Genomic DNA, 230,686 nt, shown 5'->3' with positions numbered 1-230,686 from the left:
TTCTGTTGGTCCAGATTTCTTTTAATAATGGTAAATCAACTAATTTTCTTCCTTTTGCTGAAAGTTTTTCGGTCAACAATTCCCAGTTGGCATTTGAAGTTGCAATGGCGTTAACTGCTACAGTTCCGTTATCCGGGATTTCAGAAATAATCCAGTCGATATAATTCGGAGTTCCTTCCATTCCATCTTTAAAAAGATCAATTCCGGAATCTTTCAGTTCAATTGGTGCTTGTACAAAATATCTACCATCGGTCCATAATCCTGCTTTATCATGGGTAATAACAACGAATCCAGCTGACCCAGTAAAACCAGAAAGCCACGATCTCTCTTGCCATTCTGCGGGCAAATATTCACTCATGTGAGGGTCTGCAGAATAAACAATAAAAGCATCTATATTATTTTCTGACATTTTTTGGCGAAGTGCCACTATTTTTTCTGATGAAGTCATAATATATAATTTGGTTGTGAATTTACGAAGAAATTGAGAGTTTAAAAAAGGATGTGTCTTAAAGTTTTAATAATATTTGGTCATTCACTTCAAAAAAAAAGTATATCGAAAATGAATTCGATATACTTTGATTAAATCTATTTTTTTAGATCTTATTTTTGAGCTGCTTTCATCGCTGCTTCTTTTGCTTTAAATTCCTGATACTTAGCGTCGTTTTTATTGGATAAATACAATCCTCTTAAAAGACTTACTGCATCTAAATTATTCATATCACTTTGATACCATTTTTCTGCATAAGGTAAAGTCGCTGCTAATCTCACTCTTCGTCCTTCAATGATTTTATTAGCCAGCTCAGTTTTTCCTGCTTTTCTGGCCGCGTTATAATCATCAACTGCTTTGGCGTCGTCACCCATCGTAGTGTAGGTAAGGTTTTGCCAAGCTACAGCCAAGTTTGGATTTATTTCTACTGCTTTTTTGTAAGAAGCCAAAGCATCTGCTTCAGTCGCAGGATCTTTACTTTGTAAAACTCCTAAATTGTACCAGTTGTTAGCATCATTTGGATTTTTCGCCAATTGGGCTTTCAAGTTTCCAACAAATTCATTTGTTTTCCCTGATTTAAAATAAGCTGTTCCTTGATTTTCAGTTAATTTAGAACTTGTTGGGAATTTTTTTAATCCTTTTTCGATTAATGCTAAAGCTTCTTCAGATTTATCTGTATCGATAAGCAAAGCCGCTGTAGTTTCATATAATTCCTGCTCTAAACTTTTAGAAACTTCTGTTTTAAACTCAGTATATTCTCCAGTTGCACCCATTTTTTTATAGAGTTCCCAAGTAGATTTCTCCAAATTCTCAACTTCATTGCTTTTTTTATTTTTTGCAGTATAAGTTGTTTCAACTCCGGTATAGCCAGAATTAATCAAATTCTGATAAATCTCTGTAGCTTCTTTTTTCTTGTCAGCAAGTGCATAAGTTAAACCTGCATAATACAAGTATTTTTTATTGTCCTGTCCTGCAGCTTTCAATAAGTCATAAACTTCTTGAAACTTAGGAGCAGCGTCTGCATATTTTTTTGCATTATACGCATCTAAAGCTGCTTTATTGGCAGATTCGATAACCGGATTAATTGATGCAGATAACTTAGTAGTTAAAGTCGGAACATAAGATTCCTCTTTTAAACCTTGTACTCCTGATTCATCAGCAGCTGTTTTACCAACGTAATACACTTTATTTTTCGAAGAATCTTTTCCGACATAGATTTTATTCTTTGCCAAATCATTAATCTTTGCCAAATAAGAAGCACCTTCTGCAGTCTTTCCTGATTTTAAAAGTGACAAACCTTTCGCATAATAATATTGCTCTAAAACAGCAGGTTCCAAAAGATAAGTTTTGTTTCCCATCGCACTTTCTGCTTGTGCAACTTGTGCATTTGTAGTAGCGATATCTCCAGCATCAATTGCTTTTACGGCTGCTGCGATTTCCTTTTTTTGTCCAAATGCTAATGCAACGGCAAGCATTGCGGCGCTTAAAAATATTTTTTTCATTTTATTTTAATTAAAAATTGGGTAATTTATTATTCGGCAGATTCGTCTTCTGAATCTTCATTTTCTTCGTTTTGATTGTTTTCGATCTCAATAGTTGGGTCAGCTTCGGTAGTTAAATCAGTTTCAGTCGTTGAGTCAGTTTCCGCGATTGGAGTTCCTTCCGCATCTTCTGCACCTTCCACTATTTCTCCTTCTTCAATGATTACTTCTTTATCCATTTCTACTTTCGCGATGGCAGCAATTTCATCATTCTTTTTCAAGTTGATTACTTTCACACCTTGAGTATTCCTACCCATTACCCGCATTTCATCCATTCCCATTCTAATTGCAACACCAGACTTGTTGATGATCATTAGACCATCTTCGTCGGTTACCATTTGAATTGCGATCAGATTACCAGTTTTCTCGGTAACATTTAAAGTAATTACTCCTTTCCCGCCACGGTTGGTAATTCGGTAGTCTTCTACCGCCGTACGTTTCCCGTATCCTTTTTCAGAAACCACTAAAACGGTTTCATTCTCGACATCGTTCACAACGATCATACCAATAACTTCGTCACCTTCTCCCAAAGAAATACCACGAACACCGATGGAACCACGTCCTACCGCTCTGGCTTTCTCTTCTGGGAAACGAATACATTTACCATCTTTGGTTGCAATCATGATTTCAGAATTTCCATCTGTTAATCTTGCACCTAGAAGTTGATCGTTTTCTCTAATTTCTATAGCATTCACCCCATTTGTTCTAGGTCTTGAATAGGCTTCTAATGAAGTTTTCTTGATGGTTCCGTTTTTGGTAATCATCACGACATTCATTTTATTAATATATTCTTGATCCTTTAAATCATTGGTTCTGATGTAGGCTTTAATTTTATCATCCGGTTCGATATTAATTAAATTCTGAACAGCTCTACCTTTTGAAATTTTAGAACCTTCAGGAATTTCAAATACTCTTAACCAGAAACATTTACCTTTTTCGGTAAAGAAGAGCATGTACTGGTGATTGGTTGCCGCTACAATATATTCCAGGAAATCTTCATCTCTGGTTGTTGCTGCACGGTTTCCTACGCCACCTCTACTCTGTACTTTATATTCTGAAAGCGAAGTTCTTTTAATATAACCTGCATGAGAAATCGTAAGAACTACTTTTTCGTCTGGAATTAAATCTTCAATCGACATTTCGCCTCCTGAATAATCAATTTCCGTTCTTCTTTCGTCACCGTACTTTTCTTTCATGTCTAACATTTCGTCTTTAATGATCTGATATCTTCTTGGCTCATTGGCCAAAATATCTTCTAAATCATTAATTAACGCCATGATCTCATCATATTCTGCACGGATCTTATCGAGTTCCATCCCAGTCAAACGAGCTAACCTTAAATCTAAGATTGCTTGCGCCTGAATGTCAGAAAGCTCGAATTCGTTCATCAAACCTTCTTTTGCTTCCGCTGGATTTGAACTGTGACGAATAATTGCAATTGCTTTATCTAAAGAATCTTGAGTTCCAATCACTTTCATGAAACCTTCAAGAATATGCGCTCTTTCTCTCGCTTTTCTTAAATCATATTTCGTTCTACGAACAATTACTTCATGTCTGTGATCTACAAAATGAAGAATTAAATCCTTAACATTTAACTGTACCGGACGCCCTTTAACCAAGGCAATATTATTAACACTGAATGAAGTTTGTAATGCCGTATATTTATAAAGCATATTTAAAACTACATTCGGTATCGCATCATGTTTAAGTTCATAAACGACACGCATTCCTTGTCTGTCAGATTCATCACGGATTTCATAAATCCCAATAATCTTGTCATCTTTTACAAGTTCTGCTGTTCTGGCAATCATATCCGCCTTGTTCACCTGATAAGGAAGCTCGGTTACGATAATTGCATTTCTATTTCCAATTTCTTCAAAACCCACTTTTGCACGCAAGACAATTCGTCCACGTCCAGTATGTAAAGCATCACGAACACCGTCGTAACCATATATAATTCCACCAGTTGGAAAATCGGGAGCGCTGATATGTTTCATCAACTCATCAATCGTAATTTCTGGATTATCGATATACGCACAAATGGCGTCGATAGATTCAGTAAGGTTATGCGGTGCCATATTGGTCGCCATTCCCACTGCAATACCCGAAGTTCCATTCACCAAAAGGTTAGGGATTTTCGTTGGCATAACAGAAGGTTCCGTCATGGAATCATCAAAGTTATTTTGAAAGTCAACGGTATCTTTATCAAGATCTGCTAAAATTTCATCTGAAATCTTTTTCATTCTTGCTTCAGTATAACGCATTGCTGCTGGCGGATCACCATCTACAGACCCAAAGTTACCCTGTCCGTCAACCAGTTGATAACGCAAACTCCAAGGCTGCGCCATTCTTACCATCGCATCGTAAACGGAGGTATCACCGTGTGGGTGATACTTACCGAGAACATCTCCTACGATTCTCGCTGACTTTAAATGTTTTCTGTTTGAAAAAACGTTCAATCCGTACATTCCGTAAAGAACTCTTCTGTGAACCGGCTTCAAGCCATCTCTTACATCGGGTAACGCTCTGGAAACAATTACCGACATCGAATAATCGATATAAGAGGATTTCATTTCATCAACAATGTTGATAGGAATTAACCTTTCTCCTTCTGTATGCATAATATTTTAATAAAATGAAAATCAAGCACTTACAATTAGACTTGACTTTTCTTATAATTCAGATTTTAATAACGTGCTAAAGTACGAAAAAAATCCCGATTTTTGCGCTATAATTTCCTCCGAGAATCATAAAAAAAGTTAAAAAAATGAGCGTTTTAAGCATCACCTTTCACACCACCGAAAGCATCAGTAAAGAGTGGGATCAATACATGAAATCCGACCTTCATCAAATGGTTGAAAATTTAATCGACGCCGAAAAATACATCCTTTCAGAAGTTGAAAGCGAGATGATCTCAGAAGGTAAAAACACGAACCTGCTTTTGATTTTTGAAAATGAAGAAAAACGCCAGGATTTCGTCGAAATTGAATTGACGAATATTACCGAGAGAATTTTAAAAGAATTTGGTCAAAACGTGATGATTTTTAAAACCTATTTGAATCCGAAAAAATCGAGATTGTAGATATTGTCCTTGATAGAAATTCGATCTATAATTACAAATATTCAGTTTAAAAAAACGATATCAATCAACAAAAAACCCAGAAGTAATATCTGGGTTTTTATATTTTTTAGATAAAATCATCTTTATATTTCTAGCTTCTTCTGGACATTAAAATCCTTAAGACATACCAAAACAACAACATTACAGAAGAGAACAAAAGAAGGGCTGCTCCGACGTATTGATCGGTAGAATACGCATCCTTTAACTTACTCGTTTGGTATAAAATACTTGCACCAGCTAAAATAACCATTCCAACTGAAAACCAAAGTCCCAGATTAAAACCAAAAATAGCACCGGCAACGATTAATCCTAAAGAGATAAATCCGCCCACTACAATTGCCGTTCGTAAAAAGGAGAAATCCTTATTGGTCATAAAAACAACCGCTGTTAAACCTACAAAAAGCGCCAGCGTAATCATGCCAGCCTGTTTGATAACATCAATACCCGCATAAGTAGCGGCCATATAAATTAATGGTAAAAAAATTACAGCTTCCAGTAGAACATAAAATCCTAAACCTGCATATTGCACCGTTTTGCTTTGCGATAATGTCCATTTTTCAGACACATAAGAACCCAGCCAAAATAAACCTAGAATTCCTAACCAAAGGAAACGACCGCCTAACATTCCCAGAATAAATTCTTCCGGAACCACTTGTATCAAAAAACTTTCTACCACGATGAAAGCCAAAATTGCCATCGCAACATGCGTATAGGTTTTTTTATAAAAATCTGCTCGGTCAGAGGCAGCAGCGTGAGAAATAATTACTGATGAATTCATAGTTTATTAATTGAGTAAACGAATATAAATAAAATTATATTAAACTTAAAAACTCCATCGTATCCACGTTATCAGCGTAAGTATCTAAGCCTGGATTTTGAGCTTCTCCGAAATTAATGGAGTCGAACCCCAACTCTGGTTTTGCAACAATGGCCTGAATATCTTGTTTGTTTTCATTAATAAAAGTTCGCACTTCTTCAATGTCATTGTATCGAGTAAAGTTCAACACGGAAAGTGGCGAAAACAACGCTTCATCTTCTTTGAGCATCACGAAATTATTATCCCAAAAACGTTCTGCATTCAACAAATAAATCGCACGATTGTATTCGTAATTATTGGCGTATTTGTTATGATTAATAACGTCTTTAAAATTCAGGAAACTTTCAAATATTTTATCAATTAAAAAATCTTGAGGAATAAAAAGTCGGGTCACGTTACGACAGCCTAACCCAAAATATCTAAAAATATCTTCTGCTAAAAGTTGCAATTCCGCTTCCGTTTCATCCCCTTTTAAAACAGCGACTGATGTTCTGTTTTTACGGATAATGCTTAGTGAATCCTTAAAATAATATTCAAGATATCTTGCAGTGTTATTACTTCCGGTTGCAATTACCGCATCAAAATCATTTAATCTTTCAACGAATTCAAAAGGCACATTTCCTTCAGAAAAATCATTCCATTTATTTAATAAAAACGGCAACATCCTTTTATCTTTTGAAGACAACTTTATCATCGGAATGTGTTGACTTAAAATCACTGAAATCACATCATGAAATCCAACCAGTGGAATATTTCCTGCTAAAATTAATCCTACTTTTTTAGGAGTTTTAACAACCTGATATTTAGAAAGCCAATGTTTGATATTATTTTCAGTTAACAAATTCGCCCACTGATTCAATGCAATTTTTTGATTCTCAAGGGTAAACCATGAATTTTCAATTTCTGATCTTCTTAAAACAGAAGAGAAATTTTCATCATCTTCATTAAAATTAGCAGGATCTTTTGCTAAATAATCTTTAATATAAGCACTTAGTTTACAAAGTCCTGAAATTTGTTTTTCTATGTTCATTGTATGGAAAATTGAGGTATTTTTAGTAATTTTGTACAAATTTAAAAAAATAAAGTAGCAATGGCTATTAAAATAACAGACGAATGTATTAATTGTGGCGCTTGTGAGCCGGAATGTCCGAACAACGCGATCTATGAAGGAGCAGTAGATTGGAAAGCCTCAGATGGAACTGCCCTCAAAGGAAAAGTAGTTTTGAAATCAGGATTATCTATTGATGCTGATGACCCACAAGAACCCGTAAGCGACGATGTATATTTCATTGTCACCGATAAATGTACCGAATGTATCGGCTTCCACGAAGAACCTCAATGTGCGGCGGTTTGCCCAGTTGACTGCTGTATTCCAGATGAAGACCATGTGGAATCGGAAGAAAGTTTACTCGAGAAAAAAGCCTTTTTACACGGAGAATAATTAAACTCGCTCACAAATAAATTTGTGGGCGTTTTTTTTTCATATTTAACACCAATCAAATATAAGAATATCAACGACCACCCTGCCGCTCGAATTCTTAAAAAATCAAAAAGTATGAGTAAAAAACACAACTTCAGTGCAGGACCCTGCATTTTACCTCAAGAAGTTTTCCAGAAATCTGCAGAAGCAATTCTCGATTTTAATGGAAGCGGATTATCACTTTTAGAAATTTCTCATCGCAGCAAAGATTTCGTAGCCGTAATGGACGAAGCCAGAGCAATCGTGAAGAGACTGATGAATCTAGGTGATGATTACGAAGTTTTATATTTAGGTGGTGGTGCCAGTATGCAGTTTGCAATGGTTCCGTTTAATTTAATGAAATCAGAAAACGGAAAAGCGGCTTATGTAGATACCGGAACATGGGCTGCAGGTGCAATCAAAGAAGCTAAAAAGCTAGGGAAAGTTGATGTTGTTGGTTCTTCCAAAGAGGAGAATTATTCTTTTATTCCGAAAGATTATAAAGTAGGAAACGAATACGATTATTATCATTGCACTTCTAACAATACTATTTACGGAACTCAAATGAGAGAATTTCCGAAAGTAGATACGTTGATGGTTTGCGATATGAGTTCTGATATTTTCAGTCGTGTTATTGATTTCTCCCAATTTGATTTAATTTATGCTGGCGCTCAAAAAAACATGGGTCCTGCAGGAACAACTTTAGTGGTTGTGAAAAAAGAGATCTTAGGCAAAACAGGAAGAGATATTCCTTCAATGTTGGATTATTCTTTGCACATCGCCAAAGAATCAATGTATAATACGCCACCTGTTTTCCCGATTTACGCATCGCTTTTAACATTACAACATTTAGAAAACAATGGAGGAATTGCTGCAGCAGAAATAAGAAATGAAGCGAAAGCAAAATTATTATACGGTGAAATCGACCGCAATCCTTTATTCGAAACCTTCTGTGTGAAAGAAGATCGTTCGTTAATGAATGTTTCTTTCAAATTAATGGATGAGTCTAAAAAAGAAGAATTCGATAATGCTTGGAAAGAAGCAGGAATCAATGGTTTGAATGGCCACAGAAGTTTAGGTGGTTACCGAGCGAGCATGTATAATGCATTGCCCATCGAAAGTGTTCAAGTTTTAGTTGACGTAATGCAAAATTTAAAATAAATGATAGTTCTTGCTAATGACGGTATTTCAAAAGCCGGAGAACAACTGCTGAAAGACGCGGGAATCGAAATTTTGGAAGCGAAAGTTTCACAGGAACATCTTATCAATTTCATTAATGAAAATAAGGTAGATGTATTGTTAGTTCGAAGCGCTACAAAAGTGAGAACCGATTTAATCGACGCTTGTCCAGGTTTGAAAATCATTGGTCGTGGTGGCGTTGGTATGGATAATATCGATGTAGAACACGCGATTGAGAAAGGAATCTATGTGATCAATACGCCGAAAGCATCTTCGCGTTCGGTTGCAGAAATGGTTTTTGCGCACTTCTTCTCTTTAGCGAGATTTCTTCATGAATCGAATAGATTAATGCCGCTGGAAGGTGAAACTCATTTCAAAGCTTTGAAAAAATCTTTTTCAAGTGCGGTAGAATTAGAAGGAAAAACTTTAGGCGTCATCGGTTTTGGTGGTATCGGAAGAGAAGTCGTGAAAATGGGAATCTCTTTAGGAATGAAAGTGAAAGTTCTGACCAGAAAACCGAAAACTGAAAAAGTTACTTTGGACTTTTTTGACGGACAAAAATTACATTTCGAAATTTCTTCTGAAACTGATATGGATCAATTCCTTAGCGATTTGGATTTCCTAACCGTTAACACACCGAAAACGAGCGGATATCTTTTAGATGCACCACAGTTTGAAAAAATGAAAGACGGCGTTTTTATTGTCAACACTGCCAGAGGTGGCGTTATCAACGAAGTCACTTTATTGGATGCCATTGAAAATGGAAAAGTTGCAGGAGCTGCTTTGGATGTTTTTGAAAATGAACCGAGCCCTGAACTTGCCCTTTTAATGAATCCCAACTTGTCACTTTCACCGCATTTAGGCGGAAATACGCAGGATGCTCAAAAGAAAATTGGCCAGGAACTTGCAGAGCAAATTATTGAAATTAAAAAGAAACTACAGTAGTATATGCCTATATTTAAACCATTTCGAGGAATTCGCCCAAGCGAAGATTACGTAGATATTTTCCCAACACATCCACTGGATAATTATTCCCAGGATGAAATTAATAAAAAAGCTCAGGTTGACTCCTCCTACATTCAGATGGTCAAGCCGTACGTGGTAAGTAAATCGAAAGATATTGACCGAAACCTTCGAAAAATCAGAACGAATTTCGAAGAACTTTTGGATGACCGAAAATTGGTGCAGGATAATTCGTCGTATTATTTATATGAACAAATTTTGCCTAATAAAACGGTATTCCGTGGACTGTTAGGTTTGGTAAGTGTTGAAGATTTTAGAAATGGAAAAATTAAAAAGCACGAATCTACCCTTACTTATAGAAAAGAAAAACTTGCTTATTATTTAGATAAAGTGAATATTCAGGCAGAACCGGTTTTGCTTACTTATTTGGCAAATCCAAAAGTGGAAATGCTGATGAATCATGAGGAAAAGAATGTTCCGATTCTTAATTATTTAGATGACAGCGGAATCAGACATAAGGTTTGGAAAATTGACAATCGTCTGAAGATGCTTCAGTTTAAAGAAGTTTTAGAGCAGATTGATTCTTTTTATATTGCCGATGGTCATCACAGAATTGGATCTACTGCACTGAACGCACAAAATCAAAAGGATAAAAATAAAAAACATACGGGGACAGAACATTACAATTATGTCTTCAGTTTTGTAGTATCCAACCAATCGATCAAGATTCATGATTATAACAGATTATTGAGTGATTTGAATGGTTTGAGTGAAAAAGAATTTATTCAAGAAATTGAAAAGAGTTTCCGGATTCATGAAAAAGGAGAAGAGCCATATTATCCTTCACAGAAATTTCACATCTCGATGTATTTGGGCGGAAAATTTTATTCCCTTCACGTGAAGCATGATTTACGAATCCAACAAGGTGAAATGAATGATTTGGATCATTATTTATTAGAAGAATATATTTTTAAAGATATTCTAGGAATTGCCGATGCGAAAACAACCGAGAAGATTACTTATATCAAAGGAACTTCGAATATTGAAGGAATTAAAACCATCAAAGCAAAAGTAGATTCTGGCGAATTTAAAGTAGGTTTCGGAATTTATCCAGTAAGTTTTAATGATTTATTAAAGGTTTCGGATAACAAGATCATCATGCCACCAAAATGTACTTATATTGAACCGAAACTTGTTACTGCATTAATAATGTACGATATGAAGCAATAATTTACTTTTTGTTATTAATTTTTTTTAAATTTGGGTCTATCAATTTTGAAACCTATGAAATATTCTATTATAAAAATACTTCCGCTCTTTTTGGGCGGATTTTTATTTGCGCAACAATCAGCTGATTCTCTTCAATTCAAAAATATTTCTGATGAAATGTTGGTGAATGGAACTGCGTATGAAAACTTAAGAGATTTAACCCAAAATATCGGTCATCGTTTGAGCGGTTCTGCGGCTTACGAAAAAGCGACTGATTGGGCTGTTCTAAAATTAAAAGAAGCCGGCGCAGATAAAGTCTGGAAAGAAGAAGTAATGGTTCCGGTCTGGGAACGTGGCAAAGAATCTCTTCAAATAAAAGAAGGAAACGGAAAATGGAAATCGCTGCGAATGCTTTCTTTAGGAAATTCTGAAGGAACGAAAGGAAAAGATGTAGAAGCAGAAATTGTCTTTGTAAAGAATAAAGAAGATTTTGACAAACTACCGGATGCAGCAATTAAAGGAAAAATTATATTCTTTAATTATGCGTTCAATCAGAAGTTCATTTCTACGGGTCAAGCTTATGGCGATGCCGGTAAATATAGAAGAAGTGCAGCTTCCTGGGCTGGAAAAAGAGGCGCAAAAGCAGTAATCATCCGGTCGCTTTCGTCGGCATTTGATGATGTTCCGCATACTGGAATGATGAGTTATGATAAAGATGACACGGCGAAAATCGCAGCGGTTGCCATTGGACCAAAAAGTGCAGATGAGCTTGAAAAAACTTTAAAAACGCAAAAAGTATTTGCTAAATTAAATTCCAACGCCACCATGAAAGGCGACAAACTCACCTATTCTGTTATTGGAGAAATTACCGGTAAGAAAGATCAAAGCGTCATCGTAGTTGGTGGACATTTGGATTCTTGCGACGTTGGTGAAGGTGCGCAAGACGACGGAGCCGGAATTGTTCAAAGCATTGAAGTTTTAAGAACTTTCAAAAAATTAGGAATTAATAATAACCACACCATTCGAGTTGTCTGTTTTGCCAATGAAGAAAACGGCGTTAGAGGTGGAAACCAATACGCAGCAAATATTAAGAAAAATAATGAAAAACATATCTTCGCTATCGAAAGTGATGGTGGTGGTTTTACACCACGTGGTTTTGGGTTGGTTATGAGTCCTGAGAAACGTCAACAAGTTCAATCCTGGAGAAATCTTTTCTTACCCTATGGAGTTCATAATTTCGAGGTTCAATACGCAGGAACTGATATCGAGCCGATGGAACCTTTGGGAGTTCCTTTAGCAGAATTGATTCCTGATTCTCAAAGATATTTTGAAATTCACCATTCCGACGAAGATACTTTTGACAAAGTAAATCGCAGAGAATTATTGTTAGGTGCTGCTGCAATGGGACAATTAATTTATATGGTCGATAAAAACTGGTAATGAGAAAACCTCCGATTCACAGAAGTTTTGGCAATGCAATCAAAGGATTAATCTTAATGCTGAAATCTGAACGTAATTTTCAGATCGAAGTTTTGGCGTTGCTTGTCAATCTTTTTTTAATCGTTTATTTAAAAGTAACCGAGTTTGAAGCGACTATTATATTAGTCGTTTCCTTCTCGGTTTTAAGTTTAGAGATCTTAAATACGTGCGTAGAAAAAATTTGTGACATCATCCAACCGGATTATGATGAACGTATAAAAATCATTAAAGATATGGCCGCAGGGTCGGTATTCTTAATGGCGATCGGTTCCGTCGTTGTCGGGGTTTTAATTTATGCTAAATATCTTCTTTAAATAAAGTATGGTCGTAAGACATTTTCGCAGCTTGATATCCGATTTCAAAAATCTCTTCTAAACGAGACGCATTTCTTTCAAACGTTCCATAATTAGCTAATTTTTTGGAAGTAATAATCCAGTCACAATAGGAGAATTTATGGATTTCTGTTCGGTGCGACATTAACTCATACGCTCTTGTAGTCACGGATTTTATAGTGTTAAGATCCCCAATTTCAACATCTTGCGGTGGTGATACATAAACACCAATCAGTTTTTCACAATCCTGATGAATAATATCTGCTGGGAAATTATTCAAAACTCCGCCGTCGCTAAACATTTCATTACCAACAATATAAGGAACTGTAATTCCCGGAATTGAACAGGAGGCAATTACCGCATCTACGATTTTGTCCTTTCCTTCAAATATTTTCTGCTCACCTGAAACCAGTTCTGTAGCAATGATTTTCAAATTGATATCAAGTTCTCCAATCGTCATATCCTTGAAAATAGGATACAGATACGTTGAGAAAATTTTAGAGGAAACCAAACCCGGTTTGTTAAACGCAAAATGTCGCCAGTTGAAAAAATAGACCGATTTAAAAAAGTCCAGAATTTCTTCGCCCGATTTGCCGACACCGTGTAATGCACCAACAATCGAACCTGCACTGCAACATGACAAAACATCTGCAGTAATATTTTTCTCTGCTAAAAAGGTTAGAACTCCGGCATGAGCAAGTCCTTTTGTCCCACCCCCCGAAAGAACCAAACCCAAATTATATTTTTCCATTTTAAAAAGTTAGTCAAAAATAAGAAACCGCATTGAAACTTTGCTGTATTTTCAGAATTTTAAGATGCTAAACCCAATATCTCATTTCATTAAAAAATAGCTCTGAAATAAAATATATCCTTTAAAACAACGTTACATTAATCGTTTAGTAAAAATGAGAAGAGTTTGAAACCATACAAGTTTCCTATATTCTAAATTTCAGTTTTAAAGATACTGTCATCATAAGAAGTTTTTGCTGCCTGATAACCGATTTCAAAAATCTCCTCCAGTCGCTCTGCACTACTTTCGAAAATCCCATAATTCGCTAATTTCTTAGAGGTAATAAGCCAGTCACAGAATGAAAATTTATGCAATTCAGTTCGGTGCGATAAAAGTTCGTAGGCTCTGGTCGTGACTGATCTTATAGAATTTAAATCATTGACTGTTACTTCTTGCAGCGGCGAAACAAAAATACCAATTAATTTTTCGCAATCCTGATGAATAATATCTACCGGAAAATTATTAAGCACGCCACCATCACTGAACATTTCGTCACCAACAATATAAGGAACCGTAATTCCCGGAATGGAACAGGACGCAATCACGGCATCTACAATTTTATCCTTCTCCCCAAAAATTTTCTGTTTTCCAGAAATCAATTCCGTCGCAATAATTTGCACTTCTACCTCCAATTCACCAAGGGTCATTTCTCCAAAAACTGGATTCAGATAATCAGAAAAGACCTCAGAGGAAATAAAACCTGGCTTATTGAAGGCGAAATGATGCCAGTTAAAAAAATAAATAGACTTGAAAAAATCCAAAATTTCCAAGGGTGATTTTCCGATCGCATAGAGCGTACCAACAATGGAACCCGCACTACAGCACGCCAAAACATCCGGATGAATATTTTTTTCCATCAAAAATTTTAAAGCGCCTGCATGTGCAACTCCTCTTGTACCGCCACCGGAAAGCACGAGTCCAAGTTTGAATTTTTTCATAAGTATAAGTTAGTCATAATTAAAAAAACCGCAAGCGAATGTTGCGGTTTAATTTTGAATTTTATAGCGTTATTTTCTATTTTAAAAGATATTCCTGCATAAACTGAATTACTGCCAATCTCTGAAAATCTACATTTTCTTTTTTACGGAAACCGTGTCCTTCATTTTTAGCTTCTAAATACCAAACCGTATTTCCTTGTGCTTTTAATTTATCACGCATTTGCATCGCCTCAGTTACCGGAACTCTTGGATCGTTAGTTCCCTGGATGATGAACATTGGTTTTTTAATTTTATCGGTATTGTTTAACGGAGCAATCTTGGTAAAAAAAGCGCTCATTTTCGGATCGCGCTCGTCACCATATTCTGCTCTTCTTAAATCACGTCGGTATTCTTCGGTATTTTTAAGGAAGGTATTAAAGTCAGAAATTCCAACCACATCAACTGAGCATCTGATTCGATCTGCATATTCATAAGCCGTCGCCAAGGTCATGAAACCGCCATAACTTCCGCCCATGATCATAATTCGGTCTTTATCTAATTCTGGTTGTTTCGCAATCCAATCTAATAATGCTCCGATATCCTGTACCGAATCCATTCTGTTGAAACCGTTGTCGCTTGCGATATATGTTTTACCGAAACCTGAAGAACCACGAACATTCGGATAAATTACCGCAACGCCCATTTCATTGGTATAATAATTATTTGCACCTAAAGAAGATGCCATCGACTGACCTTCTGGACCACCATGAATATTGATCATTACTGGTCTTTTTCCTGTAAACTTCTTAGACGCAGGATAATAAAATCCAGAGATTTTCATCTTGTCAAAACTCGTCCATTCAATCAATTTTGGTTTTGCCATTTCGGCTTTCGGCATTTCCCCCTGTTCGCTGTCTGTCCATCTTTCGATTTTGTTGGTGGCTAAATCAAGACGGTAAATGTCTGAAGAAGAATCATAAGTTGATTGCGAGAAAAAGAGGGACTTTCCGTCTTTTGTAAAAGCAGTGCTGTTGATTAAACCAACTGGCAATTTAATTTCAGAATATTTCTTCGTAGAAGTATCCATTAAATACAATTTATTCAAGCCACTTTCATTAATTTCAAAAGCGATTTTTGATTTGTCTTTCGATAAAGATAAACCCGAAACTTCCCATGGAATTTCAGTGGTGAAATAGTTTATCTTTTTCGTTTTCAAATTCATTAAAGCCAATCTTTTAAACTCATTATCACGATCGGTTACGTACCAGATCTCATCTGGGTTTTTGGCAAACTTCGCACTCGCTTGCACGATTTGTTTTTCGCTTCTATCGGTGATTGGTTCCAGTTTTTTGGTTTCGGTATCGAATAAATATAAATAAGATTCATTGGCAGAGACATATTCTCCGATGATGAGTTTTTTGCCATCTTCAGAAATGTCAGAAATACCCCAACCGCCGCCTTTCACTTCCAAAATCAATTTGGTTTCTTCTGGTTTCAAAGGATTCATGTAATAAACATCTCGGTCGCCACCATTTCTTTTGGTCGATGAAAAGTAAAATCCTGAACCATCTTTCTTCCAGCGCATTCCACCGTTTTGGGATCTTCCACCATCGGTTAGCATTGTAGATTCCATGGTGTTCAAATTCAGTCTAAAGAGTTGACCGAATTCATTTCCACCAATGTCTTTAGAATAAACCAAATACTCTCCTTTTATTGGGTCGAAATCTGCAGAGTTTACGGGTTCATCAAAAAACGTAATTTGTTTTCTGTTCCCTAAAGGTTGTGTTAAATGATGCAGTTGATTGGTAGAAGCAAATCTGGTTACCATAATCAACTCTTTTCCGTTGGGATGAATTGCGGTAAAGTTGGCGCTTCTGCTTTCCGTATATTTCTTGATTGTCGTATTTAAACTTTTCGGAATCGCCGGAATATTCTCAGTTATTAAATTTTCATTAGGAACGACAATATCGTTCTTAGTTTGAGCAAAAAATGCTGCTCCAGTCAATAAAAAAACCGGAATAAAAGATTTCATGTGCATATATAATAATTTGATGTCAAGATAAGAATTTTTGGGAGATAAAAAACCACAACTAAAATTGTGGTTTTGTTTATAATAACGGCACTGATTACAAATCCGCGCCATCGGGAACTTGTTAATATGCAGTTTCTTTTGAAAGTTGTTTCATGTGTTTATAAAATCCTACCAAAATGATGACGCAAACAGTTATCATGCTTAAAGCTAACGATAAAAGCAGGAACGTTATTAGATCTTCAATTATTCCTGTCCCTTCATGTCCGCCAGCAATTGGCATCATTTTTCCAAAGCCAGTATATGCGGCTAAAATAACTGCCACAAGATTCGCAAACGTTCCATAAATTACCAGCCAAAAAATAACCCTAAAAATAATTTTAGAAAGGACAAACCGAGTCCAAATAATTCCAAGAATCACTAAAAACATTCCATTCATAATTCCTTCCAAGTGCGCAGACAATGCCATACGCGGGTTTGTCATCTTTTGAACAAAAAGTCCTACAAGAAGCCCAACTAGAAATAGAATTAGTCCAAGGAAAATTAGTTGGTTAGCTTGTTGCGTTTTAGCTTTGTTTTCCATTGTATAGGTAGTTGATTCTAAAAAGTCTGTCGCTATTCATTGATGTCGTTTGCCTGCTTCTGCCTTAAGCAGAATTGTTCGACATCTTTTGCTGCTAACTCTCAAAGTTACGGAAGTTCTATAAGTATTTCAGGTAAATCATCAGAATCTTGTGTGCAATCTCTCTACATAAAGCCTCCAGATTTCGGGCTTTTTTGATTAATAATATATTGATCAAAATAAGTTCTCTTTAACAAACGCGATCATATCTAAATGATAAATTACTCTGGTTCTCAATACGACTTGATTAAATTCTTTTAAAATAGTAATTTTTGGGAATTAAAAAACCACAGCTTGAAGGTGTGGTTTTCTTTGTAGGTGATGGCACGGATTACAAATACGCGACATCGGGGGCAAAGTTAGCTGAAGCAATCTCTATACTACATGTTTGTTTTTCGGCAACTTTGCAGTCAATAACATTTCGTTGGCTTTTTCAAGTTTTTTTGGAAACATTATTTTATTGCGTAATTTATCCAAACTCCTATCAATAGCGACAAGAGGTATTTTTTTGTCTAAAATTTCTGCATTTTTCATAACTCCTTTTTTTTAAATTTTCTTTGCGCTAAAAATCCTTCATAATCTATACCAATCTCAAAATCAGGGAATTCATCGCCAATTTGTCCGTAAAGATAGAAATCATTTTTCATTTGTTCATAAAATTTCGTAATTCCCATTCTATAAAGTCTCGTTCTTGCTTTTGTGCTTCCTGCTGCATAAACATAAACATCTGGAAATTCGTTTAAGAAAACATAAAGTGCAGAAACAACTGTCCCTAAAATTTTTTCAGTATCTCCATTATCAGAAACAGCCAAATCGTTAATTTCTTTAGTTTGAGGATCATAATCTCCAAATGCCAAATTAAAAATCTGTGAATTGGTTGTTTCCTGAAATTCAATTAATTTTCTAATTGCACCTTTTGGACCTTCACTCACAAATTCAAAGCGAGTGAATGTACTTTCAGTTTTTAAATGATATTTCTCTACTCTCATTTTTTTAAAATCGGTTCACAAATTTAATCAAAGATATGATTTTGATATAACAGCTCAAAGTTTGGAGACTTTGCGCAAATGAATTCGCACAGCAGCGGTGGTTGTGTAGATGCTATTTCCGATGTAGAACCTGCATTGGGAAAGTCTTATTTTCATAGGAACAGACAAAGAAAATTCGGTAAAATTAGATTTGTATTACACCGACCCTTTTATACAACCAGCAAAAATAGAAGATGAAATTCGTTTTGTAACAATAGAGGAAATTATTGTAATGAAAATTGATGTCGTACAAAGAGGCGGACGCAAAAAAGATTTTTGCGATCTCCACGAAGTTCTTCGTAATTACAGCATCAACAAAATGCTGGAAACTACATTTGGAGCGCTATCCAAATAGTCACGATAGAGAACTAATTTTAAAGAATTTTACTAATTTCAGTATTGCAGATGATGACTTCACTCCTATTTGTCTTCATGGGAAACATTGGGAATTTATAAAAGATGATTTTGAGGAAGCAATTTTGAAATTTAAAGAATTATAACTTATCTACCACTGAGAAAAATTTCCAACCTTTGATTATTTACGGGACCACACGAAAGGATTCGTGCGGTAGCGAGGGAAATTTTTGGGAATTAAAAAACCACAACTTAGGAGGTGTGGTTTTGTTTATAATAACGGCATGGATTACAAATCCGCGACATCGGGTACAATTATATAAATACCTTTATTATCATCATATAAAATATAATTGTCTTTTATGTAAAAGGCATATAAAATAGTAAAAAGTTTCTCCTTTTTGTATTTAGAACCTGATAAAATATAATGATTCTGTTCTGTCTTTTCCAGATTCAAATTGCTTCCAATTTGATCTGTAGATAACTCTAGTAAAGTTGAAAATTTATTATCAATTTTATAACTTTTCGAAAAATACAATAAATCTTTGTCCTTCCTAGATAAGGAATTTAGATGAACTAGCAGATGATCTAAATCTTTGTATGAAAAATCCTTTTTTTGTTCATTATAGAAACCTTCTAAAACATTAAACTGAACTGCAGATATACTGTCATCCTTATTGCTAAATATATAAGAACTTTGCAACTCCTCATCATTTTTAATTTGGGTAAAATAGAGATTTCTGGATCTATCATTCGTGCACGAATAATAAAAAACTACTAAAACCAGAACTAATAATATATTATGGATACACTTATTTCTTTTCATTTTTTTTAGCATTTTCAATTAAATAGATGCGCTAATCTTTAAGTTATTTTATAGTTACAAAATATCTTGATAAAAATACGATAATTCTAAATCTAAAAATTACTATGTTCACAGCCCGGCTTGAACGGAGCTCTTTTTGTGGAACGAAGTGGAACAAAAAAGTGAGAGTACTTCGACAAACTCAGTATAAAATTCCAGAAGGAAATAGCTGCCCAAATAAAAATAGAAAACCTGTAATTAAAAAAGTCTACCCAATAAAAAAACTCCAGCATATCACTCGAGTTTTCTATATCAATATTTTCAATATTTTAGATGTGAATCACTTCGCCATAAGCGGCGGCAACTGCTTCCATCACTGCTTCTGAAATGGTTGGATGCGGGTGAATCGCTTTTAAAACTTCGTGACCGGTTGTTTCTAATTTACGCGCTACAACTGCTTCTGCAATCATATCGGTAACGCCGTCTCCGACCATGTGACAACCAAGCCATTCACCGTATTTGGCATCGAAAATCACCTTGATGAAACCATCAGTATCACCGTTTGCCGTAGCTTTTCCTGAAGCTGAGAAAGGGAACTTACCTACTTTCAATTCGTAGCCTTTTTCTTTCGCTTGCTTCTCAGTTAAACCAACAGACGCCACTTCCGGATGACAATACGTACATCCCGGAACATTGCCGTAATCGATTTTTTCTACGTGAAGTCCTTTGATTTTTTCAACGCAAGTAATCCCTTCTGCAGACGCAACGTGTGCTAAAGCTTGGGTTGGCAAAATATCACCGATCGCATAATAGCCAGGAACAGAAGTTTCGTACCATTCGTTCACCAAAACTTTTCCTTTATCCGTCTGGATTCCAACTTCTTCGAAACCTTGACCTTCAATATTGGACGCGATTCCAACTGCTGAAAGTAAAATATCTGCTTCTAAAGTAATCGTTCCAGTAGCCGTTTTTACGGTTGCTTTTACGCCGTTTCCGGAAGTATCCACAGATTCTACGGAAGCGTTGGTCATGATCTCAATCCCTGATTTTTTCAAAGATTTCTCAACGTGTTTTGAAGAGTCTTCGTCTTCAACAGGAAGGATGTTTGGCATGAATTCAACAACGGTTACTTTCGTTCCCATCGTGTTATAGAAATCAGCGAACTCAATTCCGATCGCTCCTGAACCAACAACGATCATCGATTTTGGCTGCTCTGGAAGAACCATCGCTTGACGGTATCCAATTATTTTTTTTCCATCTTGAGGAATATTTGGCAATTCTCTGGAACGAGCTCCAGTTGCGATAATGATATGTTCTCCAGAATATTCAGTTAATTTTCCATCTTTATCGATTACAGAAACTTTTTTTCCTTTTTGAACTTTCGCAGTTCCCATGATGACATCGATTTTATTTTTCTTCATCAAGAAAGCGATTCCACCACTCATTTTAGTGGCAACTCCTCTACTTCTCTGGATGACTTTAGAAAAATCGAAACCTGGATTTTCTACTTTATTTAAACCATATTGTTCGGCTTGTTGTAAATATTTAAAAACGTGCGCAGATTTTAACAATGCTTTTGTTGGGATACAACCCCAGTTCAAGCAAATTCCGCCCAAGCTTTCTTTTTCAATAATGGCAGTTTTAAAACCTAATTGTGCGGCTCTGATTGCCGTAACGTAACCACCAGGTCCACTCCCAATGACAATAATATCGTAGTTCATTATTTAAAAATTTGATGCGAATTTACGGAAATTTTTTGAGGTTTAATAGCGATAAGTAAAAACCCTTTCAGCCTTTAAAAGGCTGAAAGGGTTGATTGTTAAAAAACTTTGTAAAAGATTTTTAACTTTGACAAAATAAATTGTATTTATTAAATCTTCGGAAATTTCGTCGGATTTGTTTCTGTAAATAATGCGTATACTTTCTCAACCATATCATCAACACTTGGTTTGCTGAAATAATCGCCATCGCTCGCATACGGCGGACGGTGATTTTCTGCACTGATTGTTAATGGATCAGAATCTAAATATCTAAAGGCTTTTTGTTTTTCTAAAATCTGCTGAAGAATAAATGCGGATGCTCCACCTTCAACATCTTCATCGATAATAACTAATCGATTGGTTTTCTTAACACTTTCAGAAATCTCATGACTTAAATCAAATGGAATTAATGACTGAATATCAATCACTTCCGCGGAGATTCCGATTTTTTCTAATTCTGCAGCCGCTTCCATTACCAATCTCCAGGTAGAACCATAAGTTACTAAAGTAACATCTTTTCCTTCTTTGGTTACTTCAATTTTCCCAACAGGAATAGTGAATTCTCCAATGTTATCTGGTTGCTTTTCTTTCAAACGGTAACCGTTTAGACATTCGATAATTAAAGCAGGTTCATCAGCTTGAAGCATCGTATTATAAAATCCTGCTGCAATCGTTAAGTTACGAGGTACCAAAACTAAAATCCCTTTTGAAAGATTAAGAATTCCCGCCATCGGTGAACCTGAATGCCAAACTCCTTCTAATCGGTGACCACGAGTTCTGATGATTAATGGAGCTTTTTGTCCACCTCTTGTTCTGTATTGAACGGTCGCTAAATCGTCGCTCATTCCTTGCAAACAATAAAGAATATAATCTAAATATTGAATCTCAGCAATTGGTCTTAAACCACGCATTGCCATTCCGATTCCCTGTCCAAGAATCGTCGCTTCACGAATTCCGGTATCTGCGATTCTTACCTCACCATATTTTTCCTGAAGTCCTTCTAAACCTTGATTTACATCACCGATATTTCCGGCATCTTCACCAAAGATTAAAGTTTCTGGATATTTATGAAAAATTTTATCAAAATTATTTCTAACAACTACTCTACCGTCAACGGTTTCTGAAGCATCAGAAAATATTGGAGCAACTTCTTTAACATTAGTCGCTTTCCATTCTGACTGCGAATATAAATGAGAAGAATAATTCTCTTTTTCAATGGCAAAAACCTCTTCAAATTTTGTTTGAAGGTTTTGTCTTTCTGCCGATTGATTTGCTCTTGTCAACAATAAAGATTTTCTCACCAAATGGAAAATATCTTTTTTCGCCACAGAAATCACCGTATTGAATTTTTCTAATTCTGCAGCAACTTCAGTATTCTGAGATTTTAAATTTTCAACCAAAGGAAGTACAGCAGCTTTCAAATCCTGAATGGTTTTCTGATAATCTTCCCAAGCTTTTTTCTGGCCGTCTTTCACAAATTTCTTTGCTTCAGATTCTATTTTTTCTAGATCTTCTGTCGTTGCTAATTGTTGTTCAGCACCTTCAATTTCAATAGAATAATCTAAAATCCATTCTTTAAATTTTACCAAACCATCAAAATCTCCCTCCCATTTCAATCGGTCTTCATCTTTATATCTTTCGTGAGACCCAGAAGTTGAATGACCTTGAGGTTGAGTTACTTCAATAACATGAACTACAACTGGAACGCTTTCCGTTCTGGCAAAATGTTCTGCTCTTGCGTAAGCATCTAATAAAGATGGGTAATCCCAAGCTTTTACCTGAATAATTTCACAACCTTGATTCTCCCCTTCTTTTCTCTGGAAACCTGAAAGCATTTCTGAAATATCAGCTTTTGCTCTTTGATTGTGAGTAGGAACTGAAATTCCGTAACCATCATCCCAAATCGAAGTAATCATCGGAACTTGCAATGCACAAGCAGCATTTAAAGTTTCCCAAAAATGTCCTTCTGCAGTTGAAGCATCTCCAATTGTTCCGAAAGCAACTTCATTTCCGTTATCTGAAAACTTTTCTGAACCTTCAAATTTTACCGATTTATACACTTTCGAAGCCAGTGCTAATCCTAATAATCTGGGCATTTGTCCAGCTGTCGGGGAAATATCAGAGGATATATTTTTTTGTTTTGTTAAGTCTTTCCAACTTCCATCTTCATTCAAACTTCTGGTCGCGTAATGCCCATTCATTTGTCGTCCTGCAGAAGCGGGTTCGCGTTCAATATTGGTATCTGCATATAATTGTGCGAAAAAATTCTCCACGCTTATTGCACCAATTGCAAATGCAAAAGTTTGATCACGGTAATATCCAGATCGGAAATCACCATCTTTAAAAACCTTTGCCATGGCTAATTGCGGTAATTCTTTACCATCGCCAAAAATTCCAAATTTTGCTTTACCAGTCAATACTTCCCTTCTTCCGAGGTAAGACATTTCTCTGGAAATTCTGCCCAGTTTATAATCTTCTAAGATTTGGTTTTTAAAGTCTTGAAAGGTAATCTGCTGAGTTTCAATATAGGTAGTCTCCATAAAAAGCTGAATTTTTACAAAGATAAATAAATGAATTGAATCCGAAAAGCTTGAAATTTAATTTTTTGATAATATTATATTTTTTACTACTCTTTTTTATAAATCTGATAATCTGTATTTTACGCATAACATCTAAAATTCTAATCATCAAATAGACACAGCTACCTATATTAAACGAACTTCCGGTTGATATTGTTTTGATTTAAAACTCTTACTTCTTTGGAAATCATCAAGATTAGTGACCGAAATTATTTTGGGAGATTATAAGTTTTTGTTTGGCGATAATTTGTCTAATGCCTTTTATGACTAATAGAGATTACTAAATATAAATTTCTGTTGTAGTTTAAAAAAAATATAATTATTTATTTCCGATTTTCTTAGTATTTCCATATCAATCATTTTGATTATTTTGAAAGTAATCAAAATGTTATTTTCAAAATTAGAAGTATCTCAAAAACGATTCTTCCGCGAATAAATCCGCGGAAGAACCAACACAAATGATGAAAAAAAAAATATTATTTAACTTGAATAGTTATCTTCTTGGTGGAGGCAATAATTCTCCATCAAGATCTGAAGTTGTATTATTGTCTTGTTGAGTGTTTAAAGTATTAGCATTATTTTTCAATAATAAAGTATTTGAGGAATCTTGTACTCTAAGCAATGTTGCTGATTCTTCTGGAGATAATACATCGTCAGATTCTCTGCAAGATTGTAATGTAAGTGTAGTAAATACTACTGCTGCGATAAGTGCTAATCTTTTCATTCGTTTAATTTTTACAAATGTATTGTGGAAAGCAGGTATGAAGCAAAAAAGAGAACCGTTAGTTTATAAAAAATCGCAAGCATATTGTAAATTATGTGCTGTTTTTTTAAAAAAATAACAGTATTATTGTAAAACAAATGAATAAAAATAACTTATATCATTAGTAATCATCTTATTAAGGTTTTATGCAGCTGAAATATATTTTCTCGGTTCTATTTCTAATTTCGCTCAATTTATCAATAAATTTTAATGCTCAGAGCATGATAAAGTCCCATATGAGCAATGAGGAAATTGAAAAAAAGATAGATGTCTACAACAGCAATCCTTCAAAAACATGGGAACTCGTAAATTTCTATATCAAAAAATCTAAAAAAGAACACAACAACGAAGCTTTATTTTATGCATATCGATACGCTAGTATTACCCAACCTTATCCATTTAATATAAAATACGCAGACAGTGCATTAATTACTGCAAAAAGAACTGAGGTTAAAAAAATAGTATTAGATGCTTACCTTAATCGCGGCAACATCAATATGTCAGAAGAGTTTTATCAACGGGCACTCGATGATGTCTTGGTTGCGAATAAGTTGTCACAAGAATATGGTAACATTTATATTTATAATAAAACAATATACAACATCGCTCAAAATAAAATTTATCTTGGGCAATATAAAGATGCCAATAAAGAGCTTTTAATATGCTTAAAATTTTTTAAAGATAATTTACAAAACAAAACATCTTTAGGAAAAAACTATGAAATGTATTATATTTATTCGCTGATGAGTCTTATCGATTCTAATACGAAACTTGGTCAAAGCAAATACAACAAAGCACTTTTGAAAGAAGCTTTCGACTATCTTGAAAAAAACAAACTTAACCAGTACATCCCCTATTTTATTACTTCCGAAGGGTTGACCGCATATTACTCTAAAGATTACAACACTGCAATTTCAAAATTTTCTGAAGCGATTAGATTATATAATGATCAATGGCCACACAACACTGAAGTTTTTTATTTAGGTCTTTCTTATTGGAATATCGGCAAGAAAAAATTAGCTGTAAAATACCTGGAGGAAATCGATAAACATTATGATAAAACCAAAAAGCTTGATCCTGAATTCCGATCAGCGTACGAAATCTTAATTACCTATTACAAGTCCATAGGGAACACAGAAAAACAGTTGGAATATATTAACAAGCTGATGTTTCTCGATAAATCTTATGAAAAAAACTACAAATATCTTTACGAAAAAATTGTCAAAGAATACGATACCAAAAAATTGGTAGCAGAAAAAAACAGAATTGAGAGTTCGCTGCACAATCAAAGAGGTATTTTCATAACCTTAATTATCCTTTTGGCGATTATTTCTCTATTTTGGGGTTTACGTATCCAAAAGGAAAAGCAAAAGTATAAAACGAGATTCGAAGAAATTATTGCTCAACAAAATGAAGTAAACACAGAGGAAGAAAAACCAATCGTCGATTTAACTGATAATCAACTTAAGCGGGACTTCGATTACGATTTTTACAATAAAATCCCTGGGCTCAATCCTGTTTTTGTAGAAACTATTTTAAAGCAATTAGAAATCTTTGAAAATGAAAATAAGTTTCTGGATTCGCAGGTTTCCCAAAAAATGCTGAGTGAAGAGTTGGGTACTAATTCAACTTACTTTTCAAAAATTATCAATACTTATAAAGGTAAAAATTTCGCACTTTACATTAGTGACCTTCGTTTAGATTATATTATTGATCATCTTAAAAATGATGTGAAATATATTAATAAAGATGTGAAGGAACTTGCCATGATAGCAGGATTTTCGAGTACTGAAAATTTCTCAGATAATTTTAGAAGAAAATTCGATTTAAAACCGTCCGTATTTATCAAAATGATGAAAGATAAATTATAAAACTCAGGTTCATTTATATTTTACAAAATTTCGGACTTCTAACCGATTAACTTTTTATAGATTAAATTTGGTCAAACCAAAAATCACAAAAAAACCGGAACCAATTAGATTGATTCCGATTTCTGTAAAACGTAAAATTTAAAAAATATGAAATGGTTTTAGTTGTTACTTGGGTTAAATTCTGTCTCTTTTAGCATCTTATCGATAATTTCAAATGCCTTTTTCTCATCTGCCAGATTAACCATTACACGAACTGTATTTGCAGTTGGCGTAGTGGTGAAAGACATATAATTGTCATTTAAAAAACTTGTAATATTCTGTGCTTCCAGTTTTGATTTTACTAATTGAATTTCTGCGGTTTTTTCACTTTCAAAAACTGCGACTCTCGTTTCTCTTTCCATAATTCATTTCATTTTCGAGTGTTAAAGCTACAAAAAATTAATTACATTTTACGCATCAATAATGAAAAATAAATATGGATTCAAACTAAATTTTATTGAAAATAGCTTGAATCCATTTCTGTAATTACATTTTAGCTAAACAAACTTCAATTTTATCGATTGCCATTTGAATTTCTTCAGTCGTCACATTTAAGTGTGGACGGAATCGAATTGAATGATCGCCACAAGCTAAAATAATCACGTTTTCCTGGTATAAAAGTTCCTGCAACTTATTACGCTCTTCGCCAGTAGGCAAATCAATCGCACACATTAAGCCACGTCCTCTTGCATTGGAAATTTTGTTTGGATATTTTTGAGCTAAACCTTGTAAGGCTAACAATAAATATTCTCCAACAACTCTCGCATTTTCCACCAGATTTTCTTTTTCAATTACTTCTAAAATTAATTGAAATCTTAAAATATCAATAAAGTTTCCACCAAAGGTTGAATTGATTCTGGAACTTTCTCTGAAAACATTATTCGGGATTTCATCAAACTTTTCTTTGTTGGCCAAAACGCCGCAAACCTGTGCTTTTTTTCCGAAAGAAATAATATCCGGTTTAGCACTAAAATGTTCGAAGGCCCACATTTTTCCAGTAATTCCAACTCCAGTTTGCACTTCATCAAATATGAGTAAAACTTCATTTTGGTCGCAAAGATTTCTTAAACCGACAAAAAACTCATCACGGAAATGGTTATCACCACCTTCTGCCTGAATCGGTTCAATAATGATACACGCCACTTTATTAGGATTAGAAAGAATTGCTTCTTCAATATTTAAAAGAGCTAAATTTTCATTTTTAATAGTTTCCTCTAAATTCTCTTCAGTGATTGGAAAATTCAAATGAGGATTTAAAATTCTTGGCCAGTCAAATTTAGGAAAATACTGATATTTTCTAGGATCTGAAGTATTTGTTAAACTCAATGTATAACCACTTCTTCCGTGGAATGCCTGTTTAAAATGAATACAAATTCCAGCTTCGTGATCGATTCCTTTTTCAAAATTCTTGCGGGTTTTCCAGTCGAAACATGCTTTCATCGCATTTTCCACGCCCATTGTCCCGCCTTCGATAAAGAAACAATATTGTAATTCTTTTGGAATCGCCACTCTTTCGAAAACCGTCATAAAGTCTGCAAATTCCTGAGAATAAACATCAGCTAAAGTTGGTTTATTAATGGCCATTTTTCCAAGCCACGCAGATTTTTCCATTAAATAAGCATGATTGTAACCAATGGAAGCCGAAGCAAACATGGAAAACATATCGAGATAATTTTTGCCAGTAATTCTATCATGAATCCACGAACCCTGGGATTTATCGAAATCCATTACGAAATCAAAACCATCGGCAAGCATATGTCTTGACAAAGTTTCTTTTACCGTATTGGTCGGCTCTGGATGAGATGCTATTGCGTTGTTCATATTTTTAATTTTATAATTACTTTAAAGTTTTGTCAGGCTGAGCTTGTCGAAGCCTTCATTATTTTTTCATTTTGTTTTTAGACAGTTCTGGTAATAAATTCCAATCACCATTTATAATTGCTTCTTTCTTTTTTCTGCTCCAACCCTTTATTTGTTTTTCAAATAAAATCGCAAGATTAACATCAATAAATTCAGAAGAAAAAGCCAAGTGCACAGGTCTTCTATTATGAGTATAACACGTTGGATTTACTCCATTATTATGTTCCTCAATTCTTCTACACAAATCATTTGTAATTCCTGTATAATAAGAATTGTCAGAACATTTTAATATGTACACATAATAGAAAATCATTTTTGAAAAAGTCTTCGACAAGCTCAGACTGACAATTAAAAAAAAACTGTTATTTTTACAAATCGAATTTAATTCCTTGTGCTAAAGGTAAACTGTCGGTATAATTAATGGTATTGGTTTGTCTTCTCATGTAATATTTCCAAACATCAGAACCGGATTCTCTACCGCCGCCAGTTTCTTTTTCGCCACCAAAAGCGCCACCGATTTCCGCACCGGAAGTCCCAATATTCACATTCGCGATTCCACAATCGGAACCATTTTGTGAAAGGAATAATTCTGCCTGACGCATATCAGTCGTCATAATAGCGGAACTTAAACCTTGTGGAACATCGTTTTGCATCGCAATTGCTTCTTCCAGTGTTTTATATTTCATTATATAAAGAATCGGTGCAAAAGTTTCGTGCTGAACAATTTTATAAGAATTTTCAACTTCTGCGATACATGGTTTTACATAACATCCAGAAGAAAATTCATCTCCTTCAAGAACTCCTCCTTCAACGATGAATTTCCCGCCTTCGTTTTTACATTTTTCGATGGAAGCCAGATATTGTTGAACAGCTTGTTTATCGATCAAAGGTCCAACGTGGTTATTTTCATCTAAAGGATTTCCTATTTTTATTTGTCCGTATGCTTTTACCAAACGGTTTTTCACTTCATCAAAAATAGATTCGTGAATAATCAGTCTTCTCGTAGAAGTACATCTTTGTCCGGCAGTTCCGACTGCGCCGAAAACTGCGCCAATAATCGACATGTTCAAATCTGCATTTTCAGTAAAAATGATGGCATTGTTTCCACCTAATTCCAGGATCGATTTTCCGAATCTTTGCGCCACATTTGTTCCTACGATTCTTCCAACTTTGGTAGAACCAGTAAATGAAATCAAGGCAACATTTTTATCGTTCACCATTTTCTCCCCGATTTTATGGTCGCCCACAATCATAGTGGAAATTCCTTCTGGAAGATTATTTTCTTTTAAAACTTCGGTGATGATATTTTGACAAGCGATTCCACAAAGTGGTGCTTTTTCTGAAGGTTTCCAGATGGTCACGTTTCCGCAAATCCAGGCAAGTGCTGTATTCCAAGACCAAACTGCAACTGGGAAATTAAAAGCAGAAATGATTCCGATAACTCCTAATGGATGATATTGCTCATACATACGGTGTCCAGGCCTTTCCGAGTGCATTGTATAACCGTGAAGCTGGCGAGATAATCCTACCGCGAAATCACAGATATCAATCATTTCCTGAACTTCACCTAAACCTTCCTGCAAAGATTTCCCCATTTCGTAAGAAACGAGTTTTCCTAAATCGTCTTTGTATTCACGAAGTTTTAAACCAAACTGACGAACTAATTCTCCTCTTTTTGGTGCTGGGATTTGGCGAAATTCTAAATACGCTTTTTTAGCAGTTTCGATTACTTGATCGTAATCACTTTCGTTTGCTGTTGTAACTTTTGCGATGAGTTTTCCGTCTGTTGGTGAGTAACTTTCAAGTAAATCACCATTGGCAAAGTAATTTCCGCCAGAAGAGACGCCTTTATTTTCTTTTGTAATACCTAAATTAGAAAGGGATTTTTCTATTCCAAAATCCTGATTTGTTTGGGACATAATATTAATTTGAATTATGCTTAAAGATAGAAAAATTACTGAAATCAGAAAAATTTAAACAGAGTTTTATTGAATTTTAAATGATTTTAAGATTTAGAAAACAATATCGCAAATACGATGAATACAATAATTCCACCTAAAAGCATCAATATCAATTATTTTAATACTTAAATTTTAAAGGCTTAAATAATAGTCTTAATTTTGGAAAAAGTTCTCCATGGAAAATTTACAACCTGAAGATAAAAATTCGAAATTTAAAAAGTGGTTTAAGCGCGTCGGAATCGGCGGACTTATTTTTTTCACCGTAAAAGGAATTGCGTGGCTTTTTGTCTTTTATTATGGAGCTGAGTTATTTCAGGATTGCTCTGGAAAGTAATTTCAATGTAAATTCTGCTTCAATTCCCAGTCCTCTTTTTTGATTTGAAAAACGACATTCGTTTTCGTTGCCTCTCCAAAATAGGCAACTTCTTCTTCACCTAGATTTTCTGCACCGAGTTTAGTCATCGCCTTTACTGAGCGGATATTATCTTTTCCTACATGGAAAATAACTTTATTTACGAATTGAAAAATATAATTTAACATCATTTTCTTCACTTGCGAATTGATGTTTCTTCCCCAAGATTTTGTGCCGTAAAAAGTATAACCAATGAAAATGCTTTTATCATTTTCGTTAAAGTCATAAAATCTTGTGCTTCCTAAAACTTCTTCCGAATGCTTGTCGATGATTAAAAAAGCACCTTTACTTTCAATGGCACCATTAAAGAAATTCTGAAAAACTTCTTTTTTGTAACGCTCTTTATTTGGATGCATCGCCCAAACTTCGGGATCAGAAGCAACAGCAAATAATCTTTCTAAATCACTTTCCAGCAAAGGAACTAATTTGATATGTTCGTTTTCTAAAGTTGGTTGCATGGAGAAATTCATAGATGATGTTTTTTCAAAGATAAAAATAAGTTTTTATGCTAAATCATAAACTGAAAATATTTTAATGAAAAGTAAGCAAAGACTTCATCTTTTATTCTTCTTAAAATTACTTTTGAAAAGGCGTTCCACTCAGCAAATTAATTCCTAAAATAACATTGAAAAAAATCTGCATGATTTGCTAAATCTGCGAGAGTTTTTATTTTTTAAATTATTAAAAATCAACCGTGATAAACTCTGGAGAAAATAATTTTTCCGTCCTTGATTTCCAAAACTTCGCCAATTAGCAAATCTTCTTCTCCCTCAACTTTTCTGGTATATTCCATAAAAACCTGTTCAGAATCGGCGGTTAATTTATTTACTTCATATTGCAAAGTTGGTAATCTTTCGAAACATTCTTTCCACCAATTTCTAAGCGAGTCTTTTCCTTTTATTAATCCATTGGTTTTAGGTTCGCGAATTTTCAATTTTGGACTGAAATGTTCTGCGTTATCATCATAAAGTTCCAGCAGGTTTTCTAATTGATGTTCATTAAATGCTTTAAACCAAAGTTTTGCAATATTTTTTAAATCGTCTGGATTCATAGTTTTATAAATTTAATGGTTTCAAAACTATTATTTTTCAATAATTTCAGAATATAAACACCTGGTTTTAATTCGGATATAAAAATTTTATTTTCCTTAGAAGATTTAATTTTATTTCCATCTAAGGAATAAATTTCTTTCAGCGCAAAGTTTTCTTTAGAATTTATTGAGATGTAATCATGTGCAGGATTAGGAAAAACAACAGTTTTTTTAGTAAAAACATGGTCACTTGTACTCATGCTACAATCAAGTAAATTAATTTGAATTACAGCAAAATCAATCATAGAAGATAGTGCAGTTACCCGTACGAAAATTATTTTGTTGGATGTTACAATATTTACATTTGGAATAGGATTGATATTATTTTGAGCATCAGAATTAGTATTGAAAAATTTATAGGTCAATGTGGCATCACTGGAAATTAAAGGAATTGTGTTATTTAAATCCACCATCTCTATTCCATCCAAATTATTGTCACATATATTTAACGTCACACTGTGATTAATATTAAGTTGCGAGAATAAAAATTGACTCGTAAAAAGCAAAAAAAGTAAAATTGATTTCATAGAATTAAAATTGGCTACATAAATATAATTATTTTTAGAAAAGAATCGCTTTCTCCAATTCCAATAGTTTTTGTTTGCGCCAGATTCCACCTCCATAACCGGTTAAAGTTCCATTGCTTCCAATTACTCGATGACACGGAATGATGATTGAGATTTTATTCATACCATTAGCGTTGGCAACAGCACGGACTTTTTTAGCATCTCCTAAAACTTCCGATTGTTTACGATAAGTCCAGGTTTCGCCATAAGGAATTTTCAGTAAAACTTTCCAGACAGATTTCTGAAATTCTGTTCCTACAGGAGAAAGCGGAACGGTAAATTCTGTTCGATTTCCTTCGAAATATTCTGAAAGTTCTTTTTCTAAAGTTTTGAAATGTGGATTTTCACCTTGAACAATGGTTGCATTTAATGATTTTGCTAAATCTTTGAATTCGGTTTCCACCATTTTTCGGTCGGTGAATTCGAGCATACAAATCCCTTCTTCCACTGCGGCAGCGTACATGGTTCCGATGGGAGTTTCAATTCTTTTTAAATCAATGATTCTTTGGGTTTTCGAATTTTTGGGAGAAACGCCAAATATGGATTTGAAACTTTCATTAAAACCACTTAAACTTTCGAAGCCACTATCATAAGCAGTTTCCATAATATTTTCTCCTTGCTGGATTTTTTTGAAAGCGGTATTTAATCGAAACATTCTTTGAAAAGAATGAAAGGTCATTCCATGATTTTTCTGAAACCATCTTCTTACTGTTGCAGGTTCCAGTCCACGTTGAATCAAATCGAAATCTTTAAATTTCAAAGAAGGATCTTCTCGCAGTTCTTCTAAAATTTGCTGAATATATTCGGGAGTTTCATCTGGATTTTCCAGTGGCTTACAAACCTTGCAAGGACGATAGCCTTTTAAAATGGCATCTTTTGTATTTTGAAAGAACTCAACGTTCTCAGGTTTTGGCTTTCGAGCGGTACAAGTCGGTCGGCAAAAAATTCCGGTAGTTTTTACGCCCATCCAGAAAACGCCTTCGAAATCAGGGTTTTTGTCAACGGAGGCTTGGTACATGATGTCGTCTGAAAGTTCCATACTGTAAATTTAAAGCAAAAATAGTTTAGCAGAAATAATATTGCAACCGAAAAATTGACAAGTATTTTTTTTGATGCTGGATGATGGATGTTGGATGAGGGATGCTTGGAGACTGTTGACAGGATAAACCACCCCGTCAAAAATTTTTAAAATTTTCCGCATCCTCCAATGGAGGGGAATTTTTTATTATATCGCAAAATTGTTTTGGTTATGACCGACCTTTATTAAAATAACAGATCTTGCGTCCCGGCTTGAATGGAGCTCTTTTTGCGGAACAAAGTGGAGCAAAAAAGCGGGAATGGAAGACGGATTAAGACGCCCAAATAAAAATTATAAGCGCACAAAAAAAGTGAACCGAAGTTCACCTTTAATTATTTTTTAGCTGCTGCATCTTTTTCAATCTGCTTTATTTCATTAAGTTTATCAATGATTTTTGCTACTACTTCTGGCTTAGCTTCTTTTACAGTAACTGCAACTTTGGTAGTATCCCATTTAAAAACTAAATCGGTGGAATGAATATCAATAGGATTTAGAGCAATTTCAAACCATTCTTGTTTTTCAGATAATTTCTGAACAGGAACGGTAACTTCAACAACATTCAGTTTTTCATCATAAGTGTAAGCGCCCCACTGTTGGGAATCTTTATTTAAAATGACTTTCCATTCTTTTTCTGTTGGAACGATGAAAAGGCCATAAGTTCCGGCCATCAGATCTTTTCCACCGAAGTTAACATTTTGCTCAAATGTAATCTTGGTCGCAGAATTGGCTCCGGCACGCCAAACTTTTCCATAAGGAACGAGTTCGCCAAAAACCTTTCTTCCCTTAACACCAGGACGGCTATAATCAACAGAAATTTTGGTCATCGAGAACTGCTGTTCTACCTTCTGACGTGGACTTGCCGTAGGAACACTGAACTGTGAAAAGCCCAAAACGGAAAGCGATAAAAATACGGTAACAAATAATTTTTTCATAAGAAGTAATTAAATTAATAAGTAATGAAAGTCAATATTAATAAGGTTTAAAGATATTAAAAAATAGTGTATTGTTTTTAAAATAAATTAGGCCAAAAATAAAGTCACCTGAATCGAAATTCAGGTGACTCCATTAAAAACTAAAACTATGAAACTATGGCATTAATACCGTGTCGATCACGTGAATTACGCCATTTGACTGATTAACATCTGCAATGGTAATTTTCGCTGAATTCCCTTTTGCATCTTTAATATACATATCTTTTCCTTTGGTCCAGAACGTTAATTCTTCACCTTCTACTGTTTTTGCCATATATTTTCCGCCATTTTTCTTAGTCCACATCCAAAGATCTTCGGCAGAAATTTTTCCTGGAACAACGTGGTACGTTAAAATTTTAGTAAGCATTGCTTTGTTTTCTGGCTTAAGCAGCGTTTCTACTGTACCTTTTGGTAATTTAGCGAAAGCTTCGTTAGTTGGAGCAAAAACCGTGAAAGGCCCTTTACTTTCTAAAGTTTCAACTAATCCGGCTGCTTTTACGGCTGCAACTAAAGTAGTATGGTCTTTGGAGTTCATCGCATTTTCAACGATATTTTTGGTAGGATACATTTTCGATCCTCCGACCATCACTGTTTTTTCTTTTTTCGCCATCATTTGCGCGTTCGCATTGTTTCCGATGGCTAAAGTCATTGTTAATGCTAAAGCTGCCGTTGTGATTTTTAAGAATTTCATAATAAAAAATTTTAATGTTATATAATTGTTTTGTGATATTAGGAGATACGAGGAAGAATTTATTTTGGATTTATTTTTTTTTAAATTATTTTGATTTTTTCACAATAGGTTCAAATTCAAGAGAAATAGAATTCATGCAAAATCTCTTTTTGTTAGCTGTTGGGCCGTCATCGAACAAGTGTCCTAAATGTGCATCACATCTTCCACATCTCACTTCGGTTCTTTCCATATTATAAGATTCGTCTTTTTTATAGATCACCGATTTTGGACGAATGGTTTCAAAAAAACTTGGCCATCCACAAGTGCTGGCGAATTTTGCATCTGATTTGAAAAGTGCGTTTCCGCACGCAGCGCAGTAATACGTTCCGATTCCGTCAAATTTATTATACTTTCCAGTGTTTGCCATTTCAGTTTCATTCAATCGGGAAACAGAATATAGATCTTTGTTCAATACTTTTTTCCAGGTTGAATTGGGAAGTTTAAGAATTTTGATATCTGTTCGTGAGTAATAAGGATTGATTATATTTTTACCATTCACCTTCTGAATTCTTTGAGCATTCATATTTTGAAAACCCATCGTTCCCATTAAAATGATTGCTGATATTTTAATTAAATTTCTCATTTCATTAATAATTATAAAAGGATATACGGAGAACTTTGGAATTTGGTTTTGTATATTAATAAAAAAAACTATTTTTGAAGTTCAATAAAACAATTGATAAAAGAAATCCTTTCACCAGATCAAATTATATCTTTACTATTAAGTAGAGATGAAAAGGGTTTTAATTATTTGTACAAAAATTATTCGGGAGCACTTTACGGGGTGATTTTCAGAATCGTTCGGTATGAAGAAGAGGCGAATGAAGTTTTGCAGGATGTCTTTGTTAAAATCTGGAATTCTGTAAAAAGTTTCGATTCTAATAAAGCTTCATTATACACGTGGATGTTGAATATCGCTAGGAATTCTGCCATCGACCGTTTAAAATCAAAATCTTTTCAGAACGATTTACAAAACCAAAGTATCCCCGATTTCGTAAATGACCATGTAGCACTTTCTACGGAACAGAAACATGAATTTAACGAAATACAAAAAGGAGTGAATACTTTGCGCGACGATTACAAAATATTAATTAACAAAGCCTACTTCGGTGGATTTACACAGGAGGAAATTGCAGAAGAATTGGGAGTCCCGTTGGGAACGGTGAAAACCAGAACCAGAGCGGCACTATTAGAACTAAAAAATATACTGAAAGAATTTACAGTGATCATCTTATTTCTTTTCATTAAATAAAAGTGGATATAAAAAATTACATATCATCAGGCGTTATCGAAGCTTATGCGATGGGAAATCTTTCCAGCGAGGAATCTTCTATTTTAGAATGTGTGATGAAAAACAATGCAGAAGTTAAAGCCGTGGTTTTTGAAGCACAGCAAACTTTTGAGAAATTAGCGACAGGACAGGCGATTGAACCACCTGCTTATTTAGAGGCTGCAATTCGCAGTAAATTAGAGTTTGGAAATACAGAATCATCTGATGGAAAAGTAATTCCTTTAAATCAAAAAAAAGCAACTGATATACCAACAAATAATTTCCCCAGTTGGATGAAAGCAGCTTCTGTAGCCGTTTTATTTGGATTAGGGTATTTGGGATATGAAGTGAATTCTAAAAATAATCAACTTCAGCAAGTTGTGCAGAATAACACAGAACTTTCTACTAAGCTTTATAGTTTAGAAGAAATGAATACAATGCTAATTAATTCGAAAAGAATTCAGTTGAAAGGTGTAGAAAAACATCCTGATATGTTAGCAGAAGTATTTTGGAACGACTCGAAACAAGTGTATTTGGATATTAAAAATCTACCTGCAGCACCGTCGGGTAAACAATATCAATTGTGGGCTATTGTTGATGGCAAACCTGTAGATATGGGAATGTACAATAATGAAAAAAATTCGACCGTTCAACCTATGAAATCCGTGGCAAATCCTCAAGCCTTCGCAATCACTTTGGAAAAAGAAGGTGGAAATGCAACTCCAACAATGGACGAAATGTATGTGATGGGAACGGTTTAAAAACCACCATTTTAAAAAATATAAAAGCGAAGGTTTGTTCTTCGCTTTTTTTGTACTTAATAATTGGTGTGCCGAATTCCCGTTATTTTTATAATTCCAGAACATTTGTTGCTAAAATCTTTGCCTCTTCTTTTGAATGCGTTACCATCACAAAAGTCGTCTTCAATTTTTGGTGAATATCTTTGACCAGAATTTGTAATTTATCTCGAGTTTCGCTGTCTAAGGCTGAAAAAGGTTCATCCATTAAAACGATTTTTGGACTGTGAGCAATGGCTCGGATAATTCCGACGCGTTGTTTTTGACCGCCAGAAATCTCATCTGGAAATTTCTGCAAAAGGTCATTTTTCAAACCAACTAAATGTAGTAATTCTGTAATTTTTTCCTGACAATATAAATCTGACTTCTTCAATAATTTCAAACAGTAAATCATATTCTGATAAACGGTAAGATGCGGAAAAAGAGAATTTCCCTGTAAAACATAACCCATTTCTAATCTTTTTTGAATTAAATTTTCTGCAGTTAAAACTTCACTATCAATTTTCACCAAACCATTTTGTGGAATAAGAAGTCCATTAATAAGACGCAGCAAAGTTGATTTCCCACTTCCACTTTCCCCGAGAATACACGTAAAACTTTCTCTTTCAAAATCAGCAGAAAAATTTTTGAAAATCTCTACAGCATCGTAAGAAAAACTGATATTTTGAACTGATATAATTGAGTTCTTTTCCATTTTAATTCTTTAAATTTTTTAGGAAATTTTTCGCCACTTCTGCGGGACTTTTCTTTTCTATTTCTACTTCGTAATTAAGTTGCTGCATTTTTTCGGTTGAAATTTTCTTCTGAAGTTTGTTTAAAAGTGGTTCGAACTCCGGGTATTTTTCTAAAATTTCCTGCCGGATTACAATTCCCGCTTCATAGTTTGGGAAATAATTTTTATCGTCTTGTAGAACTTTTAAATCTAATTTTTTAATTTGAGCATCGGTCGTAAAAACATCAACCGCATTGATCTTTCCTTCCTCAAAAGCCTTGTATCGCAGATTAATATCCATTTCCTCTAATTTTTTAAACTGAAATTGATATACTTTTTTAAAACCTGGAAAAGCATCAGTTCTTTCAAAAAAATCGAATTCTGCACCGAATGTAAAATCCTGACTTTGCAGCGCAAGTTGTGAGTAATCTGTAATATCTCGCTTCTGCGAATCCTCTTTTGAAATTGCCAAACCATAAGTATTATTGAAACCTAAAAGTCCGAGCCATTTTAATTTGAATTGCTTTTGATAGATTTCATTTAATTCATCAAAATTAATCTGATGATTTTCTGGCAATTTTTCCTTCAAAACATTGAGCCACGCCGTTCCTGTATATTCTACATAAACATCTAAATCTCCGGATAACATTGCTGGGTGAATATTGGTCGTTCCACCACCGATTCCAAATTTTCGGTCGACTTTAATATCGGTATTTGCTTCGATATCCTGTGCAATAATTTCTCCTAAAATAAACTGTTCACTCGTCGGTTTTGAAGCTACAACAATGGTTTTCTCATTATTGGCACCTAAAGGATTTAGATAAAACAAAGCAGCAATCGTACAAATCAAAACAAAAACACTTGGATAAATAATTCTGTTTTTTTGCTTTTTGGTAGCATTTTTAGAAATTAATCTCAGTAAACTTTGATCTTTTTCAAACTGACCAATCCATTGATCACCCAATATTGCAAACAGTGAAATACCGAGAGATCCTGTTACAATCAATCCTGTATTCATGGTATTTAAACCTCGGAAAATTGCTTGACCTAATCCTCCAGCTCCAATTAAAGCCGCTAAACCAGTTAAAGCAACGATCATTACGACGGTGATTCTTAAACCCGATAAAATAGAAGGTAAAGCGAGCGGAAAATAAATATTTTTGAAGACTTGTTTTGGCGTTGAACCCAGACCTTGCGCGGCTTCTACTAATTGTGGCGGAACTTCTTTCAATCCGCTATATGTACTTCTAACAATCGGGAGAAGTCCGTATAAAATTAAAACAATAAGCGCATTTTTCAACCCGATTCCAACTAATGGAATCAATAAACCAAACATAGCAATTGAAGGAATAGTATAGAGAAAATTAATTAAAGGCAGAATAATTTTTCGACTTTTTGTCGAATAAAAAACAAAAATCCCCAGCGAAATCCCCAGTAAAGTCACTGCCAGAAGGGAACCTAAAGAAAGCAATAGATGTTCTGCAAGAAGATTGAGAAAATAAGTGCGGCGCTCCCAAAGATTCATTTAGATAATTTGATACAAGGTAAAAATAATATTTTGATTGAAAATAATTTGTCAGCAGAAAAGAAAATCACAAACATTCTACTAAACATTTTGAAAATAAATATTACGACTACATGTTTTTGGAAGTCGCTCCTCTTTTCTTTGCAGTAGAATTTTAAAAACAAAAATTATGTCAACAACAACTTACACCGTTGAAATCCCACCAATCCATTATTTGCTATTAGGAATGGAAACAACAAATTTCAGTAATGAAAACTCTGAAATTGCAAAAGAAGAAGCACTTTCCTACCTCTCCAAAGTACTGAAGGAAGCCGTCCAAAAAGAAGTTATCGAGATTTGGGATTTTGAAAATGACCATTCTTCCAACTTGGAAAAAATTACAAATCTGGAAAACTCGATTTATACTCAAGAAAATGGAAATATTGATTTTGAGCGAATTCTACAATGTCAAATTAGGTACACCTTTAATAAATATATTAGAAAAAACGCCGTATTCAATCAGCATATTCATGGAAATGCAAAGGAAAAATTAGATTCTTACGGATTTTTAGCGCTGACTGGAAGTCAATCGGAAAGACATGGCAAGTCAACGATCTTCAAAATCAAAAATGAAGAAAAGGGCGGTACCAGAAATGGGTTCGCACGCAGAAAAAAAGAAAATTATCAATTGAATTATTTTGATAAACTAAAAATACAGGAAGTCAGAGAAATTTTTTATAATGAAGAAAATAACTATCAGAAAGTAATATTAAATACAGATTCTTTTTTAGAATTTGAAAAGATTTTTTTATCTATCAATAATACGTTCTTCATTACGAAATACCTTTTTGTACCAAAGAATTATGAAAAATATTCAACAGAAATTTTAGACTTATTGGTTCAAACTTATTCAAATGAAAATAAATTTGAATTTTATACTGATGTAGAAATAGAAGGAGTTCATTTCTATGTTTATACCCACGAAAACATTTCTTGCTCACTGACCTACTCCAAAACAGGAAAACTTTATATAAGAGACTTCAATGGAGTGAAAGAAGTTGATGAACACACCACTTTTTCTGACATCATAGAAATCCAAACCAACGACCAAGAACTAAAAAACATTATCGAAATCATTTAAAATTAAAAATTATGCAAACCAAAAAACCGCTCATTAGTTATGTTGTAAAAACACAGTATATTACCAATAATGTAGGATTAAAAACGCTTTATTTAAAAGTTTTCACCGATGAAAACATTGTGGATGCTCGTAAAAAAGCATTTGAATATTACAATACTGCAATTCATGTTTTAGAAAACGAAGGTGAAATTATAAAAGATACCAATTCTGAAAAAATCATCTATAAAATTCCTGAAAACTATGATCAGGGAATTGGAATTTATCTACGGATTAATGAAGACGTAAATAAGTTCGGAATTGCAGATAAAGCAGATACAAAATATATGATTGAAGCGCATTATAACCTTTCACATCGTGAAGCGAGAAGTATGAAAGTTGGTAAAGAAACGGAGAAAAAATATTACGAATTACTAAAATTAAACTTTGAGCAAGACCAAAATAACAAAATTCCTTTTTCGGCAATAAGATTAGAATTATTAGCAGAACTCAATCGAATTAAAGCAACTTCTTTTGAGAAGATAGATTTTGTGGATTATCGAGACCGAGAAGAAAGTATAGAACAACTTCTGGAAAGCACGTGCGCTTTTTTGAACACCAATGGAGGAACCATCATCTTTGGGCAAAATCCATCGATGGATGATAATCAAGACTTGCACAATATTTTCGGAAATGCGTTTACTATTGAGAAATTACTAACTACTTCTTTTCCAAAAGAAAAGCAACATTTCACTTTTAATAAAAGAAATTTAATGGGCTGTCAATTTTTAGAAATTACGATAAACAAAAGCGAAACCGATTGTTTTTATGGTGGTCAGTTTTATTATCGTTGTGCGGTTGGGAATGTTTTGGATATGGATAAGAATTGTTTGTGAAATAGTAGATTTTAAAAGAAAATTTAAGTTAAAAATGTATATTTAGGGAAAATAAAAAATATGGAAAAATTTGTATCATGGCTAGGACAGAATACTAAAATTAAGACTTCTAAAAGTTATGCGCAAGGAGTTGAAAAATTTGCAGAAAGACAAAATTTAAGTAAAATTTTTGAAGCGAATAGTTCTCAACTGGATGGTTTACTGAATACTTTTGATGAAAATACAATATTTGAAAAAAATGATAAGTCACATTTAAAAAGATTTATAGAATCTAAAGGATTAGATCCAAATGAATATTCAATTTTTGATAGAAAGGAAAATGAAAAGAAATCAAAAAAAACTGAAAAGACTGCAATAAACGATATTACTGAACATTTTACTAAAGAAGGTTATGAAGTAAATAATGTCGAAACAGATAATTGCGGATGGGATTTAGAGGCAATTAAAGGGAACGAGAACTTATTACTAGAAGTTAAAGGCTTATCTGGTAAATTTTACACTATCAACTTAAGTGAAAATGAGTATAAAAAACTAAAAGAGTTAGATAAAAAAAATCAAAAAAATTATAGAATTTGTATTGTTACGAACTGTAAATCAGCAAAATCTAAAAGAGTGAAATTATTTTTAAAATACGATGGTTCGGAATTTCTATCTGATATAAATACTCCAATAAAAAAAGAGGAAATAATTTCTGTAAGATTGCGAAGTGATTCTAGTAAAAAAAGACTTAAAAACTAATATAAAGCCACTCCAAAGTGGCTTATTTCATTCATTCCTCTTCACCGCATCTCTCCAAAAATCCAAAAACTTCTCCTTCAAAAACGCCGGTTCAATTACTTTTAGAGACCAAGTCCGTTTCATGATTTCCATGATAAAATCTTCGTTGGGTTTTACGAAAAACTCAAACTGAATGGTTTCCTTTATTTCAGAAAGTATTTTTTGGGAATGATGAATCGGATTGGCTTTGAGATAATGGCCGTCTCGATGATCAAATTCTAAAACCACTTTTACGGTATTTTCATTGGTAAACATTCCGATTGCGTTTTGAAAAGGAGTTTCGAAATCAATTTCTTTCGGCTTAAATTTTCCTAGAATTTCAATATCCCGAATTCTTTCCAACGCATAACTTTTAAACGGTACATCGCTTGAATCTGTGGCTAAAACGTACCATTTAAAATCTTTCTGTTTCAAACGATACGGCTGAATCGTTTTATTGTTTTCCAGTCCAGAAATATAATCGAAATAGGAAATTTGGAGTTCTAATTTTTCTTCAATTGCTTTTGAAATTTGATAGAAATACTCTAATCCTGTATTCTTTCTGGTTTCAGGAATAACGAATCCAGGCAATAGTAAATCTGTATTTAATGATGATAAAAAAATGGCAGAATTGAGTAAATCATTTTGAAAAACCCCTTCAAATTCTGTGTTAATTGAATATCGATTTAGATTATCGCATTCTAAATCTATTTTCCAAGAATCTTTAATTGCAGTTTTATCATTACTAAAAGTAGTATCGGAATATTTATCCATCTTTAAACTTTTAATATCTTGATAGGCTTTAAACTGCTTTACAATTCTGCTTTTAATTTCACTAACATTTAGTTGACCATTTTCATTTAAAATGGTTCGAACCAGCAATGTCATTCTCAAGAATTTCTTATTCATTCTGTATTTTTTTTTTGTAAAAATAGCAATAAAAACCCTTCAAAGTTAAATAACTTGAAGGGCTCATTTTATGAAAACTTTGTCAAAGATTTTAACTTTGACAAAGTAAATTTACATCTGCTCCATTTTAAAACTCATACTTTCAATCACCTTTAAAATCGCTTCAACCGTATCCATCGAAGTTAAACAAGGAACCCCATTTTCAACCGACGTTCTTCGGATTTGGAAACCGTCTCTTTCGGATTGTTTTCCTTTGGTCATGGTATTTACAATGTATTGAACTTTTCCGGTTTGAATTAAATCGATCAAATTAATTTCCGGATTTTCTTCGATTTTATAACCGATTTTGGTGCGAACGCCGTTTTCTTCAAAATAGTTTGCAGTTCCTTCAGTTGCCCAGATTCTGAAGCCAATTTCCTGAAATCTTCGTGCGAGTTCACAGGCTTCTTCTTTATGTTTATCTGCGACAGTGAAAAGGATTGAGCCGTGTAAAGGCATTTTTCTTCCGGCTCCGATTAACCCTTTGTATAAGGCTTTTTCCAACGTCGTATCTTTCCCCATTACTTCTCCCGTGGATTTCATTTCTGGTCCGAGGGAAATATCAACTCTTGTTAATTTTGAAAAGGAGAAGACCGGAACTTTTACATAAACTCCGTCTTTCACTGGAGCCAAACCGTTTTTATAACCGAGATCTTTTAATTTTTGTCCGAGTATTACTTTCGTGGCTAAATTCGCCATCGGGATTTCGGTAATCTTTGATAAGAAAGGAACGGTTCTACTCGATCTTGGATTTACCTCAATCACGTAAACACCGCCTTGATAAAGGACATATTGAATATTCATTAAGCCAATCACATTCAATCCTTTCGCTAATCTTTCGGTATAATCAACTAACGTAGCGATTTGCTCAGCGTTGATATTTTGTGGTGGATAAACGGCGATCGAATCTCCGGAGTGAACTCCTGCTCTTTCGATATGTTCCATAATCCCTGGAATCACTACTGTTTCACCGTCACAAATTGCGTCAATTTCAACTTCTTTTCCGGTTAAATATCGGTCAATCAAAATCGGATGTTCAGAATTTTCTTTCACCGCATTCGTCATATAATGAGAAAGTTCATGCTCATCATAAACGATTTCCATGGCTCTTCCTCCTAACACATAACTCGGACGAACTAAAACCGGGAAACCGATTTCATTCGCGATAACCAAAGCCTCTTCTTTTGTAAAGCAGGTTTTTCCCAAAGGTTGTGGAATTCCCATTTCCTGAAGTGCGGCTTCAAATTTATTTCTATTTTCGGCGCGGTCTAAATCTTCCAGAGAAGTTCCTAAAATCTGAACGCCGTGTGCGGCTAATTTATCTGCTAAATTAATGGCAGTTTGTCCACCAAACTGAACTACGACTCCTTTTGGCTTTTCCAAATCGATGATGTTCATTACATCTTCTTCGGTCAAAGGTTCGAAATATAATTTATCGGAAATGGAGAAATCGGTGGAAACGGTTTCCGGATTATTATTAATGATAATCGCTTCGTAACCCATTTCTTTTATTGCCCAAACCGAGTGAACCGTGGCGTAATCGAATTCTACACCTTGTCCAATCCGAATTGGACCAGAACCTAAAACGATGATTTTTTCTTTATTGGAAGGAACACTTTCGTTTTCCTCTTCGTACGTTCCGTAGAAATAAGGCGTTTCACTTTCAAATTCCGCAGCGCAAGTATCGACCATTTTATAAACCGGCATTACTCCATTATTTCTTCGGTATTCAAAAATTTCTTTTTGAGTAGAGTTCCATAATGTTGCGATACTTAAATCTGAAAATCCTAATTTCTTGGCTTCGAGTAAAGTTTCTTTGTCGAATTTATTTTCAGCAATAACCTTTTCGAAATCGATGAGTTTTTTAATTTTCCAGATGAAGAATTTATCAATTTTACTCCACTCAACTATTTTTTCCCAGTCGTAGCCTCTTCTCAAAGCGTCGCCGATAATGAACAAACGCTCATCATCACAAACTCTGATTCTTCTTTCGATTTCCTCGTCGGTTAATGCAGCAGCATCTTTTGATTTGAGTCCGATATGTCTTAAACCTGTTTCTAAAGAACGAATTGCTTTCTGCAAAGATTCTTCGAAGTTTCGACCGATTGCCATCACTTCTCCGGTTGCTTTCATTTGGGTTGAAAGTCTTCTGTCAGCGGTTTCAAATTTATCAAAAGGGAAACGTGGGAATTTCGTTACGACATAATCCAAAGCAGGTTCAAAACATGCGTAAGTTTTTCCAGTCACCGGATTCATGATTTCATCTAAAGTCAAACCGACAGCGATTTTAGCAGCGATTTTAGCAATCGGATAACCTGTTGCTTTACTTGCCAAAGCCGATGAACGCGACACTCTTGGATTTACTTCGATGATATAGTAATCGTAAGAATTTGGATCTAAAGCCAACTGAACATTACAGCCACCTTCAATTCCTAAAGCGCGAATAATTTTTAATGAAGAATTTCTCAACATTTGATATTCCCGATCTGAAAGCGTTTGTGAAGGAGCAACCACAATCGAATCTCCAGTGTGAATTCCCACAGGATCGATGTTTTCCATATTACAAACTACAATCGCATTGTCGTTTTTGTCACGCATTACTTCGTACTCGATCTCCTTGAAGCCGGCGATGGATTTTTCAATCAAACACTGACGAACGGGACTGTATTTTAAACCGAAACTTGTAATTTCTTTCAATTCGTCATCACTATGAGCAATTCCACCACCAGTTCCACCCATCGTAAACGCTGGACGAACAATCACAGGATAACCAATATTGTGAGCGAATTCTAAAGCCGACTGAACGTTATTTACAATATCAGAATCTGGAACGGGTTCGTTTAATTCACGCATTAAATTCCGGAATAAATCACGGTCTTCCGCTTGATTGATGGCTGAAAGTTTGGTTCCGAGAACTTCTACTTTACATTCTTCCAGAATTCCAGAATTTTCTAATTCTACGGCCATATTTAAACCAGTTTGTCCACCCAAAGTTGGCAAAAGCGCATCTGGACGTTCCTTACGAATAATATGACTTACGAATTCTAATGATATTGGTTCGATGTAAACTTTATCGGCAATCTCAACATCGGTCATGATGGTTGCCGGATTGGAATTGATGAGGATTACTTTATAGCCTTCTTCTCTTAAAGATAAGCACGCCTGAGTTCCTGCGTAATCAAATTCTGCGGCTTGACCGATGATGATTGGACCACTTCCGATAACTAAAATTGTTTTTATATCTGTACGTTTTGCCATCTTTACTTAGATAATTTTTTAGATTTAAATTCTTCCATCATTTCAATAAATTCATCAAATAAATAGTTTGCATCTTCCGGACCTGGACTTGCTTCCGGGTGATATTGCACAGAAAAACAAGGATGAATTTTGTGTTTCAAACCTTCGTTGGTTCTGTCGTTTAAGGCGATATGTGTTTCTTCTAAATCGGTATTCTTTAAAGATTCCTGATCAACGGCGTAACCGTGATTTTGAGAAGTAATCGCAACTTTATTTTTCTTAAGATCTAAAACCGGATGGTTTCCACCACGATGTCCGAATTTCAATTTAAAAGTTTTTGCACCACTTGCCAAAGCGATCAACTGATGTCCTAAACAGATTCCAAAAATTGGAACTTTACCTAAAAGTTTTTGAATCATTTCGATGGTACCTTTCACATCTTCCGGATCTCCAGGACCGTTGGAAAGCATGACTCCATCAGGATTAATCAACAGAATTTCTTCTGCTGTAGTATCCTGAGAAACCACGATAACGTCGCAATCTCTCTGAGCGAGTTCGCGTAAAATTCCGAGTTTGGAACCGTAATCAACTAAGACTACTTTCAAACCTCTTCCCGGATTTGCGTAGGATGTTTTGGTAGAAACCTGGGCAACCTGATCGGTGGCTAAAACAGAGGCTTTTAAATTTTCGATTACTAAATTTTCATCAGCATCTTCATTTACTATTTTACCTTTTACAACGCCTGAATTTCGAAGAACTCTCGTTAATCTTCTGGTGTCGATTCCAGAGATTCCGGAAAGATTTCTTTTTTGGAAAAACTCATCCAGATCCATTTGAGTTCTAAAGTTGGAAGGAAAATCACATACTTCTTTTACGATTAAACCTTTGATCGCAGGTTCGATGCTTTCGTAATCGTCGCGGTTAATTCCATAATTCCCGATGAGCGGATAGGTCATACAAACGATTTGCCCGCAGTAAGAAGGGTCGGATATCAATTCCTGATAACCCGTCATTCCAGTATTGAAAACGACTTCGCCTTCAATGTCCTGCTCGGCTCCGAAACCTTTTCCGTGAAACACTTCGCCAGATTCTAAAATTAATTTCTTTTTCATTTTTACTTTTTACTAGATCGTCACTTTTTATTTTTAAAAAAAGACGCAAGAATTTCTTTCATAATACTGCGTCAATTACATTTACCAAGGGATTAACCTTAGCAATTTTATAGATTTATTTTATTCAAATTCGAATCCTTTTGCTTCCAAAGCAGTTTTCAAAATGGCCATTCTGGCGAAAACGCCGTTTTCCATTTGTTTAAAAATGCGGGAACGTTTGCATTCAACCAATTCGTCTGCTATTTCAACTCCTCTGTTAATCGGTGCTGGATGCATAATGATGGCTTCTTTTTTCATCGCTTTTTCACGGTCTACTGTTAAACCAAATTTGCGGTGGTATTTTTCAGGAGAAAGTTTTAACTGTTCATCGCTTTCGTGTCTTTCGTATTGAATTCTCAATAACATTAACACATCAACTTCTTTTACCAAATCATCGATGGATAAGTACGTTCCGTTGATAATTGTTCCTTCATCAAACCATTGTTCTGGACCTGAGAAATAAACTTTGGCTCCAAGTTTTCTAAGAACTTCAGCGTTAGAATTTGCAACTCTACTGTGTTTTACATCGCCTACAATTCCCACTTTTAAACCTTTAAATTTTCCGAATTCCTGCTGAATCGTCATTAAATCTAAAATGTTTTGAGACGGATGATTTCCGGTTCCATCGCCCCCATTGATAATCGAAATATCAATTCCTTTAAATTCATCATAGAATTTTTCTTTTTTGTGACGGATCACACAAAGATCGATTCCAAGACTTTTCATTGTTTTTACCGTGTCGTAAAGTGATTCTCCTTTATTAACGGAACTTGCGGAGATATCAAAAGGAACCACGTTTAAACCTAACTTTCTTTCGGCAACATCAAAACTTGTTTTTGTTCTGGTGCTGTCTTCAAAAAAAAGATTGGAAACATAGATTTCACTTTTGGCTTTTAACACTTTACCTTTGGAAAACTCGTCGGCTTCCTGAAGCAATTTGTTAATTTTTTCTACGGATAAATCGGCTGTTCTGAGCATAATTTTAGTTTTTAAATCAAAAAAAAACGAAGCCAAAATGACTTCGTTGTTAATAAATATCGTGAATATCGGCATTGCTGCCTGCATGTAAATCTTCTAATGGAAATATTCTTTTCATTAGTTGCAAAGATATAATATTTTCTGAAATCTGGAAAAGGTTTTTTCAACAAATAAAACTATTCTCGATCAACACGCACTTTTCGCCTTATTTTTAATATTTTTGTTCAAAATCAAATTTATGGATGCCAAGGACAGAATGATTCTCACTTTACTTCAGGAAGACTCCACGTTATCGGTGAAAGAAATCTCGGAGAAAATCGGACTTACCTTTACGCCGACTTACGAACGAATCAAACAACTCGAGAAACAGAACGTTATCGAGAAATATGTCGCCATCCTTAACCGTGAAAAACTCGGTCTAAATATTATCGTTTACTGTAATATCCGACTGAAAGAACAATCTCAAAAAACCTTGGAAGATTTTGAAAAACACATCGAAAGTTTTGATGAAGTTCAGGAAATCATCAGCCTTTCCGGGGAATATGATTATATGTTGAAAATTATCGCAAAGGACATTAACTCTTACAACGACTTCGCTGTTAATGTCATTTCTAACTCGCCAAATATCTGGCAATATCACAGTTCGATCGCTTTACATGAAGTGAAAAAGACCACTAAATTTAAACTCGATTAAGCCAATAATTTGCAGGATATTTTATGGAATTGATGGCTAATTTCGTCTAAGCACAAATTGCCAATACTTCCCTGATGACTATGATTTAAGTCTTTAGCATCGTATTCAAATTCATTATTTTCAATATCATTTCCTATGTTAACATAAGCATCACGAAATGAATTTCCATTTTTCACTTCTTCATTAATTTTCTCTACGCTGAAAATATACCTGTACTTCTCATCTTCTAAAATCCCTTCTTTAACTTCGATGTTCGGCAAAGTATAAATCAAAATTTCCAAACATTCTTTTAAAGAATCAATCGCTGGGAAAAGGATTTCTTTGGTCAACTGCATATCCCGATGATAGCCGGAAGGTAAATTATTGGTGAGCAAAATCAGTTCATTCGGCAAAGACTGAATTCGGTTGCAACGCGCTCTTACTAACTCAAAAATATCAGGATTTTTCTTGTGTGGCATAATGCTGCTACCTGTTGTAAATTCTTTTGGAAAACTGATGAAATCAAAATTCTGACTTAAATATAAACAGACATCATAGGAAAATCGACTTAAAGTTCCAGCCAAAACAGACATCGAAGACGCCAGTAATTTCTCTGATTTCCCACGCGTCATTTGTGCGTAAACCGAATTGTAATTCAAAGTTTTAAAATTCAAATGATAGGTCGTACTTTCCCGATCAATCGGAAATGAAGAACCGTAACCGGCAGCAGATCCTAAAGGATTTTTATTGATGATATTTTTGACTGACAAAAGTAATTCTGCATCATCAACCAAGGCCTCTGCATAAGCGCCAAACCACAATCCAAAAGACGAAGGCATCGCAACTTGAAAATGCGTATAACCCGGCAATAAAACGTTTTTATGCTGATTTGCCAAACGAATCAATAACTGAAAAAGAGCATCAGTTAATTCACCAATTTCACGGATTTCATCTAATAAATATAATTTAATATCCAATAAAACCTGATCGTTTCTTGAACGCGCAGTATGGATTTTTTTTCCAGTTGAACCTAATTTTTCAATTAAAATAGATTCGATTTGAGAGTGAATATCCTCTGCTTCAGAATCGATTTCGAAAGTATTATTTTCGATGCTTTCTAGAATTTCATTTAAAACTGATAATAATTTAAGCGATTCTTGATTTGAAATTAAACCCACTTCTGCCAACATTTTGCAATGCGCCATCGAACCCAAAACATCATATTTTGCCAACCGATCATCGAAATCTAAATCTTTTCCAACCGTGAAATTATTGACCAATTGGTTGGTTAGAGATTTATTTTTTTGCCAAATTTTTTTCATTATTTCTTTTATTTTAAAAACTGTTAAAAACAGATTTACAATATTTTTTCCAAAATTTTAATATAGATTTCAATGCCTTCTTTTATTTCATTAATATAAATAAATTCGTCGGCTGTATGAGATCTTGTGCTGTCGCCAGGACCGATTTTCACCGATGTACACGGAATAATCGCCTGATCAGAAGACGTCGGAGAACCGTAAGTTGTTCTGCCAATTTCTAAACCTGCTTTTACAATCGGATGATTTTCATCAATTCTGGAAGAATTTAATCTGAATGATCGCGCCGTTAATTTAGATTTCATTTCGGACTGAATGATTTCAAAAACCTCTTTATTGCTGTATTCATCAGTCACACGAACATCTAAAGTGAAGTTGCATTTTTCGGGAACCACGTTATGTTGAGTTCCGGCATTGATGACCGAAAGCGTAACTTTTACTTCACCCAAATAGGGCGAAACTTTCGGGAATTTGAAGTTCAAAATATGCTGTAAATCCGCCATGCATTTCACAATCGCATTGTCCGGATTTGGATGCGCAGCGTGAGAAGCAGTTCCGAAAATTTCACCATCGATGACCAACAACCCTTTTTCTGCGATGGCTAAATTCATTTGAGTCGGTTCCCCAACAATCACCAATTCTACATTCAGAAGTTGCGGAAAAAGCAAATCGATTCCGTCTTTCCCAGAGATTTCTTCTTCGGCTGTTAAAGCGATAATTAAATTATGCGACAGATTTTCTTCTTCATAAAAGTGAAGAAAAACCTGCACCATCGAAACCAAAGAAGCGCCTGCATCATTACTTCCCAAGCCGAATATTTTACCATCTTTCTCAATTGGAATAAAAGGATCAATCGTAAATGCTTTATTGGGTTTCACCGTGTCGTGATGCGTATTCAAAACAATGGAAGGTCTGGTTTCATCAAAATATTGATTGACTGCCCAAATATTGTTTTTCAACCTTTTTGTCGGAATATTTTTTTGATGGAAAAATCCTTCGATCACGAGTGAAACATCGTATTCATCTTTACTCAAAGACGGAGTTGCGATGATTTTATTTAATAATTCTGTGGCATTCGTTAGTAATTCGTCCGGGCTATATATCGATTTCTGTTCCTTCATTTTGATGATTTAGTTGGTTTTGTAGTTTGGTTTCATTGAGCAAAACCACTTTATTCACATTATTTTCTTTGGCTGTAAAAGCATTTTTAAGTTTGGGTAAAATCCCTTCATTCAATTTGTTTTCAGACCTTAACTGCTCATATTTTTTAGAATTTAAATTCTTTACGAGAGAATCCGGATTTTCTACATTTTCTAAAACGCCGTCTTTATCAAAACAATACAAAAGTTCAACATCATAATTTTGAGATAAAGCCTGCGCCAAAACTGACGCAACAGAATCCGCATTGGTGTTGAGCAAATTCCCTTTTTTATTGTGAGTAATCGCTGAAAAAACAGGAACCAATTGAAGCTCTAGAAACTTTTGAAGCAAATCAACATTCACACTTTTTGAAACAACATCGCCTACAAATCCATAATCAATATTTGAAACCACACGTTTTTCTGCTTTAATTAAATTTCCATCTGCTCCAGAAAATCCAATCGCATTACAATTTAAATTTTGAAGTTTTGCGACGATATTTTTATTGACTTTCCCAGCGTAAACCATGGTCACAACATCCAAAGTTTTTTGATCGGTGACTCTCCTACCGTCCGTCATTTGTTGGGGAATATTTAATTTTTCTGCTAAATCAGAAGCCAATTTTCCGCCACCATGAACCAGAATCTTCAATGCCTTTATAGAAGCAAATTCTTCTAAAAAGTTCATTAAATCTTTTTCATTATCAATTAAAGAACCGCCGATTTTAATGACATACAATTTCTGTTTATCCATGATAATTCTATTTTACGATGACAATTCATCTAAAATTTCACTGAAAACAGTTTGTGCTGAAAAGATTCTATTTTTCGCCTGTTGATAGATAATTGAATTTTCACTATCCATCACTTCATCGCTCAATTCTACATTTCTACGAACTGGTAAACAGTGCATCACTTTCGCCTCTCTTGTAAATTTCAATTTTTCCTGCGTTAACATCCAATTGCCTTTAACTTCCGGGATTGCAGCATAATCTTCAAATGAAGACCAGTTCTTTACATAGACAAAATCGGCATCTTTTAAGGCTTCATTTTGATCATGAAAAACAGGAGTGTTTTTTACAAATTTCGGATCTAAATCATAACCTTCCGGATTGGCAATTACCAAATCGACCTCCATATTTTGCATCCATTCAGCAAAAGAATTGGCAACGGCGTGAGCAATCGGTTTAATATGTGGCGCCCAAGTTAGAACGACTTTCGGCTTGCGATTCATCGTGAGCCTGTCGAACGGCCAATTTTCAGTGATGGTAATACAATCTGCAAAACTTTGCAAAGGATGTCGCGTTGCGGATTCCAAAGAAATAACCGGAACTTTTGCATATTTCAGAAACTGTGATAGAATGCTTTCATTCACGTCATCTTCCTTATTCTGCATTCGAGCAAAACAACGCACCGCAATGATATCGCAATATTGATTCAGAACCTCGACCGCATCCTTAACATGCTCCACGGTTCCGCTATTCATGACCGCTCCATCTGCGAATTCAAGATTCCAGGCTTCCTGCGATGCGTTTAAAATAAGAACATTTAAGCCCAAATTTTGCGCAGCGATTTGACTGCTTAATCTGGTTCGTAAACTGGAGTTCAGAAAAACCAGACCGATTGTTTTTGCTTTTCCTTTATTCGGCTCTGCTAAAGGATTTTCTTTAATCTCAAGCGCTTTTTTTATCATGGATTGAAGATCATTAATATCTTCTACTGATGTGAAATTTTTCATTGATTTTATATTTAAAATTTGCCTTTTAGCAATTGTGATAGACCTTAAAAAACGCTACTAATTTTGAAGAACAGATTTTAAAGCGTCGATGAAAATATCGGCTTCTTTTTCTGTAATATTGAGCGCCGGAAGAATTCTTAAAATATTTGCATCATTTGAATTTCCCGTGAAAACATGATGTTTCCTCAATAAATTGGAGCGAATTTCTGCACAAGATTGATCCAGTTCAATTCCCATCATTAAACCTCTGCGCCTGATGGACTTGATATGGTTAAAGTCCCGAATTTTAGATTCAATATAAGCGCCTATTTTTTCTGAGTTCTCAATTAAATTTTCATTTTTAATGACGTCCAAAACTGCAATTCCGGCAGCACACGCCAAATGATTTCCACCGAAAGTAGTTCCCAATAAACCATTACTGGCTTTAAATTTTGGACTAATCAAAACGCCACCAATCGGAAAACCATTTCCCATTCCTTTCGCCACCGTAATTAAATCGGGTTGAATATCAAATTCCTGATGCGCGAAAAATTTCCCAGAACGTCCATAACCGGATTGCACTTCATCCATAATTAAAATCACCTCATTTTCAGAACAGAGATTTTTAATCGTGAGAATCATTTCTTCTGTTGGTAAAATAATTCCGCCAACTCCTTGAATACCTTCGATAATTACAGAAGAAATTTCACCTTGATGATTGGCGAACAATTGGTTTAACTGGTTCACATTATTCCATTCACATTTAATAAAACGTTCTGAAAAATTAACCGGCGCAACAATTTTAGAATTATCGGTAACAGAAACTGCAGCAGAAGTGCGACCATGAAATGAACCAGAAAAATAAATTACCTTCTTTTTTCGGTTGTGGAAAGAAGCGAGTTTCAAAGCATTTTCATTTGCTTCGGCACCAGAATTACAAAGGAAAAGCGAGTAATTTTGATATCCTGAAATTTCACCCAACTTTTCTGCTAATTCTGTTTGTAAATTATTATGAACAGAATTCGAATAAAAGGAGATTTTCTCTAACTGCTCTTTCAGTTTATTTTGATAATAAGGATGATTATGACCAATCGAAATCACAGCATGACCACCATAAAAATCAAGGTATTTTTCACCTTTATCATCCCAAAGAAAAGAACCTTCCGCTTTTACAGGATTGATATTAAATAAAGGATATACTTGGAATAAATTCATTTTAACTTTCTTAATAATACATTTTAAAATGCAATAGGTTTTAACTGAAGACCGGTGTTTTCTGCCCAATCCATGACGATATTCATATTTTGAACGGCTTGTCCCGAAGCACCTTTTAATAAATTATCAATTGCGGAATGAACCACGATGGTTTCATTATTTTTTTCAATATGAATCGCACATCGATTGGTGTTAATGACTTGCTTCATGTCGATTGGTTTTTCTGAAATGGTAACAAAAGGAGCATCTTTATAAAAATCGCAATATTTTTTCTGAATTTCATTTAAATCCAAATCACATTTAATGATAGAACTGGTAAAAATTCCTCTGACAAAATCACCGCGCCACGGAACAAAATGAAGTTCGATTTCCTTTTCATTAGATAGATTCAAGGATTTCAAAACCTCATCTACATGTTGATGCGTTAAGGTTTTATAGGCTGAAATATTATCATTACGCCAGGAAAAATGAGTGGTCGATTGCAAAGATTGTCCTGCTCCAGTCGAACCCGTAATTCCTGTGGTATAAATGTCTTTTAGCAATTTTTCTTTTGTTAGAGGCAATAATGCCAGTTGAATCGCGGTGGCAAAACAGCCTGGATTTGCGATACTTTTGGCAGATTTTAATTCATTTTTAAAAAGTTCCGTTAAGCCATAAATGAAATTTCTGTCCTGAAAATTATTTTCTAATCTGAAATCATTTCCTAAATCGATGACCAAAACATCTTCTTTTACAGGATTTTCAGTTAACCAATTTCTGCTTTCCTGATGAGGCAAACACAGAAATAAAATATCAACTTCTTGAATTTGATTTGTTAAAGTCATTTCGCAAAGTGAAATCAAATCCGGATAGATTTCCGAAATCTTCATTCCAGCATTCGAACGGCTGTATAAAAATTGGAGTTCAACTTCCGGATGAAATGCCAATAAGCGAACGAGTTCGCTTCCGGTGTAACCATTGGCGCCAATTATTCCGACCGACTTCATTATGATTTATTAATTTGATGATAAATCGACAAAGAGTTGCTGAGAACTTTGGTAAAACCTTTCACATCTTCGCCAGTCCAGGCAAGATTTGCTTCACCATAACTTCCAAATTTAGATGACATTAGATCATTTTCAGATTCAATTCCATTCAAAACAAAACGGTAAGGATGAAGCGTTAAAAATACTTTTCCGTTCACGGTTTTTTGAGAATCATTTAGAAAAACTTCAATATTTCTCATCACAGGATCCAGAAAAAGCGCTTCATGAAGCCAGTTTCCGTACCAATCTGACAATTGAGATTTAATCGTTTGCTGGTATTTCGAAAGCGTATGTTTTTCCAATAAATGATGCGCTTTAATGATAACGGTCGCCGCTGCAGCCTCAAAACCAACGCGGCCTTTAATCCCAACAATCGTATCACCGACGTGAATATCACGGCCAATTCCATAAACTGAAGTCAGCTCTTCAATTTTTTGAATCGCCGCAACTGGATGAGAAAACTTTTCTCCATTTACACCAATGATTTCTCCTTTTTTAAATTTGATTTCCAAATCAGAAGGTTCAGTTTTTACAACTTGAGAAGGAAAAGCGTCTTCAGGCAAATTATATTTGGACGTCAACGTTTCTTTTCCTCCCACAGAAGTTCCCCAAAGTCCTTTATTAATGGAATATTTCGCTTTCTCAAAATCCATTTCATAACCGTGATTTTTTAAGAATAAAATCTCCTCATTTCTTGACAAAGACAAATCCCGAATAGGCGTAATAATTTCAACGCCAGGACACATAATCTGAAAAATCAAATCAAAACGAACCTGGTCATTTCCGGCTCCCGTACTTCCGTGAGCAATTGCTGTTGCTCCAATTTCTACAGCATATTTTGCGATATTTTGTGCCTGAACAGTTCTTTCTGCACTCACCGAAAGTGGATACGTATTATTTTTCAGAACATTTCCGAAAATCAAATACTTCACACATTCATTATAATACGATTCAACAGCATCGATAAAAGTGTAGGAAGTCACGCCTAATTTTTCTGCTTTCAACTTTAACTCTTGCTCATCTTCCTTCGAAAAACCTCCAGTATTAACGGTTACTGCATGAACATCGTAACCCAAATTTTCAGTCAGATATTTCGCACAATACGAAGTATCTAAGCCTCCACTAAATGCTAGTACTACACTTTTTTTCATCTTTTTCAACTTTGATTTGTTCATTATCATTTTTCGGCACAAAAAGCATTGCGGTACAAAGACAATTTTGTCGATTTTTGCTCATTAAAATTTCGTAGTTCACACAGGTTTTGCAGCCGTTCCAAAACTCTTCGTCTTGCGTTAATTCTGAATAGATTACAGGTTTATACCCAAGTTCAGCATTAATTTTCATCACCGCCAATCCCGTGGTTAATCCAAAAACCTTCGCATTCGGATAGCGTACTCTGGACAGTTCAAAAACTTTTTCTTTAATTAAAGTGGCATATCCTAAATTCCTGAATTTAGAGGAAACGATTAAGCCAGAATTGGCGACAAAAGTGCCGTGCGACCAGGTTTCTATATAACAGAATCCTACCCAGGTTCCGTCGTCTTCGAAAGCAACTACTGCTTTTCCTTCTAATATTTTTTCACAGATATATTCAAAGGAACGCTTTGAAATGCCAGTTCCCCGTTGCTTGGCAGAATCTGCAATTTCCAGTTGTATTTCTTCTGCGTATTTCAAATGTTTATCTGAAGAAACTTCTATTTTCATTTATTTATAACTTTTAAAGTGGCAAATTTAAGATAAAAAATCTTTAAAAAACAAATAAAACAACAATTAATTACTTTTTAAATTTAATTGTAAAGATTTTTAAACCAAACAATTCAAAATTAAAGGATATTATATCTGCGAAAAATCAATTTGAAATTTTGGAATGAAATAGGGTTTTCTGTGATTATATTTGTATTTCAACAAGAAAAATTTAAAATAGTTGTGTTTTTAATTAACAAAATTGCTAATTTGATATATATTTGCTAAAAAGATATAGTTATGCCAAATTCCTGTCCGAAATGCAATGAAAAGAATATCGTTAAAAGTGGTATTATTAAAGAGCGTCAAAGGTTTTTATGCAAAGACTGCAATTACTATTTCACCGTTAAGAAACTGGGGAAACAGATTGACGATTACGTGGTTACAAAAGCGCTTCAACTTTATTTGGAAGGTTTGAGTTATCGTGAGATTGAAAGGATTATCGGCGTATCGCACAACACGGTCAGTTCCTGGATTAAGAAATACAATATCACCCGTCCGCCACATTCTGATTTTCATCCGGTGTATAAAGTTTTTAAACAAAATGAACTTTTAGAATACATGTCAACAGAGGAAAATTTAAAAGGTTCAGGCTTGGTCATCACGGAGTTTGGCGATAAATACATGATGATTAAATGGGAGCGATTTAAGAAATAAAAGCACTCCTATTTTTCTTTTCTTATAGTATAATTTCAGTAACTATATTCATTACAATGATATATATTAAATTTCTTCAATTAAATTTTTAGTTTCAATTTCGTTTCAACAAAAAAACAAACTAAAAATTATTAATCTATGAAGAAATCAACTGTTTTGTTAGGAATCGTTTCTTCTCTACTTTTCTCAAACTTATTGCTAGCGCAAGAAACTCCCTCTAATGAAGATCTTCTAAAAAGAATCGAAGCATTGGAAGCAGAAAAAGCAAAGCCGAAAGAATGGGACGCTTCCTTCTATGGCTGGGTTCGAACGGAATATAATTTCGACAGCAGACAATCTGCGTACTCGCGAGAAATGCAACTTAACCTTTATCCACTCGATGAAAAATTAGATGCAAATGGAAAAGACATCAATGCTGCTGGAGGAAGTAATTTTTTAGCAATCACTTCCAGAGTCGGAATTCGATTTAAAGGTCCAGATGTTTGGGGCGCGAAAGCTACCGGAAATATCGAAGCCGATTTCTTTGGAAACACAGAATTAAATAAAACCTCTGCGGGAAGTGGAAGTACCGGATTAATGAGACTTCGTCACGCGACCGCAACTTTAGCCTGGCCAAAAACTGCAGTTACTTTCGGACAAACCTGGTATCCTTCAGTTGTTCCTGATGTTTTCCCTGGCGTTGCCAACTTTAATTCTGGAATCATTTTTAATCCATTCGGTTGGGCAGGTCAAATTAAAGTGGCTCAAAAATTAACTCCGGAATTAACTTTAAGTCTTGTGGCTTATAAAGACAGAGAGTTCCAAACTGCAAATGCGATTGGCGCTTCTGTTAACAGTGCGACTTTTAATTCTTCTATTCCCACGTTCCACGGACAATTACAATACAAAACAAAAACAGTTACGACCGGATTTGGTGCAGAATATCAATCCTTGAAACCGGTTATTGAATCGGCAGGTTTAGTATCGAATGAAAAAGTAAATTCTGAAATGTTCTTCGGTTACTTTAAATATGCCAACGATAAAATCATTACCAAACTTTACGGAATTACAGGTGGAAATCTTCATCATTTAGTAATGCTCGGTGGTTTCGCAGGTTACACAGAACCAAACGGACAGGAATCCTACAAACCAACTAAAACTTCAGCGTTCTGGGTGGATGTTGCGAGTGCAAATCCGAAAGTGGCTCCGGGAGTTTTCTTTGGGTACACTAAAAACTTGGGTGTTGATGCAGGTTTTAAAAACCTTTACGTTCGTGGCGCTTCTGGTGCAAGAGTTCTGGACGATGTTTGGCGTGCTTCTGCAAGAGTCGATTTCAAACAAAATAAATTCAACATTTCTCCGGAAATTGAATACACCTCCGCAAAATGGGGCGATTTAAATGCCGAGGGAAAAGCCCAAAAGAACCTAAAAGATGTGGGCAATCTGCGAGCAATGGTGAGAGTGATGTATTCTTTTTAATTAAAAGAAAAACCAATTTCCCAAATTGCCCTAAACCAAATTTCACAAAATAAAAAACAAATAAATTATGGCCAAAAAGTTTAAAACGCAGGAAGAGCATGATGCTTATGTTGCGGAGAGAAACAAAAACAAAACCATTTGGGGCGTCATCATGGCTTCCTCACTTGGGACACTGATTGAGTGGTATGACTTCTACATTTTCGGAAGTTTAGCCGTGGTTTTAGCCACTAAATTTTTCCCGGCAGATAATCCAACCGCAGCCTTTTTATCAACACTTGCAACTTTTGCTGCCGGATTTGTGGTAAGACCTTTTGGGGCTTTATTCTTCGGGAGACTTGGAGATATCATTGGTAGAAAATATACGTTCCTGGTAACGCTTCTCATCATGGGTTTTTCAACGTTCCTAATTGGTTGTGTTCCAGAATATGAAACAATTGGATACGCCGCACCGGTTTTGGTTTTAATCTTAAGACTTTTACAAGGTTTAGCATTAGGTGGAGAATACGGCGGTGCCGCAACTTATGTCGCCGAATATTCGCAACCGAACCGACGAGGATACTGGACTTCCTGGATTCAAACAACTGCAACTTCAGGTTTATTTATTTCATTAATTGTAATTCTGGTAACTAAAACTTCACTTTCTCCAGAAGAATTTGACAGTTGGGGTTGGAGAGTTCCATTCTGGATCTCAATTTTAATGGTTGGTGTTTCTTACATCATTCGTCGGAATATGGCTGAATCTCCACTTTTTGCCAAAGCGAAAAAAGAAGGAAAAACTTCTAAAAATCCTTTAAAAGAAAGTTTCGGAAATAAATTTAATTTCAAATTCGTATTGCTTGCTTTATTTGGAGCTGTAATGGGACAGGGAGTTATCTGGTACACCGGACAATTCTACTCCATGAGTTTTATGCAGAAAGTAATGAATATTGAATCTGCACAAGTTGATACGATGATGGCTTTAGCGCTTTTTGTGGCCACTCCATTGTTTGTACTTTTCGGTTGGCTATCTGATAAAATCGGTCGTAAACCTATTATGATGATCGGAATGTTATTGGCGATTATCGCTTACCGACCAATCTATAAAGCAATGTACAACTCTGTAAAAATCGAAAGCAAAGTCGTTGCTAAAAACGGATTAACAGAAAAGAGAACCGTTAAAGTTCACGCAAAAATTCCAACAGACAGTTTGATCACGTTCCATCAGGAAAAAGTATTTACAGACGGAACGGTAATGAAAAAAGACAGTATCGTACATTGGTCAGCAGCCGGACCAAGCATGGTTAATGGGAAACCTGAAGAACCGCTTATCAAACAGGCGATTACGGTAAATCCGGACACCAGATGGTTACTCATTGTTTTAGTATTTATACAGGTTGTTTTTGTGACCATGGTTTACGGACCTATCGCAGCGTTCCTGGTAGAAATGTTCCCACTGAAAATTCGGTACACGTCGATGTCATTGCCTTACCACATTGGTAATGGAGTGTTTGGAGGACTGCTTCCGGCAGTTGCAACTTATCTCGTCGTCTCCGGAAAAAGTGCCGGACATTCCGAATGGTATCTCGAAGGATTATGGTATCCAATCGTAGTCGCCGCAGTCTGTTTGGTTATCGGAACCCTTTACTTAAAAACAAAAAATAAAAGTTTAGAAGAAGATGAATTAGTAGAAGAACCAGAGGTTGAAAATCCCGTAGTTTAAAACGCATCATCTTTCAAATTTTCAGTAACTTTAAAAAACAAAAAAAATGGATCAAGTAAAAAAAATATTAGGAATTGTCTGGATGCTTTTAGCAGTGGTAGTCGCCTACTACGGTTTAAGTATGTTTGGAATTCCGAAAATTATGTCGGACAAACAAGAAGACAACGTATTTGGCTGGATCATCCTCACCGTACTGATGCCGATCATCGTGGGTGGTTTAGCAATCTTCGGTTGGTATTCTTTTACAGGAGAATATTCCGACGATAAATTATAGTACAATTTAAAATTAGGAAACTAACGGGAAATTCCTTTCCCGTTGTTTTCTTTTAATTATTAAAATGAAATCGTCAATTATAAATTTTCTAAAAAAATCAAAATGGCGATTAGACGATTCCATATGACTTTTAAGTTCAATAGAAACTTCATATGAAAAAGAGACATCAACAAAAACTGATTATTTTAAGTATTGCATTGTTTATTTTATTCAATGCGCCGGTTTTGCTTTTGTTCAACAGTTCACAAAAATTAATTGGCTTGCCGATTATTTATGTTTATATCTTTTTTGTTTGGGCAGCCTCATGTCTCACTTCATTTATTATTTTCAAAAAATTCCATGAATAGTTATTTGCTTTTTGCACTGGTTGTCCTCTATCTGGGTCTTCTGTTCTTTATTGCGTATTTCGCGGAGAAGAGAAGAAGCAGTTTTTGGGTAAACAATCCGTACGTTTATGCACTTTCTCTGGCAGTTTACTGCTCGGCCTGGACGTATTATGGAAGCATCGGTGTGGCAGCAAATCAGGGTTTAGAATATATGGCGATCTACATCGGTCCCATTATTATTATTCCAGCCTGGATTTATATCAATTCAAAAATCATCCGAATTTCTCGGGTTAATAAAATCAGCAGTATCGCAGATTTCATTTCTTTGAGATACGGAAACAGTCGTTCCTTAAGCGCTTTAATTGCTTTGGTTTGTATGTTTGCGATTATTCCTTACGTCGGTTTACAGATAAAAGCGATCTCGGAAACCTTTCATTTAATAACAGAAACGGATCAAACTACGAATATATTTTTCGATTCGGCAACTTACGTTGTTTTAATAATCGCCTTATTCTCCTCTTATTACGGAACAAAATATGTGGATGCTTCGGAAAAAAGACTTGGAATTATTTCTGCCGTTGCGGTTGAAAGTTTCTTAAAATTAATTTTCTTCATCATTCTCGGAATCTTCGTGGTTTACGGCGTATTTAATGGTTTTGAAGATATTTACAACCAAGCCGAAAAGCTACCGGACTTCGCAGCCAAAAACACCTTTAACGGTTTAGAAGGCGGATTCAACTGGTTCTTAATGTCGATGCTGTCGATGTCGGCGATTTTCCTTTTGCCAAGACAATTTCACACCGCGATTATCGAAAACAGAAAAGAGAAACACATCAAAACTGCAATTTGGCTGTTCCCTTTATATCTTTTGATTTTCAACTTCTTCGTGTTCCCAATTGCCTGGGGCGGAAAGATTTTATTTTTTGGTGAAGATGTAAATCCCGAACTCTACTCTATTCTCATTCCACAGAAATTTGGAAATAAGATCATTTCAACAATGGTTTTCTTCGGTGGATTAAGCGCCTGTATTTCGATGATTATTATTTCGAGTATTTCATTGTCGATTATGCTTTCCAATAACATCATTATTCCTTACGGATGGCTGGATCGGTTTAAATTTGGGTCGGAAACAAACAACACCAAAAACATTGTTAACATTAGAAAAATCAGTATTTTCTTATTGATTTTGGTTAGTTTTATATTTTATAAATATTTTATATTAGGCAAAAGTTTATTCAGTATAGGTTTGGTTTCTTTTGTACTAATCGCACAATTAGCACCTTCTTTTTTCGGCGCGATATTTTGGCGACGTGGCACTTATTTAGGTTCGATGACTGGAATTATTGTGGGAGTTCTTATTTGTTATTTAGGTTTGGTCTTACCAAGTTTTTCTGAAAATTACCAACAAAGCACTTTCTTCAATCACGGTTTCTTCAGTTTTTTTAATATTCCTTATTTATCGCCAATTCCACAGATTTTCTTCTGGAGTCTTTTAGTTAATGGACTTTTATTTACCATCATTTCGGCAAATACTATTTCAGATTATCGCGAAAGAAATTATGCTGAAATTTATGTAGACATCAATGATTACATTCAAAATCATGAAAACGCTTACATCTGGAAAGGAACGGCACACGTGTCAGATATTCAAAAGATTTTAGTAAAGTTTCTTGGCGAGAAAAAGACAGAGCAAGCCCTGAAAATTTTTAATTTAAAATATAAAATTACCAACGACAGTGACACTGCAGATTCCCGTTTCATTAAATTTTCTGAAAACCTTTTAAGTGGAAGAATTGGTACTGCTTCTGCAAAAATTTTAATTGAAGGTGTAACCAAAGAAGATAAAATTTCACTTCCGGAAGTTTTAAAAATTTTGGAAGAATCAAAGGAAAATATTTCTATTAATAAACAATTAAGCGAACAATCCTCGCAGTTATTGAAACTCTCTGACGATCTTCAAAACGCCAATAAAAATCTGATTGTTAAAGACAAACAAAAAGATGAATTCCTCGATAGCGTTGCACACGAACTTCGCACACCGCTGACAGCAATTCGTGCAACCAGTGAAATTCTTTTGGATGATGAAGAAATGCCGGCAGAATTAAAGAAGGATTTCCTGGAAAACATCATTTCAGAATCAGATCGTTTGAGTGAAATTATTAATGATATTCTTTACCTGGATAAACTGGAGACGGGAACTATTCCTTTAAATATTCAGTCCTTTAATATCATTGAAACTTTCCGTAAATCAGTGAAACCATTGCTTCACCTTTTTGAACAAAGAAGTCTGCATCATTCGGATGTCAATCTTTTAGAAGATGAAATCTTTGAATATGATGAACCCAGAATGATTCAGGTTTTTCAAAATATTTTAGGAAACGCTTTGAAATTCACGAATGAACAAGGAATGATTCAAACGAAATTTCAGAAACAGGAACACCAATTAAAGATTTCCATCTTCAATACCGGAAAAATAATTCCGACCGAAGATCTGGCCTTCATCTTTGAAAAATTCTACCAGTCAAAAAATCAAAATCTGCAAAAACCAACAGGAAGCGGACTAGGTTTAGCGATTTGTAAAAAAATAATGATCGCACATGGCGGCGACATCGAAGTGAAAAATAAAGAAATTGGAGTAACGTTTGAAGTTTTCTTACCAATTAAAGAACATAACAATGAACTCGAAGAGTTTAACAACAATAGCCGTATGTGAAACGTACGGAAAAAAATAATAAAAAAAGAATCAAGAACCCGAAGGGTTCAACAACCGAACGAATAAAAAAAAATGTCAACCTACACCCAAATATATTATCACATCGTATTTTCTACAAAACATAGAAAACCAAGCCTCAATTCTGAACACGAAGACGAATTGTACAAATATATCTGGGGAATTATTAAAAACAAAAAATGCACGCTATACAGGATTAATGGAATGCCGGATCATCTCCATATTTTCACCAGTTTGCACCCAACCGTACGACTGAGCGATCTGGTAAAAGACATTAAAATTGCCAGTAACTTATGGATGAAACAAAGTGGTTTGTTTCCTGAATTTGAAGAATGGCAGGAAGGTTATGGCGCATTTACGTACTGCATCAGAGATAAAGAGATGATTATTAATTATATTAAAAATCAAAAAAAGCATCACCATGCTGAAGATTTTGAATCCGAATACCGGAGATTATTGCTTGAAAATGAAATTGAATTTGATGAAAAATATTTTTTATAAATTCCGTTCACATGTTTGAAAATTTCACAAACATGTCCGTAAACGATCCGTATGTTTCACATACGGCTATGAATATTTGACCGCTTCGCGGTCGCCCCAAAAAAGAAGAAACATGAAAAAAATATTAATCGCCGACGACGAACACAAGATCATCATGACCTTGGAATACGCATTTAAGAAAGCCGGTTATGAAGTTTTTATCGCCAGAGACGGTTCCGAAGTTTTGGAACTGTTGAAAACCGAAATTCCCGATATGATTTTATTGGACATTATGATGCCCAATGTTGATGGTTACACCACGCTCGCAGAAATTAAAAGAGATAAAAACCTGAGTGGAATTAAAGTCATTCTACTTTCCGCAAAAAGTGGTGAAGCAGATATTAAAAAAGGGCTGGAACTTGGCGCAGATGATTACATCACCAAACCTTATTCAATAAAAAAACTGACAGAACGGGTTGAAGAACTTTTGACAGATAAGCAATAATTAATCGATAATAAGCAATCAATAAAACTCAATTTTGGGAATTTAGACTAAAACCTAAAACCCACTACCTAAAACCTAAATATCATGAACGCAGATCAAATGTTTAAAGAAAGTATTATTCACAAAGAAAAATTCTGGGCAGAACAGGCAGAACAAATTGAATGGTTTAAAAAGCCAAAACATATCTTAACCGATGATGGTGTAAATTATCCTACGTGGTTTGCAGATGGAGAATTGAATACGTGTTTTCTGGCGGTTGATAAACATGTCAATGATGGATTCGGCGATCAGGTTGCAATTATTTACGATTCTCCGGTAACGAATAGAATTATTAAATATACTTATAGTCAAGTTTTAGAACATGTTTCAAAATTTGCGGGCGGACTGAAAAAATTAGGTTTAGAAAAAGGCGATACCGCGATTATTTACATGCCGATGATTCCAGAATCCGTATTTGCAATGTTGGCTTGTGCTAGATTAGGCGTTACCCATTCCGTTGTTTTTGGTGGATTTGCGCCGCAGGAATTAGCCATCAGAATTGACGATTGTAATCCAAAAGCGATTATTACCGCAAGTTCCGGAATGGAAGTTTCCAGAAGAATTCCGTATTTGCCTTTCGTGAAAGAAGCAGTTTCAATGTCTGAACATCAACCAGAACATATCGTGGCTTTCGATAGAAAATTATTAGGAAATCGGGTTGATTTTAAAAATGATTCTTCCTTGGTTGATTTTGAAAAGTTAATGACCGAATCCGAACCAACCGAGTGCGTTTCCGTAGAATCTACGCATCCTTTGTATATTTTGTACACCTCCGGAACGACTGGAAAACCGAAAGGAGTTGTCCGTGATAATGGCGGTCATGCCGTTGCCATGAAATTTTCAATAAAAAATATTTACGGTGCAAATGAAGGCGAAACCTTTTGGGCGGCTTCTGACATTGGTTGGGCAGTTGGCCACAGTTACTCGGTTTATGGTCCTTTGATTAACAGAAATACAACCGTTATTTTTGAAGGAAAACCAATCGGAACGCCGGATGCAGGAACTTTTTGGCGAGTGATTGAAGAGCATAAAGTATCCATCATGTTCACGGCTCCGACCGCAATTCGTGCTATTAAAAAAGAAGATCCCGAAGGAAAACTGGTCAAAAAATATGATTTATCGTCTTTAAGAACCCAGTTTTTGGCTGGTGAAAGATGTGATGTCGCAACATTGGATTGGTATGAAAAATTTGTGGGAGTTCCTGCAATTGATCATTGGTGGCAAACGGAATCAGGTTGGCCGATGTTGGGATTAATGCCGGGTGTTGAAGATGTTAAAATTAAAAGAGCCTCGGCTGGAAAACCGATTCCAGGTTATGATATTAAAATTTTCAGCGAAGAAGGTTATGAACTCGAACCGCATCATGAAGGTTATTTGGTGATCAAACTTCCTTTAGCGCCTGGAGCGATGATGGGAATTTGGGGCGATCCGGAACGTTTTAAATTTGGATATTTATCCAGATTTCCGGGTTACTATTTTTCCGGAGACGGCGCAATTAAAGATGAAGACGGATATGTTTTCGTGACAGGAAGAGTTGACGATGTAATTAATGTAGCAGGACACCGACTTTCTACCGCGGAAATGGAAGAAGTAGTATCTGCTCACAAAGAAATTGCAGAATGTTGCGTGGTCGGAATTGATGATGATTTAAAAGGTCAAATTCCTTTTGCCATTGCGGTTTTAAAATCAGGTTCAGAAGCGGATGAGAAGACTTTGGAAAAGGATCTTGTTTTATTGGTTAGGGAAAAAATCGGTGCTGTGGCGTGTATGAAAAATGCTTTGGTGGTGAACCGTTTACCGAAAACACGGTCGGGGAAAATTTTGAGAAAATTGATTCGGACGATGTTGGATGGAAAGGAATATCAAATGCCATCGACGATTGATGATGAAAGTGTTGTGGAGGAATTGCAGTTGAAAATGGATGAATATAAAAAGAAGTATTTGTAAATTGTTGTCCAACTACACTAAATATTTTAACGCAAAGACGCAAAGAATTTATTAATAATGCTGCATAAAATTACGGGCGCAAAGGCGTTTCACTTAGCAAATATTGTCCGTGCGAAATTTAACCAGTAAGAAATTAAGTAAAATTAAGATTGATCAACGGTTAACTAATAGGAAACTAAGGTAAATGGAAATTCTTAATCCAGCCACGAAGTGGCGTAATCAATAGCATGGGGTGTAGCCCTATGAATTTATGAATCTATGAATGAAAAAGATGAAATTATATTTAAACGAAAATTGGAATAAATAAAACGGGTCGTAACTAGCCCTGATAGAAGCGGTTACCCCGGAACAAGCGTTGGGAAAAGCCTTGGCGTGAGGAGTATGAGCGGATAGCATCTCGTCTTGAGGAAGAGACGGCTCCTAAATAAAATTAGAATTAAAAAAAATTAAATATTATGAAAAATTACGTGATAGACGATTTGCCGGACTATTTTAAACAGTATAAAAAATCGATTAAAAACCCGAAAAAATTCTGGGATAAAGTGGCCGATGAGAATTTTGTGTGGTATCAACGGTGGTCTAAAGTGGTGGATTACAATATGGAAGATGCTAAAATTCAATGGTTTAAAAATGCAAAACTGAATATTACGAAGAATTGTATCGACCGGCATTTGAATGAGCGTGGGGATAAAACGGCGATTATTTTTGAGCCGAATGATCCGAAAGAGGAGGCGCAACATATTTCGTACAGCGAATTGCGCGACCGGGTTTGTAAAATGGCGAATGTGCTTCGTGATCAGGGCGTCCAAAAGGGCGACCGCGTTTGTATTTATTTGCCAATGATTCCGGAACTGGCGGTTTCAATGTTGGCCTGTGCAAGATTGGGCGCGATTCACTCCGTAATTTTTGCGGGATTTTCGGCAAATGCTGTGGAATCAAGAGTTAACGATTGTGGAGCGAAAATGATCATCTGTTCGGATGGAAGTTACCGCGGTACAAAATCGATTGATTTGAAAGGAATCATCGATGAAGCCGTAGAAAAATGTCCGACCGTGGAAAAAGTTTTGGTCGTAAAAAGAACCGGCGGCGAGGTAAAAATGAAGGAAGGAAGAGATCTTTGGTTGGCGCCTCTTTATGACAAAGCGCCTTCTGATTTTATTTCGGTGATCATGGATGCGGAAGATCCGTTGTTTATTTTATATACGTCAGGATCGACTGGAAAGCCGAAAGGAATGTTGCACACCACCGCCGGTTACATGGTTTACACGGCTTATACTTTTAAAAATGTTTTCAATTATAAGGAGAACGATATTTATTGGTGTACTGCCGATATTGGCTGGATCACGGGACATTCTTATATTTTGTACGGACCGTTGTTGAATGGCGCAACGACCGTTATTTTTGAAGGAGTACCAACTTATCCGGAACCGGATCGTTTCTGGGAAGTGATTGAAAAACATAAAGTAACGCAATTTTATACGGCTCCAACAGCGATTCGTGCCTTGGCAAAAGAATCTTACGAATGGGTTGAGAAACATGATTTGTCAAGTCTGAGAGTGATCGGGTCTGTTGGTGAGCCGATTAATGATGAAGCGTGGCATTGGTATAATGATCATGTCGGCAAGAAAAAATGTCCGATCGTTGATACCTGGTGGCAAACTGAAACCGGAGGGATTATGATTTCACCATTGCCTTTTATCACGCCGACAAAACCGACTTATGCGACTTTGCCGTTGCCGGGAATTCAGCCCGTTTTGATGGATGATAAACGAAATGAAATTACCGGAAATCAAGTGGATGGAAATTTATGTATCCGTTTTCCGTGGCCTGGAATTGCGCGAACAATTTGGGGTGACCATCAACGATATAAAGATACTTATTTTACCGCTTTCCCGGGAAAATATTTCACAGGAGATGGCGCTTTGAGAGATGAAGTTGGCTATTACAGAATCACCGGACGTGTTGATGATGTGATCATTGTTTCCGGACATAATTTGGGAACTGCACCGATTGAAGATAGTGTGAATTTACATCCAGCCGTGGCGGAATCTGCGATTGTTGGGTATCCACACGACGTGAAAGGAAGTGCGCTTTACGGTTTTGTGATGTTAAAAGACAGTGGTGAAGATCGTGATAGAGATAATTTGAGAAAAGAAATCAACAACGTTATTTCGGATACGATTGGACCAATCGCGAAACTGGATAAAATTCAGTTTGTTTCTGCCTTGCCAAAAACCCGTTCCGGGAAAATTATGCGCCGTATTTTGAGAAAAATTGCGGAAGGTGATTTTGCTAATTTCGGTGATACTTCTACGCTTTTGAATCCGGAGATTGTGGAGGAAATTAAGAATGAGAAGATTTAAGATTGTTGGATGATGGATGTCTGATGATGGATGTTTACAATCTTACAATAAATTATAGAACCTTGCGGAAACGCGAGGTTTTTTCTTGCATTAAATTGTATCTTTCTTTTTTTAAATTTAAGTATGAAATATATTTTCCTTTTTGTTTCGCTATTTCTAATTTTATCTTGTGATAAAAAAGATCTTACTGATAAAGAAGTATTAGAGATTATTCATGCTGATAAAAACTACGAAGATCTTCAACTAAAAACAGATTTTTTGACTGGTGAAAATTTCATCGACTCTATTAAATCTTTTAGAAAAATAATTGCGAAGGAAAATCTAAAACCCATATTTAAAGCCGATTTGAATGGTGATGGAAAACAGGATTATTTAGTCAATTTGGAATATAAAAAAGACAGTACCAATGAAAATCTGGTAAGATTCATAGATGATGATGCTAAAAATTGTGTCGTTTTATTAAGCAGTTCCAATGGTTACAAAATTTTAAGTGCAGGTAAGAAAAGGGTTTACGATATCTTTTCCGCCAAAATTATAAATTACAACGGTCAGAATTTGATTAAGGTGTTAAACTTTATACCAAGATTTGATGACTTAAATAATATCCTGAAGTTCGATACCTTAATGGTTACAAATAATCAACTTACAGAATTTGCAAATAAGAGAAGTAACAATAATATTTCAGAAATTAAATTCACCCAGTATGGCGGTTATGCTCCCGGAGTTTATTTCACATTGTCTTTTAAAAAAGATTCCATCATTTTAAATTCAAAATTTTATAAAAAATTAAAAGGTAATTTCGTCGGAAATAAAAACCAAGATTTTCAAAATTTGGGATTGTATCTCAATAATATTGATTTCAAAAATTTAGAAGAAAGATATTCCATCGGTTGCTGCGATCATTCTGCCATAGAAACTAAAGTAGTGTACGATAACGGAAAAATAAAAACTATTTACGACTATGGCGAGAAAGGTTCTCTTGGTCTATTAAAATTTTACGATTCGATTCACGCGATAATGGAAAAGCAGAAATGGCAAAAAATTGAGTAAAAAATTTCACCATTAAGGTTTTGGTTAAGGAGTTAAGATTCATTAAGATTCCCTACGGAAATTAAAAACTAATGTCTGTTTTTCCGCGTCGTGTTTTTAAACTTTAACTAATGTGACTCATGTGTTAAAAAGCAAATGGTAAACTTGTACAATAAAACTTTTGTGACTTTGTGGTAAAAATTTTTACTACATTTAAATAAAAAATTGAAGAATTCAAATTGCGATACCGAAGTCATCATCATTGGTGGCGGTTTAGCAGGTTTAACGAGCGCGATACATCTCACGAAAATGGGTCGTAAAGTCATTGTTATTGAGAAGAATTCTTACCCAAAACATAAAGTCTGCGGCGAATATATTTCTAATGAAGTCCTTCCCTATTTCGATTGGTTGAATATTAAAATTGATGAATTAAAGCCAACCCACATTTCAACCTTGCAATTTTCTTCCGAGTCTGGAAGAACGATTGAAACCAAACTTCCGCTCGGTGGTTTTGGGATCAGCAGATATACTTTAGATGATGCACTTTATAAAAAGGCTCTTTCTCAAAACTGCGAGGTTATAGAAGATCAGGTAAATGAGGTGATTTTTAAAGATGATTATTTTGAAGTTCATTTGGCATCCGGAAAAACTTTATCCTCAAAAGTTGTTTTGGGCGGATTTGGAAAACGATCAAATTTAGATTTAAAAATGAATCGCGATTTTTTAAAAAATAAATCTCCTTGGTTGGCGGTGAAGTCTCACTACAAAGGAGAATTTGAAAATGATGTTGTGGGTTTGCATAATTTTAAAGGTGGTTATTGTGGTGTTTCAAAAGTGGAGAATAATTTGCTCAATATCTGTTATTTAACTAATTTTAAATCTTTCAAGAAATATAAAAATATTGATGAGTTCCAGGAAAAAGTTGTCTCTCAAAATCCACATTTAAAAAATATTTTAGAAAATTCTACTACTGTATTTGAAAAACCTTTGACCATCAGTCAGATTTGTTTTGACAAAAAAGAAAATGTAGAAGATCATATTTTAATGATGGGTGACACCGCAGGATTAATACATCCTTTATGTGGTAATGGAATGGCAATGGCAATTCATAGTGCAAAATTGGCTTCAGAACAAACATTAGATTTTTTGTCAGGTAAAACTTCTCGTCAAGAAATGGAAAAAAATTATTCTTCGAACTGGAATAAGAATTTCAAACAAAGATTATGGTATGGCCGAATTTTAGGTAGTATTTTAGAACATTCAAAACTTTCCGAAGTTTTGACAAATTTAATAACCCATCTTCCTTTCCTACTTCCGATTATCATTAGAAAAACCCACGGAAAAGAAATCAATATGACTCAAAATTAATGGCTTTAGATACAACGTACAGAACAGATCTTGAAGAATCGATGGACGATTTCTCCATTGATAATGAAGGTTTAGTAACCGCTTTGGACGACATTGCCAGAATTAATCAATTGCTCGGTGGAAACTCCGTGACTTTAGGTGGAGTTAAAACTTTAATTAAAGATTTCCCAAAAGATAAAACGATCACCATCATGGATTTCGGTTGTGGAAGCGGCGATATGCTGCGAATGTTATCAAAATTTGGAAAGGAAAATAATTTAAATTTTCAGTTAATTGGTATTGATGCGAATGAAGCCACGATTCGCCACGCTGAAAAATGTTCCGTAGATTTTGAAAATATCACGTATTTAGCGGAAGATATTTTTCTGTACGATTTCTCAAAATATAATATTGACATTGCTCTGATAACCCTTACTTTACATCACTTTAAAGATGACGAAATTTTAAAAATAATGCGTGTCATTTTAAATTTGGTTAAAAAAGGAATCGTCGTCAATGATTTACAAAGAAGTAAATTGGCTTACCGACTTTTTCAGGCAATTATCTTTATCTTTAGATTAGAAAAAATGACCGCGGAGGACGGATTAATTTCCATTTTGAGAGGTTTCAAAAGAGAAGATTTAGATAAATTTTCAAAAGATTTAGGTTTAAAAAAATTTAGCATCAAATGGAAGTGGGCATTCCGCTACCAATGGATTATTGAAAAATAATTGGAAATTTTAAAACCACAAAGTCACAAAGATTAAGGTGAAACATTAATATTAAAAAAAATTAAAGTTCATAGAGTAAACTAGAAGCGAAAAATTTTTAAAACTGTATGCTCTTTTAAAATCATTTATAAACTAAACTTTGTGACTTTGTGGTAAAAACTAAGGTTTGTTTTTGTAAAAGCGCAAGAATCTGAAATATTATAATTAGTAATTAATGAGTGTAAAAATAGTTACCGTTGCCAAGCAACTCCCAAAATATTCCCGAAAAACTTCCGAAGTTTTACCTTTCCTGGATCAGTGGTTGGTCAACCAGGACAGCCGTTTTGTGCGTAAAGTCAAAAAGATTTTTGAAGGTGCCGCAGTTGATGAAAGGTATTCCATCATGGATCCAATTGAAGTTTTCACGGCGACATCTTTTGAAGATAAAAATGATATCTACGCTCGGGAAGTCGTTTTATTAGGTGAGCAAGTTTTGGATAAATCTTTGAAAAAAGCCAGTTGGGATCCGCAATCACTGGATTATATTATCACCGTAAGTTGTACTGGAATTATGATTCCGTCCCTTGATGCTTATTTGATCAACAAATTAAATTTACGCCAAGACATCGTTCGTTTGCCGGTTACAGAAATGGGTTGCGCTGCCGGAGTTTCCGGAATTATCTACGCTAAGAATTTCCTTCAGGCAAATCCTGGAAAACGTGCCGCAGTTATCGCAGTCGAAAGTCCGACCGCGACTTTTCAATTGGAGGATTTCTCCATGGCAAATATTGTGAGCGCTGCGATTTTCGGCGACGGCGCTGCATGTGTTCTTTTATCGTCAGAAGAAAATGCAGAAGGTCCAGAAATTCTTGCGCAAGAAATGTATCATTTTTACAATAATGAACATATGATGGGTTTCAAACTGACCAATTCTGGACTGCAAATGATTTTAGATATTGAAGTTCCAGATACGATCGGGGAACATTTCCCAAATATTATTCATCCTTTTTTAGCCAAACAAAATTTAAAAATTAAAGATATCGATTATCTTATTTTTCATCCGGGTGGAAAAAAAATTGTTCAAATGGTAGAAGGATTATTTTCAGAATTAGGTAAAAATATTGACACTACAAAAGAGATTTTAAGACTTTATGGAAATATGTCGAGCGCGACCGTTCTTTACGTTTTAGAAGAAATCATAAATCAAAAACCGCAGAAAGGCGAGAAAGGTTTAATGTTAAGTTTCGGACCAGGATTTTCTGCACAACGAGTTTTATTGCAATGGTAAGAAGATTTGAAAATACAAATTATTGGGCTGTAATTCTGGGCGGAAGTTCAGGATTAGGTTTGGCTTCTGCAAAAAAACTGGCACGCGAAGGAATGAATATTTATATTATTCATCGCAGTTCCCGTGCTGAAATAGAAAATATTAATGAAGAATTTAATTTTATTAAAAACGAAAATATTCAGTTTTTAAGTTTAAATAAAGATGCTTTAAATCTCCAACATCAACAGGATGTTTTAACAGAATTAAAAACCGCGTTAGGTTCAGAAGGAAAAGTTCGATGTATTTTGCACAGTATTGCCAAAGGAAATTTGAAACCGATGGTCGGAAACGAAGATGAAAGTCTTTCTACCGATGATTTTGCAATTACGCTTCACGCCATGGCAACCAGTTTATATGATTGGACGAAACTAATTTACAACGAAAAACTGTTTGCGGAAGACGCGCGAATTCTTGCTTTCACAAGCGAAGGAAGTATAAAACCAATCAACAATTACGGTGCAGTTTCCGCTGCAAAAGCCGCTTTGGAAGCCATCTCCAGAAATATCGCTTTGGAGTTTGCTCCATTTGGTTTACGATCAAACTGTATTCAAGCAGGAGTGACGGACACTCGTTCTTTGCAAATGATTCCTGGAAGTGAAGAAATAAAAGAGCACACTAAAAAACGGAATCCTTTTAAAAGATTAACTACGCCAGAAGATGTGGCAAATGTGGTCAGTTTATTATGTACTGATGAAGCCGCTTGGATTAACGGTTGTGTAATTCCCGTCGATGGTGGCGAACATTTACAATAAAATTAAAAAAGATCAGCCCAATTTTGGACCGATCTTTTAATTACAATGGAAAGAAATTCAAAAAAAAGAGTTCCCCTATAAATTTTGCTTATTTTAAAAAATGATAGTCAGTGTAACCTTTTGCACCTGGCGTGTAAAATGTATTCTGATCAGGTTCATTTAACGGTGCATCAACCGCAAAACGCTGTACGAGATCCGGATTGCTGATGAAAGGAACTCCGAAAGAAACCAGATCTGCAAGACCATCTTCTATCGCTTTATCTGCGGTATCTTTTTTAAATCCACCGTTGATCATAAATATTCCTTTGTAAATTTTACGATAATGGTTGGCGATTTCCAGAATACTTTTTAAAGGATCATCATCCTGACCTGCAAATCCGCTGAAATGAAGATAAGCCAGCTCGTAGTCATTTAATTTGTTCACCAAATATTCAAACATTTCTGTCGTTTCGTCATCTTTCTTCATACCAAAAACACCATCAAAATCTGGAGAAAGCCGCAATCCAACTTTTTCCAATGGTATTTTCTCGATTACAGCATCCAAAACTTCAAACAAAAACCGTCCTCTATTTTCAGTCGAACCGCCATAATTGTCTTCTCTTTTGTTGGAAGTCAGGGCAAAAAACTGGTGAAACAAATAACCGTTTGCACCGTGAATTTCAACACCATCGAAACCCGCTTTCATTGCATTTTCTGCAGCATTGGCAAAATCCTGAACGGTTTGTTTGATATCTTCCAACGTCATTTCCTGCGGCGTAACCGTATCTTTGAAACCTTCGTAAGTATAAGACTGCGTTTCAGGATTTACAGCAGAAGGAGCTAAAGGCGCTTTACCCTCATGAAAATCCGGATGCGAAACGCGACCAACGTGCCACAATTGTGCAAATATTTTCCCGCCCATTGCGTGCACAGCGGTAGTTACATTTTTCCATGATTCTGTTTGCTTTTCGGTGTAAAGACCGGGAACGTTGATGTATCCGACAGAATCTTTACTCACATTTATACCTTCGGTGATGATCAAACCGGCCGTTGCTCTTTGTGAATAATAATTTTGCATCAGGTCATTCGCAACGTGTTCCTCATTATCCGCGCGACTTCTTGTCATCGGCGCCATCACAATTCTGTTTTCTAATTTTAAATTTTTGGAGGTGTATTTTTCTAAAAGTTTCATTTATTCAATTTTTGTAGAAGCAAATTTACCAACAATCCGGCCACAGTCTTGTTGACCCATGATAAGATTTTCTTAAAGTTCACGGTCATTTCTTTAATGAGGATGCTCACTCCTTATTGATGTATTACAAAATAGCAATCCAAAAACATATCATTGATGACATGTAAAACTTTAAAATAATTGCTTTCACCAAGGCTAAAATATTATTTTTTTTCGCATCTTCACAAAAGCGAAAGTACCAAAGTGAAAAACAAAGAAATTTTAGAAAAACTACCCTATTCTACTCCATTTTTATTTGTGGATGATTTGGTGAGCGTTGATGAAAATGGGGTGACTGGAAATTTTACTTTTAAAAAAGATTTAGATTTTTACAAAGGTCATTTTAAAAACAATCCAATAACACCAGGAGTTATTTTAACGGAAACAATGGCACAAATCGGATTGGTTTGTTTGGGAATTTTTCTGGTTGGCGATGATTTGACTGAAGAAAGTCAGATCGGTTTAACTTCCACAGCTATTGAATTCTTAAAACCCGTATTTCCGGGTGAGAAAGTGACCGTGATTTCAGAGAAAATATACTTTAGATTTAACAAGTTAAAATGCAAAGTGAAGATTCTGAATGAACAATCAGAAATCGTTTGTGAGGGAACAATTGCGGGAATCATTAAAGTGAATTAAAATGGAAAGAAGAGTTGTCATCACAGGATTAGGAGTCGTTGCACCCAATGGAGTTGGTTTGAAGAGTTTCCGGTCTGCTTTAAAAGAAGGTCGCTCTGGTATTCAGTTTGATCAGCAATTAGCCGACTTACAATTTTCCTGTCAAGTTTCTGGAACTCCGCCAATAGTTAAAGAAAACTTGAACCAATATTTCACCGATTTAGAACTCCGTAATTTTAATTCAACGGGAATTATGTACGGCGTTATCGCAGGATTAGATGCCTGGAAAGATGCCGGATTAGAACCTTCAGATGGAGAAAATCCAGATTGGGAAAGCGGAACGATTTTCGGCGCAGGAACTTCTGGAATTGAAAAGTTCCGTGAAAGCATTTATAAAATCGATGCTCTACAAACCCGAAGATTAGGAAGTACGGCGGTTTCTCAAACTATGAACAGTGGAATCTCTGCTTATTTAGGTGGAAAGTTAGGTTTGGGAAATCAAGTCACGACCAATTCTTCTGCTTGTACTACAGGAACAGAAAGTATTTTAATGGCTTTCGACCGCATAAAATCCGGAAAAGCAAAACGTATTTTGGCAGGAAGTACAAGTGATTCCGGACCTTATATTTGGGCAGGTTTCGATGCAATAAAAGTTTGTAGTTTTAAATCTAATGACAAACCAGAATCTGCTTCTCGTCCGATGAGCGCTTCTGCAGCAGGATTTGTTCCTGGTAGCGGTGCTGGCGCTTTGGTTATCGAAGATTTGGAATCGGCTTTGGCAAGAAATGCGAAAATCTATTGCGAAATTTTGGGTGGAAATCTAAACAGCGGCGGACAACGCGGCGGTGGAAGTATGACCGCACCAAATTCAACCGCTGTTCAGAAATGTGTAAAAGACGCAATTATAGAATCCGGCATTGAAGCTAAAGACATCGATTATATAAGCGGACATTTAACCGCGACTTCAAAAGATGCTACCGAAATTCAGAATTTATCAACCGCTTTAAATAGATCCGGGAAAGATTTCCCTTATATCAATTCATTAAAAGCTTTAACGGGACATTGCCTTTCTGCAGCAGCAAGTGTAGAATGTGTCGCCGCAGTTTTGCAACTTTCGGAAAATTTTGTAGCACCGAATATCAATTGCGAAGATTTAAATCCAGAAATTACTGCAATTATAGATGCGGAATGTATTCCACTAAATTTAATCGAAAAGGAAATTAATATTGCTGCAAAAGTAAGTTTTGGTTTTGGTGACGTGAATGGATGTATTATCTTTAAAAAATATTCTTAATAAAATTTAATTCTCAATATGGACAAGGAAGAGGCAATTCAAAAATTAAAAGAAATCGTAAAACCTTATGTCAAAAATGAGGAAGCTTTAAAAAACATCAATGAAAACACAGATTTCATCAACGATTTAAATATTAATTCGGCCAATTTGGTTGATGTGATTTTGGATGTAGAAGAAGTTTTTGATATTGAAATCGATGCCGATTCTATGGAAAAAATGCGGGATGTAAAATCTGCTTTGGCAGTGATTGAAGAGAAACTTGCTGCGAAGTAGTTTTTTATTAATTTCATTTCGGAGATTTCTTAAACACAAATGGCACAAATGATTTCACAAATGACACAAAACTGCATCATTAAGTTTTTAGTTAAAAATTAAGAAGATTAAGATTTCCTTCATGAATTTTAAATCTGCTTATATGGACTTTTACATCACATAACAACTTGAGATTTTTTAAGAAGAACTAAATCTATTAATGTCTTCAAAACATTTTATAATAGGTAAAACTTTTGTGACTTTTGTGGTTAAAAAGATTTCAGCTACTCCTTTTTTAAGACCAAAATCATTTTCCTATTGCACCCGAAAATCTTACCTTTGCAAAAACAAAAAGTAATATGAAATTTTTTATCGACACCGCTAATCTGGAGCAAATTAAAGAAGCACAGGATTTAGGAATTTTAGATGGAGTGACCACCAATCCATCATTAATGGCAAAAGAAGGAATCAGTGGAAAAGAAGCAATTCTGAACCATTACAAAACCATTTGCGAAATCGTGGACGGAGATATCTCTGCAGAAGTTTTGAGCACCACTTATGAAGAAATGATTAAGGAAGGTGACGAATTAGCAGCAATTCACCCGAATATAGTAGTGAAAATTCCAATGATTAAAGACGGTATTAAAGCTTTAAAATATTTTTCAAACAAAGGAATCAAAACCAACTGTACTTTGATTTTCTCCGCTGGACAAGCTTTACTGGCTGCAAAAGCTGGAGCGAATTATGTTTCTCCATTCTTGGGAAGATTAGATGATATTTCAGTAGACGGAATGAACCTGATCGAAGAAATCAGGATTATTTTTGATAACTATATGTTCGATACAGAAATCCTTGCAGCGTCGATCCGTTCACCAATGCATATTATTAACTGTGCGAAAATCGGTGCAGATGTGATTACTTCACCATTAGATTCGATTCTTAATTTATTGAATCACCCATTGACTGATAAAGGTTTAGCGCAGTTTGTTGCTGATGCTAAAAAATTGGGATAAGAAGAAATTTTTCTTTTAAATATATAAACCGTCTGAAAGTTCAGACGGTTTTTTTGTTCTTTAAAATAAAAGAAAATCTTTTAATTCTTAATTAATTTCTTTGAAAACAATTCTCCGTTTTTCATATTAATTTTCAGGATATAACTTCCTTTTGGAAGATTAGAAGTATTGATATTCTTGAAGTTTTTGGAAGTTAGAACCTTTCTACCTTCAATATTATAAACCTCAAAATCCTCAGCGTTTTCAGCATTTTTAATATTTAAAAACTCCTTTACTGGATTTTCAATTTCTATCTTTTTAAGACTATTATTTGAGGTTGCGAGCAGTTCATTCACTATTAAAAACTTTTCAATTTTAACACCAACAAGATTTTGATTATCATCTGGAATAATAGAATTGACTAAAATATAATCGTCCTTCATCTCTATTTCGTGACCAGACAAAAGATTAAAGTCGGTCATATTATTAATTTTCAAAGAATTCCCAGTCGAAGAATAGGCACTGAGCGCTTTTTGATTTGCTTTTTGATTCAAAATCAAAAACACATTATTTTTAAATCCGCTATCTAAAAATCGTTCTTCATTTTCAGAAGTTAAAAATCCATTTCCATTAAAATTAGGATCTAATTGTTCATTCTTGATAACAGCCAATCTGCTGAAAGTCGGAAGTGGATAATTCTGGTATGCAAAAATGGAATAAACCATTCCATTATCGGTCATTCTTGTCGAGATATTAGTTTTGTTCTGCAAGGTAAAACCATTGTATTGGTGAGTAGCAGTAGTATTTAAATTCAAAACTTTGTTTGTCGCTAACGAGTTCAAGTCATAAAATGAATATATAGAGGAAGAAAGCGAACTGACATCACACGTGGCAATTTTCCCGTTTAAAGACTGGCCGAGAGGAAAATGATAATCATAAATAATCTCACCATTGTTTCCAAAACCTGAATCTAATTGACCATCAACAGTGAATTTCTTAGGATAAGTGGCATTCGAATTCGTAACAATCAAACTATGATCCGCAAGAACTATAACACTCAGAGATTGTGGGTTTGTATTTTCTGTAACTTCATTTAAAATTCCATTATTCCCGAAAGTAGTGTCCAAAGTTCCATTTCGATTGTATCTTAATATTTTTGAATCTTCGTAAATATTATCAAAATCTGCTGGTTTAGGTCCAAAATAAATGATAATTTTATTACCCTGCAGAACGGCATTCATAAAGTTATTTTCCTGAAAATCCAGCGTGCCGTTGTTCGCAAAATTGGAATCCAAACTACCATCGGGTTTAAGTTTCAGAATCTGATTTTTGTCGGCGCCATTTATAATATATAGAATAGAATTATCCGGCAAAACAAGTAAATTACTATTAAGAATTGTTTGGCCTAAACTAACATCCGTTGTGAAAACACCGCCATTCCCAAACGAATTGTCTTTTGTGATATTAATCTGCGAAAATACCTGAATACCGCATAAGAGGATAATCAGAAAAAAAGTAAATTTTTTCATGTCATTTGTGTGTATGTAAATATATAAAATTTAATTATTTAAAAAGAAGGTAAATAACCCTATTTGAGAAGATCAGATTTTTATTATAAAACAATTAATCACTAATTCTAAAAATAAATAAAAATTTAGCCCCATTTAAATTGCACACAATTTAATTGTTTACTATATTTGCGATTCCAAATAACAATAAAATTTAAAATAGATGTCATTAATAGAAAATTTAAAATGGAGACACGCTGTAAAAGCTTATGACTCTTCAAAAAAAGTTTCTCAAGAAGATCTTAATACAATATTAGAAGCGGCGAGATTAGCTCCAACTTCTTCAGGACTTCAACCTTTCCGTGTAATTGTTGTAGAAAATCAGGAAATGAAAGAGAAAATGGTTCAAGGCGCTTTGAATCCAGAAGTCATGAAAGACTGTTCTCAGGTTTTGGTTTTTGCTGCCTGGGATAGCTATTCTGATGAAAAAATTGATAAAGTCTATGATCATCACACAGATGTTAGAGATTTACCAAGAGGAAGATTCGGAAGTTATACGGATAAATTAAAAGAAATTTATAATGCCCAGACTGCGGAAGAAAACTTTGCCCACACTGCGAGACAAACCTATATTGCTTTAGGTTTAGCCATGGCTCAAGCTGCTGAATTGAAGATTGACAGTACGCCAGCAGAAGGTTTCAGCAACGAAGTGGTTGATGAAATGCTAGGTTTAAAAGAACTGGGTTTAAGAAGTGTGACACTACTCTATCTAGGTTACAGAGATCTGGAGAAAGATTATCTTTCGCACATGAAGAAAGTGAGAATTCCGATGGAGGAATTTATCATTAAAAAATAATTATTTCAGTTAATCAATCCGATTTGAAATTATGGAAAATCAAGAAACCCCAAAATTAGAAAACCAAATTTGTTTTCCACTCTACGTCCTCTCCAAAGAAATTACAGGAATGTACCGCCCTTTTCTGGAGGAATTAGAGATTACCTATTCGCAGTATTTGGTGATGATGGTGCTTTGGGAAAATGATGGTTTGACCGTTAATCAAATCGGTGAAAAACTTTTTTTAGACAGCGGAACTTTAACTCCATTATTAAAAAGACTGGAAGCGAAATCCTATTTAGTTAGAAAAAGAAAAAAGGAAGATGAGCGAGTTGTCGAAGTATCTCTAACTGAGGAAGGAAGAAATTTACAGAAAATGGCTTGCTCCATTCCAGGCAAAATGGCGGAAAAACTCAATTTATCAGACGACGATCTTTTAGAATTGAAAGCAACAGTGGACAAATTAATGCAAATCATAGAAAAATAAGAAATGAAAACATTATACACAACAAGCGTAACTGCTAAAGGCGGCCGCGACGGACACGTTAAAAGTGAAAACGGAATTTTAGAATTAGATGTTAGAACTCCAAAATCTTTAGGAGGCGCAAGTGATGACTTCGCCAATCCTGAAATGCTTTTTGCAGCAGGATATTCTGCATGTTTTGACAGTGCTTTAAACTTGATGATCAAGAGAGCAAAGATTGAAACAGGTGAAACTACCGTAAAAGCACAAGTGAGCATTGGTCAAATTGAAAATGGAGGTTTTGGGTTAGCGGTTGAATTAGATGTTAATGTTCCCGGTGTTTCTTTAGAAGAAGCGCAGTCGTTGACAGAACAAGCGCATCAGGTTTGTCCTTACTCGAACGCCACAAGAAATAATATTGAGGTTAAACTTTCAGTGACCAATAATTAATTCAGTTCTGTTCAGATTTATTAAAAAACACATCATTATATATAGCGGATTGAATCGATTCTGAGATTTAATCAAAATTAAAAACGGCAAAGCTTACATAAGTTTTGTCGTTTTTAATTTTAATTGCAAATATAAGCTGCACAATTAAAAATCAATACAGAATTAGGTTACTGATTATTCCGAACAAAGTACACCACTCATTCCGACGCAAAGTACACCAGTTAATTTCATAAAAAACTTCCTAGACTTTCCCCTGGATTCGTATTAAATCAAAGCTAATGATTTTTTTTCTTTCTCAAAGATTTACCTTTTAATTCTAAACGGTGAGCCGAAGCTGTCATTCTGTCCATTATTGCATCTGCTAGTGTAGGTTCATTAATGTAGTCGTACCACGATTCAACAGGAAGCTGTGACGTGATGAGCACAGAGCTTTGCGCATAGCGATCTTCTAGCAGATCTAGTAAGGTTAATCTTGTATCTGGATCCATCGGTTTGAGTCCAAAATCATCTAATATTAACAGTTTGTTCGTTGCTATAGATTTGATCCACTTAAGGTAGGTACCATCAAGTTTTACTTGGATAAGAGTGTCCATAAAGCGATTCATACTAAAATATAAAGTTTTATACCCTAATAAACACGCAGATCGTCCTAATGCGCAAGCTAAATAACTTTTACCACAGCCTGTTGCTCCTGTAATAAGAACGTTTTCGCCTCTTCTAATAAATTGTCCATCCGAGAGCCTTAAAATTTGTTCTTTCGTGATTCCTCGCTCTGGGGTACACATAATTTCTTCAGGGACTGCAAAATACCGAAGTCGGCTAGCTTTGAGGTACTTTTGAGTTTTTGCGTGGTCTCGATGTTCGATTTCTGCCTGAACGATACAAGCTACGAGTTCATGCACGTTTTGTAATTGGTGAACAGGCAAGTCTGCAATGGCAGAGTACCGCAATGCCATACCTCCTAAACGAAGTGTTTGCAATTGTTCAATTGTTTGATCTGTGTTCATATAAATAAATTTAATTGTATTCTTGGGAGCCGCGTATATTGCTATGGGATCCAATCTTGTGCGAGTGGCCTTCACTTGGCTTTTCTTCCAAAAGGTCCATCTTATTCGTAATAATGTTTTTTATAGTATTGTAATTAAAACGACACCCTCTTAAGGCTCTTTGGCATGCTCCTTCAATACGCTCTGGGTATTGCCTGGCGATACGTAGGAGTCCTTGACAGGACTGAAAAGACTGATCTAAGATTGTTTTGTCCTCCATTACCTTTTTAAAGAACGCACGGGTACAGGGACCATACTGTTCTGCTTGATGCAGGTACATATCTGGATCCCATAAGTTTTGTTCCCCTATCCGTCTATGATGCGGCGGTTGATGATCAGGCAACGTGGTATAGGTGTATGGACGGTAGTTCCGTCTATGTAATGCAATACGGGTATTTTGAAGATAAATTTCAATATGGTCTGTACAATAAACAACATTCACACTACTGCCAATGTATTTAAATGGCACACTGTAATAGTGTTTATCTTCACCAACCATAATGTGGTAGTTACTTTGGATTTTAGCTTTTGTATAATGTTTGATTACAAAAGATTTTTGCACAAGAGCTTGTAGTAGAGGTTTCTCCTCATTCTCAAAGCGATCCTTACGGCTGTAAGTTCTTCCCTGAAAGTTTTGTTCGTGATGCTTTGTAAGCTGTAGTCTTATGGCTTTATTTAGATCCTCAAGACAGGTGAATTTCTCATTGCGAAGAGGGGCGTAAATACGCCGGTAAGCATTTAATACCGCACCTTCCACAGTGGCTTTATCACGTGGCTTCCTTACACGAGCAACCTTCAAGACGATTTGATTATGATTCCCCCATTGTTCTATCAAATCATTAAATTTAGGCTCATATCGACAAGACCGAACAACCCATTGCTTCATATTATCTGATTTAGCAATCTCGGGACAACCTCCAAAGTATGATATTGAATTGTTTAAGGCGCGAATAACTTGTGGAACGGATGCGTTAGTAAGTGCTTCAACATAACTATAGCCACTGTAAGGCAAGACTACCACAAAAACAGGAACATCAATCTGCTCTCCTGTATTAGGGTCAAAATAATGAAGCTTATCACCTGCAAAATCTACTTGCATTAAGTGCCCGGGAACATGCTCAAAGTGCATCGTTGCATTATGCTTTTTAAAATGGGTTTGCAGAAGTTCACAAAACCTGGAATATCCAAAGCCATCAGGATGCTGAACAATATATTCTTGCCATAAAAGGTTTCGAGTAACTCCCACGCGATTAAGTTCCGTCTTAAAATAAGGAATAAGGGATTCCAAAACCTCATGACGAGGTTCTCGTTCTTCTGAAATCACTCTAGAAGGGGATAGAATAACATGAAGCTTTTCCTCGTCAAAATTCAAGAGCTCACTTACGGTAAAGCCGCTATCCTTAAGCCTTTGCAGGTAAACCGCAATAGTTCGTCGGTTCACACAAGTCTGTTTTTCAATCGATCGCTGTGAATAACCGCGATCTATCAACAGTAAAATCTGTTTAATTTTTTGCATACGTAGAGGTTTATTTGCCATAATGCTAGCTTTTATTCTTGTGGAATTTAAACTAGCAATTAATTTGTTTACTTGAACCTCAGTGGTGTACTTTGTGTCGGAATGTCACTCTTTTTTAATGAGTCATCAAAAAATATAATTCGCGATTTTTTCTTAAATAATGCATTTAAGTGGTGCACTTTGTCTCGGAATAAATGGTGCACTTTGCCTCGGAATGGTGGTGTAGTTTACAGCGGAATATTCAGTTACTAAGTATTTTGTATATTTATTATTATTATTATGATATTATAAAATAAATTTAAGGTTTAAGATAAATTAACAGATTTTATAAGAATGATAAATAATTTAATTGTATGAAAAAACTAATACTATTTTTTTTAATAGCTATAATCAGCTGTAATAAAGAATCCAAAATCTCTGCACAACAAGATGAAAAAAACTTGTATCCATTTGGATTTATCGAACCTAAAACTAACATTGAAATTAATTTAAATTTAAAAACTAATAATATTATAGAAGTTCTTACAAGCTATAAATTAAGTTTACCATATGACAGATGCATAGATGATAAAGGAATAAAATGCAAAGGGCTAGTAAATGTTTCAACACATTTTTTTTTCAATTTTACAAATACTAGTAGGGACCTTATTGTACAAAATAAAACTGATACAAATTGTGAATGTTTAGTGGAATTTTTTATTGAGAACGAACTATTAACTATACCGCTAAATAAAATTAGTAAAATAGACACATTTTCAATTGTAAATAATTACAATAAAAGTAAATTAACATCTTTGATTATTAATCCTAAATATAACTCTGAAAGTATTGATTATAGGAATATTAGAAGGTACTTAGATTCAAAAACTAAAAAGTTCAAATATCTAAAAGATAGTGGCAAAACAAAAGCACCAATTATTATTTATGCTCCACCAAATTTGGCAATATATTTAAAGAAATACTTAGAAGATTTAGTTGAGCTAAATAAATAAAAGTTATCAGAAATTCTAATTCATAATTTTATCAATAACTAATATAAATCCAGCCTCTTAAATATTAATGATTCTAGAAAAATAAAAGAAAAGGTAAATTTTAAAATTGACTAAAACTTTGTTTAATTATTTTAATAATATATTTTTCACTAAAAACACTATGAATTGTTTAACGATAAATTTTAGTTTCACTAACCGTGCAAATACTATAAACAATTGATTTAAAATCTATTATATTAAATTCACCATCACTAAAAACAAAAAAGGATAAAAAATTAATTTTATCCTTTTTTTTGTGACCGCGAAGGGATTCGACCCTAGCGAACCAATATAAAATCAAACGAACCGAAACGAACTCAAACAACCATCTAATAGTGAGGTGTTACGCCTCACTCATTTTTCATCTCAAATTATTCGCCGCAAAAAAAAGCAATAAAATGTATTTTGCAATACAAAAATTACTACATTTGTATTGTTGATTTGAAAAATATTTATTGTGGCTACTGTTAATTTCTTATATCGTTCCTCCAAGGATCGAGCACCACTTACCGTAAGACTTCAATTTTGGATTGGGAAAAAACCAGATGCTAAAGCATTCTTTCTGGATGCTAAAAGCAATTTGTTTATTTCGGCTAAAGATTGGGAATTGTATCGTGAAAATAAAAATACCAATAATCGGGATGCTGCTATTAAAAATCTAAAACTTAAGATTAATACCGATATCCAAGAAATTGAAGAGTTGGTACTTTCAGCATTTGCCATCACCGAGCCGGAGCTGACAAATAAAAAATGGTTGCAGAATATTGTGAACCAATATTACTTTCCAGAACTAATTGCAAAAAACAAAGCGTCAAAAGAAATTCCGACCGATCTGGTTTCCTACATTGATTTTTTCATTGAAAATGAAGAGTTGAATGATGTAATGAAATCTAAATACAGGGTGCTGAAAAGTAAACTTGAAACCTTCCAGGCGTTTAGAAGAAAAACAATTGAAATCTATGATATTGACAATCTTTTCAGAAGAGAATTTATTACTTACTCACGTGAGGTTGCAAATTACGCTGAACATACTATTAACAGAGATTTCGGATATATTTCTACACTATGTAAAAGCGCAGGTTTAGAAGGTATCGAATTACATAAAAAACACAAAGATTTCAAAGCACCTCAACTAAAGAAAATAATTCATGAAATTTTAAATCCGGAAGAAATTCTAATTGTTGAAAATCTTGAAGGTCTCATGCCGTCACTGGATAATGTGAGGGATTTATTTTTAGTATCACTTTACACCGGGCAAAGGATAAGCGATTTCATGAGGTTTAATAAAGAAATGATCCGTGAAGAAAACGGACAGCGTTTGCTTGAATTTGAGCAATCTAAAACAGGTGAGTTAATGTCAATTCCTATCATTCCCAAATTAGAAAAAATATTACAAAAGCATGGTGGGAACTTTCCTCGCAAAATTTCTGATGCTAAATATAATGAATATCTTAAAAAGGTTTTGGAAAAAGCCGGATTTACAAATGAGGTTTGGGGCCGAAAGTTAATTGAAATATCAGAAGGAGTTTGGAGAAAGAAAGATGTTAAACTTCCTCGTTATCAATTTTTCAGCTCACATTCTGGACGTAGAAGTTTTGCGAGTAACGCCTTTGGGAAAATGCCTATTTCAGATATTATGTACCTCACAGGACATGTTATCGAGAAAACATTCCTTGTCTACGTAAATAAAAAAAAGACCGACAGAGCACACGAAGCGGCGCCGAAACTCGCAGCATTATATAGTGATGATACAAAAGATAAAGATCTCTTAAACCAACTGCAAGAACTAATAAAGAATAAACATTTCGATATTGAAACCTTAATTAAAAACCTTAAAAATGATGACTAAATACTATTATGAAGTGGACATATTCACCACAACTTTTGAAAAAGATGAAAACGAAACAAAACCGTTCCGTCATATTGAAAAATTTGAAGACGAAAATCTATCTAAAGCAAGAGAAGAAGCGGAAGAATATTATAATGAGAAGGTTGTAGGAATCGATACCTCTACTTATATTTTTCCTTTTGCGAGCCCCGAAGATTTTAACATGGGTGAAAATTCGGCAATTAGTATTGACTTCTCTTTGGTTGAATGTTACGATGGGCAAGAAATAAGACATAGTTTGATCGAGCCAGATGAAGCTGAAGAAACAACAGCAATTGAAAATTATCTTTTCTCAGAATAAAAAAAACACAAACCCTTAAAAATTCATAATATGGAAACCAACTTACCACTTGACGAACTTCAAGAACAGAAGCAGGAAAAACTACAAAGTTTCGCCAGAATTGCCGACAAACTAATAGACGATCTGTTCAATTACTCACAGATGTCGGGAAAAGATTTTGAAGAAAATCGGAAATCATATTTCAATGAAATTACGGATCTTCAAAATGTAATCACAGAAATAAATAATAATTTAAAATCATAAAAATTCTAAAAATGGAAACTACAACTACAACTACAACTACTCTATTCGAAAATGGTAATACTTACGCTGTTGAGCTAAGAAAAGAAACGCAACGCAAACCAGGCAAATTATACATGACTATTGACGGTGTTCTGCACGAAGTTTTGAGCAAGACTAGAACGAATGAGGAAACAATTTCGCCAGAGCGTGAAAAACTGGTAAAGCCCCACTTCTAAAATTTCCAACAATATATTTTCAAAGGTGGTTTCAAATCACCTTTGATTAAATACGGTCAAAAACCGCACTATAAAATAGGTAAAAAATATGCTTACTACTTATCTTGACGTAGAGGAATTTAAAGAAAATTTCAGAGATAATTTTTCTGGATATGGCGGACCTGTAATTGATTTTCTCAAAGAATACCGGAATTTATACGATCAAGTTCAGGAAGAGTATAATGAGAGAATTTCGAATGCTGTAATCCTTATTCTGGAAGAAGTTTCAATGGAAGGAGTTCACCAACGAACAGATATTCAAGATGCTCTAAAAAGGACTTATGCCGCTCTAATTCCTGATTTGAAATTTTCTGTTAACCAAAAGTTACTTGAAACTTTAATTTATTGCATTGATGAAACACCCCATACGGACCGATGGGAAAATTTACACGAGGGAACTGTTATCTGTTATCGAGAATGCATGGAAGCAATTTGCGCCTATCTCGATGAATACATAGAACAGGAAAGAAAAGAAAATTTAAGAGCGGTTTCACAAAGAAATATTGGTGGAAATATTATCAATTCACAAGAAAACGAAAGTGGTTCAGAAAATAAAGAAATTCAAGAAGTTGGAGATTATGATGATAGTATTTTTTACAGCAAGAATGCTTCTGATTTTTTTTACAGAGTTTTAGACAAATTTGGTGAACTAAGAAGTAACGGAAGGGATTCTAATATTAATTGGATATTTGACCGATGCCGTGGCGTTAGTAAAGAAATGAAAGAAACTAAAGAAGTAATTAGACTTAAAAGTAAGGTCGATTTTTTAAAAAAATTTGAGGTCAATCATCAAAAAGCTTTCAGTAAAATTGGGCACACAGAAAAGCGCAATAAAATATTTTTAATAGAATTAGAAAATTACAGCATTAAATAACCGTCGAAATAATTAAACAATTAGCCCTGAACCGTTCAACGATTTGAACGGTTTTTTTATTGGCAAACACTTACCTATAAGTACTTTTGGAGCATAGAAAAGTTATCTAACTTTTATATAAAAATCAATTTCTTTTCAAAAATAATAACGATATGGATTTTCAAAAACTTTTTTCTGAGTTTGCAGAATTACTCAAAGAAGTAAAAGAACAGAGACAAGAAATATCTGGCTTGAAATCTCTTATACAAAAACAGTTAGGAGAGCAGCAAATTCAAAGTGAAATGATAGGACGTATTTCTTTGCCAGAAGTGAAAGATGAACAATTGCTTAATAGAAAAGAAGCAGCCGATTATTTGGACGTTCACGTCTGTACATTGGAGCGTTGGGAAAAGTCAAAACAACTCACTCCTAAAAGGATCGGTGGTAAAATTTATTATAAGAAGTCTGAACTTATAAAATAGAAAAACCGCCCTGGGAAAAAGGCGGTCCCTCAAAAATTAAAGTGCGAAATAATATGACAAATTTAATTCTCAGTTGCAAATCTCGCAATAATCCGAACCGGAACTTACCTAACATTTCACGTAACAGTAAAACACCGTTACAATGAATAGGGTTAAAGTTGACAAATCACTTTCTAAAAATTATTTTCAGTACGAAAAGACAATTCTTCACGATAGATCTTTGAGTTTGAAAGCAAAAGGAATGCATGCACTTATAATGTCTTTGCCAGATAGTTGGGTGTTTTCTGTTGCCGGAATTATAACGATGTGTAAAGAATCCAAAGATTCTGTTTATTCTGGAATCAAAGAACTAGAGCAAGCGAAATATGTCAAAAAACAAAAATTAAGATCTGGTCATACCGAATATACCTTTTTCGAAATTCCATACAATAATACTCAATACGAGCCAAATACGGAAAACACGGATAAGGCTAATACGGAAAACCCAAATCAGGGAAACCCAAATCAGGGAAATCCGACACTATTAATAGATTCTAATAGTATTAAAATAGAAAATAGTATTAAAAGAACCGTAGATGTAATACGCCCGATTTTCGTCGATGAGATTAAAACTAAAGAATTTTTACTTTCCCAAAAAATAACCATCGATAATCTTGCAAGGTTTTACAAATTAGGAATTGATCTAGTAAATTCTAAAATCCATGAGTTTGTAGAAAAGAAGTTTAGGTGGGAAGAAAATACGTGGTCAAGTGAGAAAGATTTAAAAAAGAATTTTGAATTATGGTTAAACTCAAACGTCACCGTAAACTCTTTTAAATCATTGAATAAAACAGAAGAAAGAAAAAAAGTTGCGCAAAAAAAAGAAATAGAATTTCCATTCCCAACTAAAGAATTTAAAGCAAGTTGGGATTTGTGGAAATTATATCGAAAGAAGAAAGATAAATTCCAATATTTCGATGAGCAAAGCGAACAAAAGGCACTTAGTGAATTATTTAATCTTTCGAAAAAAAATGAATCAATGGCAAGTCTAATAATCAGACAAAGCATAGACAAAGGCTGGAAAGGATTCTTTGAAATAAATACATCTCAATCAAACGGAACAGCAGCACAAAGCACACTCAGCCGAGCAGAAAGAAGATAAACGCCAATTAAAATAAATAACAAAACACATAAAATGAAAGTCCAAAAATTACAAAACGAGATTACGCAGAATGGCTTTACTTATAAATTAGTCAAATCAACTGATAGTGGTTACTTATTTTCAATCCATAATAGCGAAAGCGACACAATGTATGGTTATGAAGTTTTTATGCGAAAATTGACGCCACTGTGTGTTGATTTTGAAAAGAAGATATTTTCCGAAACTGAATTTAAAGAGCGATATCCAAAAGCAAACGATTTCGGGGTTTGGGCTTGGACCGCTAAAAGATTAGAAAGAGCAGAAGAAATTTTGGAATCCTTCGAGAAAGTGAACGTAAATAATCGGGAAAACCAAAGCAACCCCAAAGCAACTCACCAAAATGCGGACTAGCAAAAAAACTATTTGCGCTGAAATCGTGCTACTATTGAATTTACGGCATTATTCGAAAACCGAAAGGGTCACAATAGCAACTCATCAAATAACCTTAAACTAGATTAGGTTAGTCAAGACAAAAGACTGCAAATCATGTTTATGTAGTTAGATAAGGGCTCTAATCGTGAACGGATAACAATTAAACCAAGTAAATCACCATAAATAAAGGATTTATTAAGCATTTGAAAGAAAAAATGTATTGCAATTGTATTTAAACTCAGAAATATGGCACCAGAACAGATAAAAAAAATAAGTTTCCAACGCCCGGTTGCGGTTGTTACCAAATACAAAGGTTGTGAGGTTTTTACTGAATATTTTCTTTATGGTCGCAGAGTACAATTACATGAATTTAAGAAGAGATGCAAATCAATGCAACCAATAGAAGTAGTAGTTCTGGAAAGTTATAAAAAACAATAAAATTAAAAGCTATGATGACGATCAGGCAATCTGAAACATTTTCTTACAAAGTAAATTCCGAGTTAGCGATTTTAAAGGCAGCAAATGCAATTGAAAAAATTCTAGGCATTACAAAAGATGATTTGCGCTCACGTTCGAGGGTTCAGGATCTCGTAACCGCACGTATTCTCTTTACTTCTATGGCTTTCGGCATGGGAGCCCGAAACAAAGATATAGCGGCATTTTTGGAAAGGAATAAGGCTTCAATTGTGTATTTCCTCAACCAAAATTATGACAGGACAAATTTCGACAAAGATTATATCTCAATAAAACAAAAAATTAATATAAAAAAGTACAATGACATGGCAAATTCACTAATAGAAGACATCGCTGCAGCAGCAGCAAAGCAATCTTCTGAGCAAACAGTAATAGAATTACTGACCGTCTTAAAAGAAATGGGAATCATCAAAGGAGATCCAAAACTAACTGATGGAATTCAAGATTACATCGATTCCAAAAAAAACCGCGCTAAGGATTTGGGAGGTAAGGAACTTGACGTCTTTTCACTGACCGGAAATAAGGCGGAGGATTTTTCTCCAGAAAAACAATTTAACAAATAATTTTAAAATAAAAATCATGCAAGAAACATTCGAAAAAAAAGTATTAAAGTTTGACGAGTTTGCTTACAATCAAGAAATTGAAGAGCACGAAAATTACGCAGAACGCACAATGGCAATGATGCAGGAGTTAAAAGATGAATATGATCTAAAACTTACTGATTCCATTGCAAAAAAGATCTTTCTAAATTTTGAAAGAAATCCAGATAATTATTTTGATTCTGAAATTTACACAGAAATAAAATCAAAAATTCTTCGTGAAGAAGCCAGAGAAGACGTTAAGAAATTCATTTCACAGTGCATTTCGGAGTTGGAAAAATATAAACAATACAAATATTACATTCCAGGAAATCTCTCAATACTTAATGGTAAAGTTCACATTACAGAAAAGGCTTTAACCTCATTAAAAGAAAAGTTTGAAGATTCTTTGGATTCTGAAAGAGCAGAGAAATTAATGAAACTGCATTTGGAGGCGTCTGATAAAATCAATGAGTTTCTTTCTCTTCTTTCTGAAAAAAACAGGATTTTATTTTGGGTGAAATTCTTTAAAACACGTCAGGATGATTTGACGGAACCGGCTGAACTCAATTACAATAATCTTTAAAAACAGAAACATACTTTAATAACTCGCTCCGAAATCCCTCTATTTTGAGCATACTTAATTTTAAATAAAATGGCAGAAATAACAGGTGGAGAGTTGCAATACGTTGCAACAATGGATGTATCACAACTTAAATCAGGTCTCAAAGATGTCGGAGGTAATTTGATGGGATTTAGCGATCTAGCTGAGAAAGTTGGTGAAGCTTTAGATGGAACTTTTGATAAATCAGCGAATTCAATTAAAAATGTCGGAAGCAAAACGGTCGCTGTAATCACTGAATTATCTGAAAACCTGCTAGGGATCACCTCTGGAAAAATTCCAGAAAACTTAAAAGCAATCGGTTTAAGTAGCAATAATTTAGGGTCTGAATTTGAATTTGCTAAACAAAAATCTATTGAGTGGGCAAGTTACATGCGTGAAGGTCTTTTGGTTGAATTAGATAATGTTCAAAAAAGAATTGATTTTATCAGTTCCCAAAAAGATATTCAAGCGTCAGTTAAATTAGACGTTTTAAGCAAAGAACAACTGAATTTACAAGATATTCAAGACGCTATTGCTAGAACTGACGCACTTACAGATGCTGTTAAAGGGTTGGCGGCTGAACAAGTCAATATAGCTGCTCAATATTTAGCAGCCAGAAAAAGACTTGCTGAATTAAATTTAGAATTAAAGGAAGGTCGAAATGTTGATGCGGTCGAGTATAAAAAAGCGTCTGACGAAGTTGAGCGATTAGGAACAGTTACCCGTGAGACGAATTTGCAAACAAAACAATTATCACAAGACGGGCTGTCTAGTTTGATTGCCGGAATGGGAACCGTCGCAGGTGGATTGTCTGTTGCTCAAAGTTTAGTTGGATTATTTGGTTCTGAAAATGAGAACTTAAATAAAATAATGCTTAAATCTCAGGCATTAATGTCTGTTGCGGTAACGCTGCAAGGGATTTATAACCAAAGAACAGCACAGGGGGTTGCGGGTACTAATTTTCTAACAACTGCAAAGAATTTCCTAACTGCTGCAAATACTCGATTAGCCGTTGCGTTGGGAATTTCGAATGTTGCTGCAACTGTTTTAATGGCTACATTAACATTGGGGCTATCAGTTGCAATCGCCGGCGCTATTATTCTGTACCAAAAGTTTTCTAGTGAACAGGAAAAACAAGCCAAAAATCAGAAAAAATTAACTGAGGCTTTTGCGGATGAAGCCGCTACAATGCTTGTTAGTTATTATAATTTACAAAACCGATGGAACTCATTAGGAAACGATTTAAAAGCTAAAAACCAATTCGTCACCGATAATAAAAATGAGTTTAAGAAACTCGGGACCGAAGTAGACAATGTTTCCGATGCGGAAAAAGTCTTAAAAAGTCAATCCGCTGATTTTGTAAAAATGATGATGTTGAGAGCAGAAGCAGCAGCCAACGCCCAATTAGCAGTTGAGGATTTTAAAGAATCATTGAAAATGAAAGCTGATGCTACGGAGGAATTAACTGATCCTACGGTTTGGCAGAATATAAAAGCAACGATTAAGGGGGTGTTAGGGCAAAGCGTCGAAGATCAAATTAATGATGCTTACAAATTGTCTGATGAAAAGAGAGATGAAGCATTAGCGAGAATCAATAAACAAAAAGAATTAGAAGAACAAGCAAATGCACTTGGGTTTAATCAGGTTCATAAGGCCGACAAAAAACCCAAAAAAGAAAAAGCAGGTAAACAATTATCAGAAGTTTTCGATAACGAAAGTGTAAGGGAGATTCAGCAGGAAATAGCTTTATTAGACGGTGCATTAGTTCGTGTCGGCAAAAATGGTGAGGTTACATTTCGTGCCTTGGATAAATACGGAAAAGAGTATGCTACAAGCCAAAAAGGAACGATTGAACAGGCTAAGGCATTAAGAATAAATGCAGCTGAACGACTTGCAGAAGCTGAAAATAAAATAGCTACTAAATCACAGCAGGAACAAATCGACGAAACTAAGAAATCCATCGAATTGAGAGATGAGCTTTTGAAAAACGGATATTCAAAAGAAGTGATCGATAAAATGTTTCCCAAAATAAAAGATACTTCATTCTTTGATTATCTCGAAAACACCCGTAAATCACTTGAAAAAATCGACGGAAAACAAGCAGCAGAAGATTTAATAACAGTTCAAGATGTTTTCAATGACTTTACTGGAGGAAAGAGTTTTATCGATGGTATTAATGAGAAAATAGAAACTTTAAAAGCGAAATTTTCGGGTGGTAAACTCATTTCTGAATTGGAGAAATTGAAAAAAGCAAGTTTTGAAAACGAAACCGAAGCCAATAAAAACGCTAAAGGAATCGTGGTTGATAAAGCGCAAGCAGAAGAGCTAAAGCGGCAAAAACAATATTATGAAGATTTCCTAAAAGAAAAAGAAACTTTTGAACAGAAAAAAATTGCTATTGATGCGAAATACAAAGTTATTGATGAGGGGATAAACAATTCAGACAAACCAGAAAATGAAAAATCGGAGCTTTTAACCGAAAGCGCAAAAGCAAAAGGAGATGAATATGCTTCTGCTTTTTTAGATGTTTTCAAAAGGTCTGATTTGTGGAAAAGGGCATTTTCAGACATTGCCAACTTGACCCAAAGAGAAATAAACAGACTAATTCCTCAGCTTCAAAACCAGATAAAAGAACTTTTAGCCAATGGTGGAAGTGCAGCGGATATAAAAGTTATTGAAGATAGAATTAGGGCTTTAAAAAAGGTTTCTGATGATAATCCTTTTCAAAAACTTGCCGATTCCTTTAAAATATTAAATAGCGATACCGCTACCACCGAACAAAAATTTGATGCTGCAAAAAATGGTCTCAACGCCATGGGAGCTTCCATCATGGAAATAGGAGACGCTTTCGGAGGGTTTGACGACGCTACTAATGACGCTATTGGAAACATTATAGAAATAGGAAGTTCCGCCTTAGATTTAGGGAAATCGATCGCTTCGGGTGATGTTGCGGGAATGATACAAGCGGGTTTAAAATTAATTGGATCCATTGGCAAAGCTATAAACGGAGACCAGAAAAAAGAACGTGACATCAAGAAACAAGCCGCTGCATTAAAACAACTAGAAAACGCTTACAATGCCGTCGCTTTCGCTGCCGAAAGAATGGTTGGTTCTCAAAAATATTCCGGACAAAGGGATCTGATTAAAAACCTAGAGCAGCAAAAAATCGCCCTCCAGGCAATGGCGAATGCTGAGGGCTCTAAAAAGAAAAAGGACCAAGGGAAAATTGACGAGTACAATCAGCAAATGCAAGCCATTAATCAATCGATCATTCAGCTGAAAGAGGGAATTATAAAAGATGTTCTTCAGGATGATCTTCAAGGGATGGCTTCGAAAATTGGTGACGCTTTATTGGATGCGTTTAGCAAAGGAGAAGACGGTATCGCAGCGGTAAATAAGGCCTTTGATGATATGGTTAAGAATATCCTTAAAAACCAACTGAATAAAGTTCTCGAAAAAGAGATGGAGGGCGTTTATAAAAACATTCTCGCCGCTGCTGGATTTGATAAAGATGGGAACGGAGCTTTTAATGGATTTACACCAGAAGAGATCGCAGATTTAAAAGCACAAATTGCTACTGCCGCTGCAAATGGTCAACAGTTCATAGATGCTTATACTGAATTATTTGGAGATGCCAACGAAAACGCCCAAGGACTAAAAGGCGACATTAAGGGAATTACCGAAAAGACCGCGGGAGCGTTAGAAGCACAAATAAATGCGATGAGGATTAATCAGGTTTCAAGCATAGACGTATTGCGTGCCTCATTGGTTCAACTCGTTTTGATTGAAGGGAATACACGTCGATTGCACAATATCGACGCTACTTTGATTGAGATGAACAATAAAATGAAAAATGGATTAGCAGGAATTTAATAAAAAAAATATGGGAATTACTTTAGAAAAAGAAACAGTTTACGAGATAGTAGACAAGATTTTAGAAAAACTCACTTTGGATGAGTTGAAAAAGAATTATGTAAAGCAAAGAGTTAACGTAGATGAGGTGATAAATTTTATTCAAAATAACATTAGCCAATTGCAATATAATAATTTAATAAAAGACCTCAAAAACATACAATACATGGAGGTTAAATCGCTAGATGACTTCGCAGGTTACGTCTCTTTAGTAGCAAAAGGTAAGGCCCTAGAAGGAGTGATTGAAAGAACGACTGCAATAATTCATGAAACGAGTAAAATACTTACAACAGACGAAAAAACCAATTTCTTAATTGATCTAAAATTCTCTGAGAACAAGGATTACATTTCGAAGATTATGGAAAGCTATTTAGCAAATGATTTAAAAGAATAAATTTAATAAATACTTAAAAAAATGCAAAACAAATTTAAAACAGCGATTCAAAAAGAATTAGAAAGATTGAAGGTAAAGCCCTTAAATGTGGCATTTACTAAACTTTCAGAACTTCCAACCTATGAGGGTGAGTTTTCAGAAAATGACGTTCTAATAGGCGTTAATAAAGTCCTTGAAATGATGGGGCAAGAGGCTATTCCTCCAAGTGTAATAAATTATTTGGATCAAGCAGAAGGGACAAAATCGGTTGGAAAAGAAATATAAATTCTATTAGAAAATGGCAAAAGATAAACGCCGACTTTCTTCCAAGAAGTCACCGATTAAAAGCCAAAAAACTAAACCTCTTAAAGGTTTTGCTAGCGTCAATCAGATATTCAAGGACAAAGGGTATCGGGAGTTAGGCAAAGAGGAATATGAGGACTTTGAAGCCTTAGCAAAAGATTCTACGGAATACGAATTGAAGGAACTTTATAAGAATAAATCTCTTCCTTTATTTCTACGTCTGATTGTCGGAACTCATATTGAAAAATTACGAAAAGAAAAGTTGGTGAATATCACAGAATAAAAATTGAAATGATATTTATTTTAAATTGTTAAGTAGCTTTTCTCCTTTTATTACTGAGGTTTAGCTTCTCTTTTGTATCATTGTATTGAAATGCTCTTTATTTCGGAATCTTGATTCCAGCCCCATCGATCCGAAGCGACGGGGCTTTTTTATGGTCGATAGTCAGGTTTATTTCTCCAAAAGGCTAATCTGCCCTTTGGTTGATTTATTAGTCAATCCCGTTGCGGGGATTCCCGTTTTGGTTTTTCAAAGTGAGAAAAAGCACTTTGACTGATTTAGTGAAAGTTCCAAAGCAAGAAATCTTGCTTTGGCTGATTTAGTGAGAGTTTCGAAGAAATATCGCTAAGTCTTTATTTAGAATTATAATTTAGATTTCAAATCGTATTCCTTTTGAGCAAATTCAATCTCTAGTTCTTTGATCTTTGCGTTATAAGTCCGATCAGAAGTCATTTTTTTATTAAGTACTTTCTTTTTTATATTAAAATCATTTTTTAAATCATTGTCAATTTTTGTAAGCTCTGGTAAATTGCCTCCTAACTTTATAAGAATACTTTTTAAAAGTCGGTCAGTTTCATTCTCGACATTTCTAGTTTCTTTGATGGCATTTTTTACAGCTGATTTAATGACGAAATAAAAAATCATTAACGAAATTACGTATGCTGCAACGTAAATAGTAAGAAAATCTTCCATAAATTGATGTTTATAATTATTCACCAAGTTAATAATATTTCAGAGTAATTCCATGATAAACTACAACTCATTGAAATATGCTTTCAAATAACGCTCTATTAGTTTCACACGCCAAAATAAGAGTAGAAACACTCGGAACGCACATCACATGCCCGGACAGACGATTAGTTTCACACGCCAAAATAAGATTAGAACACGATCTTCTTGGCGCCAAGAAGATTAAAAAGCAAAGCGGAAAAAACAGAAGATTTGCGGCAATCGTCATCCATGGATGACGATTCACCACAACTACTTGTAAGTCAGGCGATATTGTGAAAAGCTATTTTGCTATTATCCGCTTTGCGAATATGCAATCCGACTGATTTTCAAACGTTCGTCCTTGAAAAGAACGGTAACGAAGTAAAAAATTAGTGAGTAAATCAGAAAAAATTAAGATCGATCCTAGAACTTTAAATGATCCAAATATTTTATAACTTCACAAATTATCAAAATAATTGAATCTAAAATATTTATTACTGCTTCCACATCGATGTTGTAAAACATTTCTTTAAACTTTTTCATATTCGTTGGTTTCACAAATATTACGGCATGGATTATAAAAACATTTTTTGCTCGGCTATTTAGTTTTTAGGCACGAAAAAACCCGACTATTTCTAATCGGGTTTGATGTTAATATTTGGTAATCAAAATAGTTTGAATGTCATTTTTTACGAAATTTGGTAATCAAAATTAAATATGATAGTTGGGTTTCATAAGAAACCGCTGTCTGAAAGATTAAAATAAAAAAAATTCTAAATTAAAATTTAATATATTTGTATTAGTGAGAAGTAGGATTGCTTCAATTTTCAATCAACAACACCGGGTTTAGGCTCACAATACAGAAGCAATACGAAACTCCTAAAAACAAAAACGCAACACGTTATTAATTAACATGTTGCGTTTTATCTTTGTGACCGCGAAGGGATTCGAACCCCCAACCCTCAGAGCCGAAATCTGATATTCTATCCAGTTGAACTACGCAGCCAGTCTTTTTATAAGTAATAAATAATCAGTAATAACCAATTCATCAAAACTGATTATTTATTACCCATTGCTTATCATTAGAAACTAATTTTCACACCGCCCAAAATCTGTGCTCCCAAAACTTTATAACCTTTGTAAGTTTGATACTGGGTGTTGAGTAAATTATTTCCGAGTGCGAAAATACTGAAATTTTTGTGAACTTTGTACTCTGCAGACAAATTTAAATCAGCAAATCCACCAACTTTGTCATTTCTGTTTTCAGAAGAGATAAAAATGTTGGGATTAATTCCATCATTATTTAACTCAAAAGAATTAGTTGTCTGATCCGTCGCAAAAATCGCTTTCGCACCTAAGTTTAATTTCTTATCCAACATTGAATATTTACCACCTATACTGGCTCTCACCAAAGGTTTGTAGAAAATATTTTTATTATTTTCTAAATTATATTTTTCAAAATTCAATTCAGCGTCTAAAGCCAAATTCGCTAATGGGAAATATTGTACGCTCGCTTTTGCTTCACTCACCGTTCCGTTGTCGTAAACTGAAGAGAAAGTATTTGCAAAATCGTAAGCCGGACGGTTATAATCAACTGCAGAATTAAATAAATCATTCGCTTTAAAGAACAATATATCATTCATTTTCCCAAATCCTGCACTGAAATCATATTTAATATTCTGATCTATATCTCCACGTAAACCAAAGTAGAATTTATACTTCGTTTCCGTAGCGCGCAATTCCTGATCTGAAACCAAATAAGGATTCTGCTCCAATAAATCGGCGTAAGAGTTTAGTTTAAGACCACCCGTAATTCCTGCATAAAATTTGAATTCATCGGCTGCTGCAAACTGTAATTCTGCTTTTGGAAACCAATACGTTTTATTATTCTTCACCTGTTCCGCCAAAATCATATTTGAATTTTTAGCATTTAAAAAGGAGAAGTCATAACCAATCATTAAGTACGATTTTCCTTTAAAGAAAGTCATTTTCGGTGCTAAAGTCGCATTCAAAAATTGAGAAGAATTTTTATCAAGTAATTCAAAATCAGTTTTCACTGTTTCTAAATTTAATCCCAAATCAGCATTGAAATTCACGTCATCAAAAGCCGGAAGTTCTACTCCATGCTTTGATAAATTCACCATAATTTCTGCCTGATTTTCCTTTGCGTTAAAGTGATCGCTAAGGAAAGATGATTTTACTCGAACATCATTTAAAATTTCATTCGAATAAAAATCATAATAACCATTTAGCTTAATACGATTGGTTTTCTGTTTTAAATCAACATTGTTTGAAGCCGGCGTCAAAGCATAAATCCCGTAATAATTATAATCATTCAAACCATAATCGGCGTTGATGCTGAATTTCCCTTTTTCTCCGTAAGAGTTTAAATACGCACCAACATTCCCAGAATTTTGTTTTGAATTCCAGTCGTAAACTTTACGCAAACCAGCCGTAGAAAGAAAATGCAGATCACCTCCGACTTCCATTCCATTTTCTAATTTGGTAGAAATATTTCCGTCAGCTAGAATTTTACCATAATTCCCCATTCCCAATTGGAAATAGTTGTTTTGATGTTCTGCATCAAACTTTGGAGAAATATCTTCCCCTTGAATTAATGACGTTTTAAAATCTGAAGATGCCGGAACATTGGTAATATCGTAAGTCGGCGGATTCGCAGATTTTTCTTCAGGTGGATAGTTTTTTTCTGCGTCTATTGAAGTTTTTTTCTTTTCGATTTTCTTTACTTCCGGTTCGCGTTTTCTGTCCAAAATCAATTTTTCTTCTTTGATCTGGGAAAAAACTGCGGTCGAAGAAAATAGTAAACCGAGTAAAAATATATGTTGAATTCTCTTATTCATATTAATGAGTTTCGCCATTGACTGGCATTCTTTGCTAATTATTAAAGTTCAAAACTGTTTATGCTATCAAAAAGTCTTACTTCTTAATTTGCTTTTTTAAATCCTTTGCTTCTGCAACAATTTCCGGGAAATCACCATAATTGGCGATAATCTGATCGGCGGTATAACTCGCTTGGTAATTGTCTTTTAGGCCAATATAATTTTTAACCATTAAGACCAAAGATTTTGCACCCCAATATTCTTCGGAAGCATAATTATTAGCTAGTTTGAAAATCGTTTCATTGGATGATTTAAAGGCTTTTCCTTTATTTTGATAGAAGGCTTTTGCATATAAAGCTTCCGCTGCAACTTCGGTATTTGATGATTTTTCTAAAGCCGTATAAGCTGTTTTAGCGTCGTTGTCTTTGCCATTGTTCATCAAACTTCTGGCTTTAATGACTTTCGCCAATTCATTCACCGAAGCCGAATTTTTAGGATTCTGCAAAACTAAATCAGCCAGCATTTCTGCTTTTTTGAAATCTTTTTCGTCTGCGTAAATCTTCATTAATTCAACATTCGCGAAGTTTTTGACATTCACGTTTGTAGAATTTGAAAGCGATACCAAATATTTCTTCGCTTCATTGGTATTATTCTGCGCTAAATAAATTTGGCTAATTCTGGTTTGCGCATCTTCCTGATAATCGTTCTGAACATTCGCAACTTCCTGTAAAACCAATAATGCTTTGGTAGAATTCTGAGTCTGGAAATAACTTTCACCCAATTCATATTGCGCCTGATACAAACCTTCTCCGGTTGGATTTTGAGTCAAATATTTTTCAAAAAGCGGAATGGCTTTTTGGTACTCTTTGCTCGCATAATAAGATTTCGCTGTGTTCAAATTAATTTCGTCAATTTCTGAAGCGTCGATTCTTACGCCTAAACTTTGAGCAAAATTCTGATAACCTGAAACATCATTATTTTTAATAAAAATAGGTCTTGCTGCCTGAACAATTTTACTTGCAAACGCCGTGTTTTTATATTGATTTCCAAGAGACTTTAATTCTGATAAAGCTTTGGCATCTTCGTTTTGGTCGATATAATTTTGAGCACGATAAATCTGAGCATTTGCTACCAAATCTTTATCAGTACTGGTTTTAATGACTTGTGTGAAATAATCGTTTGAATTTTTGAAATCATCATTCGCTGCATAAGCTGTTCCGATTTCATATTGTGCGTCGTCGAAATATTCTGAATTTTTATACTGAGAAAGTAACTTTTTCAATTCCGCTATTTTCGCAACGGTATCACCTTTAAATCCTAAAGCCATTGCTTTTTGGAACATCGTATAATCATCAGCACTTTCCGTTTTATCATAAATGGCAATTGCTTCATTCAGATCATTATTCGCATAATACGTATCTGCCAAACGAAGTTCTGCATCTTTTTTAAACTCCGGTTTTGGATCTTTTAAATAAGCTTCGAAATATTGTTTCGCTTTGTCGAATTTTTTTGATTTAAAATAAGCGTAACCTAAATCATAATTCAGCTGTTGTTTCTCTGGGAAACTTTCATTCTGCAATTTTTCAAAACGTACAATCGCCGAAGAGTAATTTGCTTTCTGATAATAGGTTTGCGCCAACCAATACAACGCTCTTGAGTGAAATTCTTTATTAATATTGAATTCTAAACTTCTTAGAAAATACTTTTCTGCAGCATCTAAATTCCCTTTATTGAATTCTTCTGTTCCAATTAAGTACGAAACTTCCTGATCTACCTTATCCGTTTCTGGAGTAGAATTTGGCATTTTATCAATCGCCGCCAAAGTTCCTTTATAATCACCTGAATACAAATAAGATTTCACCAAAAGTGATTTCATTGCTGCTGTATCAGGACTTTTCGGATATTTCGTAATGTAACTTTGAATGACATTCGAAGCCGATTCAAATGGATTTCCAAGTTCGTAACTCAACTTCGCATATTGTAAATGAGCAAGTTGCTGCACTTTTGGATCGTAAGTCATTTGATATGCCGAACGAAACGCAGAAAGCGCTTCCTGTTTTTTACCCACTTCTAAATAAGCGTTCCCCAATTGGTAATACGCATTTTGTGAAGTCGCCGAATTGCTGTTCAACAACTGGTTATAATAAGAAACTGCTTCATCATATTTTTTCAAATGTGCTGAAACAAATCCCATTTCGTACAAATCACTTTCAGACGGTTTTCCCTTGCTGTCCAAATAAATTTTCAAATGTGGATAAGCCGAACTGTAATCCCCTTTCATGAAATAACTTTCGCCAATCATCTTGTGAACTTCGGCTTTATAATCAGCGGAAATATTTTCGTTGAGCAAGGCATTTCCTTCTACAATCGCCTTGTCGTAATCTTTATTATTAAAATACAACTGCACGTAATACGGTTTTACAACACGTGCATATTTGTCGTTCTCTTTAATCTGATCGAAATAAGTGAACGCTTTATCGTTTTGTCCATCCGCGTAATACAAATGTCCCAACATATAGGCGATGTCGTTTTTATCAGAACCTTCGCTCGTTTTGTACGCTTCTTCTAAAGCCTCAATCGCACCTTGAGAATCGCCGGTCATGAATTTTGCATAACCGAGTTTCATGATATACTGGGTGTTTTCTTCTCTTGAAAGTTGATATTGATTGACGTTGTTTAACGTTTCCAAAGCTTTATCAAAATCCTTTTGAGCCAGATAGAAATCTGCCAACGGTAAATTGGCCTGAGCGAAATACGCTGAGTTTGGATATTCTTTAATAAAAGCATCTAAGCCTTGTTCCGCATGATTCTGACGAAGAATAACGCCGATGACATTATCGAAAAACTGAGCTGCTTCTTTTTTTGAATTGGAAAGATTCTCGTTATAAAAATACTGTCGGGCGTATTCAAACTGAGAAGCGTTATAAATTTTATTTTGGTAAAGATTTTCTGCGAGGTTGAAACGGTAATTTTCGCGGTCGCTGAAGTATTTAGATTGTTGTGCCTCGGATAATCCGAAATAGAATATGGCCGTGGCTATTAAGATTTTCTTTGAATTCATTTAATCCTGATTTTCGAAAAGTTTTAAGCTATATCAGAGCATCGAGCTCCAACAACGCTTTCTAATCAACGAAAATAACGAAAAGTTATTGCTTGTACAAGTCTATTTACTGATTATATGAAAGCGAATAGCTCGGTACTTTTCTGATTATCAAAAAGATGAAATTGAGATTTTTTTAACAAAAAATTAAAAAAGTTTTACTCTCTTAAATAAACTAAACAGAAAGATCATGCAATAATTTATTCTTCCAAACTTTTTGGTTAGAATTTCTCCGAAGGAAACCTTAATGAGCTTAACTCCTTAATAAGAAACTTAATGGTTTAATTTTCACGTCAGTCACATGAATTTTATTTCTCTGCATGTTTCAAAAAAGTTCACATTAATATTCACGATTGTAGTTTCCGAAAAAATCTTGATGACTTTAATTCCGTCGCAAAATCCTTAAAGGTTCAAAAAAAACAATTCGTTAATTTCTATTTTTCATCAGAATCCAACCTTGTCGCTGCTCAGTTTTTTGCGTAACCGAATCGTACCAGGAAATCACATACCAATAAGTTGAAGTTGGCAAGGCTCTGCCATTATGTTTTCCGTCCCATTCAGATTTGCTTGGATTTTTGGATTCAAACACTTTTGTTCCGTTTCGATCGACGATAACGATTGAAACCTTTTCCATTTTCTCTAAACTGTCAATTTTCCAAACCTCATTCTTTCCGTCACCATTTGGAGTAAAGGCATTGTTTATTTTAATGAAATAAACCGTTTTAGGTTCTCCCAGGCATCCGGTCGCAGATTCTACCTGAATTTTATAAGATGATGCAGTAGGATTTTGTAAAACATTTGAACTCTGCGGAACTCCATTAAAATAATACAGATAAGGCTTTACACCACCTTCCGCAATAACTTCTATGGAATTATTGGTTTGATTGATGACTTTAATTTTGGGCTGGTTTTCATTAGAAATCGTAAAGTTGTGCGTATAAGGACAACCTTTAATTCCTTTTTGTAAAGTCACAGAATAAGTTCCTGGTTTTGTAAAAGTAGCAGTTTGTAAACTTCCTTTTCCATCGCTCCAATCAAAAATATCATTTTCGCTGCCCGCATTAATGGTCAAAGTTTCGCCATAACAGATGAAATATTTGTCTATTAAAGTGGAAGATTTTTTTGGTGTATTAACTTTCAAATTAATTTTCGCAGTGGAAGGACAAAATCCAGCAATCGTAATCCGCACAAAAATGGTTTGAGCAAAAGCCGTTTCATTGGTGTATTTTCCAACGATTGTTTGAGTAAGATTTACATCTTTAAAATATTCAAACTTTGCAGAGGTATCAGTTGTAAATATTAATTTTTTGGAGTCTAAATCAAATTCCATTCTTCCATCAAAATCTTTATCACAATCCGTAAAATCTGTTTGTTGAGTTAACAAAACAGAATTTACGCCTTGAATAAAAGTAACCGTTTGCGGATCAGAAATACATCCTGTAGCATTATCTTTCATCAAGAAATTCACTACTACAGGCAAAGTTGATAAATTAAAATTGGCAGGAAGTGGAGCTCCGGAAAGATCAGTAAAAGTATAGTTTGAAGAATTATTAATTACTTCATTTTTAAAATTTTGTAATGAATAGTTTACTTCGGAACAGATTAAAATTTGTGATTTAATCGCGACAGGTTTTGGCAAAAATGAAATACTCATTGGAATAATATCACTACAGGTCGTATTGTAAACTAACTTGACATAAGGATTCAGACCAAAAACTGCAATATCATAATTCGTAATTTGAGTCCCCGTTAATAAAGTTCCATTGGTAGAATAATATTCTAAACTGACCGTAATTGGAGATGGTGCATTTACTAATAAAATGGCATTTTGAGTGATATTAATATTTGAAGTTCCCTGGCAATAAGCTCCATTAAGAGCGTTCACAAGTTTAGTAGGTTTTTTATAAACCAAAAGCGTAATATCCGGATGATCAGGCGAAACGCAACCTGTAAGATTATCTGCTACTCTAATGTACAAAGTGGTATCTCCCAATCCACTTCGAAAATTGTAAGCCACAGCTCCAATTCCATCGATTGCATTTTGGAAAGTATTATGAAAAGTTACTGTAACATTCGGATCTGGATTAATCTCAGAAATTAAAGAAGCTAAATCAAATGTTTGCGTTGTACTTGCACATTGTGGCGATAATTGCGTGGTTGGTGTATTCGCAATAACTTTTGGATATTCACTAAAAACAATGCTGGAAACCGTAAAGCAACTTCCTGGCAGTGCATTCTTGGGTAAAATCTTAAACCACACTTTTGGATTCAATTGCGGGTTAACCAAAGAATTAGTAGAATAATTAATTCCATCCGTAGAATACAAATAATCAAAATAAGGATGAAAAAGACCCGCTACAACATTATGATAATTAGCTAAATCCAGAGAAGTTTGAGCAAAACAATATTTCTGAGAAACAATATTGAATGAAGTTGGAAGCGCATCATATCTGATTACAAAATCATGATTCAGTTCACAACCAGACACCGGATCTTTTACATCTACAGTAACTGTAATTGACGTATTGGGCAACATGTAAAAATTGGCAGGATCTAAAACTTCATTTCCAACGTGGAAAAATTTAAGGGTATATTTTATCGGATCTGTGGGATAATAATCAAAAAGATTGATATCTTTTGGTACAACGCCGGCAGTTTCGCAAAAATACAACGGCGTATTATTTGGATTAAAGGCTGGAATTGTAGAATTCAGATTCACAGAAAAAGGTGCAGAATCCTCCGAACAAACTGGCAAAATTTTACGGGAAGCACGAACAAAATAATTCCCTGTTTGGGTAGCATAATAAGAACTCCCAGTTCCTAAGACTGTGTTATTACCAACACGGAACCATTCAAAATTCAGATCAGGATCATTTGAAACAGTCATCGTCACTCCACTTACACAACCTCCTGCACTGTTAGAACTTATTACAGGTTTAGGAATTCTTTTAAAAAGTACCTGATCAGAAACCGCGGATCCAATCTGAGTTCCAGTAATCGGATCTTCGTAGGTAACTTCAACTTTTAAAACATCATTATCATTTGGAGTAAAATTTAATAATGTATCAGAATTTTCTGGAAGTAAAGTCCCGTTTTGATACCATTTAAATTTAGGCGTCAGATTTTGATTCGGTGTAAAAAGTGTCGCTATTCCTTCACTTTTCCAGGGTCCATTATTATAATTATAAGCGGTATTACTGTGAGTGGGAACTTTAAATTTTGTGGCATCATCATTCTGCATTCCGAGGATTGCATTATAAGTAATTTCAGTTTTACCACTAACGTAAATAACTACTCTACCATCTTCTAAAAGCAAAACATAACTGTTATATCCGTTACTCGAAATACCTCCAGTTCCATTGGTTCTAATTTGATTTTGAAAAGAAACCATAAGTCCCTTGACTCCATTTAAATTGACATTTTTGTATAAATAATTAACTGATCCATTTGAAGACTTAGGCACTAAATCAGTATAACCAAAAAATATTTGCGCCAAGTTGAGTTCCTGCGTTGGATTGGTTCTGAAAATTTTATTGTAATCTGTAGAAGGTAATGCAGAAAACGTATTGTACCCTGTTACTCCACTGAAAGTACGATCCACATAGACCGTATTATTTTTTAAATTATCTAATTCCGGATCGTTCGTGAAAACCAATCGACCATTGCTGCCCATAACCACTTTTGAATAGGTCTTGCCGTAAAAGCTAAAATTAAATCCAATCGGAAATGCTTCACTAAATTTATCTGCTCCAGAAGAAGGAAAATTAATAGGAATCGATCCCGCAGTAAGTCCAAAATCACTGGAAGAAACGTTGGTCATTCCATAATCCCCAGTCGAACTGGAAACAGCATCAACTTTAAAATTAAATTTTTCACCGACACAAAAGAATTGTTCGTTTGGATAAACAACAGAAGTGTTTGGGTTATAAAGTTGAACGGACTGAGAAAAGCCCAGCGAGAAAACACCTAAAAAGAATAAAAAATAAAACTTCTTCATCAAATCAATTTTTTCAAAAATACATTATTTCTTAAAACATAATTTTCATCTATTTTAGTATATAAGTTGCGAAAAATTATGTTTTTTAAAATTTTCTGTTACATTTGTGTAAATTAAATATTCAAGATGAACCAACTTTTCAGAAGAAAACAATATAAAGAGAGTGATCAACCATCTGGTTTAGTGCGTGTTTTAGGCGTTTGGGATATTGTATTTTTCGGTATTGCTGCCATTATTGGCGCCGGAAGTTTCAGTTCTTTGGGTGAAGCCGTTTTTCGTGGCGGTCCTGGAGTCATCGTTTTATATATTATTTGTGGTATTGCTTGTGGTTTTACAGCCTTGTGTTACGCAGAATTCGCGAGCAGAATTCCGACAGCTGGATCAGCTTATACTTACGCCTATGCCAGTTTCGGTGAATTGATTGCGTGGATTATCGGTTGGGCCTTAATCATGGAATATTCTTTTGGAAATATCTATGTCGCTTTTTCATGGTCTGATTATTTCACCAGTTTTATGGGTAGAATCGGAATTCATATTCCTGACTTTTTAACCTGCAGCTATCCGGAAGCTAAAAAAGCATTTATGAATGGTTCCCAAAATTTACAGCTCGTTAATGCCTGGAAGAACGCTCCGTTAATCGGAAATTTAAAAATAATCTTAGATCTTCCTGCTTTAGTTATTAATGGATTAATCACCTGGTTGGTATATGTTGGAATTAAAGAATCAAAAAACTTTAATAACATCTTCGTTATTTTAAAATTATTCATCATTCTTTTGGTTATCGCAGTTGGAATTGGATATATGAATACCGACAACTGGTTTCCAAAAAGCATTATCACAGGCGAACATTCTTTTATGCCTAATGGTTTTGCCGGCGTAATGAGCGCGGTTTCCGGCGTTTTCTTTGCCTATATTGGATTTGACGCCTTAAGTGTACTTTCAGAAGAAACAAAAGATCCACAGAAAAATCTACCACGAGGAATGATTATTTCCTTGATTTTATGTACTGTAATTTATATTATTTTAACCTTGGTTCTCACGGGAATGGTGGATTATAGAAAGTTTGATGGCATCGGAGATCCACTGGCTTTCATCTTTGAAAAATCAAATGCGAACGTCGCCTGGATGGAATTCGTAGTTTCCTTGGGAGCGGTTGTAGCAATCACAACGGTATTACTCGTTTTCCAAATGGGACAACCGAGAATCTGGTACGCAATGAGTCGTGATGGATTAATGCCTAAAAAATTCATGACCATTCACCCCAAATATAATACGCCATCTTATGCAACGATTGCAACAGGAATCGTGGTTGGTATTCCGATTTTATTTACTGATAAATCATTCATTTTAGATTTCACAAGTATCGGAACTATCTTCGCATTTGTGCTGGTTTGTGGTGGAGTCTTATTACTACCTGCCAAGAAAAAATTACCTGGAAGATTTCACATGCCGTATATTAATTCAAGATTTCTATTCCCAATTATTTTCTTGGGTGGATTAACATTCTTTTATTTTTGGCAGCCAGCGTTTTTCCATAATTTGATGGATTGGAAAGATCCTAACGAAGGTGAATTTAGAATATCAATGTTCTTTTTCCTGATCATTAACTTCGGACTGTGCATTTTAGCATTTGTAAAAAACCTTTCGCTTATTCCACTGATGGGATTAAGTTCTTGTCTTTACCTTTTAACGGGAATGACGCACAACAACTGGTTCTGGTTCTTGGTATGGTTCGGAATTGGACTTGTAATTTATTTCTCTTACGGTTATAAAAACAGTAAATTACATAAAAAATTGAACAACGATTTGGATGAGAATAACTAAAAAGTTTCCAACTTAGTTTTAGATTTGAAAATATACGCTCAATTGTTTTTCAGATAGAAAAACTGGAGTCTCAATAAAATCCTATTATTTGAAGTATAAGCTTTAAAATAATAGGATTTTATCTTAACAGATATGTTGTCAAAGAAACGATTAAACCATCTCCGCAACAAGTTCACCGACTTTTGGAGCGAGCGCAACACCCATCCCGGAAAGTCGAACAGCTGCAATTTGACGATCGGAAATCTTTTCAATGATGGGATATTTTTCAGTTCCCATGGCCATAATTCCTGACCAGCGATGTGATATTTTAAAACTTTGATTCGGTAAAATAACCTCTTTCAAAAATTCTTCTAAATGATTTTGTAAAAATTCTGTCGTAGCAAAGTCAGTAGTTTCTTCATTTTTAAAATCCATGTTTCTACCACCTCCTAATAAAATACGATTGTTTAAATTTCTGAAATAATAAAATCCTTCGTCATAATGAAAAGTACCTTTCAGCTTTAGATTTTCTATAGGTTCAGTTAATAAAATCTGTCCGCGCGCGGGAACCAAATCTATTTCCGGAAATAGTTTTTTAGTAAAAGCGTTTGTTGCAATTACTAATTTATCCGTTTCTAAATCGATATTTTCAGTAGTTATTTTTACAGAATCAGCAGATTCAACAATCTCCAAAATTTCAGTTCCGAAAAGAAATTCAACTTTTAAATCATAGCATTTCTGTAATAGTTCGTGTAATAATTTTCCAGAATGTAAACTTCCTTCCAAAGGATTTTCAATTAAAATTTTTGTTTTTGCTAAACCAAATTCTTGAATTTTTGAATTACTCTCAAAGTACGTCTTCTGAATTCCCGTGATATTTTTTAATCTTTCATTCACTTCATCAATTTGAAATAAAATGGAATCATCATTTAAAATTTCATAACCGCCACACCTTTCAAAATCGATGGTTTCAGCTTTAAAATAAGTTTTAATTTTTTGCAATCCATCAAAACGCATTTTTACTAAATCTAATGTTTTTTGCCAACCCATTTTTTCAGAATCGGCAATAAGTTCAGTGAGACTTCCGAAGCAAGCAAAACCTGCATTTCGTGTAGAAGCACCAATTGGAATTGAACTTCTTTCAACCACTAAAACTGATTTTTCGGGAAACTTTTCTTTAATCAAAATAGCAATCCACAATCCAGTGAAACCCGCACCAATAATAATGATATCTCTTTTTCTATAAAATGTTTCGAGCTCCCAGATACTTGGATTCATAAATTCGTTTTTAATTTCACCATTAAAAATAAACAAAAAAATCCGTCCCATTATAAAACGGAACGGATTTAAATTGATCTAAAAAAAAATTAGTCGATGTAAATTTGCTTGTAATATTCATCTGCCATTCGATCAGAATTGAAGGCGTCTTTCACGTCATCCATAGCAGTTTGCTGAACTTTCCTCCATTCATCCGGACGATCATAATACATTGGAATAATCTCGTTTTCTAAGATTTCATACAACTTATTAAGGTCATAATTATCTTGGTCATAAACGCTCATATTCTCGTAATCTGCTTTTGGAACAACAAAAGAGTTTTCGCCATGTTTTGCAAACTCCGGAATCCAACCATCGTCGGTTGACAAGTTTACAGAACCATTCATCGCAGCGCTCATTCCCGAAGTTCCAGATGCTTCTCTCGGTACGCGTGGATTATTCAACCACAAATCCGAACCTTGTTTCATCGATTTACTTAAAGCCAATTCATAACCTGTAAGTACCGCCATATTTTTATAATTCTTACTTTCTTCTACCAAACTATTAAAAGTAGAAATAGCGGTATAATCCATTGGATAAGGTTTCCCTGCCCAAACAATCTGCACGGGATATTTCGGATTATTTAATAATCTTTCAAATCGTTCTTTATCATGAAGTAATAGATCTGCTCTTTTATAACCTGCAAATCTTCTCGCCCAAACAATAGTGAACACATTTGGATCAAATAAATTACCCGTCTGATCAGCTACAATTTTGAAAAATCTTTTCTTCAAATGTTTTTTTCTGAAATCGAATAAAGTAGCATCGTCTTCATCTTTCGATTGATACAAAGGTTTATCAGCCCAATATTTATATTCCTGCGCATTGGTAATTGCCTTGATTTCACATATTTTGGAGTACTTACTCCACATTTCTCTTGAAACCACACCGTGTAATTGCGACACCCCATTTGCAACTCTCGCCATACGCAAGGCACAAAGCGAATGGTTGAAACGGTCATCCTCCACGCCTTCAATTGTTTTCACTTCATCAATCGACAATCCTGAAAAGTAAGACATATCGTGACACATGAAAATATTGTGTTTTTCGTTTCCGGCTTCTTCTGGAGTATGCGTGGTAAATACTAATTTCTCTTTTACTTTCTGCAAATCACCACCGAATTTCTTCAACAAATAAAATGCTGCCGGAAGACCATGTGCTTCATTCAAATGATAAACATCTCTTTCGAAATTCATCATATCTAAAAGCTTCGCACCACCTTTTCCCAATAAAATATACTGAGCAAGTTTAGTCGATTCATTCGCATCATAAAGACGGTGACAAATTGTTTTTGAAATATGATCATTTTCCGGAACATCTGTCGACAGGAAAAACATCGGCGCAGTATGAAAAATTTCAGGAGCCAAATAATAAACCTTTACCCAAACTGGTGCAGAATGAATTTCAATCTGATATTGAATTCCTGTATCTTCTAAAAAAGAATACATTTTTCTGGTCCAGGTTGCCTGTAAAGTTTGATCATGATTTCTGGCTTGATCGTAATAACCGAACTTCCACAAAATACCAATTCCTACCAAATCCTGTTTGAGGTTAAAGGCACTTTTCATATGAGAACCGGCTAAAAAACCTAATCCTCCAGAGTATATTTTTAGGGCTTGATCGATGGCAAATTCCATTGAAAAATAAGCCACTTTTTTTGAATATTCGGGGTTGATGCTATACGGCATCGAAAAGTTTTTAAAGTCCATTTTTATATTTTAAAAATCAAATACAAATGTATTGATTAAAACTTTTAAATGTAAAAGATACCCTTCGATTTTTTGAATTGCTGTTACTTATCACCCTTTATTCAGAACCCTGGGAATAATATTATCGTAGCCGTATAAAAGTAGTCCTACTGCTATAAGAATTAAAACCGCGAATACAATATAGATGACAGAAAATAAATAACTTAGAAATAAGGACCAGAAAGTTCTTAAAACAACGTACCATTTTCCACGTTGATTAAATAATTGAATAAGACAAAAAGTAACCAGAGCCCAACAAATCATATAGAAAAGTAAATTAAAATCACCTAAAAAATGATTGATAAAAATAAAGAAAACGTAAACCGTTAAGCACTGACCAGCCAGAAAAAGAAGAATCACCAACCATTCAGAATAATTATACCGATACTTTCTAAATCCAAGAAAAAAAGCCAGACCAGAAATAGGAAGCATTAATAAAATGGTAAAAGCAAGATGTTCTCCCAGCCATTGGAAGATATGAGTAAAGTAGGCAACAAAACGTTTAAAATCGATGTATTGCGCAATTTCATTTTTTGATAAATTGGTTTCAAAAGTGGAATCTTCTTTTTTTTCTACCTTATGATTTAAAAAAAATTGAATCAGGGCACACACAGATCCCATAATTAAAACAAAAAGTATCGGTGGAAAATGCGGTTTCCGTTTTCCTTCCAAATACTCGCGCAACGTATGGCCAGGTCTTGTAAAAAGTTCTTTAAGCGTAAAAACAATTCCGCCATCTACATGAAAAATGCCGTGCTGAATTTCATGGAGGAGAAAATGAAAATTAATCCGATGCGTATCCGTTTTCTGACCACAGGCATGACAATACTTCTGATCCAAAAGTAAATGCTGACTGCAATTTTTGCATCGATTCTCAAGCCCAACCATGACTTTATTTTTATCAAAATTACAAATTCAAAAGAACATTTTTTATAATTTTCAAAGAAATAAGCATCATTAAAAACGCATAATCTATTAATTAACAAAACTTTATAATAAATTAAAAAAGAAAAATCACATTCGACAATATTAAAAAAAACAGTTTAAAAAGTTTACTTTTCACTAAATTTGATTTGTCCAATTTTTTCATCAAAAACATTAAAATGAAAGATCTATTTATCAAACGGTTTCTATTTTATAAAGAACTTGCCGAAAAAACTTTCGACCAGGTTTCTGAAGAACAACTTTTCTGGAAATACAATGAGGAAAGTAATTCCATCGCAACTTTGGTAAAACATATTTCTGGAAATATGCTTTCACGTTGGACGAATTTCCTCACTGAAGATGGTGAAAAAAATTGGCGAAACAGAGATTCTGAATTTGAAAACGACATTCATTCAAAATCAGAAATGATGGAGATTTGGAATAAAGGTTGGCAGGTTTTATTGGAAGCTTTAAATCAAATTAAAGACGAAAACTGGTACGACACGATTCTCATACGTGGTGAAAAGCACAGTATTCTGGATGCCGTTTTAAGACAATTTGCCCATTATCCTTACCACATCGGCCAAATCATTTACATCGGAAAAATGCTTAAAAATGAAGACTGGAAAACTTTATCCATTGCAAAAAATCATTCCGAAACTTTTAACATAGAAAAATTCAAAAGCCAGGATTCATCAGAAATTCAAGAAAACTCTTCACCAGTTTGTTATGCAAAAAGCGATGAAGTTCGGGACGATTATAAAATTTAAAGATTCTGATATAAATCACTTGTGACATAAGTCAGTACCATTTTTCAAATCTTGTGGAGGCTTGTGATTAATTTTACACCATCAAACACACAGACATGAAAACAGATGGTGGAATGCAAAATCTCGAGCAAGTTTTACTTGATTTAAAAGAGAAGAAAAGTTTAAGTTTCGACGACGTTTGCGACTTATTATTTACTTTTCAGTTCAAAGATTTCGATGAACTGTTTCAGATTAGTCCCTTAGAAGTTCCGAACGAAACCTTCATGAAAATTCCGGTTTATCATGATGAATTTGTGGCTACGCTAAAGATTTGGGGAGTTAATAATTATTCTGCCATTCGCGATCATTCTAATTATGATGCTAAAATTAAAGTTTTAAAAGGAAGTTTAACCGAAGCGAGTTATCGTGAAAATTCAAACTTCATCGAATATGACTCAAAAACGACCGCCCGAGTTGGAGATATTTTGGTAGAAGAACAAACGGATATTAATTCCATGATTAATAATTCTGAAGGAATTTCTGTCAGTCTCCATATTTACAGAACTCCAAAATTAAGATTAGAAGGCGTTAAAATTTTTGATACCGAAACCCGAAGAATTGCCATTTTATCAAACGAAGCAAAAGCCTGCTCTTGGAATTTACCAGAAAATAACTACGAAAAAATCATTCAGATATAGATTACAATATTTCATTTCAAATTAAATTTCATTCATTGAAAAATCACAACTTGTTGTGGTTTTTTTTTGCCCAACACATTTGCTCGTTAGAAAAAAAATAATCTCTAAATTTGCACCATTCAATTATGGAACACTTACAATTAAAAACCGCCGCTTTTCATACTTTAGGTTGCAAACTTAACTTTGCAGAAACCTCAACCATTGCCCGCCAGCTTACTGGTGCCGGTTATACAAAGGTTAGCTTTGATGAGCCAGCTAATGTCTATATCATCAATACCTGTTCGGTTACTGAAAATGCAGACCGGGAATGTAAGTTTCATGTAAAGCGCGCTATGAAAGCTAATCCCGATGGTTTGGTTGTGATTTTAGGTTGTTATGCACAATTGAAACCTGAAGAGATTTCGGAAATCACAGGTGTAGATTTAGTTTTGGGAGCGAAGGAAAAATTCAATATTCTGAGTTACCTTGATGATTTACAGAAATCAGAAAGCCATGGAATTATTCATTCTTGCGAGATTGATGAAGCCGATTTCTTTATCGGAAGTTATTCAATTGGAGACCGAACTCGTGCTTTTTTGAAAGTTCAGGATGGCTGTGATTATAAATGTACTTATTGTACGATTCCTTTAGCAAGAGGAATTTCCCGTTCTGACACCATAGAAAGTGTGGTTAGAAATGCAACAGAAATTGCGCAGAAAGGAATTCGTGAAATCGTTTTAACCGGCGTCAATATTGGTGATTACGGAAAAGGTGAATTCGGAAATAAAAAACATGAACACACTTTCCTGGATCTAATTTCAGAATTAGATCAGGTTGAACGTATAGAAAGAATCCGTATTTCGTCGATCGAACCAAATTTATTGAAAAACGAAAGCATTGAATTGGTGGCGAAAAGCAAACGTTTTGTTCCGCATTTCCATATTCCATTGCAAAGTGGAAGCGACGATTTATTAAAGCAAATGAAACGCCGATATATGAGCGGTTTATATGCCGACCGAGTTTCAAAAATTCGTGAAGTAATGCCCGATTCTTGTATTGGAGTTGACGTTATTGTTGGATTTCCAGGCGAAACAGAAGAGAAGTTTTTAGAAACTTATAATTTTCTAAATGAGTTGCCTATTTCTTATCTGCATGTTTTTACTTATTCTGAAAGAGAAAATACTGAAGCCGCAGAAATGGATGGTGTTATCCCAATTCCTGAAAGAAAGAGAAGAAACAAAATGCTGAGAATTCTTTCTGAGAAAAAGAAAATGGCTTTCTATCAAACACAATTAGGCAAAACACTTCCTGTCCTTTGGGAACATGAAAACAAAAACGGAATCATGTTCGGCTTTACCGAAAATTATGTTCGAGTGCAAAAACCTTTTGATGAAAATTCTATTAATCAGATTGAAACTTTAAAACTCAAAAAGATTTTAACGGACGGAACAGTTTCTGTATTTCCAGCCTTTGAAGAATTTTTGGCAAAAGTTTAATTTATTTCACTGCTTTTACTTTACCAATATCTAAACTTTCAAATAGGTTTGGGAAGTACATTAGTAAAATAAAGTAAAAAATAATCATTAGCGCAATTACAGCGATTGCGATTACTACGATTGGTCCTGGTGTATTTTTATCATTTGTTGCCATAACTTTAGGATTTAACATTCTCTTATTTAGCATCAACTTTTACACCAGTTTGTTCCGATGTTTCTGTCTGTGCTTTTACCATCTTATTTTCTAAAAAACGCGGTTGTAAAATCTTTGCAATCAATCCCGTCCAACCCGTTTGGTGAGAAGCTCCTACTCCACGGCCACTGTCTCCATGAAAATATTCGTAGAATAAAATATAATCCTTGAAATCATCATCTTCCTGAAATTTTGGATATTGACCATTGAAAGCACGTTTTCCATTTTCATCTTCTAAGAAAATATTGGCTAAACGTTTTCCTAAAAATTGAGCAATCTCATCTAAATTCAAATAATTTCCACTTCCCGTCGGACATTCTACTTTAAAGTCGGGACTATAATAAAAGAAGAACCGCTGCAAACTTTCAATAATTAAAAAATTAATCGGAAACCAAATTGGACCGCGCCAATTGCTATTGCCTCCAAACATATCACTATCACTTTCCGCCGGCAGATATTTCACCGTATAATCAGTGCCATCTAAATTAATATGGAAAGGATTTTCCTCATAATCTTTTGATAAAGCCCGAACTCCATAATCGCTTAAGAATTCTTTTTCATCAAGCATTCTCTGCAGCAGTTTTTTCAAACGATGACCTCTTAACAAAGAAAGTAAATGTTTGGAATCGCTGCCTTTCACTTCCCAATGAGAAACGAGCGAGGCTAACTTCGGTTTATTTTTTAAAACCCAATCCATTCTTTCTTTAAAAGCCGGCAATTTATCGAGCATTTCTTCATCGATTACTTCTACTGCAAACATAGGAATCAAACCTACAATGGAACGAACTCGCATAAAAATACTGGAACAGTCTTTCAGTTTGAGAGCATCGTAGAAAAATTCATCCTGATCATCCCAAAGTGAAAAATCATTTTCACCCATATTGTCGAGCGCATTGGCGATACTCAAGAAATGTTCGAAAAATTTCGTGGCAAGATCTTCATATACTTTATTATACAAAGCCAATTCCATAGCGATTCTCATCATATTCAGCGCGAACATGGCCATCCAACTTGTACCGTCGGCTTGTTCTAAACTTTCACCATAAGGCAAAGTTTCGTTACGGTCAAAAATTCCGATATTGTCTAAACCAAGGAATCCGCCTTCGAAAATATTATTTCCATTGCTGTCTTTTTTGTTGACCCACCAAGTGAACGTCATCAGTAGTTTTTGGAAAACTCCTTCAAGGAATTCAAGATCCGGTTTTCCTTTTTCTACTTCATCAATTTTAAAAACCCTAAAAGCCGCCCATGCATGAACTGGTGGATTGACATCGCTGAAATCCCATTCATATGCGGGAAGTTGACCATTAGGATGCATGAACCATTCGAGTGTTAAAAGCTTCAATTGCTGCTTTGCAAAATCAGCGTCGATAATGGCAAAACTTAAAGTATGAAAGGCTAAATCCCAAGTTGCGAACCAAGGATATTCCCATTTATCAGGCATTGAAATTATATTCAGAGAATTGAAATTTCCCCAATCTTCATTTCTAATATGCTTTCGGGATTTTGGTGGCGGAATTTCAGACGGATCACCTTCTAACCATTTCTCAATATTGTAATGATAGAACTGCTTGCTCCACAACATTCCCGCAAAGGCTTGACGTTGAACTAATTTTTCATCATCCGTTTTAATTCCTTTCTGTAACTCTTTATAAAATTCATCGGCTTCGAATTTTCTGTCGTTAAAAATTTTATCAAAATCTTCAAATGGTGCATCTAAATCTTTATCACATAATCTAAATTCGAAAATATGGGTGCTCTTTGCAGGGATTATTTCATCAATAAAAAAAGAAGCTTTGGTTCCATTTTTTTCTGAATTAACTGAATTTTGATTTCCATTAATAATGAAATCGTTGATGCCATCCTTACAAAACTTCCCAGAATCTGCGGCTTGGAATAATCGCTGGTAATTGCTTTCGTTATCGCAAAAAAGAACCTCAGTAGATTGTTTTGCGTAAAAGTTTTTTACCTTTAATTCCTTGTGATTGATTGTAATGTGATTAGCATCTGTCGCATTTAACTGCGGTCGATAATCATCATAACCCCAACTCCAGGTATTTCGAAACCAAATGGTTGGCAAAAGAGTTAGCGGTGCATCTTTGGTAGATTTATTGGTAACCGAAATTCTAATTAAAATATCTTCCTGTGAACATTTAGCATATTCAATGAAAATATCAAAATATTCATTTTGGTCAAAAATCCCAGTGTCAATAAGTTCGTATTCTGGATTTTCTTTTCCCGCTTCTGCATTTTTATCAACGAGCTCGTCATAAGGAAAAGCATTTTGCGGATATTTATACAACATCTTCATATAAGAATGCGTCGGGGTATTATCTAAATAATAGTAATATTCCTTGACATCTTCGCCGTGATTTCCCTGCCCATTGGTCAAACCGAAAAACCGTTCTTTAACCATTTTGTCTTTTTTGTTCCAAAGACCTAATGAAAACGCAAGCAATTGTTTATCATCGCAGATTCCGCAGATTCCCTCTTCGCCCCAACGATAGGTTTTGGCTTCGGCAGTATCATGGCTGGTATAATTCCAGGCGTCGCCATCGGCACTGTAATCCTCACGAACCACTCCCCATTCTCGATTGCTGACATAAGGACCCCATTTTTTCCAGGAGACATCGGGTAATCTTTTATTTTCTTCAATCATCTTATTTGAATTTTAAAGCAAATTAATATTGCGGAAATCGACTATCGAAAAATGAATTTTATACTTGCTTCGAAAAATGCACCCCGATTTGACTCTCTGATTTTTAAATTTTCATTTGAATCGCCGAACCACTAAGTGGTTTGAGTGGAGCTCTCTTTGGTATTTTGATCCTATTTTTCGACTAATAATACATTTCCTCGTAATACCAAAAAAGCGGGAATCTCATCATTAAAGACGAGAGAAAAAGGCGTCCAAATAATTATTTAAATAACTGTGTTAAACATCCCGTCAAGAATTTGAAATTTTTGCCACGCCTCCAAAGGACGGGAATTTAAGTTCCTTACATTTAACCGCCCGTTGAAAATGATTCGAAAGTGGTCATACCACCATCGATAAATAGGCTGGCACCCGTGATATAATCGGACTTATCACTCGCTAGGAAAACGGCCAGGTTTCCAATATCCTTTGGTTGACCGATTCTGTCATAAGGAATTAGTTTCAGCAAAGAATTCATCGCTTCAGGCGTTTCCCACGCACTTTTATTAATGGGAGTTTGAATGGCTCCGGGACAAATGGAATTCACTCGGATTTTATCTCCACCATATTCTTGCGCCAAAGTCTGCATCAACATTCGAATTGCACCTTTACTCGACGCATAATTGGCATGTTTGGACCACGGGATAATTTCGTGTACCGACGAGATATGAATGATTTTTCCACAAGCGATTGATCGCGAAGTATCGATTCCTCTTCTGAGAAATTCTTTAATCGCTTCTCGGGCACATAAAAATTGACCGGTTAAATTAATACCAATTACCGCATTCCATTGATCCAAAGTCATTTCGGTAAACTTTGCATCTTTTTGAATTCCGGCATTATTGACTAAAATATCAACGGTTCCCAATTGAGCAACAACGTCCTGAAACATTTTTATGACCTCATCTTCTTTGGAAACGTCGCACTGGTAAACGATTCCTTTTCCGCCTTTGTCGGTAATTTCTTTTAGGACTGCAGTTGCCTGATCCAGCGCTCCGGCAAAAGGATAATTGATCACGACTTCTGCGCCGGATTCTGCCATTGATCTTGCAACTCCGGCACCAATTCCACTGCAGGAACCTGTGATAATGGCTACTTGATTTTTAAGAGAAACTTCCATAGTACAACTTTATTTTTTTTATGAATAATGAAAGAGAAAGTATCGAGTCTATTTTTAAAATCTATTTTTAGTGATGATAAACATCTTCATACATCACGCCTGCTTCAATTCTTACGGGCAAAAAATTCTCTGCTGGAACAATCGGACAATTATAATCAAGCGCGTTGTAGGCGCAATATGGATGATAAGATTTATTGAAATCTAAAATAATGATATCGCCTTTTGGGATTTTTAAATCCATGTATTTCCCGCCGCCATAAGTTTCGATCTCATTGGTCGCATCCCGAAAAGGTAAGAAAAGATAGTCTTTATATTTGTTCTTTTTTATTAATGCTAAATTTTGATAAAGAGTCAAAGTCAATTTCTGACCATCTAAAACAAATGTTGCTTTGCCAAATTCGCGGTAGGTTCTGGTTTTTCCGGAAGAGGTTGGCAGTTCAAAAGATGCTGCATTTTCGGTCTTCGTGAATTTTGCAGCAACCTTATATTTTAAATCAATTGGAAAGAAAGGATGTTCTTTGAAGTTGGTAAAATTACTTCCTCTCAATGGCGTTTCCTTTGGATTTTTATATTCTGAATTAAGTTCTTTCTGAAACTTTTTAACATCAGAAGTTTCCCTATCGGGCGATTGTGAAGCACAGGAAGTGATCAGAATAGCAACTATTAAAATGAGAATATTTTTCATTTTTTATAGTATTTCTTTCTGATCGTTTCGTAATAACTTTCGTCCGCAGAAATATAAAAAGGCATTTCGATATAATTCTGATCACGGTACATTCCGAGGTGTAAATACATCGGTGCAGCTGATTTTTCAGTCTTTATTTTAAAATTTAAAACATCCATAAAATCTTTGGGAGATTTTGTAGTATGAGCAGAAACCAGTTTTTCAACGGTCACTTTCCCATTTTTATAGTAGATATAATTACAAGATCTCTTTAGGGAATCTGGCGATAACTTCGCTTGAAATTTCTTCGCAATATTAAAACCTTCAAATTCTGAATAATCTTTATTTTCACATTTTTTTAAATAGGTCTCCACAAAATCTTGTGCGATTTGTTTTCTTTCTTTGTTAAATTTATTTAATGGAACTACGCTGTATCGAGAGTTACAACTACCCATTAAAAACGGAATCATCAACAGGAAATAGATTTTTTTCATTCTAATTAATTTTTACTTTATAAACATCGGATTTATTTCTTTTAATATTTCTTACCCAAAATCCTCCTTCTTGTGGAATCTCTTCCTTTAAATCAAAACTCGTACACTCTTTAGGCAAACCAGAAAAAACCAAGGTAAACCAGTAATCTTTCATCGGCGGAACTTCTGTCCAATAAGGAAAAAGTGAAATATTCTCGTGATGAATCAAAGTGCTTTTATGCCCCAAACTTTCATCAATCAAAAAAGTAGATGACCAAATACGAATCAACATATCCGAAAAAGGTGTTCCCGGAAAACAACAATGAACGATGACTTGTTTTTCTGCTTCTACCTTGGGTTGAAGCGCTGCCAAAAGTTCTGGTGAAATTTCGGGTTTCGTAATAGTCGTCATTTTTAAATAAGTAATGAGTAATTGCTAATAATCGAGTTTGAGCTTATCTTTGGTATAATCTCTAATATGTTTTGTAAGTTCGGGATTATCTGCCAATTTCTGCCCATAGGTTGGAATCATTTCGGTCAATTTTTCTTTCCATTCATGATGAACTTTTTCCGGGAAACATTTTTCTAAAACCTGAAGCATCGCATATACTGCTGTAGAAGCACCAGGAGAAGCACCCAACAAGGAAGCGATTGTTCCTTTTTTATTCACAACAACTTCTGTCCCGAATTCTAATTTACCACCTTGCTCATCATTTTTTTTAATGATTTGAACTCTTTGTCCGGCCACTTTCAATTCCCAATCTTCTTCTCTTGCATCTTTTACAAACTCTCTTAAATGCTGCATTCTTTGCACTTTAGTCATCGCGACTTGTTGAACCAAATATTTCGTCAATGGTAAATTATGCCACCAAGCTCCAAACAGGGATTTAATATTTTTTCTGTTCACGCTGTCTGGTAAATCGAGGTAACTTCCTTCTTTTAAAAACTTGGTAGAGAATCCTGCAAATGGTCCAAAGAGCAAAGCTTTTTGACCATCTATAATTCTTAAATCTAAATGTGGAACACTCATTGGTGGAGCATCTACACTCGCTTGAGTATATACTTTCGCTTGATGTTTTGCAATGAGTTCAGGATTATGAGTAACGAGCCATTGACCAGAAACCGGGAATCCACCATAACCTGCACTTTCGGGAATATCCGAACTATCAAGCAATGGAAGTGCGTAACCTCCTGCACCAATGAATACGAAATCAGCGGTGAGTTGACTTGACTTTGCATGCATTCTGTCTTTAATTTTCAAAGACCATTTTCCATCAGCCATCGGATCAATATCTTTTACATCGTGATATAAATAAACATCTACATTAGAATGTTCTGCTAAAAAGTGACCCATTTTTCTGGTTAATGTTCCAAAATTAACATCGGTTCCTAAATCCATTTTTGTTGCAGCGAGAACTTCATTATCTTTTCTTTTAGCCATGATTAAAGGAATCCATTCGCGAAGTTTTTCATGGTCTGTCGAAAATTCCATTCCTTTAAACAACTCAGATTGAGTCATTTTTTCATGACGTTTTCTTAAAAACTCAACGTCATGTTCTCCGAAAACCAAACTCATGTGTGGACAAGAATTGATGAAATCTTTCGGATTATTAATATATTTTTTAGATAATAAATAAGACCAGAATTGTTTTGAAATTTCAAATTGCTCGGCAATACTTTCTGCTTTTGAAATATCGATGGAACCATCTTTTTTTTCAGGAGTATAATTAAGTTCACAGAACGCAGAATGTCCTGTCCCAGCGTTATTCCAGGCTGCTGAACTTTCTCGGGCAAAGCGACCTAGTCTTTCAAAAATAACAATTTTAAGTTTTGGATCAAGCTCGTGAAGTAATGTTCCGAGAGTTACACTCATAATTCCACCACCGATTAAGACGACATCATAATGTGCTTGAAGAGGTTTATGATTGGCTGAAGTAGGCATATAGTAGTATTTTTAGATTAACGAATTTCGGTAAAAGTTTTGTTTTAGAAGAATCAGAGTTGTTAAAACTTCCTTAAACTGCTGCTTAAAGCATCTTTAAAATAACAACTTTAAAGACGAATAATCTAATAGCAAAAAAATCGCCATTCTAAAAAAAATTACACTAAAATTAACTTTAAACCTTAGAAATAGGAATTACATAAAAATAGATCGACATGAAATGACAGAACGTTCCGAGCAAAACGAACATGTGGAAAATAAAATGATTGAATTTCAGTTTCGTAATATTGTACAAAACTGCACCGATGGTATAGGAAACTCCGCCAGAAATTAACCAAACCACCCCTCGGAAATTGAGATGATACATCAAACTGTCGAAGCTCAAAATAATCAACCAACCCATTGCTACATAAAGAATCGTGGATAAAATATTTAATCGACCAATAAAGAAAAATTTAAAAATAATTCCAATAATTGCCATACCCCAAACTACTGCGAAAATGGTATAACCCTCCCGACCGCTCAAAGAAACCAAGGCAAATGGTGAATAAGTGCCAGCTATTAAAACATAAATTGCAGAATGATCGAAGATATTCAGTCGATATCTTAATAAGGGATTTTTAGAAGAATGATATAAAGTAGAAGCAAGATAAAGGATAATCATGCTCACTCCAAAAATCGAAAAACTGATCAATGCTCTGGTACTTTCTAAATAGAGCGCCCTATTTATCAAGAAAACCAAAGCTACGATACTCAAAAGGAAACCAATAAAATGCGACCATATATTCAACCGCTCTTCCACAACTGAATAGATATGAACAGAATATATGGCTCTATTTTTCACTAATTTAAGAGTAAGGTTAATTTTTTAAATTCAGTTTCTGCATTCTTTTCTTTATAAAGAATTCCGTAAATCGTATCGATAATCGGTGTGTTCAATTTTTTACTTTTTGAGGTATGATAAACTGAATCTGCGGCATAATATCCTTCAGCAATCATATTCATTGATTGAATTGCAGATTTCACGGTATATCCTTTTCCGATTAGATTTCCTAAGTTTCGGTTTCTGGAAAACAGTGAATATGCAGTTACCAGTAAATCTCCGAGATAAGCACTCTCGTTGACATCACGAGGAACTTCGTAAACGGATTCCAGGAAAACTTCCATTTCGCGAACTGCATTAGAAACGAAAACCGCCGTAAAGTTATCTCCATAACCTAAACCACTGGAAATCCCAGCACCAACTGCATAAATATTTTTCAAAATCGCGCTGTATTCATTTCCTAAAATATCTTTAGTAGAATGAACATTAATGAAATCTGAAGAAAATAAATCTTTCAATTTTTTAGCAACATCATCTTCTGCAACGGCAATCGTTAAATACGATAAACGTTCCATAGCAACTTCCTCAGCATGACAAGGACCAGCGATCACTGCCTGATTTCTAAAACCAATTTTAAATTCATCACGAAGGTAATGAGCAACTACATCGTTCACTTTCGGCACAATCCCTTTAATTGCAGAAACAAAAATCTTATCCTCGTAATTACACGTCATTTTCTCCATCGCATCCGAGAGATAGATGGAAGGCGTTGCCAAAACCACTACTTCACAAGCGGAAACCAATTCATTAATATCGGTCGTCACTTTTAGATTTTTTTGATCAAATGAAACAGACGTTAAATAATTTGGATTATGACCGCGCTGTTCAATCGCCCCTTTTACATATTCGTTTCGCACACACCAGTGAACCAGTTTGCTATTTTCCACCAACATTTTTACAATGGCAGTTGCAAAACTACCACTTCCTACTACGCCAACGGGAATATCTTGAGTCTGTGATTTCTGGGCTTTCTTTTTTGTCATAATTAAAAAATTGAGGTGCTGTTCAGAAGTTTCTGAACAAGTGCGAATCTATAGTACAAATATATTAAAGCTTTCTGAAATAGTGCAAAGAATTGTATTCTAATAAACTGAAGTAAATCATCAAAAGGCATTTGTTTTATGAAAAAACAGCTTTTAAAAATATTTTATAAATTTGCAGTCTTAATTTTTTGACCAACAAGACTTTAATAATGAAGAACTTATTAAGTAATAAAAAAAACATCAGTTTAATCTTAGGAATACTGGTATTAGTTATTTTCGGACAGGCTTTATTTATCGGAAAACTATATTCTGAGAAAGATGATAAATCGTATCAAGTGAATTTAGTTCCAATTAAAACTGAAAAAGACAGCATCGATTATCTGGAAATGAAAAATAATCTGATGTTAGTAGATAACACCGTTCGAGAGCTCAATTCCTTTTTAGCCTCAAAGAATCTATCGGATGGAAAAATAGAAATGCTTGCTAAAGACAGTATCTCAAATGCGGTTTATCTGTCAAAACAAACTAATCGTTACAGTCAGTATTTGGTAGATTTGCAGAAAAAATTACAACAAGTTCCTTTGGGAATTCCGACTGATGGATATATTTCATCTCTTTTTGGAAAACGTGTAAATCCTATTCCTGACAAAACAATCATGTTAGCGTCGATGTCATCGGCAAAAGCAGACCCGAAAATTGTGGTAGAAAAAGACAGTTTGGGAAATGTCATTAAATCTACTCCTGTTCTTGCAAATCAAAATAATTTACCTGCTGAAAAAGATCAAATTCAGTTTCACAAAGGTTTAGACATTGCAGTTGCTTATGGCACAGATGTTCGAAGTGCTGCTGCCGGAAAAGTAATTTTCGCGGGCGTGAAAGGCGGTTACGGAAACTGCGTCATCATTTCTCATGGAAATGGTTTAGATACTTTATATGGACATCTTTCAGAAATCCTGGTAAAAGCTAATGATGTGGTCGTGGTCAATGACGTGATTGCAAAATCAGGAAACACGGGACGTTCGACGGGACCTCATCTTCATTACGAAGTTCATAAAAACAATACGCCGGTTAATCCGAAACTTTTTATGAACTTGTAATAAAATCAATTTTAAAATATGGACGCTTCTGAATTTTTTGGGAGCGTTTTTTTTGTAAAAAAAAAGTATTTTCTAATCCTGATGCTTTTTTTTAACACAAATTACACAAATGGACTTTCACAAATAGCACAATTTATTAGTGTCATTGGTGGGAATATTCGTGTTACTGGTGTTAAAAAAGTACAGTTTAATTTTCACCATTAAGATTTCAATTTTCAAAATCCTTTTTAAGAATTAGAAAGAATTCTTTTCACATTATTTCAACCCTTTGTTTAGAAAAATTTACTGAAATTTGCAGCTCGTCCAAAAAATGAAGTTGAACTATGAAATTATGTATTGCTGAAAAGCCAAGTGTTGCCCGGGATATTGCCAAAGTTTTAGGAGCTGATGTTCCCAAGCAAGGCTATTTTGAAGGCAATGGCTATTGGGTAACATGGACGTTTGGACATCTTTGTACGCTGAAAGAACCGCATGATTACAGTCCGCATCTTAAATCCTGGAATTTATTCACACTTCCTATTATTCCAAATCCGTTTGGAATTAAATTAATAGAAAACGCTGGCGTTGAAAGGCAATTTAAAATCATTGAGAAATTAGTTGCAGATTGTGAGGAGGTCATTAACTGTGGTGATGCTGGGCAAGAAGGAGAAGTGATACAGCGTTGGGTTTTGCACAAAGCGAAATGTAGAAAACCCACGAAAAGATTATGGATTTCTTCACTAACCGAAGAAGCCATCAAAGAAGGTTTTGCCAATTTAAAACCTGCAGAAGATTATCTCAATCTATATCAAGCCGGAAATGCACGTGCGATTGGCGACTGGCTTTTAGGAATTAACGCCACCCGTTTATTCACCCGAAAATTTGGTGGAAATAAAAGTGTCCTTTCGATTGGGCGTGTTCAAACGCCTACTCTTGCGATGATTGTTCAGCGGCAAAAAGAAATCGATGCCTTTAACACGGAGGAATATTGGGAACTGAAAACCAAATACCGAGACGTTATTTTCAATGCAGCAATCGACCGTTTAAAAACGAAAGAAAAAGCGGAGAAAGGTTTAGAGTATTTAAAACAAAATCTTTTTGAAATTGTCTCTTTTGAAATTAAAGAAGGGAAAGAAAAAAATCCACGACTCTTTGATTTGACGGCTTTACAGGTTGAAGCCAATAGAAAATTCGGTTTTTCTGCGGAGAATACATTGAAGTATATTCAGAGTTTATACGAAAAGAAACATACGACTTATCCGAGAGTTGATACTACTTACCTTTCTGAAAGTTTATATCCGAAGATTCCCGGAATTCTTCAAAGCATGAATTTTTACAGTGAATTGACGGCGCCAATTTTGGCTCAACCGATTCCAAAATCGAAAGCGGTTTTTGATGATACGAAAGTCACCGATCACCATGCAATCATTCCGACAGAGATTCCGCCATCTTCCAGTTTAAGCCGAGAAGAAAAATTAATTTATGATTTGGTAGCCAAACGGTTTATTGCTGTTTTTTATCCGGAATGTAAAATTTCAAATACTTTGGTGGAAGGACAAGTTGGAACAATTCCTTTTAAAACGACTGGAAGACAAATTCTGGAATTGGGTTGGCGCGAAGTTTATATTAAAGAAAAAGACGATACCGAAAAGAAGGACAAAGACGAAGAGCAAACGATTCCGGAATTTAAAGCAGGCGAAAAAGGTCCACACAAACCATTGATTCATCAGGGAAAAACCAGTCCGCCAAAAGCTTATACGGAAGCAACTTTACTACGTGCCATGGAAACTGCAGGGAAACAAGTCGATGATGAAGAACTGCGCGAGATGATGAAAAACAATGGTATTGGAAGACCTTCTACCCGAGCTAATATTATTGAAACTTTGTTCAGAAGAAAATATATCGAGCGGAAAAAGAAAAACATTTTTGCGACTTCTACCGGCGTTGATTTGATTGATACTATTCAGGATGAATTGCTAAAAAGCCCGGAATTAACAGGTGAATGGGAATTTAAATTAAGAAAAATTGAGCGTGGTGAATATGAGGCGAATCAATTTAAAGAGGAGCTGATTACGATGGTAACCGAGTTAACGCGAAACGTTATTAATGAAAAAGCAAAAGTTATCTCCTTTCAGGAAGAAGTAAAACCCAAAGAAAAGAAAGAACCAACTCCGCGAAAAATTACGACGATTATTTGGGAAGAGGAAGATTGTCCAAAGTGTAAAGAAAACAAATTAATGAAAGGTAAAACTGCCATTGGTTGTTCGAATTACAAAGGTTGTGGCTTTAAAGTTCCTTTCGTTTTGTTTGGAAAAAAGCTGACCGAAAAACAGATTCAGGATATTATTACCAAAGGAAAATCTAGTAAGCTCAAAGGGTTTACAGAACATCCGGAAAGTTTAGTTGAAGGGGTTTTACGCTTAACAGATGATTTCAAAATTGAATTAAAAGCCGAATAATAAAAATCGGCTTTTAATTCAATTTTGAAATAGAGAGAATCTGACTGAAATGTAGATTCTTTCGAATCAAGCTGCTCATAAAATTCTTGAAAACTAAAAACAATTTATGATACAATTCCTTTATTATTCAGAAACTGCGCTCTGTATTCTTTCGGAGTAATCCCGGCAATCTTTTTAAAAAGCTGCGTAAAGTGAGAAGCAGTATGAAAATTGAGTTCATAAGCAATCTCGGCGATATCTTTACTTGAATGAAGAAGCACCTTGCTGTAATTAACATCCATTTCGCTGAGACACTGTTTGGGTGATTTCTGGGTCACATTCTTGACACATTTATTAAGATAATTTTCTGTAACGGAAAGCTTATCGGCATAAAAAGCTACTCTTTTTTCAACTACGTGGTACTTAAATAAAAGATCCCGAAACTGCAATGACAGTTCCATCGGACGGGTGGATGATTTGCGGACGCTGCTTAAGTCGGTATGAAGCATTTTAATTAAAATAAGATGAAGCATGGTGATCAACACTTCATTGACATCCAAATTATTCAGCAAAAATTCCTGTTCCATGATGACAAGAAGCTGGGTAATCGTTCCGTAAGTTAGACTGTCCAACGTCCGGAAAGGCGTCATAAAAAAGATACTTGTTTTATGCTTTGGAAGTTCCTGTTCAGACAGAATGCTATTTTCGTATACCAGAAAAAAACCTTCAATATCATCTGACAATTCGATGGTTGCCGTAATAATTCCCTGCTGGATTAAAATGACATCGCCTTTCTCGGCATCATATTCTTTATTATCCAAGTATTGCTTGATATGGCCTTTGGTAATAAAGATGATAAAATTAAAGGTGGTACGATAAGGAATTACCGGCATGAGAATTCCTTTAAGATAATTCTCAAGCCGGTAAAGTTGGATTTCTGCATTATTAGCCAATATCTTCTCGGTGATATTGAGCAGAAATAGTTTTTTATAATTAAAACTGGATAATACCTCCATTCCTTTATTTATAGTTTTAAAAAAAATAAATACAAATTTAGTGCTGGAAATAAATCAGTACCTGATCTTAAAACTTGTAATAAACTCCCATTTTTATTCCGAATGGGTTTCCTGGCGTATATGTTAAATCTGTAACAGATTGCTGTTCGTTCCTCAACTGGGTTTCGGTCGCGAATTGCGCTTCATTCCAGTTGACGTTAAAAAGGTTATTCGCTTGTAGATTAGCGCCCCATTTTGGACGGTTATAAGAAAGCATTAAATCATTAACGAAATACGCTTTTGTGCGGATACCGTCTTCTTCGTCGGCAGGTCTGGCACCTAAATAGCGGTACTGAAGCCCTAAAGAAAAACCATTTAGAAAATCCCAGTTTACAGATCCTGTACTCGTGATTACTGGAGCGAGCGGCACATAATCTTGTCCTTTTTCTTCGTCTACGAATCTTGCGTGAGAATAATTAAAATCAGCATTAATATAAATATTCTGCAACGGCTGAAAGCGGATGCCAAGATCAGCACCGTAACGTCTGGATCTGCCTGAAGGTTCGACAACTGCATCGTCTCCAACATAAACAAATTCCTGTTGTAAAGACATATACCACAAAGTTGGCGTAATGATCAATGATTTGAAAGGATGTAACCGTACTCCCAAATCTCCACCTACGGAATAGGGCAATATTTTGTCTCCGTTTTCCTGTACAACTACTCTTATATCATTGGAGTGAAAACCCATTCCAGTTTTTAAGAACCACAATACATTGTCATTGACCGCATAGGAGAAATTTAATTTAGGACTCACTCTTGTTGCTTCATCAGATTGTCCGGAAGGAAGCTGATCGATATTCAATAAATCATGCATATTGAAAATAAAGTGATCCACTCTTAAAGCAGGATTCACGGTCCATTTTCCTGTTTTCCAGATTAAGCCGGAAAAAGCATGAAGATTGGTTTCTGTTCCGGTAACATTCGAAAGACGATCGAGCAACAAATCTCTGTGATAAACGTGATTCAACTGCAATGTATTAATATCATCGTTTCTAAAACCAACTCCGGAAATCCAGTCAACTGTACCATTATTAAGAGTAAAATTCTTCGTATACTTTACCTCTGTACCATAAATATTTCTGCCGTCGGTTTGTTGAATTTCATCACCGTTATCTTTATCGTGTAAATAAAAAGTAAAATCGGAATAGAGATTAAAATTATATTTTGAATACCAAGCCATCGCATCGATTTGTTCAGACGGTGAAATGATATGTTTATAATTCATCTGAAGATTAGTACGAGAAGTTTTTCCTCCTTCTGTAGGATCAATACTTCCCCATCGATCTATGATTCCTTCATCAACAGCACGTTCAGGGATTTGTCCGGAAGCATTCCAGCTGGAATTAAAGGTAGAAAACTGAAGATTAAAATAATCGTTATCGGTCAACCATTGGTTATATTTACCGAAAATATTGACTCTGTTAAAGTTCTGTTTTACATCGAAAGGCCCATCGGCATAATTATATTCCGTTGCAATATAAGCGCCTTTTCTACCTGTTTCATCGTTTAGAATATTAAACATTCCTAATATTCTTTTGGAATTAAAAGAGCCGCCTTCTAATTTCACCATGCTATTTTTCAACCTGTTATACGTTTGAAAATCAACATAACCGGCAGTATCAAAATCACCGCGATCCATGTAATAAGCTCCTTTTCCAAAATCAATATTGTTAACGGTTTCAGGAATCACAAAGTGTAAATCAGAATATCCCTGTCCATGTGCATGGGAAACAATATTTACAGGCATTCCATCTACATTAACGCTTACATCTGTTCCGTGGTCAGCATCAAAACCTCTTAAAAAAAGCTGTTCTGCTTTCCCTCCACCTGCGTGCTGCGCAATAAACAATCCCGGTACTTTACGGAGTAAATCCTGCGCGGAATTTACTGGAGATTTATTAAGATCAACCTTGGTAATTGCCGATAAAAAGGAACTGTGATTAATAGCTACTTCCGAGATCTGAAAAGGTTTATGCTGCATAAAAATAACATTATTTTTAGCTTCATTATCCTGAACAATCCATTTCACATCGTCATAACCTGGATGACTGATTACAAGAGTATCCGGTAATGATTTTAAAGAAAATTTGAAAGATCCGTCGGTCGCTGAATGTTCATGACTGGTGCCTTGATTATATTGAAGCAAGACTCCTGAAATCGGAGTTTTTTCGTCTGCATCTTTAACTACGATCTGTTTTTCTGTGATTTTCTCCTGTGCAGAGATTACTCCGTTAAGAGAAACTGCAAGAAAAACAATAGCTGCTTTATTAAACTTCATCCTATTTTTTAATTATTTAACAATCATTTTTTTTAATGGAATAATTCCTTTTTGTATAAGAAGCGTAATCCAGGTCCCAACAACAAAAGGAAAAGTAAGCACTCCACCTACCGGACTAAGAACCTCAAAGTCAATTAATAAATCATCAACTGCAACGGTAATTACTACTGCAATAAGCACCCAAAAACCATCTGCTTTTTTGAAGCCTGAAAAAACAATTGCCGAAAGTACGGCATTAAAACCAAATAGTCCCATGTGAATTTCATCAATTGATTCCCCATTAAAATGAGAAATAGAGGATGCCAATAGCGATCCGGCCAAACCATAAAGTGCGGCAGCAGGAGAATTGATAAAAACGGCGATAAAGAAAATAATCCCCGAAAATAAGCTGCCCTGAAAGATTACTTCGCCAAACCCACTAATACTGGTAATAAAATCATCATAATCCACCGTTTCTATTTTTGCACTTATCATATCCGACGGTGGGATTTGCGTAAAATGGTGCAACGCAAAAACTACGATCCAGGTGATAATAATAAAAGGAAAAGTAAATACCGGAATTTTTCTCTTGATAAAAAAATGTTGGATGATACTTGCCAAGGCTCCACCGATGATAATAAGAATCCACACCAATAAGGTCGTTTGAAATATAAAAGATAAGGCAACGCCCACCAATGCTGCACTGAAACCGTATAAACCTGCGTCAATTTCAGATTTGTCATAATTCAGTTTCATGGCGATGAAAGTTCCGGCGCCAGTAGATAACAAAACGGCAATACCACCCTGCCAGCTTCCCATAAAAATACCGATGAGAAATAAAAGGCCGGTCCATCTGTTTTCCTGCAGCATAATCTGCCCGATTCCCTTTAGAACATTGTCTATAAAAGGTACTTTTTCGAAATATTTGTCCATAATTGTTTGTTGTATAATGTACAGCGTAAAGTGTACTAAGTTGAGATTTAAATAAGATTTGAAACGTTGAGGTTTTAATTAATAAATGATGAATTATTCAGCTTATTTTAGGTCAAATTTTCTGAAATTAAAAAGGTTCATTACCATCCCAAGAAAACCATTCCGATTCCGCACAAAGTTACTACAGCTCCACTTACCACTCCCATATAGCGTTCTAATTTTTCTGTATTAAATAATGATGAGTAACCATAGCGACCCAACAGAACCATTCCCAACATTGTTAAAACCGTAGTAATTGTAAAAGAACTTACTAAAACAAAGATTTCTGTCATGGAATGTTTCACTCCGGAATAAAAAAGCAATGGAATTAAAGGTTCACTTGGTCCCATTACAAAAATCATAAAAAGAACAAACGGTGTTACTTTTATTCTGTTCTGAGGTCTTACCACTTCGCCATGATTATGTTCAAAAACGTAAACATCATCTCCCATTACATCGAAATGCTTGTGCGGTCTGTTTCGAATTGCCTGAACGATTCCATAAATAAGATAGATCGCACCAAAAGTCAGCAATGCCCAGCCCGAAAAGTTTCCTCTCAGATCCTGAAACCAAGAAATTTTATTGAGCTGCCAACCTAAGAAAACGCCGATAAATCCCAGCACCAAAGAACTCATCACGTGACCAAATCCGCAAACTACCGTTAACATTGCAGTCTTTATACCGCTCCAGTTTTTCGATTTTGACAGAACGATAAAAGGCAGATAATGATCAGGCCCGGAGGCGGTATGTATAAAACTTATTGATATTGCACTCAATAAAAGTGCCCAAATTGTGCTGTCCATTTATTAATTATTTTTTTAATCTAATGCCCAAAGAATTTCCTGAATATGAACGAAGAAATTATACATTACTTCTCCACCATGTCCTAATCCTCTCACCACAAAACCGTTGTTTTCCATGGTTGATATTCCGATCTCCATTTCTTCATGATGAGCTTCTGCATCTTTAAGAATTCTTTCGATCAGTTCTCCAGTTTTCAACTCATCTTTAGTACTGTAAAAAATTAGCGTTCCCTGATGTGTGTACTGTTCCAGATTTCCGATACTTTTAATCGGAATCAAATCTGGCTGAATCAGTACGTTATCTTTAATGATTAATTTATTGTTGTGATAAATTTCCATTAAATTTTGGAAGCGTTTTAATTTAAAAACTTCTCCGTAATGTTTTCTACCGCACGTAATAATCTCGCTAATCACAATCTGACTGTTATTTCCGATATGAACTTTGGCCTCACTTTTAAAATTGGAATCTTCATGCGGAACTACCGGATGTGGAACGTAGGCAAAAGAAGTATCATCCTCCATCGAGACATTAATTTCCTGCAAAGCTTTATCTTTCATATTGAACAACCTTTGGTAAGACTGCGACTGCAGTTGAAGAGCTGTTCCTTTTTCCAGTGAAATATCTAAATGATAATGGTCTCCATCCAGAATTCCCGGAGATGAACTCATGATCATTTGATAGAGTTTGTTATCCGTTTTACGCTGTCCTACAGAAACTACACGGAAAGGCAGGGTTACGTAAAGGTCTTTTACATATGACTTTCCGTTTTTGAATCCGCAGGTTAAATTTAAATGGCAGTCCATCTATCTTACAAGATTTGGTTCTTCAACATCCTCGAGCAACGCATATTTTTTAATCCATCCAATCACGCTATCTAAACCTTCATCAGTTTTAAGATTGGTAAATATGAAAGGACTTCCATTTCTCATTCTTCTGGCGTCATTTTCCATTACTTCAAGACTAGCTCCCACGTACGGCGCAAGATCTATTTTATTAATGATTAAAAGATCTGAACGGGTAATTCCAGGTCCTCCTTTTCTAGGGATTTTCTCACCTTCAGCAACGTCAATAATAAAGATACTTACGTCTGCTAAATCTGGACTGAATGTAGCTGATAGATTATCACCACCGCTTTCAATTAGGATCATTTCAATTTCAGGGAAACGACCTGCTAACTCATCTACTGCTTCCAAATTCATACTTGCATCTTCCCGAATCGCAGTGTGCGGGCAACCTCCAGTTTCTACTCCGATAATTCTCTCAGGTGGCAAAAGACTATTTTTCGCCATAAATTCCGCATCTTCTTTGGTATAAATATCATTGGTAATTACGCCAAGATCATAATCACCAAACATTTTTCTGCTTAAACGTTCTAATAAAGCTGTTTTTCCTGATCCTACCGGTCCGGCAACTCCTATCTTGATATATTTTCTGTTTTCCATTTTTTTAATTAAATTAATTTTCTGTTTTTTTTTAAGACATATACAATCTTGAATATAAATTTTCATGCTGCATACAGCGAATATCAAAGGACGTATTACAAAGTCCTACCATATCCCGATCAAGCTCGATGGTTTCTGCCACTGTTTTTTCCATCACCGGATACATCGAGAATAAAATATCCTGACCGTCCAATTGTCCGAGTGGTACTAATTTCACGGCATTGGTAATCATTCCCGTTACAGAAGTGTAATAAAATCCGAGAAGCGCTTGATACAAAGGAATATCCATTTGACTTGCAAAAATTCCGAAGACGATACAATAATGAGAATTGGCTTCCTTATTCTGAATTGCTTTTTCAAAAGCTTCCATTATAGAAGAGTTTTCATTTCTCTTAAATATCTTGATTAAACGCAATCCCAATTTCTGGCTTGCTTGGCGAATTTCTTTCGGACATTTTAAAGCATTGCACTCGTTATCAAGTTTAATCAACAACTCCAGATTTCCTTCTTTTGCTGCTTCATAAGCTAATTTCACAAAAGCGCCGTCGTTATACTTTAAATTATACTGAAGCATGTTCTGTACAAATTCTGTTGCAGTCTGCCGATTGTGAACAATTCTTTTCTGTACATAAGTTTCTAACCCGTTTGAATGGGCGTAACCTCCGATCGGTAAAGTAGGATCGGAAATATGTAATAATCCTGCTAAAAAGTTCAAATTCATATTATTCATCTTTTGGAGAAGCCATTTTTAATATTTTAGTAAATATGGAGGAGCCTAAACTTCCATGACCATGAGGTTCAACATTTGATCTTAGCACATTAAGCAATTTCACCGAATGTCTTTCGGGATTAAATCCGCTCACTTCCAGCCATCTGAACATTGGCATTTCGAAAGGAAGCATCACTTTGTCATCCTGAATAAAAAGAGGAATATGTTTGTTCCCTATTTCATAGCATACGGTACCCATTTCCAGCATCGAAGAAGGAGTCATTACAATCGCTTCAGTTTCCAGGATGTTGACCACAATCACTTTTTCTGAGTTTTCAAAAAGAATATCACCTTCTCTTAATCGCTGACCTTCTCTGAGGAATTTAATGGCGACATCTGCTCCACTTCTTGTTTTTTTCCGCTGAATCCTTTTGGTGGATTCATACCACTCTAAATCGAGATAATCTATTGATCTTCCATTAAGCGGATATTCGGAAATATTACCTATTGTTTCATTAATTATCATTAATCTTCAATCTTTTTTAAAATTAAAATTCTTAGAAATTGCAATACCACGTTGAACCGCTAACTCCGGCTTCTTTTTTATTTATAAGAAAGGCTCGGCATGATTTCCGAGCCTTTAAACTCTATTATTTAGAATAGGTAGTATAACTGTGTTAGAGGAAGCTTAGTAGCAGGTTCACACGTAATGTATTCGCCATCTACTGTTACTCTGTAGTTTTCTGGATTTACATCGATCTCTGGAGTTTTATCATTATGGATCAAATCCTTTTTACCAATATTTCTACAGTTTTTCACTGGCAGAATCATTTTATCCAAACCATAAGATGCGATCTTCCCATTGTCTATTGAAATCTGAGAAACAAAAGTGGCACAAATTCCAAATTTAGCTTTACCATGAGCACCGAACATATTTCTGTAAATCACAGGTTGTGGTGTAGGAATAGAAGCATTAGGATCTCCCATTTTCGCACCTACTACAAAACCTCCTTTATAAATCATTTCGGGTTTCACTCCAAACAAAGCTGGTTTCCAAACTACTAAGTCAGCTAATTTACCTTCTTCAATCGATCCTACATATTCTGAAATACCGTGTGCGATTGCAGGGTTGATGGTATATTTTGCAACATATCTTTTGGCACGGTAGTTATCATTATCTGCATCTTTATCTTCTGGTAAGGCTCCTCTCTGCTCTTTCATTTTACTAGCCGTCTGCCAAGTTCTGGTGACCACTTCTCCGACTCTTCCCATTGCTTGAGAATCTGAACTCATGATACTGAATACGCCCATATCATGAAGAATATCTTCTGCCGCAATCGTTTCCGGACGGATTCTTGAATCAGCAAACGCTACATCTTCTGGAATGTCTTTACGTAAGTGATGGCAAACCATCAACATATCCAAATGTTCATCTACCGTATTAACCGTGTAAGGTCTTGTAGGATTTGTAGAAGCTGGGAGTACGTTAGGATACATCGCTGCTTTAATGATATCAGGTGCGTGACCACCTCCTGCTCCTTCGGTATGGAAGGTATGGATTGTACGTCCCGCAATCGCTTTCATCGTATCTTCTAAGAAACCTCCTTCATTCAAGGTATCCGTGTGGATTGCAACCTGAACATCATATTTATCAGCTACATTTAAAGCTGCATTAATTGTAGCTGTAGTTGCGCCCCAATCTTCATGAATCTTTACCCCTAAAGCTCCTGCTTCTATCTGCTCTTCAATCGGTCCTTCAGCAGCGCAGTTTCCTTTTCCAAAGAATCCAAAATTCATTGGATATTCTTCTGCTGCTTCAAGCATTTTCTGGATATTGAAACTTCCAGGTGTTACAGTCGTAGCGTGTGAACCGTCATTAGGCCCTGTACCACCACCAATCATCGTTGTAATACCGCTGTATAAAGCAGTATCGATTTGCTGCGGGGAGATATAGTGAATGTGGGTATCAATTCCACCTGCTGTAACAATCAATCCTTTTGCACCATGAATTTCGGTAGAAGCACCAATGATCATATTTGGGGTTACACCATCCATGGTATCAGGATTTCCTGCTTTACCAATACCGACAATTTTACCGTCTTTGATTCCTATATCTCCTTTTACAATTCCCCAGTGGTCAATAATCGTTGCGCCGGTAATACAAAGGTCCAGTACGCCGTCGTCTCTCATCGCACTTACATTTTGACCCATTCCGTCACGAATCGTTTTTCCTCCACCAAATACGGCTTCATCGCCATAATAGGTAAAATCTTTTTCGATTTCTATAATGATTTCAGTATCACCTAAGCGGATTTTATCTCCGGCTGTGGGGCCTAATATATTGGCGTATTGTTTTCTGTCTACGTTTAAACTCATCTTAAAAGTTTTTATAATTTAACTGTTGCGCTTTGGCAAGACTTTCTTTTTTCTGTTCTTCAGAATCGATTTGGCCATCTACGAGATTATTGAATCCCATTGCTCTTTTCGTTCCACCTATTTCTACAAGTGACACTTCTTTTTCCTCTCCCGGTTCAAAACGAACTGCGGTACTGGCAACGATATTCAATCTTTTCCCGAAGGCTTTTTCACGATCAAAACTCATGGCTTTATTCACTTCAAAAAAATGAAAATGCGAACCTACCTGAATTGGTCGGTCACCTGTATTGGTTACTTTTAAGGTCACCGTTTCCCTGCCTTCATTGCAGATAATAGTACCTTCTTTTACAAAAATTTGTCCTGGTATCATACTGTTGTGTTTTATCGGATTGGGTTGTGTACAGTTACAAGCTTGGTTCCGTCTGGGAAAGTTGCTTCGATTTGAACGTCGTGGATCATCTCTGCAACGCCAGGCATTACATCATCTATGGTCAGAAGTTTTGCGCCTTCCTGCATGAGGTCTGCTACTCGTTTACCATCTCTGGCACCTTCCATCAAAAAGTGGCTTATGAGCGCTACGGATTCAGGATAATTTAGTTTAAGACCTCTAGCCCTTCTTTTAAGAGCCAGCTCACCAGCCATATGGAGCATGAGCTTTTCTGTTTCTCTTGGAGTTAAATGCATATTATTATATTTTTAAAGTTGAAAGTCCGTTGATTTGTTCGCCTTTATGAAAAAAGGCAAATGAATGGATCGCTAAAAATTAGAAATGGAAATTGCTTTAAATATTTGTAGGTCAATACAAATCACAGCAAGCCTCTGCTTAAAAAGGAAATTTTATCAGCCGGCTATTTTTAACGCATGATATAGAATATATCGAGGCATTGCGGTGTAGTTGTGATTGTGAACAGCAATAGGCTGCGTATTACAAAAATAAATTCTTAAAAAAGAATCCTTATATTTTTGAATAATCGCAGAAAAACCAAATTTTGCTATTTCAAGTTCCTCACAATCTGAATCTGAATCATCAGTGGTATTCTCTTGGACGTAAAACCCAGTTGGACTCTGATAATCTAAGTTTTGTACGGTGCTATTTCTGGAAATATTTTCCGAAAATGATTGAACATTATCATTATGATGAGCCTGCATACCTGCACACAAAGCTGTGAAGAACAGCAGAAAAGTGAATAGGAAATATCTTTTATTCAGTCTCATAATGATTAAGCAAAAGTAATCCAATCCAAATATTCTGCCTATCAAAAAGGCAATTTAAAATGTTCAAAATCGTGACAAAACGAAACAGATCTTATTCATAAATATATTTAAATCTTTTAAACCAAACGCTTCGCGCCCTTACCAACTATGACAAATACATCATTTTATTTTCTTTGAAATTAACGCTAACGTGCTTACTAATAAATACATTTAATCGTATAAATAATGAACAAAGCTGATTTTAAAAAATACGGGTGAAAAAAATGACGTTGATTATAATTGGAAAAAACAGAAATCGTTATTACTTTCAATATTAGGAATACCAATAAAAAAAATATGTCGTGCTACCGTACTATAAAAATCGTTTGTAAATCGATATTTCTGTACGTCATACCATAAGAATATTTGGTCCTTAAGAGCTCAACAAATATAGGGAAATCTTGCTATATATTTAATTTTTGAAACATAAAACGTTGGTAATCAAAAAGGACGATAAGAAAAAATATGCTATAAAATTTTGTACTTTCTTTTATTAATGGGAGTTTAAGTAGAAAAATCATTTAAAAATCAGATGCAGTAAATATCATTTCTAGCTACTAGTTCTTCCAAAAACCTTCCTTTAGCAAGTGAAATAAATAAAGAATTACCAATTTTTTACTCTGATTTATGAATTAATCTCCTGTTTTTACAATATAAATTACAGTCAATTCAGTAAGAGAAAATATTAATCAGCTATTTTAATTCGTCATTTTTCCTATTTCTATTGAACTATTTTTAAAAGGCCTGCAAAACTACAGCTCAAAATGTTTTTCATCAATTTTTCCAAAACCTTTTAAATAACAATCTCTTTATCTGACAGTTGCCGACCTAAATTTTAAAATAAAAATTATATTTTTCCGATATTTTTAGTAATTTTATAGTCATTAATTTGTCAGTTGATTTTATGTTTCTCAGATTTGTAGTTCATTTTTAGTGAATTCGAGAGCTACTTTTTAAAGATTCAACAATGAGTTCCGCAAAGTTCGGAACAGCGCTATCTCTTCTTCCGTCCGCTTTATTATCAACCAAAAAAACTATTTTTATGTTTAAATCTACTTTGAACAAGGGAATATTTATACCGAGCATGGTATTTATATTACTTGTTTCCATCATATCAGTTCTCTACCCAGAAATGGCTGACAAAATATTGAATGTCATTAAAAATTTCATTTTTGTGAATCTCAATTGGGTCTACGTTTGGTCAGTAACCTGTTTTGTTATTTTTCTGGTTTATCTTTTATTTAGCAAGTATGGAAACATTCGCCTCGGCGATAATGACAGCAGACCAGAACATTCTTTCTTTTCCTGGATCGCAATGCTATTTTCTGCAGGTATGGGAATCGGATTGATGTATTTTGGAGTCGCCGAGCCGATGCAGCATTATACCTCTGAAGTCTTTGGTTTAGAACATTACGTCAATAAAGCAAAGAATGCTCAACTCTACTCTTTCTTTCATTGGGGAATTCATGCCTGGGCAATTTATGGGTTGGTAGGTTTAGCACTTTCCTATTTTGCTTATCGTCTTAAACTGCCTTTATCCTTAAGAAGTTGTTTCTATCCACTTTTAAAAAATAAAACTGATGGCGCCTGGGGAAATGTGATTGACGTATTTGCACTTTGCAGCACCTTTTTTGGAATCACGACGACTTTAGGTTTTGGAGTCGTTCAGATCAATTCTGGTTTACAGTTTTTACATATTGTTCCAGATACCAGTTTTATTTATCAAATTCTTATCGTCGGAGTTTTAGTATCTCTGGCTGTCATATCAGCGTTAACCGGCGTTGATAAAGGAATTAAATTACTAAGTAATATCAACGTAATATTAGTAGTTGGTCTGCTTTTGTTTGTCTTAATGTTAGGTCCAACTGTTTTTTTGATTGGAAGTTTTACGGAAGGTCTGGGTAATTATATCAACAACTTTTTTAATTTAACCTTCGGCACTCACGTTTATGATAAAGCTGCGTTGCCTTGGTTTTATGACTGGACGATACTCTACTGGGCTTGGTGGATTTCCTGGTCGCCGTACGTGGGACTTTTTATCGCTAAAATATCTAAAGGCAGAACGATCCGTGAATTTATTGTTGCCGTATTAGTCATTCCATCTTTGTTCAATTTTATCTGGATGACTGTTTTTGGAAACAGTGCGATTTGGTTTGACATGAATATTGGCAAAGGTGCTCTAAGTGCCGTAGCTGGAAATCCAGATGCGCTGATGTTTCAGTTTTTAGAATACTTACCCTTATCGACCATTGCGAGTTTTATGACCATCCTTATTGTGATCATCTTTTTTGTGACTTCGGCAGATTCGGGTATTTTCGTAATGAATAGTATCGCTACTAAAAATGCAGTAAAATCTCCGAAATGGCAAACCATTTTATGGGGAGGATTATTAGCAATATTGGCTTTATTACTTCTTAATGCTGGTGGTTTAAAAGCTTTACAAAGTATGACGCTGATTACTGCTTTACCATTTTCAATCATCATGTTATTATTTATTGTAAGTTTATTAAAAGCGTTGAGCATCGACCAATCTTACTATGACCGTTCCTTCTCAAAAGCCACTGTTCCATGGTCGGGGAGATTATGGAAAGAACGATTAAAACTTATTGTGGCCACGAAAGACCGCAAATCTGTAGACTTTTTTATAGGTACTTTAGTGAAGCAGGCTTTCACCGATTTGCAGACAGAGTTCGCAGCAAATGGAATTGTAGCCAATATTAACCATCACACAAATCCTGTTAAGATTGAACTGGAAATTAAATATGATGTGATTAACAATTTCATCTACGGAGTAGAAACGACTTCAAAAAAGGTTTCTAATTTTTTGATTGACGAAGATAATCTTCCAGAAGTTCAAGAAAAGGGAGCCTTCTTTCCCATAGCCTATTTTGGAGATACCAGAGAGAGTTATGACATTCAATATTTTACTAAAAATGAATTAATTTCAGATGTACTAAAACATTACGATCGGTTTATGGATATTGTCTCAGAAGAGCGCAACGAAATGTTTGTCAGCAGCAATTCTAATGAGAAAGCAGATTAATTAAATTTTAGAAAATATCTGTGATGATATGAAGGCAAAAACGAATGAAAAAGCACAACCCTTTCCGGTAAAGAATAATTAAAAGTTGATACTATTCAAATAAAAATAAGTTTTGAAGAAAAAAGAACAGAACCATTTTATTTCAATTTAGTACTTTTGCAAATAATTACATTGCACGAAAACATACAATTATAATAAGAGGATTTAGAAATTCTCAATAACATTTATCTCATGACAATAGACAAAAATCACGTAGTAGCATTACATTACACGTTAAACGCCATTGAAGAAAATGGTGAAAAGACTTTCATTGAAAAAACAGATATCGAAAACCCTTTCACTTTTTTATACGGAGTTGGAATGATGTTGCCGAAGTTTGAAGAAAACATCGCAGGAATGGTTGCAGGCGACAAAAAATCTTTCACGATCAAACCCGAAGAAGGTTATGGTGATAAAATGGAAAATGCAGTAACTCAGTTGCCACTTGCAATGTTTGAGCAATCTGGAATGCCGCCTGTAGGAGCGATGTTGCCTTTACAAGACGCACAAGGAAATCATTTAAGTGGTGTTGTTATGGAAGTAACTCCAGAAGCTGTAATTGTTGATCTTAACCATCCAATGGCTGGAAAAACTTTACACTTCGATATTGAAGTAGCTTCAACCAGACCGGCAACCGAAGAAGAATTGGCGCATGGTCACGCTCACGGCGTTGATGGTACCGAAGAACATTAATTGGATTTTTTTCTCAATATAAAAGCTACGAATTTGTCGTAGCTTTTTTTTATTTGCAAAAGATATAAATTACGCCGTTAGTAACATCTCGTTTTTATAGAGTTTCCAGCGATTTCCTTTATTTTCAAAAAAGTAGATCTCAACCTTCCCGCCATGTCTACCTTCCTGAAGATTTGACTCTCGAACAATCACAAATCCCTTTTTTAATTTTTTATCAATATAAAAATTTGAAAAACTTACTTCTATATAATCTCTATCTTTAATTTCTTGTTGATCTTCTATTAATTTTACATTTCTTTTGCTTGGAAATTTTTCAAGAACAAAGCTGACATATTCTGTATTTTCGTTGATATTAAAACCTTCTTTATTTAAAAATTCATAAAGTTCTTTTTTACAATTTTCAACCAAATTTAAGCCTTCCATTTCTACAATAGAACCACAATGCTCATCAATAAAATCACTTCCACCAACTTTTTTAATGAGGAATATCTGAGTGTTTTCAGGAGAAATCGTATATAAATTGGAAACAAATAAATCTGCATTATCATTAATAATACTTTCACTTATTTCTTTTCGCTCATTATTATCACTACAACTTGCGAAAAAACACAACATGAACAATACGCTTAAATATTTAAAATTTTTAGTCATACTGATTTTCTAAATTAATTATTACATCTTTTTCTAATCCTATCATTTCTAAAATTTATATTCTCAGTTGCTCATTTAAGATAAAACTAATATAGCGTTTTTACAATAAAAATTAGTTTTGAATATTATGAGAACCAAATTCGTTAAAAACTCGTATTTTTATTTATGCGAAAAATTATTTACCTCAGTTTCGGACTATTACTATTTATGAGTTGCCAATCTATAAAATACAAAGATGTAGTTTATGCAAAATCTTCAGATCATGAAGATTTGAAGCTGAATATTTTTGTTCCTAAAAACGCTCAAAATAAAAAGCTGCCTGTTCTCCTTTTTGTTCACGGTGGAAACTGGAACAGTGGAAATAAAGATCAATACGGTTTCTTCGGTCGGAACTTTGCGAAGAAAGACGTGATCACCGTTATTCCGGATTATACTTTAAGTCCAAAAGCGAATGTTGATCAAATGACAACTGAAATTGCAGAAGTTATAAAATTTGTACAGAAGAACATTTCAGAATATCATGGCGATTCCACTAAACTATTTGTAACAGGACATTCTGCGGGCGCACAACTGGTTGCTTCTGCAGTTTTAAATCCAAAGTTTGGTGTTCCTGAAAATTCGATTTCCGGAATTATTTTAAATGACGGAGCCGGAATTGACATGAAAAATTATTTAGAAAAATATCCTCCGACCTCAAAAGATGATTATATCGCAACCTGGAGTACAAATCCTGATAACTGGTATCAAGCCTCTCCTATCAATTTCCTGGATAAAAATTCGCCGCCGTTTTTAATATATGTCGGTACTAAAACTTATCCGTCGATTACGACTGCAAATGAACATTTCCTTAAAAAGCTAAATGAATTTCAGCCTGAGGTCAAGCCAATCTTTTTAAAAAAGAAACATATTCCAATGATGCTGCAATATTTCTGGCCGTGGAGTGATCGGTTTACGGAAACAATTGATTTCATGAAAAAGAATAAAAAGTAAAAAGTTTTTTTCAAATTACAAAGTCATCCAAAAAGTGCTCCCTTCATTTACCGTGCTTTGTACACCGATTTCGCCACCCTGTTTTTCTATAAAATTTTTGCTGATGGCCAATCCAAGTCCGGTTCCATTTTGATGATCTTCTGGAACTTGAAAGTAGCGTTCAAAAACCTTAGTCTGGTATTTTTGATCGATCCCTTCTCCAAAATCTTGTACAGAAAACTTAATTTTATCATCAATTTTTTCTGTCGAAACAATAATTTCCTGTCCTGCTTTAGAATGTTTAATGGCATTACTCAGAAAATTATTCAGCACCCAAACTGTTTTATCAAAGTCGGCTTTTACAGTTTCTTCCTGTGTCGTTTTAAAGTTCGAAATGAGGACGATTTCTTTATTTTCTGCGATGGTCAAATTATTAGACAAAGCCGTTTTTACCAAATCAGCGACATTACAATCTTTAATGTCCAAGCGGATATTTCCACTTTCTGCCTGCGAAAGATTCAGTAATTCACCAGTGATACTGAGTAATCGTTCACCATCTTCCTCGATGCTTTTTAATAATTCTTTTTGCTGTTCGTTCAGCAAACCAAACTTCTCATTTTTCAGCAATTGAGTTCCCATTTTCATAGAAGAAATCGGTGTTTTTAATTCATGAGAAACTGTGGCGATAAAGTTGGTTTTCGCAAAATCAAGTTCTTTATGAGCAGTCACATTCCGCAGTAAAATAACTTTTCCGGCTTCTTTTTTTTCAGTTTCTCCAGTCGGAATTATATTGATGGGAATAATTTCCTGTTCGAAATAACTTTCTTTATTATCAGCAAAAATTTTCATGGGTGAATCGGCTCTATTTTTTTTAGGTACATTTTGTAAAAGTTCCCGTAATAAATCATTATGTACAGCAATATCAGACGCAGATTTCCCGAGGATATCTTCGCGCACCAATCCTGAAATTTTCAAAGCTTCCTCATTAATAAAGTTGATGGAATTATTTTCGTCCAATCCAATCACTGGATCATGCATATTGGCGATCAGCATTTCCACGCGCTTTTTATCCATCAACTGTTTGTATAAACTGCTGCTTTGATATTCCTCTAACTTTTCGGCCATCGAATTAAAAGAATTTGCCAAATCTTCAAACTCTAAACTGCCTTCAAAATGAACGCGTTCATGATAGTTTTTATTCGCTATCTGCTTGATACTTTCCGTCAATTCCCGAATTGGACGGGCAATATTTTCGGGCAAGTTAAAAAGCAGTGTAAAGGCAATTAAAAAACAAACGGTACCCAAAGAAATCACCCAAGTAATCGCAGTTTGGGATGTCGCAATAGCTGTATCACTTTTCTGAACAATTGCATTCATGTTCAGCCTCATAATTTCGACCAAATCATTTCTGATGAGTTTTTCACGTTCAACATTTTTAGTGTTGAGAAAATTTTGAAAATGACCTGACAAACTTAAATAAGCATCTTTCTCTCCATTTTCAGTGAGGTTTTTACTTTCCTGCACCAGATTATCTTTAAAAATAATGGTCTGTGTTTTATCGGCCGGAATTTTATCTAAAGCCAACATCATATTTTTCGCATATTCCAGCGAGTTATAATTGGCAATTAATATCTTTTCTGTATCTGATTTTTGCTTATAAATATTGACTGAACTAATAATAGACAGCAAAACAATCATCAGGAATAAGAGTCCTACACCGAGCGTGAGTTTGGTTTTAATTTTCATTGTGATACCTTAAATAATTAAATTTTTAAAGAAATAATCTTCTATCAAATTTAAGACAGAATGATGATATCTACTTTCTTGCTCATCATTTTGTTGACAAAGTTATGAAACCAACTGAGCCGGAAAAGTTCCTGAATAAAATTAAGTTGTGGTTTCCCAATACAAACCGTCGTAATCTGATTTTCCTGAACATATTCAGATATCGTTTCCGCAATATTATGTCCTTTTTTTTGCACGACTTTGGCGCCCATTTCCTGAGCAAAATTCAAATTATTAATCAGAAACCTTTGTTTATCCAAAGCAATTTTATCAGGATTTTCTTTCGGAATCTGCACATAAAGTACGGTCCAACGGCTGTTATAATAACTTGCTAATCTTGCGGTTTTCCGAATGACGGATTTTGCTGTTTTTTCATTGCTGCTAATACACGCGAGAAATTTCTCTGGACGAACATTTAAAGGTTTTGTTACTTCAGTCTCCACCTTTTTTTCGACGTGAGTCGCTACTTCTTTCAAGGCAAGTTCCCGCAATTGTAAGATATGGTCACTTTTAAAAAAATTTTGCAATGAAATTTCAATTTTATCTGCGGGGTAAATTTTGCCCTCTTTCAACCGCGCAATTAATTCGTCGCCAGTTAAATCGATGTTGACTACTTCATCAGCAAGCGCCAGGATTTTATCAGGAACCCTTTCTGTAACTTCAATTCCGATGATATTCTTTACACTTTCATTCAGACTTTCGATGTGCTGAATATTAACCGCACTGATTACATTAATTCCAGCCTCCAAAATTTGCAAAACATCTTGCCATCTCTTTTTGTTTGCGCTGCCTTCCACATTCGTATGGGCCAATTCATCGACAATCACAATATCCGGATGATCATTAATAATCGCCTGCAAATCCATTTCCTCTAAATATTTTCCTTTATAGAAAATTGATTTACGGGGAATGGCCGGAATTCCTTCTACCAAAGCAATCGTTTCGGCGCGAAGATGTGGCTCAATGTATCCAATTTTAATATCAACGTCATGTTTCAGCAAAGAATGTGCTTCCTGCAACATACGATACGTTTTCCCAACACCGGCGCTCATTCCGATATAAATCTTGAATTTGCCACGTTTGGAACGTTGAATCAGTTCGAGGAAATGTTCTGCTGAAGACATGGTTTTAAAATTTAATTTATAATTAGCGGACAGAAAAGATAAACTTTACTTCCTATATTTTAACCACAAAGTCACAAAAGATGACAGTAATAAATGTCCAAAACAGAAGTTCACAAAAATGAAAAATCTTTTTCCTTATTATAGTTTTACTTTTATTCAATTTGATCTTTGTGACTTTGTAGTTTGAATTTTTTTACAATGTCAAAACCAGGCTGACAAACTTGTGGTAATAAAGAAATTAGTGTTTTCAGGACTATTATCTTTCATAAAAATGGCATCTTTTGCAGAAAATCCGCGAGCTTCCGTTCTCCACAAAATGTTCTTATAAATTTCATGATCTATATTTAAAGAATAGCCAAAAGTTTGAAATCCATTTCGCGTCGTAGTTCCGATGATAACTCCATTTCTATCATTAAAGTATTCTACTCTACCACCAATTTTTGTGCGATCCGTAATCGCATATCGCAGCAGTAAATTTGGGGAATACCATGAATTATATTTTTCACTTCCTTTTGCACTTTGTTCTGCGCCAATATCAAAACCTACAATTCCAGACCACTTCGTTCCGAGATTAAAATTAGCATATAAATCGTGAAAGTAGCGCATTCTTTTATCGATTGTTGGTTTGTCATTTCCGATAAATGAGCTGCTGTTTAAACTTAAATCATCAGAGAACTTATAAGTTAATTGGTGTCCGAAAGCCAAAGTTTGATTTCCTTCCGGACGAGCGATTCTTTGCCAGCCATTCAAAACCAATCCGCTTAAATAAAACTTACCATTGTCTGAAGTATAAGAAATCTTCGCACCTGTTTCAAAATAAGGAGAATTTTCGGCAGCAATACTTCGGGTTAAAGTTAAATTATCTCTGCCAATAGCACTTTCCCAACCGATGTGAGACGGCATAATTCCAGCATCAATCCAAATATTTTTCTTTTTTGAAATTTTAAAACCGATGTTTGCTTCACTGATGTTTTTCAATAAATCCTGTTCTGCCGACATATTATCTTGTGGATACGTTCCAGCCATTAAAGCCAAGTTAGCCCGCATATTCTCTGTGGAATAATTTGCTTTTACCAAACCTAAATTCAAATTAAACTCGTTATGACGGTTATAAGTATAAAGAAAAGGTTGGCGAATATGATTTTCAGGCTGACTGAAATCGTAAGCATAAAAAATTTCTGCGTAACCTGAAAAAGTAAGTTTTGGAACTTCATTTTCTGTTTGTTCTTGAGCATTTGAAATTCCAAAAGCCAATAAAGATGCTGATAAAATTATTTTTTTCATTGTTGGAAAAGGGTATATAAATTAATACAGTACATGACAAAAAAAGTAAATTGATAATTTGCATTAAGTCAAACAATTATTTTTAACCACAAAGTCACAAAAGAGCATTTTAAAAAGTCATAAATAAAAGTTCACAAAAATGAAAATCTATAGATTTTCAAAGATTTTGTGTTCTTTTTAGAAGTTAGATTTTTATGCTATTTATCTTTGTGACTTTGTGGTTTTAAATTTTGATATTCAATTCATTTTTGACATCTACCAGAATAAAATTGTTTTTAATTTTTTTAAAGAGTTTCATTTTGAAACCATCATTTTGTCCAAATTTCTCTAACCACAAAAGACAAAAAAGTTATGTTCTGGAAAGGGGATCAAAAGTCAGCAAAAGGGGAATCAATAACAATTATAGGATTTTACATTCTTATGAAAAACCTCCTTCACCCATTTCTGTTTTGCCACTTTTGCGGTTTAAAGAATTTGAATTTATAGTGTCATTATTTTAGATTTTCCAAAGCTGCATTTAGTTTCAGAACATTTACTTTTTGAGGTGCAAAAAACACGATATTCTCGTCTGCAGAATTTTTAGCAATGAGTTCTTTTAGGCTTTCCACTGAAATATTTCTGGCTTTTGCAACTCGATCAATTTGATATTCTGCCGCTTTCACTGAGATATTAGGATCTAATCCGCTTCCACTAGCAGTAATTAAATCCACCGGAACTTTCATCTCTTTCATTGTGGGATTCTGCATTTTTAAATTGTCGATTCTTTTTTGAACAATCTGTAAATATTCAGGATTATTCGGACCTTTATTGCTACCACCGCTTCCTGCAGCATTATAATCTACTGCCGACGGACGGCCTTGAAAATATTGCGGAAGTGTAAATTGCTGTCCGATATTAGCGTATTGTCTTTTTCCATTTAAAGTGATTTGTTCGCCTACTCCTTTATTCGGCAAAACTTTCCCAAATCCAAAAACGATGACGGTATAAGTTCCGATTAAAACGACCATTCCTAAAGTCAAAACAATAGTAGGTCTAAAATATTTTTTCATTTTTTTTAATTAAAATTTTAATAATTACATAAAGAGCGTAACGACCATATCGATCAATTTTATACCGATAAATGGTACGATAATTCCGCCAAGTCCATAGATCAAGAGGTTTCTTCGCAACAAAGCACTTGCACCAATCGGTTTGTATTCTACGCCTTTCAGCGCCAACGGAATTAAGAACGGAATAATGATCGCATTGAAGATTACCGCAGATAAAATGGCACTTTCAGGACTGTGCAAATTCATTATATTTAAAGCTTGAAGTGCAGGAATAAAAGTGATAAACAAGGCAGGAATAATGGCAAAATATTTAGCAACATCATTGGCAATTGAAAATGTAGTTAAAGTTCCGCGCGTCATTAAAAGTTGCTTTCCGATTTCTACAATCTCGATGAGTTTGGTAGGATCATTATCGAGATCTACCATGTTTCCCGCTTCTTTTGCGGCTTGAGTTCCACTGTTCATCGCCACACCAACATCTGCTTGCGCTAAAGCCGGTGCATCATTGGTTCCGTCACCCATCATGGCGACTAACTTCCCGCTTTCCTGCTCGCGTTTGATGTAGTTCATTTTATCTTCCGGTTTGGCTTCGGCGATGAAATCATCAACTCCGGCTTTTTCAGCGATAAACTTGGCCGTTAAAGGATTATCTCCAGTTACCATTACGGTTTTTACACCCATTTTTCTTAAACGCTGGAAACGTTCGTTCATTCCGGTTTTAATGATATCCTGAAGTTCGATTACTCCAATTACTTTATCATTTTCTAAAACTACTAAAGGAGTTCCGCCGTTATTTGAAATTTTTTCTACCGCTTCTTTGGTTTCAGTAGGAAAAGTATTTCCGGCTTTTTCCGTCATCTGTTTAATAGAATCATACGCCCCTTTTCTAATTTTAGTATCGGCGAAATCAATTCCAGAACTTCTCGTTTCGGCAGTAAATTCTATAAAAGTTGGATTCTCTACAATTAGATTTTCCTGTTGTAAACCAGCCAGTTCTAAAATAGATTTTCCTTCCGGCGTTTCATCAGCCAAAGAACTTAAGGCAGCAGCTTTTATAAATCTCTCGGTCTCAACTCCATTAGAAGGATAAAATTGCGTTGCTTTTCTATTTCCAATCGTAATTGTTCCGGTTTTATCTAAAAGCAAAACATCGATATCTCCCGCAGTTTCTACGGCTTTACCAGATTTTGTAATCACGTTTGCACGCAACGCTCTGTCCATTCCCGCAATTCCAATCGCAGAAAGCAATCCGCCAATAGTTGTTGGAATCAGACACACGAAAAGTGAAATAAAAGCAGCAATCGTAATTGGTGTTTGCGAATAATCTGCAAAGGGTTTTAAGGTTACGGTTACGATGATAAACACTAGAGTAAATCCTGCCAATAAAATGGTTAAAGCGATTTCATTCGGAGTTTTCTGACGCGACGCTCCTTCCACCAAAGCAATCATTTTATCTAAAAAACTTTCACCCGGTTTTGTGGTTACTTTCACTTTAATTCTGTCAGAAAGAACTTTTGTCCCACCAGTTACAGAAGATTTATCTCCACCAGCTTCACGGATCACCGGAGCACTTTCACCTGTAATCGCACTTTCATCGATGGTGGCTAAACCTTCAATAATTTCACCATCCATCGGGATTTGATCGCCTGCAACACAAAGGAAAATATCTCCCAACTGCATCTCTGCGGACATTTTATGAAGAGTTTCTACTTCGAAGCCGCGTTTGTTTTCTACAATTAATTTGGCTGGAGTTTCTTCACGGGTTTTTCTTAAAGTATCAGCTTGCGCTTTTCCACGTGCTTCTGCGATTGCTTCTGCAAAGTTTGCAAATAAGACGGTAAAAAAAAGCGTAATAAAGATGGTGAAATTATAGCCAAAACTTCCTTGAGTATTATCTCCCAATAAAGTTGATATTGACACAATGAACATCACCACCGTCCCAACTTCCACCAAGAACATGATGGGATTTTTGATCATCCCGCGCGGATCCAATTTTATAAAAGACTGTTTCAGCGCTTCGGTAACTAAATCCTTTTGAAAAAGACTTTGTGTATTTTTTGTTTTCATTTTTTAATCGTCAAAATTATTTGGTGATGGAGGTAAGATATTCTGCAATCGGTCCTAATGTTAAGGCCGGGAAAAAGGCTAAAGCAGCGATGAGTAAAATAACTCCCAAAGTCATCAAACCAAAAGTTGGAGTATCGGTTTTTAAAGTTCCGGCACTTTCAGGGATATATTTTTTCTGGGCCAAAAGTCCTGCAATTGCTACCGGACCGATGATTGGTAGAAATCTCGCAAGAATTAAAACGATTCCAGTTGCAATATTCCACCAAGGCGTGTTATCGCCCAAACCTTCGAAGCCTGATCCATTATTCGCTGATGCTGAAGTAAATTCATATAACATTTCACTAAATCCATGGAAAGTTGGATTATTCAAAGTAGCAGTTCCCAACTCCGGTTGATAAGCCGTTAAAGCAGTTCCCGTTAAAATCAGAAACGGATGCAGTAAGGCAATCATCATCGCAATTTTCATCTCTTTAGCTTCGATTTTTTTGCCTAAAAACTCTGGTGTTCGTCCAACCATTAAACCACTGATAAAAACGGCGAGAATAATGAATACGAGATAATTTAGAATTCCAACACCTACTCCACCATAGAAACTGTTAATCATCATCGCCAAGAGCATATTCATACCAGAAAGCGGCATATAACTGTCGTGCATAGAATTTATAGATCCGGTGGAAATAACGGTGGTTGCAATACTCCAATAAGCGGAAGCCGAGGAACCAATTCTAATTTCTTTTCCTTCCATATTGCCAAGAGAAATATCAGCTCCCATTTCTTGAAGTGCAGGATTTCCAGCATTTTCAAAGGCGACATTCATTGCCATTAATGATAAGAATCCAATCGACATTACGGCAAAAATCGTCCAACTTAATTTTCTCCTTTTAATAAAATATCCGAAAGCAAAGACGAGTGCAAATGGAATCAACATTTGAGAAACCATCTCGGTAAAATTGGTGATATAATTAGGATTTTCTAACGGATGAGCACCATTCGCTCCGAAAAATCCACCACCGTTCGTTCCTAAATGTTTGATGGGAACAAAAGCTGCAACTGGTCCGGTAGAAACTTCCATCGTTTTTCCTTCCAAATTAGTTACCTTATCTTTTCCATTAAAGGTCATCGGGGTTCCATTAATTAAAAGGATACAACCTACAATTAGCGAAAGAGGAATTAAAAGACGGGTAATTGACTTTACGAAAAAATCGAAAAAGTTTCCTAAGACATCTGTTGTTTTTTCTTTAAATGCTACGAAAACATGCGCTACTGCAGCCATTCCTGTTGCGGCAGTTGTAAATTGAAGAAACATTAAAAACAATTGTCCGAGATAACTTACGCCCGATTCTCCAGAATAATGCTGCAAATTACAGTTCACCAAAAAGGAAATCGTCGTATTAAAAGCGAGATCAGAGCTTTGACTTGGATTGTGATCAGGATTGAGTGGTAACCAACTTTGGTTCATAAAAATAAACATTCCCATTAGAAACCACAGAAAATTGATTGCCAATAAAGCCATCATATTCTGCTTCCACGTCCAACCGACCGTTGGATTGATTCCGCATAAACGGTAAAGGAATTTTTCAATTGGATCAAAAATAAAATCCAAAAAAGTTTTCTCTTGACCATATACTTTTGCAATATATTTCCCGAGCGGAATTGCCAAAAGTAACGTTACTATAAACATGAGAACAAGCCCCAATAATTCAATATTCATTTTGTGTTATTTTAAAATTTTTCGGGTTTGAGTAAAACATAGCAGATGTAGCCAAATGCTGCGAGAGAAAGGATAAATAGCGTCCACATTGTTTTAAATTTTATCAAAAAAGTTAATAGATTTTGCCAGCAGGAAGAACATTGCAATCCCCGTGATCATTAAGGTTATTGTCATCATAATTTTAAATTGTTAAAGATTTAAAACCTTAAGGCCAAAAACAATTCCCCAATATATTAACTTATTGATTTACATAGTATTAATCACAATTTCAAACTTTTCAAAACGAAAAAAGCCTATCATTATGATAGGCTGAATTCTCAAATTGAGAATGTATTTGGTGTGAAATGTTTGGAATTTTTTGAAGGAAAAGATCTAAATATCTTATCTGTCGTGATATAAACATTGTAAATTAATTAAAAGCGAGAAAGCAAGAAAAATGCGAAATACGCTTTGAAAAAAATTTAAAAATTAATGTAATTTATTCAAAAGCAAATCTTCGAAATCGCACAAGCAAACACGAGAAAAATTGAATAATTTTGAATTGAAGCACAAATGAGATAGCGTTCCTCTGGAACGCATTTTCTTGATGTTAAATTGATAAGATTCCGCCGGAATCTTTAAGATAATTAAATTAAGAATTGAACAGATAATGTTCCGAAGGAACATTATCTCTGTAGCAAAAGTAAATCATTTAATTAACACGTTCCGGAGGAACGATATCTAATTCAAATTTGCGAAAAATATTTTAGGAAATTTAAAAGAATTTATTTCATCTGGTATTCCTCCAGCTTGCGGTATAAAGTAGCAATTCCGATATCGAGAAGTCGGGCGGCTTCAGCTTTATTACCTTTGGTATAATGAAGAACTTTTAGAATGTGATCTTTTTCTACGGACGCCATTGCAAAAGAATTTCCAGAGTTTGAATGCGGCAAACTCTCGGCAGAAAGCAGATTATTTTCCATTAAAATAAGACTGCGTTCTAATGTATTCTTGAGTTCACGGATATTTCCTTTCCACGGATTATTTTCTAATTTTTGATAAAAGTCATCAGAAATATTAATAGATTTCAAGTTCATTTTTGTTGAAAATTTATCGATATAAAAGTTCGTCAGTTCCCGAACATCCTCTTTTCTTTCACGCAACGGTGGGAGATGAATTTCAAAAACATTTAAACGGAAATACAAATCTTCCCGAAAATTTCCAAGTCGGCTCTCTTCTTTTAAATCACGATTCGTAGCGGCAATCAAACGAAAATTCGAATTGGATATTTTCGTATCTCCCATTTTGATAAATTCACCGCTTTCTAAAACACGCAACATTTTCGATTGTAATTCAAGTGGCATTTCTCCGATTTCGTCTAAAAATAAAGTCCCATCCTGCGCTTCTTCAATCAAACCTTTTTTATCAGAAATTGCTCCGGTAAATGAACCTTTTTTATGTCCAAACAATTCGCTTTCCAACACCTCTTTTCCGAAAGCCGAACAGTTGATGGCCATGAAATTTCCATTTTTCCTTGAACTTTCATGATGAATGGCATTGGCAAAAACTTCTTTTCCAGTTCCTGTTTCTCCTGTTAAAAGAACCGCTGTATCTGTGTTTGAAACTTTTTGTGCTAACTTTTTGGCGTAGAGAAAACTGGTCGATTTTCCAATCATATTTGTAAAATCTGTTTTTGAAGCAGTTTTTTCTTGCTGAACATCTTTAAGATTTTCCTTTACTTTTTCTAATGCCTGGGAAACGAGCGGGATAATTCTCTCGTTGTCATCCCCTTTCACAATATAATCGTAAGCACCATTTCGCATCGCTTGAACGCCATCGGGAATATTGCCGTATGCAGTCATCAAAATAATTTCGATGTGTGGATATTTGGTTTTAATTTCTCGTACCAAATCAACACCGAAAGAATCGGGAAGCCGAACATCACACAAAACCAAATCAATCGGATATTTCGTCAACATGGTGAGTCCGGAACGTGCCGAAGATGCCTGAAAAACTTCATAGCCTTCATTGGAAATAATCATTCCTAATAGCTTTAGGAGTTTTAATTCATCGTCGATAATCAGGATTTTTGCGTTCAAGTTTGGTGTTTTTTATCGTTGATACAAAAGTAGGCAAAGATTGAAGAGAAAATCATCTTGATTTTTGTAATAATTTTAAATTGAAAATAACGAGGCTACTTTTACAGCTAAAGTTCTTATTTTAGCGCTTCCAAAAAATGCTGTATGACTCCAACCGATTTCATTAAAAAATCCCTTAACATCTCTGATAAAAACATCAATGCCACTTTAAAACTTCTGGCGGATGATTGTACGATTCCTTTCATTTCCCGCTATCGAAAAGATGCAACCGGAAATCTGGATGAAGTTCAGATTGAGCAGATTTCAAAATTGAATAAACAGTTTGAGGAAATTGTGAAACGCAAAGAAAGTATTGTGAAATCAATTGAAGAACAGAATGCTTTAACACCGGAATTCAAACAGAAAATTGAAGAAAGTTTCGATTTGCAGGAACTCGAAGATTTGTATTTGCCTTTCAAAAAAAAGCGGAAAACAAAAGCCGATTCTGCAAAAGAGAAAGGTTTAGAACCTTTGGCAAGAATAATTATGAGTCAGAACGCAACTCATCTGGAAAGTTTAGCCTCTAAATATTTAAATGATCAGGTTTCTACTGAAGAGGAAGCGCTGCAAGGTGCGCGAGACATTATGGCGGAATGGATCAATGAAAACATGTACGTTCGGAAAAATTTGCGTCGATTGTTTCAAAGAAAAGCGGTCATTACCTCCAAAGTCATTAAGGCAAAAAAAGACGAAGAAGCGGCCCAGAAATTTTCGCAATATTTTGACTGGGAAGAAAGTCTGAACAGAATTCCATCGCACCGATTATTGGCAATGTTGCGCGCAGAAACCGAAGGCTTTGTAAAAACCAATATTGGGATTGATAAAGAAGAAGCGTTGGAATTTATTGAAAACGCCATCATTAAATCAAATAATGAATGTGCAGATCAGATTACTTTGGCCATCAAAGATTCTTATAAACGATTGCTGGAACCGGCGATTTCTAATGAAACTTTACAGGAAGCCAAAGAAAAAGCAGACCAGAAAGCCATCGAAATATTCTCTGAAAACCTAAGACAACTTCTACTCGCTCCACCTTTGGGAGAGAAAAGAATTCTGGCGATTGACCCCGGATTTAAAAGTGGTTGTAAAATCGTTTGCCTTGATGAAAAAGGCGATTTATTGCACAACGAAACTATTTATCCACATGCCCCGCAGAATGAGACAGGAATGGCGATGAAGAAAATTAGATCGATGGTGAATGCTTATAATATTGAAGCAATTTCGATTGGAAACGGAACAGCCAGTCGAGAAACAGAATTCTTTATTAAAAAAATTGGCTTTGAAAACCCGCCTCAAGTTTTTGTGGTTTCAGAAGCTGGAGCTTCGGTCTATTCAGCGAGTAAAATTGCGCGTGATGAATTTCCGAGTTATGACGTGACGGTTCGAGGTGCGATTTCTATTGGAAGAAGACTTTCTGATCCGTTGGCAGAATTGGTGAAAATTGATGCAAAGTCAATTGGAGTCGGACAATATCAACATGATGTTGATCAAACGCAACTTAAAAACGAATTGGATTCTACGGTAATGAAATGTGTGAATTCGGTCGGGATTAATTTAAATACCGCAAGTAAATCTTTGTTAAGTTATGTTTCCGGAATCGGCGAAAAGATGGCAGAAAACATCGTGAATTATAGAACTGAAAATGGCGCTTTTGAAGATCGTAAACAATTAAAGAAAGTTCCGAGATTGGGCGAAAAGGCTTTCCAACAGGCGGCAGCTTTTATCAGAATTTCTAATGGTAAAAATCCTTTGGATAATTCAGCAGTTCATCCGGAAGCTTATTCGATTGTGGAAAAAATGGCGAAAGATTTGGGAATTAAAACGAATGACCTCATCGCGAATAAAGAAAAAATTCAAACCATTAATCCTGAAAACTATATCACGGAAACGATTGGTATTTTGGGAATTAAAGATATTCTGAAAGAATTGGAGAAACCTGGTTTAGATCCGAGAAAAGCGGCGAAAGTTTTTGAGTTTGATCCAACGGTAAAATCCATTAAAAATTTAAGAACAGGAATGATTCTGCCTGGAATTGTGAATAATATTACGGCTTTCGGGTGTTTCGTAGATGTCGGAATTAAAGAAAGCGGACTGGTTCATATTTCCCAACTGAAAGAAGGTTTTGTGTCGGATGTGAATGAAGTGGTAAAACTGCACCAGCATGTTCAGGTGAAAGTTACTGAAATTGATGAGGCGAGGAAGAGGATTCAGTTGAGTATGATTTTGTAATATGTTCTCGCAAAGACGCTAATGTTTTCACGCAAAGAACGCAAAGTTTTGAACATAATAACTGGCTAAAATTACGTACGCAAACCTGCCTGCCGGCAGGGGCGCTTCGCTAAGCAAAGGGACTGTTTTTAAATATTCAGAAACATAGAGAGAATTCAGGTGATTATGATTTTGTAAGTTATTCATCTAGACTAACAACGAGCCACAAGTTTTCACGCAAAGTCGCAAAGGATTTTCACTTAATGACTAACAATCAATTTTATACAAAGTTATTGTATGGACTGATTAATGTAATTCTCTCGTCGGTGAAGGTATATTGATTTTTCTGTGGGAAGAAGAAATGCCTGACGTTATAGCCTCGATGGAATCGGCATCCTTTTGCAAAACGAAGTGGCGCAAAAGATATAGCGGACAGCGGGACGGGTCTTGTTAGAAGCGATCGTTTTGATGCTTCTTATTGGAAACTTTATGCTTCTACTTCTTTTAAAAATCGATTGATTATTTTTTCTTCCTCTGATTTGACAATGAATAAATTTAACCCAATAAAAAAAGCCGTTTCAATAACTGAAACGGCTTTCATAACCAAACTAACTAATATAACTATAGCTGATGTTTCGGAGTAAATCCGTCATCACTTAATTCTTTGTGTTCGTAATCGGCTTTCATTTCGCCTTCGTAATCTATTTTCTCGTCTTTACCCATTCTTCTCAACATAGAATCAAAAAGTGAATATACAACGGGAACGATAATTAACGTCAGAAATAATGATGATGTTAAACCACCGATTACTACCCAAGCTAAACCGTTGTTCATTTCGGCTCCTGCTCCTTCTGCCAAAGCAATTGGAAGCATCCCGAAAATCATCGCAATCGTCGTCATCAAAATTGGACGAAGTCTTGCGTGATTGGCCTGGATTAAAGCATCATGAGTGTTAGCACCCGCTGCTTTCCGCATATTGGCAAAATCGACAATCATAATCGCATTCTTCGCCACCAAACCAATCAACATAATCATCCCCAACATCGTAAAGATATTAATGGAATTGTTGGTTAGCGCCAGAATGACCATTACTCCAATCAGTGCCAAAGGAATCGAGAATAATACCACAAATGGATAAACGAAACTGTCATACAGCGAAACCATTACCAAATAAACCAATACAATAGCCGCTAATAATGCGATTCCTAAAGTACCAAAACCTTCAGTCTGGTTTTCCATATCACCACTCCAAATATAATTAACACCGGCTGGTTTTGTTTTTTCGTTGTCCATGAACATTGCAGCCCATTCGTTAGCAACATCTCCGGCAGGACGACCTACTACTTTTGAAAGTACTTTTACAGAAGGTGATTTGTCTCTACGCTGAAGCAAACTTGGTCCTGAGCTCATATCTACATTAGCAAACTGGCTCAACCTGATTTGTTCGCCATTTGAATTGGTAAACATTAAGTTTCTTACATCATCAATCGACTTTCTGCTGTTGTCTGCAAAACGGATATTGATATCATATTCATATTCTCCGGCTCGGTATTTACCATCGGTATTACCATTGAACGCTGTTTGCATTGCCTGGCCAACACTTGAAAGATTAAGACCTAAAGCCGCCATTTTATCACGATCGATATTCACACGAACTTCTGGACTTCCTGTATCGGTCGATAATTCTGCATCTACAGATCCTGGAACTTTTTTCAATAACTCTAAGATTCTGTTAGCTTCTTTGTTTGCCGTTTCGTTATCCGCAGCCGTTACAACCATTTCGATTGGTGCATTATCTGCTCCCATTAATCCGATTGGCGCGGTTTTAAATTCAACACCAGTGAATTTTTCTTCAAGATCTCTCTTAAATTTTGCCGCCAAGATGTCGGTACTTTCAGCACGTTTGGATTTGTCAACTAAGTTGACCTGAACTTCGGCTTGATAAACAGTTGCCTGAGAAGCGCCAAAACCTGAAGATTGCTGACCAACAGTGGTAATTAAATCTACCACATCTTTATTACTTCTTAAATATTTTTCAACATTTAAAGTAACCTGATTGGTTTTTTCAATGGTAGCATCTTTTGGTAATTCTATCTGTACCAAGAATTGTCCACGATCCATCTTTGGAAAAAATTCTCCACCAATAAATCCGAATTTAACCAGCATAAATGAAGACATTAAAATAACGAAGGTTACGACGATGGTCATTATTCTTCTTAAGCCAGTTTTCAAACACCACTCTAAAATCCCTGTAATAAAATGCGTGAATTTATCCAATTGTCCTTCAAACCAAAGAATGAATTTTTCAAAAGGATTTTTACCCGTAAGATGTACAACCTTTCCAAATCTTGAAGACAACCATGGAATAATAGTAAAGGATGCTAATAAGGAGAACAAAGTCGCCATAACGACTGTTACACAGAATTGCGCCAGAATATCAGATACCAAACCAGAACTCATTGCAATAGGTAAAAACACTACCACAATAACCAAAGTGATCGCGGTTACTGTAAATCCAATTTCTGAGGCACCATCATAGGCTGCACGAATTCTGCTCTTGCCCATTTCCATGTGACGATATACGTTTTCTAAGACGACAATCGCGTCATCCACCAGAATACCTACTACCAATGAAAGTCCTAGTAAACTCATTAAGTTTAAGGTATAACCCATTAAATACATTCCGATGAAAGTTGCAATCAATGATAACGGAATCGAAACCATGACGATGAAGGCGTTTCTGATATTATGAAGGAAAAGCAACATTACGATGGCCACCAGGATTACCGCAAGCACCAAATCAACGATAACATGGTCTGCTGCTGCTAAGGTAAAGTCTGTACTGTCATCAACAATTTTCACGTTAATTCCCTGAATTGCATAATTTTTCATGACCTCAGCGATTGTTTTCTGAATATTTTCAGAAACGGCAACGGCATTGGCATCAGACTGTTTCTTAACCTGCATCAAAATCGTAGGATTCTGATTAAATCTTGCAATTTTATCTACATCCTGTGTGGTATCAAAAACGGTAGCAATATCTGAAAGTCTGATTTGAGCTCCATTTCTACTGGCAATAATAAGATTGCTCATTTCTTCAATCGATTTGTATTTTCCAGATAATCGAATGGTCGATTTTGAGGTTCTCGATTTTAAACTTCCTGTTGGGAAATCTAAGTTAGAAGAAAGGATGGCTTGCTGTACTTCTCCGATCGAAATATTATATCCCTGCAATTTTTTATCATCAATATTTACCTGGATCTCACGCTCTTGTCCACCTACAAGGTCAACCTGGGCAACACCGCTCACACGGGAGAAAATAGGTTCTATTTTTTTATCTAAAAGGTCATAAAGTTCTTTGTTATTCAACTTATCACTGGAGACACTCATCGTCATGATCGGTAAATCATCCAAAGAGAATTTATTTAAAGACGGTGCATCAATATCAGCGGGAAGTTGTGATAAGATCGCATTCACCTTACGTTGCGCATCATTTAGGGCATAATTAACATCAGCACCTGTATTTAGCTGAACCATAATTACGGAAAGACTTTCGTAAGAAGATGATTCTACTTTTTTTACATTTTCTAAAGATCCTACGGCATCTTCAATTTTTCTGGTAACCGACGTTTCTACCTCACTCGGAGACGCTCCCGGATATACCGTAGAAATCGTTACCATATTGGTTTCAAACTTTGGGATAAGCTCGTACCCCATCATAGAGTAGCTGAGTAAACCACCTAAAGTAAGTATCGTAAACAAAACGATAACTAACGATGGTCTTTTAATTGATATTTCTGCTAATTTCATTTTTCTACTTTACGATATTTATTTTTGATCCGTTCTCCAGGTTGATCTGTCCGCTGGTGATAACCTGCTCTCCTCCATTTAATCCACTAATGATCTGTACTTTATTACCGTACACTTTTCCTGTTTCCACGCTGATCATTTTCGCCGTTCCATTTTGAACGATGAATAACTGTCCTGAACTCACGCCATTGACAAAAGCTTCTGCGGGAACCGTTAACATATTTTGATTTTCAGCACCGTAATTGGTCTTAAATAAAGCAGTCCCGTACATTCCAGCTTTTAAACTTCCGTTGTTTGCAACTTCAATTTCTACCGGGAAGTTTAGAGACGCATCACTTTTCGGCGCGATGAATGTAATTTTTCCAGCGAAAGATTCGCCAGGTAAAACGTTAACCGTAATTGGAACAACCTGCCCCATTTTAATTCTTCCGATCTGGCTTTCGTCCACCAAAACAGATAATTTTAAACTGTTGATATTGACGATTTCAAATAAAGCAGTTCCTGGTGCTACGACCATTCCCGGTTCTACCATTTTTTTATTAATGATTCCGCTGATTCCGGCTCTTACACTAGTATCATTGACTCTAACACCTTGTGCACGAACTGCAGACTGCATATTCTTCAATTGTAATCTGGAATTATCTAACTGTTGTTTGGTAACTCCTCCCGTTTTATAAGCATTCTCATACCGTTGATTATCGATAATAGCATTTTGCAAATTGTTTTGTGCCTGGCTTACATCAACTTCAATTGCATCTCTTTTGATGGTTGCTAAAACCTGACCTGCTCCTACTTTGGAACCTTCTCTCACCAATACATTCACGATACGTCCGGAGATTTCAGAAGACTGATTGGTTTCCTGTTTCGGGATAAAAGTTCCGTTTGCAGCATAATCGGTATTGATATTTTCTCTACTTGCCGTCACGACATTCACATTGATCTTATCAACCTGTCTTGCTACTTCGGCAACTTCTTTCTTTTGATTTGCTTTATTACTGGCAATTTTGTACGCTCCTAAACCGATGAGTACGACTGCGACGATAATATATATTATAGTTTTTTTCATAAGAAGATATTTATTTTTTTAAGGACTTATGCAATCGCTATATTTTAGTGGTATTTGCGTTACCAATCTTGGCGATTTCATTTGGAATAATTATTTTTTTAATGTCAAAAGGAATCTTTTAACAAGAATTTTATGTTCAGTTTATTTTATATACGTTTTAAGTTCTCCTTTTGATTTATAATATTGTATTTCTGCAATTTTATAATCCAAAATGGCATTGGTATAATTGTTTTTAGCTTCGACCAAAGCATTTTCAGCTTCCAGTAAATCGGTAAGGGTTGCTAAACCGTATTGGTAATTGCTTTTGGTATTGGAGAGCACCGATTCGGCAAGACCTACGTTTGCTTTTTGACTGTCTAACGCCAAAAGGCTATTTTCAATTTGGGATTTCGCATTTTGATACGATAAATCTAAACCGAGTTTGGTATCTTTAATATCAATCTCTACTTTATCCAGTTCTATTTGAGCCATTGCCACTCTGGATTTCGTCGCAAAACCATTAAAAATTGGAATATTCACTCCTAAAGTAATGGCAGAATAATCTGACCAAAAGACGCCGCTTTTTTGACCATGTGTTAAAGGGAATTTATCTCCTAATGCCTGATAACTGTAATTCGCATTTAAATTAACGGTCGGGTAATAATCTGCTTCAACTGCTTTTTTATTGAATTGCAATAATTCTTTTTGTTTGGAAAGCACCTGGATTTCAGCTCTGTTATCGGTAGCTACTACGTCATCCAATAAATGAGGAGTGATTTCCATATCAGCTTTCACCAGTTGTATACTCGTTTCAATAGGCATTCCCATGTAAAACTTCAACGCATTTTCTGCCTGGTTGATGCCATTTTGCTGTTGCGTCATAATGGTGCTGATGTTGGTAAGATTTACATTTGTCCGATCTAAATCTATTTTTTTAGCCAAACCATTATCAAATAAACTTTTAATTACATTTCTCGCTTTTTCAGTACTTGTATAGCTGCTTTCTAAAGTTTCTCTTTTCTGCTGAATGGTAAACACTTCAAAGTAAGCATTTGAAACTCTTTCTATAATTTGCTCCTCCGTCAACTGGGCATTAAGCTGGTAAAATTCTTTGGTTGATTTTGCCGCTTTCAATCCGATAAATACTTTCTGATTAAAGACGGCCTGAGACAATTGTAAACCCGCTCCGGCATTCCATTTCTGTCCGAAAGAAATCAACTGAATATTACTTGGTCCACCACTAAAGGCACCCACGTCTAAGGCAGATTTTTGTAAAAGCGGATTATAGGTAAGATTGGCAACCCCCGAAATTTGAGGCAACGCATTAGATTTCGCTTCCATTATTTGGTAATCGGCATTCCGAACATCCAGTTTTGATTTTAGCGCTTCTGCTTTATTTTGAAGCGCGTACTCTATGGCTTGTTTTAAAGTAACCGTCTGTTGCGCTTTCAATCCGGTGATCGAAACTGCAAAGAGGGCAACGAAAGCCATTTTTCTCCAATTGGTCATTTTATATTTTTGTTATTTATTACTGTTTGTTATCGAGTTCATTGCTTTAAAATGAAATTATTATGAATTCATCCTATTACACGATCTGACTCTATTTTTGTTGAAGATTTTTAAGTACTTCTTTTCCCTTTTCGTTCGTGATGGCATTGATATAAAGCATCAATGCTTCCTGCATAAAATATTCCCGTTCGATCACTTCTGTATCAAAAAACGGGGAACTGTCATAAGACATCACGAGTTGGAAAAAAATCTTCGCATAAATTTCCGGATTGAAATCTTCGCGGTAAAGACCTTGCTGTCTTCCTTTTTCGATATTATGAACCAATACTTCTGCGAATTTTGCAGAGAAATTCAACATATGCTTATGGAAAATCGCGGGATAGTATTTTAGGAGTTGACGAATCAGGATATTATTATTAGAGTGAGAAACCTTATCGATTTCTTCGTCTCTACAAATCATTCTTTCAACGGCGTTTTCAACATTATCATCCAGGTACTGAAGCCGGTCAATCACTTCGTCCAGTTTATGCTTCAGAACTTCTTCCAGTAATTCCTCTTTATTTTTATATTTCTGATAAAGGGTTTTCTTCGAAATTCCAAACTCTTTTGCAATCTCATCCATCGTTACGGTTTTCGCACCGTTTTCGATGAAAAGTTCTGCTGCTTTGCTTAAAAAAATTGTTTTTTCCTCCATAATTCGAGCGCAAAGATACAAAAGAAAACTAAAAAACAAAAATAGTTTCCTAGTTTTCCGATCTAATACATTCGATAGATAAAATTAATAATGATGTCCTTAAGCTTATTAAAGCTCAAAAATTGAAAAATAATTTTCAGAGTTTTTACGGTATTTCGCTGAGAACGAATACAGTTTCAGGTTTATCACGATAAAATAGAATGATTATTTTTGGAGGAGTGAATAATTTGGAGAACACACCAATATTATCAGCTGATTTTTAATAGAAGATGCGGAATATCGGTGGTGACGAAATCAATTCCTTGCTTTTTTAGCAGTTTAAATATTTCAACATCATTTACTGTCCATGAATTGGTAATTAATCCTAAAGTTTTGGCTTGCGAAATCCAGGTAGGATTTGTCATAAAAATAGAATAATGATAATCTAAACCGTCAAGTCCTTTTTCTTTTATTTCTAAAGGAGAAAGATCTCCGTTCAGATAATGAACTTTGAAAGCAGGTTCTTCTTTTTTAATCCGCTCGCAAATATTTAAACTGAAGGAAATAAATTCAGTTTGGGATTCCACTTGCAGTTCTTTAACCAATTGAATCGCTTTCTGAACCAACTCATTTTCCTTGGTTTTCGAATTGATCGGTTTCAGTTCAATCATCAGTTTTAATGAAGGATTCTTTTTCCCTTTTTTTAAGTAATCCTTTAAAGTTGGAAGATTCTCGCCGCTTTTTAATTTCAGTTTTTCTAAATCTTCAAAATTGGTTTCCGAAATTTCCAGATCGCTATAATGTTCATCATGATAGACAATCAGCACGCCGTCTTTTGACATTCGAACATCGAACTCTGCACCATAAATATTTAAATTCTGAGCGTTTTCTAAACTTTTAAGGGAATTTTCTATGGTTGGAGGATCTGTTTTCCAAAACCCGCGATGCGCGATAATTTGAGTTTGTGCTTGCATCATGAATTTATTTATATTTTTTTTAACCGCAAAAGAGGCAAAAGACTAATACAAAAATAAAGATTTTCAAAAGAAGGCAAAATGTAAAACGCTTATTTTATGGTGATTTTGAAGACTGTTATTCACTTTAATTAAAATAAAACTTTTGCATCTTTTTCGGTTTAAATCGTGCGAATTTGGATATTTAAACCATTACTTAGATCCTGTGGAAATTTAACGAAAAAAAATTCAACCACAAAAGTCACATAAGTTTAAGAAAAAAAATACTTTTAAAAGTTCACATCTGTTTCGAAAATCAAATATTTTCAACTTTATATTACCTATTTTAAGGTGACCACTAATTTTTATGTGACTTATTTAGTTTTATTAAACTTTAGGTAGGCTTTTGAAACAGGTTTTTATAAAAAAAACAAAAGCAGGAAAAACCCGCTTTTGTTGTAAAGTAATGAAACTCTTTATTAATAAATTAAAGAATCCAGATTACGGATTCGTTGAAAAAATAGAACCATTAGCAATTAACGCTCTTCTGTTCATTTTCAAAATATCTCTTACCCATTCTGCGAAATCCTCCGGTTGAAGTACTGTTTCTGGATTTCCGTCTGTTAAACCTCCTTGAATCGACATGTCAGAAGCAATTGTACTTGGCGTTAAAGTAATGACGCGGATATTTTGTTTTCTCCATTCTGCCATCATCGATTGTGATAACGAAACAACTGCCGCTTTCGAAGCCGCATAAGCCGACATATTCGGTCCACCTTTCAAACCTGCTGTTGAAGCAACGTTTACGATATCTCCTGCTCCTTTTTCTTTCAAAAATGGATAGACTGCTTTTGCTGCATAATACACTCCGAAAAGATTCGTCTTGATTACTTGTTCCCAAGTTTCAGACGGCATTTCTTCAATACTTCCAAAGTCACCGATTCCAGCATTATTGATGAGAATATCTACTCCACCTAAATCCTTTGCTAAATCTGCTATTCCTTTTTGTACTGAAGTTTCTTCATCCATACTGAAAGCTGCAGAAAAAGCCTGAACTCCTAAACCTTTCAATTCTTCAACGGTCGTTTTTAGATTTTCTTCATTTCTTCCGGTAATACCGACATTGACTCCTTCTTTGGCTAAAATTAAAGCGACAGCTTTTCCAAGACCTCTACCTCCACCAGTAACGATGGCGTTTTTTCCTTTTAAATTCATTTCAATTATATTTTATCATGCAAATTTAAGGATTACAATATGGTTTAACAGATGATGTACATTAAATTTCCGTCACAAATTGTTGTATTAGAAGAAAGCAAATTTTTATTTTACTTTAAACTGAGACTTAAAAGTAAGACCTACCCAAGACCAGCTTTGCATCGAGGCGGGATCTGCTACCTTTTTAAGATAGTTCATACTTTCGGTCGCGAACATCTGCGAATGTCCAACCTGCATGGTGAAAACTTTTGCTACTTTATACGTAAAGACCAAATCGGCTTCTGTCCCTAAATAGGAAGAGTATTCTTTATTTTTAACATTATCAAAACCTAATTTTGCATTAGTGGCAAAACCATGAAGATTAATGCCAAGAGCTGCTTTCGGATTAAATTTGAAATTAGATTTCAGGTAAAAGTCTTTCAAACCTACACTGTTGAAATGATTTCCGACAAAGAAATAATCCATAAAACCATTGAATTTGTGATTGGTACCATATAAAGGACTGAACGAATTATTCTTAGAATTTTCAGTATTATAATCTGTACCCGACAACCATTCGGTTCCCAATACGATATTGATATTTTTAGTTGGAATAAAATCGACGTTCGCAGAAAACTGATACGCATTTTTACTTTGTGCTAAAGTATTTTTACCGGTTTGCCAATAGGCGGATCCAAAAAAGCCAAATTTTCCGGTATATTTTTTCGCATTCATACCGACGGTTAATAGATCGAAGTGCGTTCCGGAAAGACTTTGAACGACATTATTCATTCCGATAAAGGAAAGACTTGATTGAGGCCAGAGATATTCATAATGAAGAATCTGCATCGATTTTGTTCTTTCTCCGCTGTCTAGAATACTGTAAAACTCGCGATCCGGTAAGTCATTACTATCGTTGTTATCGTTATTGTACGTAACTACTGCTTCCAGTTTCGACTGCGGACTTAGACGAAAAATGCCTTTAGCCGCGTCAAAACTACGTCCCTGCATCTGCCAGTCTAAAGCACCAAGAAGCCGCTCGTCATCATAAGAAAGAATCTGTCGCCCAATCTTCAGCGCTGTATTTTTAGTGAAACTATATTTTGCCCAAGCCTCGTTTACATTGAAACTTCCGCTGCGTTGGTTGGTAGAAGAAACTTCGCCCCAAACTCTGGCGTCCTGCAAAGACATAAAAAGTTCCAGATCCTGCCAGTAGTAATCTACTCCCAGTTGGGCTCTTGAGAACACCGTGGTTTCCGGTTTCTGATGGTTTGGAATTAATGTTTTTTGGCCATTATCGAGTTCGGCGCGCGTACGGAAATCGACATTTATTTTTAGACTGTCTACCTGAGCTTTTGCAGAGAAGGTAAACAGAGAGAGGGCACAACAGGCAAGAATATGTTTTTTCATAGGGTTTATTTTATATAATGAGCATTTGCTTAATAGGACAAAAAGATCTTATTTGATTCAGCGAATTTAATTATAAACCCGTCAATTATATATTGGTTCACCGATAAAGATTAAATTCCTGAAAAATATCATCTGTACTACTATAAAAATTCACAGAGCTCATTTATAAAATGGGACCTCACTAAAATGAAAAAGTGCGGATAAGGAGTCCGCACTTTAAGTTATCAAGTAAAAAGAATCAGCGATGAACCTGACCACGATTTTGTCAAATTCCATTGTGGTTTATGAAAAAATCTGAGAACTGTTTAAATCAACAAAAAAAAAATCAACCACAAAAGGTTCAAAAGTTTCTATGCTTATTACAGTGAAAATTATGCTTCTGAAAAGTACACAAGAGTTCTTAGCTTAGCTTTAATTTCGGTTTCTAAATGAAGAGTTTTAAGTAAAAACTTAAAATATTTTCATGGTCTCTTTAAATATTAAGAGCCTTTATAAATTCAAAAAAAAAAAAAAATTTAACCACAAAAGGCACAAAAGTTTTTATGTTTTCTACAGTGAAAATTATGCTTCTGAAAAGATCACAAGAGTTTTTAGCTTCGCTTTAACTTTCGGTGGAAATCTAAAGTTCCTTCAAAGACCAATTCTTATGTTCTTTATTAAAATCTATACAGACTCTAAACTGATACAGCGTAATCTATAACCGTTTCAATAAATATTACTGACATTTAGTTTTAATAAACTGATATAATAATCTTACAGCAACACCAGTTCCACCACTTTGTCGGTATCCTTTTGCGTCATTTACAAATGAGGCTCCGGCGATATCCAAATGGATCCATGGGTAATCTGTGAAATGTTCCAGGAATTTTCCGGCAGTTGTTGCACCACCAATTGGTCCACCGATATTTTTTAAATCTGCAATATCAGATTTTAGTAAATCTTCGAATTCTGTCCAGAATGGTAATTGGATCAATCTTTCATAAGTCTCTTCTCCAGACACTTTTAATAAATCCATCGCACTTTGCGCATTTCCTGCCATTGCAATTCCGAATGATCCTGTGATTGCTACAGAAGCACCTGTCAATGTTGCCATATCAACCACTAATTCAGGGTTAAAACGTTTTGCATAAGTCAGCGCATCAGCCAAAACTAATCGACCTTCGGCATCGGTATTTTGAACTTCGACCGTGGTACCATCCATCATGGTAATGATATCATCGACCACCAAAGCGTCAGACGAGATTTTATTGTCCGTGGCAGAAACCAAACCGATAATATGATACGGTAATTTATTGGCTGCGGCTGCGGAAATAATTCCTAAAACTGCGGCTCCTCCTGCCATATCCGATTTCATAGAAGTCATATTCCCTCCTACTTTTATTGAATAACCACCGGTATCAAAAGTAACTCCTTTTCCAACCAAAACTAAAGGTTTCTCATTAATCGCATTTTCTGGTTTATAATGAAAAACGTTAAAAGTTGGAGGTACAGAAGATCCTCTATTTACAGCAAGAATTCCGCCCATTCTTAATTCTTCGATTTCCGATTTTCCTAATATTTCAGTTTTAAAACCGAATTTTTTTCCTGCTTCTACGGCGTATTCTGCGAATTTCAGCGCATCCATAAATTGAGGGGGTTCATTAACCATGGTTTTGGTTAGTGATACTGCTTCTGCAAGTTTTTTTAATTCAGTCAAAGACTTTTCATCGATGAAGTTTGGAGAACAGGAAATTTTAATCTGACGTTCTGATTTCTCTTTTTTATATTTAGAAAAACTGTAACTGCTCAAAAGCAAACCTTCAATAAAAGCGATTCTCTGAAGTTCAGTCAAATCCTTTACGTCATTAATATTAACCTCTTTGCTATTCTCATTTTTCAACGCCTGAAAAACTGAAGCACCCGCCAGTCTTAAACTTTCAAGATCTGTTTTTGGAAGCGTAACTAAGAATTTTTGAATATCTCCATTGGTGATGATTACTTTGTTTTTCTTTTTTTCAAAAGCCTCTTTAATTGATTCACCAACCGATTTTGAATTTTGGCTCAATACCTCATCAGTGGAATTGATGAGCAATTCTAATTGATTACCATTCTTATTATCGTTTTGAGAGTTTGATATTAACTCTGCGTTTAAATAATTATCTATCATTTTTACTTCTTTATTTTAAATTTTATTGAATACTATATCCTTATTATGAAAAAATTATGGTTTTAACAATTGCGAAATCTGCTCAACAACTGCCGTCGGACGTGCACCTTGTCGTAAAGAATCAGACGCCACTTTAAAAGCTAAAATCTCAAGCCCTAATTCTTTTCCTTTCTGTTCAATCATTTTCATAAGATCGCTCATTTCAATTTGATAACCTAATGTCATGAAGGTTGAATGCATGTTTTCAGCGATTTCAGTATCTGTTTCTCCGAATGCTTTTCCGGCGATTACAGGAAAAAGAAATTGTTCCTCTACAAATTCTTCATCAGCAACAGGAAATGATGCTAAAAACTCGGGATAATTAAATCTTGTTTTTGCGCTTGCCAAAATATACTCGGGCACCAAATCTATTTCTTCATCTGATAAATGACTTAAGGCGTCGTTTTCTTCATCCTCCTCGTCTTCATCATAAAGATCCTCGTCTTCATCTTCTATTTCAAAATCTTCGTTGAAGTCGTCCAATTCATCTTCGTCTTCATCATCAAAAGTATCATCATCTTCGTCAAAATCATTATCTTCCACAAGATTCTTATTTGAGGTTGATTGAATTTTCTTCATCTCTTGTTGAACCAGTTTATAAAATTCATCAAAACGGAATTCATATTTTTCATCGAGTTCTTTTAACTCTTGTTCAACCTCAGCCAAAAGCTCAGCATCTTCTTCAAAGATTTCCTCTTCGGTTGCGATGTCACGAAGCCAAATTTTATCACGTTGCAGCATACTAAAAACCCTAAAAATAACTTTTTCCGCTTCTTTACGGTCTTCATCTTCTATGAGAATATCAAAAGCAGAAAGGTTTTCAAGGTAAAAATTTTTATCGATCATAGTTAGCGGTTTTTTTATTTAAATTGATGAGAGATTACATTTGAAAGTACTGAGAGATGTTCTTCATGACTGTTCAAAACTCCCTCGTTAAGGCGCCGAAATTTACGATTTTTTTTAAGGTTAATCGAAATCATTTACCTTATAAGTTAAAAATTGGAATTTTTAAGGTTGCTTTATTTAGCACTAATAATGAAAAGTAAATCTATCTGCACTTTTCTGTAAAATTAAACCTACCATTTTTGAAACCAAAAAAGTCCTGTTTTTCAACAGAACTTTTTATGATATCTCAGTTAGCATTTTGCTAAAGGTAGAAATGTAATTTTTAGTTTTTAAATACCGTTTTTCCGTCCTTGGTCAATTCGTACTGATCAGCTTTACCACGTAATTCGTAGTGGTCATTTTTGTACCAGATTCCTGAGGCTGCTTTTTCTTCTTCAAGATCAATTTGATCACCGCCGTTTAAATATGCTTTTACAGTTCCGTCTGAATTATTAAAATCCATCGTCAAAACATCGCCTTTATCATTTTTCGCTTCCAGATTAACTTTATCATCGGTATGTTCAAAAACTACTTTACCGTCTTTTGTCAATTCAAGATCGTTGCCTTTTCCTCTTAATTCGTACGTATCATTTTTAAACCATATTCCTGACGCCGATTTCTCCTGCACTAACTCAATTGTTTCGCCATTAAAATTAACGGTTGCAAGACCTTTAATAGGATCAACCGCCAAGTCGAGTGTTTTACCGTTTTTGTCTGTTGAAGTTGTTTTTATAATTTGATCTGAATTGGTCTGATCAACGGATTCTGTAGTGGTTGTAACATCCGTACTTTCCTTCTTTGCAGTATCATTGCAAGAAGTTAGAAATAAGGCCGAGGTCATTGCAAGTGTTAAGATAGTCTTGTTCATTTTTAATATTGTTTTTTTTAAAGTTTCTATAATTTTAAACTTAAAAGTCGGCACCATACAATACAAGAACATTGCCAAAATAGGTAATTAGAACCTTTTCATCATGGTTCTAACTTAATAGAAAAACCGTTTGATCGCAGTTCAATCTGTAATTCATTAAACATTATTAAAGTAAAAACTTGCACCTTTATAAACATTTTGATTTAGACCAAATGGATTGATTTGATGACCCAACAAAAAAGAGAACTCCCACATTTTTGGAAATTCTCTTTTGTATATTTTGACAGAAAAAGAAGTAATTAATCAGTGGCTTTTTTAAGAGTCCACATATTTCCATTTTTTGTCGTTGTTTGAATTAGTTTTCCTTCGTCAGTCAGTTGCTCTAAAAGAGTTTCGCTTTCCGATTTTGATAAACCTGATAATTCGGCAAATTCTGTTTTTGTCAAAGTCAGATATTTTGCAAATAAGCCGCTCCATGAATGATCGTATTCTTTTTTAACTGCTCTTGGAAAAGTTTTTAGAACGGCATTTTCATAATCCTGATACGGCCTGAAACCGTAAACGATTTCCTGATTATTTTCACCGTCTATAAAAAACAAGGTAGGAAAACCTCTCACACGCATGTTTTGCGCCAAACTTAAGTCTGCCTGAAATAAATCTTTCGCCCGTGTTTCGTAATCTTTTTTAAGTTTTACAGGATCCAGGTCATTTTCCGTGGCAGCCTGACTCATATATTCCCACTTCGTAATATTTTTCTTTTCCAGAAAAACCATTTCTCTCAAAGTTCGCATAAAGGCAATCGCTTTCTCATCATCCTGCATCTGTGCTGCTTTAAATGCAATAGAAGGCGGATATGAAGAATTCAACGGATCTTCAAGCCACAGATCGCCATCAATCGGCATATCGTAATATTCGCTTACTTCGTCCCAGTGATGAGCCACGTCAGACGGTTTGCTGATTCCGCCACTATTGTACTTCCAATCCGGTAAAAGTCCACCCATTCGGTAATCGATTTCAATCTGATCGCCGTATTCCAGTTTTAATTTTCGCAGTTGAGGTTCAATTCCCCAACATGAAGAACAAATAGGATCGGTGAAGTAAATGATTTTTACAGGTTTTGTTTGACTGGAAACAAATTCGGTTTCTGCCACCTTTTCTACGGTTGGTATTTCACAAACCCCAGTTTCAGGGTCACATAAGAGTGGATTATTAAATGTATTTTCCATAATTGAATTTTTTTGTTGACTGTCACAATCACTTTTAAATAAGAAAGTTAAAATGAAAACAGCGTGATTGCTTTCGTCGTACTTAATATATTGATTAACTTTGAAGCAAAGGTCCGCCAATTAACCTGACTTCACAATAAGTCAGAAAAATATGACTACTCAAAAGAATGGAAAACGAAAACTCCTGTCCTGCAGAAGGATTATTAAAATTACTTTCCGGTAAATGGAAACCTCAAATTTTCAAACTTGCACTTGATGGTTCCGTCAGGTTCAGTTCGCTGTTGCGCGATATAGAAGGTTCCAATAAACAGTCGATTGCAGTGGCTTTAAAAGAATTGGAAGAACAGGGTTTGTTAGAAAAAACAACCGTTCAACTAAAACCTTTGCATATCGAATACAATTTGTCTGAAAAAGGCAAATCATTAATTCCGGTTTTCCGCCAGTTGGAAATGTTGTCGTAGTGGTTTATTAACAACAATTTTACGCAAAAAAAAAGCACCTACATTTCTGTAAGTGCTTCTATTCCAATATTGTGGCCCCACCTGGGCTCGAACCAGGGACTTGCTGATTATGAGTCAGCTACTCTAACCAGCTGAGTTATAGGGCCTAACTTTATTTCCGAAGAAATACCGTCTCAATTGGTTTGCAAAAATAGCGTTTTTTTTAAAAAATCAAAATTATTTTAAGGTTTTTCCTGATAAAGTTGGCCTAAACTTTTTTTTTAAACGCAAAGGCGCAAAGAATCCTTTACAATTCGAATGTTTTTCATGCTGCTTTTAAGGCGCAAAGGCGTAAACTTAGCAAAGCGCGCAAGAAATTCTTAAACCGCAAAAGAGACAAAAGAAAAATGTAAAAAAAAAAAAGAATGCATAAGAATGTATAAGAATTGTGCTTCTGAATTTTTGCAGCCTTTTGATGGGCTATCTGATAAAATGTTTTTGAGTCTTTTGCTGTTAAAAAAACAAAGTACTGAATATTGTTCGACGTTTTCTTTAAACGCAAAGACGAAAAGAATTCTTTTATAATTCGAATGTTTTTGATGAAACTTTTAAGGGCGCAAAGGCGTAAACTTAGCTAAGGGCGCACATAATTACATTGCTCTTTTTACTTTCGTCTTTGCTTTTAAGAGTGGGTTGAAAAATTCAGCATTCACCATTCTTGGTTCTTTTTACTTGGTTCGCTCTTCAAGATTTCTCTTGACACAATTCTATTAAAATTCCGTTGGTGGATTTTGGATGGAGGAAAACGATCAGTTTATTGTCGGCGCCGTCTTTGGGTTCTTCGGAGATGAAAATGAATCCCGCAGCTTTTAATCGTTCGATTTCGGTGTAGATATTTTCGACGCCAAAAGCGATGTGGTGAATTCCTTCGCCGCGTTTGTCCAGGAACTTGGCGATGGGACTTTCTGGATTGGTAGCTTCGAGGAGTTCGATTTTGGATTCTCCTAGTTCATAGAACGAAGTGGTGACTCCTTCCCTTTCCACAGATTCCTGCTTGTAGTTTTCTTTGCCTAATAGTTTGGCGAATAAGTCATCGGAGGTTGATAAGGATTTTACGGCGATTCCGAGGTGTTCTATTTTCATGGGTGCGAGGTGTTGGATGTTAGGTGTTGGATGATAGATGATCAATTTAAATTTTCTGTTCTATTTCTAATATCATATCTGCTTTTAATATTGGATCGGGTTTGCGTGAGGGCGGAGTGCATTGTTGGAGCTCTTTTTCTGAGGCTGGCCTGGCGATGGCGGAAAAAAGCGACTGCACGTAGACCGACCTTTTTTTGCGTTGGCCTTTTTGGTGCTGTAAAAAAAGGGCACGCCCCAATAATTCAAACAAAAGTAGTAAATTTGCGCCATGAACGAAAGCAACAGACAAAAAAAAGTCGCCCAAATTATACAAGAAGATTTTGCTGAATTTTTCCGCAAACAGGCTTCAGAAAGCAAACAATCTTTTCTAATCACCGTTTCTGATGTGAAAGTAACGGCTGATTTAAGTATTGCAAAAATCTACCTGAGTATTTTCCCAGCAGAATTCCGTAAAGAAATTATGAAGGAAATTCTGGTTAATAAAGCTGCTTACCGAAACTTTATCGGACAGAAAATGGGGAAACAAGTTCGGATTATTCCGGAATTGAATTTCTACCTGGATACGACTTTGGACGACGTTGAAAAAATTGAAAAAGAATTGAGAGGCGAAGGTGATAATCCGATCCTTTAATCTGTTGTAAAACGTTATTTTCTTTTGAAAAACACTGCATTTTATATTGCTACACGCTATCTTCTGGCTAGAAAAGGAAGTACGGCCGTCACTTTTATTACGTGGCTGGCTGCAGTGGCGATGCTGGTTGCGGTGGCAGCGATGTTTATCATCATCTCTGTTTTTTCGGGTTTAGAGGATCTTAATCAGGATTTGATTACGAATTTGCACGCTGACATTACGGTTAAAAGCACCAAAGGAAAAGTGCTGCCGAATATCGATAAAGCCACTAAAATCATTGGTCAGAATAAAGAGATTGCTCACTATTCGAAAGTGATCGAAGAGAAAGCATACCTTCGTTTTCGGGAAAATGGTGATATTGCCAATCTGCGTGGAGTCGATTCTGCTTATATCTTTGTTAACCCAATTAACAAGAATATTTTATACGGTACTTATCCGAGTTTTAAATTTTCCAACGAAGTGTTGATGGAAAACAAACTTGATAACCGACTGACGATTCCTGTTGGTGAAGGAGCTGATTATGCCACGATTCTGATGCCCAAACCGGGTACCGGAATAATCAGTAAGGAAGAAGATATTTTTACCAAAAGAGATATTTATGTTTCGGGGATTTTTCCTGGAAATGACCAACTCGACAATACGATTATTTCGCCAATTGAGTTAGCTCAGGAACTTTTGAAGTTACCTAAAAACTCCGCTTATCAAATCGTTATTAAATTAAAAAATCCCGAAAAAGCGGATGAGGTTAAAGACCAACTTTCGAAGTTATTGGGCAGCGATTATGAGTTAAAAACCAAGAAAGAAGAAAATGCTGCTTTCTGGAAAATGATCAACACCGAAAAACTGTTTATCTATTTGATTTTTGCTCTGGTAATTTTCATTACGACTTTTAATTTAGCGGGCGCCATTATTATTTTACAGCTCGATAAAAAAGAACAGGCTAAATCACTTATGTCCCTGGGAATGAACATGAAGTCGTTGCGAAATATTTATTTCTATACCGGACTTTTAATTGTGTTTTTCGGGATTATCTGCGGATTGGTTTTGGGAACAATTATTTGTTATATTCAAATTAACACTGGTTTTTTCAAAGCTGGATCGAATACCGATTTGCCATTTCCTGTTCGAATCAATATCAGTAATTATTTCATTGTAACTGCCACCGCCGGAATCTTTGGTATCGTGGTCGCATGGCTTTTTTCAAAGGTCAATAAAACGCATTTCAAAGCGGATTAATATTTCTGTATTATTTTATTTAACTTTGACTTCCTTTTTATATATGCAGTTGCGTTGATTTTCATCCCTTTCCTGTATTTCTAAAAGGATGATTTTTATTTTTTAAAATTTACTTTAATTATTATTTCATAATGAAAAAACTCTTTACTTTTTTACTTGCAGCGACGGTTACAAGTTCTTCCTTTGCACAGATTCCCACTGGATATTATGACGGAACTGCCGGATTGACGGGATATGCTTTGAAAACAAAGTTAAACACAATCATTTCTGAAGCTAATGGCGCACAGGACTTAGGTTACGGCGGATTGTGGATTACTTACGCGACGTCAGATGTCGATAAATACTACGAAAAGAACGGTACATTGCTCGATATGTACTCTGAAAGACCAGCTGGTCCGGATGCTTACGAATACATAATTGGTTCGCCTGCTAATGGTGGAAACCAATGCGGATCTCAAAACCAAAACAACGAAGGTTTCTGCTATAATAGAGAACATTCCTTACCAAAAAGTTACTTTGGTGGACAAACTCAAGTCCCTATGGCGAATGATGGTCATTTTGTAGTGCCTTCTGATTATTACGTCAACAGCAGACGGGGAAATTTCCCTTATGGAGAAACCAGTACACCAACTTGGACTTCTACCAATGGAACTAAAATCGGAAGCTCTAATTTCCCAGGATACAACGGAACGATTTTCGAACCGATTGATGAATTTAAAGGAGATTTTGCCAGAATGCATCTTTATTTCATTACGAGATACCAAGATAAACTGGCTTCATTTGCACCTTTTCAAAGTGCCGAAAACCCCTTAGACGGAACTGTTGACAGAGGTTACAAACAATGGTATATTAATTTACTATTAAAGTGGGCAGCTCAAGATCCTGTTTCTCTGAAAGAAATTGATAGAAACAACGCCGTTTATGCAAGACAGAGTAACAGAAACCCTTTCATCGATCATCCGGAATGGGTGAATATGATTTGGACTTCTACCCTTTCTACCACTGATGTTGCTGCATTCAAAAAAACACTTTCTGTATATCCTAATCCAGTAAGAAACGGACAATTGCATCTTTCTGGTTATGGTTTAGAAGAGGTTTCAAATGTTCAGATCTATTCTATGGATGGAAAACTAATTCAAACTGTTAATCAGAATTTTAAAAATTCAAATAAGATTATTCTTAAAGATCAAACAAAAGGAGTTTATATTTTGAAAACAAACTCGCAAGCTGTAAAATTCATTGTAGAATAATTTTACAAAAAATGCTAAAACAACAAAAACCGATGTCTCACATCGGTTTTTTGTTGTTTTTTAGTGAGATACTTTTCAACTCATGGTTAAACTTCATTTTAATTTTATTAAAATCATTTTATTTGTTCCAATAAAATTAAATACCTCACTAAATTCACTTTATTATTTCGAAAAACATAAAAAACAGAGGTATTTTATGAAAAACCCTTTTTTTTACTATTTTTTTTTACCTTTGCCCTCCAATTTTATATTTAAGATTATGAAAAAGTTAACTACTCTTTTGCTTGGCTTTATGTTTTCGTTAACATTAGCACAAGCTCCTGCCACTTATTATGATGGCACAACTGGTTTAACCGGTGCCGCTTTAAAAACAAAACTCAGCGCAATTATTTCAGCCGGCGCTATAGACAACGGTTACAATGGATTGTACAATGGTTATCCTACAACAGACACCGATAGTTTTTATGAAAATGACGGAAGTGTTTTAGACATGTACTCGGAAAATCCAAACGGTACAGATCCTTATAATTTCCGACACGGTATTAAGAAATGTGGAAATTACAGTTCAGAAGGAGATTGCTATAACAGAGAACACGTCGTACCACAAAGTTTCTTTGGAAGTAAAGCACCTATGGTTTCTGATATTCATTTCATTCGTCCAACCGACGGAAAGGTAAATGGAATGAGAAGCAACTACCCTTTTGGTAAAGTGACTAATGCTGCATTTACGTCAAAAAACGGAACTAAAGTTGGACCAAGTACTTCAACTGGTTATACAGGAACAGTGTGCGAACCTATTGACGAATTCAAAGGTGATATCGCCAGAATGATTTTTTATTTTGTAACCCGATATGAAAGTAAACTTTCAGGATTTTCTTCAGGAGGAATGTTAGGAAACACCACTTATCCAGGTTTAACAGAATGGGAGAAAAATGTGCTGTTAACCTGGGCCGCTCAAGATCCAGTTTCGCCAGCAGAAATTGTGCGTAACAACGCCTCATACGTTTTCCAAAAAAACAGAAATCCTTTTATCGATCATCCAGAATGGATTCAAACAATATGGGGAACGCAAGTTATTGATAACGAAAACCCTTCTACTCCAACTAATTTAGTTTTAAATTCGATTTCTACTGCGTCCGCTAATTTAACCTGGACTGCCTCAACAGATAATATTGGCGTAGCTTATTATAAAGTATATGTTAACGGTACTTTTCACATGAACTCCAGCACCAACGCTGTAACAGTTTCTGGATTGACTCAGGGAACAGCTTACAATTTCTATGTCATTGCTTCGGATGCTGCAGGAAATGTGTCTCCACAAAGTAACACGGTATCAGGTACAACTTTAATCGATAACGAAGCACCAACTGCACCAACGAATTTAACTTTAGGTTCAGTAGGCACAAACAATATCGCAATAAGCTGGACTGCTGCAACAGATAATGTTGAAGTTGCTTCTTATGATATGTATGTAAATGGACAATTAATGGGTTCTACGACTTCTACCAATTCTAATATTGCCAACCTAGATCCTTCTACAACTTATACGATTTATGTCGTTGCGAAAGATGCTGCCGGAAACGCTTCTCCAATGAGTAATTCGGTAACAGCAACCACTCTTGCAATTGGTTTAAACTGCGGTGATGAGAATTTTGAATCGATCCCAGCTTCTGCTGCGACCTATTCTACTTACAACTGGACAAGCAACGGAATTTCCTGGACCTCAGAAGATTCCAGAACCGATGAAACGATTAATGGCAGAGCAATCACAATTAGAGATGGTTTCCTTACCGCTTTGTCTGCACCGAACGGAATTGGTGATTTAACAGTAACTACTTTAAGAAAATATTCTGGAGGAACAGGAACTTTTAAAATCTTCATCAATGATATTGATACCGGAAAAACGATTCCATACGGTGCAACTAAAATGACTACAACGGTTACTGGGCTTAATGTTTCAGGAACCGTAGAAATCAGTTTAGTAAATACCAGTACAAAAGATAGAGTCGCGATTGACGATATGAAATGGACTTGTTATGCAGGTTTAGCAACGAATGAAAACACGATTTCTAAATCCAATTTTACGATTTATCCAAATCCAGTTAAAAATGGAGAATTAAACATTACCGGTAAAGATTTAACGAATATTGCAATTGCTCAGATTTTTGATTACAGTGGAAAATTAGTTCAAACAATTTCTCAACCGTTCAGAAACAGCAATAAGATTATTCTTAAAAACTTACCAAAAGGAGTTTATATTTTAAAAGCAGGTCAGCAATCTGCGAAATTTATTATTCAATAAAAATTTAATTTTTAAATAGTATTAAAGACTGGTGGTTTACATCAGTCTTTTTTTTATTTTTGACGCTTTGGGAATCGTGGCAAATATTTTCCTTAAATCTCCAGTAAAGTTTTTCGGCAATAAATTTCAGAAATGGAGCTTTCTTAATGCCACGAAAGTTTTAATTAATTAAAGACGTCCGAATTATTTTCAACCCAACACTATTTTAATTTAAACCAGATAATATGCTGAAGAAAAAAGTTTATGAATTCATCAATGAAGATTCATGGTTTCAAAAGTTCATCTATACGCTGATCATCTTAAACGTTCTATCTTTAATTCTTGCCTCTTACAAAGAGATTTTCGGAATGTATAAAGTGTTCTTTGAACTGTTCGAACTCTTTTCAGTCATCGTATTTTCAATCGAATATGTTTTAAGATTGTGGACGGCAGATCTACATTTTGAGAAAGGCACGAGTTTTTCAAAAAGAATAAAATTCAGTGTATCAACATATGGTTTAATTGATTTAATTTCAATTTTACCATTCTATCTGCCACTATTCTTTCCTTTTGATTTAAGAGTTCTAAGAATCCTACGACTGTTTCGACTGCTTCGTATCTTTAAACTTGGACGATTATCCAAATCTTTACAAACGATTATGAGTGTGCTGAAAGACTCGAGATCAGAATTATCACTCACCTTATTTGTTGCCTTTATCTTATTGATTTTATCATCAACTTTAATGTTTTATGTCGAGAATGATGCACAACCAGACAAATTTGAAAATATTGGGCAATCACTTTGGTGGTCTGTCGCTACATTGACAACTGTTGGCTATGGCGATATTTATCCGATTACTCCTTTGGGTAAACTTTTAAGTTCGGCCATCGCCATCATTGGAATTGGAGTTCTTGCGTTGCCAACCGGAATCATAAGTTCCGCTTTTATCAATAGACTTGAAATGGATAAAAAAAGTGAAAAGGAATGCGAATGTCCGAATTGCGGAACTAAATTTTAATTAAAGAATAACGTAACCATTTAGAACACTTGATTATTTTAATAAAAATTATTTAGTATATGACAAAAAAATATAATTAAAGTTTTTCAACCACAAAAGTAACAAAAGAGAAAAGTATAAAACGTTCCTAATTTCAAATAAGTAGAACGCTTTTTCATCAACCATTTTTTATCTTTAATACAAAATTTTCTACGCTTCAAAATGCTAAAACTTTTGTGCCTTTTGTGGTTGATTTTTTTTGTCATGCACTAAAGTAAAAATGAAGTGAAACAATACATCAAATAAACTTTTAAAATAAAACAGCTCAGAAGCCGCTATCTACTTTCCTTTTATTAATTTTGAACCATGGATCAACACATCAAATTAGGGCTTATCGGGAAAAACATTTCCTATTCTTTTTCTAAAAATTATTTTGAAAATAAATTCAAAAAACTATTTCTTAAAAATCACACTTATAGCATTTTTGATCTAAATGATATTGCCGAAGTGGACCAGATTTTTAAAGACGGAAATATAAACGGTCTTAATGTAACCATTCCTTTCAAAGAAAAAATAATTCCTTACCTCGATGAATTAAGTGATGAAGCTGAAAAAATCGGAGCTGTAAATACGATTCTTATTAAAGACAATATTAAAAAAGGTTTTAATACCGACGCTTTCGGTTTTGAAAAAACACTTTTACTTCATAAAAAAGACCATCATACATCAGCTTTAATTTTAGGAAATGGTGGCGCTGCAAAAGCGGTGAAATACATTTTAGAAAAACACGGAATTTCTTATCAAACCGTTACCAGAAATGGAGATTTGAATTTCGAAAATCTTACTGAAGAAATCGTTCGAGAACATCCATTAATTATTCAATGTACTCCAGTTGGGACTTTTCCGAATGTTGAAGATTGTTTGAATTTTCCGTTTTCTGGTTTGACTTCAAAACATTTAGTGATCGACCTTATTTACAACCCAGAATATACGTCATTCATAAAAATGGCGGCTGAAAATGAGGCAAAAACAGCCAATGGTTTTTATATGCTTGAACAACAAGCAGAAAAAGCATGGGAAATTTGGAATGTTCAAAAAAAATAAGTTAATTTAGTGCACGGTTTATCTTTGAAAATAAACCAACCAAAAAAACTTAATAAAAAGACTGCTATGATTACAGAAGATTCACTTTCTGAGAACCACGAGAAAGAACCTATTAACCAGGAAATTCTAAACGAAACACCATCTGAAACCTCTACTGCAACAGAGACTGAAACTCCAGTAGATGCGGTTATAGAAGAACCTAAGGAAACTGAAAAAGTAGAAGAAGCTCCTGCAGAGGTTGCACCAATTGTTGAAGAACAGCCTTCTGAAGAACCCGAAGCTAAAGCTGAAGAGGTTTCTAAAGAAGAATCTAAAACAGTTGTTTCTGAAAAACCAGCAGAAAAAGAAGAGGAAGAACATCATGAAGAGGAGTTGGAAGATCTTTCAAAATTATCTTTACCTGAAGTTCTGACTTTAATGGAAGCCATCGTTAATAAGGAAGATGCTGGCGCTCATTTTAGAAAATTCAATCAACTAAAAGAGCAGGCGAATCATTTGATTCACCATCAAACTGAAGATTTAAAAAGTGAATTCGTTGCGGCAGGAAATCCGGTTGAACTTTTCAGTAATCAACATCCTTCGCAAGCAAAACTTTCAGGCTTACTGAATATTTATCGTGAAAAAAACGATGAATACCATAAAAAACAAGAAGAAAATCACCATATCAACTTAGAGCACCGTCAGACGATTATCGAAAATCTGAAAAACCTCTATACGAATACCGAAGCCGGAACCAATCTTTTTAAAGCAATCCGCGAAATTAAGGAAGACTGGAAAAACGCAGGTCAAGTTGCAAAATCTGAATTCAAATTACTGAATAACAATTACTTCCACCATTTAAATCAGTTCTATCAGATGCTTGATATGAACAAAGAATACATGGAGCAGGAATTTGCACATAATTTAGAAAAGAGACAGCACATTATTGAAAGAGCTAAAGAATTGCAACTGGAACCTTCCGTGCAAAAAGCGCTGAATGAATTGCAGTATCTGCATAAACTTTGGAAAGAAGAAGCAGAACCTGTTGCTGAAGAATTCAGAGAAAAAACATGGGACGAATTCAAGGAGATTTCTAATAAAATCCATGACAGAAAATCTGAACTAACCGAGCAAATCGAAAAAGAACAGAACGATAACTTGGCTCGTAAGAATGAAATCATCGGCGAAATCAAAAAAATGGCTGAAGCTGCCAAAGAAACCAATCATAATTATTGGCAAAACTCCATTAAAAAAGTGGAAGCCTTGCGCACCGAATTTTTAAAATTAGGAAATGTTCCGAGAAAAGTATCCAACCAAAACTGGAATGATTTCAAAGAACATTTAAGAAACTTCAATGTTAAGAAGAATGAATTTTACAAAGGTTTAAAAAATTCTCAACAAACAAACCTTGACGAAAAATTGAAATTGATTACCACAGCAAAAGATAATATGTTATCTGAAGAATGGGATATCATCGTTCCTTTATTTAAAAAGTTACAGGAGGACTGGAAAAAAATTGGTCACGTACCAAGAAGCATGACCAACAAAGTTTGGGATGATTTCCGCGAAGCTTGTAATACTTTCTTTAATAATTACAGAGAGAAAAATAATGCTGCAAACGATAACTGGAAAGAAAACTTTAAGAATAAAAAAGCACTTCTTGAAGAATTAAAAGAAATCGGCAACGAAGAAGGAAGTGTTGAAAAAATCGAGCAGATTAAATCGAAATGGAATAATATCGGAAAAGTACCGAGAGAAAAAATTACGATTAATACTGAGTTCAACAAAGTACTCCGTGATAAATTGAAACTGAACAAGATTCATGAATATGACTTGAAAGAAGAAGGACTTTCTGAAAATCAAGTAACCGACAAAGCCAGAAAAATCAAAAATCAAATTGCTGATTTAGAAGCTGAAATCGTGAAAATGGAAAATAATCTTGGATTCTTCAGCAATTCATCAAGAGAAAATCCTTTATTGAAAGATACTTACGAGAAAATTGATGATAAAAAATCTCAACTCGAAAGCATGAAACAAAGTTTGCACAGTATTCTTATTGGCGAAAATCAATAAAAAATGATGATAAAAAAACTATTCTTATTACTATTCATAAGCGTTTTATCTTTCGTTAAAGCGCAAGACGATGTTCCGGATTTGTTATCAATTCCCGGTCCGATTGAATATGATGGTTCTGAATATTTTTTATCCTGGAGCAAACCAATTTCGAAAACATTGTATCGGCAACAGTATTTGCCGAGAGATGAACAGATTGAAGACTTCACGCAACTCCTCGATTTTTCTTATTTCACTAAAGAAATTGAAATAGAATTGGCGGTGCGTCAAAAAGTAGAAGGAATACAGCAAAGATCAAAATCAGATAAATTCGCGAAAGTAAATGTGATTGAAAGTCCGGATGGTACAGAATATATCGTCGATTATTTTATTTCTGAAAGTCCCGAAAAAGGAGATTCATTTTTAGAATACAATGTCTATCGTTTTAAGAGTCTTACGAACGGAACCGATAAAAGTTTTCTGATTTTATCTCATGCAAAAAGAATGTACGGCGATTTGAAATCATCTGCGAAATCTATGGCAAGACAAAGAGATCATCTTCTTACCACGATGATTGAGTTCAAAATTCCGGAAATTACAGCTACAGCTAAAAATTAATTTTTAATTAAAAAAAATAAAACACTCAGCAAATAGCTGGGTGTTTTTTAATTCAGATGAATCACGAAATTTACATGCAGCGTTGTATTGATCTCGCTAAAAAAGCATTGGGAAAAACGTATCCAAATCCTTTGGTTGGTTGTGTGATTGTGCATAATGACGAAATCATCGGTGAAGGTTTCCACGAAAAGGCAGGACAACCTCACGCTGAAATTAACGCAATTAATAGTGTTAAAAATCCAGAACTATTAAAAGAATCTACCATTTATGTTTCTTTGGAACCTTGTGCACATTTTGGAAAAACACCGCCTTGTGCCAATAAAATTGTCGAAATCAGTTTTAGAAAAGTGGTCATCGGAACACTGGATTCTCATGATAAGGTGAATGGAAAAGGAAAACAGATTATAGAAGATGCCGGAATTGAAGTCATTTCAGGAGTTTTAGAAAAGGAATGCCAGGAATTAAATAAACGTTTTTTTACTTTTCATCAAAAACACAGACCTTTTATTATTTTAAAATGGGCAGAATCTGGAGATGGATTTTTAGATAAAGATTTTAAACCTACTCAGATTGGAAATCCTTTAACCAAGCAATTTGTTCATCAGTTGAGAAGTCAGGAACATGCAATTTTGGTTGGAACAAATACGGCTTTAATCGATAATCCAAGTTTAACAACGAGAGAAATTGTGGGTCGAAATCCGGTAAGAATTTTAATTGATTTTGATTTAAAAGTTCCTACAGATTTTAATTTATACAATGACGAAGCGGAAACGATTGTTTTTAATTCTGTGAAAGAAACCGTTGAAGGAAATATTACCTTCATTAAAATAGAAAAGGAAAACTTTTTAGAAAATTTAATGAAGAAATTAGTTGAACAACAAATTCAATCAGTCATTATAGAAGGTGGACGTTTTACGTTGCAACAATTTATTGACCAAAATCTTTGGGACGAAACGATGATCATTAAAAATGAAAATCTGCAATTATTAAATGGTACAAAAGCTCCAGAATTTAATTTTGAAAAATTCGAAACCAAGCAATTTCGAGATAACACGATTGAATTTTATAAAAATTCTCAATAATGGAATTTTCATTTGACACCATAAAATCGCCGGTTGAAAATATACTTCTCAAAGAAAAAGGAAGCAAATTCATTGGTTTCGCATTTCCCGTAGAAAACGAAAAGGAAGTAAAAGAAGCATTGGGAAAAGTCAAAGAAGAACATCCAAAAGCCACGCATCATTGTTATGCTTTTCGATTGGGAATGACTGGTGAAAATTACCGTGCAAATGATGATGGCGAACCTTCGGGAAGTGCCGGCTTACCGATTTATAATCAATTACTGGCAAACAATATCACTCAAGTTTTACTGATTGTCGTAAGATATTACGGCGGAACAAAATTAGGTGTTTCAGGTTTGGTGAAAGCTTACAAGGAATCGGCAAAACTGACTTTAGAATCCTGTGAAATCATCACCAAAGAATTGCAGTCTGAAATTGAAATTCAATTTGAGTTTAATCAACAAAATGTCATTTTCACTTTATTAAATAAGTTTGGTGCAAAAATCCTCGACTTCAAAACCGAAGAAAAATGTACGATTTCCGCAAAACTGAAAACCTCTGAAAAAGAAAACATCTCAGAGCAATTGTCTGAGATGCAAAATATTTCTTTTGAATTTCGATCGTAAAGTTTGAAAACCATTTCCAATTTTCTCCTTTACTCTATTATCTTTCCCTTTTATTAATCTCTTCTGCCCATCAACATTGACGCCCAGTATAAAAGTTGTGCTAATGAACCCAAAGCTGCTACCACATAAGTTCTGGCAGCCCAAGTCAAAGAATCTTTTACACCGACATATTCTTCTGTAGTAACCGTTCCAGTATCTTTTAACCATTTCATCGCACGATTACTAGCATCGTATTCTACCGGTAAAGTCACAAAAGAAAAAAGAGTGGTCAACGCAAACATCGCTACACCAATTGCAAGAACTGTTGTATTTCCATTTGGATTTTCAATGGTTCTGGTTGCACCCATTAAAACGATACCACCAATCAAAACGAACTGCATTAAATTAGAACTGATATTCACCATCGGCACTAACTTTGAACGCAAATTTAACATTGAATAACCTACAGCATGTTGAACGGCATGCCCACATTCATGAGCTGCAACTGCAGCTGCGGCTGCATTTCTTTGCATATAAACTCCTTCAGATAAATTGACGGTCTTATCACCTGGATTATAATGATCGGTCAATTGTCCAGGAACCGAAATTACCTTAACATCACTGATTCCGTTGTCTCTTAACATTTTTTCGGCGACTTCTTTTCCGGACATTCCATTTCGCAAATGTACTTGCGAATAATGTTCGAATTTTGATTTTAACCTGGAGGAAACTAACCAGCTTACCAACATTGAAATCCCAATAATTACATAATACCCTGTCATTTTTACTTTTTTTCTAAATTTAATAATCGACTATCTAACAATAAAAAACGTGCCAAAGTTTTTAGTTTTGGCCGAATGATTTATCTTTGTTTTCTCAAACTAAAACTGATGAATGTTATTACGATTCTTGAAGTAAAAACCGATGCTGATTTAAAAAATTTCATCAAATTTCCGATGGAACTTTACAAAAGTAATGAAAATTACGTCCCGCCATTAATAAATGATGAAAAGAACATCTGGAACCCGAAAGAAAATGCGGCTCTGGACTATTCTGAATTCAAAAAATACCTGGCTTACAAAGATGGAAAAATTGTTGGCAGAATTGCGGTGATGATCAACTATAAAGAAGTCAATGAATTAAAAATCAACAAAGTGCGTTTCGGTTGGCTAGACTTCATTGATGATTTGGAAGTTTCAAAAGCATTGATTCAGAAAGCGATTGATTATGCGAAAGAAAAAAAGATGTCTAAAATTGAAGGGCCAATGGGTTTCACCAATTTAGATAAAGCAGGAATGCTGACTATGGGTTTTGATAAAATCGCAACCATGATCGGTTTATACAACTTTGAATACTATCCTGAACATTTAGAAAAATTAGGTTTAGTTAAAGAAAAAGAATGGGTAGAATTTGAATTAGATTTTCCAGAAGTTCTCTCAGAAAAAGTTCAGAAATTTAGTGCGTTAATTGCTGAAAAATACAAATTACGAGTTCTGGAATTCAAGAGCAAGAAAGAGATTTTACCTTATGTAGAACCAATGTTTAGGCTATTGGATGAAACTTACAAAACGCTTTCAACCTACACTCCTATCACCGATGAGCAAATCAAAACGTATCGGGAGAAATATTTCAGCTTTATTGACAAAGACTATATTGTGTGTATCGTTGATGAAAACAACGAACTGATTTCTTTCGCGATAACAATGCCTTCTTATTCGAAAGCCCTTCAGAAAGCCAATGGGAAGTTGTTCCCTTTTGGTTGGTATCATTTTTTACAAGCTGGTAAAAAAAACCTGCGTGCTAATTTTTACTTGATAGGAATTCATCCTGATTATCAAAGACGGGGTGTAACTTCAATAATATTTAAAGAAATCTGGAGAAATTTCAGCAAAAAAGGCGTTAAAATCCTGGAAACAAATCCAGAATTAGAGGAAAACAAGAGCGTACAAGTCCTTTGGCAAGATTACAATCCGGCAAATCATAAGCGACGCAGAACCTATTCGATGGAAATTCTGAACGAAAAAAATTAAGATAAAAATGAAAAAGCAACTCTATATTTACATGGCGATGATTATCGCATTCATAGCGTATAACCAGTTTTTTCAAGTGAAAGATGACCGATTGAATGAAATCATTAACATTCTATTTGCCAGTTTTCTATTTCTGTACATTACCTATATGGCCTACTTGCTTCTCAAAAGAATTAAAAGCACGGATAAAAAATAGGTATTATGCTTTCCATACTTTAAATTTTTCATTGCTTGTAATGATATTTAGGAGCTATAATTTTTTCTATACTACATAATTCCTTAAATTTGCATCATTAAGAAAATAATGTTAAGATGAATCTTCCCGAAAATTATATCCCGATTATTATACAGATTGCGGTTAGTGCAGGTTTCGTTTTACTCTCCATTTTAGGAACTCATTTTTTAGGACCGAGACAAAAATCAACGTCTATCAAAAAAAATGAAAGTTTTGAATGTGGTGTTGAAGTAGAAGGAAATGCAAGAACACCGTTTTCTGTTAAATATTTTCTAACTGCAGTACTCTTCGTACTGTTCGATATCGAGATTGTCTTCTTTTATCCGTACGCGGTCAACATCCGTGAATTCGGTGTTGAAGGTTTCTTCGCAGTACTTACGTTTATCTCTATATTTTTTATCGCGTTCATCTACGTATGGAAACGCGGTGCATTAGATTGGGATAAATAGTCTGTAAATTTGAATCTTTAGTAACTTTAAGAAAATTAAAATGTCTGATAATAAACCAGTAATAAGAATGGATGCGGAAGCTCCAGAAGGTTTTGAAGGAGAAGGATTTTTCGCCACCAAACTCAGCAGTGTGATTGGTATGGCAAGAAAGTTCTCACTTTGGCCGTTACCTTTTGCTACTTCATGCTGTGGAATTGAATTCATGGCAACCCTTAATCCAACTTTCGACGCCTCAAGATTTGGTATGGAAAGAAACTCTTTCTCACCAAGGCAAGCTGATATGTTAATGGTTTGTGGAACCATTTCAAAAAAATTAGGTCCTGTTTTAAAACAAGTATACACCCAAATGGCAGAGCCAAAATGGGTAATCGCTGTTGGTGCCTGTGCATCAAGTGGTGGTATTTTCGATTCATATTCGGTGTTACAAGGGATTGACAGAATTATTCCTGTTGATGTATATGTTCCAGGTTGCCCGCCAAGACCTGAACAAATTATCGAAGGAGTAATGCAGGTACAAGCACTTTGTGAAGGCGAAAGCATCCGCAGAAGAGATCTTCCCGAATACCAACAATTATTAGCATCTTACGATATAGATTAATAGAAATGACGAACGAATTTGTTTTAGAAGCAATTACCAGAGAGTTTCCCGAATCCGTAATTTCGCATGAGACACCTTACGATTTCTTAACTTTAGAAATAAAGAAAGAAGATATCAAAAAGGTGATTCATCACTTAAAGGATTCTTCTCTTCAAATCAATTTTCTAACTGATATCTGCGGAATTCACTATCCTGACACCCCAGAAAAAGAAATCGGTGTGATTTATCATCTTCATAATATGATGACTAATTTCAGAATTCGTTTGAAAACTTTTATGACCAGAGAAACTGCAGAAGTAGATTCTATGACTGACCTTTATGCTGGTGCTAACTGGATGGAAAGAGAAACTTTTGATTTCTACGGAATTAAATTTAAAGGACATCCTGATTTAAGAGTAATCCTGAATATGGAAGATTTAGGTTATCACCCTATGTTAAAAGAATATCGTTTGGAAGATGGTACCAGAACCGACAAAGACGATAAAATGTTCGGAAGATAATTAGTTGAAAGGAAACCCTTTTTACTTAAAGTCAAAAAATTATGAAAGACAACGCACTCTCAAATATACTTAACCAACACGATTCTAAGGAACAAATTGACGGTCAATTATATACCTTAAATCTTGGTCCAACTCACCCGGCGACCCACGGAATTTTTCAGAACGTCCTAACAATGGATGGAGAAAGAATTTTGCATGCTGAACAAACCGTTGGATACATTCACCGTGCTTTTGAAAAAATTTCTGAAAGAAGAAACTTTACTCAGATTACAACTTTAACGGACCGAATGAATTATTGTTCGTCTCCTATTAATAATATCGGATGGCATTTAACTGTTGAAAAACTTTTAGGTTGCGAAATTCCAAAACGTGTAGATTATATGCGTGTGATTATGATGGAGTTGGCAAGAATTTCAGATCACTTGATTTGTAATGGAGTTATTGCGATGGATGCTGGTGCGATTACAGGATTAACTTATCTTTTTCAGGAAAGAGAGAGAATCTACGAAATGTATGAAGAAGTATGTGGAGCGAGATTAACAACTAACATGGGAAGAATCGGAGGTTTCGAAAGAGACTTTAGTCCGAAATTTCATGAACTTCTACAAACTTGGTTGAAAAAGTTCCCTATTGTATGGAAAGATTTCTGTGTTTTGAATGAAAGAAACAAAATATTCATGGACAGAACTATTGGAGCTGGACCTATTTCTGCGGAAAGAGCTTTAAGTTATGGATTCACTGGTCCTAATTTACGGGCAACAGGCGTAGATTATGATGTAAGAGTTGCTGATCCATATTGCTCTTATGAAGATTTTGATTTCATAATTCCAGTAGGAACTTCCGGAGATACTTATGACCGATTTATGGTTCGTCAGCAGGAAGTTTGGGAAAGTTTAAAAATTATCGAGCAAGCCTATACTAATTTACCTGAAGGACCTTTTCATGCTGATCTACCAGATTTCTATCTGCCGGAAAAAGCAGATGTTTACACGAAGATGGAAGCTTTGATTTATCACTTCAAAATCGTGATGGCAGAAACTGAAGTTCCGAAAGGAGAAGTTTATAACTGTGTTGAAGGTGGAAATGGTGAGTTAGGATTCTATTTGGTAAGCGACGGAGGAAGAACTCCTTATCGTCTTCACTTTAGAAGACCTTGCTTTATTTATTATCAAGCATATCCAGAGATGATTCAGGGTGGTTTGATTTCCGATGCAATTGTTACTTTATGTAGTATGAACGTAATTGCAGGTGAACTTGACGCTTAGTCAAATGTTATAGAATTATAAATTAGAGAGTACATTGTCATCATACACTGTACATTTTAGAAAAAAATAAAATGAGCGAAACGATTGCTTTTACACCTGAAACATTAGCTCAGGTTCATAAAATTACCGCAAGATATCCGGTCGAAAGAAAAAAATCAGCACTGATTCCAGTGCTTCATTTGGCACAAAAAGAATTTGGTGGATGGTTACAAGTTCCAGTAATGGATTATGTAGCTGAGCTGCTGGAAATTAAACCAATTGAGGTTTATGAAGTAGCGACTTTCTACAGTATGTTCAACATGAAACCTGTTGGAAAATACGTTTTAGAAGTTTGCCAAACAGGACCTTGTATGCTGAATGGTAGCGATGAAATCATTCAATATATCAAAGAAACCTTGAATATCAATGCTGGCGAAACTTCTGCCGATGGATTATTTACTTTGAAAACGGTAGAATGTCTTGGCGCTTGTGGCTATGCTCCGATGATGCAACTCGGGAAATTTTATCATGAACATTTAACAAAAGAAAAAGTAAACGAAATCCTTGAGCTTTGCAGACAGGGAACGCTTGCTTTGGATTAATTTATAAGAATAATGAGTAAAAAACTTTTACTTAAAGACGCGCATATAGAAGGAATCCGGACCTTCGAAGTTTACCGAAAACAAGGTGGCTACGATGCTGCGGAAAAAGCTTTCAAAATGATTCCCGACGAAATCACCGAAGAAGTAAAAACTTCTGGACTGAGAGGTCGTGGTGGAGCAGGTTTCCCTACCGGAATGAAATGGAGTTTTTTGGCAAAACCAGAAGGCGTACCAAGATATTTGGTGGTGAATGCTGATGAATCTGAACCCGGAACTTTCAAAGACCGGTATTTGATGGAACATATTCCCCATCTTTTAATCGAAGGAATGATTATTTCTGCTTTCGCTTTGGGAGCTCATACAGGATATATTTATATTCGTGGAGAATTTGCCTGGATTCCAGATATTTTGGAAAAAGCAATTGAAGAAGCCAAAGCCGCTGGATTTTTAGGAAAAAATATTTTAGGAACAGGTTTCGATTTAGAAATTTATGTTCATCGTGGTGCTGGTGCCTATATCTGTGGTGAAGAAACTGCCCTTTTAGAATCTCTGGAAGGTAAAAGAGGAAACCCTCGTTTGAAACCACCCTTCCCTGCTGTTAAAGGACTTTGGGAATGCCCGACCGTTGTAAATAACGTAGAAACAATTGCCGCAGTTGTTCCAATTATTAATATTACTGGAGCAGAATACGCTAAGATTGGAGTTGGCCGTTCAACAGGTACGAAATTAATTTCTGCGTGTGGTAACATCAACAAACCAGGTGTTTACGAAATCGACATGACCATTTCCGTAGAAGAATTCATTTATTCTGATGAATATTGTGGTGGTATTCCAAACGGTAAAAAATTAAAAGCCTGTATTCCAGGTGGTAGTTCTGTACCGATTGTTCCCGCTAATTTATTATTAAAAACCATCAATGGTGAACCAAGAATAATGAATTATGAATCCCTTGCTGATGGTGGTTTTGCTACCGGAACAATGATGGGTTCAGGAGGATTTATCGTTTTAGATGAAGATCAGTCTGTAGTTAAACATACTTTAACGCTCTCAAGATTCTACGCTCACGAAAGTTGTGGACAATGTACCCCTTGTAGAGAAGGAACACCTTGGATGCGTATGATTTTAGAAAAAATCTACAGTGGAAAGGGAACGATGGCAGATATTGATTTGCTGTGGGATGTTCAAAGAAAAATCGAAGGAAATACAATTTGTCCGCTTGGTGACGCTGCCGCTTGGCCAGTTGCTGCAGCAATTCGTCATTTCCGTGATGAGTTCGAATGGTATATTGATAATCCGGAATCTCAGACAAGAAATTATGGTTTAGCTCATTATGCTGATCCAATTCCGGTTCCTGCAAAAGCAGAGTAAAAAGAAGTTTTATATAGAAGAAATAAAGAGCTCATGCTCTTTTAGAAATGAAGAAAGTAATAGTTTTATCAGCACTGTTTTTAGGATTTGGTTTTGGCTTTGGTCAAGACGCAGCACCTAAAAAAGAACCATTATCAAAAAAAGGACAAATGTTTGTTTTTTATGGTTGGAACAGAGGAGCCTTTAGCAACTCAGATATTCACTTTAAAGGAAATGGGTATAATTTTCAATTAAATAATGTTGTGGCACACGACAGACCCACGTCTTTTGGAATTGTTTATTTTGACCCAGCTTGGTTTACGGTAACACAATATAATTTTAGAGCAGGATATTTTATAAAAGATGATTTAGCTTTAGTTTTAGGAATTGACCACATGAAATATGTGATGGATCAAAACCAAACAGTTAATTTTTCAGGAACTATTTCAGACCCAAAATATGCTGCAATGGTCAACAATGGACAAGTTAATTTAGCTGACTCACAATTTCTTACTTTTGAACATACCGATGGACTTAATTATGAAAACATAGGTCTTGAGAAATATAAAAATCTTATTAACAAAAAGAATGTTGATTTGGTTTGGTCTTATGGAGCTGGAGTTGGCGTGATGTTTCCGAAAAGTAATGTGAAACTTTTCGGAAACGAAAGAAGTGATAGATTTCATGTTGCCGGTATTGGGACAGATGCAAGAACAAGTCTTAACTTAGTTTTCTGGAATCACTGGATGGTGAGAGTTGAAGCAAAAGCTGGATACATCAATATGTGGGACATCAAAACTACTTTAAACAATAAACCGGATAAAGCGAGTCAGGATTTTGTCTTTGGGCAAGTCCTCGCCGGAATAGGTTACACCTTTAATACGAAAAAATAATAAATTCATTTTTGAATTCATCTATAATGAGCGAAGAAATTAAAAAATTCAAAATAACCATAGACGGACAAACTACCGAAGTTTTGCCTGGTACTTCTATTTTAGAAGCAGCGAGACAAATCGGCGGTAAATCTGTACCACCCGCAATGTGTTATTACAAACCGCTGGAATCAAGTGGCGGTAGATGTAGAACTTGTTTGGTAGAAGTTTCTAAAGGTTCTGACGCTGATACACGACCGATGCCTAAATTAGTGGCAAGTTGTAGAACAAGCGTAATGGACGGAATGGAAGTAAAAAATCTTCAGTCTGAAAAAACACAGGAAGCTAGAAATGCGGTAACCGAATTCTTATTAATTAATCACCCGCTAGATTGCCCAATTTGCGATCAAGCTGGAGAATGTCATTTACAGGATTTAAGTTACGAGCACGGTTTAGAAAAAACAAGAACAGAATTCGAAAGAAGAACTTTTGAACCGGAAGATATTGGTCCTAATATTAAATTGAATATGAACCGTTGCATCTTGTGCGCAAGATGTGTTTTGGTGGCTAATCAATTGACTAAAGAAAGAGAACACGGTATTTTATTCAGAGGTGATCACGCAGAGATTTCAACCAATTTAAATAAAGCTTTAACGAGTGACTTCATCGGAAACGTAATCGATGTTTGCCCAGTTGGTGCTTTAACAGATAGAACGGCTAGATTTGCAAGCAGAGTTTGGTTTACAAAACCGATGAACGGAACTTGCGAATGTTCTAAATGTGCAGGTAAAGCTGTCGTTTGGATGAAAGGCGAAGAAGTGATCAGAGTAACTGGTAGAAAAGATCAATACGATGAAGTTCAGGACTGGATTTGTGACGAGTGCAGATTCCATAAAAAGGATTTGAAATTTTGGACTATCGAAGGACCACGTCATATCGATCGCCATTCGGTAATCTCTTTGAACCATTACGAAAAACCTAAAAATATGATTAGTCTTTTGGATAATCCAGATGCCAAAGAACTAAGCGATAAAGACGTGAAATAATTATGGAGTTAATTACTTTTAAAATAATATTAGTTGTTGTACTTTTCGCAGTATCATTAGGTGTTGCCGCCTACTCAACGTGGGGCGAAAGAAAAGTAGCTGCGATTCTTCAGGACAGAATTGGTCCTAACAGAGCTGGTCCTTTCGGGATTTTGCAACCGTTAGCTGATGGTGGGAAATTGTTCTTCAAAGAAGGATTTGTACCACAGGGAGCTGATCGATTTTTATTCTATATCGGACCCGCGATAACCATGTTTATTTCCCTGATTACCGGAGCGGTTATTCCTTGGGGAAAATCGTTAAACATCGGTGGAAATTCTTTTGATATCCAGGTTGCCAATATTGATGTTGGAGTTTTGTATCTGATAGCAATGGTTTCTATCGGGGTTTATGGAATGATGATTGGTGGCTGGGCTTCTAATAATAAGTACTCTTTGATTGGAGCAATTCGTGCTTCATCTCAAATGATTTCTTATGAATTGGCGATGGGTCTTTCTCTTCTTTCTATTATTTTAATGTCAGGAAGTTTAGATCTACATCATATCACCTCTTCACAGGGAGTCGGAAAAATATGGGGTTTCATTCCAGCTGATGGTATGAACTGGAATATATTTTATCAACCTCTCGCATTTCTTATCTTTTTTATTGCTGCAATGGCAGAAACTGGTCGTGCACCTTTTGATTTACCTGAGTGTGAATCTGAGTTGGTGAATGGTTTTATGACTGAATACTCTTCAATGAACTTTGGACAATATATGTTTGGTGAATATGTGAATATGTTTATTTCTAATGCTTTAATTGCTACTTTATTTTTCGGTGGATTTAATTATCCTGGAATTAATTGGGTTGCAGAAAATTGGGGAGAAAATATTGCAGGAACATTAAGTATTGTTGCGATTTTAGGAAAAACGATAATTGGAATTTTAATCTTTATGTGGATCCGCTGGACGATCCCGAGATTTAGATATGACCAATTAATGCATTTAGGTTGGAAAAAACTAATCCCATTAGCATTAGTGAATTTAGTAATTACGGCAGCCGTAATTGTTTTCTTCGCACATTAATAAAAATAGAAGTTTTAATGCAACACTGAAAAGTGGAGCTAAAACCCATCAATATGAAACTGACAAACAGATCAAAAGTAGTCTCAAATAAAGAGATGACTTTTATGGAAAAATTATACCTTCCTGAGATTTTCAAGGGAATGGCAATAACTTTAAAGCACGCAATAGCAGGTCCGAAAGGAAAAGTTTGGTCTTACCCGGAACAAATAAAACCACGGGCGAAAGTATGGCGTGGACTTCATGTCTTGAAGCGTGACGAAGAAGGCAGAGAACGATGTACAGCTTGTGGACTTTGTGCAGTAACATGTCCTGCAGAAGCAATTACAATGACGGGGGCTGAACGTACCAAAGACGAAAAACATTTATATCGTGAAGAAAAATACGCATCGGTTTATGAAATCAATATGCTGCGATGTATTTTCTGTGGTCTTTGTGAAGAGGCTTGCCCGAAATCAGCGATTTACTTAACAGACCGTTTGGTTGATGTAGGAACAAACCGTGGAAGTTTCGTTTATGGCAAAGACAGATTGGTGGAAAAGATCAATGAAAGAATTGATATTACAGAGCGTCAAAGTGAATTGCAAAAAAAATCAGTAAAATAGTATGGAACAAATCATATTTTTCTTCGTGGCATTTTTAGCGTTAGTAAGTGGATTTTATTTTGTTTTTGCAAAAAATGCACTCTACTCTATTTTGTCATTGATTGTTACCTTCTTTTCGATTGCAGCTCTTTATATTTTATTGAATGCGCAGTTCTTAGGAATTGTACAAATTATCGTTTATGCTGGTGCAATCATGGTATTGTTCCTTTATATCTTAATGATGCTGAACCTGAATAAAGAAGATGAAAGTAGAAAGAAAAACCTTCCAAAATTCATCGGAGTATTTTCCGCAGGATTATTATTGGTAGGAATTTTAGGAGCCTTCAAAGGATTAAACCAAAAAACATATGCAGGTGATGTCGATTCATCTATTGGTTTAACTAAAAACCTTGGTAGATTATTGTTTAACGAATATGTTTTACCGTTTGAACTGGCTTCAATCCTTATTCTTGCCGGAATTGTAGGTGCAGTATTAATTGGTAAAAAAGATTTATAGAATTATGGGAGAAGTAAATACATTTATACAGGCAGTACCATTAGAATATTTTATTATTCTGAGTTCTGTTTTGTTCTGCCTCGGCGTAATGGGGGTTTTAATCCGCAAAAATGCCATCATCATTTTAGGATGTGTAGAGTTGATGCTGAATTCTGTAAACCTTTTGCTCGCTGCTTTTTCATCTTATAAAGGTGACGGAAACGGGCAGATTCTGGTTTTCTTTATCATGGTAGTTGCCGCGGCAGAAGTTGCTGTAGGTTTAGCAATTATCGCCATGTTGTACAGAAATACAAAATCGGTAGACATTAGTATTTTTAATAAATTAAGAGGATAATATAGGATGGAAAATTTAGTTTACGCGATTATACTTTTACCACTTGCAGGATTTCTATTCAACGGTCTGTTCGGAAAAAAGCTTCCGAAGATGGTGGTAGGAACTTTGGCAACTGCTGTAGTATTTGCTTCATTTATTATTGCTTTGAGTTTATTCTTAAAGTTTGATGCAGATTCACAACCCGTTATTGTAAGAGCATTTGAATGGTTTAGAATCAATGGTATTCAGGTGAATTTCGCCTTCCAGATTGATCAGCTTTCATTAATGATGATTATGATTATTACCGGAATCGGATCTTTAATACACCTCTACTCTATTGGATACATGAGCACTGACGAAGGTTTTTATAAATTCTTTTCTTATCTGAATTTATTTATCTTCATGATGTTGCTTTTAGTAATGGGAAGCAATTACCTGATCCTTTTCATCGGATGGGAAGGTGTTGGATTATGTTCTTATTTACTGATTGGTTTCTGGTACAAAAATAAAGAGTACGGTGCTGCGGCAAGAAAGGCATTTATCATGAACCGTATTGGTGACTTGGGAATGATCATCGGAATATTGATGATTGCTTATCAAACTAACGCCATTGATTACCTTTCTGTAGCTCAAATTTCAGGGAAATTTGAATTAGATTCAGGTATTATTATTTTCATCACAGCGAGTTTATTTATTGGAGCGGTAGGGAAATCTGCACAGATTCCATTATTCACTTGGCTTCCTGATGCGATGGCTGGACCAACTCCAGTTTCAGCGTTAATCCACGCTGCGACGATGGTTACTGCTGGTATTTATTTAGTAGTCCGTTCTAACTTCTTATTCTCACTGGCCCCAACGACTATGGACGCTATTCTATTCATCGGTTTATTAACTGCTTTAGTTGCGGCATTTATCGGTCTTAGACAAAACGATATTAAAAAAGTTTTAGCATATTCTACCGTTTCTCAACTGGGCTTTATGTTCGTTGCAGTTGGTGTCGGTGCTTATACTACTGCAATGTTCCACTTAATGACGCACGCATTTTTCAAAGCGTTATTATTCTTAGGTTCAGGTTCTGTTATTCATGCTATGAGCGGAGAACAGGATATGAGATTAATGGGTGGTTTAAAGAAAAAAATTCCAATTACACATATTACATTCTTAATCGGAACATTAGCAATTTCAGGATTCCCATTCCTTTCCGGAATGATTTCTAAAGATGAAATTTTAGCAAATGTTTACGGAAGAAGTCCATTTCTGTGGGTCATTCTTTTCATCATTGCAGCAATGACGGCGATTTATATGTTCAGAGCGTACTACCTAACTTTCCACGGAGAGTTTAGAGGAACTGAAGAACAGAAAAGTCACCTTCACGAAAGTCCTTTAAATATGACTTTACCATTAGTAGTTCTTGCAGCACTTTCTGTTGTAGGAGGTTTCATTAATCTTCCGCATTTTATCGGTCACGGTAATTATGCGAAATTAGGAAGTTGGTTACAAAACATTTACGTTTATGATGTAGAACTTGCTGAAGTTCCTTTAATGACTGAACTGATTCTTTTAGGTCTAACTGTTTTAATGTTCTTTGCCGTGTGGTTCTTTGTTAAAAACACCTACGTCAACAAGAAAAAAATGGCTCTACCGGAAGAGAATTATGTTGGCTGGGAAAAACTTTCCAACAGAAAATTATTTATCGACGAATTGAACAACGCAACATTTGTGAAATTTATCGAAGGTCTTGGTGTTGCTGGAAATATGTTTGACAAAGGAGTTCTAAAAAGATTTGTCGATTACATTGGTATCGGAGCAGAAGATTCTGGAAGAGCCGCAAAAAAGCTACAGAACGGAAATGTAGAGAATTATGTTCTCATCATGTCTTTGGCTATCGGAATTATTTTAATTGTTAACTTTATATTACAATAGTAAATGTCATACCTATTATTAACATCATTGCTATTACCTCTGGTAGGTTCTGTATTGGTGTTCGCGTGGAAAAATCCCGCCAGTAAATATCTCGCATTAGGAATTGCATTTGCACAAATGTTATTGACCTTTTATATGCTGTCGAATTTCGATTTCAAACCTACCGTTGACGGAGTTTTGCAATACGAAATTAATTATCCTTGGTCCAATTATATCAAAAGTAATCTTCATTTCGGTATTGATGGAATGAGTATGTTGATGTTGTTATTAACCAACATTTTAACACCGCTGATTATTCTTTCTGCCTTTAATGAAAAACCGGGATATAGAAATACGTTCTACGGATTAATTCTATTGATGCAATTCGGATTGGTAGGAGTTTTCACTTCTTTAGATGGTTTATTATTCTACATCTTTTGGGAAGTAACTTTAATTCCAATTTGGTTAATCGCTGGAATCTGGGGACAGGAAGACAAGAAAGTACAATTTACCACTAGGTTCTTTGTATACACATTTGTTGGTTCCCTATTTATGTTGATTGGTTTAATCTACGTTTACAATCACTCCGCTTCATTTGCGTTGACCGATTTGTATAATGCAGACTTAACTAGTGGTGCACAAACAGTGATCTTCTGGTTTATCTTCTTTGCCTTTGCCGTGAAGTTACCGATATTCCCTTTCCATTCTTGGCAACCGGATACTTATACGTATTCACCAACACAAGGTTCCATGTTACTTTCGGGGATTATGTTGAAGATGGCCGTATATGGTTTATTACGATGGTTACTGCCGATTACGCCGGAGCCGATTTTAGGACTTTCAGGACAAATTGTATTAGTGCTCGCAATTATTGGCGTCGTTCATGGTGCTTTAATTGCCATCATTCAGAATGACTCAAAACGTTTAATCGCTTATTCATCTCTATCTCACGTTGGTTTGATGACTGCCGGAATTATGGCTTCTGCAATCTTAACAATGAAAGGAACCTTAATGATTGAAGGTGGTGAAGGTGCATTAGTTCAAGCATTTGCTCACGGTATAAACGTGGTAGGTTTATTCTATTGTGCTGATATTCTTTACAAAAGATTCAAAACCAGAGATATCCGAAAAATGGGTGGTTTGGCCAGAGTAGCTCCGAAATTTGCTGTTTTATTCATGGTGATATTATTAGGATCAATTGCGCTTCCTTTAACCAATGGTTTCGTAGGAGAATTCATCTTAATTAAATCAATTTTCGATTACAGTATTCTTGCTGCCGTCATTGGTGGAACAACCATGATTTTCTCTTCCGTTTATCTTTTCAGATTTTATGCAAAAGCAATGTTGGGAGAAGGTGATGAAGAAGTGCTGGCAAGTGCAGGAGATTTAACCGGAGTTGAATTTTCAGTATTGGCAAGTTTGGTTGTTTTTGTAATATTCTTAGGAGTATTTCCACAACCGATCCTCGATATGGTGAACAGTTCATTGAAGTTTATTTTCACTTCAATGATGAATTAATAAAATAAGTAATTAAGAAATTTAGAGATCCAGAACAGGGAAATTAATCACCCATCGAAAATCTCCAATCTCAAATCTATAAATAAATGAGCGTTTTAATAATTATATTCCTTACCGCAATTGTCGCATTATTTGCGGGTGTTTTTGAACAGGGAAAATTCTCGAGATACATTAGTATTTTGGGACTGATGATTGCTTTTTATGTCAGTTTCTTACCGGAAGTATCATTCTTCAGCCAATACCAACACATGTTTGAGTTTGGAGCAAATGCTGCCATGTTCACCAAAATAGCAATTGTTATTACGATACTGTTATTCTTCCTGGGAGGTTTTTCTTTCAGCAATCACAGAAATCACCAGTCAGAATTATATGCGCTAATGTTATTTTCATTATGTGGAGGAGTAATCTTATTCGGATTCCAAAACTTGGTGACTTTATTTTTAGGAGTCGAAATCCTTTCTATTCCTTTATATGTTTTAGCAGGAAGTAACAAAACTGATTTGCGTTCCAACGAAGCTTCAATAAAATACTTCTTGATGGGAGCTTTTGCTACCGGATTTCTTTTATTCGGAGTTGCCTTAATTTACGGAAGCAGTGGTAGTTTCGACCTTTATAAAATCCACGAATTTGCGGTAATGAATCCTAAAAACTTAATGTTTATTTTGGGCGCGATTTTAATGTTAGTTGCTTTAGCTTTTAAAGTATCTCTAGCACCTTTCCACATGTGGAGTCCAGATGTATACCAAGGTTCACCTTCACTGATCACTGCATTTATGATGTCGGTGGTGAAGATTTCTTCGTTCTTTGCTTTCTTTAAATTAATGACGATTGGTTTCTTAGGAATCACCGGAGAATGGATTAATATTATCGGCGTTTTAATCATCATAACTTTATTCCTTGCGAATGTAATGGGATTAGCGCAAACCAACGTAAAAAGAATGTTGGCCTACTCTTCCGTTTCTCACGTTGGATATATCTCGCTGATTTTTTACGGAATGAACAGTCTTTCAAGTTACAACTTGGCGTTCTATTTATTCGCTTATTCATTAGCAACAGTTGGGGTAATGATGTGTTTAATCTGGGTAGAAAAATTGAAAAGAGATACTTCTTACAACGCTTTTAAAGGATTAGGACACACGGAACCAATCTTGGCCGTAGCTGCAACCGTATCACTGCTGTCAATGGCTGGTATTCCTTTAACTGCAGGATTCATGGGAAAATTTGCCATCTTCGCACAAGCGATTGACAAATCACCATTCTTAGTTCTAGTCGCTGTTTTGGGATCTGCAATTTCAATTGCTTACTATCTTCGTCTAATTATGGCGATGTTCTTCCCGAAAGAAAGCAGTTTCAAAACCTCAGAAAGAGTTTCATTAACTTACAATATCGTAGCGGTATTCGTTATCGTAGCATTAGTAGCGATGGGCGTTTTCCCGGATTTGTTTGCTAAACAATTTGGTTTGTAAAAATCAATTTTAAAATTATTAAAACGCAATTCTTAGGAGTTGCGTTTTTTTTTTATGATAAAACTTCTCAAAATTATTGATTAGGATCCAATCTTGGGGAGAAATAATAAACCTACAACGAATAACCAGGCGCTTAATAAGGAGCACTAAAACTTTCGCTTCTTTCAAAATCCGTCCCGCTGTCCGCTGTATCCCGCTTTGCGGGGATGCCGCTCCCATCAGGGCTATAACTTCAGGCATTTCTTCTTCCCACAGAAAATCAATACATTTTCACTGATATAAAAACCACTTTAATAGTTCATCAAATAATCTTAATCACACAAGTTTAACAAAAAACCACTTATAAAAGTTCATAGAAGTTTCCATTCCTAACTTTGTGTTCTAACTATTTTCAAAGTAATAACTTATTCTTATGTGACTAATATATTTTATTAAAATTTAAGCCGACTCTAAGTCTTAGAATAAATTAGTTATCCTATTATTCACCCCAAAAAACAATAATTACATTGTATATTTGTTATCTAAAATAATTCCTTTGAAGTTCCTCTTACCTCTATTTATTATTTTTTCTATAGTATTTCGACCTTTACTACCATTGGTCGATTATGCGGTAAACTATAAAAATATTGTCGCGGAAAAATGTGAGAACACAGCAAAGCCTCAATTATCCTGCAACGGAAAATGCTATCTTGCCAAAGAACTTTCAAAAACAGAAAATCAAACGCCAAAGGAAATCATAAGAAGTAATTTCATTGATGTATTTATAACTAAAGAAATTTGGTCTTTTACCAAAGTTTTAGAACTTGATTTCGCAGAATTAACGATACTTACAAAACAGTACAACCTTTACAATTCTGATTATATTTTCAATATTTTTCATCCTCCTTTGGTTTAATATTTTCAAATCTAATTTTTGATTTTACATCAAAATCCCTATTCTATCTGTGATATTCTGTAATCGTCAAAATGGAACTCTTTTCATATTTTGTTAAATTAAACGCATTCCCGAACTCAAAAAAAGTTCGTATGTTTATATTCCGACACTTCAGAGATTACGTCTTTGTCTGAAAAATTTTCATTGCGATTTAAAGCAGAAATTCCTTAATTCTTAAACCTAACCATTTCCTAATGAAAAATTACTTAATGATCATGCTCCTCGCAGCATCCACCATCGCTTGCTCCCAAGAAACTCATACGGTAAAACACGTCCACAAAGCCAGTCAAAAAATGAACTTAACAGGAATAACCGTCGTCAACGCAGAAGATCCAATTTGTCAAATGAAAACTGCCGACTTTCTAAAAGACACCGCCAATTATAAAGGAAAAATCTACGGATTCTGCAGTGAAAGTTGCAAAGATAAATTCAAAAAAAATCCTGAAAAATACACTCAAAATGAAAGAAAATAAAAATCCAAAACAACAGTTTAAGAATAGAATCTTAATGCCGCTTCTCGTTATCGCCGTACTTTTTGTGGTAATTATTGTAGGAACAAGCTATTTTAAAAAAATGCTCTACACCGTTATGAAGGTTCCTGACTTTGAATTGGTTGATCAGAACAACAAAAAAACAACCAACAAAGATATGCTTGGAAAAGTATATTTGGTAGAGTTTTTTTACAGCACTTGCCCCACCATTTGTCCCGTGATGAATGCCAATATGAAAAACATTGATAAGGAAATTAATGATCCAAACTTCGGCATTATTTCAATCAGTATTGATCCTAAAAATGATACGCCAGAAATTTTAAAACAACATGCAGAAAAAATTGGTGCTACTAATCCAAACTGGCATTTTCTTACTGGTGACCGTGAGTATATCGGTAAATTAGCTGATCAGTTCGCCATTTATGTTGGTGATAAAGAAGATGAAGCAGAAAATCTGAACCACAGTGGAATGATTGGGTTGGTAGATAAGAACGGAAATATTCGCTGTCGTTTAAATAAAGAAAAAATGCCCATTCTTTATTATTCAGGTTTAAACTATGAAGATCCGGAAGGTAAAATTGAAAAATTAACTGGGAAGTATCATCCTGACGTACAACTTTTAGTTGAAGATATCAGAAAACTTTTGAACTAATAAACACTTGAATTTGTTTTAAATATTTTAAAACTTTAAAAGAGTATTCAATCATTTCGTTTGATTTAAAAAAGGCTGTTTATTCAATTAAACAGCTTTTTTATTTTAAAATTTCTTGGCCTTAAAAGATCTAAATATGAAAATCAGATATTTAAAATGAAATTCATTTTCTTACAAACTTTGCTAACTGAAAATTGAAATTCGACCCAATTAAACGCCTGTACGAATAAAAAAACGCGAATAAAATAACATATTTCTAAAAAAAATCTTTCCGCTCTTTGCGTAAAATTTTGCGTCTTTGAGTGAAAACCGGCGGTAGTCTCGCAAAAATTTAACAATCAGAGCTTAAGTTCTCAATTAACTATTTTCGTTTCTCCCATTTTTTTAATCTAAAATATGAGAAATCAATAAATTACCATAAATTTAATCATTTGATTAATTCATTTGTTTAAATTAAAAAATTAATGCTAACTTTACTTTAGAATTTAAAGACATGAAAGCAGAAGAACTTTCTACTGAAGATAAAATTTTACTCGCAGCTTCGAAAGTGTTCACTGAAAAAGGATTTTCCGGAACCAGAACACGCGACATTGCCGAAGAAGCCGGACTTAACTTGGCGCTTCTCAACTATTATTTCCGCACGAAAGAGAAATTATTCGAGCAGGTTATGAAAGTAAAAATCGTTTTACTTTTTGGAAAAATCATTCCCATCATCACCAACGATAAAACATCATTAGACGAAAAAATAGATTTAGCGAGTGTAAAATATTTCGAAATTCTATCTGAAAACCCAAACTTACCTATCTTCGTTTTAAGTGAAATTCAAAAGAAAACTTCTGATGTGAAATCGCTTCTTCCCATCGATACATTATTAAAAAATTCATTTATAATCAAACAAATTCAGGAACGAAAACCGGAAATCAATCCTTTCCATTTCTTATTAAATTTTTTAAGCATGACTGTTTTTCCTTTCTTAGGAAAACCTATTTTGCAATCTTTTGATTTAATGGATGATGATGAATTTCAAAAATTCGTGGAAGAAAGAAAAACAATGGTTCCAATGTGGATCAAAATGATGTTGAATAATTAATTATTAAAACCACAAAGGCAAAGGCACAAAAGTTAAATTAAAATGAAAGTTCAAAATGACAACTTCATAAACAGTAACAAGCATTCTAAAATCTTTAGATTTTCAACTTTGTGAACTTCTATTAACTGTTTTTTGAAGTACTCTTTTGTGACTTTGCAGTTAAAAAAACATTGTACACATCAAATTTAAAATAGAAAAAATGAAGATTTTAAAATATCTATTCTTGTTCCTCATCTTCTCAGTTAATGCTCAAACATTGACTTTAAAAGAATGTTACGATTTGGCAAAACAGAATTATCCGCTCATCAAAAGACATGATCTCATTGCAAAAACAAAAGAATACAATCTGCAGAATGCAGCGAAAGGTTGGCTTCCACAAATCCAGATTACAGGACAGGCAACTTATCAAAACGATGTTACGCAATTACCGATTCAAATCCCCAATTTCACTATCACTCCGGTAAGTAAAGATCAGTATAAAGTTTACGCAGATGTTCAACAAAACATTTACGATGGCGGAATGATTGCCAATCAAAAGAAAATGGCAATCGTAAATTCTGAAATAGAATTAAAGAAAACTGAAGTAGAAACCGATCAGCTGGAAGTAAGAATCAACCAGATTTATTTTGGAATTCTTCAAACCGACGAACAACTTCAACAAACAGAATTGACCAAAGCTGATATCACCAACGGTTTAAAAAAAGCAGAAGCACAATTACAAAACGGTGTTATCTACAGAAGCAACGTCGATGTTCTGAAAGCACAACTCATCAATCTGGAACAGAAACAGTTGGAACTTCAATCCATGAAAAAAAGTTTTACTGATATGCTTTCTGTATTTATTCATAAAAACATCGATGAAAATACTCAGCTTCAAAGACCTGAAAAAATCCTGATTCCTGAAGAAAACAAACGCGCAGAACTGAAACTGTTCGATTTGCAGAAACAAGCTTTGGAAACTCAGAAGTCTTTTATTAATTCTAAAAACACGCCAAAGCTAGGTGCTTTTTTTCAAGGCGGTTACGGAAAACCAGGTTTCAATATGTTGAAAAATGAATTTGATATCTTCTATATCGGTGGCTTGCGTTTGAACATTCCAATCTCCGGATTTTATACCAAGAAAAATGATTTGGCTTTAGTCCAAACCCAGCAGCAGGAAATCGATGTGCAGAAAGAAAATTTCCTTTTTAACCAGCACTTCGAAACGATTCAGAATAATAATGATCTGCAGAAAATTCAGCAATTAATTAATAAAGACAGCGAATTAATTGCGCTTAGAGAAAGTATTAAAAAAGCATCTTTAGCTCAACTCGAAAACGGCGTTATCACGACCAGCGATTATCTGCGCGAAGTCAATGAACTCGCCCGTGCGCAAAACCAAAAAATAGTCCACGAAATTCAGTATCTCTCCACCCAATATAATCTGAAAGCTCACCTTAATCAATGAGTAATGAGTAATGAGTAATGAGTAATGAAATTTATTAATTTTTAGAAAATTAAAAATCCCTTCCGATGAAAAAACATATACTAATAATAGCTGCTCTCACTCTTTTTTCCTGTAATAATTCAGACCAAAATTACGATGCTTCCGGAACTTTTGAAGCTGATGAAGTCATGGTCACCGCAAAAGCCAGCGGAACAATTTTGAAGCTGAATGTGGAAGAAGGCCAACAGCTTACTAAGAATCAAAACGTTGGAGAAATTGATCCGAAAACAGTCGAACTACAGAAAGAGCAGGTCGTGGCTAGTTTGGATGCTATCGACCAGAAAACCAATTCAGCGCTTCCGCAAATTCAGGTTTTAGAATCGCAGTTTAATACTCAAAATGCCAATATTTCGGTTTTAAAAGAGCAGTTGCAAAATGCAGTCAGAGAGCGCAACAGAACCGCGAATCTCGTTCGAGAAGATGCAGCTACCAAAAAACAACTTGATGACGCCAATGGAATTATTGATGTCATTCAGAAACAAATCGCAGCCGCACAAACTCAATTGACAACGCTCAATCAGCAAATTTCAGCAGCTAAAGAAAATGTTGCCATTCAAAACAGAGCCGTTTTAAGTGAAAGAAAACCAACCGAAAAAAAAGTAGAACAGATTGACGAACTTCTAAAAAACAACACGATCGAAAGTCCAATTTCTGGAATGGTTCTCACAAAGTATTCAAATGAAGGAGAATTCGCAACTATCGGAAAACCCATTTTCAAAATGGCGAATCTCGACTTGATGACTTTAAAAATATTTATCACCGGAGATCAATTGCCAAAAATAAAAACCGGTCAGCAAGTCAAAGTTTTACTCGATAATGGAGACGGAAAAACCAATGAAGTTCCCGGAACCATTTACTGGATCAGCTCAAAAGCCGAGTTTACTCCCAAAACCATTCAAACCAAAAACGAAAGAGCCAATCTAGTATATGCCGTAAAAGTCCATGTTAAAAATAATGGCTTCCTCAAAATCGGAATGTACGCCGATGTGAAATTTTAAGAACTAAAACGAAAAAGAACTCTATAATTATTTAACCACAAAGTCACAAAAGCTGTATGGAAAAATTTAATATAAAAGTTCACAAAAGCTATATGTTAAAAACACAAATAAAAGTTCACAATAGTAAGCAATAATAGAAGCCTAGCTTTTACCACCTTTTGATTCACTAAAAATATGCAATCAACTTTTGTCTCTTTTGCGGTAAAAAAAATTTTCAATAAAATCAAAATAACTAACATCATTTTATATGATCTTAAAAAACCCAATAGATTCCATCTTTAAAAAAAACTTTTGTGCGTTTTGTGGTTAAGAATTTTTAGTAATTAATTCCCACACCCAGCATCCAATACCAAACATCCAGACTCCAATGAAATCAATCACCGTCAATAACCTCATCAAAACTTACGGCAAAGAAAAAGTCCTTGCTGTTGACGACGTGAGTTTCGATGTGGACCACGGAGAAATCTTCGGATTAATTGGTCCTGACGGCTCGGGCAAAACTTCGATATTCAGAATGTTGACCACGCTCCTTTTACCTGACTCAGGTTCAGCAAGGATTGAGGAATTTGATATGGTAAAAGATTATAAAAAAATCAGACATATTTTGGGATATATGCCTGGGAAATTTTCCTTGTATCAGGATTTGACAGTCGAAGAAAATCTACAGTTTTTCGCCAGCGTTTTTAATACAACGATTGAGGAAAACTACGATTTAATCAAAGATATTTATATTCAGATTGAACCTTTTAAAACCCGAAAAGCCGGACAATTATCGGGCGGTATGAAACAGAAACTCGCCTTGTGTTGCGCCTTAATTCACAAACCGAAAGTTTTATTTCTTGATGAGCCGACAACTGGAGTTGATCCTGTTTCACGAAAAGAATTTTGGGTAATGCTAAAACGCCTGAAAAAACAGGGAATCACCATGGTTGTTGCAACGCCTTATATGGACGAAGCTTCGCTCTGTGACCGAATCGCTTTAATGCAAAATGGAAAAATACTATCGATTGAAACACCCGAAAACATCAGCAACTCCTACCCTGACTTACTTTTTGAGGTAAAGGCCGGACGAACATCTCAGGTTTTAAAAGCTTTAGAAAATTTCGACCAGAAAAAAAACGTTTATGCTTTTGGTGAATTTGTGCATTTGAGCGTAGATAAAAATATAAACTTCAACATTCATTCTATTGAGGAATTTCTAAAAAATAATGGATTTGAAAATATAGAAGTCAAAGCCGTAAAAGCGAATACCGAAGACAGTTTCATCCAGTTGCTTTCTCATGAAAATAATTAAAATGAATCCTAAAAATCTAAATATCGCCATTACCGCAGAAAAAATCACCAAATCTTTTGGCCATTTTGTGGCAGTTGATCACATCAGTTTTGAAGTGAAGAAAGGAGAAATTTTTGGATTTCTTGGTGCAAATGGCGCGGGAAAAACAACGGCGATGAGAATGTTTTGCGGACTTTCTGTTCCAACTTCAGGAAATGCTACGGTTGCCGGTTTTGATGTCTATCGCGAAACAGAAAAAATCAAAAGAAATATTGGCTACATGAGTCAGAAATTTTCTTTGTACGGAAATCTGACTGTCAAAGAAAATCTGGAATTCTTTGGCGGAATTTATGGAATCCCAAGAAAAGAATTGAAAACAAAAAGTGCCGAACTTATCAAAGAACTGGGCTTGGAAGAGGAAAAAAACAAACTGGTTTCGCAACTTCCTTTGGGTTGGAAACAGAAACTCGCTTTTTCTGTTGCTATTTTTCATGAACCACAAATTGTGTTTTTAGATGAACCAACTGGCGGCGTCGATCCTGTAACGAGAAGACAATTCTGGAGCATGATTTATGACGCAGCAGACCGCGGAATTACCATTTTTGTAACCACCCATTATATGGATGAAGCAGAATATTGCGACCGCGTTTCCATCATGGTTGATGGAAAAATCGCCGCACTGGATACGCCGTCAAATTTGAAAAAACAGTTTAATGCAACAACGATGGATGAAGTTTTTTATGAATTAGCAAGAGGCGCAAAAAGAGTTGAATAGATGATGGATGATAGATGATAGATGATAGATGATAGATGAAATGTCCGTCCCTGATATAGGTTGACATAAATAAGTCAACAAATATGAAAGCAAACATTAAGAAACTGCAGAAGCATCGGGTTTTCAGCGAAGAATTTAAGAGAGAGATTGTCTCTCTATTTGAGAGTGGAAAATTCAGTGTATTACAGCTTGAAAAATTGTATGGAATATCAGACTCTGCTATTTACCTATGGATCTATAAATTTTCTACCTTTAACGAGAAAGGAATTAGAGTTGTAGAAATGAAAGAAAGCAGTGTACATAGGCTAAAAGAACTCGAGCAGAAGATTAAAGAACTTGAGCAAGCCGTTGGCCAGAAGCAGATTATGATCGATTATCTGGAAAAAATGATTGATATAGCCAAGGAGGATCTGGATATTGACATAAAAAAAAATTACGGCAACCAACGCTCTGGTGGTTCAGGCAACATTCCGAAGAAAAAGAATTCACCCTGAATGCTTTGTATCGAGCAGTTGGGATCAGCAGGCAGGCGGTGCAACAATATGAGTATCGCCAGAACATTTTTGATGAAAAAGTACGTGTTCTAATGTTGGAAGCCCGCGAACTCCGGAGTGAACACCCAGGATGCGGAGTAGAGAAAATGTATTATGCCTTAAAGCCGGAATTCATAGGCAGAGACCGCTTCATAGAGCTTTTTATGGAATTGGGTTTCAGGCTGGAGCACAAGAGGAATTACCGCAGAACGACTCATTCTGTCGCCTGCGAATATCCCAATCTTATCAAAGGCATGGAAGTAAATGCACCTAATACCATTTGGCAATCGGATATTACGTATATTTATGTTAACGATAGGTTTTATTACGCAGTTTTCATCATTGATGTATACACTAAAAAGATTACAGGATACAAAATATCCAATAATATGAGGGCAACAGCGAATGTAGAAGCCTTGAAAATGGCGTTAAAAGACCATTGTTTTCCTAAAATCCATCACTCAGACAGAGGCTAATCTTTATACACAAATCCTAATCATCAGAAAACATTAAAAAACCTTCATATTGTTGGTGATATCTATCTAACCCATTTTTTATTGTTATATAACCTGGAGGACCTTGCGATTTGTATCCTGTCCAACCACCGATACGAGCAATTATCCACGTGATCCAAGCTAGCGTTTGTTCGTTGTATGGATTTTTTTGTTTTTGAGTTTGCCCTTCTATTTTTCTATTCACTTTCTCTAAAAACTTGATTTCATTGCTATTAAATAGATTGTCTTGTTTTTGATTCACTTCATTTAATGATAGCTTTAGACGCATAACTTGCAGAGCAACTTCTAATGTCATGGCAAGTAATTTTTTGAGTTTAAAACCATCTCCAAGCTGACTTGATTCGATTTCAAATCCTTTCGTTTTAATAACTCTAAAAAGTTCCTCGATTAACCAACGTTTCTTATACCAATTAATGCATTCGATGGCTTTTCTAAATTCTCAATTTTATGTGTCGTTAGTAACTTCCAAGAAATCCCAACTTCATTGGTCGGAATCGTTGATGGATTTTCAGTTGCTTCAATTACATAAATTTCAATATTTTTTTGAGAAACGTTTAATCTGGTTGGTGCACAAATTTTAGCTTTTGTAAATTTCACATCTATTAAAGCTGTTCGTTTTTTTCGATTCTTTTGTCCGGTAATCTCAACTTCCACACTTCCTGCAACAATAGTGTTATCAAGTAAATTGTAGAGCTTTTTATGTTCTCCAACTATGTTTCTATCACATCTAGAGCGAATTAGCAGATTGGTTCTTTCATCGGGAACCCGATCAAAGTCTTCATAAATATCATTCTCGCGATCTCCAATAATAGTAACTTTAACATTCTCAGGGAGTAATTCTTTTGTTTCAATAGAGGACTTAATCCATCGATAGGATTCCTTTTCTTCAATATCTATCTGGTTGTACTTTCGTTCTTTTTTATCTGGTTGTCCCCAAGTACGATTATAAATCTGAACTGATGAAAAACCAATTAGCGAGTTTAAAATCGGGTTTACAATAAGCATTGGGTGACAAAAAAAGCCAGCAATCTTAGATGAACCTGTTGGTCCAATGTCAGGATCATCAGGTCCTAATTTAGACTTCAATCCCCCATAATTAAACTCTGTAGTATCCTGAATAGCCAAAACATGGTCGGTATCCATATTGGACAAGCAAAGTTTAAATGACCCTTCTAAAGGTCGTCATGTGAAAATCGTGTATTTGAAAGCATTCTATAAAATCCGATTTTTTCTGTGTGTAAACTCGACAATCGATTCACAATCGAACTGCCTAAAGTTAACATTTTATTCATGGAGAATTCAATTCTTTTTTGGATTCGAACATCGGGTACTTTTACAGTGTAAATGGCTGAACAACAGGTGTTTTGCATCCTTAAAGATACGAAACAACAAGGTGAAAAACAAGCTTAATCACTTGATTTACAGAGATTTAAATCCTCAGTTACCGGCAAAAAGATGTGTATAAAGATTAGGACAGAGGAGGGCAATACATTTATAAAGAATATGTCAAGTTGCTGAAAGAAGGGGCTACCCAAATAAGCATGGCCTTGTCTGCACAGGATAATGCATATGCAGAGCGGATAAACAAGACCATAAAAGAAGAATATCTGGATCGATGGAAACCCATGAACTTTGAACAGTTGAAGAAATTTACAAAGCGAGCGGTTGATCAATATAATAACCGCCGACCACATAATAACCTTGGCCGGTTATCGCCTGTAGAATTTGAAAGAAGATGGCAAGAAAAGGGATTTTCATCCCATCCCATTATCACCATCTATGATAATAATGAGCCGTAAAAAAAGAGGTTACCTAGTGTGGAAAGCTATTAAAATATGGATAAATTTAGAAATGATTGCACTTAAAATTTACCCACATTTTAACAGCCACATTCAACAACGATCATGAAAATAATTATATAAAAACAAGTCAACACTATTCAGGGATTGGCAAAAATACATATAATTCAAACCGGAAAAGCAGCAAATGAGAAAAATTAGTATAATAAAAGATTGCAAAAAATAAAACATAGATCTACTCCACGTTTTGCAAACTCTTGAATAACTAAATAGAAAGAATGCTTTTGGAAACTTTTGCGGTAAAAAAAGATTAAAAGAGAACTTTTTGGATAAATAATAATTCTTTAGGAAAGCAATCAACTATCGAAGATCAATAATCGATTATTAAAAGAAATGAAACAATTAATCACTTTTGTGAAAAAAGAATTTTGGCACGTTTTACGTGACAGAAGGACATTATTGATTCTTTTCGGAATGCCAATCGTACAGGTTTTACTTTTCGGTTTCGCTTTAAGTACCGAAGTTAAAAATACAAAAATCGGTGTTCTCGATCAGGACAAAACTCAGAGTTCCATAGAGCTGATTTCAAAAATAAATGCCAATCAATATTTCGATGTCGATAAATCTTTAACCTCAATCGACCAAGCTGAAGACGCTTTCAAAGGAGGAAAAATAAAAATGATTCTCGTCATTCCGCAGCAGTTTTCGGAAAACCTGATCGTAGGAAAAAAAACGCAAATACAGCTGATTACCGACGGAACCGATATTAATCTCGCCAATCAGATTTACAACTTCATGTCCAATATATTAATGGATTATTACGGACAGAAAACCTTGCAGCAAGCTTCCGGCGTACAACCCGAAATCCGAATGCTATACAATCCGCAACTCAAAGGCGCGCCCAATTTCGTTCCCGGCGTAATGGCGCTCATCCTTTTAATTATCTGCGTATTGATGACTGCCATTGCCATTGTCCGCGAAAAAGAATCCGGCACCATGGAAATCCTTTTAGTTTCGCCCATGAAACCATCCACAATCATTCTGGCAAAAGCAATTCCGTACTTTATATTATCGATGATTATCCTCATTTCAATCCTTATTTTAAGCGTCACCCTACTCGATTTACCCATCCAGGGAAGCCTGTTTTTACTATTATTTGTCAGCATTATATTCATTATCACCAATCTTTTAATCGGAATTATCATTTCAATTGTAACCAATACCCAACAAGTCGCCATGCTGATTTCACTTGTTGGAACCATGCTTCCAACATTAATGCTGAGCGGCTTTATGTTCCCCGTCGAAAACATGCCCGTTCCGCTACAAGTCATCGGCAACCTCATCCCGGCAAAATGGTATTATGAAATTGTAAAAAACGTAATGATCAAAGGCACCGGCATCGAAGTCATCTGGAAACAAATAGTAGTACTTTTCGGAATGATGGCCATATTATTCGTCATCGCAGTGAAAAAATTTAAAATAAGATTAGAATGATTTATGGCAGACATTTCCGCCTTCCACTCCCGCTTTTTTTATTGATGGCTTCGACAGGCTCAGCCACCAATAAAAAAGAGCTCCGTTCAAGTCGGGCTGCAGGTTTTAGATAAAATAAAAAGTGAGATTAAAATAAAATAAACTTCATGGTCTTTTTAAAAACATCGTAAAATAAAAACTTTGTGACTTTGTGGTTAAAAAACCTTCAAGTAAAATAAAATGTTCAGAACATTACGCATATTGATCAAAAAAGAATTCCTGCAGATTTTCAGGAACAAAGCAATCCTGGCCATTATCTTCGTGATGCCGGTGATTCAGTTGGTGATTCTTCCTTTGGCAGCGAGTTATGAAATCAAAAATATAAAAATTGCAGTCGTAGATCACGACAAATCTACTTTTTCCAGAGAGCTCATTCGGGAAATTACGGCTTCAAGCTATTTTGAAATTATCAATTATGGCGAAAGTTATTCTCAAGCTTACCAGGAAGTTGAAAATGATAAAGTCGATTTAATTTTAGAAATCCCTAACAATTTCGAGAAAAATCTGGTTCGTGAAAACAACGAAAAAGTATTGCTCGCCATCAACGCCATCAACGGAACCAAAGCCGGACTTTCCGCAAGTTATCTCTCGCAGATTTTACAGAATTATAACCAGCAGATTCAAGTAAAAATCGCACCCGAAACTGAAAGTGTTAAAATAACTTCCGGTCTAGAAATCGTTCCAAAATTTTGGTTTAACGACAACTACAATTATAGACTTTCTTTAGTTCCGGGGATTTTGGCGTTTCTGATTACTTTAATTTCCAGCTATTTAACAGCTCTGAATATTGTTCAGGAAAAAGAAATCGGAACCATCGAACAGATTAATGTTTCGCCGATCACGAAAACAGATTTTATTCTGGGCAAGCTGATTCCGTTTTGGTTATTGGCGATGCTCGCCTTTACCATTGGGCTTTTGGTGACCATATTTGTGTACGGAATTCAAATGCAGGGAAGTTTTTTGCTCCTCTACGGATTTGTCGCCGTTTATCTGGTTGTCATTTTAGGAATAGGATTGTTGGTTTCCGTTTACAGTGAAACGCAGCAACAAGCGATGTTCGTCGTGTTTTTCTTTATGATGATTTTCGTTTTGATGAGCGGACTCTTCACGCCTGTAGAAAGCATGACCGATTGGGCAAGATATATCGCCTACGCTAATCCGGTAACTTATGGCGTAGAAGCGATCCGATTGATTATGCTTAAAAATAGTGGTTTCAAAGATTTGCTGCTGCATTTCGGTGTTATTTCTTTCTTTGCAATTGTATTCAATTCATGGGCGGTATTGCGGTACAGAAAAACGAATTAGAAATAAGAAAATGTAACCATTAAGGCTTGTGAAGGAATTGAGAGAATTAAGATTTATCAAAGATGAATAAGGCTAAAATGAAAATATCGAAAAATAGAATTCTGAATGGTGGAAAAATGAAGATTGAACCATTAAGGCTTGTGAAGGAATTAAGAGAATTAAGATTTATTAAAAATGAAAAAACCACGTTCAAAAATATCTTTAGCTATTTTTCTTAATGACCTAAATCATTGAATAAAAGACTTAATGGTGAAGAAACAATTTTATTAACCTTATCTTTAAATACTACAATTATGAAAAAAACAATACTTCTTATATTCCTGCTCCTCTTCGGAATCGTGACGCTTTTCATGAGCAGTTCGGTCTTATTCAATTGGTTTGGGATCAGAGCTAAAGAAGGCAATTTCGTTCCATTCATCGTTTGGGCCAATTTACTTTGTGGAATTCTTTATCTAATTACAGCTTATGGAATTTTAAAGAATCAAGTTTGGTCAAAAGTTCCTCTAATCGTTTCATTAATTATTCTGGTTCTCGCTTACATTGGATTATTTATTTACATTAATGATGGCGGAATATATGAAACAAAAACCGTGGGAGCCATGGCTTTCCGCATCGGAGTTACTGCATTATTTTTATTTATAACATTAAAAATTTTTAAAAAATGAAAAAATTATTTTTATCAGCCATCTTAGGCTTAGCAATCGTTGTTTCTTGTGAGAAAAAGCAGGAAGAACATGTTGAACATGAGCATACTACAACAGAGCAAACTGCTACGGACGAACATGTTTCCAACGATGAACATGCAACTGCTGAAGAACATGATGAATCTGTAAAACTGGATTTAAACAACGGAGCAAAATGGCCAGTGAATAGTGAAATGAAACCTCACATTGCCGAAATGGAAACTCAGCTGAATGCTTACAAACCAAAAAATGGAGACTTTAAAATGTTGGGAACGAACTTGAGTGCGACGAATGATAAGCTGGTAAAAAGCTGTACAATGACCGGTACACCACACGATGTTTTGCACGCTTGGTTAGCACCGCACATGAAAGAAATCGACAAATTGAAAAAAGCTGAAAACAGAGAAGATGCAAATAAAATCGTTGGCGAATTAAAACAGTCGATGGATACGTACCACACATATTTCAACTAATAGATATTTTAGCTCAGTCATTTCATACAAGCCTGGTCTGCAGCCCGGCTTGAGTGGAGCTCTTTTTTGTGGAACGAAGTGAAACAAAAAAAGCGGGAACGGAAGACGGAAATGTCTGCCCAAATAAAATGATTTTTAACTAACATAATGAACCTTCAGAAAATCCTGAGGGTTTTTCAGTTTCTTTTGAGTCGTAATTTAGCCCCGCGTATCTTCTTTTCCAGATTGGAAACTAAGATTTGGTGATGAAGAAACCAGCCGACTAAAACACCGATTAAACTTCCGATGATGGTATCTAAAATTCGGGCTTGCATTAAGTCATTAATGTTAATCGTCATTCCGGCAGAATTTTCAGCCAGGAAAATGGTTAAAGGCGTGATAAAAATTACGGCTAATCCATAATTTCGAACGATAATCAATTCTATAATAAACTGCAGTACTGCGATAATTAAGACCAATAGTAACCCATTTGGCTCTAGGAAAAGGATGAGCCAGGTTAATCCCATGCCGACAAAAGTACCGAAGATGCGGTGGAGATTTCGCTGTCTGGTGTGAATTAAATCTTTTCCCTGTAAAATGGCCAATGCGGAAATTGGAATCCAATAGGCACTTTTCAGGTCTAAAAGATTGCCGATTAAAAGCGCTAAAAACATGGCGAATCCGATAATTAAACTTTCGACGATGCTGGTGTAACGTTTCTTTTTTAGCTTTCTTCTGACCTTTGGTTCCTGCACTTTTCTGGCAATAAAAACCGAATAGAAAAATGCCAGAAGTACCGACAACATTGCGCCCATCGTCACCAAACCAACTCGAAGAGGAATTAATTCCGCCTCAAAAGGAATTGAAGTTGCGACCGCAGCAACCATGACGAAAAAAAAATTTCGAGGCGGCGGAATATCAAAATACGAAGTAATATAGTGCGAAAGAAAAGCGATTACGCCGAGCGCCACGGCACCTCCAAAATGATTGAAACTAAACAGACTTCCTAAGGCAAAAGCAAGGCTGAAACCTAAAGCACACATCGAAAGGTGAATCATTCGTTGTGAAAGTGGTGCTTGTGTAAAATAAAGAATCACCAATGAACCGATACAGGCGAGATTTCCGTACGCCGGTTGATCGAAAAACCAACCGATCAACAAACAAATTCCGACACATATTCCTGCCAAAAATGGGAAATGCCAAAGTCTTTCGGTTTTTTTTATTTCGATAAAAGATTGTATCGGTGTATTTAATCGGTGATGGAGTTTCATTTTAGTTGGTTACCATTTTTGATTTTTTCAAGACCTTATTAATCTAATCCAAAGTTAGAGCTGCAAATTTAAGATTTTTATCACTTCAAAAGTCACCGTTTTTTTATAACTATTTTAGTTTAATATTATAAACTGGGATTAATATAACCGTTGCCGCACGATTTTATCGGTTGGCCTATTAATACCTAAGTTTTGGCCTTTATAATTAATAACAACAAACCACCGCAAAAGCAGTGGTTCGTTTAATATAAAAAGTGATTTAGTGGTCATAACAAATAGAATTTGATTAAATTTTATTCTTTTCTTTAATTAAATTCTTCTACTTTTTGATTAGAAAGTGGTATTAATCCCCAGTGTAAAACCGGTATTTTCCGGAACCATTCTACATACTCCTCCGACACATAGCAATCCTCCTCTCTGGCGTCCGTAAGAACCTTGTATTCTCGTTGAGTTTTTTCTAAATACCGCACCAAAAGTATAATAATGCAATTGTTTTTCGGCATCATCATTTCCGTAATTATACATATCGCTGGTGAATACAGACCAGTTTTTGAGGAAGTTAAATTCTACTAAACCGGCTGCCCAATTTTTATAGGAAGAATCGGCCCATTGATGTTGAACTTCTACTTTAAGTGAGTTTTTATTGATTTTAAAAATATTATCCCAAACGGCGGTTGACGCAAAAACCTGACCTTCTGTTTCCTGAATTCTATCGGTATTATAATCCTGATAGATGTACACTAAAGCCGTATTCCAAGTGCTGGATAATCTCTTTCTGATATCTACATTAAAATCTGAATAGTATCTTTCTCCTAAAGCAAAAGTTTTGGTCTCAACGGTGTTGTAATCTTCATACACACGATATTTAGCTTTCAGACCATACCAGTTTGCGAAGTTAAAAGCGATGTCTGTTCCGTATTTTCCACCGAGAGCTGTTCCTTTTTTAAACTGGTAATAAAGATCAAACTGAGAACCTATTTCGCCCGCTTTTCTTTGAGGAAAAAATGTTAATTGTGGTTGAGACTGATAAACATAAACATTGGCTAAACTATAGTCAAACTGCTTGGTAAGCGCTGGTGTATAATTCAATAAAGCTTCATTATATTGATTGCCAATTTCGTTTCTATCTGAATAAATATTAAAGTTTTCTAAGCGTCTTAAAGTTCCACTGAACCCAAATCCTTTTTTAGAATATCCTAAAGCTAAATTCATAGCATTTCCAGAAAAGACATTAATAGGATCTACTTCTGCCGCCATTTTTATGGCATCTTTTGTTTTGTAAAGATATTCGGCGTTTAGGTAGAAATCTTTATATTCATTATTCCATCGAACGCCGTAGATATTAACATCTGCGGGAGCATTGATAAAAGCGACTTCTTTAGTTTGATGTTTATTAACAAAACTAAATCCAAGATTAGAATCAAACGCTTCTGAACCTAAAGCTTTAGCAAGTTGAAATTCGGTATCTAAACCAGCGATATTCGTTTTGGAAAAATCAAATCCCATCCCAATACGCTGTTTTCCGTAAAGTGCTTTTATATTAATAAGATTATCAGCTAATGATAGCTTAACACGTGCACCAACTAAAGAATTGGCAATTCCTAACTGACGGTCTTCCCATGTTCTTAACGCTAAACCAGATCCAAATTGTTCGTAAAAGTGACCTAAGGTTACATCTAAACCTTTGTCATTATTATAATTAACGAAATAAGTTCCGAGGTTAACCCCTTCAAATTTTGGAGAATAATTAAGAAGCGCTTTGGGCTCATAAGATTCTAGCTGAGCACCAACTGTAAATTGCTTGTATTTGTAAGTTAAAGTTAAGTAAGAATTGGAACGGAATCTCTCATTAGCTTCATTTTCTGCCAGTTTTATTTTACTGTCATCAACATAATATTGATTGGTAGATTCTAAACTGCCATTAAACTGAGCATATAATAATCCCTGTCCCAATATCATAAAAATAGGGAGTAATTTCTTCTTCATAGTTTATTTTCTATTATTGGATCTGCTTTAATTTATTAAATAATTCTTCTTCATCACCTGGGGCATATCCGACATGAGAATAAACCAATTTGTTTTTAAAATATACGAGTGTAGTTGGTACGTTATTAACGTTTAACGATCTTTTAATCGATTGTGACGGGTCTAATAATACCTGATCAAAATTCCAGTTTTTACCATTTACAACGGTTTTCACTTTATTAACGGTTCTGGGATCATCTGTAGAAACTGCAATAAAATCGAAATCTCTTTCTTTCTTCCATTCCTCTAAATTATCATTAACTGCATTTAGCTCTTCCATGCATGGTAAACACCAAGTTGCCCAAAAACTTAGAACTAAAGGTTTATCATTGTTCAAATCTTTTAAAGCAATATTTTCGCCTTTAATATTTTTCACTTTGATGTTCTCAATAGACTGGGCATTGAAACTTACGCAGCACATCATTGCTAATCCAAATACAATTTTTCTCATAAACTTATCTTAATATGAATTTCATTTTTTTCAGTGCACTAAAATATTAATAAAAACCCAAACCATAATACGTATTGTTAAAATATTTTTACAGTAACATCATTTTTAGTTTTAATTCTATTTATTTTAATGAATAAAACCATTAGAAACTGAAAATTTTGTAGTTTTACAAAAAACTTGATAAATTGTAAATTATAATGAAGAAAACTCTACTATTACTAACTATGTTTGTCTTATTCTTAAATTCATGTGCTGGTTCTGAAAGCGATGAAGGAATGAATATCGTCACTTATGTAAAGCTCTCGTCCAGTGAAAGCGCAGTGTTATTGGGAAATTCCATCAAACTTATCGCAACAGATAATCTTAATAATGACGTGACTGGTCAATCTACTTTCTATATTAATGGTGAGTTAAATTCTGATCACAATATTTTTGTTCCGACTCATATTGGTGAGTACACGATTACAGCAAAATACCAAAGTATCACTACCAAACCTTTAACAATTAATAGTATTTCATTAACAGGCGTTAATTTTGTTCACAGAATATTATTTGAAGATTTCACAGGGACATGGTGTGGCAACTGCCCTATTGCCAGTGCGAGATTTGATAAATTAATTGAGCAAAATAACAAAGCTGTTTTTGTTGGGCTACATGGTCCTACAGTTCAGACTGATCCTTTTACGAATGAGGCTTCTACAGCTTTTATTAATCAATTAGGAATTTGGGCTTATCCCACCATTCTTATTAATCATATCGCAGAATGGAGTACTTCTAATAATAATTATACTGATGTTTCTTTTCCCTTACAATATATTCAGCCTTATAGCAAGGTAGGAATTGCCATTAATACCAAGCTGGAGAGCAACGTAATTTCAGGTGATTTCAGTATTGCATTTGCTGCTGATTATTCAAACCTAAAAACCTTAATATATGTTGTTGAAGATCAGATTAAATATCCTCAACATAATTATTTTAATGGATCGGGAGGTAAACCACTTTTGTACGGCGGTCTTCCAATTGTACCGGACTACGTGAACCACAATGTACTCAGAGCATTATTAACCCCTGTTACCGGAGAAGCGATTCCGGCTAATAACAGCCAAAATAACAATACCTATCTCAAAAACTTCAGTTATAATATTCCAAGCAATTTCGTTAAAGAAAACATGAAAATAATTGTAGCGGTTCTTAATAGCCAAAACGAAGTGATTAATGTTCGTGAAGCTAAAGTTAACACAACGAACGCATTGGAAACATTATAGTAAAATTTAAAAATAATAAAAAGTAAAACTTATGAAAAAATTAGTTCTTTTATCTGCATTCTTAACCTGCTCTTTTGCATTATCACAAATGGCAGTAAAAAAATTAGACGGGACAATAATGAACGATGGCGAAGTCTACAAGTACAGCACCTATGATACAAACAATGATATGTTGAATTTTACGGTGGCGAATACCTCACCCACCCAAAGCATCAAAGTTAAAGTACTTTGTGAAGCTCTAACGAATACTACAGGAGAAGACTTCGAATTTTGTTTTGGTGGTAACTGTATGCCTTTTGTAATGTTAGGAATGAACTATCCACCGAATGGCTATACTATTGATGCCAATTCAAACACTGGTGATTTCGACCACTTCTGGAATAAAAAGGAAAGCGATCAACCGATGTCGTTTTTATTTAAATTTTATCAGGTAGATGCATTAGGAAATGAAATCGGTGCACCTGTTAGAATTACGTATTTATACGACAAACATTTGGCTGTGAGTAATACTTCTGCAAAGTCTGAAATCGTGCTAAAAAACACAGTAGTAACAGATTTTATAGAATTAGATTCTAAAAACAACGGTACTATTTCTATTTTTGATTTTACCGGCAAATTAGTTTTAAATCAAGAAGTGAAAGCTGGAAACAATAAAATTAGTGCGCAAAAACTTGCTGCGGGAGTTTATATCGTAAATATAGTAAGTTCTAATGGAAAAATATCTACAACAAAAATCATTAAGAAATAATCTTCTAAGTCCCCAAAAAAATATTAATAATATGAAAAAATTCTATTTTTTAGCAGCAGCTTTTTTCTTCGCAAATACTTTCAATGCACAAGTACACTATTCAGAGAATTTTGAATCCGGAAATGGCGCGAACTGGAAGTATACAGATCTTGATGGTGACGGTAATAATTTTGCAGTCCTTAACGCAAGTTCTATTTATTCGCCTTTTGGTACAAAATCAATGACTTCATTCTCATGGAACAATGTTGTTTTAAATCCAGATAATTTAGTAACTTCCACCCCTATCACTTTACCTGCAGGCGCTAATAATCTCTTTCTAAAATATAATCTTTTCTCACAGCTGGGATCTTATGGTGCGGAGCATTATGCGGTATATATTTCTACAAACAATACCCCTGCTGATGTTATCGCAACTACTCCTGTGTTAGAAGAAACATTGCCATTCGAGGGTGGTTTTCAACAAAAAACAATTGATCTTTCTGCCTACGCTGGGCAAACTGTTTATTTGTCTTATCGACATTTTAACTGCTCAGATCAGTATGTTTTTCTTTTAGATGATATCACCATTGAAACACTACCAGCTGATGATGCAAAATTAGCTTCCGCCAGCATTGATAAATATATTGCTGTTAATAGTCAGAATGAGATTATCTACAATATTAAAAACAATGGCTCTACTATTATTTCTTCAGTAGAATTAAACTGGAACGATGGCACTGATCATATTGCGACAGCCGCAGCAAATATTGCTCCCGGACAATCTGCAAAAGTTTCTCACCCTACCAAAGCATCTTATAACACTGTTACATCGAAAACAATCAACCTCAACATTACTAAAGTAAATAATGCTGCAGACCCAACACCTGCTGATAATACAGGAATAGTTAATACCACTGTAGCTTCACAAGTAGTACCTAAAAAAGTAGTATTTGAAGAAGGAACAGGCACATGGTGCGGCTGGTGTCCAAGAGGTATGGTGGCATTAGAAAAAGTAAATCAGGATTATCCAAATGATCAGATTAGTATTGCAGTACATGGAGGATCCGGCGCTGAACCAATGCAGGTAGCTGGTTATGTTTCTGGGGCAGGATTTACAGGTTTCCCAGGAATGAATGTAGATAGAGAGTTAAAAGGGGTTGACCCAAATCCTTCAACAATCAACTCTTATGTTATCGATAGAAAAAACACTCCTACTCCTGTAAAACTATCTGGTGATTTTACGATCACAGGAGATCAACTAAAAGCTAACGTGAACTCCAAGTTCTTTATGAACAAAACAGGGGCTAATTTCAGATTAGCAGTAGTTGTAGTAGAAGACGGTGTTAAAGGAACTACTTCAGCCTATAATCAAAGTAACTATTATGCTGGAGGAGGCAACGGTCCAATGGGTGGTTTTGAAAACAAACCTTCAACAGTCCCTGCTGCTCAGATGGTTTACGATCACGTAGCTCGTGCACTACTAGGAGGTTATGCTGGCCAATCCAGTTCTATTCCTACAGCTATCACTGATGGACTATCAGTTGATTACACCTTTAATTACACGATACCTGCAACTTACAAACAAGATAAGTTAGGTGCTGTATTGTTATTAATTGACAGTAATGATGGCACAATCCTAAATGCTACTAAACTTGACAAAACTGCGCTTGCAGTAACTGACACCAAAGCTAATGCAGCTAATATTGCATTATATCCTAATCCAGCTAAATCTGATTTTAATCTAAAACTTGCTGCAGACGGTTCCTATAATGTAACCATTTTTGATATTTCTGGTAAAGTAGTTAAAGACTTTGGTACAGTAAAATCTAATAGTAAAGCGATTAACTTACCTATTAATTTAACTCCCGGTAAATACTTTGTCAATATTTCTCAGGACGGAAATTCTACCACAAAAGAGCTTCTTGTAAAATAAATATTTGGTAGTAATCTTCTAACTATCTAATGTGAAAAGTTATTCTGAAAAAAATAGAGCCTCCAAGCTTTATCATTTTTCAGTAATAACTTTTCACTATTTTATAATTTATCATTACTGAAAATATCTAATAAACATTTGAACGGCAGGTTATTAATCTTTAATAAAATAGAATAATCTCTTTCAATAATTATTACACCCAAAATGAAATCTAATAAAAATTATCAATATGAAAAAACTTTACTTTCTAGCGACCGCATTCTATCTCACAGGATTTATGAATGCTAATTCCTTTAATCAAAAACCTATAACATCAAAACCTGCTGCAGATAATGATATTCAGGTAGTTAGTGGCAAAATCAATAAATTTTTGGTAGCAGGCAGTGAAACCGCTATCAGACTAACAATAAAAAATGTAGGAACCAACAATATCACCTCAGTAGAATTTAATTGGAATGATGGCACTGGAGATCATAAAGAAAAAATAACAGCCTATTTAAACGTAGGTCAACAAAGAGAAATCACCCATCCTATACTTACCAGTTATACAGATATTGCTTCTAAAAACATTACCTTAACCATTACGAAAGTAAATGATAATGCAGACAGCAATCCTGCTGATAATAATCTTACAGTAACCACGAGTGTCGTTTCACAATTCCTTCCTAAAAAAGTGGTATTTGAAGAAGGAACCGGTACGTGGTGTGGTTGGTGCCCAAGAGGCATGGTCGCATTAGATAAAGTAAATGAAGATTATCCGAATGATCAAATTAGTATTGCCGTTCATAATGGCGACCCGATGGTACTGGCAGCATATAACGCTGGCGCAGCATTCGCAGGTTATCCAGGAATGAACGTAGACAGAGAATTAAAAGGAGTAGACGTATCACCCAATTCAATTGGTAACCATGTTGCAACTAGAAAATTAATAGCAGCTCCCGCAAAACTTTCTGGAGAATACTCAATCATAAATAATCAATTAACAGCTAACGTAGCTGCTCAATTTTTTATTGTCAATAATAATGTTAACTATAGATTAGCAGCAGTTGTAGTAGAAGATGAGGTACAAGGAACAGCTTCTGGATATAGACAAAGTAACTATTATGCTGGCGGTGGCAATGGCCCAATGGGTGGTTTTGAAAACTTACCAGCTACGGTACCAGCAAATCAAATGATTTACAACCATGTTGGCAGAGCTCTATTAGGAGGATATGCCGGACAGACCGGTTCTATTCCTACATCAGTTACGGATGAACAAATTGTTAATTACACCTTTAGTTATACAGTTCCCGCAGCTTATAACCAAGAGAAGTTAAGCACCGTATTACTATTATTAGACGCTACTGATGGTACAATTCTTAATGCTGTTAAACTTGACAAAACTGCTCTAGCCGTAAATAACATCAAACCTAATGCAGCTAATATTACATTATACCCTAACCCAGCTAAGTCCGATTTTAATCTGAAACTTGCTGCAGACGGTACGTACAATGTAGTTATCTTTGATGTGTCTGGTAAAATGGTTAAAAACTATGGTGTCGTAAAATCAAACAGCAAAACAATTAACTTACCTATCAATTTAACTCCTGGTAAATACTTTGTAAATATTTCTCAAGACGGAAATTCAATTACGAAAGACTTATTAGTAAAATAAACTTTTAAAAAGTTTAGATCATATTTTAGAAGCTTCAACAAGGTGTTGAAGCTTCTTTTTTTATTTAATAATACTTAGTAAATCAGTGTCAAATCTTGGAAAAAAATTAGAAACCGATATCGAATAATTAGATTCTCAATAAGAAGCAACAAAACTTTCGCTCCTCCCAATACTCGTCCCGCTGTCCGCTATATCCCGCCAAGGCGGGGATGCCGCTCCCATCGGGGCTATAACTTCAGGCATTTCTTCTTTCCACTGAAAAATCAATACACCTTCACTAATCCGAAAATGACTTTAATCTATAAAATGACTTTCTACAAATTGATAACTTCCTCATTTTTTTATGTGTATAAAAAAAACTAAAAGTTTATTCAGTTTTCTTGGCTTCTTCCCAAAGTTCATCCATTTCCTCCAATGTTAAATCTGCCAATATTAAATTATTATCCAAAGCCAGATTCTCCATTTTCTGAAATCTGCCGATGAATTTATTATTCGTTCTTTCTAAAGCCGTATCTGGATTAATACCAGAAATTCTGGCGTAATTGATGAGCGAGAAAAAGACATCTCCTAATTCCTGCTCTTTTTTATCCAAATCGGTTTCTGCGTGAAACTCGGCCAATTCTTCATCCACTTTTTTCCAGGCATCTTCAGCATTCGCAAATTCAAAACCAATTCCTTTTACTTTATCCTGAATTCTGTACGCTTTTACCATACTTGGAGTTCCTTTCGTAACGCCGGAAAGCACCGATTTGTTTCCTTCCTTCAGTTTCAGTTTTTCCCAGTTCTGTTTTACTTCTTCTTCATCTTTCACCTCAACATCTCCGTAAATATGAGGATGACGGAAAATCAGTTTTTCATTTAAAGAATTAATAACATCTGCGATATCGAAACTTCCTTTTTCAGACCCGATTTTAGCATAGAAAACCAAGTGCAATAAAACATCACCCAACTCTTTTTTAATTTCCTGCAGATCCTCATTGAGCAAAGCATCAGAAAGCTCATACACTTCCTCTAATGTCAAATGACGGAGTGTTTGCAAAGTTTGCTTTTGATCCCACGGACATTTTTCGCGCAGATCATTCATGATATCGAGTAAGCGATTGAAAGCTTCGAGTTGTTCTTGTCTGGAGTTCATTTTTAAATAAAATTAGAGTAGTGAAATTACTTTGCTTCATTGCAAAGACAAAAAAAAACCTCATCAAAGGTAAAACTTTGACAAGGTTTAATAATTAAAGTTTTAAGAACAATTAATCAAATCCTGAGATCTGAAATCTTATCCCATTTTTCTGTGGGTACTTTTAGGTGCAGATTTAGCTGAAGAAGTTGAAGCTTTTGCTTTTGGAGCAGTTACTTTATCAGTCTTCGGAGCTGCTTTTTTTGCATCTTTTTTGTCAGCGATTACAGTCTCATCTTCAGTCGAAGCTTCTTCTGCTTTTACAAAACTGTCTGGAGTAATATAACCTGCTTTGTGAAGGATATTATACCATTGAGCCAATTTTTTGATATCAGAAACATACACTCTTTCTTTATCATAATTTGGCAAAGATTTAGACATCAAAGCTCTTAAATCTTCTTCTGAAGCTTTGTGAGAAATGGTTTCTTTGTAATCCTCATTTTTTGCTAAATTTTCGAATACTTCAAACAAAGGAACTTCAGTATCCTGGGTAAACATTGCAATATTATCAAGCAAGCTTACTTGTGAAGAATTAGAAATACTGACTTTTTTCTTTGTCAATACATCTTCGATGATAAACCCGTTTTTCAACTGCGAAATCAATTTGTAAAGTCCTGGCTTCCCGGAAATTGATATTATTTTTTCTAACTGCATTTTTTTAATATTTGTTTGAATTTAATTTATTTTTTTACTCCAAGTTTAACTGGATCTATTTCGGAAATCTCATTTTGTAAGTCACAGAAACATCTCCCTGTGAAATTTTCGCTAATTTTCCTTTGACTAATTTTTTCTTTAAAGAACTCAAATGATCAGTAAACAGA

General features: G+C 35.1%; 213 protein-coding genes and 2 tRNA genes (2 of these 215 running past the window's edge). 110 read left to right on the top strand and 105 right to left on the bottom strand.

The genetic code is table 11. The features are described 5' to 3' along the window. From Q73A0000_RS01815 to gyrA, 3 genes are all read right to left on the bottom strand, one after another. Window positions 1–448, bottom strand: partial view of an aminopeptidase P family protein gene (locus Q73A0000_RS01815; RefSeq protein WP_193812389.1) — the 5' portion only. 1,325 nt of this gene lie to the left of the window's left edge; the window shows 448 of its 1,773 coding nt (coding positions 1–448); its start codon is at window positions 446–448; its stop codon lies off the left edge, out of view. Window positions 449–600: 152 nt separating this feature from the next. Then, the gene (locus Q73A0000_RS01810) at window positions 601–1,989 is read right to left on the bottom strand and encodes a hypothetical protein (RefSeq protein WP_193812388.1); all 1,389 of its coding nucleotides are present in this window, start codon (window positions 1,987–1,989) and stop codon (window positions 601–603) included. Window positions 1,990–2,018: 29 nt separating this feature from the next. Further along, entirely contained in the window at window positions 2,019–4,649 is a 2,631-nt protein-coding gene (gene gyrA / locus Q73A0000_RS01805) for a DNA gyrase subunit A (protein WP_193812387.1), read from the bottom strand. Between the two features lie 146 nt (window positions 4,650–4,795). On the opposite strand from gyrA, the gene Q73A0000_RS01800 reads away from it, so the two are divergent. After that, complete coding sequence (locus Q73A0000_RS01800; protein ID WP_193812386.1) at window positions 4,796–5,110, top strand: DUF4286 family protein; 315 nt, start codon at window positions 4,796–4,798, stop codon at window positions 5,108–5,110. A 130-nt stretch (window positions 5,111–5,240) separates the two neighbouring features. Here Q73A0000_RS01800 and Q73A0000_RS01795 read toward each other — a convergent pair whose 3' ends face one another. Further along, the gene (locus Q73A0000_RS01795; protein ID WP_193812385.1) at window positions 5,241–5,927 is read right to left on the bottom strand and encodes a Bax inhibitor-1 family protein; all 687 of its coding nucleotides are present in this window, start codon (window positions 5,925–5,927) and stop codon (window positions 5,241–5,243) included. Window positions 5,928–5,961: 34 nt separating this feature from the next. Further along, window positions 5,962–6,996 carry an acyl-CoA reductase gene (locus Q73A0000_RS01790; protein WP_193812384.1) on the bottom strand — a complete coding sequence of 345 codons (1,035 nt, stop codon included), beginning with the start codon at window positions 6,994–6,996 and terminating at the stop codon, window positions 5,962–5,964. Between the two features lie 60 nt (window positions 6,997–7,056). Here Q73A0000_RS01790 and Q73A0000_RS01785 point away from each other — a divergent pair, with 60 nt between their 5' ends. The 6 genes from Q73A0000_RS01785 (at window position 7,057) to Q73A0000_RS01760 (ending at window position 12,569) form a co-directional block, all read left to right on the top strand. After that, on the top strand, window positions 7,057–7,407 hold the full coding sequence (locus Q73A0000_RS01785; protein ID WP_193812383.1) for a 4Fe-4S binding protein: 351 nt from the start codon (window positions 7,057–7,059) through the stop codon (window positions 7,405–7,407). A 114-nt stretch (window positions 7,408–7,521) separates the two neighbouring features. Beyond that, entirely contained in the window at window positions 7,522–8,586 is a 1,065-nt protein-coding gene (gene serC, locus Q73A0000_RS01780; protein WP_193812382.1) for a 3-phosphoserine/phosphohydroxythreonine transaminase, read from the top strand. Further along, a complete protein-coding gene (locus Q73A0000_RS01775) occupies window positions 8,587–9,549 on the top strand; it encodes a D-2-hydroxyacid dehydrogenase (protein WP_193812381.1) in 963 nt (320 codons plus the stop codon). 3 nt (window positions 9,550–9,552) lie between these two features. Further along, complete coding sequence (locus tag Q73A0000_RS01770; RefSeq protein ID WP_193812380.1) at window positions 9,553–10,797, top strand: DUF1015 domain-containing protein; 1,245 nt, start codon at window positions 9,553–9,555, stop codon at window positions 10,795–10,797. Window positions 10,798–10,851: 54 nt separating this feature from the next. Further along, window positions 10,852–12,216, top strand: coding sequence for a M20/M25/M40 family metallo-hydrolase (locus tag Q73A0000_RS01765; RefSeq protein WP_193812379.1), 1,365 nt, complete (start codon window positions 10,852–10,854; stop codon window positions 12,214–12,216). Then, window positions 12,216–12,569 (top strand): diacylglycerol kinase family protein, encoded by a 354-nt coding sequence (locus Q73A0000_RS01760; protein ID WP_193812378.1) that lies wholly within the window; start codon window positions 12,216–12,218, stop codon window positions 12,567–12,569. Before Q73A0000_RS01765 ends, Q73A0000_RS01760 begins: the two co-directional genes overlap by 1 nt. On the opposite strand, the gene Q73A0000_RS01755 is transcribed toward Q73A0000_RS01760, so the two are convergent. From Q73A0000_RS01755 to Q73A0000_RS01730, 6 genes are all read right to left on the bottom strand, one after another. Further along, entirely contained in the window at window positions 12,553–13,338 is a 786-nt protein-coding gene (locus Q73A0000_RS01755) for a patatin-like phospholipase family protein (RefSeq protein ID WP_193812377.1), read from the bottom strand. The genes Q73A0000_RS01760 and Q73A0000_RS01755 overlap by 17 nt on opposite strands. A gap of 191 nt (window positions 13,339–13,529) precedes the next feature. Further along, window positions 13,530–14,315, bottom strand: a complete 786-nt coding sequence (locus Q73A0000_RS01750) for a patatin-like phospholipase family protein (RefSeq protein ID WP_193812376.1) — start codon at window positions 14,313–14,315, stop codon at window positions 13,530–13,532. A 76-nt stretch (window positions 14,316–14,391) separates the two neighbouring features. Further along, window positions 14,392–16,332 carry an alpha/beta fold hydrolase gene (locus Q73A0000_RS01745; RefSeq protein ID WP_193812375.1) on the bottom strand — a complete coding sequence of 647 codons (1,941 nt, stop codon included), beginning with the start codon at window positions 16,330–16,332 and terminating at the stop codon, window positions 14,392–14,394. Window positions 16,333–16,447: 115 nt separating this feature from the next. After that, on the bottom strand, window positions 16,448–16,906 hold the full coding sequence (locus Q73A0000_RS01740; RefSeq protein WP_193812374.1) for a hydrogenase: 459 nt from the start codon (window positions 16,904–16,906) through the stop codon (window positions 16,448–16,450). 414 nt (window positions 16,907–17,320) lie between these two features. After that, window positions 17,321–17,479, bottom strand: a complete 159-nt coding sequence (locus tag Q73A0000_RS01735; RefSeq protein WP_193812373.1) for a hypothetical protein — start codon at window positions 17,477–17,479, stop codon at window positions 17,321–17,323. Beyond that, entirely contained in the window at window positions 17,476–17,934 is a 459-nt protein-coding gene (locus Q73A0000_RS01730; RefSeq protein ID WP_193812372.1) for a DUF6934 family protein, read from the bottom strand. Before Q73A0000_RS01730 ends, Q73A0000_RS01735 begins: the two co-directional genes overlap by 4 nt. A 190-nt stretch (window positions 17,935–18,124) precedes the next feature. On the opposite strand from Q73A0000_RS01730, the gene Q73A0000_RS01725 reads away from it, so the two are divergent. After that, window positions 18,125–18,328 (top strand): nucleotidyl transferase AbiEii/AbiGii toxin family protein, encoded by a 204-nt coding sequence (locus Q73A0000_RS01725; RefSeq protein ID WP_193812371.1) that lies wholly within the window; start codon window positions 18,125–18,127, stop codon window positions 18,326–18,328. A 288-nt stretch (window positions 18,329–18,616) separates the two neighbouring features. Here Q73A0000_RS01725 and Q73A0000_RS01720 read toward each other — a convergent pair whose 3' ends face one another. The 4 genes from Q73A0000_RS01720 to Q73A0000_RS01705 all read right to left on the bottom strand — a co-directional run bounded on the left by Q73A0000_RS01720 (window position 18,617) and on the right by Q73A0000_RS01705 (window position 24,195). Beyond that, window positions 18,617–19,153, bottom strand: coding sequence for a hypothetical protein (locus Q73A0000_RS01720; RefSeq protein WP_193812370.1), 537 nt, complete (start codon window positions 19,151–19,153; stop codon window positions 18,617–18,619). Window positions 19,154–19,461: 308 nt separating this feature from the next. After that, on the bottom strand, window positions 19,462–20,853 hold the full coding sequence (gene lpdA, locus Q73A0000_RS01715; RefSeq protein WP_193812369.1) for a dihydrolipoyl dehydrogenase: 1,392 nt from the start codon (window positions 20,851–20,853) through the stop codon (window positions 19,462–19,464). Between the two features lie 149 nt (window positions 20,854–21,002). Beyond that, on the bottom strand, window positions 21,003–23,432 hold the full coding sequence (locus Q73A0000_RS01710; protein ID WP_193812368.1) for a thiamine pyrophosphate-dependent enzyme: 2,430 nt from the start codon (window positions 23,430–23,432) through the stop codon (window positions 21,003–21,005). A gap of 532 nt (window positions 23,433–23,964) precedes the next feature. Next, window positions 23,965–24,195 (bottom strand): hypothetical protein, encoded by a 231-nt coding sequence (locus Q73A0000_RS01705; RefSeq protein ID WP_193812367.1) that lies wholly within the window; start codon window positions 24,193–24,195, stop codon window positions 23,965–23,967. A 260-nt stretch (window positions 24,196–24,455) separates the two neighbouring features. Between Q73A0000_RS01705 and Q73A0000_RS01700 the strand changes: the two genes are divergently transcribed. Then, window positions 24,456–26,105, top strand: coding sequence for a helix-turn-helix domain-containing protein (locus Q73A0000_RS01700; protein WP_193812366.1), 1,650 nt, complete (start codon window positions 24,456–24,458; stop codon window positions 26,103–26,105). A gap of 158 nt (window positions 26,106–26,263) precedes the next feature. On the opposite strand, the gene Q73A0000_RS01695 is transcribed toward Q73A0000_RS01700, so the two are convergent. The 4 genes from Q73A0000_RS01695 to Q73A0000_RS01680 form a co-directional block, all read right to left on the bottom strand. Further along, on the bottom strand, window positions 26,264–26,506 hold the full coding sequence (locus Q73A0000_RS01695; protein WP_193812365.1) for a putative signal transducing protein: 243 nt from the start codon (window positions 26,504–26,506) through the stop codon (window positions 26,264–26,266). 124 nt (window positions 26,507–26,630) lie between these two features. After that, window positions 26,631–27,965 (bottom strand): L-lysine 6-transaminase, encoded by a 1,335-nt coding sequence (gene lat / locus Q73A0000_RS01690; RefSeq protein WP_193812364.1) that lies wholly within the window; start codon window positions 27,963–27,965, stop codon window positions 26,631–26,633. Window positions 27,966–28,023: 58 nt separating this feature from the next. Continuing rightward, complete coding sequence (locus Q73A0000_RS01685; RefSeq protein WP_193812363.1) at window positions 28,024–28,317, bottom strand: GIY-YIG nuclease family protein; 294 nt, start codon at window positions 28,315–28,317, stop codon at window positions 28,024–28,026. A gap of 55 nt (window positions 28,318–28,372) precedes the next feature. Continuing rightward, entirely contained in the window at window positions 28,373–29,923 is a 1,551-nt protein-coding gene (locus Q73A0000_RS01680; RefSeq protein WP_193812362.1) for an aldehyde dehydrogenase family protein, read from the bottom strand. 217 nt (window positions 29,924–30,140) lie between these two features. Between Q73A0000_RS01680 and Q73A0000_RS01675 the strand changes: the two genes are divergently transcribed. Further along, complete coding sequence (locus tag Q73A0000_RS01675) at window positions 30,141–30,299, top strand: hypothetical protein (protein WP_193812361.1); 159 nt, start codon at window positions 30,141–30,143, stop codon at window positions 30,297–30,299. A gap of 2 nt (window positions 30,300–30,301) precedes the next feature. Here the strand turns inward: Q73A0000_RS01675 and Q73A0000_RS01670 are convergent, their stop codons facing one another. From Q73A0000_RS01670 to msrB, 7 genes are all read right to left on the bottom strand, one after another. Next, complete coding sequence (locus Q73A0000_RS01670; protein WP_193812360.1) at window positions 30,302–30,847, bottom strand: GNAT family N-acetyltransferase; 546 nt, start codon at window positions 30,845–30,847, stop codon at window positions 30,302–30,304. A gap of 218 nt (window positions 30,848–31,065) precedes the next feature. Continuing rightward, window positions 31,066–31,428 carry a nuclear transport factor 2 family protein gene (locus Q73A0000_RS01665; protein ID WP_193812359.1) on the bottom strand — a complete coding sequence of 121 codons (363 nt, stop codon included), beginning with the start codon at window positions 31,426–31,428 and terminating at the stop codon, window positions 31,066–31,068. Next, window positions 31,425–31,994, bottom strand: a complete 570-nt coding sequence (locus tag Q73A0000_RS01660; protein WP_193812358.1) for a T9SS type A sorting domain-containing protein — start codon at window positions 31,992–31,994, stop codon at window positions 31,425–31,427. Before Q73A0000_RS01660 ends, Q73A0000_RS01665 begins: the two co-directional genes overlap by 4 nt. A 34-nt stretch (window positions 31,995–32,028) precedes the next feature. Further along, a complete protein-coding gene (locus Q73A0000_RS17130) occupies window positions 32,029–33,072 on the bottom strand; it encodes a bifunctional transcriptional activator/DNA repair enzyme AdaA (RefSeq protein WP_193812357.1) in 1,044 nt (347 codons plus the stop codon). A 371-nt stretch (window positions 33,073–33,443) separates the two neighbouring features. Further along, window positions 33,444–34,043: a DUF2911 domain-containing protein gene (locus Q73A0000_RS01650; protein ID WP_193812356.1), complete on the bottom strand. Its 600-nt coding sequence runs from the start codon at window positions 34,041–34,043 to the stop codon at window positions 33,444–33,446. 154 nt (window positions 34,044–34,197) lie between these two features. Beyond that, on the bottom strand, window positions 34,198–34,773 hold the full coding sequence (locus tag Q73A0000_RS01645; RefSeq protein WP_193812355.1) for a fasciclin domain-containing protein: 576 nt from the start codon (window positions 34,771–34,773) through the stop codon (window positions 34,198–34,200). 85 nt (window positions 34,774–34,858) lie between these two features. Further along, window positions 34,859–35,350 (bottom strand): peptide-methionine (R)-S-oxide reductase MsrB, encoded by a 492-nt coding sequence (msrB, locus tag Q73A0000_RS01640; RefSeq protein WP_244140864.1) that lies wholly within the window; start codon window positions 35,348–35,350, stop codon window positions 34,859–34,861. A gap of 138 nt (window positions 35,351–35,488) precedes the next feature. Between msrB and Q73A0000_RS01635 the strand changes: the two genes are divergently transcribed. Both Q73A0000_RS01635 and Q73A0000_RS01630 read left to right on the top strand, forming a co-directional pair. Continuing rightward, window positions 35,489–36,064 carry an RNA polymerase sigma factor gene (locus Q73A0000_RS01635; RefSeq protein ID WP_244140782.1) on the top strand — a complete coding sequence of 192 codons (576 nt, stop codon included), beginning with the start codon at window positions 35,489–35,491 and terminating at the stop codon, window positions 36,062–36,064. 2 nt (window positions 36,065–36,066) lie between these two features. Then, complete coding sequence (locus Q73A0000_RS01630; protein ID WP_193812353.1) at window positions 36,067–36,843, top strand: anti-sigma factor domain-containing protein; 777 nt, start codon at window positions 36,067–36,069, stop codon at window positions 36,841–36,843. Window positions 36,844–36,931: 88 nt separating this feature from the next. Here the strand turns inward: Q73A0000_RS01630 and Q73A0000_RS01625 are convergent, their stop codons facing one another. Both Q73A0000_RS01625 and Q73A0000_RS01620 read right to left on the bottom strand, forming a co-directional pair. Then, on the bottom strand, window positions 36,932–37,573 hold the full coding sequence (locus Q73A0000_RS01625; RefSeq protein WP_193812352.1) for an ABC transporter ATP-binding protein: 642 nt from the start codon (window positions 37,571–37,573) through the stop codon (window positions 36,932–36,934). A gap of 1 nt (window position 37,574) precedes the next feature. Beyond that, window positions 37,575–39,116 carry an ABC transporter permease/substrate-binding protein gene (locus Q73A0000_RS01620; RefSeq protein WP_193812351.1) on the bottom strand — a complete coding sequence of 514 codons (1,542 nt, stop codon included), beginning with the start codon at window positions 39,114–39,116 and terminating at the stop codon, window positions 37,575–37,577. A 169-nt stretch (window positions 39,117–39,285) separates the two neighbouring features. Here Q73A0000_RS01620 and Q73A0000_RS01615 point away from each other — a divergent pair, with 169 nt between their 5' ends. The 3 genes from Q73A0000_RS01615 to Q73A0000_RS01605 are packed head-to-tail and all read left to right on the top strand — an operon-like array spanning window position 39,286 to window position 41,846. After that, window positions 39,286–40,236, top strand: a complete 951-nt coding sequence (locus Q73A0000_RS01615) for a hypothetical protein (protein WP_193812350.1) — start codon at window positions 39,286–39,288, stop codon at window positions 40,234–40,236. A gap of 11 nt (window positions 40,237–40,247) precedes the next feature. Beyond that, entirely contained in the window at window positions 40,248–41,108 is an 861-nt protein-coding gene (locus tag Q73A0000_RS01610; RefSeq protein WP_193812349.1) for a helix-turn-helix domain-containing protein, read from the top strand. A gap of 60 nt (window positions 41,109–41,168) precedes the next feature. After that, the gene (locus Q73A0000_RS01605; RefSeq protein ID WP_193812348.1) at window positions 41,169–41,846 is read left to right on the top strand and encodes a protein NO VEIN domain-containing protein; all 678 of its coding nucleotides are present in this window, start codon (window positions 41,169–41,171) and stop codon (window positions 41,844–41,846) included. A 27-nt stretch (window positions 41,847–41,873) separates the two neighbouring features. On the opposite strand, the gene Q73A0000_RS01600 is transcribed toward Q73A0000_RS01605, so the two are convergent. From Q73A0000_RS01600 to Q73A0000_RS01585, 4 genes are all read right to left on the bottom strand, one after another. Continuing rightward, on the bottom strand, window positions 41,874–42,773 hold the full coding sequence (locus Q73A0000_RS01600) for a WYL domain-containing protein (RefSeq protein ID WP_193812347.1): 900 nt from the start codon (window positions 42,771–42,773) through the stop codon (window positions 41,874–41,876). 111 nt (window positions 42,774–42,884) lie between these two features. Continuing rightward, window positions 42,885–46,070: a carbamoyl-phosphate synthase large subunit gene (gene carB, locus Q73A0000_RS01595; protein ID WP_193812346.1), complete on the bottom strand. Its 3,186-nt coding sequence runs from the start codon at window positions 46,068–46,070 to the stop codon at window positions 42,885–42,887. Window positions 46,071–46,072: 2 nt separating this feature from the next. Further along, entirely contained in the window at window positions 46,073–47,161 is a 1,089-nt protein-coding gene (locus tag Q73A0000_RS01590) for a carbamoyl phosphate synthase small subunit (protein WP_193812345.1), read from the bottom strand. Between the two features lie 120 nt (window positions 47,162–47,281). Continuing rightward, window positions 47,282–48,178, bottom strand: a complete 897-nt coding sequence (locus Q73A0000_RS01585) for an aspartate carbamoyltransferase catalytic subunit (RefSeq protein WP_193812344.1) — start codon at window positions 48,176–48,178, stop codon at window positions 47,282–47,284. Between the two features lie 238 nt (window positions 48,179–48,416). Between Q73A0000_RS01585 and Q73A0000_RS01580 the strand changes: the two genes are divergently transcribed. Continuing rightward, on the top strand, window positions 48,417–48,872 hold the full coding sequence (locus Q73A0000_RS01580) for an Lrp/AsnC family transcriptional regulator (RefSeq protein ID WP_193812343.1): 456 nt from the start codon (window positions 48,417–48,419) through the stop codon (window positions 48,870–48,872). Here Q73A0000_RS01580 and argH read toward each other — a convergent pair. The 8 genes from argH to Q73A0000_RS01540 are packed head-to-tail and all read right to left on the bottom strand — an operon-like array spanning window position 48,869 to window position 56,970. Further along, the gene (argH, locus tag Q73A0000_RS01575; protein ID WP_193812342.1) at window positions 48,869–50,173 is read right to left on the bottom strand and encodes an argininosuccinate lyase; all 1,305 of its coding nucleotides are present in this window, start codon (window positions 50,171–50,173) and stop codon (window positions 48,869–48,871) included. The two genes, Q73A0000_RS01580 and argH, sit on opposite strands and share 4 nt — an antisense overlap. 35 nt (window positions 50,174–50,208) lie before the next feature. After that, window positions 50,209–51,291 carry a M20 family metallo-hydrolase gene (locus Q73A0000_RS01570; RefSeq protein ID WP_193812341.1) on the bottom strand — a complete coding sequence of 361 codons (1,083 nt, stop codon included), beginning with the start codon at window positions 51,289–51,291 and terminating at the stop codon, window positions 50,209–50,211. Beyond that, a complete protein-coding gene (gene argB / locus Q73A0000_RS01565; RefSeq protein WP_193812340.1) occupies window positions 51,266–52,063 on the bottom strand; it encodes an acetylglutamate kinase in 798 nt (265 codons plus the stop codon). Before argB ends, Q73A0000_RS01570 begins: the two co-directional genes overlap by 26 nt. Before the next feature lie 12 nt (window positions 52,064–52,075). After that, a complete protein-coding gene (locus tag Q73A0000_RS01560) occupies window positions 52,076–53,047 on the bottom strand; it encodes an acetylornithine carbamoyltransferase (protein ID WP_193812339.1) in 972 nt (323 codons plus the stop codon). 57 nt (window positions 53,048–53,104) lie between these two features. Next, complete coding sequence (locus tag Q73A0000_RS01555) at window positions 53,105–54,241, bottom strand: aspartate aminotransferase family protein (protein ID WP_193812338.1); 1,137 nt, start codon at window positions 54,239–54,241, stop codon at window positions 53,105–53,107. A 23-nt stretch (window positions 54,242–54,264) separates the two neighbouring features. Beyond that, on the bottom strand, window positions 54,265–55,227 hold the full coding sequence (argC, locus tag Q73A0000_RS01550) for an N-acetyl-gamma-glutamyl-phosphate reductase (protein WP_193812337.1): 963 nt from the start codon (window positions 55,225–55,227) through the stop codon (window positions 54,265–54,267). Next, entirely contained in the window at window positions 55,227–56,417 is a 1,191-nt protein-coding gene (locus Q73A0000_RS01545) for an argininosuccinate synthase (protein ID WP_193812336.1), read from the bottom strand. The genes argC and Q73A0000_RS01545 overlap by 1 nt, the downstream gene beginning before the upstream one ends. Next, a complete protein-coding gene (locus Q73A0000_RS01540; RefSeq protein WP_193812335.1) occupies window positions 56,389–56,970 on the bottom strand; it encodes a GNAT family N-acetyltransferase in 582 nt (193 codons plus the stop codon). Before Q73A0000_RS01540 ends, Q73A0000_RS01545 begins: the two co-directional genes overlap by 29 nt. A gap of 279 nt (window positions 56,971–57,249) precedes the next feature. Between Q73A0000_RS01540 and Q73A0000_RS01535 the strand changes: the two genes are divergently transcribed. The 14 genes from Q73A0000_RS01535 to Q73A0000_RS01470 all read left to right on the top strand — a co-directional run bounded on the left by Q73A0000_RS01535 (window position 57,250) and on the right by Q73A0000_RS01470 (window position 74,653). Next, on the top strand, window positions 57,250–57,666 hold the full coding sequence (locus tag Q73A0000_RS01535) for a helix-turn-helix domain-containing protein (protein WP_193812334.1): 417 nt from the start codon (window positions 57,250–57,252) through the stop codon (window positions 57,664–57,666). Window positions 57,667–57,804: 138 nt separating this feature from the next. Continuing rightward, entirely contained in the window at window positions 57,805–59,124 is a 1,320-nt protein-coding gene (locus Q73A0000_RS01530) for a hypothetical protein (RefSeq protein WP_193812333.1), read from the top strand. 151 nt (window positions 59,125–59,275) lie between these two features. Then, entirely contained in the window at window positions 59,276–60,823 is a 1,548-nt protein-coding gene (locus Q73A0000_RS01525; protein ID WP_410504138.1) for an MFS transporter, read from the top strand. Between the two features lie 46 nt (window positions 60,824–60,869). Next, the gene (locus Q73A0000_RS01520; protein WP_193812331.1) at window positions 60,870–61,097 is read left to right on the top strand and encodes a DUF6814 family protein; all 228 of its coding nucleotides are present in this window, start codon (window positions 60,870–60,872) and stop codon (window positions 61,095–61,097) included. 339 nt (window positions 61,098–61,436) lie between these two features. Then, window positions 61,437–64,136, top strand: coding sequence for an ATP-binding protein (locus Q73A0000_RS01515; protein ID WP_193812330.1), 2,700 nt, complete (start codon window positions 61,437–61,439; stop codon window positions 64,134–64,136). Window positions 64,137–64,208: 72 nt separating this feature from the next. Then, a complete protein-coding gene (tnpA, locus tag Q73A0000_RS01510) occupies window positions 64,209–64,655 on the top strand; it encodes an IS200/IS605 family transposase (protein ID WP_193812329.1) in 447 nt (148 codons plus the stop codon). A 112-nt stretch (window positions 64,656–64,767) separates the two neighbouring features. Next, on the top strand, window positions 64,768–65,139 hold the full coding sequence (locus Q73A0000_RS01505; protein ID WP_193812328.1) for a response regulator transcription factor: 372 nt from the start codon (window positions 64,768–64,770) through the stop codon (window positions 65,137–65,139). A gap of 84 nt (window positions 65,140–65,223) precedes the next feature. Continuing rightward, on the top strand, window positions 65,224–67,125 hold the full coding sequence (locus tag Q73A0000_RS01500) for an AMP-binding protein (protein ID WP_193812327.1): 1,902 nt from the start codon (window positions 65,224–65,226) through the stop codon (window positions 67,123–67,125). 455 nt (window positions 67,126–67,580) lie between these two features. Beyond that, complete coding sequence (acs, locus tag Q73A0000_RS01495; RefSeq protein ID WP_193812326.1) at window positions 67,581–69,488, top strand: acetate--CoA ligase; 1,908 nt, start codon at window positions 67,581–67,583, stop codon at window positions 69,486–69,488. Between the two features lie 123 nt (window positions 69,489–69,611). Beyond that, on the top strand, window positions 69,612–70,538 hold the full coding sequence (locus Q73A0000_RS01490; RefSeq protein WP_193812325.1) for a hypothetical protein: 927 nt from the start codon (window positions 69,612–69,614) through the stop codon (window positions 70,536–70,538). Window positions 70,539–70,742: 204 nt separating this feature from the next. Then, on the top strand, window positions 70,743–71,885 hold the full coding sequence (locus tag Q73A0000_RS01485) for an NAD(P)/FAD-dependent oxidoreductase (protein ID WP_193812324.1): 1,143 nt from the start codon (window positions 70,743–70,745) through the stop codon (window positions 71,883–71,885). Further along, a complete protein-coding gene (locus Q73A0000_RS01480) occupies window positions 71,885–72,595 on the top strand; it encodes a methyltransferase domain-containing protein (RefSeq protein WP_193812323.1) in 711 nt (236 codons plus the stop codon). Before Q73A0000_RS01485 ends, Q73A0000_RS01480 begins: the two co-directional genes overlap by 1 nt. Window positions 72,596–72,809: 214 nt before the next feature. After that, complete coding sequence (locus Q73A0000_RS01475) at window positions 72,810–73,862, top strand: type III polyketide synthase (RefSeq protein WP_193812322.1); 1,053 nt, start codon at window positions 72,810–72,812, stop codon at window positions 73,860–73,862. Next, window positions 73,856–74,653 (top strand): enoyl-ACP reductase, encoded by a 798-nt coding sequence (locus Q73A0000_RS01470; protein ID WP_193812321.1) that lies wholly within the window; start codon window positions 73,856–73,858, stop codon window positions 74,651–74,653. The genes Q73A0000_RS01475 and Q73A0000_RS01470 overlap by 7 nt, the downstream gene beginning before the upstream one ends. 88 nt (window positions 74,654–74,741) lie before the next feature. Here the strand turns inward: Q73A0000_RS01470 and Q73A0000_RS01465 are convergent, their stop codons facing one another. Continuing rightward, window positions 74,742–75,824 carry an alkene reductase gene (locus Q73A0000_RS01465; RefSeq protein ID WP_193812320.1) on the bottom strand — a complete coding sequence of 361 codons (1,083 nt, stop codon included), beginning with the start codon at window positions 75,822–75,824 and terminating at the stop codon, window positions 74,742–74,744. A gap of 243 nt (window positions 75,825–76,067) precedes the next feature. Here Q73A0000_RS01465 and Q73A0000_RS01460 point away from each other — a divergent pair, with 243 nt between their 5' ends. From Q73A0000_RS01460 to fsa, 4 genes are all read left to right on the top strand, one after another. Then, window positions 76,068–76,502: a 3-hydroxyacyl-ACP dehydratase FabZ family protein gene (locus Q73A0000_RS01460; protein WP_193812319.1), complete on the top strand. Its 435-nt coding sequence runs from the start codon at window positions 76,068–76,070 to the stop codon at window positions 76,500–76,502. Window position 76,503: 1 nt separating this feature from the next. After that, window positions 76,504–77,775, top strand: coding sequence for a beta-ketoacyl-[acyl-carrier-protein] synthase family protein (locus Q73A0000_RS01455; RefSeq protein ID WP_193812318.1), 1,272 nt, complete (start codon window positions 76,504–76,506; stop codon window positions 77,773–77,775). A gap of 18 nt (window positions 77,776–77,793) precedes the next feature. Continuing rightward, window positions 77,794–78,048, top strand: coding sequence for an acyl carrier protein (locus Q73A0000_RS01450; RefSeq protein ID WP_193812317.1), 255 nt, complete (start codon window positions 77,794–77,796; stop codon window positions 78,046–78,048). 338 nt (window positions 78,049–78,386) lie between these two features. Further along, window positions 78,387–79,040 (top strand): fructose-6-phosphate aldolase, encoded by a 654-nt coding sequence (fsa, locus tag Q73A0000_RS01445; RefSeq protein WP_193812316.1) that lies wholly within the window; start codon window positions 78,387–78,389, stop codon window positions 79,038–79,040. An 80-nt stretch (window positions 79,041–79,120) separates the two neighbouring features. On the opposite strand, the gene Q73A0000_RS01440 is transcribed toward fsa, so the two are convergent. Continuing rightward, window positions 79,121–80,548: a T9SS type A sorting domain-containing protein gene (locus tag Q73A0000_RS01440; RefSeq protein ID WP_193812315.1), complete on the bottom strand. Its 1,428-nt coding sequence runs from the start codon at window positions 80,546–80,548 to the stop codon at window positions 79,121–79,123. A 202-nt stretch (window positions 80,549–80,750) separates the two neighbouring features. On the opposite strand from Q73A0000_RS01440, the gene Q73A0000_RS01435 reads away from it, so the two are divergent. Genes Q73A0000_RS01435 through Q73A0000_RS01425 form a run of 3 tightly spaced genes read left to right on the top strand, consistent with a single transcriptional unit; the run spans window position 80,751 to window position 82,275 of the window. Next, entirely contained in the window at window positions 80,751–81,383 is a 633-nt protein-coding gene (locus Q73A0000_RS01435) for an NAD(P)H-dependent oxidoreductase (RefSeq protein WP_193812314.1), read from the top strand. Window positions 81,384–81,414: 31 nt separating this feature from the next. Continuing rightward, window positions 81,415–81,849, top strand: coding sequence for a MarR family winged helix-turn-helix transcriptional regulator (locus Q73A0000_RS01430; protein ID WP_193812313.1), 435 nt, complete (start codon window positions 81,415–81,417; stop codon window positions 81,847–81,849). 3 nt (window positions 81,850–81,852) lie between these two features. Beyond that, on the top strand, window positions 81,853–82,275 hold the full coding sequence (locus tag Q73A0000_RS01425) for an organic hydroperoxide resistance protein (RefSeq protein ID WP_193812312.1): 423 nt from the start codon (window positions 81,853–81,855) through the stop codon (window positions 82,273–82,275). Window positions 82,276–82,550: 275 nt separating this feature from the next. On the opposite strand, the gene istB is transcribed toward Q73A0000_RS01425, so the two are convergent. Both istB and istA read right to left on the bottom strand, forming a co-directional pair. Continuing rightward, window positions 82,551–83,282, bottom strand: coding sequence for an IS21-like element helper ATPase IstB (gene istB / locus Q73A0000_RS01420; RefSeq protein ID WP_193812311.1), 732 nt, complete (start codon window positions 83,280–83,282; stop codon window positions 82,551–82,553). 10 nt (window positions 83,283–83,292) lie between these two features. Beyond that, a complete protein-coding gene (istA, locus tag Q73A0000_RS01415; RefSeq protein ID WP_244140780.1) occupies window positions 83,293–84,858 on the bottom strand; it encodes an IS21 family transposase in 1,566 nt (521 codons plus the stop codon). A 332-nt stretch (window positions 84,859–85,190) separates the two neighbouring features. Between istA and Q73A0000_RS01410 the strand changes: the two genes are divergently transcribed. The 16 genes from Q73A0000_RS01410 to Q73A0000_RS01335 all read left to right on the top strand — a co-directional run bounded on the left by Q73A0000_RS01410 (window position 85,191) and on the right by Q73A0000_RS01335 (window position 97,968). Further along, window positions 85,191–85,829, top strand: a complete 639-nt coding sequence (locus Q73A0000_RS01410) for a hypothetical protein (protein WP_193812310.1) — start codon at window positions 85,191–85,193, stop codon at window positions 85,827–85,829. 496 nt (window positions 85,830–86,325) lie between these two features. Continuing rightward, window positions 86,326–87,717: a phage integrase SAM-like domain-containing protein gene (locus Q73A0000_RS01405; RefSeq protein WP_193812309.1), complete on the top strand. Its 1,392-nt coding sequence runs from the start codon at window positions 86,326–86,328 to the stop codon at window positions 87,715–87,717. Continuing rightward, window positions 87,707–88,057 carry a hypothetical protein gene (locus Q73A0000_RS01400; protein WP_193812308.1) on the top strand — a complete coding sequence of 117 codons (351 nt, stop codon included), beginning with the start codon at window positions 87,707–87,709 and terminating at the stop codon, window positions 88,055–88,057. Before Q73A0000_RS01405 ends, Q73A0000_RS01400 begins: the two co-directional genes overlap by 11 nt. Window positions 88,058–88,087: 30 nt before the next feature. After that, window positions 88,088–88,300 (top strand): hypothetical protein, encoded by a 213-nt coding sequence (locus Q73A0000_RS01395; RefSeq protein ID WP_193812307.1) that lies wholly within the window; start codon window positions 88,088–88,090, stop codon window positions 88,298–88,300. Window positions 88,301–88,311: 11 nt separating this feature from the next. After that, the gene (locus Q73A0000_RS01390; RefSeq protein WP_193812306.1) at window positions 88,312–88,515 is read left to right on the top strand and encodes a hypothetical protein; all 204 of its coding nucleotides are present in this window, start codon (window positions 88,312–88,314) and stop codon (window positions 88,513–88,515) included. 88 nt (window positions 88,516–88,603) lie between these two features. Beyond that, window positions 88,604–89,428, top strand: coding sequence for a hypothetical protein (locus tag Q73A0000_RS01385; RefSeq protein WP_193812305.1), 825 nt, complete (start codon window positions 88,604–88,606; stop codon window positions 89,426–89,428). A gap of 152 nt (window positions 89,429–89,580) precedes the next feature. Further along, a complete protein-coding gene (locus Q73A0000_RS01380; protein ID WP_193812304.1) occupies window positions 89,581–89,889 on the top strand; it encodes a helix-turn-helix domain-containing protein in 309 nt (102 codons plus the stop codon). Between the two features lie 142 nt (window positions 89,890–90,031). Then, complete coding sequence (locus Q73A0000_RS01375) at window positions 90,032–91,030, top strand: hypothetical protein (protein ID WP_193812303.1); 999 nt, start codon at window positions 90,032–90,034, stop codon at window positions 91,028–91,030. 33 nt (window positions 91,031–91,063) lie between these two features. Continuing rightward, on the top strand, window positions 91,064–91,420 hold the full coding sequence (locus tag Q73A0000_RS01370; RefSeq protein ID WP_193812302.1) for a hypothetical protein: 357 nt from the start codon (window positions 91,064–91,066) through the stop codon (window positions 91,418–91,420). 267 nt (window positions 91,421–91,687) lie between these two features. After that, on the top strand, window positions 91,688–91,879 hold the full coding sequence (locus Q73A0000_RS01365) for a hypothetical protein (protein ID WP_193812301.1): 192 nt from the start codon (window positions 91,688–91,690) through the stop codon (window positions 91,877–91,879). Between the two features lie 11 nt (window positions 91,880–91,890). After that, window positions 91,891–92,478: a hypothetical protein gene (locus Q73A0000_RS01360; protein WP_193812300.1), complete on the top strand. Its 588-nt coding sequence runs from the start codon at window positions 91,891–91,893 to the stop codon at window positions 92,476–92,478. A 16-nt stretch (window positions 92,479–92,494) separates the two neighbouring features. Continuing rightward, the gene (locus tag Q73A0000_RS01355) at window positions 92,495–93,079 is read left to right on the top strand and encodes a hypothetical protein (RefSeq protein WP_193812299.1); all 585 of its coding nucleotides are present in this window, start codon (window positions 92,495–92,497) and stop codon (window positions 93,077–93,079) included. Window positions 93,080–93,148: 69 nt separating this feature from the next. Continuing rightward, the gene (locus tag Q73A0000_RS01350; protein WP_193812298.1) at window positions 93,149–96,970 is read left to right on the top strand and encodes a hypothetical protein; all 3,822 of its coding nucleotides are present in this window, start codon (window positions 93,149–93,151) and stop codon (window positions 96,968–96,970) included. A 10-nt stretch (window positions 96,971–96,980) separates the two neighbouring features. Beyond that, entirely contained in the window at window positions 96,981–97,403 is a 423-nt protein-coding gene (locus Q73A0000_RS01345; RefSeq protein WP_193812297.1) for a hypothetical protein, read from the top strand. A gap of 21 nt (window positions 97,404–97,424) precedes the next feature. After that, a complete protein-coding gene (locus Q73A0000_RS01340; protein ID WP_193812296.1) occupies window positions 97,425–97,667 on the top strand; it encodes a hypothetical protein in 243 nt (80 codons plus the stop codon). 13 nt (window positions 97,668–97,680) lie between these two features. Continuing rightward, window positions 97,681–97,968 (top strand): hypothetical protein, encoded by a 288-nt coding sequence (locus tag Q73A0000_RS01335; RefSeq protein ID WP_193812295.1) that lies wholly within the window; start codon window positions 97,681–97,683, stop codon window positions 97,966–97,968. A 360-nt stretch (window positions 97,969–98,328) separates the two neighbouring features. Here the strand turns inward: Q73A0000_RS01335 and Q73A0000_RS01330 are convergent, their stop codons facing one another. The 5 genes from Q73A0000_RS01330 to Q73A0000_RS01310 form a co-directional block, all read right to left on the bottom strand. Beyond that, window positions 98,329–98,658, bottom strand: coding sequence for a hypothetical protein (locus Q73A0000_RS01330; protein WP_193812294.1), 330 nt, complete (start codon window positions 98,656–98,658; stop codon window positions 98,329–98,331). 950 nt (window positions 98,659–99,608) lie between these two features. After that, a tRNA-Arg gene (locus Q73A0000_RS01325) sits at window positions 99,609–99,682 on the bottom strand. 76 nt (window positions 99,683–99,758) lie between these two features. Then, on the bottom strand, window positions 99,759–101,537 hold the full coding sequence (locus Q73A0000_RS01320) for a TonB-dependent receptor (RefSeq protein ID WP_193813627.1): 1,779 nt from the start codon (window positions 101,535–101,537) through the stop codon (window positions 99,759–99,761). A gap of 76 nt (window positions 101,538–101,613) precedes the next feature. Then, window positions 101,614–104,577 (bottom strand): tetratricopeptide repeat protein, encoded by a 2,964-nt coding sequence (locus tag Q73A0000_RS01315; protein WP_193812293.1) that lies wholly within the window; start codon window positions 104,575–104,577, stop codon window positions 101,614–101,616. 466 nt (window positions 104,578–105,043) lie between these two features. Next, complete coding sequence (locus Q73A0000_RS01310; protein ID WP_193812292.1) at window positions 105,044–108,613, bottom strand: T9SS type B sorting domain-containing protein; 3,570 nt, start codon at window positions 108,611–108,613, stop codon at window positions 105,044–105,046. Window positions 108,614–108,739: 126 nt separating this feature from the next. On the opposite strand from Q73A0000_RS01310, the gene Q73A0000_RS01305 reads away from it, so the two are divergent. Then, the gene (locus Q73A0000_RS01305; protein ID WP_193812291.1) at window positions 108,740–110,437 is read left to right on the top strand and encodes an APC family permease; all 1,698 of its coding nucleotides are present in this window, start codon (window positions 108,740–108,742) and stop codon (window positions 110,435–110,437) included. Window positions 110,438–110,587: 150 nt separating this feature from the next. Here the strand turns inward: Q73A0000_RS01305 and Q73A0000_RS01300 are convergent, their stop codons facing one another. The 3 genes from Q73A0000_RS01300 to Q73A0000_RS01290 all read right to left on the bottom strand — a co-directional run bounded on the left by Q73A0000_RS01300 (window position 110,588) and on the right by Q73A0000_RS01290 (window position 114,369). After that, on the bottom strand, window positions 110,588–111,694 hold the full coding sequence (locus Q73A0000_RS01300) for an NAD(P)/FAD-dependent oxidoreductase (protein WP_193812290.1): 1,107 nt from the start codon (window positions 111,692–111,694) through the stop codon (window positions 110,588–110,590). An 89-nt stretch (window positions 111,695–111,783) separates the two neighbouring features. Next, complete coding sequence (gene glgP / locus Q73A0000_RS01295; RefSeq protein WP_193812289.1) at window positions 111,784–113,442, bottom strand: alpha-glucan family phosphorylase; 1,659 nt, start codon at window positions 113,440–113,442, stop codon at window positions 111,784–111,786. Between the two features lie 90 nt (window positions 113,443–113,532). Beyond that, window positions 113,533–114,369: a DUF3667 domain-containing protein gene (locus Q73A0000_RS01290; protein ID WP_193812288.1), complete on the bottom strand. Its 837-nt coding sequence runs from the start codon at window positions 114,367–114,369 to the stop codon at window positions 113,533–113,535. A gap of 215 nt (window positions 114,370–114,584) precedes the next feature. On the opposite strand from Q73A0000_RS01290, the gene Q73A0000_RS01285 reads away from it, so the two are divergent. From Q73A0000_RS01285 to mtaB, 3 genes are all read left to right on the top strand, one after another. Beyond that, window positions 114,585–115,175, top strand: a complete 591-nt coding sequence (locus tag Q73A0000_RS01285) for a DUF1572 family protein (RefSeq protein ID WP_193812287.1) — start codon at window positions 114,585–114,587, stop codon at window positions 115,173–115,175. Between the two features lie 95 nt (window positions 115,176–115,270). Continuing rightward, window positions 115,271–115,852, top strand: a complete 582-nt coding sequence (locus Q73A0000_RS01280; RefSeq protein ID WP_193812286.1) for a hypothetical protein — start codon at window positions 115,271–115,273, stop codon at window positions 115,850–115,852. A gap of 125 nt (window positions 115,853–115,977) precedes the next feature. Continuing rightward, entirely contained in the window at window positions 115,978–117,327 is a 1,350-nt protein-coding gene (mtaB, locus tag Q73A0000_RS01275; protein ID WP_193812285.1) for a tRNA (N(6)-L-threonylcarbamoyladenosine(37)-C(2))-methylthiotransferase MtaB, read from the top strand. Window position 117,328: 1 nt separating this feature from the next. Here the strand turns inward: mtaB and Q73A0000_RS01270 are convergent, their stop codons facing one another. From Q73A0000_RS01270 to Q73A0000_RS01230, 9 genes are all read right to left on the bottom strand, one after another. Continuing rightward, window positions 117,329–117,481, bottom strand: a complete 153-nt coding sequence (locus Q73A0000_RS01270) for a hypothetical protein (RefSeq protein WP_193812284.1) — start codon at window positions 117,479–117,481, stop codon at window positions 117,329–117,331. 22 nt (window positions 117,482–117,503) lie between these two features. Continuing rightward, the gene (locus Q73A0000_RS01265) at window positions 117,504–120,179 is read right to left on the bottom strand and encodes an MGH1-like glycoside hydrolase domain-containing protein (RefSeq protein WP_193812283.1); all 2,676 of its coding nucleotides are present in this window, start codon (window positions 120,177–120,179) and stop codon (window positions 117,504–117,506) included. A gap of 346 nt (window positions 120,180–120,525) precedes the next feature. Next, on the bottom strand, window positions 120,526–121,335 hold the full coding sequence (locus Q73A0000_RS01260; RefSeq protein ID WP_193812282.1) for a glucose 1-dehydrogenase: 810 nt from the start codon (window positions 121,333–121,335) through the stop codon (window positions 120,526–120,528). Window positions 121,336–121,402: 67 nt separating this feature from the next. Beyond that, window positions 121,403–122,020, bottom strand: coding sequence for a DUF1684 domain-containing protein (locus tag Q73A0000_RS01255; RefSeq protein ID WP_193812281.1), 618 nt, complete (start codon window positions 122,018–122,020; stop codon window positions 121,403–121,405). Continuing rightward, window positions 122,017–122,493 (bottom strand): hypothetical protein, encoded by a 477-nt coding sequence (locus Q73A0000_RS01250; RefSeq protein ID WP_193812280.1) that lies wholly within the window; start codon window positions 122,491–122,493, stop codon window positions 122,017–122,019. The genes Q73A0000_RS01255 and Q73A0000_RS01250 overlap by 4 nt, the downstream gene beginning before the upstream one ends. A gap of 1 nt (window position 122,494) precedes the next feature. Beyond that, window positions 122,495–122,884, bottom strand: coding sequence for a hypothetical protein (locus Q73A0000_RS01245; protein ID WP_193812279.1), 390 nt, complete (start codon window positions 122,882–122,884; stop codon window positions 122,495–122,497). A 24-nt stretch (window positions 122,885–122,908) separates the two neighbouring features. Beyond that, window positions 122,909–124,414: a malate dehydrogenase (quinone) gene (gene mqo / locus Q73A0000_RS01240; RefSeq protein ID WP_193812278.1), complete on the bottom strand. Its 1,506-nt coding sequence runs from the start codon at window positions 124,412–124,414 to the stop codon at window positions 122,909–122,911. Between the two features lie 175 nt (window positions 124,415–124,589). Then, a complete protein-coding gene (trhA, locus tag Q73A0000_RS01235) occupies window positions 124,590–125,258 on the bottom strand; it encodes a PAQR family membrane homeostasis protein TrhA (RefSeq protein ID WP_244140779.1) in 669 nt (222 codons plus the stop codon). Then, window positions 125,258–126,280, bottom strand: coding sequence for an NAD(P)H-dependent glycerol-3-phosphate dehydrogenase (locus tag Q73A0000_RS01230; protein ID WP_193812277.1), 1,023 nt, complete (start codon window positions 126,278–126,280; stop codon window positions 125,258–125,260). Before Q73A0000_RS01230 ends, trhA begins: the two co-directional genes overlap by 1 nt. 209 nt (window positions 126,281–126,489) lie before the next feature. Here Q73A0000_RS01230 and Q73A0000_RS01225 point away from each other — a divergent pair, with 209 nt between their 5' ends. Together Q73A0000_RS01225 and Q73A0000_RS01220 are read left to right on the top strand one after the other, a co-directional pair. Further along, complete coding sequence (locus Q73A0000_RS01225) at window positions 126,490–127,377, top strand: M23 family metallopeptidase (RefSeq protein ID WP_193812276.1); 888 nt, start codon at window positions 126,490–126,492, stop codon at window positions 127,375–127,377. 323 nt (window positions 127,378–127,700) lie between these two features. Further along, the gene (locus Q73A0000_RS01220; protein ID WP_193812275.1) at window positions 127,701–129,815 is read left to right on the top strand and encodes a type IA DNA topoisomerase; all 2,115 of its coding nucleotides are present in this window, start codon (window positions 127,701–127,703) and stop codon (window positions 129,813–129,815) included. Between the two features lie 104 nt (window positions 129,816–129,919). Here the strand turns inward: Q73A0000_RS01220 and Q73A0000_RS01215 are convergent, their stop codons facing one another. The 12 genes from Q73A0000_RS01215 to Q73A0000_RS01160 form a co-directional block, all read right to left on the bottom strand. Further along, window positions 129,920–130,810 (bottom strand): helix-turn-helix domain-containing protein, encoded by an 891-nt coding sequence (locus tag Q73A0000_RS01215; RefSeq protein ID WP_193812274.1) that lies wholly within the window; start codon window positions 130,808–130,810, stop codon window positions 129,920–129,922. A 67-nt stretch (window positions 130,811–130,877) separates the two neighbouring features. Further along, window positions 130,878–133,130: a TonB-dependent receptor gene (locus tag Q73A0000_RS01210; protein ID WP_193812273.1), complete on the bottom strand. Its 2,253-nt coding sequence runs from the start codon at window positions 133,128–133,130 to the stop codon at window positions 130,878–130,880. Between the two features lie 12 nt (window positions 133,131–133,142). Continuing rightward, window positions 133,143–134,042: an urea transporter gene (locus tag Q73A0000_RS01205; RefSeq protein WP_193812272.1), complete on the bottom strand. Its 900-nt coding sequence runs from the start codon at window positions 134,040–134,042 to the stop codon at window positions 133,143–133,145. Window positions 134,043–134,182: 140 nt separating this feature from the next. Continuing rightward, window positions 134,183–134,884, bottom strand: coding sequence for a hypothetical protein (locus tag Q73A0000_RS01200; RefSeq protein WP_193812271.1), 702 nt, complete (start codon window positions 134,882–134,884; stop codon window positions 134,183–134,185). A 15-nt stretch (window positions 134,885–134,899) separates the two neighbouring features. Beyond that, a complete protein-coding gene (locus Q73A0000_RS01195; protein WP_193812270.1) occupies window positions 134,900–135,688 on the bottom strand; it encodes an urease accessory protein UreD in 789 nt (262 codons plus the stop codon). Then, window positions 135,689–136,327 carry an urease accessory protein UreG gene (ureG, locus tag Q73A0000_RS01190; RefSeq protein ID WP_193812269.1) on the bottom strand — a complete coding sequence of 213 codons (639 nt, stop codon included), beginning with the start codon at window positions 136,325–136,327 and terminating at the stop codon, window positions 135,689–135,691. A 31-nt stretch (window positions 136,328–136,358) separates the two neighbouring features. Beyond that, window positions 136,359–137,048, bottom strand: coding sequence for an urease accessory protein UreF (locus tag Q73A0000_RS01185; protein WP_193812268.1), 690 nt, complete (start codon window positions 137,046–137,048; stop codon window positions 136,359–136,361). Between the two features lies 1 nt (window position 137,049). Further along, a complete protein-coding gene (gene ureE, locus Q73A0000_RS01180; RefSeq protein WP_193812267.1) occupies window positions 137,050–137,562 on the bottom strand; it encodes an urease accessory protein UreE in 513 nt (170 codons plus the stop codon). Between the two features lie 128 nt (window positions 137,563–137,690). After that, complete coding sequence (ureC, locus tag Q73A0000_RS01175; RefSeq protein WP_193812266.1) at window positions 137,691–139,412, bottom strand: urease subunit alpha; 1,722 nt, start codon at window positions 139,410–139,412, stop codon at window positions 137,691–137,693. Window position 139,413: 1 nt separating this feature from the next. Next, on the bottom strand, window positions 139,414–139,782 hold the full coding sequence (gene ureB, locus Q73A0000_RS01170; protein ID WP_193812265.1) for an urease subunit beta: 369 nt from the start codon (window positions 139,780–139,782) through the stop codon (window positions 139,414–139,416). An 11-nt stretch (window positions 139,783–139,793) separates the two neighbouring features. After that, window positions 139,794–140,096, bottom strand: a complete 303-nt coding sequence (gene ureA / locus Q73A0000_RS01165; protein WP_193812264.1) for an urease subunit gamma — start codon at window positions 140,094–140,096, stop codon at window positions 139,794–139,796. Window positions 140,097–140,252: 156 nt separating this feature from the next. Continuing rightward, a complete protein-coding gene (locus Q73A0000_RS01160) occupies window positions 140,253–140,627 on the bottom strand; it encodes a hypothetical protein (protein WP_193812263.1) in 375 nt (124 codons plus the stop codon). Between the two features lie 1,006 nt (window positions 140,628–141,633). On the opposite strand from Q73A0000_RS01160, the gene Q73A0000_RS01155 reads away from it, so the two are divergent. Both Q73A0000_RS01155 and Q73A0000_RS01150 read left to right on the top strand, forming a co-directional pair. After that, window positions 141,634–143,709: a BCCT family transporter gene (locus tag Q73A0000_RS01155; protein WP_244140778.1), complete on the top strand. Its 2,076-nt coding sequence runs from the start codon at window positions 141,634–141,636 to the stop codon at window positions 143,707–143,709. A gap of 231 nt (window positions 143,710–143,940) precedes the next feature. After that, window positions 143,941–144,441: a peptidylprolyl isomerase gene (locus tag Q73A0000_RS01150; protein ID WP_193812262.1), complete on the top strand. Its 501-nt coding sequence runs from the start codon at window positions 143,941–143,943 to the stop codon at window positions 144,439–144,441. Window positions 144,442–144,510: 69 nt separating this feature from the next. Here Q73A0000_RS01150 and Q73A0000_RS01145 read toward each other — a convergent pair whose 3' ends face one another. Next, window positions 144,511–145,092, bottom strand: a complete 582-nt coding sequence (locus Q73A0000_RS01145) for a hypothetical protein (RefSeq protein ID WP_193812261.1) — start codon at window positions 145,090–145,092, stop codon at window positions 144,511–144,513. A gap of 165 nt (window positions 145,093–145,257) precedes the next feature. On the opposite strand from Q73A0000_RS01145, the gene Q73A0000_RS01140 reads away from it, so the two are divergent. Further along, the gene (locus Q73A0000_RS01140; RefSeq protein WP_193812260.1) at window positions 145,258–146,082 is read left to right on the top strand and encodes an alpha/beta hydrolase; all 825 of its coding nucleotides are present in this window, start codon (window positions 145,258–145,260) and stop codon (window positions 146,080–146,082) included. 15 nt (window positions 146,083–146,097) lie between these two features. Here the strand turns inward: Q73A0000_RS01140 and Q73A0000_RS01135 are convergent, their stop codons facing one another. From Q73A0000_RS01135 to Q73A0000_RS01100, 8 genes are all read right to left on the bottom strand, one after another. After that, window positions 146,098–147,807, bottom strand: a complete 1,710-nt coding sequence (locus Q73A0000_RS01135) for an ATP-binding protein (protein WP_193812259.1) — start codon at window positions 147,805–147,807, stop codon at window positions 146,098–146,100. A 50-nt stretch (window positions 147,808–147,857) separates the two neighbouring features. Beyond that, window positions 147,858–148,970, bottom strand: coding sequence for a sensor protein KdpD (locus tag Q73A0000_RS01130; protein ID WP_193812258.1), 1,113 nt, complete (start codon window positions 148,968–148,970; stop codon window positions 147,858–147,860). Between the two features lie 201 nt (window positions 148,971–149,171). Continuing rightward, window positions 149,172–150,254, bottom strand: a complete 1,083-nt coding sequence (locus Q73A0000_RS01125; protein WP_193812257.1) for a porin — start codon at window positions 150,252–150,254, stop codon at window positions 149,172–149,174. Window positions 150,255–150,745: 491 nt separating this feature from the next. Continuing rightward, on the bottom strand, window positions 150,746–151,303 hold the full coding sequence (kdpC, locus tag Q73A0000_RS01120) for a potassium-transporting ATPase subunit KdpC (RefSeq protein WP_193812256.1): 558 nt from the start codon (window positions 151,301–151,303) through the stop codon (window positions 150,746–150,748). 24 nt (window positions 151,304–151,327) lie between these two features. Then, window positions 151,328–153,370, bottom strand: coding sequence for a potassium-transporting ATPase subunit KdpB (kdpB, locus tag Q73A0000_RS01115; RefSeq protein ID WP_193812255.1), 2,043 nt, complete (start codon window positions 153,368–153,370; stop codon window positions 151,328–151,330). A gap of 16 nt (window positions 153,371–153,386) precedes the next feature. Further along, window positions 153,387–155,081, bottom strand: a complete 1,695-nt coding sequence (gene kdpA / locus Q73A0000_RS01110; RefSeq protein WP_193812254.1) for a potassium-transporting ATPase subunit KdpA — start codon at window positions 155,079–155,081, stop codon at window positions 153,387–153,389. Window positions 155,082–155,092: 11 nt separating this feature from the next. Beyond that, window positions 155,093–155,170 carry a K(+)-transporting ATPase subunit F gene (gene kdpF / locus Q73A0000_RS17160; protein WP_193813624.1) on the bottom strand — a complete coding sequence of 26 codons (78 nt, stop codon included), beginning with the start codon at window positions 155,168–155,170 and terminating at the stop codon, window positions 155,093–155,095. 675 nt (window positions 155,171–155,845) lie between these two features. After that, window positions 155,846–157,159 (bottom strand): sigma-54-dependent transcriptional regulator, encoded by a 1,314-nt coding sequence (locus tag Q73A0000_RS01100; protein ID WP_193812253.1) that lies wholly within the window; start codon window positions 157,157–157,159, stop codon window positions 155,846–155,848. Window positions 157,160–157,303: 144 nt separating this feature from the next. Between Q73A0000_RS01100 and Q73A0000_RS01095 the strand changes: the two genes are divergently transcribed. Beyond that, window positions 157,304–159,427: a Tex family protein gene (locus Q73A0000_RS01095; protein ID WP_193812252.1), complete on the top strand. Its 2,124-nt coding sequence runs from the start codon at window positions 157,304–157,306 to the stop codon at window positions 159,425–159,427. 600 nt (window positions 159,428–160,027) lie between these two features. On the opposite strand, the gene Q73A0000_RS01090 is transcribed toward Q73A0000_RS01095, so the two are convergent. From Q73A0000_RS01090 to Q73A0000_RS01040, 11 genes are all read right to left on the bottom strand, one after another. Continuing rightward, window positions 160,028–163,216 (bottom strand): efflux RND transporter permease subunit, encoded by a 3,189-nt coding sequence (locus Q73A0000_RS01090; protein ID WP_193812251.1) that lies wholly within the window; start codon window positions 163,214–163,216, stop codon window positions 160,028–160,030. A gap of 4 nt (window positions 163,217–163,220) precedes the next feature. After that, a complete protein-coding gene (locus Q73A0000_RS01085; protein ID WP_193812250.1) occupies window positions 163,221–164,282 on the bottom strand; it encodes an efflux RND transporter periplasmic adaptor subunit in 1,062 nt (353 codons plus the stop codon). Window positions 164,283–164,423: 141 nt separating this feature from the next. Continuing rightward, complete coding sequence (locus Q73A0000_RS01080) at window positions 164,424–165,770, bottom strand: TolC family protein (RefSeq protein ID WP_193812249.1); 1,347 nt, start codon at window positions 165,768–165,770, stop codon at window positions 164,424–164,426. Window positions 165,771–165,861: 91 nt separating this feature from the next. Beyond that, window positions 165,862–166,464 (bottom strand): TetR/AcrR family transcriptional regulator, encoded by a 603-nt coding sequence (locus Q73A0000_RS01075; protein ID WP_193812248.1) that lies wholly within the window; start codon window positions 166,462–166,464, stop codon window positions 165,862–165,864. 248 nt (window positions 166,465–166,712) lie between these two features. Beyond that, window positions 166,713–167,420: a glycerophosphodiester phosphodiesterase family protein gene (locus Q73A0000_RS01070; RefSeq protein ID WP_193812247.1), complete on the bottom strand. Its 708-nt coding sequence runs from the start codon at window positions 167,418–167,420 to the stop codon at window positions 166,713–166,715. Between the two features lie 477 nt (window positions 167,421–167,897). Continuing rightward, entirely contained in the window at window positions 167,898–168,611 is a 714-nt protein-coding gene (locus Q73A0000_RS01065) for a 3-ketoacyl-ACP reductase (RefSeq protein ID WP_193812246.1), read from the bottom strand. Window positions 168,612–168,716: 105 nt separating this feature from the next. Beyond that, entirely contained in the window at window positions 168,717–170,000 is a 1,284-nt protein-coding gene (locus Q73A0000_RS01060) for an alginate export family protein (RefSeq protein ID WP_193812245.1), read from the bottom strand. A 715-nt stretch (window positions 170,001–170,715) separates the two neighbouring features. Continuing rightward, window positions 170,716–172,146: a leucyl aminopeptidase family protein gene (locus Q73A0000_RS01055; RefSeq protein WP_193812244.1), complete on the bottom strand. Its 1,431-nt coding sequence runs from the start codon at window positions 172,144–172,146 to the stop codon at window positions 170,716–170,718. A gap of 54 nt (window positions 172,147–172,200) precedes the next feature. Further along, window positions 172,201–173,031, bottom strand: coding sequence for a hypothetical protein (locus Q73A0000_RS01050; protein ID WP_193812243.1), 831 nt, complete (start codon window positions 173,029–173,031; stop codon window positions 172,201–172,203). Window positions 173,032–173,353: 322 nt separating this feature from the next. Then, complete coding sequence (locus Q73A0000_RS01045) at window positions 173,354–173,938, bottom strand: MliC family protein (protein WP_193812242.1); 585 nt, start codon at window positions 173,936–173,938, stop codon at window positions 173,354–173,356. A 299-nt stretch (window positions 173,939–174,237) separates the two neighbouring features. Continuing rightward, window positions 174,238–175,164, bottom strand: a complete 927-nt coding sequence (locus Q73A0000_RS01040; protein ID WP_193812241.1) for a DsbA family protein — start codon at window positions 175,162–175,164, stop codon at window positions 174,238–174,240. 167 nt (window positions 175,165–175,331) lie between these two features. Here Q73A0000_RS01040 and Q73A0000_RS01035 point away from each other — a divergent pair, with 167 nt between their 5' ends. Then, complete coding sequence (locus Q73A0000_RS01035; RefSeq protein WP_193812240.1) at window positions 175,332–175,625, top strand: winged helix-turn-helix transcriptional regulator; 294 nt, start codon at window positions 175,332–175,334, stop codon at window positions 175,623–175,625. Between the two features lie 72 nt (window positions 175,626–175,697). Here Q73A0000_RS01035 and Q73A0000_RS01030 read toward each other — a convergent pair. Beyond that, window positions 175,698–175,771 (bottom strand) — tRNA-Ile (locus tag Q73A0000_RS01030). Between the two features lie 577 nt (window positions 175,772–176,348). Further along, window positions 176,349–176,747, bottom strand: a complete 399-nt coding sequence (gene mce / locus Q73A0000_RS01025; protein WP_193812239.1) for a methylmalonyl-CoA epimerase — start codon at window positions 176,745–176,747, stop codon at window positions 176,349–176,351. A 268-nt stretch (window positions 176,748–177,015) separates the two neighbouring features. On the opposite strand from mce, the gene rbfA reads away from it, so the two are divergent. From rbfA to Q73A0000_RS00975, 10 genes are all read left to right on the top strand, one after another. Further along, window positions 177,016–177,378, top strand: coding sequence for a 30S ribosome-binding factor RbfA (gene rbfA, locus Q73A0000_RS01020; RefSeq protein WP_193812238.1), 363 nt, complete (start codon window positions 177,016–177,018; stop codon window positions 177,376–177,378). Between the two features lie 24 nt (window positions 177,379–177,402). Further along, window positions 177,403–178,614: an ABC transporter permease gene (locus tag Q73A0000_RS01015; protein ID WP_193812237.1), complete on the top strand. Its 1,212-nt coding sequence runs from the start codon at window positions 177,403–177,405 to the stop codon at window positions 178,612–178,614. Between the two features lie 131 nt (window positions 178,615–178,745). Beyond that, on the top strand, window positions 178,746–179,864 hold the full coding sequence (locus Q73A0000_RS01010) for an endonuclease (RefSeq protein ID WP_193812236.1): 1,119 nt from the start codon (window positions 178,746–178,748) through the stop codon (window positions 179,862–179,864). Window positions 179,865–180,123: 259 nt separating this feature from the next. Beyond that, window positions 180,124–182,166: an endonuclease gene (locus Q73A0000_RS01005; protein ID WP_193812235.1), complete on the top strand. Its 2,043-nt coding sequence runs from the start codon at window positions 180,124–180,126 to the stop codon at window positions 182,164–182,166. A 224-nt stretch (window positions 182,167–182,390) separates the two neighbouring features. After that, window positions 182,391–183,164, top strand: a complete 774-nt coding sequence (locus Q73A0000_RS01000) for an ion transporter (protein WP_244140777.1) — start codon at window positions 182,391–182,393, stop codon at window positions 183,162–183,164. Between the two features lie 345 nt (window positions 183,165–183,509). After that, on the top strand, window positions 183,510–184,247 hold the full coding sequence (locus Q73A0000_RS00995; RefSeq protein WP_193812234.1) for a shikimate dehydrogenase family protein: 738 nt from the start codon (window positions 183,510–183,512) through the stop codon (window positions 184,245–184,247). Between the two features lie 66 nt (window positions 184,248–184,313). Beyond that, window positions 184,314–186,299: a DUF349 domain-containing protein gene (locus tag Q73A0000_RS00990; RefSeq protein WP_193812233.1), complete on the top strand. Its 1,986-nt coding sequence runs from the start codon at window positions 184,314–184,316 to the stop codon at window positions 186,297–186,299. 3 nt (window positions 186,300–186,302) lie between these two features. Beyond that, a complete protein-coding gene (locus tag Q73A0000_RS00985) occupies window positions 186,303–186,896 on the top strand; it encodes a hypothetical protein (RefSeq protein ID WP_193812232.1) in 594 nt (197 codons plus the stop codon). Between the two features lie 56 nt (window positions 186,897–186,952). Next, on the top strand, window positions 186,953–187,978 hold the full coding sequence (ribD, locus tag Q73A0000_RS00980; protein WP_193812231.1) for a bifunctional diaminohydroxyphosphoribosylaminopyrimidine deaminase/5-amino-6-(5-phosphoribosylamino)uracil reductase RibD: 1,026 nt from the start codon (window positions 186,953–186,955) through the stop codon (window positions 187,976–187,978). Beyond that, a complete protein-coding gene (locus tag Q73A0000_RS00975) occupies window positions 187,978–188,583 on the top strand; it encodes a YigZ family protein (protein WP_193812230.1) in 606 nt (201 codons plus the stop codon). The genes ribD and Q73A0000_RS00975 overlap by 1 nt, the downstream gene beginning before the upstream one ends. A 53-nt stretch (window positions 188,584–188,636) precedes the next feature. Here Q73A0000_RS00975 and Q73A0000_RS00970 read toward each other — a convergent pair whose 3' ends face one another. After that, window positions 188,637–189,344 (bottom strand): zinc metallopeptidase, encoded by a 708-nt coding sequence (locus Q73A0000_RS00970; RefSeq protein ID WP_193812229.1) that lies wholly within the window; start codon window positions 189,342–189,344, stop codon window positions 188,637–188,639. A gap of 108 nt (window positions 189,345–189,452) precedes the next feature. Between Q73A0000_RS00970 and Q73A0000_RS00965 the strand changes: the two genes are divergently transcribed. From Q73A0000_RS00965 to Q73A0000_RS00835, 27 genes are all read left to right on the top strand, one after another. Then, window positions 189,453–190,592: a GNAT family N-acetyltransferase gene (locus tag Q73A0000_RS00965; RefSeq protein ID WP_193812228.1), complete on the top strand. Its 1,140-nt coding sequence runs from the start codon at window positions 189,453–189,455 to the stop codon at window positions 190,590–190,592. Window positions 190,593–190,599: 7 nt separating this feature from the next. Further along, complete coding sequence (locus Q73A0000_RS00960; protein WP_193812227.1) at window positions 190,600–190,788, top strand: hypothetical protein; 189 nt, start codon at window positions 190,600–190,602, stop codon at window positions 190,786–190,788. A 116-nt stretch (window positions 190,789–190,904) separates the two neighbouring features. Then, on the top strand, window positions 190,905–191,276 hold the full coding sequence (locus Q73A0000_RS00955) for an NADH-quinone oxidoreductase subunit A (RefSeq protein WP_193812226.1): 372 nt from the start codon (window positions 190,905–190,907) through the stop codon (window positions 191,274–191,276). Window positions 191,277–191,316: 40 nt separating this feature from the next. After that, entirely contained in the window at window positions 191,317–191,874 is a 558-nt protein-coding gene (locus Q73A0000_RS00950) for an NADH-quinone oxidoreductase subunit B (protein WP_208458795.1), read from the top strand. A gap of 5 nt (window positions 191,875–191,879) precedes the next feature. Beyond that, a complete protein-coding gene (locus Q73A0000_RS00945; RefSeq protein ID WP_193812225.1) occupies window positions 191,880–192,374 on the top strand; it encodes an NADH-quinone oxidoreductase subunit C in 495 nt (164 codons plus the stop codon). Window positions 192,375–192,415: 41 nt separating this feature from the next. Next, window positions 192,416–193,639, top strand: coding sequence for an NADH-quinone oxidoreductase subunit D (locus Q73A0000_RS00940; protein WP_193812224.1), 1,224 nt, complete (start codon window positions 192,416–192,418; stop codon window positions 193,637–193,639). A 71-nt stretch (window positions 193,640–193,710) separates the two neighbouring features. Next, entirely contained in the window at window positions 193,711–194,220 is a 510-nt protein-coding gene (gene nuoE / locus Q73A0000_RS00935) for a complex I 24 kDa subunit family protein (protein WP_193812223.1), read from the top strand. Between the two features lie 12 nt (window positions 194,221–194,232). Continuing rightward, window positions 194,233–195,588, top strand: coding sequence for an NADH-quinone oxidoreductase subunit NuoF (gene nuoF, locus Q73A0000_RS00930; RefSeq protein ID WP_193812222.1), 1,356 nt, complete (start codon window positions 194,233–194,235; stop codon window positions 195,586–195,588). A 47-nt stretch (window positions 195,589–195,635) separates the two neighbouring features. Continuing rightward, window positions 195,636–196,460, top strand: a complete 825-nt coding sequence (locus Q73A0000_RS00925; RefSeq protein ID WP_193812221.1) for a hypothetical protein — start codon at window positions 195,636–195,638, stop codon at window positions 196,458–196,460. A 26-nt stretch (window positions 196,461–196,486) separates the two neighbouring features. After that, the gene (locus Q73A0000_RS00920) at window positions 196,487–197,485 is read left to right on the top strand and encodes a 2Fe-2S iron-sulfur cluster-binding protein (RefSeq protein ID WP_193812220.1); all 999 of its coding nucleotides are present in this window, start codon (window positions 196,487–196,489) and stop codon (window positions 197,483–197,485) included. A 2-nt stretch (window positions 197,486–197,487) separates the two neighbouring features. Next, on the top strand, window positions 197,488–198,549 hold the full coding sequence (gene nuoH / locus Q73A0000_RS00915) for an NADH-quinone oxidoreductase subunit NuoH (protein ID WP_193812219.1): 1,062 nt from the start codon (window positions 197,488–197,490) through the stop codon (window positions 198,547–198,549). 53 nt (window positions 198,550–198,602) lie between these two features. Then, window positions 198,603–199,151, top strand: coding sequence for a NuoI/complex I 23 kDa subunit family protein (locus Q73A0000_RS00910; protein WP_193812218.1), 549 nt, complete (start codon window positions 198,603–198,605; stop codon window positions 199,149–199,151). A 1-nt stretch (window position 199,152) separates the two neighbouring features. Further along, on the top strand, window positions 199,153–199,647 hold the full coding sequence (locus Q73A0000_RS00905; protein ID WP_193812217.1) for an NADH-quinone oxidoreductase subunit J: 495 nt from the start codon (window positions 199,153–199,155) through the stop codon (window positions 199,645–199,647). Window positions 199,648–199,651: 4 nt separating this feature from the next. Then, entirely contained in the window at window positions 199,652–199,981 is a 330-nt protein-coding gene (nuoK, locus tag Q73A0000_RS00900; RefSeq protein ID WP_193812216.1) for an NADH-quinone oxidoreductase subunit NuoK, read from the top strand. A 6-nt stretch (window positions 199,982–199,987) separates the two neighbouring features. After that, on the top strand, window positions 199,988–201,883 hold the full coding sequence (gene nuoL / locus Q73A0000_RS00895; protein WP_193812215.1) for an NADH-quinone oxidoreductase subunit L: 1,896 nt from the start codon (window positions 199,988–199,990) through the stop codon (window positions 201,881–201,883). 3 nt (window positions 201,884–201,886) lie between these two features. Beyond that, window positions 201,887–203,380 carry a NuoM family protein gene (locus Q73A0000_RS00890; RefSeq protein ID WP_193812214.1) on the top strand — a complete coding sequence of 498 codons (1,494 nt, stop codon included), beginning with the start codon at window positions 201,887–201,889 and terminating at the stop codon, window positions 203,378–203,380. Window positions 203,381–203,466: 86 nt separating this feature from the next. Beyond that, window positions 203,467–204,846, top strand: a complete 1,380-nt coding sequence (locus Q73A0000_RS00885) for an NADH-quinone oxidoreductase subunit N (protein WP_193812213.1) — start codon at window positions 203,467–203,469, stop codon at window positions 204,844–204,846. 535 nt (window positions 204,847–205,381) lie between these two features. Beyond that, window positions 205,382–205,741 carry a hypothetical protein gene (locus Q73A0000_RS00880; RefSeq protein ID WP_244140776.1) on the top strand — a complete coding sequence of 120 codons (360 nt, stop codon included), beginning with the start codon at window positions 205,382–205,384 and terminating at the stop codon, window positions 205,739–205,741. A gap of 233 nt (window positions 205,742–205,974) precedes the next feature. Then, window positions 205,975–206,253, top strand: a complete 279-nt coding sequence (locus Q73A0000_RS00875) for a YHS domain-containing protein (protein ID WP_193812212.1) — start codon at window positions 205,975–205,977, stop codon at window positions 206,251–206,253. After that, window positions 206,240–206,923 carry an SCO family protein gene (locus Q73A0000_RS00870; protein WP_244140775.1) on the top strand — a complete coding sequence of 228 codons (684 nt, stop codon included), beginning with the start codon at window positions 206,240–206,242 and terminating at the stop codon, window positions 206,921–206,923. The genes Q73A0000_RS00875 and Q73A0000_RS00870 overlap by 14 nt, the downstream gene beginning before the upstream one ends. 493 nt (window positions 206,924–207,416) lie before the next feature. After that, window positions 207,417–208,013: a TetR/AcrR family transcriptional regulator gene (locus Q73A0000_RS00865; RefSeq protein WP_193812211.1), complete on the top strand. Its 597-nt coding sequence runs from the start codon at window positions 207,417–207,419 to the stop codon at window positions 208,011–208,013. Between the two features lie 199 nt (window positions 208,014–208,212). Beyond that, window positions 208,213–209,460, top strand: coding sequence for a TolC family protein (locus Q73A0000_RS00860; RefSeq protein WP_193812210.1), 1,248 nt, complete (start codon window positions 208,213–208,215; stop codon window positions 209,458–209,460). A 65-nt stretch (window positions 209,461–209,525) separates the two neighbouring features. Continuing rightward, a complete protein-coding gene (locus Q73A0000_RS00855) occupies window positions 209,526–210,497 on the top strand; it encodes an HlyD family secretion protein (RefSeq protein WP_193812209.1) in 972 nt (323 codons plus the stop codon). Window positions 210,498–210,864: 367 nt separating this feature from the next. Then, window positions 210,865–211,791 (top strand): ABC transporter ATP-binding protein, encoded by a 927-nt coding sequence (locus Q73A0000_RS00850; RefSeq protein WP_193812208.1) that lies wholly within the window; start codon window positions 210,865–210,867, stop codon window positions 211,789–211,791. Window position 211,792: 1 nt separating this feature from the next. Continuing rightward, window positions 211,793–212,545: an ABC transporter ATP-binding protein gene (locus tag Q73A0000_RS00845; RefSeq protein ID WP_193812207.1), complete on the top strand. Its 753-nt coding sequence runs from the start codon at window positions 211,793–211,795 to the stop codon at window positions 212,543–212,545. 83 nt (window positions 212,546–212,628) lie between these two features. Continuing rightward, a complete protein-coding gene (locus Q73A0000_RS00840; RefSeq protein ID WP_193812206.1) occupies window positions 212,629–213,039 on the top strand; it encodes a transposase in 411 nt (136 codons plus the stop codon). Window positions 213,040–213,131: 92 nt separating this feature from the next. Continuing rightward, the gene (locus Q73A0000_RS00835) at window positions 213,132–213,554 is read left to right on the top strand and encodes a DDE-type integrase/transposase/recombinase (protein ID WP_193812205.1); all 423 of its coding nucleotides are present in this window, start codon (window positions 213,132–213,134) and stop codon (window positions 213,552–213,554) included. Between the two features lie 16 nt (window positions 213,555–213,570). Here Q73A0000_RS00835 and Q73A0000_RS00830 read toward each other — a convergent pair whose 3' ends face one another. The 3 genes from Q73A0000_RS00830 to Q73A0000_RS00820 form a co-directional block, all read right to left on the bottom strand. After that, window positions 213,571–213,888, bottom strand: a complete 318-nt coding sequence (locus Q73A0000_RS00830) for a hypothetical protein (RefSeq protein ID WP_193812204.1) — start codon at window positions 213,886–213,888, stop codon at window positions 213,571–213,573. Between the two features lie 92 nt (window positions 213,889–213,980). Then, window positions 213,981–214,736, bottom strand: coding sequence for an IS4 family transposase (locus Q73A0000_RS00825; protein ID WP_193812203.1), 756 nt, complete (start codon window positions 214,734–214,736; stop codon window positions 213,981–213,983). 29 nt (window positions 214,737–214,765) lie between these two features. Then, complete coding sequence (locus tag Q73A0000_RS00820; protein ID WP_193812202.1) at window positions 214,766–214,963, bottom strand: hypothetical protein; 198 nt, start codon at window positions 214,961–214,963, stop codon at window positions 214,766–214,768. Window positions 214,964–215,134: 171 nt separating this feature from the next. On the opposite strand from Q73A0000_RS00820, the gene Q73A0000_RS17155 reads away from it, so the two are divergent. The 5 genes from Q73A0000_RS17155 to Q73A0000_RS00795 all read left to right on the top strand — a co-directional run bounded on the left by Q73A0000_RS17155 (window position 215,135) and on the right by Q73A0000_RS00795 (window position 219,386). Continuing rightward, a complete protein-coding gene (locus Q73A0000_RS17155) occupies window positions 215,135–215,392 on the top strand; it encodes an integrase core domain-containing protein (RefSeq protein WP_410504137.1) in 258 nt (85 codons plus the stop codon). Window positions 215,393–215,785: 393 nt separating this feature from the next. Next, window positions 215,786–216,886: an ABC transporter permease gene (locus Q73A0000_RS00810; RefSeq protein WP_193812200.1), complete on the top strand. Its 1,101-nt coding sequence runs from the start codon at window positions 215,786–215,788 to the stop codon at window positions 216,884–216,886. A 219-nt stretch (window positions 216,887–217,105) separates the two neighbouring features. Beyond that, window positions 217,106–218,230 carry an ABC transporter permease gene (locus tag Q73A0000_RS00805; protein ID WP_193812199.1) on the top strand — a complete coding sequence of 375 codons (1,125 nt, stop codon included), beginning with the start codon at window positions 217,106–217,108 and terminating at the stop codon, window positions 218,228–218,230. A gap of 293 nt (window positions 218,231–218,523) precedes the next feature. Then, a complete protein-coding gene (locus tag Q73A0000_RS00800) occupies window positions 218,524–218,895 on the top strand; it encodes a hypothetical protein (RefSeq protein WP_193812198.1) in 372 nt (123 codons plus the stop codon). Next, window positions 218,892–219,386: a hypothetical protein gene (locus Q73A0000_RS00795; protein ID WP_193812197.1), complete on the top strand. Its 495-nt coding sequence runs from the start codon at window positions 218,892–218,894 to the stop codon at window positions 219,384–219,386. The genes Q73A0000_RS00800 and Q73A0000_RS00795 overlap by 4 nt, the downstream gene beginning before the upstream one ends. Window positions 219,387–219,562: 176 nt before the next feature. Here Q73A0000_RS00795 and Q73A0000_RS00790 read toward each other — a convergent pair whose 3' ends face one another. The 3 genes from Q73A0000_RS00790 to Q73A0000_RS00780 all read right to left on the bottom strand — a co-directional run bounded on the left by Q73A0000_RS00790 (window position 219,563) and on the right by Q73A0000_RS00780 (window position 223,112). Next, complete coding sequence (locus Q73A0000_RS00790) at window positions 219,563–220,636, bottom strand: FUSC family protein (protein WP_193812196.1); 1,074 nt, start codon at window positions 220,634–220,636, stop codon at window positions 219,563–219,565. 330 nt (window positions 220,637–220,966) lie between these two features. Then, on the bottom strand, window positions 220,967–222,622 hold the full coding sequence (locus tag Q73A0000_RS00785; RefSeq protein ID WP_193812195.1) for a DUF6029 family protein: 1,656 nt from the start codon (window positions 222,620–222,622) through the stop codon (window positions 220,967–220,969). 13 nt (window positions 222,623–222,635) lie between these two features. Continuing rightward, window positions 222,636–223,112, bottom strand: coding sequence for a TlpA family protein disulfide reductase (locus Q73A0000_RS00780; protein WP_193812194.1), 477 nt, complete (start codon window positions 223,110–223,112; stop codon window positions 222,636–222,638). A 197-nt stretch (window positions 223,113–223,309) separates the two neighbouring features. On the opposite strand from Q73A0000_RS00780, the gene Q73A0000_RS00775 reads away from it, so the two are divergent. From Q73A0000_RS00775 to Q73A0000_RS00760, 4 genes are all read left to right on the top strand, one after another. Further along, entirely contained in the window at window positions 223,310–224,377 is a 1,068-nt protein-coding gene (locus tag Q73A0000_RS00775) for an Omp28-related outer membrane protein (protein ID WP_193812193.1), read from the top strand. A 31-nt stretch (window positions 224,378–224,408) separates the two neighbouring features. Next, a complete protein-coding gene (locus Q73A0000_RS00770; RefSeq protein ID WP_193812192.1) occupies window positions 224,409–225,125 on the top strand; it encodes a T9SS type A sorting domain-containing protein in 717 nt (238 codons plus the stop codon). Beyond that, window positions 225,088–227,037 (top strand): T9SS-dependent choice-of-anchor J family protein, encoded by a 1,950-nt coding sequence (locus Q73A0000_RS00765; RefSeq protein ID WP_193812191.1) that lies wholly within the window; start codon window positions 225,088–225,090, stop codon window positions 227,035–227,037. Before Q73A0000_RS00770 ends, Q73A0000_RS00765 begins: the two co-directional genes overlap by 38 nt. 229 nt (window positions 227,038–227,266) lie before the next feature. Further along, complete coding sequence (locus Q73A0000_RS00760) at window positions 227,267–228,691, top strand: Omp28-related outer membrane protein (RefSeq protein ID WP_193812190.1); 1,425 nt, start codon at window positions 227,267–227,269, stop codon at window positions 228,689–228,691. 367 nt (window positions 228,692–229,058) lie between these two features. Here Q73A0000_RS00760 and mazG read toward each other — a convergent pair whose 3' ends face one another. The 3 genes from mazG to def all read right to left on the bottom strand — a co-directional run. Further along, window positions 229,059–229,826, bottom strand: coding sequence for a nucleoside triphosphate pyrophosphohydrolase (gene mazG / locus Q73A0000_RS00755; protein ID WP_193812189.1), 768 nt, complete (start codon window positions 229,824–229,826; stop codon window positions 229,059–229,061). A 138-nt stretch (window positions 229,827–229,964) separates the two neighbouring features. Next, window positions 229,965–230,519, bottom strand: coding sequence for a DUF5606 domain-containing protein (locus tag Q73A0000_RS00750; protein ID WP_193812188.1), 555 nt, complete (start codon window positions 230,517–230,519; stop codon window positions 229,965–229,967). 55 nt (window positions 230,520–230,574) lie between these two features. Beyond that, window positions 230,575–230,686: the 3' portion of a peptide deformylase gene (gene def / locus Q73A0000_RS00745; RefSeq protein WP_193812187.1), read on the bottom strand. The gene runs 461 nt beyond the window's last position; 112 of the gene's 573 nt are visible here — the last part of the coding sequence; its start codon lies off the right edge, out of view; the stop codon is at window positions 230,575–230,577.

Source organism: Kaistella flava (ex Peng et al. 2021) (assembly GCF_015191005.1).
GTDB lineage: Bacteria > Bacteroidota > Bacteroidia > Flavobacteriales > Weeksellaceae > Kaistella > Kaistella flava.
This window is presented reverse-complemented; position numbering and strand designations above follow the sequence as displayed.

Coding starts and splice junctions, on each gene's coding strand:
- Q73A0000_RS01810 (WP_193812388.1), bottom strand. CDS start 1,989: ATGAAAAAAATATTTTTAAGCGCCGCAATGCTTGCCGTTGCATTAGCA.
- gyrA (WP_193812387.1), bottom strand. CDS start 4,649: ATGCATACAGAAGGAGAAAGGTTAATTCCTATCAACATTGTTGATGAA.
- Q73A0000_RS01800 (WP_193812386.1), top strand. CDS start 4,796: ATGAGCGTTTTAAGCATCACCTTTCACACCACCGAAAGCATCAGTAAA.
- Q73A0000_RS01795 (WP_193812385.1), bottom strand. CDS start 5,927: ATGAATTCATCAGTAATTATTTCTCACGCTGCTGCCTCTGACCGAGCA.
- Q73A0000_RS01790 (WP_193812384.1), bottom strand. CDS start 6,996: ATGAACATAGAAAAACAAATTTCAGGACTTTGTAAACTAAGTGCTTAT.
- Q73A0000_RS01785 (WP_193812383.1), top strand. CDS start 7,057: ATGGCTATTAAAATAACAGACGAATGTATTAATTGTGGCGCTTGTGAG.
- serC (WP_193812382.1), top strand. CDS start 7,522: ATGAGTAAAAAACACAACTTCAGTGCAGGACCCTGCATTTTACCTCAA.
- Q73A0000_RS01775 (WP_193812381.1), top strand. CDS start 8,587: ATGATAGTTCTTGCTAATGACGGTATTTCAAAAGCCGGAGAACAACTG.
- Q73A0000_RS01770 (WP_193812380.1), top strand. CDS start 9,553: ATGCCTATATTTAAACCATTTCGAGGAATTCGCCCAAGCGAAGATTAC.
- Q73A0000_RS01765 (WP_193812379.1), top strand. CDS start 10,852: ATGAAATATTCTATTATAAAAATACTTCCGCTCTTTTTGGGCGGATTT.
- Q73A0000_RS01760 (WP_193812378.1), top strand. CDS start 12,216: ATGAGAAAACCTCCGATTCACAGAAGTTTTGGCAATGCAATCAAAGGA.
- Q73A0000_RS01755 (WP_193812377.1), bottom strand. CDS start 13,338: ATGGAAAAATATAATTTGGGTTTGGTTCTTTCGGGGGGTGGGACAAAA.
- Q73A0000_RS01750 (WP_193812376.1), bottom strand. CDS start 14,315: ATGAAAAAATTCAAACTTGGACTCGTGCTTTCCGGTGGCGGTACAAGA.
- Q73A0000_RS01745 (WP_193812375.1), bottom strand. CDS start 16,332: ATGCACATGAAATCTTTTATTCCGGTTTTTTTATTGACTGGAGCAGCA.
- Q73A0000_RS01740 (WP_193812374.1), bottom strand. CDS start 16,906: ATGGAAAACAAAGCTAAAACGCAACAAGCTAACCAACTAATTTTCCTT.
- Q73A0000_RS01735 (WP_193812373.1), bottom strand. CDS start 17,479: ATGAAAAATGCAGAAATTTTAGACAAAAAAATACCTCTTGTCGCTATT.
- Q73A0000_RS01730 (WP_193812372.1), bottom strand. CDS start 17,934: ATGAGAGTAGAGAAATATCATTTAAAAACTGAAAGTACATTCACTCGC.
- Q73A0000_RS01720 (WP_193812370.1), bottom strand. CDS start 19,153: ATGAAAAGAAATAAGTGTATCCATAATATATTATTAGTTCTGGTTTTA.
- lpdA (WP_193812369.1), bottom strand. CDS start 20,853: ATGAACTACGATATTATTGTCATTGGGAGTGGACCTGGTGGTTACGTT.
- Q73A0000_RS01710 (WP_193812368.1), bottom strand. CDS start 23,432: ATGGAGACTACCTATATTGAAACTCAGCAGATTACCTTTCAAGACTTT.
- Q73A0000_RS01705 (WP_193812367.1), bottom strand. CDS start 24,195: ATGAAAAGATTAGCACTTATCGCAGCAGTAGTATTTACTACACTTACA.
- Q73A0000_RS01700 (WP_193812366.1), top strand. CDS start 24,456: ATGATAAAGTCCCATATGAGCAATGAGGAAATTGAAAAAAAGATAGAT.
- Q73A0000_RS01695 (WP_193812365.1), bottom strand. CDS start 26,506: ATGGAAAGAGAAACGAGAGTCGCAGTTTTTGAAAGTGAAAAAACCGCA.
- lat (WP_193812364.1), bottom strand. CDS start 27,965: ATGAACAACGCAATAGCATCTCATCCAGAGCCGACCAATACGGTAAAA.
- Q73A0000_RS01685 (WP_193812363.1), bottom strand. CDS start 28,317: ATGATTTTCTATTATGTGTACATATTAAAATGTTCTGACAATTCTTAT.
- Q73A0000_RS01680 (WP_193812362.1), bottom strand. CDS start 29,923: ATGTCCCAAACAAATCAGGATTTTGGAATAGAAAAATCCCTTTCTAAT.
- Q73A0000_RS01675 (WP_193812361.1), top strand. CDS start 30,141: ATGGAAAATTTACAACCTGAAGATAAAAATTCGAAATTTAAAAAGTGG.
- Q73A0000_RS01670 (WP_193812360.1), bottom strand. CDS start 30,847: ATGAATTTCTCCATGCAACCAACTTTAGAAAACGAACATATCAAATTA.
- Q73A0000_RS01665 (WP_193812359.1), bottom strand. CDS start 31,428: ATGAATCCAGACGATTTAAAAAATATTGCAAAACTTTGGTTTAAAGCA.
- Q73A0000_RS01660 (WP_193812358.1), bottom strand. CDS start 31,994: ATGAAATCAATTTTACTTTTTTTGCTTTTTACGAGTCAATTTTTATTC.
- Q73A0000_RS17130 (WP_193812357.1), bottom strand. CDS start 33,072: ATGGAACTTTCAGACGACATCATGTACCAAGCCTCCGTTGACAAAAAC.
- Q73A0000_RS01650 (WP_193812356.1), bottom strand. CDS start 34,043: ATGAAAAAATTATTTGTTACCGTATTTTTATCGCTTTCCGTTTTGGGC.
- Q73A0000_RS01645 (WP_193812355.1), bottom strand. CDS start 34,773: ATGAAATTCTTAAAAATCACAACGGCAGCTTTAGCATTAACAATGACT.
- msrB (WP_244140864.1), bottom strand. CDS start 35,350: ATGGGTTTTCAAAATATGAATGCTCAAAGAATTCAGAAGGTGAATGGT.
- Q73A0000_RS01625 (WP_193812352.1), bottom strand. CDS start 37,573: ATGGAAAAGAACTCAATTATATCAGTTCAAAATATCAGTTTTTCTTAC.
- Q73A0000_RS01620 (WP_193812351.1), bottom strand. CDS start 39,116: ATGAATCTTTGGGAGCGCCGCACTTATTTTCTCAATCTTCTTGCAGAA.
- Q73A0000_RS01615 (WP_193812350.1), top strand. CDS start 39,286: ATGTCAACAACAACTTACACCGTTGAAATCCCACCAATCCATTATTTG.
- Q73A0000_RS01610 (WP_193812349.1), top strand. CDS start 40,248: ATGCAAACCAAAAAACCGCTCATTAGTTATGTTGTAAAAACACAGTAT.
- Q73A0000_RS01605 (WP_193812348.1), top strand. CDS start 41,169: ATGGAAAAATTTGTATCATGGCTAGGACAGAATACTAAAATTAAGACT.
- Q73A0000_RS01600 (WP_193812347.1), bottom strand. CDS start 42,773: ATGAATAAGAAATTCTTGAGAATGACATTGCTGGTTCGAACCATTTTA.
- carB (WP_193812346.1), bottom strand. CDS start 46,070: ATGGCAAAACGTACAGATATAAAAACAATTTTAGTTATCGGAAGTGGT.
- Q73A0000_RS01590 (WP_193812345.1), bottom strand. CDS start 47,161: ATGAAAAAGAAATTAATTTTAGAATCTGGCGAAGTGTTTCACGGAAAA.
- Q73A0000_RS01585 (WP_193812344.1), bottom strand. CDS start 48,178: ATGCTCAGAACAGCCGATTTATCCGTAGAAAAAATTAACAAATTGCTT.
- Q73A0000_RS01580 (WP_193812343.1), top strand. CDS start 48,417: ATGGATGCCAAGGACAGAATGATTCTCACTTTACTTCAGGAAGACTCC.
- argH (WP_193812342.1), bottom strand. CDS start 50,173: ATGAAAAAAATTTGGCAAAAAAATAAATCTCTAACCAACCAATTGGTC.
- Q73A0000_RS01570 (WP_193812341.1), bottom strand. CDS start 51,291: ATGAAGGAACAGAAATCGATATATAGCCCGGACGAATTACTAACGAAT.
- argB (WP_193812340.1), bottom strand. CDS start 52,063: ATGGATAAACAGAAATTGTATGTCATTAAAATCGGCGGTTCTTTAATT.
- Q73A0000_RS01560 (WP_193812339.1), bottom strand. CDS start 53,047: ATGAAAAATTTCACATCAGTAGAAGATATTAATGATCTTCAATCCATG.
- Q73A0000_RS01555 (WP_193812338.1), bottom strand. CDS start 54,241: ATGAATTTATTCCAAGTATATCCTTTATTTAATATCAATCCTGTAAAA.
- argC (WP_193812337.1), bottom strand. CDS start 55,227: ATGAAGTCGGTCGGAATAATTGGCGCCAATGGTTACACCGGAAGCGAA.
- Q73A0000_RS01545 (WP_193812336.1), bottom strand. CDS start 56,417: ATGAAAAAAAGTGTAGTACTAGCATTTAGTGGAGGCTTAGATACTTCG.
- Q73A0000_RS01540 (WP_193812335.1), bottom strand. CDS start 56,970: ATGAAAATAGAAGTTTCTTCAGATAAACATTTGAAATACGCAGAAGAA.
- Q73A0000_RS01535 (WP_193812334.1), top strand. CDS start 57,250: ATGCCAAATTCCTGTCCGAAATGCAATGAAAAGAATATCGTTAAAAGT.
- Q73A0000_RS01530 (WP_193812333.1), top strand. CDS start 57,805: ATGAAGAAATCAACTGTTTTGTTAGGAATCGTTTCTTCTCTACTTTTC.
- Q73A0000_RS01525 (WP_410504138.1), top strand. CDS start 59,276: ATGGCTTCCTCACTTGGGACACTGATTGAGTGGTATGACTTCTACATT.
- Q73A0000_RS01520 (WP_193812331.1), top strand. CDS start 60,870: ATGGATCAAGTAAAAAAAATATTAGGAATTGTCTGGATGCTTTTAGCA.
- Q73A0000_RS01515 (WP_193812330.1), top strand. CDS start 61,437: ATGAATAGTTATTTGCTTTTTGCACTGGTTGTCCTCTATCTGGGTCTT.
- tnpA (WP_193812329.1), top strand. CDS start 64,209: ATGTCAACCTACACCCAAATATATTATCACATCGTATTTTCTACAAAA.
- Q73A0000_RS01505 (WP_193812328.1), top strand. CDS start 64,768: ATGAAAAAAATATTAATCGCCGACGACGAACACAAGATCATCATGACC.
- Q73A0000_RS01500 (WP_193812327.1), top strand. CDS start 65,224: ATGAACGCAGATCAAATGTTTAAAGAAAGTATTATTCACAAAGAAAAA.
- acs (WP_193812326.1), top strand. CDS start 67,581: ATGAAAAATTACGTGATAGACGATTTGCCGGACTATTTTAAACAGTAT.
- Q73A0000_RS01490 (WP_193812325.1), top strand. CDS start 69,612: ATGAAATATATTTTCCTTTTTGTTTCGCTATTTCTAATTTTATCTTGT.
- Q73A0000_RS01480 (WP_193812323.1), top strand. CDS start 71,885: ATGGCTTTAGATACAACGTACAGAACAGATCTTGAAGAATCGATGGAC.
- Q73A0000_RS01475 (WP_193812322.1), top strand. CDS start 72,810: ATGAGTGTAAAAATAGTTACCGTTGCCAAGCAACTCCCAAAATATTCC.
- Q73A0000_RS01470 (WP_193812321.1), top strand. CDS start 73,856: ATGGTAAGAAGATTTGAAAATACAAATTATTGGGCTGTAATTCTGGGC.
- Q73A0000_RS01465 (WP_193812320.1), bottom strand. CDS start 75,824: ATGAAACTTTTAGAAAAATACACCTCCAAAAATTTAAAATTAGAAAAC.
- Q73A0000_RS01455 (WP_193812318.1), top strand. CDS start 76,504: ATGGAAAGAAGAGTTGTCATCACAGGATTAGGAGTCGTTGCACCCAAT.
- Q73A0000_RS01450 (WP_193812317.1), top strand. CDS start 77,794: ATGGACAAGGAAGAGGCAATTCAAAAATTAAAAGAAATCGTAAAACCT.
- fsa (WP_193812316.1), top strand. CDS start 78,387: ATGAAATTTTTTATCGACACCGCTAATCTGGAGCAAATTAAAGAAGCA.
- Q73A0000_RS01440 (WP_193812315.1), bottom strand. CDS start 80,548: ATGAAAAAATTTACTTTTTTTCTGATTATCCTCTTATGCGGTATTCAG.
- Q73A0000_RS01435 (WP_193812314.1), top strand. CDS start 80,751: ATGTCATTAATAGAAAATTTAAAATGGAGACACGCTGTAAAAGCTTAT.
- Q73A0000_RS01430 (WP_193812313.1), top strand. CDS start 81,415: ATGGAAAATCAAGAAACCCCAAAATTAGAAAACCAAATTTGTTTTCCA.
- Q73A0000_RS01425 (WP_193812312.1), top strand. CDS start 81,853: ATGAAAACATTATACACAACAAGCGTAACTGCTAAAGGCGGCCGCGAC.
- istB (WP_193812311.1), bottom strand. CDS start 83,282: ATGAACACAGATCAAACAATTGAACAATTGCAAACACTTCGTTTAGGA.
- istA (WP_244140780.1), bottom strand. CDS start 84,858: ATGGCAAATAAACCTCTACGTATGCAAAAAATTAAACAGATTTTACTG.
- Q73A0000_RS01410 (WP_193812310.1), top strand. CDS start 85,191: ATGAAAAAACTAATACTATTTTTTTTAATAGCTATAATCAGCTGTAAT.
- Q73A0000_RS01400 (WP_193812308.1), top strand. CDS start 87,707: ATGATGACTAAATACTATTATGAAGTGGACATATTCACCACAACTTTT.
- Q73A0000_RS01395 (WP_193812307.1), top strand. CDS start 88,088: ATGGAAACCAACTTACCACTTGACGAACTTCAAGAACAGAAGCAGGAA.
- Q73A0000_RS01390 (WP_193812306.1), top strand. CDS start 88,312: ATGGAAACTACAACTACAACTACAACTACTCTATTCGAAAATGGTAAT.
- Q73A0000_RS01385 (WP_193812305.1), top strand. CDS start 88,604: ATGCTTACTACTTATCTTGACGTAGAGGAATTTAAAGAAAATTTCAGA.
- Q73A0000_RS01380 (WP_193812304.1), top strand. CDS start 89,581: ATGGATTTTCAAAAACTTTTTTCTGAGTTTGCAGAATTACTCAAAGAA.
- Q73A0000_RS01375 (WP_193812303.1), top strand. CDS start 90,032: ATGAATAGGGTTAAAGTTGACAAATCACTTTCTAAAAATTATTTTCAG.
- Q73A0000_RS01370 (WP_193812302.1), top strand. CDS start 91,064: ATGAAAGTCCAAAAATTACAAAACGAGATTACGCAGAATGGCTTTACT.
- Q73A0000_RS01365 (WP_193812301.1), top strand. CDS start 91,688: ATGGCACCAGAACAGATAAAAAAAATAAGTTTCCAACGCCCGGTTGCG.
- Q73A0000_RS01360 (WP_193812300.1), top strand. CDS start 91,891: ATGATGACGATCAGGCAATCTGAAACATTTTCTTACAAAGTAAATTCC.
- Q73A0000_RS01355 (WP_193812299.1), top strand. CDS start 92,495: ATGCAAGAAACATTCGAAAAAAAAGTATTAAAGTTTGACGAGTTTGCT.
- Q73A0000_RS01350 (WP_193812298.1), top strand. CDS start 93,149: ATGGCAGAAATAACAGGTGGAGAGTTGCAATACGTTGCAACAATGGAT.
- Q73A0000_RS01345 (WP_193812297.1), top strand. CDS start 96,981: ATGGGAATTACTTTAGAAAAAGAAACAGTTTACGAGATAGTAGACAAG.
- Q73A0000_RS01340 (WP_193812296.1), top strand. CDS start 97,425: ATGCAAAACAAATTTAAAACAGCGATTCAAAAAGAATTAGAAAGATTG.
- Q73A0000_RS01335 (WP_193812295.1), top strand. CDS start 97,681: ATGGCAAAAGATAAACGCCGACTTTCTTCCAAGAAGTCACCGATTAAA.
- Q73A0000_RS01330 (WP_193812294.1), bottom strand. CDS start 98,658: ATGGAAGATTTTCTTACTATTTACGTTGCAGCATACGTAATTTCGTTA.
- Q73A0000_RS01320 (WP_193813627.1), bottom strand. CDS start 101,537: ATGAATAAGAGAATTCAACATATATTTTTACTCGGTTTACTATTTTCT.
- Q73A0000_RS01315 (WP_193812293.1), bottom strand. CDS start 104,577: ATGAATTCAAAGAAAATCTTAATAGCCACGGCCATATTCTATTTCGGA.
- Q73A0000_RS01310 (WP_193812292.1), bottom strand. CDS start 108,613: ATGAAGAAGTTTTATTTTTTATTCTTTTTAGGTGTTTTCTCGCTGGGC.
- Q73A0000_RS01305 (WP_193812291.1), top strand. CDS start 108,740: ATGAACCAACTTTTCAGAAGAAAACAATATAAAGAGAGTGATCAACCA.
- Q73A0000_RS01300 (WP_193812290.1), bottom strand. CDS start 111,694: ATGAATCCAAGTATCTGGGAGCTCGAAACATTTTATAGAAAAAGAGAT.
- glgP (WP_193812289.1), bottom strand. CDS start 113,442: ATGGACTTTAAAAACTTTTCGATGCCGTATAGCATCAACCCCGAATAT.
- Q73A0000_RS01290 (WP_193812288.1), bottom strand. CDS start 114,369: ATGGTTGGGCTTGAGAATCGATGCAAAAATTGCAGTCAGCATTTACTT.
- Q73A0000_RS01285 (WP_193812287.1), top strand. CDS start 114,585: ATGAAAGATCTATTTATCAAACGGTTTCTATTTTATAAAGAACTTGCC.
- Q73A0000_RS01280 (WP_193812286.1), top strand. CDS start 115,271: ATGAAAACAGATGGTGGAATGCAAAATCTCGAGCAAGTTTTACTTGAT.
- mtaB (WP_193812285.1), top strand. CDS start 115,978: ATGGAACACTTACAATTAAAAACCGCCGCTTTTCATACTTTAGGTTGC.
- Q73A0000_RS01270 (WP_193812284.1), bottom strand. CDS start 117,481: ATGGCAACAAATGATAAAAATACACCAGGACCAATCGTAGTAATCGCA.
- Q73A0000_RS01265 (WP_193812283.1), bottom strand. CDS start 120,179: ATGATTGAAGAAAATAAAAGATTACCCGATGTCTCCTGGAAAAAATGG.
- Q73A0000_RS01260 (WP_193812282.1), bottom strand. CDS start 121,335: ATGGAAGTTTCTCTTAAAAATCAAGTAGCCATTATCACAGGTTCCTGC.
- Q73A0000_RS01255 (WP_193812281.1), bottom strand. CDS start 122,020: ATGAAAAATATTCTCATTTTAATAGTTGCTATTCTGATCACTTCCTGT.
- Q73A0000_RS01250 (WP_193812280.1), bottom strand. CDS start 122,493: ATGAAAAAAATCTATTTCCTGTTGATGATTCCGTTTTTAATGGGTAGT.
- Q73A0000_RS01245 (WP_193812279.1), bottom strand. CDS start 122,884: ATGACGACTATTACGAAACCCGAAATTTCACCAGAACTTTTGGCAGCG.
- mqo (WP_193812278.1), bottom strand. CDS start 124,414: ATGCCTACTTCAGCCAATCATAAACCTCTTCAAGCACATTATGATGTC.
- Q73A0000_RS01230 (WP_193812277.1), bottom strand. CDS start 126,280: ATGACAAAAAAGAAAGCCCAGAAATCACAGACTCAAGATATTCCCGTT.
- Q73A0000_RS01225 (WP_193812276.1), top strand. CDS start 126,490: ATGAAGAACTTATTAAGTAATAAAAAAAACATCAGTTTAATCTTAGGA.
- Q73A0000_RS01220 (WP_193812275.1), top strand. CDS start 127,701: ATGAAATTATGTATTGCTGAAAAGCCAAGTGTTGCCCGGGATATTGCC.
- Q73A0000_RS01215 (WP_193812274.1), bottom strand. CDS start 130,810: ATGGAGGTATTATCCAGTTTTAATTATAAAAAACTATTTCTGCTCAAT.
- Q73A0000_RS01210 (WP_193812273.1), bottom strand. CDS start 133,130: ATGAAGTTTAATAAAGCAGCTATTGTTTTTCTTGCAGTTTCTCTTAAC.
- Q73A0000_RS01205 (WP_193812272.1), bottom strand. CDS start 134,042: ATGGACAAATATTTCGAAAAAGTACCTTTTATAGACAATGTTCTAAAG.
- Q73A0000_RS01200 (WP_193812271.1), bottom strand. CDS start 134,884: ATGGACAGCACAATTTGGGCACTTTTATTGAGTGCAATATCAATAAGT.
- Q73A0000_RS01195 (WP_193812270.1), bottom strand. CDS start 135,688: ATGGACTGCCATTTAAATTTAACCTGCGGATTCAAAAACGGAAAGTCA.
- ureG (WP_193812269.1), bottom strand. CDS start 136,327: ATGGAAAACAGAAAATATATCAAGATAGGAGTTGCCGGACCGGTAGGA.
- Q73A0000_RS01185 (WP_193812268.1), bottom strand. CDS start 137,048: ATGAATTTGAACTTTTTAGCAGGATTATTACATATTTCCGATCCTACT.
- ureE (WP_193812267.1), bottom strand. CDS start 137,562: ATGATAATTAATGAAACAATAGGTAATATTTCCGAATATCCGCTTAAT.
- ureC (WP_193812266.1), bottom strand. CDS start 139,412: ATGAGTTTAAACGTAGACAGAAAACAATACGCCAATATATTAGGCCCC.
- ureB (WP_193812265.1), bottom strand. CDS start 139,782: ATGATACCAGGACAAATTTTTGTAAAAGAAGGTACTATTATCTGCAAT.
- ureA (WP_193812264.1), bottom strand. CDS start 140,096: ATGCATTTAACTCCAAGAGAAACAGAAAAGCTCATGCTCCATATGGCT.
- Q73A0000_RS01160 (WP_193812263.1), bottom strand. CDS start 140,627: ATGAGACTGAATAAAAGATATTTCCTATTCACTTTTCTGCTGTTCTTC.
- Q73A0000_RS01155 (WP_244140778.1), top strand. CDS start 141,634: ATGAGTTCCGCAAAGTTCGGAACAGCGCTATCTCTTCTTCCGTCCGCT.
- Q73A0000_RS01150 (WP_193812262.1), top strand. CDS start 143,941: ATGACAATAGACAAAAATCACGTAGTAGCATTACATTACACGTTAAAC.
- Q73A0000_RS01145 (WP_193812261.1), bottom strand. CDS start 145,092: ATGACTAAAAATTTTAAATATTTAAGCGTATTGTTCATGTTGTGTTTT.
- Q73A0000_RS01140 (WP_193812260.1), top strand. CDS start 145,258: ATGCGAAAAATTATTTACCTCAGTTTCGGACTATTACTATTTATGAGT.
- Q73A0000_RS01135 (WP_193812259.1), bottom strand. CDS start 147,807: ATGAAAATTAAAACCAAACTCACGCTCGGTGTAGGACTCTTATTCCTG.
- Q73A0000_RS01130 (WP_193812258.1), bottom strand. CDS start 148,970: ATGTCTTCAGCAGAACATTTCCTCGAACTGATTCAACGTTCCAAACGT.
- Q73A0000_RS01125 (WP_193812257.1), bottom strand. CDS start 150,254: ATGAAAAAAATAATTTTATCAGCATCTTTATTGGCTTTTGGAATTTCA.
- kdpC (WP_193812256.1), bottom strand. CDS start 151,303: ATGAAAAAATATTTTAGACCTACTATTGTTTTGACTTTAGGAATGGTC.
- kdpB (WP_193812255.1), bottom strand. CDS start 153,370: ATGAAAACAAAAAATACACAAAGTCTTTTTCAAAAGGATTTAGTTACC.
- kdpA (WP_193812254.1), bottom strand. CDS start 155,081: ATGAATATTGAATTATTGGGGCTTGTTCTCATGTTTATAGTAACGTTA.
- kdpF (WP_193813624.1), bottom strand. CDS start 155,170: ATGTGGACGCTATTTATCCTTTCTCTCGCAGCATTTGGCTACATCTGC.
- Q73A0000_RS01095 (WP_193812252.1), top strand. CDS start 157,304: ATGACTCCAACCGATTTCATTAAAAAATCCCTTAACATCTCTGATAAA.
- Q73A0000_RS01090 (WP_193812251.1), bottom strand. CDS start 163,216: ATGAAATTAGCAGAAATATCAATTAAAAGACCATCGTTAGTTATCGTT.
- Q73A0000_RS01085 (WP_193812250.1), bottom strand. CDS start 164,282: ATGAAAAAAACTATAATATATATTATCGTCGCAGTCGTACTCATCGGT.
- Q73A0000_RS01080 (WP_193812249.1), bottom strand. CDS start 165,770: ATGACCAATTGGAGAAAAATGGCTTTCGTTGCCCTCTTTGCAGTTTCG.
- Q73A0000_RS01075 (WP_193812248.1), bottom strand. CDS start 166,464: ATGGAGGAAAAAACAATTTTTTTAAGCAAAGCAGCAGAACTTTTCATC.
- Q73A0000_RS01070 (WP_193812247.1), bottom strand. CDS start 167,420: ATGATGCAAGCACAAACTCAAATTATCGCGCATCGCGGGTTTTGGAAA.
- Q73A0000_RS01065 (WP_193812246.1), bottom strand. CDS start 168,611: ATGAATTTAAAAGGAAAAAACGCCATCGTTACTGGTGGAGGTAGAGGT.
- Q73A0000_RS01060 (WP_193812245.1), bottom strand. CDS start 170,000: ATGAAAAAACATATTCTTGCCTGTTGTGCCCTCTCTCTGTTTACCTTC.
- Q73A0000_RS01055 (WP_193812244.1), bottom strand. CDS start 172,146: ATGATAGATAATTATTTAAACGCAGAGTTAATATCAAACTCTCAAAAC.
- Q73A0000_RS01050 (WP_193812243.1), bottom strand. CDS start 173,031: ATGATCGATAAAAATTTTTACCTTGAAAACCTTTCTGCTTTTGATATT.
- Q73A0000_RS01045 (WP_193812242.1), bottom strand. CDS start 173,938: ATGAACAAGACTATCTTAACACTTGCAATGACCTCGGCCTTATTTCTA.
- Q73A0000_RS01040 (WP_193812241.1), bottom strand. CDS start 175,164: ATGGAAAATACATTTAATAATCCACTCTTATGTGACCCTGAAACTGGG.
- Q73A0000_RS01035 (WP_193812240.1), top strand. CDS start 175,332: ATGGAAAACGAAAACTCCTGTCCTGCAGAAGGATTATTAAAATTACTT.
- mce (WP_193812239.1), bottom strand. CDS start 176,747: ATGAAAATAGAACACCTCGGAATCGCCGTAAAATCCTTATCAACCTCC.
- rbfA (WP_193812238.1), top strand. CDS start 177,016: ATGAACGAAAGCAACAGACAAAAAAAAGTCGCCCAAATTATACAAGAA.
- Q73A0000_RS01010 (WP_193812236.1), top strand. CDS start 178,746: ATGAAAAAACTCTTTACTTTTTTACTTGCAGCGACGGTTACAAGTTCT.
- Q73A0000_RS01005 (WP_193812235.1), top strand. CDS start 180,124: ATGAAAAAGTTAACTACTCTTTTGCTTGGCTTTATGTTTTCGTTAACA.
- Q73A0000_RS01000 (WP_244140777.1), top strand. CDS start 182,391: ATGCTGAAGAAAAAAGTTTATGAATTCATCAATGAAGATTCATGGTTT.
- Q73A0000_RS00995 (WP_193812234.1), top strand. CDS start 183,510: ATGGATCAACACATCAAATTAGGGCTTATCGGGAAAAACATTTCCTAT.
- Q73A0000_RS00990 (WP_193812233.1), top strand. CDS start 184,314: ATGATTACAGAAGATTCACTTTCTGAGAACCACGAGAAAGAACCTATT.
- Q73A0000_RS00985 (WP_193812232.1), top strand. CDS start 186,303: ATGATGATAAAAAAACTATTCTTATTACTATTCATAAGCGTTTTATCT.
- ribD (WP_193812231.1), top strand. CDS start 186,953: ATGAATCACGAAATTTACATGCAGCGTTGTATTGATCTCGCTAAAAAA.
- Q73A0000_RS00975 (WP_193812230.1), top strand. CDS start 187,978: ATGGAATTTTCATTTGACACCATAAAATCGCCGGTTGAAAATATACTT.
- Q73A0000_RS00970 (WP_193812229.1), bottom strand. CDS start 189,344: ATGACAGGGTATTATGTAATTATTGGGATTTCAATGTTGGTAAGCTGG.
- Q73A0000_RS00965 (WP_193812228.1), top strand. CDS start 189,453: ATGAATGTTATTACGATTCTTGAAGTAAAAACCGATGCTGATTTAAAA.
- Q73A0000_RS00960 (WP_193812227.1), top strand. CDS start 190,600: ATGAAAAAGCAACTCTATATTTACATGGCGATGATTATCGCATTCATA.
- Q73A0000_RS00955 (WP_193812226.1), top strand. CDS start 190,905: ATGAATCTTCCCGAAAATTATATCCCGATTATTATACAGATTGCGGTT.
- Q73A0000_RS00950 (WP_208458795.1), top strand. CDS start 191,317: ATGTCTGATAATAAACCAGTAATAAGAATGGATGCGGAAGCTCCAGAA.
- Q73A0000_RS00945 (WP_193812225.1), top strand. CDS start 191,880: ATGACGAACGAATTTGTTTTAGAAGCAATTACCAGAGAGTTTCCCGAA.
- Q73A0000_RS00940 (WP_193812224.1), top strand. CDS start 192,416: ATGAAAGACAACGCACTCTCAAATATACTTAACCAACACGATTCTAAG.
- nuoE (WP_193812223.1), top strand. CDS start 193,711: ATGAGCGAAACGATTGCTTTTACACCTGAAACATTAGCTCAGGTTCAT.
- nuoF (WP_193812222.1), top strand. CDS start 194,233: ATGAGTAAAAAACTTTTACTTAAAGACGCGCATATAGAAGGAATCCGG.
- Q73A0000_RS00925 (WP_193812221.1), top strand. CDS start 195,636: ATGAAGAAAGTAATAGTTTTATCAGCACTGTTTTTAGGATTTGGTTTT.
- Q73A0000_RS00920 (WP_193812220.1), top strand. CDS start 196,487: ATGAGCGAAGAAATTAAAAAATTCAAAATAACCATAGACGGACAAACT.
- nuoH (WP_193812219.1), top strand. CDS start 197,488: ATGGAGTTAATTACTTTTAAAATAATATTAGTTGTTGTACTTTTCGCA.
- Q73A0000_RS00910 (WP_193812218.1), top strand. CDS start 198,603: ATGAAACTGACAAACAGATCAAAAGTAGTCTCAAATAAAGAGATGACT.
- Q73A0000_RS00905 (WP_193812217.1), top strand. CDS start 199,153: ATGGAACAAATCATATTTTTCTTCGTGGCATTTTTAGCGTTAGTAAGT.
- nuoK (WP_193812216.1), top strand. CDS start 199,652: ATGGGAGAAGTAAATACATTTATACAGGCAGTACCATTAGAATATTTT.
- nuoL (WP_193812215.1), top strand. CDS start 199,988: ATGGAAAATTTAGTTTACGCGATTATACTTTTACCACTTGCAGGATTT.
- Q73A0000_RS00890 (WP_193812214.1), top strand. CDS start 201,887: ATGTCATACCTATTATTAACATCATTGCTATTACCTCTGGTAGGTTCT.
- Q73A0000_RS00885 (WP_193812213.1), top strand. CDS start 203,467: ATGAGCGTTTTAATAATTATATTCCTTACCGCAATTGTCGCATTATTT.
- Q73A0000_RS00875 (WP_193812212.1), top strand. CDS start 205,975: ATGAAAAATTACTTAATGATCATGCTCCTCGCAGCATCCACCATCGCT.
- Q73A0000_RS00870 (WP_244140775.1), top strand. CDS start 206,240: ATGAAAGAAAATAAAAATCCAAAACAACAGTTTAAGAATAGAATCTTA.
- Q73A0000_RS00865 (WP_193812211.1), top strand. CDS start 207,417: ATGAAAGCAGAAGAACTTTCTACTGAAGATAAAATTTTACTCGCAGCT.
- Q73A0000_RS00860 (WP_193812210.1), top strand. CDS start 208,213: ATGAAGATTTTAAAATATCTATTCTTGTTCCTCATCTTCTCAGTTAAT.
- Q73A0000_RS00855 (WP_193812209.1), top strand. CDS start 209,526: ATGAAAAAACATATACTAATAATAGCTGCTCTCACTCTTTTTTCCTGT.
- Q73A0000_RS00850 (WP_193812208.1), top strand. CDS start 210,865: ATGAAATCAATCACCGTCAATAACCTCATCAAAACTTACGGCAAAGAA.
- Q73A0000_RS00845 (WP_193812207.1), top strand. CDS start 211,793: ATGAATCCTAAAAATCTAAATATCGCCATTACCGCAGAAAAAATCACC.
- Q73A0000_RS00840 (WP_193812206.1), top strand. CDS start 212,629: ATGAAAGCAAACATTAAGAAACTGCAGAAGCATCGGGTTTTCAGCGAA.
- Q73A0000_RS00835 (WP_193812205.1), top strand. CDS start 213,132: ATGTTGGAAGCCCGCGAACTCCGGAGTGAACACCCAGGATGCGGAGTA.
- Q73A0000_RS00830 (WP_193812204.1), bottom strand. CDS start 213,888: ATGACATTAGAAGTTGCTCTGCAAGTTATGCGTCTAAAGCTATCATTA.
- Q73A0000_RS00825 (WP_193812203.1), bottom strand. CDS start 214,736: ATGGATACCGACCATGTTTTGGCTATTCAGGATACTACAGAGTTTAAT.
- Q73A0000_RS00820 (WP_193812202.1), bottom strand. CDS start 214,963: ATGCAAAACACCTGTTGTTCAGCCATTTACACTGTAAAAGTACCCGAT.
- Q73A0000_RS17155 (WP_410504137.1), top strand. CDS start 215,135: ATGGCCTTGTCTGCACAGGATAATGCATATGCAGAGCGGATAAACAAG.
- Q73A0000_RS00810 (WP_193812200.1), top strand. CDS start 215,786: ATGAAACAATTAATCACTTTTGTGAAAAAAGAATTTTGGCACGTTTTA.
- Q73A0000_RS00805 (WP_193812199.1), top strand. CDS start 217,106: ATGTTCAGAACATTACGCATATTGATCAAAAAAGAATTCCTGCAGATT.
- Q73A0000_RS00800 (WP_193812198.1), top strand. CDS start 218,524: ATGAAAAAAACAATACTTCTTATATTCCTGCTCCTCTTCGGAATCGTG.
- Q73A0000_RS00795 (WP_193812197.1), top strand. CDS start 218,892: ATGAAAAAATTATTTTTATCAGCCATCTTAGGCTTAGCAATCGTTGTT.
- Q73A0000_RS00790 (WP_193812196.1), bottom strand. CDS start 220,636: ATGAAACTCCATCACCGATTAAATACACCGATACAATCTTTTATCGAA.
- Q73A0000_RS00785 (WP_193812195.1), bottom strand. CDS start 222,622: ATGAAGAAGAAATTACTCCCTATTTTTATGATATTGGGACAGGGATTA.
- Q73A0000_RS00780 (WP_193812194.1), bottom strand. CDS start 223,112: ATGAGAAAAATTGTATTTGGATTAGCAATGATGTGCTGCGTAAGTTTC.
- Q73A0000_RS00775 (WP_193812193.1), top strand. CDS start 223,310: ATGAAGAAAACTCTACTATTACTAACTATGTTTGTCTTATTCTTAAAT.
- Q73A0000_RS00770 (WP_193812192.1), top strand. CDS start 224,409: ATGAAAAAATTAGTTCTTTTATCTGCATTCTTAACCTGCTCTTTTGCA.
- Q73A0000_RS00765 (WP_193812191.1), top strand. CDS start 225,088: ATGGAAAAATATCTACAACAAAAATCATTAAGAAATAATCTTCTAAGT.
- Q73A0000_RS00760 (WP_193812190.1), top strand. CDS start 227,267: ATGAAAAAACTTTACTTTCTAGCGACCGCATTCTATCTCACAGGATTT.
- mazG (WP_193812189.1), bottom strand. CDS start 229,826: ATGAACTCCAGACAAGAACAACTCGAAGCTTTCAATCGCTTACTCGAT.
- Q73A0000_RS00750 (WP_193812188.1), bottom strand. CDS start 230,519: ATGCAGTTAGAAAAAATAATATCAATTTCCGGGAAGCCAGGACTTTAC.